The following is a 230686-nucleotide window of genomic DNA, read 5'->3' as shown; positions in this document are numbered from 1 at the left end:
GGCGGCCGGTGACGGGGTCGAAACCGGGCGCCACGCGGCAACTTTCACGGGTGGTTCACCGGGTGCCTTCCAGGGTTCGTTTTCCTACCTGTTGCAGGACGAGGACGGCCAGACCATCGAATCTCATTCGATCTCAGCGGGTCTGGACTATCCGGGTGTTGGTCCCGAGCACGCTTTGTTGAAGGACCTTGGTCGCGCGGAGTATCGACCGATCACCGACACCGAGGCAATGGACGCGTTCTCTCTGCTGTGCCGGACCGAAGGCATCATCCCGGCCATCGAATCGGCGCACGCGGTCGCCGGTGCCCTGAAGCTGGGCCTTGAGCTGGGTCCGGGCGGACTCATTCTGGTGAATCTGTCGGGACGTGGTGACAAGGACGTGGAGACGGCTGCCAGATGGTTCGGCCTGCTCGGGGATGACGCGTCATGAGCCGGCTGGCGAGTCTTTTCGGGTCGTGCCGTACCGAGGGGAGGGCCGCGCTGATCGGCTACCTGCCGACGGGATTCCCCGACGTGCCGACGTCGATCAGCGCGATGACGGCGTTGGTGGAATCGGGTTGCGACATAATCGAAGTCGGTATCCCGTACTCCGATCCCGGTATGGACGGTCCCACCATCGCGGCGGCCGCCGACGCAGCCCTGCGCGGTGGCGTGCGGGTGCGGGACACGCTGGCGGCGGTTGAGGCCATCAGCAAGGCCGGCGGGCACGCGGTTGTGATGACCTACTGGAACCCGGTGCTGCACCGCGGAATTGACACCTTCGCACGCGACCTGGCATCGGCGGGCGGACTCGGTATGATCACACCGGATCTGATCCCCGACGAAGCCGGCGAGTGGCTGCAGGTGTCCGATGCCCACGACCTGGACCGGATCTTCCTGGTGGCGCCGTCGTCGACCCCGGAGCGGTTGGCGATGACGATCGAGGCGTCGCGCGGGTTCGTCTACGCTGCATCGACCATGGGGGTGACGGGCGCACGCGATGCGGTGTCGGTCGCGGCCCCCACACTGGTGACACGCGTGAAAGCCGTCTCGGACATCCCCGTCGGTGTCGGGTTGGGCGTGCGGTCGCGTGAACAGGCAGCGCAGATCGGCGCCTATGCTGACGGCGTGATCGTCGGATCGGCGCTGGTTTCGGCGCTCAAAGAAGGCATTCCGGCGGTCCGGTCGTTGACCAAGGAACTCGCTGATGGCGTGCGGCAGAGGATTACTGCGTGACGACGACAATTCTGGCCGCGATACCCAGCCCCGCACAGGGCGTCTGGCATCTCGGCCCGGTACCGATCAGGGCGTATGCGCTGTTCATCATCGTCGGCATCGTGGCGGCGATCATGATCGGCGACCGGCGTTGGGTGGCCCGGGGCGGCCAGGAAGGCGCCGTCTACGACATCGCGCTGCTGCCCGTGATCTTCGGCCTGATCGGCGGACGGCTGTACCACGTCATCACCGACTGGTGGCGGTACTTCGGCGAAGGCGGTGCGGGGCTCGTCGGTGCGCTGCGGATCTGGGACGGCGGCCTGGGTATCTGGGGCGCGGTCGCGCTCGGCGGCGTTGGCGCGTGGATAGCGTGCCGCCGCCGGGGGATACCTCTGCCTGCATTCGGCGACGCCATCGCGCCGGGCATCATTCTGGCGCAGGCGATCGGGCGAATCGGCAACTATTTCAACCAGGAACTGTACGGCGGCCCCACGACAGTGCCATGGGCGCTGAAGATCTACGAGCGCAGGGACGCCAGCGGTGCTGTCGACAATCTGAACGGTGTCTCGACAGGGGAGGTGCTGCAGTACGTCCACCCCACCTTCTTGTACGAATTGATCTGGAATCTGTTGGTTTTCGCGGCACTGATCTGGATCGACCGGCGATTCAAGATCGGCCATGGTCGCCTGTTCGCGACGTATGTGGCGGGTTACTGCCTCGGACGGTTCTGGATCGAGTTGATGCGCGTCGACGACGCCACCCACATCGACGGCATCCGGGTCAATTCGTTCACGTCGATGCTGGTGTTCATCGGCGCGGTCGTCTACATCATGGTTGCGCCGAAGGGACGTGAGGATCCCGCGACGCTGCGTGGCAAGCCGAAGGATGACGAAGTCGAGGACGACGGGTCCTCCGTCGAGGAGATCGTCAAGGAGCTCTCTGCCGTCGGCGCGACGACCGGCCTGGTCGCGGCGGCGAAGGCTGCCGGCGACGCTGAGGATGAAGACGCGAAGGCCGCGGGTGATGCCGACGAGCCCGAATCCAAGGCAGAACTCTCGGCCGAGGAGATGGGCGCCGACGTCGCAGGTGTGCCGGCGGACAGCCTTGAGGAGGCCGAGGAGTTCGCGGCCGAAGGTGACGACGGCGCAGACGAGCCTGAGCCCGATGAATCGGCGGCCGAAGCCGAGGAGCCCGCAGAACCCGAAGTCGATAAGAAGCCCGAGGCCGCTGTCGAGGCGGAGGAACTCGCCGAGGAGGTCGCCGAGGCTCCGGCCGGGGACATCGCCGAGGCGGTGGAATTCGCGGCAGCCGGTGCGGAAGCTGACTCGGCGGTAGGTGGTGTCGGTGCGGTTGAGGGCGAGGATGCCGTTGAGGCCGAGGAGGCTGCTCCCGAGGTTCATGAAGCCGCGGTGGAGGCCACCGATGAGGCTGAGGCTGTAACCGATGAGGTGGCGGCCGAGGGCGAGCCGGCGGAACCCGCGGCTGAGGAGAAGCCTGAGGCCGGCGTTGAGGCGGTTGAGGGCGAGGATGCCGTTGAGGCCGAGGAGGCTGCTCCCGAGGTTCATGAAGCCGCGTTGGAGGCCACCGATGAGGCTGAGGCTGTAGCCGATGAGGTGGCGGCCGAGGGCGAGCCTGCGGAACCCGAAGCCGAGAAGAAGCCGGCGGCCGCCGTCGCCGAGGCTCCGGGCGAGGACATCACTGAGGCCGAGGATTTCGCGGCAGCCCGTGACGAAGCTGATTCCGCCGTAAGTGGTGTCGGTCCGGTCGAGGGCGAGCGTGCCGTCGAGGCCCAGGAGGCCGCTCCCGAGGTGCATGAAGCCGCAGTGGAGGCCACCGATGAGGCTCAGGCGGTAGCCGTTGAGGTGGCCGCCGAAGACGAGCCCGCAGTGCCCGAGGTTGAGGCCGAGGTTGAGGCGCCCGAGGCTGTGGGAGAGGCGGAGGAGGTCGCCGCTGAGAGCGAGGCCGCGGGCCCGGCTGGCGAGGCGGTAGCCGATGGGGTGGCCGCCGAAGACGAGCCCGCAGAACCCGAGGTTGAGGCCGAGGTCGAGGCGCCCGAGGCCGTGGGAGAGGCGGAGGAAGTCGCCGCTGAGAGCGAGGCCGAGGCGGCTCCCGAATCCCCGGCGACCGTCCAGCTAGCCGTACCGGAACCGTCGGGTGGTCTCGTCCGACGCTGGCTGCGCAATCGTCGTAGGCGCTGATACCCGCTCCACACGGGTTATCCACAGTCACAGTTTTATCCACAGGGCAGCGCTCCAAACTGCATGTTCTGTCGGTTGGCAGAATATGATCGAAAGTATGTTCGAAGGTCCGACGGGTGCGGCAGCTATCGATGCGATGGCGGCTGCTTACCGGGAGGAGTCGGCGGCGACCGCGCGCCGCTTCGCTGCGATCGGGCAGCTCGATGCGCTGCGGACCCGCGAGTTGGCGGAGTCGATCTTCTGGCGGACGGACCCACACGATGAGGTTGCCGCGGAGGTCTCGGCGGCTCTGAAGATCTCGCGAGGCCGCGCGGCGGGGCAGATTCATTACGCTCGGGTGCTGCGCGACAGGCTGCCCGAGGTCGCGAAGGTGTTCGCCGGTGGTGTGATCGACTTCCGGATGGTGTTGACGATCATCAATCGCACCGAGAATGTCGAGGATGACGAGGTGATCGCGCGCCTGGATGCCGCGTTGGCTGCGCATGCGAGCCGGTGGATGCGAATGTCGGGCCCGAAACTGCAGGATCGGGTGGATCTGTGGGTAACCAAGTTCGACCCGGCCGCGGTGCGGGTGCCTTCGAAGATCGGTGACAACCGCTATGTCGAGGTGGGGGAGACCACCATGCGGATGGCGGGGATCTGGGCCAACATCCATGCCCCTGACGCGGCGGCGTTCGACAAGCGGCTCGATGCGTTGGCCGCCAGCGTGTGCGACAACGATCCGCGGACCAAGGAGCAGCGTCGGGCCGATGCCTGCGGGGCGTTGGGCCGGCTCGAGGAGCGGCTGGCGTGTCAGTGCGGGGCCGCAGATTGCCCGGCGGTCGCCGAGCACAAAGCGGTCGCTGATGCGGTGATTCATGTGCTGGCCGAGCAGGCCACGCTCGATGGCACGAGTGATCAGCCGGGATACCTGCCGGGCTTCGGTATCTTGCCGGCCGAGTCGGTGCGGGAGGTGGCTAAGTCGGCCAAGCTGCAGCAGGTGGTGTTGCCCAACGGAGATGCGGAGCCGAGGTACCGGCCGTCGGCGGGGTTGGCCGACTTTATTCGTTGGCGGGATTTGACGTGTCGGTGGCCGGGCTGTGACAAACCGGCCGAGCGCTGCGATATCGACCATACGGTGCCGTATCCGGCGGGCCCGACTCATGCTTCGGGTCTGAAGTTGTATTGCCGCACCGATCATTTGATCAAGACGTTCTTCAGCGGGCCCGGCGGCTGGAAAGATCAGCAGTTGCCCGATGGGACAGTCATTTTCACCTCTCCCAGCGGCCACACCTATGCCACCGAGGCGCACGGTGGGGTGCTGTTTCCGACGCTCGCGCAGCCCACCGGGCAGCTTCCCGTCCCGGTGACGAATGATCCGAGTCCTTATCGCGCGGTGATGATGCCGAAGCGCAGGCGTACCCGCGAGCAGGACCGCCGCGACCGCATCACCGAAGAACGCCGCCAGAGAACCGAACTCATCGCCGAAGAGCAACGACAACGCCAAGCCTGGCTCGCCGCCACCTACGAACCACCACCCTTCTAGCAAGCCAGCGGTTCTGGCATGCTGGGTGCCATGACCGAGCCGCAGTTCAGTGGCAATGAGAGTGGAAACCCGTATCCACCGCCCTCTCAGCAGCCGGGATATCCACCGCCGGGCCAGTACCCACCTCCGCCGGGCCAGTATGGGCCTCCGCCGGGTCAGTATCCCTCGGCATACATGGACCCGGCCGCACCCTTCGGTCGGCATCCCATGACGGGTGAGCCGCTGTCCGACAAGTCGAAGGTCGTGGCAGGGCTGCTGCAGTTACTCGGATTGTTCGGCCTCGTGGGCATCGGGCGCATCTACCTCGGCTACACCGGGCTCGGTGTCGCGCAACTCGTCGTGGGTCTGATCACCTGCGGCATCGGCGCCGTCATCTGGGGCATCATCGACGCAGTGATGATGCTCACCGACAAGGTCCGGGACCCAGAGGGGCGTCCTCTACGCGATGGCACTTAACGCCACCGCCGGCCGCGGACGGCTGTATGGGGCACTTGGCTCGGGTGCCGTTCTCGCGGGCAGCCTCACTTATGTCGGACTCGGTGATCCGCACCGGCGCGGCTTTGTGTTTCCCGTATGCCCTTTCAAGGCGTTGACGGGACTGAATTGCCCGGCTTGCGGCGGTCTTCGGATGACCCACGACCTTCTACACGGCGACCTCGGCGCGGCAGTCGTCGACAACGTTTTCCTGCTCGCCGGTCTGCCGATGCTGCTCGCATGGATCGTCGTGCGCTGGCGTCTACGGAAGCCGATGATGCCTGCGCCCGCGGTCGTCATCGTGGTTGTCGCCGCCGTCACCTGGACTGTCGTTCGAAACATTCCCGGGTTCCCGCTGGTCCCGACACTTCTCGACGGGTAGCTCCGCGGCCCCGCTGATACACTCGACAACCGGGCCGGTGCAGTCCCGGATCAGCTTTTCCCAGGACTGCGAGGTGCCTCTCCATGCTGTTCTCGGCATTTCCCGAATCCCAGGGCCTGTACGACCCCGAAAATGAGTCGGACTCCTGCGGCGTTGCCATGATTACCGATATCCAGGGCCGTCGGTCGCACGGCATCGTCGCCGACGGGCTCATCGCCCTGGAGCACCTCGAACACCGCGGCGCCGCCGGTGCCGAACCGAACAGCGGCGACGGTGCTGGCATCCTCATTCAACTTCCCGTCGAACTTCTTCGCGACGTCGTCGCCTTCGAACTGCCGCCACCAACTGCCGACGGCGCCAACACCTTCGCCGCGGGCATCTGCTTTTTGCCGCAGGATCCCGTCGCGCGCACCGGCGCCTACGAACAGGTCGAAGCCATCGCGGAGGACGAAGGGCTGGAGGTACTCGGCTGGCGTGAGGTGCCGACCGACCCGGACGGTGCCGACATCGGCATGACTGCGCTGGGATGCATGCCATATATGGCGCAACTGTTCGTGACGGCGCCGCACAGCGATGGTGGCGTCGACCTCGACCGCCGTGTCTTCCCGCTACGCAAGCGGGCCGAGAAGACCGGCGTCTACTTCCCGTCGCTGTCCGCCAGGACCATGGTGTACAAGGGCATGCTCACCACAATGCAACTACCCCAATACTTTCCGGACCTGCGTGACGAACGCTGCCGCAGCGCGATCGCGATTGTGCACAGCCGATTCTCCACCAACACCTTTCCGTCCTGGCCGCTGGCGCATCCGTTCCGCTTCGTCGCGCACAACGGTGAGATCAACACCGTCCGCGGTAACCGGAACCGCATGCACGCCCGCGAGGCCATGCTCGCCGGCCCGAAGATTCCTGGCGATCTCAGCCGACTGTCACCGATCTGCACGCCCGAAGCATCCGACTCCGCGTCCTTCGACGAGGTGCTGGAACTCCTGCACCTCGGTGGTCGAAGCCTTCCGCACGCCGTGCTCATGATGATTCCGGAGGCGTGGGAGAACAGCACTACGATGGACTCCGCCGAACGCGCGTTTTGGCAGTTCCACGCTTCGCTGATGGAGCCGTGGGACGGCCCGGCATGTGTCACCTTCACCGACGGCACCCTCGTCGGAGCGGTGCTGGACCGCAACGGATTACGGCCAGGACGCTGGTGGCGCACAATCGACGACCGAATCATCCTGGCCAGCGAGAGTGGTGTGCTCGACGTGCCGTCCGCCGAGATCGTCGCGAAAGGGCGCCTGCAGCCCGGCAAGATGCTCCTGATCGACACCGCCGCCGGCCGCATCATCTCCGACGACGAGATCAAAGAAGGCCTGGCCACCCAGGAACCGTACGGAGAGTGGCTGCACGCCGGCCTTCTCGACCTCAAGACTCTGCCCGACCGCGTTCGCGTCCAACCCAACCACGAGTCCGTGGTGCGACGTCAGATCGCCTTCGGCTACTCCGAGGAAGATCTCCGCATTCTGCTCACCCCGATGGCCGCGTCCGGCGTCGAACCCCTGGGCTCCATGGGCACCGACACCCCCACCGCGGTTCTCTCCCAACGGTCCAAGCTCCTCTACGACTACTTCGTCGAACTCTTCGCTCAGGTGACCAACCCACCGTTGGACGCCATCCGCGAGGAAGTGGTCACCTCGATGGCCCGGGTGATGGGACCCGAACAGAACCTGCTCGAACCGACCGCGGCGTCCTGCCGGCAGATCGTGCTGCGCAGGCCTGTGCTCGACAACGACGAACTGAACAAGATCGTCCACATCAACGACGACGGCGAGCATCCGGGCCTCAAGACCGCTGTGCTCCGCGCCCTCTACGACGTCGAACGCGGCGAGGAAGGCCTCGCCGACGCCCTCGAGGAACTGAGGCACCGAGCCTGCGATGCCATCGCCAAGGGCGCACGGACACTGGTCATCTCCGACCGTGACTCCGACCACACCAAGGCGCCCATCCCGTCACTGCTGGCGGTCTCGGCCGTGCATCACCACCTGGTGCGCTCCAAGGAGCGCACCACCGTCGCGCTGGTGGTGGAAAGCGGCGACGCCCGCGAAGTCCACCACATCGCCATGCTCATCGGCTTCGGCGCCGCCGCCGTCAACCCCTACCTGGCCTTCGAGTCCATCGAAGACCTCATCCGCGAGGGCGAACTCACCGGCATCGACCCGGCCGCCGCCGTTCGCAACTATCTCAAGGCGCTCGGCAAGGGCGTGATGAAGGTGATGAGCAAGATGGGGATCTCGACCGTCGCGTCCTATACCGGCGCGCAGGCGTTCGAGGCGGTCGGCATCGACAGAGACGTCATCGACGAGTATTTCACCGGCACGCCCACCCAGCTCGGCGGTATCGGGCTCGGTGTCATCGCCGAGGAAGTCAAACTCCGGCATCGTCGCGCGTATCCGGAGAATCCGACTGAACGCGTTCACCGCCGCCTCGAGGTCGGCGGTGAATACGCATTCCGCCGCGAAGGCGAGCTTCATCTGTTTACTCCGGAAGTGGTGTTCTTGCTGCAACATTCGACCCGGACCGCTCGCCACGACATCTTCGCGGAATACTCCGCCGAAGTGGATCGCCTCTCGAGAGAGGGGGGAGCCCTACGGGGCCTGTTCGAATTCAAGAAGGACTTGCGACCGCCGGTTCCGCTCGACGAGGTCGAGCCCGTCGACTCCATCGTCACCCGGTTCAACACCGGAGCGATGAGCTATGGGTCGATCTCCGCCGAGGCCCACGAGACCATGGCCATCGCGATGAACAACCTTGGTGCGCGGTCGAATTCGGGGGAGGGCGGCGAGGATGTCGACCGGCTCTATGACCCGCGGCGGCGCAGCGCGGTCAAGCAGGTGGCGTCCGGCCGGTTCGGTGTCACCAGCGACTACCTGGTGAATGCCACGGACATCCAGATCAAGATGGCGCAGGGAGCCAAACCTGGTGAGGGCGGACAGCTTCCGGGCTACAAGGTGTATCCGAACATCGCCAAGACACGCCACTCGACACCCGGCGTCGGCCTCATCTCGCCACCGCCGCACCACGACATCTACTCGATCGAGGACCTGGCGCAGCTGATCCACGACCTCAAGAACGCCAACGAACAGGCCCGGATCCACGTCAAACTGGTCAGCTCGGTGGGTGTCGGCACGGTCGCGGCCGGAGTGTCGAAGGCGCATGCCGATGTCGTGCTGATCTCCGGATACGACGGGGGCACCGGTGCCGCACCGCTCACCTCGCTCAAACACGCGGGCGTGCCGTGGGAGATCGGCCTGGCCGACGCGCAGCAGACCCTCGTGCTCAACGGCCTGCGCGACCGCATCACCGTGCAGTGCGACGGTGGGATGCGCACCGCCCGCGACGTCATCGTCGCCGCGCTGCTCGGCGCCGAGGAATTCGGCTTCGCCACCGCGCCGCTGGTGGTCTCCGGCTGCATCATGATGCGGGTCTGCCATCTCGACACCTGCCCCGTCGGGGTGGCCACCCAGAACCCCGAGCTTCGCGGCCGGTTCAACGGCAAGCCGGAGTTCGTGGAGAACTACTTCCGGTTCATTGCCGAAGACATCCGCCGCTACCTCGCCGAGCTGGGATTCCGCAGCATCGACGAGGCGGTCGGACACGCCGAGATGCTCGACACCGACATGGGCGTCGCGCACTGGAAAAGCCGCGGTCTGGACCTCACGCCGGTCTTCGCCGTGCCCACCGATGCCCACGGCGCCAGACTCACGCAGCGCAGGCGACTCAGGGCTCAGGACCACGGGCTCGACCAGGCCCTCGACCGGACCCTCATACAGCTTGCCGAGGGGGCACTCGAGGACGCCCACCCCGTGCGACTCGAACTGCCTGTGCGCAACGTCAACCGCACCGTCGGAACCCTTCTCGGCTCCGAGGTGACCCGGCGTTACGGCGGCCAGGGCCTGCCCGACGACACCATCCACGTCACCCTGACCGGATCCGCGGGCCAGTCCATCGGGGCGTTCCTCCCGCCCGGCATCACGCTGGAGCTCATCGGTGACGCCAACGACTATGTCGGGAAGGGTCTTTCGGGCGGCCGCATTATCGTCAAGCCCCAGGACGATGTGTTGTTCCTGCCGGAGGACAACGTCATCGCCGGAAACACCCTGCTCTACGGTGCCACATCCGGCGAGGTCTATCTGCGCGGACGGGTCGGAGAACGCTTCTGCGCTCGCAATTCCGGCGCGCTGGCCGTCGTCGAGGGCGTCGGCGACCACGCATGCGAATACATGACCGGAGGGCGGGTCGTGGTGCTCGGCAAGACCGGCCGGAACCTGGCGGCCGGAATGTCCGGTGGTATCGCGTTCGTCCTCGGTCTGGAGCGCAGGCGGGTCAACACGGAGATGGTCGCACTGCAGCGCCTCGAACCGGAGGATCTCGCATGGCTGCGCGACGTCGTCGCCAGGCACGCACAGCACACCCGCAGCACGGTGGCGATCTCGCTGCTGTCGGACTGGCCGAGGCGCAGTGCGCAGTTCACCAAGGTCATGCCGACCGACTACCAGCGCGTCCTGGAGGCCAGCCGGATGGCCAAGGCCGACGGCCGTGATGTCGACACCGCGATCATGGAGGCCAGCCGTGGCTGAACCGCACGGATTCCTCGAGGTTCGCAGGGTCGAGGTGGCCAAACGTCCGGTCGACGAGCGTGTCGGCGACTGGCGCGAGGTCTACGAACTTCAGGATCCGCGCGAGCGTGCCGGCGAGGTCTCCCAGCAGGCACGCCGCTGCATGGACTGCGGAATTCCGTTCTGTCACTCCGGAACTGCAGGCTGTCCGCTGGGCAACCTGATTCCGGAGTGGAACGACCTTGTCAGGCGTGGCCGCTGGGACGCCGCCAGCGATCGCCTGCACGCGACCAACAACTTCCCGGAGTTCACCGGCAGGCTCTGCCCGGCGCCGTGCGAGGCCGCCTGTGTGCTGTCCATCGCCGAAGAACGGACCGGCGGCAGTGTCACCATCAAGCGCATCGAGCAGTCGATCGCCGACCAGGCCTGGATGGACGGCGTCGTCGAACCGCAGCCTGCCGCCATCACCACCGGCAAGCGCATCGCGATCGTCGGCTCAGGCCCGGCGGGACTGGCTGCGGCACAACAACTCACCCGCGCCGGCCATGAGGTGACAGTCTACGAACGCGACGACCGCATCGGCGGGTTGATGCGCTACGGCATCCCCGAGTACAAGCTGGAGAAGACCACCCTCGACCAGCGGCTGGCCCAGATGCGGGCGGAGGGGACGCGTTTCGTCACCGAGACCGAGGTCGGCGTCGACCTTCCGGTGGAGCGATTGCGGCAGCAGTACGACGCCGTGGTGCTTGCCGTCGGTGCGCTACGGGCCCGCGACAACGACGTGGAAGGCCGTCACCTGACGGGTGTGCACCTTGCGATGGACCATCTGGTGCCCGCCAACAAGGAATGTGAAGGCGACGGGCCCAGCCCCATCTCCGCCAAGGACAAACACGTGGTGATCATCGGCGGCGGAGACACCGGCGCCGATTGCCTCGGCACCGCACACCGTCAGGGTGCGACCTCCGTGACGCAGCTCGACTACAACCCCGAACCACCCGAGTACCGTGACGAGTCTCGCGCACCATGGCCGATGTGGCCGGTCGTGCTTCGTACCCGTCTGTCGCCGGCCCACGCCGAGGGCGGTGCCCGCCGCTACGAGGTCGCCGTGCAGCGGTTCCTCGGTGACGACCACGGTCACATCCGGGCGGTGGAGATCGCCGAAGTGAAAGTTGAGCGCGACGCCGACGGCCGCCGACGGATCACACCCGTGGGCGCCTCGCTGGAGATTCCCTGCGAGTTGGCGCTGCTGGCGATCGGCTTCGACGGCGTCGAGCGGATGCCGCTGCTCGACGACCTGGGCCTCACGCTCAATCGACGCGGTGCGGTGGCCTGCGGTTCGGACTGGCAGACCGATGCGCCCGGCGTGTTCGTCTGTGGCGACGCTCACCGTGGCGCCTCCCTGATCGTCTGGGCGATCGCAGAAGGCCGCAGTGCCGCCCATGCCGTCGACGCCTATCTGATGGGTGAATCCGATCTTCCCGCGCCGGTCAGGCCTGGAGCCCTCCCACTGGCCGTCGTCTGAATCGATTCGCGACTATGCTCAGCAGACGTGAATAGACGCGGAAAGATCGTCTGTACCCTGGGTCCGGCCACCGGCACCGATGAGGCTGTGCGCGCACTGGTCGAGGCCGGAATGGACGTCGCTCGACTCAACTTCAGCCATGGCGATTACGCCGACCACCAGGCCAACTACAAGCGGGTTCGGGCCGCCTCGGACCTGACCGGGCATGCCGTCGGCATCCTCGCCGACCTGCAGGGACCCAAGATCCGGCTCGGTCGGTTCGCGGCGGGACCGACCGTCTGGGTCAAGGACCAGATCGTGCGGATCACCGTCGAGGACTGTGAGGGCACCCACGATCGGGTTTCGACCACGTACAAGCGGCTGGCCGAGGACGCCAAGCCGGGAGACCGAGTCCTGGTCGACGACGGCAACATCGGCCTCACGGTCGAGCAGATCGACGGAAACGACGTCGTCTGCCGGGTCACCGAAGGCGGCCCGGTCAGCAACAACAAGGGCATGTCGCTGCCTGGCATGAACGTGTCGGCCCCGCCGCTGTCGGAGAAGGACATCGAGGACCTCGAGTTCGCGCTGAGGCTCGGCGTCGACCTGGTCGCCCTGTCGTTCGTGCGCTCACCGGCCGACATCGAGCTCGTGCACGAGGTGATGGATCGCGTCGGCCGTCGGGTGCCGGTCACCGCCAAGCTCGAGAAGCCCGAGGCCATCGACAACCTCGAGGCGATCGTGCTCGCCTTCGACGCCATCATGGTGGCCCGCGGCGACCTCGGTGTGGAGCTTCCGCTCGAGGAAGTGCCGCTGGTGCAGAAGCGCGCTATCCAAATGGCAAGGGAGAACGCCAAACCGGTCATCGTCGCCACCCAGATGCTGGAGTCGATGATCGAGAACTCGCGGCCGACGCGCGCCGAGGCGTCCGACGTGGCCAACGCGGTTCTCGACGGCGCCGATGCGGTGATGCTCTCCGGCGAGACGTCGGTGGGCAAGTATCCCCTGGAGGCCGTCAAGACGATGGCGCGCATCGTCCATGCGGTCGAGGAGAATTCGGTCGTCGTCCCGCCGCTGACGCACGTGCCGCGCACCAAGCGCGGCGTCATCTCCTACGCGGCCCGCGACATCGGCGAACGCCTGGACGCCAAGGCGCTGGTGGCCTACACGCAGTCGGGAGACACCGTGCGCCGGCTGGCCCGGCTGCACACCCCGTTGCCTGTGCTGGCGTTCACCTCGTTACCGGAGGTTCGCAGCCAACTTGCGCTGACCTGGGGCACCGAAACGTTCATCGTGCCGCACATCCTGACCACGGACGGCATGATCCGGCAGGTCGACGAATCGCTGCTCAGCCTCGGCCGTTACAAGCGGGGAGAACTGGTGGTCATCGTCGCCGGTGCTCCTCCGGGCACAGTAGGCTCCACCAATCTGATCCATGTACACCGGATCGGCGAGGATGACGTCTAGGGAGAACTGAGTGGCAACGGCAGATTTTGACGAGCTGCTGGCGATACTCGACCTCAACCGAATAGACGACGACACCTTCATCGGTTCGCACCCAAGCCGGAACCCGATCCGGACATTCGGTGGTCAGATGATGGCCCAGTCTTTCGTCGCGGGCAGTCGCACGGTTTCGGAGAAGTTGCCGCCGGCCGCGATATCGGTGCATTTCATCGCGGGCGGCGATCCGGACAAGGACCTCGAGTTCCGGGTGGTCCGGTTGCGCGACGAGCGCCGCTTCGCCAACCGTCGCGTCGACGTGATGCAGAACGGTGAGTTGCTGACCACGGCGATGATCTCCTATCTGTCCGGCGGCCGCGGGATCGAGCACTCGATCCAGCCGCCGCCCGACTTCGTCGATCCCGAATCCGTGCCACCCGTCGACGACCTGTTGAAGGGCTACGAGGCAGTGGTCCCGCATTTCGTCAACGCGTTGCGCCCGATCGACTGGCGCTACACCAACGATCCATCGTGGGTGATGCGTGACAAGGGCGAGCGGCTCAGCCACAACCGGGTATGGATGAGAACCGAGGGCGCGATGCCGGACGACCGGGTACTGCACAACGCGGCGCTCGTATACGCATCCGACACCACCGTGCTCGACTCGATCATCACCACCCACGGGCTGTCCTGGGGATACGACCGGATATTCGCCGTGACCATGAACCACTCGGTATGGTTTCACCGCCCAATGCGGTTCGACGAATGGGTGCTGTATTCGACCACCTCGCCGGTTGCTGCGGACTCCCGCGGTCTGGGTACAGGACACTTCTTCGACCGATCGGGCCGGTTGCTGGCAACGGTCGTGCAAGAGGGGATCGTCAAGTACTTCCCGGGGAAACACATAGCTTTCGGCGTAAAATTTGCGTTGTGGACCAAAGCCACGTCAACTTTGCTCCCAGGTTGCGGGCGCGCGAGCGGGTGGTCGCCCACGTCGATTCGCCTGCCGCTCGGTGGATGGGCGCCCTGTCGGTACTCAGCCTGTTCTGTTGGCTGATCGCGGTGCTGGCGCGAGATCACCGGCACGCCGACTGGCAGACCGATGGCCGGCTGGCGTGGCTGCTGACCTTGCTCATCGCGGTGGCGTGCATCGCCCGCGGCATCTTCCTCGGTCGACCCGTCACGGCCGCGCACGCCTGGTTGGCTTTGGTCGCCGTGCTGGCCGGACTCGGTGCGCATCTAATGGTTTACGACCTGCCGGGCAACATGCTGATCATCTCGGCCGGTGCGGTGTTGATGTGCCCGACGACCGCGCGGCCGAATCCGCTTGATCTGCCCCGTGTTTGGGCCCTGGTGAACGCCACGACGGGTGATCCGCTCGCACCGTTCGCAATGCAGGAACGCAAGTGCTACCACTTCACCGCCGACGGCGCGGCGGCCATCGCGTACCGCACCCGGCTGGGTTACGCGGTGGTCAGCGGCGACCCCGTCGGTGACGACACCCGTTTCGCCGAGCTGGTCGCCGACTTCGCGGTGATGTGCCACACCCGCGGCTGGCGCATCGTGGTGCTGGGCTGCAGCCACCGCCGGCTGGATCTGTGGGCCGACGCCACCTTGCTCGGTCAGTCACTGCGGCCGGTGCCGATCGGCCGAGATGTGGTGATCGACGTCGCGAACTTCGAGATGGTCGGTCGCAAATACCGCAACCTGCGCCAGGCGGTACAGCGCACGCGCAACGTCGGTGTCACCACCGAGGTCGTGTCCGAACAGGGGCTGGACGACGGACTACTCGCGGAACTCACCGAGGTGCTGCTGGCCTCGCCCAGCGGCGCGCACACGGAACGCGGCTTCTCGATGTGCCTCGATGGCGCGCTCGAGGGGCGGTATCCCGGCATCCAGCTGATCATCGCCCGGGACAGGGACGGCCGGGTACAGGGATTCCACCGCTACGCCACCGCGGGGCGGGGCACGGAGGTCAGCCTCGATGTGCCGTGGCGCCGGCCCGGGGCCCCGAACGGCATCGACGAGCGGCTGTCGGTCGACATGATCCAGTGGGCCAAAGAGCAGCGCGCGCAGCGATTGTCACTGGCGTTCGCGGCGTTCCCTGAGATTTTCACCGACACGAACCGCGGCAAGCTCTCCGGTCTGGCCTTCACCGCGATCCACCTCGGTGACGCGTTGATCGCGCTGGAGTCGCTCTACCGCTACCTGCGCAAATTCCATGCACTCGGCGACCGTCGCTACGTGGTGGCGTCGCTGACGCAGATTCTGCCGCTGCTCGTCGTGCTGCTGTCGCTCGAATTCGTGCCCAGGCGTCGTCGCCTTACCGCCTGAGGCGTTCAGCGCGTGGGAGTCCGGGTGACGCTGAACTGATCTTCGACGCGTTCACGGAATTGATCGGCGCACTGCTGAATCGCCTGCTGATCGGAGCCCGCCTTGGACACGCAATCGACGTAGTCGTTCCCGCCCACCTCATCGAACATCCCGACCCAGATCACGATGAAGACCAGCGAAACGATGATCGCGAGGAACCCCAGTACGATCCCGCCGATGGCCACGCCGCCGTTGGTGGCCTCACCGCGCTTGACCCTGCCGCGTGCCACGAACCCGATGATCACCGCGGCGATCCCGAGGATGACACCGCCGATGACCGACCAGCAGAACACCAGCCCGATGATCGCGATCACCAGGGCGGCCACGCCCAATCCGTTCTTGGGCACGGTGGGGGGCGGCGCCCATCCCGAATATGGCTGTGGAGGTGGCGGCGGGTAGCCGCCGGAGTATGCGCCATATTGAGGCGCGCCGTACTGGGGCGCGCCGTACTGGGGCGCCCCGTACTGGGGCAGCGGCGGGGGCGGGGGATAGGCCGGCCGCGGCGTCTCGGTGTTGTCCGGTTCGCTCATGCCGGTGAGGTTACTCGCTGAGCCTCAGGTGCAGTCTGGGACAGACGATGTCCTCGGTCAGGTGGTGCGTGGCAACGACGACGGCGCGCTCTGCCGGGAAAAGACCGTCGGGGGTGAGGAGTTCGCTCAGGAGGCGTCGGCCGTCTGCGGCGTCGAGGTGTTCGGTCGGTTCATCCAGCAACACCGTCGGCGCCGTCGAAATCAGCGCGCGAGCCAGGAGCAGTCGTCTGCGCTGCCCCGCCGACATCGCTGCCGCACCACCGACGAGCACCGTGGACAACCCCTCCGGCAGGGTCCGCACCCAGTCACCAAGGCCGACCCGCTGCAGTGTATTTCGCAGTTCGTCGTCGGTGGCATCGCCGCGGGCGACGAGCAGGTTGTCGCGCACCGTCGTCGCGAACACATGCGCGTCCTCGGCGAAGAACGTTACTTCTGAAGACTTTTGGGCCATATCCATCAGCAGCGTGGTCTTGCCGGCACCACTGGGGCCTGTGACCGCCAGCCGAGCGCCGGGTTTCAGGTCGATCCGGGCAGCGGTGGGCCGCGGCCGGATGCCGTCCACTGGAGCGGTGAGATCGGCGAGCCGCTGCGCGGCGATCCGCGACCGGGTGAGTTGCACGGCCGCCCCAGGTAGTGCTGTGACCGCTTCGAAGGCGGAGAGCGGCAACAGCATCAAGATCGCCACGGTCATCGGTGAAACCGCGTTCGCGAGGTGGATCGCGGCTACGACGGCACCGAGCACGCTGACACCGATCGCCACCGTCGGCACCGCACCCGCGAGGGCGCCCGGTGCGGCAGCACGGTCGGCTGCGCGACCGCGATCACGGTGGCGTCGTTGCGCTTCGGCGACGACATCCCCGAGACGTCCGGCCACCCGCAATTCGGGTGCGTGTTCGAGCGCGAGCATCACCGCATCGTCACGGCGGGAGTGATGTTCGACCGCAACAGTTTCCGATGAGACGACGGCCCTGGCCGCCATCCAGGGCGCGCCGACCCCGGCGACGAGCAGGCAGGCTGCGAGCACGGCGGCCGCAGCGGGCGAGATGACGGCGATCACCACTACGCCGACAACGCTCAGCACGGCGGCCACCGCGATAGGTAGCACCGCGCGCACCAGTACGTCGGCCAGGTCGTCCACCCCCGCGCCCGCCCGGGCCACCAACTCGCCACTGCTGCGCCGCATCGCCGAGTCCTCAGGCGCATCGGCCAGCCTTCGGTACAGCCGCTCACGGACGTTCGCCGCCGCCCGCAACGCGGTGTCATGCGATGCAAGCCGTTGGCAGTAGCCGAAGACGCCACGGGAGATCCCGAGCGCCCGCACCGCGACCACCGCCACCGTCAGGTCCAGTACGGGCGGCATCTGCCAGGCCCTGGTGATCAGCCATGCCGAGATGCCGGCCAGGGCGAGGGCGCTGCCCAGCGACAGTACTCCGAGCACGATCGCCAGCAGCAGCCGTGACCAGCGGGGGCGCAGCAACTCAAGCATCGACGAGACTACCCATGTGCAGCACGTGATCGCCGATGGCCAGGACGGGCTCGCGGTGGCCCACCACGAGTACCGTCGCGCCGGCCCGGGCGCGGCGCACGATGGCGTCCAGAACCCGGGATTCCAGCCGCGCATCGAGGTGGGACGTCGGCTCGTCGAGCAACAGCACCGACGCATCGGAACCCAAAGTTCTGGCCAGGCCGAGCCGTTGGCGCTGACCGAGTGACAATCCGACGCCATCGCGGCCGATCACCGTGTCGAGCCCCTCCGGAAGATCCGCGAGGACCTCATCGAAACCCGTGGCGCGGCAAGCGCTGTCGAAATTCGGCACCGGACCGAACAGTTCGAGGTTGTCCCTGACACTGCCGGGCACCAAAACCGGGCGATGGGCCAGCCACGCCACCTGGCGCCACCAATGCTGCGCATCGACATCGGCCACATCCACACCGTCGATACTCACGCCGCCCGGCTGCAGGCCGAGGATGGCGTGCAGCAGGGAGGTTTTGCCGACGCCGTTCGGCCCGGTCAGCACGGTCACCATCCCGGGTACCACGTCGGCGCCGAGGTCGTCGAGGTGGATGGTCGCGCCCGCCGCCGAGCAGCCCTGCGTCATCGTCCGGTTGGCTGTCGCTGACGGGAGCCGGTCCAACAGGCGGAAAACTTGCTCGGCGGCGGACTTTCCGTCCTGGGCAGCGTGGAATTCCACCCCGACCCGCCGCAGCGGCCAGAACACCTCCGGGGCCAGCAGTAACGCCGTCAGCCCGTCCGCGAGCGTCATCTCGCCGTACACCAGCCGGAGTCCGACCCCGACGGCGACGAGCGCTACGCCCAACGTGGCCAGGAGTTCGAGCACCAGCGACGAGAGGAACGCGATGCGCAGCGTCGCCATCGCCGAACGCCGATGGGCAGCGCCCAGTTCCGCTATCCGATCCGCGGCGCCGCCCACTCGACCCAACGCACGAAGCGTCGGGATGCCCGCCACCAGGTCCAGCAGTCGTGACTGCAGGATGCTCATCGCGGTCAGCGCCGCGGCCGAACGGTCGGCGGTGAGCAGGCCGATCAGCACCATGAAGACCGGAATGAGCGGCAACGCGATCAAAACCACCACCGCCGAGGGCATGTCATAGACGGCGATCGCGACGATGGCAGCGGGCGTGAGGATCCCGGCCAGGAATACCGACGGGAGATAGGCGGTGAAGTATGGCTTGAGGCCATCGAGTCCGCCTGTGGTCAAGACGGCGGCCTCGTCGCGTTCGACGGCCAGGTGTCGTGGCGGCAGGGCGGTGACGGCATGCAACACCCGGCCGGTGAGATCGGCGATCGCCGCGGTCGCCCCGCGCTGCGACAGCCGCCCCTGGAGCCATTGGGTGCTACCGCGAACCAACCACAGCGCGGCCAGAATCCACAGCGGACCGGCCCAGTGCGTCACCGTGCGGGTGTCCGGATCGGTGATGACTCCGGCCACCATGTGCGCCAGTACCACTGCTGATGCGATGGTCGAGGCGGTGATGACCACGCCGCAGGTCACCGAGGCGATGAGGAAGCGCCGCATCGCCGGTAAATGCATGGTGGCATCCATCGTGGCCCGCCGCAGGTTCACGTCATCCGCCTCGACAGGCCCACCGGTGCGGGTATGCGCTCAGCCGAAATCCGTTGTCGGAAAACCCAATACGTCCAGCCTTGGTAGACCATCGCCAACGGCGCGAAGGTCAGCGCCGCCCACGTCATGATCTTCAGTGTGTACGGGGTCGACGACGCGTTGTAGATGGTCAGGCTCCACTCAGGGCTCAGCGTCGACGGCACCAGATTCGGGTACAGCGAGCCGAACAGCAGGACCACCACCGCAGCCACCACCGTCATCGTGCACACGAACGCCCAGCCGTCGCCGCGGCGACTCCAGACCGCCATGACCGCCGAAAGCTGCGCGATCACCGCGACGGCCAGCACGATCCACGTCCAGGTGTTGCCGTGTGCCACCTGTGTCCAGAGCCCGAACGCCGCCACAAGCGCGCTGGCAGGCAACGCCAGGCGCCGCGCGAACCGGACCGCGTCGTCGCGCACGGCGTCTTCGGTCTTCAGCACGACGAACACGGCACCGTAGAACAGGAACAAGCCCGCCATCGCCAGCCCGCCGAGCGCTGTGTAGGGGTTGAGCAGATCGCCGGTCGACAGGTGAACCTGGTGATCGGCGTTGACCGGCAACCCGCGCACCAACGCGGCGAACGCCACGCCCCACAGGAAGGCGGGCAGCCAGGATCCCACTGCGATACCGATGTCGGCCCACGACCGCCACGCGGAATCGTCGATCTTGCCACGCCATTCGATGGCGCAGACCCGCAGGATCATGCCGAACAAGATGGCCAGCAGCGGCAGGTACAGCCCGGAAAACACGGTCGCGTACATGCCGGGGAAAGCGGCGAACATCGCTCCACCGGCGGTGATCAACCAGACTTCGTTGCCGTCCCAGACCGGTCCGATCGTGTTGAGCGCAGCGCGGCGGTGCTGCTCGCGGTCGCCCTTGCCGGCACGCCCGAAGAACTCCATCAGCATGCCGACCCCGAAGTCGAACCCCTCCAGGACGAAGAAGCCGACGAACAAAAAGGCCAGCAGCAGGAACCAGAGATGCTGTAGTCCCATGTGAAGCCTCCTCTCAGTACGCGAACGACAGCGGTGCGATGTCGTCAGCACCCGGTGGTGCGGGCGGCGCGGGTTCGGAATCGTGCTCGAGCGGACCCTCGACCACATAGCGTCGGAGCAGGAAGAACCAGGCGACGGCGAGCAGGGCATACACCAACGTGAATGTGACCAGCGAGGTCACCACCATTCCCGCCGAGTTGCCGGACACGCCATCGGCCACGGTCAGCCTGATCATCTGGTCACCTGTCGGGTTGGGCACGACCACCCAGGGTTGGCGGCCCATTTCGGTGAACACCCAACCGGCGCTGTTCGCCAGGAATGGGGTGGGCAGTGTCACGAGTGCCAACCAGGAGAACCAGCGCACCGTCGGGATTCGGCCACCCCGGGTGAGCCACAATGCGGCAAGTGCGAACAGCACGGGGATCGCGAGGAAGCCGATCATCGCCCGGAACGCCCAGTACGTGACGAACAGGTTCGGTCGGTAGTCACCGGGGCCGAACTTGGCCTCATCGCTCTCCTGCAGATCCTTGACGCCCTCCAGGCGCACCCCGGCGAACTTGCCTTCGGCCAGGAACGGCAGCACGTACGGCACCTGAATCAGGTGTGTCACGCTGTCGCAGTTGTTATGAGTGCCGACGGTCAGGATCGAGAAGTCGGGATCGGTCTCGGTGTGGCACAACGATTCCGCCGAGGCCATCTTCATCGGCTGCTGCTGGAACATCAGCTTGCCCTGCATGTCGCCGGTGAAGAACAGTCCCACCGCCGACACCAGCGCCACCAGGGCGCCCAGGATGGTCGCCGGGCGGTACATCGTGCGGGCCTCGGTGCTCGCGCTCGACCGCACCATCCACCACGCGCACACGCCGGCGACGAATGTGCCCGCGGTGAGGAACGCTCCCGCGACGGCGTGCGAAAACGCGGCGGTCGCAGTGTTGTTCGTGAAGAGTGCCACGACGCTGGTCAGCTCGGCGCGGCCGGTGTCCGGGTTGTACCGCGCACCGACGGGATGCTGCATGAACGAGTTGGCGGCAATGATGAAGAACGCGGATACGTTCACCGCGATCGCCACGACCCAGATGCATGCGAGGTGGACGAGCCTCGGTAGTCTGCTCCATCCGAATATCCAGAGCCCGATGAATGTCGACTCGAAGAAGAACGCGGCGAGTCCCTCCATCGCCAGCGGTGCGCCGAAGACGTCGCCGACGAAGCGGGAGTACTCACTCCAGTTCATGCCGAACTGGAACTCCTGCACGATGCCCGTTGCCACGCCGAGCGCGAAATTGATCAGGAACAGCTTGCCGAAGAACCGGGTCAACCGGTACCACGAAGCGCTTCCGGTGATGACCCAGACGGTCTGCATCACCGCGATGAGCGGCGCCAGCCCGATCGTCAGGGGAACGAAGATGAAGTGGTAGACGGTGGTGATTCCGAACTGCCACCGCGACACATCCAGTGCGTCCATTCGAACCTCTTCCGTGGCCGTGCCACCAGCCTACGACAGAGTGTAGTAGTACTGCACTATGGGTTAGCTCACCGATTTCTCGGTCGACGTGGGCAGACCGGCGTTGTCGCGATGCCCGCGAAGGTCGTTACCGGCTTTGCGGATGCCGAATGCCGACACCACCTCGAATACGCCGATCACGATGAGCCAGATGCCGACGACGAAAGTCAAGGTCGCGATCGATTCGAACGGCGAGGCCAGCATCACCACACCCGCCACCAGGCTGATGACGCCGATGAAGATCTCCCAGGCGCGGCCGGGCAGTGTCGGGTCGCTGATTGCTGAAACGGCCGTGGCAACCCCCCGGAAGACGAAGCCCACGCCGATCCAAATGGCGAGCAGCAAGATCGACTGAGCCAGGCTGCGGAAACACAACACGGCCAGAATCAGTGACGCGGCGCCGCTGATGAAGAGTAGGACGCGGCCACCGGCAGACACATGCAGGCTGAATGCGAAGATCACCTGCGCGACGCCGGTGACCAACAAATAGGCGCCGAAGAAGATCGCGGCGACGATAAGGGTCTTGCCGGGCCACGCGAGCGCCAGAACGCCGAGTATGACGGCGAGAATCCCGGATAGCAGCGTGGATTTCCACAGGTGTTGCAACATGCTGGGCGGTGCGGGACTTTCCATGCGCGAAGTGTGGCATAGCGGCTTAACAGAAAATGTCCGTTCGCACACCACAATTGTTTCGATTTGGCGACGACACGGCCAGGAGTCCTATTCCGCGCAAAGGATCTAGTGACGCCAGCGCAAATATTGCCGTCCGGAGGCTCCGGCATGACTGTTGGTGTAACAGTGGGTTTATTCGCTACGATGTGCAGCACAGGTTCCGCCCGAGCACAGTCCGGCGATCCGGTGGAGCAAACAAGGAGTGACCATGACGACCACGTTCCGCCGTACGGCCACCGCAGCGCTCGCCGGGCTCTTCCTGGCGGTAGGTGCAGCCGTAGCCGTGGCGCCCGCACATGCAGACCCCGTTTACGACCAGCAGTTCATCAACCGTCTCGACAAGAAGGGTGTGCCGTACAAAAACCGTACGGAAGCCATTCGCACCGCCAAGCAATTCTGTATCGACACGACGCGCCAGGGGAATCCGGACTGGCTGGCCGGATACAAGCTGGGCGTCAACCAGGGGTGGACCCAGACGGAAACCAACAACTTCATCGGCGCTGCGGTCCCGACATACTGTCCGCAGCTCTGGGAGTGATCGCCGTTTCGTTTCTCCTGCCACCGCGTTCGTTTCTCCTGCCACCGCGGTAGGTCTCTACTACTGTTCCGGTACCGGTGCTGCGCGCCGGGTCCACGAATCAGAAAGTAGAGGCAACCGTGTCAGCTGGATGTCAAGACCGTCGGACGAAATTCTGGCGCATCGCAGCGGTGTTTGCTGCGACGGGCGCACTGGCTCTATCGGGCTGCGCAAGCGGCACCAACTCGAGTAGCGAATCGAGCGCGCCGGCCTCCGGGACATCGGCGGCGTCGGCCGAGAAGGTCGACGACATCGCGAACACCGTGCCCGAGGACATCAAATCGTCCGGGAAACTGATCGTCGGCGTCAACATTCCCTACACGCCCAACGAGTTCAAAGACGAAAGCGGCAAGATCGTCGGCTTTGACGTCGATCTGATGAACGCGGTCGCCGCGACGCTCGGCCTGACGGCGGAATACCGCGAGGCGGACTTCGCGAAGATCATCCCGTCTATTCAGGGTGGCACCTTCAACGTCGGTATGTCGTCGTTCACCGACACCAAGGAACGCGAGCAGACGGTCGACTTCGTCACTTACGGCTCGGCGGGTATTTTATGGGCGCAGCGTCCCGACAATCCGATAGACCCCGCCAACGCTTGCGGGAAGAAAGTAGCCGTGCAGGCCACCACGACGGAGGAGACCGACGAGCTCCCGGCGAAGAGCAAGGCGTGCACGGACGCAGGCAAGCCTGCGATTCAGATCATTCCGTTCGACGGCCAGGACGCGGCCACCAACGCCGTGGTGCTCGGTCAGGCCGACGCGATGTCGGCGGATTCCCCGGTGACCCTTTACGCAATCAAGCAGAGCAACGGGAAGCTGACCCAGGCCGGTGAGATCACCGATGCCGCTCCCTACGGATGGCCGGTGAAGAAGGGCTCACCCCTGGCCCAGTCGCTGAAGCAGGCACTGGAGCATCTGATCGATAGTGGGACCTACAAGGAGATCGCGTCCAACTGGGGTGTCGAGAAAGTGATGATCGACAAGCCGGTGATCAACGGCGCAATCAGCTGACGTCGGAGAACTGAAATGACTGATGTCGACACGCCTCCATCCACTGCTCCAGCTGCTATCGATGCCGTTCCGCTGCGTCATCCGTGGCGGTGGGTGGCGGCCGTCGTCATCATCATCTTGGTCGTGCTGTTCGTCTACGGCGCAGCCACCAACGACGCCTACCGATGGCACGTGTTCGGGGAGTACGTCTTCAACCAGCGGGTGCTGCAGATCGGATTGGTCAACACTCTGCAGCTCACCCTCTACTCGATGGTGCTGGCGATCGCGCTCGGCGTGCTGCTGGCGGTGATGCGGTTGTCACCGAATCCGGTCTTCAAGTCGGTGTCGTGGGTGTACCTGTGGATCTTCCGCGGGACCCCGATATACGTACAGCTGGTGTTCTGGGGACTGATCCCGACGATCTACTCCAAAATCCAGCTCGGCGTGCCGTTCGGGCCCTCGTTCTTCCATCTCAATCTGCAGTCGCTATCAATACCGTTTCTGTTGGCGATCCTCGGACTGGCCCTCAACGAGGCCGCCTACATGGCCGAAATCATCCGCGCGGGAATCAGTTCCGTGCCGGAGGGTCAGCTCGAGGCGTCGACGGCACTGGGCATGTCGTGGGGGATGGCGATGCGCCGCACCGTGCTACCGCAGGCGATGCGGGTGATCATCCCGCCGACCGGCAACGAAGTCATCAGCATGTTGAAGACCACATCGCTGGTCACCGCAGTGCCGTTCACCCTGGACCTGTACGGCATCACCTCGCGCGAGATCGCCGCGCGCACCTTCGAGCCCGTGCCGCTGCTGCTGGTGGCAGCGTTCTGGTATCTGGTCGTCACCAGCATCCTGATGGTGGGCCAGTACTACCTGGAGCGCTATTACTCGCGAGGCGCGTCGCGGAAACTGACAACCAGGCAACTCGAGGCGCTGGCCAAGGCTCAGGGAACCGGAGCGCCCGGAGGAGGAGGGGAGGGCGCATGACACCGATGGTGAAGGCTGAAGAAGTCTGTAAGAGTTTCGGGGCGCTTCACGTGCTCAAGGGCATCACGCTTGAGGTCGGCAGGGGCGAGGTGATGTGCATGGTCGGCCCGTCCGGCTCGGGCAAGTCGACGTTCCTGCGCTGTATCAACCACCTGGAGGTGGTCAATGCGGGCCGCTTGCATGTCGACGGCGACCTGATCGGCTACCGCGAGGCCGGATCCAAGTTGCACGAGATCTCGCCCCGCGTCGCCGCCAAACAACGCCGCGAGATCGGGATGGTGTTTCAGCACTTCAACCTCTTCCCGCATCGCACGGCATTGGGGAATGTGATCGAGGCACCTATCCATGTCAAGGGCGTCAAGAAGGCCGAAGCGGTGGCGCGGGGAAAGGATCTGCTGGAACAGGTCGGGCTGGCGGACAAGGCGCACGCCTATCCGGCGCAGCTCTCCGGTGGTCAGCAGCAGCGGGTCGCGATCGCCCGTGCGCTGGCGATGAGCCCCAAGCTGATGCTGTTCGACGAACCCACGTCGGCGCTTGATCCCGAGCTGGTGGGCGAGGTGCTCGCGGTGATGAAGAAGCTTGCCTCCGAAGGCATGACGATGGTGGTGGTCACCCACGAAATGGGCTTCGCTCGCGAGGTGGCCAATCAACTCGTGTTCATGGACGGCGGTGTCGTCGTGGAGAGCGGCCCTCCCCGCGAGGTGCTGGCCAATCCGCAACACGAACGTACGAAAGCCTTTCTGTCCAAGGTGCTCTAGGTCGCATGCGGCCGGATGCTCCCGATCCGACGACACCGCTGTGGCGGGCGGCGCAGGTATTCCGGCTGCTGAGTTGCATTTACGCGCTCGGCTTTCAGATTGCGATCAACCCCGGCTTGGCGCGGCCAGCGGCCGCGTGGCTGCTGTTTTCGGTGTTGGCCGGATGGAGCGCCACCTGTGGATTCGCCTATCTGCAGGGCTTCGGCCGCCGCTGGGCCTGGGTCCTTGCCGAACTGCTCGTCGTGGTTGCGCTGTTGCTGTCCACCGAATTCGTCGCGTCCAGGCAGTGGGCGCTGGACAACCAGTCGTGGCCGACGACCCTCTGGGCGACCAATGCGACGATCTCCGCGGCAATCCTGAGCGGGCCGATCGCGGGGATGCTCGCCGGGGTGGTGGTGATGATTGCGAGCACCGTCGTGAAGGGCACCTTCAACTACGACCTCGGCCGCAACGCGACGATCGTCATCGAACTCGCAGTGGGGCTGGCGGTCGGCATGGCGGCGCAGACGGCGCGTCGTGCACACGCCGAACTCGAACACGCGGCACGGCTGGCGGCGTCTCTCGACGAGCGCGAACGGCTGTCCCGGCAGGTGCACGATGGCGCGATCCAGGTTCTTGCCCTGATGTCACGCCGCGGGCGCGAGATCGGTGGAGAGGCTGCCGAACTGGCGGAGTTGGCGAGTGAGCAGGAGCGTGCGTTACGGCGGCTGGTGAGTTCTGCGGACGCCGAGCCACGGTCGGACGCCTTGGCCGATGTGGGCGCGCGACTACGGCGGCGAGCCTCCGATCGGGTGTCGGTGAGCCTGCCCGCCGAACCGGTCCTGTTGGACGGCGACATCGCCGATGAGCTGTGTGCGGCGGTGGCCAACGCGCTGGACAACGTCGCCGCGCATGCGGGGCCGAATGCCCGCGCCTACGTCCTGCTCGAGGACCTCGGCGACTCCGTGACGGTGAGTGTCCGTGACGACGGTATCGGTATCGCAGACGGGCGGCTGGAGGAGGCTGTTGCCGAAGGGCGAATGGGTGTGGCGAATTCGATTGTGGGACGGATGGAGTGGCTGGGTGGCAGCGCAAGGCTGAACACCGGGCCGGAATGTGGGACGGAATGGGAGCTGACGGTACCCCGACGGTGATGGTGGTCGATGACCATCCCATCTGGCGAGACGCAGTGGCCCGCGACCTCGCCGAGGACGGATTCACCGTGGTCGCGACGGCGGACGGCGTGGCAGCGGCAAGGCGCCGTGCTGCCGTTGTGCATCCTGACGTGGTCGTGATGGACATGCGACTCGCCGACGGTGATGGCGCCCAGGCGACCGCGGAGGTGCTCGCGGTGTCGCCGTCCACGCGGATCCTGGTGCTCTCGGCGTCCGACGAGCGCGATGATGTGCTCGAAGCGGTAAAGGCCGGAGCCACAGGATATCTCGTCAAAAGCGCATCCAAACAAGAGCTGGGAGAAGCGGTTCGTGCCACCGCGGAAGGCCGTGCGGTGTTCACTCCGGGACTGGCCGGTTTGGTGTTGGGGGAGTACCGGCGGATCGCGCAGAAGCCCGGCGCCGGCCCCGACACACCGAGCCTGACCGAGCGTGAGACAGAGGTGCTGCGCTTCGTGGCCAAGGGTATGACGGCCAAGCAGATCGCCGGGCGGCTGTCGCTGAGCCACCGCACCGTCGAGAACCACGTCCAGGCGACATTCCGCAAGCTCCAGGTGGCCAACCGGGTCGAGTTGGCCCGCTACGCGATCGAGCACGGCCTGGACAGGGAGTAGCGCAGTCGAGTAGTCCTACTCATCCGAGACGGTGAGTCCGCTGCGACGATGACCGCATGACCGAACCGCATCGGGCCGTCATCGCCCGGCTCTCGGCGGACTTCGCCTCGATTTCGCAGCAGCTGGCGCGGGTTTCCGCTGATCTGACCGAACTCGACCGGGTGTTGACGGGTCGGCCCCCGCTAGCCCAGCCAGCGGCCGCGCCCTACTGGCCGCAATATCCCCCACAGTACGACTACCCGCCGCCACCTCCGTCGCCGGTGGTGCCGGCGAACCCGCGACCCGAGCGATCGGAGGGCTGGATCGGCAAGGTGCTGGCCGTCGCGGGCGTCGCCGTCACGCTGATCGGGGTCGCGCTGCTGCTGGTGCTCGCCGCGCAGGCCGGCATCCTGCGGCCGGAGATCCGGGTCGGCGCCGGCGCACTGCTGGCGGCGGGTCTGGTCGCGGCTGCAGCCTGGCTGCATGCGCGCCACGGCGGCCGGGTCGGCGCCATCGCGCTGGCCGCCACGGGCATCGCGGCGGCCTACATCGACGTCATCGCCACCACCACGATCTATCACTGGCTGTCCGCCCCGGTCGGGCTCGCCATCGCCGCGGTGGTCGGCGGCGGCGGCCTGACACTCGCGCGGCATTGGAGCTCCGAGCATCTCGGGCTGCTCGTGCTGGTGCCGCTCGTCGTGCTGGCGCCAATCATCACCGACGGGATCACCCTGCTCCTGATCGGCTTCATGCTGGCGCTGTCGGCGGCCTCGCTTCCGGTGCAACTCGGCAGGGACTGGATCTGGCTGTACGCGGCGCGCACTGCGGCAGGCACGTTGCCGCTCCTGGTCGCGCTGGCTGAGGTGTACTTCGACGGTCACCGCGACCTGTGGCTGGCCGGCGCGTGTGGCATCGCCGGGTTCCTGGCCGTCTTCGGCGCGTTGATACTGCTGTCGCGCACCGGGAATCGCGCCGCGATGGCGTTGCTGACCGCGGCGGGTGTGCTTCCGGTGTTGTGTGTGTCGCCCGCCACCGGCCGGGCTGTCGCCGCGCTGATGGCCGCGGCCCTGGCCGCGGCGATGCTCGCGATCGTGGCGCTCGGCGATCGGCTGCCGGGCATACCCGGCGTCGTGCGGCACATCTGGTCGGGGCTGTCGGCGATCTCGGCGCTGATCGCGGTGACCGTCGCATTCGACGGCCATGTCGCGGGCCCTATCCTGCTGGCCTTGGCGGTGGTGCTCGCCATCGCGGGGCGCCGGGATGACGTGGCCCGGTGGGCAGCGATAGGCTTCACCGTCGTCGGGGGCGGGTTCTATCTGACCTTCGCACCGCCCAGCTCGCTGATGCATGCGAGTGAAACAGCCACGGCGACAGTGATTTCCGTGTTGGCCTCCAGCCTGCTGCTTGTTGTGTGCGCGGTGGCGATCGGGTGGTGCTGGAGTAGGCCCGACGCGATGGTGTGGGCAGGCGCAGCCGTCGTCGTCGGTTATGCGGTCAGCACTTTCACGGTCACCGCAGGCGTGCTCATCGGTGGGGTGGGTGGCGGCTTCTTCGGCGGGCATATGGCCGCGACGATCTGCTGGATCGCCGTGGCTGCCGCATTGTTCGGGTACGCGGCGCGGCTGCCTCGAGCCGACCGGTCATTGCCGATCGGGGCCGGTTTGGCGGTCGTGGCGGCGGCGACGGCCAAGCTGTTTCTCTTCGACCTCGGCACGCTGGACGGCATCTTCCGGGTCGCGGTGTTCATCGTGGTAGGTCTCGTACTGCTGGGCATGGGCGCCGGTTACGCACGGCTGCTCGATAAGCAGGACCGGCAACAAGACCGCCAGGTGTGAGTCTCCTCACGCGCTAGACTGGAACCATTCCAATTTAGGAGAGGTTGAAAAGGGCATGAGCCCAACGACACGTCGCACCGAAGCAGAAGTACAGCCATTTCAAGTGTCACCCGCGATGAGCGCGAACCTCCAGCGGGTGCTGGTGGACCTGATCGAGCTCCACCTTCAGGGCAAGCAGGCGCATTGGAATGTCGTCGGGACCAACTTCCGCGATCTGCACCTGCAGCTGGACGAGCTCGTCGACTTCGCGCGCGAGGCCAGCGACACCGTGGCAGAGCGCATGCGGGCACTGGACTCCGTGCCGGACGGGCGCTCCGACACCGTGGCGGCAGGCACCACCCTGCCTGCGTTTCCGGCGTACGAGCACACCACCACCGAGGTGGTCGAGCTGATCGCCGGCCGCATCTATGCCGCTGTCGACACCATGCGGGCGGTGCACGACGATGTCGACGCCGAGGACCCGAGCACCGCCGACGTTCTCCACCAGCTGATCGATGGCCTCGAGAAGCTGGCCTGGCTGATCAAGTCGGAGAACCGGAAGGTCTAAGGACCGGCCGCGGCGCCCTGCTCGACAGCGCCACGGACGGCGGCATCGTCGCGCCTTGCCATCAGATACCAGGTGTGCATGACCCCCTTGCCCTTGATTTCGATATCACCACGTTCCTCGAGTTCGAAGGCGTGGTCGAGGCGCTCATACACGTTCTGCGGCACCTGGATTCGGCCCTCGACGTCGGTGGTTTCCATCCTCGACGCCACGTTGACCGCGTCGCCCCAGACGTCGTAGAAGAACTTGCGCGCCCCCACCACGCCGGCGACCACCGGTCCGGCCGCCAGCCCGATGCGCAACGGCACCTCGCGGCCGTGGGGATCTCTCAGCCCGGCAACGGCCTCGGCCATGTCCAGAGCCAGACAGGCCAGCGCCTCGATGTGATCATCGCGCGGTTCCGGCACGCCGCTGACCACCATGTAGGAGTCACCGCTGGTCTTGACCTTCTCCAGCCCATGCTTATCGACCAGCGCGTCGAGATCGGTGTACAGCCGGTCGAGGAAGCGCACCAATTCGCTCGGTGTCATATTGCTCGCGCGTTTGGTGTAACCGGCGATGTCGGCGAACAGAATCGACGCGTCGTCGTACTTGTCGGCGATGATGGTGCGCGACGGGTCCTTCAGGCGCTCTGCGATGGTGGCCGGCAAGATATTGGTCAGCAGCCTCTCGGAGCGTTCATACTCGGACTCCATTGCGTCTCTCGCACGGGCGATTTCGCGTAGTGCATACCAGACCGTCGCCACGACCAGCACCCATGCGGAGACCGTGGTGATGACAAACCCTGAAGTACGCGCCCATTGAGGTAACACGCCGGTGTCGTCGGGCACCCAGAACTCGAGCGCGATGGCCGTTCCGGCGCCCAGTGCCGCGAGCGCCGAGGCCAGCATCATGTGGTCGATGCCGAGGATCAGCACCATGAGCGTCGCCGCTACGAGGAAGTAGAACTGCATGCCCGAGCCCGTGCCGACGTGCCAGCCGATGACAGTGATCGACGCGTAGGCGACGACGAAGAACACCAGCGGGGCAACGATCTCGCCGAACCGGTAGAGCACCGGGATGAACAAGAAGATCACAGCGCTGACGAGATTGAGAATTCCCATCCAGAGCACATCGGGCCCGATGAGAAGCTGTTGGACGCCGAAGAACGCGCTGACGACCGCGCCGATCCGTGCGGCGACGGTGAGCACCCCCAGGTGCCGGGCCACTCGTTCGGCCTGGTGGCGCGTGCGGGCCGGAACCCGGGACTCCAGCGCCATCTCGGGCACACAGATGGGGCGCAACTTGACCACCACGGACTAAGCCTAACCCTGTCGAACGCGTCTACCAGGGCTTTCGCCGTTCGACGGCGTCGGGACCGGCAAGGAGGTGGTTGCCTTTGCTCACGGACTCGGCCTCGGCCGGCGCCGTGGAGACAGGGCTTTGCCATGTATTCGCGCCCCTGTCGCATCGGCTCACCACCAGACGACGTGAGTGAATGCGCCACCGCCCAGACGATCGGGACCAGGACGATCCGTACACCCTGCTGCTCGGACGGCGGTTGACAAGTCGCTTGCCGCGCTCATGAAAGATAGCTGTAGTGGCGGGCATGCATAGCAACGCGACGTGAATCGCAGATGGAGCAGGCGGAAAAGTTGCTTGCCTCAAACCGCCGGCGTTGGACTTCGCGTAGTTAGCGAGAATGTGAGCAACGCGGTGTCGTGACTTAAGTGTTATAAGCTGCCAGTTCTCACATTAGGGACACCTTTATCAGGTGAAACCTACTTTCAGTATCCCTTTGCTGAATCCACGCATATGCGTACGACATCTTGGTGCGACGCGTGGACCTGCATTTTAACTGCCCGTGGGAAGGGAAAGATCGGCGACGTGATAACTGCAGAACTTTTCGATTTGCTGAGCGTCTTTTCGCTTCATCGGTTAATTTGGTGTACGGCATGCTTCCGATGTGTCCGGAACGAGATCTCTCCCAGGAGTAGCTATGAGGTGCTTCGTGGCCCGCCATTGGCGGCGTTGTGCGATAACGACCGTGATTGCCGTGGCGCCCATCGCCATCGTGTGCGCCTACGTCACGAATTTGCTCGTACCGACCGCACCGCTTCCACGGGTGGTCAGCGCGGCGAGCCTCAACATCATCGAGACCGCAGGCATCGTCAATTCCGACCAGACCATCGGAATGTCGGACTCGGACATCTATGACCCGAACCTGACGGACGCACAAGTCATCGAGCGCATACAGCAGATGCAGAATCTGGGCGTCGACACCATCCGTGTCCTGGTCCCCTGGGGCGTAATCCGCCCTGTTCCGCCTGGCGACCCCTTGGAGACGTTCTTTCCCCCGGACTGGAAGCGCATCGACCTGATCATCAGCCAGGCGCAGCAGCGCAACATGGCGGTGCTCGGCGTACTGAACTCGACACCGTATTACGGCGGTGAGGACGGCCGGGGCTGCGTCGGCTGCTATGGGGTCGCCCCCGATCCCCAGAAGTTCGCGGCCTTCGCTTCCGAAGCCGTCACACGCCTGAATACTCTTTTCCCGGGCGTGATTTCGGCCTACGAGGTGTGGAATGAGCCGAACCTGTACCAATCTTGGATGCCTGCGCCGGATCCGGTGGCGTACACGGAACTGTTGAAGCAGGCGTACACGGCGATCAAGGCCGCCGATCCCAACGCACTGGTGGTGGCCGGCGTGCTCACCACGGTGATCAACTGGGGTGACGCGACGGTGGATCCGCGGACATTCCTGGCCACCATGTATGCCAACGGCGCCAAGGGCTTCTTCGACGCGCTCTCGATCCACCCGTACAGCTACCAACAGAAGTTCTCCGACGGCGACTGTAATGACTTCTGCCAGAACACGCCACTTCAGCAGCTGATCGATCTGCGACAGATGATGATCGACAACGGCGACCAGCTCGCCAAGATCTGGGCGACCGAGTACGGTCTCGGCACCGCCCTGCTGACCGGCACCGAAGAACAACGCGAGCAGCAGCAATCGGATTGGATCAAGGACTTCCTCGATACCTGGGCCACTGTGGATCAGGACCCGGCATACCAAAACCTGGGCACCGACTGGTTGGGTCCTGCGTTCATCTATACCATCCAGGAGCGACTGAACAACACGGACGAGAACGGTTCGCTCGGCATCTTCAAGTACGGCGACGACTGGATTCCCAAGCTGGCTGCCATCATGCTCAAGAAGCTCATCGAAGACCGTGAGGCCGCCCAGAACCCAACTGACCCAACGAATCCGACCGGCCCGGGTAATCCCGGCGCCGGCCCTGGCACGGGTACTGGCACCCCTCCCGCCGTCGATCCTGTCGCCGCGTTCGCTCAATCGATCGCTCAAGCCCTGACTCACTTCTTGAATCAGATCAACCAGCTCGGCCAGGCCATCGCACAGGCTGTGTCCAGTGCAGTCGCCAACCTGTTCAACGGTCTTGCCAATCTGGGTGGCGCCGCCGTGACTCCGCTCGGATTGTCCGCCGACACGCAGCACGCCCTTGCCGTGGGAAGCAGGATGGCTGCGGCATCGGTGCAGGCCGGATCCACCACGGCTACCGACAAGCTCACCGCCGGTGAGGGAGCCGCCGCATCGGCTGCCGACGAGGGGTTGGCAGCCGACGAGGCCACTACCACCGTGGTCACCGATCCGACAGTGACCGAGAGACCCAACACGACCGAGGAGCCCGCGGCGACCGAGGAGCCCAAGGCGGAGGAGCCCAAGGCGGATGAGCCGAAGAAGGGTGACGAGCCCAACGAGACGACTCCGGGCCGCAAGCACGACGAGTCCAACAACGATTCGCCGAAGAAGCCCGACAACAAGAAGCCCGACGGCAAGAAAGGCGACGCCAAGAAGGGCGACGCCAAGAAGGGCGACGAGCGGCCGGCGCCTGGCAGGCACACGCACTACACCCACCCGAAGCGTGGCAACGGTGCGACCAACGAGGGCGCGCCAGCAGCGGCGGGCACGGCCGAAACCGGGGCCGTCTCCTAATCCGACGACATCCGGGCGGCGTCTCGGGCTCGCAGGGCCAGCCACAACTCGTGGCGATCCTGGGCGGACTCCAGGCGCCGCCCGGTCAGTCGTTCCACCGCGTCGATACGGTTGCGCATCGTATGCCGGTGTACCCGAAGGGCGCTGGCCGCCGATCCCCAATGTCCGTTGTGCTCGAGGAAAGCCGTCAGTCCTCGGATGAGTTCATCGGCACGGTCGGCCGTATCCAAGGGACCCAGTACGGCGTCGGCGAAGGCTTGAAGGGATTGCGCGCCGACGGTGTTGAGTAGCAGTCGGCTGCTGGCGATCTCCTCGGCGTGCATGTGTCTGCCCTGCAGGCGACTGGCAGGCAGTGCCGAGCGCGCCTGCCGCAGGGACACCACCAGGGCGCCGGGCCGTACCGCGATGCCGATCCCTGCGGCCCGGTGGGCGGCCAGTGTGCCCAGCACGGCAGGCAGGTCGGTGTCCAGCGTGGCGGCCAGTTCGACCACTTCGCCGACCACCCTCACCAGCGCATCGGGAAGGGTGATCAACAGATCGGCCGCCAGGTCATCGGCATCGTGTGGCGCAGCGACCGCTGCGGCGCGGAGATCGGCATCGGGCAGTCCCACCGAGGTCAGCCAACGCGCGGCGACGACGTCGTCGACCGTGGCCCGCGCCAGCCGGTCCAGCACCTGTGCCCGGCCGCGGCGCTGAGCGGTGTTCAGGCCGTGCCGACGCTCCAGCTCGAGTGACAACAGCGAAACCAGATCGCCCGAAATCTGATGTCCCGCCGGTTGTTCGGCGGGACCGTCAATCAACAGCCAGGCGCGCAATCGACGGGCGCCGAGTGCGTGCAACTCTCTGCGCCGACCGTCGCTGATGTCCGCGGCTGCCGCATTGAGGCCTTGGTCGCGTACGGATTCGAGCAGGCTCGACAGGCGGGCGACCAACCGGTCCCCGCTCGGATCGGATTGGGCCAACACTCTGCCGAGCAGGTCGATGACGACGCCCGCCCGACCGGTCGCCTCGTGATGCGCGGCCAGGATGCCGAGCAGGCCGCCGGGTGTGACGGCCGCCGCGGTGAGCGCACGCTGGGTCTGCAGCGCCCACTCGAGCTCCTTTCGTTCGGCGCGCGCCCGGTAGGCGAAGACCGCCTTGGTCACCGCGATGAACGGAACCGGGTCCGGGACCGTCAGTAGCGGCATGCCCACCTTCTCGGCGGCCGTGACGAGTCTGGTTGGCGCCCGTTGATGGGGGAGTTCGGCACCCAGCCCCAAGGCGATGGCCCGCACGCCGGCGGCATCGAGGTCGGCCAGGTAGGACCGGCAGCCCGCGGCGCTTTTCGGCAGCAGGAGGCCGATGGTCAACAAGAGCTCGCCGCCCTGCAACCACGGTCCCGGATTGGCCAGCTCGGAGACCGCGGCAGCCTCGATCTCGCGAGAGACGTTTGCCTGGCCGGCGACGAGCTGGAGACCGAGCTCAGGGTCGGCCACTAGCTCGGCGACGGTGAGCATGGACATATCGTCGAACATTCAGCTGTCAACTTCTACAAATTGGCTATATCCGTACCCGGGGCTTTGCGGAAACGTGTCTGTCTATGACGCCGCAAGAACCCATCGGACCAGTCGATGCCACCCGCGTGCCCCGGTATGCAGGCCCCGCCACCTTCGCACGACTGCCCCGTACGGACGAGGTGACCCATACCGACGTCGCGATCGTCGGCATCCCCTTCGACTCCGGCGTCTCCTACCGGCCGGGCGCCAGATTCGGTCCGGGGCACATTCGCGCCTCCTCCAAGTTGCTTCGGCCCTATCACCCGCCTCTGGATGTCGAGCCATTCGCCGTCCAGCAGGTTGCCGACGCGGGCGACATTGCGGTCAACCCTTTCGACATCGAAGAGGCGATCACCACGATCGAGCGTGCCTCCGATCAACTCCGCGACGGCGGTACCAAGCTCATCACCCTCGGCGGGGATCACACCATCGCGTTGCCGCTGCTGCGCTCGGCATATCTCGAACATGGCCCGATAGCCGTGCTGCACTTCGACGCTCACCTCGACACCTGGGACACCTACTTCGGTGCGCCCTTCACTCACGGCACCCCGTTCCGCCGCGCCAGCGAGGAAGGCCTGCTCGACCCCGAGCACTGCCTGCACGTCGGCATCCGCGGACCGCTGTATGCCTCCACCGACCTCTCGGATGACCGGGTGCTCGGCTTCCAGGTGATCGGCAGCGACGAATTCCAGATCGACGGCCTCGCCGCAGTCATCGAGCGGATGCGGGCCCGCATCGGGGATGCACCGGTCTATGTCTCGGTCGACATCGATGTGCTCGACCCGGCGCACGCGCCCGGTACCGGCACGCCGGAAGCCGGTGGCATGACGAGTCGCGAACTGCTGCACTGCCTGCGGACCCTGGTGGGCGCGAACGTCGTCGGTGCCGACATCGTCGAAGTCGCACCGGCATATGACCATGCCGAGATCACCGGCATCGCGGCCGCGCACGTCGCCTACGAACTGATGTCCGTGCTGGCGGTAAAGCGATGACCGATCCGCGCAACGGAGGCTCCGCGGTCGTCGAGACCCTCGCCGCGCATGGCGTCGACAGCATCTTCGGCATTCCCGGCACACATAATCTCGAGATCTACCGGCACCTTCCGAACGCCGGTATCCGCGCCATCACCCCCCGGCACGAGCAGGGGGCCGGTTACGCCGCCGAGGCCTATGCCCGCGTCACCGGCAGGCCAGGAGTGGTGGTGTCCACCAGCGGTCCCGGGCTGACCAACACGATGACCGCCGCTTCCACGGCATACGCGGAGTCGCAGCCGATGCTCGTGCTCTCGTCGGGTCTGCCGACCGGAGCCGAGGGGCGCGACCTCGGTCAGTTGCACGAGGCCAAGAACATCACCGAGGCAATGGGTCAGCTGGTGCGGTGGAGTCGGCGAGTGCGCAGTGCCGACGAGGCCGCCGCGGCAGTGACCGAGGCGTTCGGCAGTTTCACCGGAGCCCGGCCGCGGCCCGTGCACATCGAGATCCCCATCGACGTGCTCGAGCAGAGTTGGGCCGGTGAACCGCGGACGGCGGCGAAAGCCCCCCCGCCCGAAGCTGATCCCACTGCTGTCGGCCGGGTCGCCGAGGTGTTGGCCGCCGCCGCGGCGCCGATGATCATCGCCGGCGGCGGCGCGGTCGACGCACAGCGGGAACTGACCGCTCTCGCCGAGGCGCTCGGCGCTCCGGTCGCCACCACGGTCAACGGCAAGGGTGTGCTGGACGAGGCGCACCCCCTGTGCGTCGGTGCGTCGGTCCGGCTGCGGGCGCTGCAGAAGGCGGCGGCCGACAGTGACGCCCTGCTTGTGGTCGGCAGCGAGCTCGGCGATTCGGACCTGTGGGAGGGCCAGATCCGCGGCCGGACGGTCATCCGTTGCGATATCGACCCCGCTCAGCTCGACAAGAACTGCCCGGGCGACCACGCGCTGGCGGGCGATGCGGCGGCGACGGTTGCCGCGCTGGCGGCGGCGCTGCCTGGCCGCCCGCCCCTGAGCGCAGAACGTGCGGCGGCTTTGCGGGCGGTGTGCCGCGACGAAGCGGCCAAGGACGCGGATGTGTATGCCGATATCAACGCGGCGGTCCGCGCCGCTCTGCCCGCCGAGGCGGTGTTGTGTGGAGACAGTTCACAGGTCACCTACTTCGGCTCGGTGCACTTCTTCGACCTGCCCGCGCCACGGCGGTTCTGCTACTCACCGGGCTACGCCACCCTCGGATACGGCCTACCGGCCGGTCTGGGCGCCGCCGTCGGACGGCCCGGGACACCGGTGGCCGTCCTGGTCGGCGACGGTGCGTTGATGTTTTCCGTACAGGAACTGGTAACCCTTGTGGAGCAACGTCTTCCGGTCCCGGTTGTCGTCGTGGACAACGGCGGATACCGGGAGATCCGTGACCAGGAAGCCGCTCGGGGCATCCCGCCGATCGGCGTCGAACTACGGACCCCCGACCTCGCCGCGATGGCGGTCGCGATGGGTGCGCGTGGGGTGCGCACCACCTCGACCGCCGACCTCACCGATTTCGTCGACGCGGCCCTCGGCGCCGACGGCCCCACCCTCATCCATTTCGACATCCGCTGAAAGGACTGCGAGCCATGGACATAGCGATCGTCGCGATCTACATCGCCGGTATGATTGCCTTCGGCTTCTGGGGAAAGCGCAAAGCCACAACGCAATCAGACTTCTTGGTGGCCGGCCGCCGCCTCGGCCCACTGCTGTATTCGGGCACCATGGCCGCGATCGTGCTCGGTGGCGCCTCGACCATCGGCGGTGTCGGGCTCGGCTACCAGTACGGCATCTCCGGCATGTGGCTGGTGGTTGCCATCGGCGTCGGCATCCTTCTGCTCAGCCTGCTCTTCGCGGGGCGGATTCAGCGGCTACGCGTCTACACGGTGAGCCAGATGCTCGAATTGCGCTATGGCCCTGGTTCTTCGGTGCTGTCCGGCGTGGTGATGTGGGGCTACACGCTGATGTTGTCGGTCACCTCGACGATCGCCTACTCGACCATCTTCGGTGCGCTGTTCGACATCGGCAGGGTACCCGCGATCATTCTCGGCGGCAGCGTCGTGATCATCTATTCGGTGCTGGGCGGCATGTGGTCGATCACGCTGACCGACTTCGTGCAGTTTCTGGTCAAGACTGTCGGCATCTTCTTCATCCTGCTGCCCATCGCGCTGTACAAGACGGGCGGCTTCAGCGGACTGGCCGAGAAGCTGCCTGCCGACGCCACGTCGTTCACGGCCATCGGCGGGAGCACCATCCTCACCTACTTCGTCATCTACACGTTCGGCCTGCTGATCGGTCAGGACATCTGGCAACGGGTGTTCACCGCGCGCAGTCCCGGTGTCGCCCGCTGGGCGGGCGCCGTTGCCGGTGTCTACTGCCTGCTCTACGCCATCGCCGGTGCAGTGATCGGGATGGCGGCCAAGGTTCTGCTGCCTGCGCTCGAATCCAAGGACGACGCCTTCGCTGAGTTCGTGGAGATGCAGTTGCCGCCGGTGCTGGCCGGCCTGGTGCTCGCTGCGGCGTTGGCCGCGGTGATGTCCACGTCGAGCGGTGCGTTGATCGCCACCGCCACCGTGTTCAGCCAGGACATCGTCGCCCGCCTGCTCAAGCGCGACTTGGAGGCGGGTAGCGAGCACGACCACATTCGCAACAACCGGCTGTACGTCGCCGGCTTCGGCATCGTCATGGTGGCGATCGCGTGCGCGCTGCAGGACGTGGTGGCCGCGCTGACCGTCGCCTACGACATCCTGGTCGGCGGGCTGCTGGTGCCGATCCTCGGCGGGCTGGTCTGGCGGCGTGGGACCAACGTCGGTGCGCTTGCCGCGATGGTCGTCGGCACAGTGGCCACCCTGGCCACGATGTTCGCCACCGACATCCTGGCCAATGAGCCGATCTACGCGGGCCTGGCTTCCGGGCTGCTGGTCTACATCGTTGGCAGCCTGCTCAGCCGCCCGACGCCGCCTGACGTGCTTGCCGAATGGGATCGCCGCAGCCGGAGCCGGGACGTCGAAGCGGCGCCCGCACGGGTCTCGTAGAGGTGCCCTCGGTGAGATTCGAACTCACACTGTACGGGTTTTGAATCCGTTTCCTCTGCCAGTTGGGATACGAGGGCTTGTTCATCTGGCGCGGTCTACCACCATAGAGGATGCCCCGAGGTCGCTCGTCGCGGCTGGTACCGCCACAATGTGTTCCATGTCTTCCACGGCACCCGATCCCGTTTCATCCACCGATGCGCCCAAGCCGCACCGTGTACTCATCGCAGAGGATGAGGCGCTCATCCGGATGGACTTGGCCGAAATGCTGCGCGAAGAGGGCTATGAAATCGTCGGGGAGGCAGGCGACGGGCAAGAGGCGGTCGACCTGGCCGAAGACCTCAAGCCCGATCTGGTGATCATGGACGTCAAGATGCCGCGCAGGGACGGCATCGACGCCGCCTCCGAGATCGCGGGCAAGCGCATCGCGCCGATCGTCATTCTCACCGCCTTCAGCCAGCGCGAGCTGGTGGAGCGTGCGCGCGACGCGGGCGCGATGGCCTATCTGGTCAAACCGTTCAACATCACCGACCTCATTCCGGCAATCGAGGTGGCCGTCAGCCGGTTCAGCGAGATCAGCGCGCTGGAGGAAGAGGTTGCCACGCTGTCCGACCGGCTGGAGACGCGCAAGCTGGTGGAGCGGGCCAAGGGTTTGCTGCAGGCCAAGCAGGGGATGTCCGAACCAGACGCGTTCAAATGGATTCAGCGCGCCGCAATGGACCGTCGGACCACGATGAAGCGGGTCGCCGAGGTGGTGCTGGAAACCCTCGACACGCCAAAGGACTCGTCCAATTCCGAGTAGGGATTCGGGCGCAAACGCGTAAAGAGTGTGTTTCGAAATGCTGGAACGGGCGGATCGCGACGCTGATAAACGTTGCGCATCTTCCAAGATGACGCACCGCGGCCACCTGTTGGCTATGGTCGTCCCGAAGCATCGCCGCCCCGGCCCACCAGGGATGGTGCGTCGGTGCCGATGAAAACTCTGACCCGGAGGTGAAGCGTGCGCGGTCGTATGGCACGGAATGCATTTGCTCTCGGTAGCGCCGGACTGATTGTGCTCGGGATTGCCGGATGCAACCAGTCCAAGCCCGAAGAAGAGCAGGCGCAGACCCAGCTGAAGATCGTCGAGCAGGTGCAGATCGACGAGGGCGGCAAGGAGGTCAAGGCTGCTGCGGGTGCTGCTCCCGCCGATCCGGCCGGAGACGGCAAGGCCACCTGCCCGCCGGTGTCGATCGCCATGGCGGGCGCGCTCAACGGGCCCGACGCCGCGCTGGGCATCAACATCAAGAACGGCGTACAGCTGGCGATAGACAAGCACAACGCGGCCAACCCTGGTTGCCAGGTGCAGCTGAAGCCGTTCGACACCGAGGGCGATCCGCAGAAGGCCACCGCCATCGCCCCGCAGATCGTCGACGACCAGTACACGATCGGTTTGGTCGGTCCCGCGTTCTCGGGTGAGACCAAGGCGACCGGGACCGTGTTCGACCAGGCCGGCCTCGTCGCCACCACGGCGTCGGCGACCAACCCGACCCTCAGTGAGAACGGCTGGAAGACGTTCTTCCGCGGCCTGGCCAACGACGCCGTGCAGGGCCCGTCGGTGGCCAACTATATGAAGAACACGCTCGGGTACAAGAAGATCTGCGTGATGGACGACAGCACCGATTACGGACTCGGGCTGGCCTCCGCGGTGCGCGAGACCCTCGGTCCGGTGGCCGATTCGGGATGCAACATCTCGGTGAAGAAGGGCGACAAGGACTTCTCCGCCGCGGTGACCCAAATCAAGGGAGTCAGCCCGGACGCCGTGTTCTACGGCGGCTACTACTCGGAGGCGGCGCCGCTCGTCAGCCAGCTCAAGGATGGTGGTGTCACCGCCACGTTCGTGTCCGCGGACGGCACCAAGGATCCCGAGTTCGTCAAGCAGGCCGGTGAATCGTCCAAAGACGCGATCCTGTCCTGCCCGTGCGGCCCGGCCAGCGGTGCATTCGCCGACGAGTACAAGAAGGCGTTCAACGTCGACCCCGGCACCTACAGCACCGAGGGTTATGATCTTGGCACCATCCTCGTCAAGGGCATCGACTCGGGCGCTATCACCCGGCCGGCGCTGCTGGACTTTGTGAAGAACTACAAGGGCCAAGGGGTGGCTCGTGAGTACCAGTGGACCCCCACCGGTGAACTCACCACCAACCTGATCTGGATCTTCAAGGTCCAGTAGTCACTGCGGCGAAGCGCGTCCGAGACCGGTTGGCTCGGGCGCGTTTTCGCTCCTAGTAACCGGCGAGGAGCCGTCACCGGATGATCGAGATCGTCCCTGAGTGTGCCGACCAGTACGCGTGCCTGGCCGCGAATATCAACTTCAGTCTGGAAGGCCTGCGAAACGGTTTCTGGCAGTTGACGATCGACGGGCTTTCCTGGGGTGCGATCTATGCGCTGGTGGCCGTCGGTTACACGCTGGTGTTCGGCGTGCTGCGGCTGATCAACTTCGCACACTCCGAGATATTCATGCTGGGCATGTTCGGCGCCTACTTCGCGCTGGACATGATCATGGGGTTCACGCCCAGCGGGAACGCCTACAGCAAGGGCATCCTCCTAACGGTGGTCTACCTCGGGATCGCGATGTTGTTCGCGATGCTGGTGTCTGGTTCGGCGGCCGTCGGGTTGGAGTTCATCGCGTACCGCCCGCTGCGAAGACGCAACGCCCGGTCGCTGACGTTCCTGATCACCGCGATCGGGATGTCGTTCGTATTGCAGGAGTTCGTGCATTTCGTGCTGCCCAAGCTGATCAAGGGCTATGGCGGCAGCAACGCGCAGCAACCGATCATCCTCGTTCAGCCCAAAACGCAGTTCACCATCTTCGGTGCGACGGTGTCCAACGTGACGATCGTGATCATCGTCGCGGCGATGATCTTCGCGCTGCTGACGGATTTCGCGATCAACAGGACGAAGTTCGGCCGCGGCATTCGTGCCGTCGCGCAGGACCCGACCACCGCAACGCTGATGGGCGTGTCCCGCGAACGCATCATCATGATGACGTTCCTGATCGGTGGCCTGCTCGCCGGCGCGGCGGCCCTGCTCTACACCCTCAAGGTTCCCCAGGGCATCATCTACTCCGGCGGATTCCTGTTGGGTATCAAGGCATTCTCCGCGGCGGTGCTGGGTGGGATCGGTAACCTGCGCGGCGCGCTGCTCGGTGGTCTGCTGCTCGGCATCATGGAGAACTACGGGCAGGCAGTCTTCGGCACCCAGTGGCGCGACGTGGTCGCCTTCGTACTGCTCGTTCTCGTGCTGCTGTTGCGGCCGACGGGGATACTCGGTGAGAGCCTCGGAAAGGCACGGGCATGAGCGGCAAGCGGCGGGCCGACAGTGGATCCCGGATGGACACCGTACTGGCGCCGGGGGACCGCCTGAGGGAGTGGTGGGGCGGTCTGTCGCGGATCCAGAAGTGGGGCTTCGGCATCCTGCTGTTCGTGGCGCTGGCGCTGCTGCCGCTGTATACCCCGCCGTTCCTCGACACCCCCGGCATCAGCTTCGGCGGCACGATGGCCCAGTTCGCGATGGTCGCGATCATCGCGATCGGACTCAACGTCGTGGTCGGCCAGGCCGGCCTGCTGGACCTGGGATATGTCGGCTTCTACGCCGTCGGTGCCTACACCGTCGCGCTGCTGACAAGTCCGGACAGCCCGTGGAACAAGTTGGGTCCCACGGGCATGTTCAGCGCACCATGGGCCTGGCTGTCGTGCGTACCCCTGGCGATGGCGATGACCGCACTGGCCGGCCTCATCCTCGGCTTTCCGACCCTGCGACTGCGCGGCGACTACCTGGCCATCGTCACCCTGGGATTCGGTGAGATCATCCGACTGCTGGCCGACAACCTGTCCGACATCACCAACGGGCCCCGCGGCCTGAACGAGGTCGCCTACCCGCGCGTGGGGCAGAGCGATCGGCTTCCGGAAGGGGTCTTCTCCAACGGCAACTCATCGGGCGACGCCAACTACGGCACCTGGTGGTTCTGGCTGGGGCTGATCCTCATCGTCGCGATCCTGCTGCTGGTCGGCAACCTCGAGCGCAGCCGGGTCGGGCGGGCCTGGGTGGCGATCCGCGAGGACGAGGACGCCGCGGAAGTAATGGGCGTCAACACCTTCCGGTTCAAACTGTGGGCGTTCGTGATGGGTGCGGCGATCGGCGGTCTGTCCGGTGCGTTGTACGCCGGACAGGTCCAGTACGTCGCACCACCGACGTTCAACATCATCAACTCGATGCTGTTCCTGTGTGCGGTGGTGCTCGGCGGCCAGGGCAACAAGCTGGGGGTGATCTTCGGGGCGTTCGTCATCGTCTATCTGCCCAACCGGTTGCTCGGCGTGCACTTCCTCGGCATCAATCTCGGCGACCTGAAGTACCTCTTCTTCGGCCTCGCGCTCGTGATCATGATGATCTTCCGGCCCGAGGGCCTGTTCCCGGTCCGGCAGCAGCTGCTCGCGTACGGCAAGGCCGCCGGTGATCTGCTGCGGTCCAAACCTGGCGAGAAGGAGCCGGTCGGATGAGTATCGAGGAACTGGCGGGTGTCCACCGCGAGATACACGCCGCCGAGGGCGAAGTCCTCCTGGAGACAAAGGATCTGACGGTCAAGTTCGGCGGCCTCGTCGCGCTGGACTCGGTCACCTTCAACATCCGCCGCGGCGAGATCCTCGGCCTGATCGGGCCCAACGGCGCGGGCAAGACCACGTGCTTCAACGCCATCACGGGTGTCTACCGGCCCAGCTCGGGCTCGGTGATTTTCGACGGGGCGCCGCTGGGCCGGATCAAACGCCACGAGATCACCCGCAAGGGCATCGCACGCACCTTCCAGAACATTCGGCTGTGGGGCGAGATGACGGCGCTGGAGAACGTTGTCGTCGCCACCGATGCCCGGCACCGGACCTCGGTACCCGGAGCACTGGTCCGCACGCCGCGCCACCGTCGGGAGGAGAAGACGGCGATCGAAAGAGCCGCGGCTCTTCTGCATTTCGTCGGTATCGCCCGTCGCGGCGAGGAGAAGGCGAAGAATCTGCCCTACGGCGACCAGCGGCGCCTGGAGATCGCGCGCGCACTAGCCACCGAGCCCAAGCTGCTCTGTCTCGATGAGCCGGCGGCCGGGTTCAATCCGAGCGAGAAGTCCGCCCTGATCGACCTGATCCGCAAGATCCGCGACGACGGCTACACCGTGCTGCTCATCGAGCACGACATGCGACTCGTCATGGGCGTCACCGATCGCATCGTGGTGCTGGAGTTCGGTCGCAAGATCGCCGATGGCCTGCCCATCGAAATCCGCGAGGACCCCAAGGTCATCGCCGCATACCTGGGGGTGCCCGACGATGACGTCGAATGACGACCGGCCGATCCTGCTCGAGGCGCGCGATGTGGTGGTCCACTACGGGCGGATCAAGGCATTGCACGGGGTGTCGGTGGTGGTCCGCGAGGGCGAGCTCGTGACCCTGCTGGGCTCCAACGGCGCGGGTAAAACCACGATGATGCGGGCGATTTCGGGGCTGCGCCCGCTGACCTCGGGCTCGGTCTGGTTCGACGGGCAGGACGTCACCCGGGTCAAGGCGCACAAGCGGGTCACCGGCGGCCTGATCCAGGCGCCGGAAGGCCGTGGCGTCTTCCCCGGCATGACCGTCATCGAGAATCTCGAGATGGGTTGCTACGGACGGAAATTCCCGTCCAAGGCCGAACACAAGAGTCAGCTGGACTGGGTGCTGGAGACATTTCCCCGGTTGGCCGAGCGCAAGAACCAGGTGGGTGGCACGCTGTCCGGGGGTGAGCAGCAGATGCTCGCCATCGGGCGGTCCCTGATGGCCAGGCCCAAGGTGCTCCTGCTTGACGAACCGTCGATGGGGCTGGCGCCGATGGTCATCTCGCAGATCTTCAAGATCATCGCGGAGATCAACGCCGCGGGTACCACCGTGTTGCTGGTGGAGCAGAACGCGCAGCAGGCGCTGAGCCGGTCCGATCGCGCCTACATCCTGGAGACCGGCGAAGTGACCCAATCAGGCGACGCACGTAAGCTGTTGTCCGACGACAGTATTCGCGCCGCGTACCTCGGCGTGGCCTGATCAGTCGAGACTCGCCTCGATGATCCGGTCGGCGAACCCGTTCGGATTCGTGAACATGACCTCGTGGCTTCCCGGCATTTCGAGCAGCCGGTAGACGCCGAGACGGCTGGACAGTCGCGGATGAAGCGCCCATTCGCCGGGTGGGTACACGATGTCCTCGGTGCTTCTGATGTAGCTACGGGGAGTTGTCAGCGTACAGAACTTCGTCATGTCCACCGGCTCGGACATGAGATCCATCGAGGCGGGTGACAACTGCTCGTAGGTGGCGAGCGCAACTTCGGGGCCGCCGTCGTGGATGAAATTGTCCCGCCAGAACTCGAACGGCAGCATCACGCTGTTGTCGGAGGAGCCTGCGGCGAGAGCCCGCAGCGTTGCCTGGCTTTCTGGCGGTGCGACGCTCAGCGCGGAGTCACCGCTGTTGAGAACCAAACCGTTGACGTACACCAGCCGCCGGACGCGGTGCGGAATGGCTTCGGCCACCTTGCTGATGATCGTTCCACCGGAGCTGTGGCCGACGAGCACGATATCGCTCAACTCGCGATCGGCGACGTAGTCGACCACCGACTGCGTTGCCCTCGCGTGGTCGACCCGGCGGGAGGCACCCTTGCCGTGGCCGGCGACGGTCGGATGGAAAGCGGTATGGCGCAGCTGCTCGAGACGTTCGGCGACCTTTGTCCAAGCTGTGCCGTCGTGCCAGGAACCAACCGTGGACCAATACGAACGTGGGCACACCGCGCTCAACGTGAAGCGGCGCCGGAGTATTCGCCTTCGCTCAGCGCGCGACGATCACCGAGGAGCCGTGCCCGAACAATCCCTGGTTGGCGGTGACGCCCACCCTCGCTCCTTCGACCTGGCGCCCGGTGGCTTGGCCCTTCAGCTGCCAGGTCAGCTCACAGACCTGGGCGATGGCCTGGGCCGGGATGGCTTCACCGAAACACGCCAGCCCGCCCGACGGATTGACCGGGATCCTGCCGCCGATCGTGGTTTCGCCGCCGCGCAGCAACTGCTCGGCTTCTCCCTTGGGGCACAGGCCGAGATGTTCGTACCAGTCGAGTTCCAGCGCGGTGGACAGGTCGTAGACCTCGGCCAGGCTGAGGTCCTCGGGCCCGATACCGGCCTCGGCATACGCGGCATCGAGGATCTGGTCCTTGAACACCCGGTCGGGCGCGGGTACGACCGCCGTCGAATCCGTTGCGATGTCGGGCAACTCGGGCAGATGCTGTGGATAGCGCGGGGTAACGGTGCTGATCGCGCGAACCGACGGTATGCCCTCGGCCGAGCCGAGATGCTTCTCGGCGAACGCCTTGCTGGCCACGATCAACGCGGCGGCGCCGTCGGAGGTGGCGCAGATCTCCAGCTGCCGCAACGGGTCCGCGACGACGGGGCTGGCCAGTACATCCTCGACCGTGCTCTCCTTGCGATAACGGGCGTTCGGGTTCTGCAGGCCGTGCCTGGCGTTCTTGACCTTGACCGCCGCGAAGTCCTCGGACGTGGCGCCGTAGAGGTCCATCCGCCTGCGGGCGAGCAGCGCGAAATACACGGGATTCATCGCGCCGATCAGGTGAAAGCGCTGCCAGTCGGGATCGTTGCGGCGCTCGCCGCCAACCGGGGCGAACGCACCCTTGGCGGTGGTGTCGGCACCGATCACCAAGGCGACATCACAGAACCCGGCGAGGATCTGCGCGCGGGCGCTCTGCAACGCCTGCGAACCGCTGGCGCAGGCCGCGTAACTGGAGCTGACGGGGACACCGTTCCAGCCGAGCTTCTGCGCGAACGTCGATCCGGCGATGAAGCCGGGGTAGCCGTTACGGATGGTATCCGCGCCGGCGACCAGTTGGATCTGCCGCCAGTCGAGGCCCGCCTCGGCGAGCGCGGCCCGCGCCGCGACGACGCCGTACTCGGTGAAGTCTCGGCCCCATTTGCCCCACGGGTGCATACCCGCGCCGAGAATGTAGAGCGGATCGCTCATGACGCGGCCCCTTTCTTGCTGCCGTCGGCAATCCGCCACGCGTAGACGATGCGCTCGACGCCGTCGTCGTCGACGAACAGCGGCATCGTGGCCAGCTCCATCTCCATGCCGACCTTCAGGTCCGCGGCCAGCGTGCCCTCCACGACCTTGCCCAGCACGATCAGACCCTCGTCGACCAATTGCACAGCGGCAATCGCGAACGGCTCGAACGGATCCGGTGCCGGGTACGGAGGCGGCGGCGGGTACCGGTTCTCGGTGTAGCTCCACAGCGTGCCGCGCCGGGACAGCGGCACCTGCGCCAGGTCGTCACCGTCACAGGCGGGATTCGGGCAGTTGTTGGCGCGCGGCGGGAACACGAACGTGCCGCACCGATGGCACTTGCCGCCGATCAGGTACGGCGCTCCGGAACCGTCGGTGGCGAACCAACCGTCGACCGCGGTTTGCGTGGATGCTGACACGCGGTCAGCGTACCGACTCCGGCGACGAAACTGAAACGTGTTCCAGTTCAACGCTCGCGCTGAAGTCGGGATCCGTAGCGAACGGACCCGGGTGCACTGGTCCGGGAGTAGCATCCCGGGCGCGCCGGTCGACCCGCTCGGTGGCGGCGGACGACCCGATCTGGGCGCCCATCAACGGGATCCAGGAGTGCGGGTGGAATCCGGCGGACACCAAGTCCGCACTCGACGGCTGGGTGCAGCGGATGGGTCAGTCGATGGCCGTCGGACAGCAGTTCCGCAAGCTCCTGGGCTACTGAGCGTCAGCTCGGACGGACCGCGAGACGTCGAGCAGGATGCGGAGCAGATCGTCCGGGTTGTCCCGCATCAGGTTGTGCGCCCCGTCGAGCTCATGCACGTTCCAGCGCGGATCGTCGCGGACCCGTTCATAGGACGGTCGCAGCGGGGAGTCGCCGGGCCACTGCAACGCGTAGACGAAGTCGCGTCGCCGGAACCTGTCGAGCTCGCCGGTCAGCCGGATCCGTTGCAGGAACGAGGCGAGGGGGTGGGCGCTCGCGCGCGGGTCGAAGAAGGGCATCGGCGGGACGCCGTAGCCGGTGTCATCGACGTCGAGATACCACTGCCGTTCCTCGTCATTGACCAGATGCCAACATGATTCGCCGTCCCGCGGGACGAGCGCGTCGAGGTACACCAACGCGTCGATCTTGTCGGGGATGCGGTCGGCCACGCCGGTGATCACCATGCCGCCGTAACTGTGCCCGACCAGCACGAGGTCCTCCGCACCGGGTTCGGCGGCCAAGGCCGACAGCACATCCGTGATGTGCGTCTCGAGGTTCACGCCAGCATGTGCGAGGTGAGCGCGTTCGGCCACACCGGTCAGCGTGTAGCGCAGCACGCGGTGGCCGTTGTCGTGCAGCGCCGCGGTGAGGTCGTCGAAGCACCAGGCGCCGTGGCAGGCACCGGGAATCAGGACGTAGGTGGTCATGCGTGCGTCCTGTCGGCGTGCGTGTCGCTGCGGTACTTGGCGGTGACGCGGGCCAGTTGGTCGGGCCGGCGGCCGGCTCCGGCGTGCAGCATCTCGCGGTTGGCCTCGACGACCTCGGCGGTCTCCGGCCGCCGGCGCTCTTCATATCGGCGCAGGCCGTTCTCGACACCGTGGGCCAGTTCGTCGGCCAGGACGCGGGCGTCGAGGATCGCCTGTGAACCGCCGTTGGCCCCGACGGGATACATCGGATGCGCGGCGTCGCCCAGCAATGTCGCACGTCCGGACCCGTTCAAACGGCCCCAGCGCGTCAGCGGATCCCGGTCGACCATCGGGTACTCGAACACCTCGTCGGTGTTGCCGATCAATCCGGCGACGTCGAGCCAGCCCAGCCGCCAGTGCTCGACGAGCGGAATGATGTCTGCGGGATCGGCGGCCCTGTTCCATGCCGCGTCGCCGGTCAGAGGTCCGGGCTGGCCGCCAGGCACCTGCAGCACCCAGTTCACCAGCCCGGCGCCGATCGGATAGACCACGAGGTCGACCCCGCCGACTCCCTTGACGATCGCCATGGTGCGCCCGTCGAGGAATGCCTGCCGGCGCGTCGCGCCGCGAAACATCCGGATACCGGACCACAGCAGCGGACTGCCCTCGGGATGCAGCGCCGCACGTACCGCGGAGTTGACGCCGTCCGCGCCGACGAGCGCGTCGGCGCGCAGGTCGCCTCCCGCGGTGTGGCCGACGATCCCGCCGGCGGCGTCGGTGAACCCGGTCAGGCGGGCCGCGGTCTGTACGGCGTCGGCCCCGAGCCGATCGGCGACGGCGTCGAGCAGCAGCATCTGCAGCCGCCCGCGGTGCACCGACAGTTGAGGATGCCCGTAGCCGCCTTCGATGCCGCGCGGCTCCCGGAACAGCTCGCTGCCGTGGTTGTCGTAGTACGAAATGGCCGAGGGTGCAACAGAGATCGAGGCCAACCTGTCGGCGAGCCCCAATTCGTCGAGTTCACGTACCGCGTGGGGTAGCAGGTTGATGCCGACCCCCAACGGCTTCAGGTCGGATGCCTGTTCGACGACCCTGACGTCGAACCCGCGCTGCCCGAGGGTGAGCGCAGCGGTGAGTCCGCCGATGCCTGCCCCGGCGACCAGAATCGATTGCTTGCTCATGACTCCACGGTGCGCGAACAGCAGTTATAAGTCCAATATCGATTTGTGACGGAAACTATAGTGAACGCTTATGGAACTGCGGCAGCTGGAGTATTTCGTGGCGGTCGCCGAGGAGGCCAACTTCACCCGCGCCGCCCGGCGGGCCCATGTCGCACAGCCGGCGGTCAGCACCCAGGTCGCCCGGCTCGAGAAGGAACTCGGTCAGCAACTGCTGGATCGGTCCCGCCGCGAAGTCCGGCTCACCGCCGCCGGTGAAGCGGTCCTGCCGTACGCGCGCGCCGCGCTGACCGCGGTGCATGACGCCAGGCTCGCGGTGGAGGAGCTCGGTGATCTGGTCCGCGGATCGGTCGCCATCGGCACCGTCACGGCACACAACCTGGACATGCCCGCCCTGCTCGCCGCCTTCAGCCGTGCGCATCCGGCCGTCGAGATCACGCTGGGCACCGACGACTCGGACGCACTGATCGACGGCGTTCAGTCGGGCCGGCTGGATCTCGTGATCGCCTCGGTCGGTTCCGGCGAGGTACCGGACGGACTTTCGGTCGAGGTCACCACCGACGAGTCCATCGAGGCGGTGGTGGGCAAGGGCGACCCGTGGCGGAACCGGTCCTCGGTTCCGGTCGCGGCACTGGCCGAACGGCCTCTGATCACGCTGCCCGTCGGCACGGGCATCCGTCGCAGACTGGACGAGGCGTGCGCCGCCGCCGGCGTAGCCGTCCGGATCGCATTCGAGGCCAGCACCCCGATCGAGCTGGCCGAGCTGGCCGAACGGGGTCTCGGCGTGGCGATCGTGCCGCAGTCCGTGTCCCGCACCCGTGCCGGCGTACACGCCATCGCGATCACCCCCGAGCTGCGTGGACGCCTGGTCCTGGCCTGGCGGGCCAGCGGGCCGATGAGCCCCGCGGCCCGCGTTCTGGTCGGCATGGCCCGGGAGCACGTGCGTGTCGGCGCACCTGCATAGAGTAGGGCCGTGACCGCAAGCGCAACGGCCGAGAAGGCGACCGAGAAGCCGACATTGATGCTGCTGGACGGCAATTCGCTGGCGTTCCGGGCCTTCTATGCACTGCCGGCGGAGAACTTCAAGACCCAGGGCGGGCTGACCACGAATGCCGTCTACGGGTTCACCGCCATGCTGATCAACCTCCTGCGCGACGAACAGCCGACGCACATCGCCGCCGCGTTCGACGTCTCACGTCAGACGTTCCGGCTGGAGAAGTACCCGGACTACAAGGCGGGACGGTCAGCGACACCGGACGAGTTCCGCGGTCAGATCGACATCACCAAGGAGGTGCTGGGCGCGCTGGGCATCACCGTGCTCGCCGAGCCCGGGTTCGAGGCCGACGACGTCATCGCCACGCTTGCCACGCAGGCCGAGAACGAGGGCTATCGGGTACTGGTCGTCACCGGCGACCGTGATTCGCTCCAGCTGGTCAGCGAGGACGTCACGGTGCTCTACCCGCGCAAAGGGGTGAGCGAGCTGACCCGGTTCACCCCGGACGCGGTCGTGGAGAAGTACGGCCTGACGCCCGCGCAGTACCCCGACTTCGCGGCCCTGCGCGGCGACCCCAGCGACAACCTGCCCGGCATCCCCGGGGTGGGGGAGAAGACGGCGACCAAGTGGATCGCCGAGTACGGATCGCTGCAGGCACTGGTCGACGGCGTGGACACCGTGAAGGGCAAGGTCGGCGACGCGCTACGGGCCAATCTGTCGAGCGTGGTGTTGAACCGGGAGCTGACCGATCTGGTCAAGGACGTGCCGCTGGCGCAGACACCCGACACCCTGCGGATGCAGCCGTGGGACCGCGACCACATCCACCGGCTCTTCGACGATCTCGAGTTCCGCGTGCTGCGCGACCGGTTGTTCGACACGCTGGCCTCGGCCGATCCTGAGGTCGACCAGGGCTTCGACGTGCAGGGCGGCGCCCTCGAGGCCGGTGAACTGGGCGCCTGGCTCAGCGCGCACAGCGCGGGTGACCGGTTCGGGCTCGCCGTCGTGGGCACCCACCTGGCGTTCGACGCCGACGCCACCGCACTGGCCATCGTCGCTGCCGACGGCGACGGCCGGTACCTCGACACCACGAGCCTTCATCCCGACGACGAGGCCGCGCTGGCGGCCTGGCTGGCCGACCCGGGACAACCGAAGGCGCTGCACGAGGCCAAACTCGCCATACATGACCTCGAGGGTCGCGGCTGGAAGCTCGCCGGCGTCACGTCGGATACCGCGCTGGCCGCTTACCTGGTGCGTCCCGGACAACGCAGCTTCGCGCTCGACGATCTTTCGCTGCGGTATCTGAAGCGCGAATTGCGCGCGGACAACCCTGAGCAGCAACAGCTTTCGCTGCTCGACGACAGCGAGGGTGTCGACGACCAGGCGGTGCAGACGTTGCTCCTGCGCGCGAGCGCGGTGACCGACCTGGCGACTGCACTCGACGAGGAGCTGGCCCGGATCGACTCGTCCGAGCTGCTGGGCAACATGGAGCTGCCGGTTCAGCGCGCGCTGGCCCGGATGGAGACCGCGGGCATCGCCGTCGACCTGGGCCAGCTGTCCGAGTTGCAGAGCGAGTTCGCCGACCAGATCCGCGACGCTGCCGAGGCCGCCTACGCGGTGATCGGCAAGCAGATCAACCTCGGCTCGCCCAAACAGCTGCAGGTCGTGCTGTTCGACGAGCTGGAGATGCCGAAGACCAAGCGCACCAAGACCGGCTACACCACCGACGCCGACGCTCTGCAGTCGCTGTTCGACAAGACCGGGCATCCGTTCCTGCAGCATCTACTGGCCCACCGCGACGCCACCCGGCTCAAGGTCACTGTCGACGGCCTGCTGAACTCGGTGGCCTCCGACGGCCGGATTCACACCACCTTCAACCAGACCATCGCCGCCACCGGCCGGTTGTCGTCGACCGAGCCGAACCTGCAGAACATCCCGATCCGCACCGACGCGGGCCGCCGGATCCGCGACGCGTTCGTCGTCGGCAAGGGCGCCCAGGGCGATTTTGCCGAGCTGATGACGGCGGACTACAGCCAGATCGAGATGCGGATCATGGCGCACCTGTCGAGGGACGACGGCCTGATCGAGGCCTTCAACACCGGCGAGGACCTGCACTCGTTCGTCGCCTCGCGGGCGTTCTCAGTGCCGATCGACGAGGTCACCGCCGAACTGCGGCGACGCGTCAAGGCGATGTCGTACGGACTGGCGTACGGGCTTTCCGCCTACGGCCTGGCCGCCCAGCTGAAGATCTCCACCGAGGAAGCCAAGGTACAGATGGAGCAGTACTTCAGCCGGTTCGGTGGAGTGCGCGATTATCTGCACGAAGTGGTCGACCAGGCCCGCAAGGACGGCTACACGTCGACGGTTTTCGGCAGGCGGCGTTATCTGCCCGAACTCGACAGCAGCAACCGCAACGTCCGGGAGGCCGCCGAGCGGGCCGCGCTGAACGCGCCGATTCAGGGCAGCGCCGCCGACATCATCAAGGTGGCCATGATCAACGTCGACAGGGCGCTGAAGGATGCCGGGTTGACGTCGCGCATGCTGCTGCAGGTGCATGACGAACTGCTGTTCGAAGTCGCCGATGGGGAGCGGGACGCCTTGGAGAAGCTCGTCCGCGACGAGATGGGCGGCGCGTACTCGTTGGACGTCCCGCTGGAGGTTTCGGTCGGCTTTGGTCGCAGCTGGGACTCCGCGGCGCACTAGCGGCGTTTGGCTGGTGCGTGAGCACCAGTTCGCTTTCCTCGAGCATCGCGCACAGGTTGGGCATCGTCCCCGACGCGCACATGACCTCGCAGGCCGACTCCATCTCCGCGGCCATCTGGCGGTTCGAGCCGGGCAGGACCTATGAGTTGGAGGGCAGCGCCATCGAGACGAACATCATCTCGATGCCTGTCACCAGTGAGTATCACCACACCTACTTCGGCGACGGACGTCGGAAGTGGAGTGGTCACCACAGGGCATTCCATCCGAACCTGGTTCGGGCCGGCGAGCAACCACGCGGTGTCTTCGCGTCATCGAAACGATTCTCCGTTCTGCACGTGTACCTTCCGCACGCGATGGTTGAGCAATTGGCGCTTGAAAGTGCAAAACCTGCCGCCGGCCCGTCGGTCGCCCTGATCGATCCGATGTGTGCGCCCGCCCCCGGCATCGAGGCGATCTGCCGACAGATCATGCTCGAGATGGCGAATCCCGATCGCTGCGCTCGCATGATGCTCGATGCGCTGGGCCAGGCTCTTGCGATAAGTCTGCTGCGCAAGCATTCGAACGTATCGGGATCGATGGCCTTCGTCACGGAACGCTCACGGAAGTCGCGAGATTGGCGTCTGACGCGGGCCATCGACTACCTCGAAGCCCACCTCGCGGAGGATGTCGGTCTGCAGGGGATGGCCGCGGAGGTGGGCCTCTCGGTGACTCACCTCACGACCCTGTTCCGCGACGGCACGGGGGAGCCGCCCCATCGCTACTTGATGCGACGCCGGTTCGAGCGTGCTTGTGAGCTTCTCGGGGATCCGTCCATCAGCATCGGCGATATCGCATACCGGTGCGGATTCGCGAACTCTCAGCATCTTGCGGCCGTATTGCGCAGGCGCCTCTCGATGACGCCGACCGCCTACCGCAGGCAACTGTTGTCCTAGCTGCGATCCGGCTGAAACCTGGTGTCAATTTTGCGTTTTCTCATGACCGCACCTCCGCTTGGCGGCGGCCAGGCTGGAAGTATGACGGGTAGCGAAAACGACAGTTGGGAGCTGGTGAGCAGTGTGGGGGCCGCCGCCTCGATGGCGGCAGCGGCGAGGGCGGCAGCGACCAGGCGGCCGAATTCACTCATCGACGATCCGTACGCCGAAGTTCTGGTGCGCGCGGCCGGGGTTGACCTCTTTGCCCGCCTCGCGAGCGGTTCATTGGAGTACGAAGACGTCGGGCCGGGGTGCCTTCCGGAGTTCTTCGCTGTGCGGACGCGGTTTTTCGACGACTTCGTGACCCGGGTGATGGCGGGCACCGCCCGGCAGTTGGTGATCGTCGCATCGGGATTGGATTCCAGGGCCTACCGCCTGGAATGGCCGGAAGGCACCGTCATCTACGAGATCGACCAGCCCGCAGTGATCGAGTTCAAAACAGTCACGCTGGCACGGGTTGGTGCCACACCGGGCGCTGAAGTACGCACCGTCGGAGTCGATCTCCGCCAAGACTGGCCCATGGCGTTACGGGACGCGGGTTTCGACCCGAGCCGACCCACAGCATGGATTGCCGAGGGATTGATGATCGGCTATCTCCCCGGTGACGCGCAGGATCGCCTGCTCGGGCAGATGACGGAGTTGAGCGCGCCCGGAAGTCGGCTCGCCGCCGATCATTTGAGGGCCGATTCCCCGTCAATCGGTTCGCTGATCGGCGAGGTGGCGCATACGTGGAAGCAGAACGGCTTCGACGTCGACTTCGGAACCCCCACCTACCCGCAGGTCCGCAGTAACGCCGAAGTCTACCTGGCAAGCCACGGCTGGTTCGTCAATGCTCATACGATCACCGACCTACTTGCCGCTGCCGAAGTGTCGACCCACAGCCTCGACACGAGCACACGGTTTCATGGAGCGATCGACTACCTCGTTGCGACCAGGCGCTAGCGGCGTGCCTGCGGCGCCCGATACCCGGCCAGACTCTGCAGTGCAGGGGCGGCGCCGCGGGCCGCGTACACCGCGTATGCCTCGTCGGTCTGCAATGCGAACACTCGCTCATCGCCGAAGCCGCGGTCGATCCGGTCGCGCACGAACGCCAACTCGACCACCTGGGCGGCGAAGTTCTTGACCGGCTTTGCGGCTACCTTCCCCCCGAACCCCCGTGCGGCCGCGACCGCCTGCCTGCGGGCGCGGATCGAACCCAGCCAGGACGCCTCGCTCGGGGTGACCAGGCCGGCGGACACCATTCCGGGCAGCTTCTCGGCCACGATCCGCTGTTCCCTCCGCCGGCTCGCGACGGAAAGCCAGATCACCAGACCGAAGATCGGCACCATCCAGAAGATGTACGTGAGAAAGTAGGCCTCGATGCTCAGCAGTGACGAGCCGTTCCACGACCCGTGCATGAACACCGCGGCGAGGTAGCCCAGCAGAATGCAGCCGGCCTTGGCGGCAACACTTCGCCGCTGGAGCGCGAAGTACACGCCGATGCCGGTCATCGTGGTGAACAGGGAGTGCGCGAACGGCGCCATGATCAGCCGCATCGCGGCGGTGACGAGCGAATCGCCGACGGTCTCGCCGCCGCCGATGTAGAGGATGTCCTCCAGCCAGGCGAAACCCGCCCCGGCCAGGCCCGCGTACACCAGGCAGTCCGTCAGCGAGTTGAGCTCGTTGCGGCGGACCCCGGTCATCATGAGCAGTAGAAAGAGGCCCTTGGCGGCCTCTTCGGTCAGGGGCGCGGCGCCCACGACCGAGAATGCACTGACGGTGGACCCGGCTCCGGGGTTGGTCCAGGCCTCCAGGGTGAGTTGCAGCATCGCCGACACGACGACGGCCACCGACGCGCCCCAGAGAAACGCCAGCACCAGCAGCCGCGGCGGCTCCGGCTCCCATCGGTCCAGCCACACGTAGGCCAGCACGACGACCGTCATCGCCAGGCTGGACAGCACGAATCCGACGGCCGTGCCGATCGGGTTGATCGCGGTGAGCAGGATGACGATCAGCCCGGCGACCGTGCCCAGCAGGATGATCACCGCCAGCGGCGCTCCAACCTTGCGGATGCGGCGCTGAAAGGGCGGGCTCAACGGGTGCGGTTGCGGTGGCCGGCCGGGGTATGACACGACAGCAGGTTAACCGCCGTGGGGACTGAGTTTGTCCAGCATGTGCACAGTCGAGTAACCTCGACACGTACCCGTCTGTGCATCATCGCGGGCCACACCAATAACAAGAGTCCCAGTCCCTACGACCAAACCTGTCCGGAGCAACCCACCACATGCCAAGCCCCTCCGTCACCTCGCCGCAAGTAGCCCTTAACGACATCGGCTCGGCCGAGGATTTTCTCGCCGCCATCGACAAAACCATCAAGTACTTCAACGATGGCGACATCGTCGAAGGGACGATCGTCAAGGTTGACCGTGACGAAGTCCTGCTCGACATCGGTTACAAGACCGAAGGCGTCATCCCTTCCCGTGAGCTCTCCATCAAGCACGACGTCGACCCGAACGAGGTCGTTTCCGTCGGCGATGAGGTCGAAGCCCTGGTCCTCACCAAGGAGGACAAGGAAGGCCGCCTGATCCTGTCCAAGAAGCGCGCACAGTACGAGCGCGCCTGGGGCACCATCGAAGAGCTCAAAGAGAAGGACGAGGCCGTCAAGGGCACCGTCATCGAGGTCGTCAAGGGCGGCCTGATCCTCGACATCGGCCTGCGCGGCTTCCTGCCCGCGTCCCTGGTCGAGATGCGTCGTGTCCGTGATCTGCAGCCGTATATCGGCAAGGAGATCGAGGCCAAGATCATCGAGCTCGACAAGAACCGCAACAACGTGGTGCTCTCGCGCCGGGCGTGGCTGGAGCAGACCCAGTCCGAGGTGCGCAGCGAGTTCCTCAACCAGCTGCAGAAGGGCGCCATCCGCAAGGGTGTGGTGTCCTCGATCGTCAACTTCGGCGCGTTCGTGGATCTCGGCGGTGTCGACGGCCTGGTGCACGTGTCCGAGCTGTCCTGGAAGCACATCGATCACCCGTCCGAGGTCGTCCAGGTGGGCGACGAGGTCACGGTCGAGGTCCTCGACGTCGACATGGACCGCGAGCGGGTTTCGTTGTCGCTCAAAGCCACTCAGGAAGATCCGTGGCGCCACTTCGCTCGCACCCACGCGATCGGCCAGATCGTGCCGGGCAAGGTCACCAAGCTGGTGCCGTTCGGTGCGTTCGTCCGTGTCGAAGAGGGCATCGAGGGTCTGGTACACATCTCCGAGCTGTCCGAGCGCCATGTCGAGGTTCCGGACCAGGTGGTTCAGGTCGGCGACGACGCGATGGTCAAGGTCATCGACATCGACCTGGAGCGTCGCCGCATCTCGCTGAGCCTCAAGCAGGCCAACGAGGACTACACCGAGGAATTCGACCCGTCGAAGTACGGCATGGCCGACAGCTACGACGAACAGGGCAACTACATCTTCCCGGAGGGTTTCGACTCCGAGACGAACGAGTGGCTCGAGGGCTTCGAGAAGCAGCGTGACGAGTGGGAGGCCCGCTACGCGGAGGCCGAGCGCCGGCACAAGATGCACACCGCCCAGATGGAGAAGTTCGCCGCCGCCGAAGCGGCAGCTGTTGCCGAGTCGGCGACCTCCTCCAACGGCACCTCGCGGTCGGATGAGACCGCTGCGGGTGGGTCGCTGGCCAGCGATGCTCAGCTTGCCGCGCTGCGGGAGAAGCTCGCCGGTAGCGCTTAGTCTCAGTAACGCCTGCGGATGGTGCGGATCGGTCTGACCGGCGGTATCGGCGCGGGCAAGTCGACGGTGTCCGCCACATTCCACGAGTGTGGCGGCATCATCGTCGATGGCGACGTGATCGCGCGCGAAGTCGTCGAACGCGGCACTGAGGGGTTGGCTCGGCTCGTCGAGACCTTCGGTGAGGACATCCTCCTGCCGGACGGGTCGCTGAACCGTCCGGCACTGGCCGCCAAGGCGTTCGTCGACGACGAGCAGCGCGCCAAGCTGAACGGGATCGTCCATCCATTGGTCGGCAAGCGCCGCATGGAGATCATCGGCTCGGTGTCGGACGACCAGGAAGACGCGGTCGTGGTCGAGGACATCCCGCTGCTCGTCGAGACCGGAATGGCCCCGGCCTTCCCCCTCGTCGTGGTCGTCCACGCCGACGAGCAGACTCGTGTCGAACGCCTGATCAAGCGCGGGATGGACGAAGCCGACGCCTGGGCGCGCATCAAGGCGCAGGCATCGGAGGAGCAGCGCCGCGCAATCGCCGATGTGCTGCTTGACAATTCGGCTTCACCGGCGGAGCTCGTCGAGAAGGCCCGCGATCTCTGGGACAACCGGGTGCTGCCGCTCGCGCACAACCTTCGCGCGCGGCAGGCGGTGCGGCCCGTGCCGAAAGTTGTCTCTTACCAACGGCGCTGGCCCGACGATGCCCGGCGGATCATGGCGCGCATTCAGATGGCGTGCGGTGCGAAAACGGTGCGGATCGACCACATCGGATCGACGGCGGTGCCGGGCCTGGATGCCAAGGACGTCATCGACATCCAGGTGACTGTGTCTTCGCTACAGGTCGCCGACGACATCGCCGATGCACTGGCGGAGGTGGGCTATCCGCGCCACGCGCACATCGAGAACGATTTTGCGAAACCCGACGCGCGCAGCACCGTGCCCGAATTCGACCGCACGGATGATGCGGCGTGGTGGCGCAAGCGAGTTCACGGAGCCGCCGATCCCGGACGGCCGGCCAACATCGATCTTCGGGTGGACGGCTGGCCCAACCAACAGTTCGCGATTCTGTTCCGCGACTGGTTGCGGGCCGACCCCGCAGAGCAGCAGGCCTATGCGGCGGCCAAGCGGGAAGCGCTGCAATCACCGAATTATGGCGATGCCAAGGAGCCGTGGTTCCTCGATGCCTACCGACGCGCGTGGGAGTGGGCGGACGCCACAAACTGGCGGCCCTGACCGCTACGCCGCCGGTGGCGCGCCGCCGGGCGGGGTTTCGCCGGCAACAGGAGCGTCGAGGGGAGCGCCGCACTGCAGTGTGCCGTACAGGGGGTCGTCCTTGACGTGGAACAGTCTCGGCGCGATGAATTGATCGGCCTGCGCGACGATCTGGTCATCGACCAGGATCTCACAGTGCAGGTTCGATCCGTACGGCCATTCGATGGAGACCTCCATGCCCGCCAGCTTCGGGTTGGCCAGCACCGTGTTCACCTCGAATGTGCTGCCCGGCAGCAGCGTCGGCTGATCGCTGTTGACGTTCTGGTCGTCGATCTTGTAGGCCACCACCGCTCCGCGGGACGTGCCGTCTGCACGGGCCCGGTAGGTGATGTTGTGCAGCAACCCGTCGCCCCCGGGCGCCGGTGCGACATCGGTCTGCGGGCCGGGGTCCGGTTCGGCGAGTGCAGAGGCCGGAATGACCTGCGCGCCGGCCACGAACAGCGCAACCGCCGCGATCACCGGCCAACCGCGCTTGATGCAGCTCATGACAGCCGACATTACAACCCTCACCTGGTGAAACGCACATCCGCGGCCGCCTGCAGGTATTTCCATCATCAAGATCATCGAGGTGATGCACTCGATCGTTACCGGTACTGCTGCTCACGACGGCTGGCAGCGTGGGCACCAAAGGGATGTGCGGCCGCCGATCCGGCTACGTCTCAACCGTGTGCCGCATCGTGGGCAGCCGGGGTCCGGATCGTCTCGCACCCGGGTCACCCAGCGCGGGAGCCCCGGCACGCGGGCGTGCCGCACCGCGGTGCGCAACACGCGCTTCATGGCGTTGTGAAGCCGGCGCACATCGCTCTCGTCGAGGTCTCCCAGGCGCCGCGCGGGGTGAAGCCGGGCCCGCCAACAGATCTCGTCGGTGAGCAGGTTGCCAAGCCCGGAGACCACCGATTGATCCATCAGGGTGGGCTTGAGCGAACCGCGGCGGTTGTCCAGCGCGCGGCGCAGTGTCCGCAGATCGATGTCGAGGGCATCCGGGCCCTGCTCGCCCACTACGGCGTCGACCGCCTCGTCGTCGTCCGCCAGCCAGACGCCGCGTAGCTTTCGCAGGTCGGCGTAGTGAAGTTCGCCGCTGTCGAGGGCGAGCACGAGCCGGTCGTGGCGGTTGCTGTCGCCATAGGCCGAGTAGTACGGGTGGCCCGTCATGCCGCTGTGGACCAGAAGCGTGGGCCCATCGGTCGGCAGGATGAGCCACTTTCCGTGCCGCCTCGGTTCGCCGAAGCGGTGGTCGGCCAGCTTGCGAGCCAAGGCCCGCGCTGTCGTGTTGCGCAGCACCCCCGCGTCGAGCACGTCGACCTCACGGATGCGGCGCCCCGGCAGCATCCGAGCCAGCTCACGGCGAAAACCCTCGACGTCGGGCGGCTCAGGCACGGATCTTGGCCAGCCGTTCGGTCGGAGCGGTCAGTGACCGGGCACGCCGGGCCATGTCGGCCCACGGGTCGCCGTGTTCGGCGAGCCGTTTGGGCACATCGCGGATGGTGAACAAGTCGGCGCGCAGGCCGCGGCGGCCCAGCTCGTCCCACGCGAGCGGGGTGGCCACCGGTGCGCCGCGCCGCGCCCGCACGGCATAGGGCGCAACCGCGGTCTGGGCGTACGCGTTCCGCATGACGTCCAGGTACACCCGATCGCCACGCTTTGCCTTGCGCATCTCGACCGTGCGATGGTCCGGGTCGTCAGCGGCCACCACATCGGCAACCTCGCGGGCGAACTGACGTACGGTGTCGAAATCGGTGTCCTCCTTGATCGGGGTCACGACGTGGAGACCGCGCGATCCGGTGGTCTGGACGTACGTCACCAGGCCGAGATCGTCCAGCACCGCGGCCACCGAGCGCGCCGTCGCCTTCACCACCGCGAAGTCGCTGCTGGACGGGTCGAGGTCGAAGATGATGCGGTCCGGTGTGTGCAGTCGGTCGCGCCGGGACAACCATGCATGCACGGTGACGCAGTTCTGGTTGGCGAGCCATCGCAGGGCGTCCCGGCGGTCCGCAGTCGGGTGTACGACGGTGCCGTCGTCCTTGTCGACCTCCGCGCGGCCCATCCAGTCGGGGAGCGAATCCGCAAAATCCTGCTGGACGAACCCCTTCTGGTCGATTCCCCGCGGGTAACGCCACAGCGTCAGCGGGCGGTGCTTCAGGTGCGGCACCATCACCTCGCCGATCTGGGTATAGTACTCCACCAGATCGGCCTTGGTGATGCCGTCGGCCGGGAACATCACCCGGTCGGGATGCGTGATCTCGACGGCGGGCATCAGCGCGTCTCCCTCACCACTTCGTCGGGGCTCTTGTCGGGGCGTAGCCCCAGGTAGCGTGGGTGGCGCAGCTTGCCGTCGCGGGTCCATTCGCTGAACGCCACCTGCGCCACCGTTGTCGGACGAACCCAGTGCGCGCCAGGCACTCTGGTCTGGGTGACCGGCGGAGTGTTCTGTTCGGTGCTGGACAACCGTCTGTGCAGGCTGCGGAGAGTCGCGGTGTCGAAGCCCGTGCCGACCTTGCCCGCGTAAATCATCTGGTCGCCGTCGTGATAGCCGAGGAGGAGTGCGCCGAGCCCGACCCTGCTGCCTTTCGGGGCGGTGTAGCCCACGATGACGAACTCCTGGTCGCGGCTGCACTTGAATTTGAGCCAGTTCCGCGAACGCCGACTCTCGTATGCGGCGTCCGCCAGTTTGGCGATCACCCCCTCGTCGCCGCGTTTGCAGGCCGCCGCGAAGGCGGCCTCGCCGTCTTTGACCCGGTGGGACGTGTACCGCAGCGGATCAATGAACTGAAAGGTTTTGCGCAACAGTCGTTTGCGCGAAAGCAGCGGAACGTCGACGGTGGTTTTGCCGTCGAGGTGCATGATGTCGAACAGGTAATAGAAGACTGGGACGCCCGATTCGCGGGCCTGGTCGGGGTCGGTGATGCCCAGCCGCCCCTGCAGGCGGGCAAAGCTGGTACGCCGGCCCTCGAATGCCACGATCTCGCCGTCGACGACGAAGTTCGAGCTCTTCTGTGCGGCGAGAGCATCGACCACTTCGGGATACGTTTCGTTGAGGGGCTGACGATTGCGTGACAGCAGCCGCACCCGTCGATCGTCGCGGAACGCCAGGCAGCGCACCCCGTCGAGCTTGCGCTCGTAGATCCAGCCGGGGTCGGAGAACCGCTCATCGGTCAGCGTGGCAAGAGTGGGGGAGTGCCAGTCGGGCACCGGATCGGTCACGAGCGTTCGCCGAGCGTGCGCCCGTAGAGCACGCCGTCGAACTCGAGCCGGAAGTCGTGATGGTCGCTGCTCGCCTCGTGATGCTGGACTTCGGCCGGCGCTCCGCGGCGCTGACCCGTTCGTTGCCGTCCCGGCGGCTCCGGGCTGCGCCCGGCCGGAGTCCTCTCGCGATACCTGCCCAGCGTCACGTCGAGGGCATACCCGCGCCGTGGCGGGACTATGCCCCGCGCCAGGTCAGCGTCATGCCGAGCCCGGCAAGCCACCGGTCGAGGTCGTAGTCGTGCCTGGACAGCCCATCGACTGTGGTCACCGACGTCTGGACGGCCCGCACGCCGGTCTCGGCGGTGAGCAGCCCGTGCCGGACGGCGGTAAGCAGCTCGCCGACGTCGAGCAGTTCCACCCCGGCGCCGGTCCGAACGACCAGATCGAGGTAATGGTCCTCGGAATGCCACGCCGCCGGGCCGGGCGTGTACCGGCCGATGTCGAGGTAATAGTCCTGGTCGAGCTCGTAGCCGGGATTGAAGTGAAACACCGTCGCCCGTAGTCCCAGCGACGGCAGCAGCCAGGACTCCAGGTAGTGGAACTGGGCCCGGCCCGGCGTCGGCCGCGCCAGGTAGAGGCCCCACGGCTCGACGGTGTAGACGTCGACGGCCCGCACGATGCCCTTCGGGTCGGTGTTGGTCCGGCCGACCAGGTCGAACGTCTCGTTCTTGGGAGCGTGGATGCGGTCAAGAATAGTGTGCGGGAATCGATGATGTCGGTACCAGGTTCTACCCTGGTGAATATGGCTTTTGCTACCGAACACCCCGTACTCGCGCATTCGGAGTACCGCGCGGTCGATGACATTGTCAGGGCGGGCGGGCGCTTCGAGGTGGTCAGCGAGTATGACCCGGCCGGCGACCAGCCGGCCGCCATCGAAGAACTCGAGCGGCGGATTCAGTCGGGGGAGCGCGACGTCGTGTTGCTGGGGGCGACCGGTACCGGCAAGTCGGCGACCACGGCATGGCTGATCGAGCGGCTGCAACGGCCGACGCTGGTGATGGCGCCGAACAAGACGCTGGCTGCCCAGCTCGCCAATGAGCTGCGAGAAATGTTGCCGCACAACGCCGTTGAGTATTTCGTCTCGTACTACGACTACTACCAGCCCGAGGCGTACATCGCACAGACCGACACCTACATCGAGAAGGACAGTTCGATCAACGACGACGTGGAGCGGCTGAGGCACTCCGCGACATCGAGCCTGCTGTCGCGTCGCGACGTGGTGGTGGTGGCGTCGGTGTCCTGCATCTACGGCCTCGGCACACCGCAGTCCTACCTGGACCGGTCGGTCGAGCTCAACGTCGGCGACGAGGTGCCCCGGGATGGGCTGCTGCGCCTGCTGGTCGATGTGCAGTACACCCGCAACGACATGGCCTTCACCCGTGGCTCGTTCCGGGTGCGCGGCGATACGGTCGAGATCATCCCGTCGTATGAGGAACTCGCCGTGCGGATCGAGTACTTCGGTGACGAGATCGAGGCCCTCTATTACATGCATCCGCTGACCGGCGACGTGGTGCGCAAGGTCGACTCGCTTCGGGTGTTCCCGGCGACGCACTACGTGGCCGGCCCGGAACGGATGGCGCACGCCATTTCGACCATCGAGGCCGAACTCGAGGAGCGGCTGGCCGAATTGGAAGGGCAGGGCAAGCTGCTCGAGGCGCAGCGGCTCCGCATGCGTACCAACTACGACGTCGAGATGATGCGCCAGGTCGGCTTCTGCTCGGGCATCGAGAACTACTCACGGCACATCGACGCCCGGCCCGCCGGGTCGGCGCCCGCGACGCTGCTCGACTACTTCCCCGAGGACTTCCTGCTGGTCATCGACGAGTCGCATGTGACCGTGCCACAGATCGGCGGCATGTACGAGGGCGACATGTCCCGCAAGCGCAACCTGGTCGACTTCGGGTTCCGGCTGCCGTCGGCCGTCGACAACCGGCCGCTGACCTGGGAGGAGTTCGCCGACCGGATCGGGCAGACGGTGTACCTGTCGGCGACGCCCGGCCCGTACGAGCTCAGCCAGTCCAGCGGTGAGTTCGTCGAGCAGGTCATTCGGCCGACCGGCCTGGTCGACCCGCAGGTGGTCGTCAAGCCGACCAAGGGCCAGATCGACGACCTGATCGGAGAGATCCGGAAGCGCACCGAGCGCGACGAGCGGGTGCTGGTCACGACGCTGACCAAGAAGATGGCCGAAGACCTGACGGACTACCTGCTGGAGCTGGGCATCCGGGTGCGCTACCTGCATTCCGAGGTCGACACGCTGCGCCGGGTAGAGCTGCTGCGACAGCTGCGGCTGGGCGAATACGACGTGCTGGTCGGCATCAACTTGCTGCGTGAGGGCCTCGACCTGCCGGAGGTCTCGTTGGTGTCCATCCTCGACGCCGACAAGGAGGGCTTTTTGCGGTCTGCGCGCAGCCTGATTCAGACCATCGGGCGCGCGGCGCGAAATGTGTCCGGCGAGGTGCACATGTATGCCGACAAGATCACCGATTCGATGCGCGAAGCCATCGACGAGACCGATCGCCGTCGGGCCAAGCAGATCGCCTACAACGAGGAACACGGCATCGACCCGACGCCGCTACGCAAGAAGATCGCTGACATTCTCGACCAGGTGTACCGGGAAGCCGACGACACCGAGGCTGTCGAGGTCGGGGGATCCGGGCGGAATGCATCGCGGGGGCGCCGCGCCCAGGGTGAACCGGGCCGCGCCGTCAGCGCGGGCGTGTACGAGGGCCGTGACACCTCCAACATGCCGAGGGCCGAGCTCGCCGACCTGATCAAGGACCTCACCGCACAGATGATGGCGGCCGCGCGGGACCTCCAGTTCGAGCTGGCCGCCCGGATCCGCGACGAGATCGCGGATCTGAAGAAGGAGCTCCGGGGCATGGACGCCGCGGGCCTGAAATAACTCTTTGCGGCGAACACTTGATCTCAAGTGTGGTTGAGCTCTTAGCGTGGTCGCCATGACGCAGATCGGCGCGGTGGTGCGCGGCGGGTGGCGGGACCTCCTCGGCCCCAAGAACCTCGGCGCGTCCACCGTGCTTGCCGGCGGCGTCGCGCTGTATGCGACCAACGAGTTCCTCACGATCAGCCTGCTGCCCAGCGCCGTCGCGGAAATCGGCGGTCAGCCCCTGTACGCGTGGGTCACCACCGTGTACCTGGTCGCCTCGGTGGCTGCGGCCACGACCGTGAGCGCCACCTTGGCGCGGGTGGGACCGCGGTGGGCCTACCTTGCGGGACTGGGTGTGTTCGGACTGGGCAGTCTGCTCTGCGCGGTGGCCCCAACAATGGAGTTCCTGTTGGCAGGCCGCATCGTCCAGGGCGCCGCCGGCGGTCTGCTCGCGGGGCTCGGCTACGCAGTGATCAATTCCGCGCTGCCGCAGTCCTTATGGACCAAGGCCTCCGCGCTCGTGTCGGCGATGTGGGGGGTCGGTACGCTGCTGGGCCCGGCCGCCGGCGGCTTCTTCGCACAATTCGGTTCGTGGCGTTGGGCATTCGGTGTGCTCGTCGCCCTGGCAGCGGGCATCGCGGTGCTGGTTCCGTTCGCGCTTCCAGGCCGCGCCGCGGGCGCCGCGATCGTGCGGGACCGGATCCCGGTGTGGTCGCTACTGTTGCTCGGTTCAGCGGCGTTGGCGGTCAGCGTCGCCGGCATCACGCGAAATGTGTGGTGGACGGCAGCCCTGCTCGCGGCGGGTGCAGGTTTGGTGGCGTTGTTCTTGTTGGTCGATCGCCGGACGGTGGCCGCCGTATTGCCTCCCTCGGTCTTTCGGCCGGGCCCGCTCAAGTGGATCTATCTCACCCTCGGCATGCTGATGGCCGCCACCATGGTCGACCTGTATGTGCCGCTGTTCGGACAGCGACTCGCACATCTGGTGCCCGTCGCCGCAGGCTTCCTGGGGGTGGCGCTCGCCATCGGCTGGACGATCAGCGAGATCGCGAGCGCATCGGTGACCCGACCGCAGGCGATCGTGCGGATCGTGGCCGTCGCGCCGTTGGTGATGGCCGTCGGCCTGGCGATTGCAGCGTTCAGTCAAGTCCAGGATGCGTCGGCCGGTCTGATCGCGATCTGGGCGATCGCCCTCATGGTCACCGGCATCGGCGTCGGGATGGCGTGGCCGCACCTGTCGGCATGGGCGATGGGCTGCGTCGACGACCGCGCCGAGGGCGGTCGGGCGGCGGCGGCGATCAACACGGTGCAGTTGATGTTCGGTGCGTTCGGCGCCGGCCTGGCCGGTGTGGTGGTCAATATGACCGAATCCGGTGACGCGGCGCCGGCGCGCTGGCTGTTCGCGACCTTCGCCGTGCTGGCCGCTTCCGGCGCGGTCGCGTCGTTCAGGTCAGGCGTTGTCGGCTCGGACTCCGGTCGTCAGACATCCTGAGCGCCGTCATCGCGGCGACGGCGCCCGCGGCGGCGGCAAGTGCGATGGACCAGAGCAACGTCGCGTCGAAGTCGTAGCACTGCAACAGGACCAGCACGATGAGCACGGTGAGCGCCGGCATCAGGAGTCGTACCGCCATCGCCGCTTCGCCCGATCCCGGTAAGCGCGAGTTCGCCTCGGCGACAGCGATGTACACCATAAGCAGTAACAGTGGCGCCACAAAGACCAGCTTCGACCCGGCTCCGCCCCAATCCTGGGTCACGACGATGACGAGCAGAGACAACAAGGATGCGGCTCCGATGGTGGCGGCGCCGATATCTTGCCGGTGAGTTATCTGCTGCGTGAGCCGGGCCGCGACGCGTACCGCCGCGAGCGTGATCGCGAGCAACGCGGCGGATCCCAGCGCCAGTGACCCGGACACCAGCCAACAGCTGCCGGCACTGTCGAAGAAGTCGGCGTTCAACAGCACTATCCACGACTCGTCGAACTCACCCGATCGCTCAGTGTGGTGACAGCCTCGATGCCCAGCAAGGCCAGTCCGAGGGTGGTGAGCAGGGCCGCGGTCGCCAGTGGCGGCTGCGACGTCATCGCGGCGTCCACGGATTGCGACACGCTTCCGGCCGCGGCGCGGGCCGCGATCGCCAGCGCGATGTAGAAGTACACCAGCACACCGGCGACCCCGACGACCGCGGCGATGCACACCACGATCCACGTCCGGCAGAAGTAGGTCAGCGCGGCCGCGAGGATCACCGCGGCGACCGAACATGCCGGCCACCACGAACCGGCGTGCACCGCATCCACGTCCCGCGTGAACCACAGCGGTACGGCCAGCCCGACGCCCTCCGCGAAGCCGGCACCCAACAACAGGCATCCGACAAGCTGCAACAGTCCGACGAAAATCCCTGCGCGCATGCCGAGTACCTGTGCCACGAGGTCGGACGTCGTGTCGGCCGACGGCGCGTGACGGTGCAACCTGCCGAACGCCCACACCATCGGGGCCAGCACCGCCGCGGCCGCCAGGGCACCCGGGCCACGGGTGGCTGCGACGCCGGCGGCCGCCAGCGACATACCGGCCGCCAGCCACGTCGGCAGCGCCACGAAGCGGCCGGCGTCCCCGAACATCGGGAGGCCGTCGGTCATTTTCTTCGGCACGACTAGCAGGGTGTCACACCTGCCGACATCCAGTGACCGCTACGAGAAGCGGACGTCGGACAGGTCGATCGAGACCATGAGTTCCTCGGCGATGGGTCTGCCGTCCTCACCACAGCGGTACGCCCGCCGCCTGGTCGGTACGAGGATGCCGTCAGCTTCGATCAGTTGCGAAACGTACTGGATCGCCGAGAATCCGCCGGCGACATCGACCCGGTAGTCGTGTCGCGCCAGGAGCAGATCGGGCCCGAAGTAGAACTCCTGAATCGTGCTGTGGCTGGCGAACTCCCGCGGGAACAGCACCCGTAGGCCCCGCAACCTCACCCCGTTGTCCTCGAACGGCTCGAGCTCTTCGACGGTAATTCCGGGCAGCGCGAGCAGGAATGGGCTCGTCAGGTACGTCCACAACGCATACCCGTTGAAGTAGGCCCGCTGCAAGGGATCCCACGGCGTGGCGAGTTCATGTCCGGCGAACGAATCGCGTGGGTTCAGCCGCTCCGCGACCACGCCGCCGTCGAGCTTCAGGATTGCCACCCGTTGCGGGGTGAAGTCCGTCTTCTGATCGTCCGCGCCGAACGCACGGACCGACGACCACTCGTGACGCAGCGCCGCGGTCATCCGCCGGGGTGTCGGATCCTGTGGTTGGCCCTTCAGTTCGAACAGCAGGCCACCGCTGACGATCGTTGCGTCGACTGCGCTGAACCGCTGCCAGCGGTCGAAGCCGCCGTGCGCGTCGAGCGCGGCAGTCAGCAGATTTGGTGGCATGGAACCTCACAGGACGGGTATCAGGCGCCGCAGAATCGTAGCCGAGGTTGCGGCCGCCTGGTCGACGAACGTGGTGAAGTCGAACAGCGCGCCGCCGCCGGCAAGGTCGGACAGCGCCCGGATGACGAGCCAGGGAATTCCGAATGCTTCACATACCTGCGCGACCGCGCCACCTTCCATCTCGATCGCCTGGCCGCCGAGCTCGTTCCGCAGCCGGTCGCGCGTCGTCCCGCAGTTCAGGTATTGGTCGCCGGACAGCACTGTGCCATAGACGATTTCACCCGGAACGACCATTCCGTCGAGCCTATCCCTCACCCGGGCGAGCAGATCAGGGTCGGCGAGGTAGCCCAGCCGATCCGTGGGATTGATGATCGGGGCGTGTCCGGGTTGATAGACCCGCACGCGCTCGTCTTCCAACACCCCGGCGTCGTGTTGGATCACCCGATCGGCCACCACGATGTCTCCGATCGCGAGCGCCGGATCGAGTCCGCCGGCAACACCCGAGAAAGCGATTGCGCGGCAACCGAATCGGTCGGCCAGCAACGTGGTGACGAGCGCAGCGTTGACCTTTCCCATTCCGGAGCCGGCCAGCACGACATCGTGGCCGTCTACCGTGCCGGTGACGAATTCGGTGTGCGCCGCCCGCTCGGTGTGGGTGTGCGCCAGTACTGCGCGCAGAGCGTCGAGCTCCTGGGGGATGGCACAGATCAGCCCGATGGTCACGGTGCCAGTGTTGCGCATCGGAGGACTAGAGGCCATGAACCGTCTTGATGATCTCAGCCGCGCGTTCACCGATGACCATGCACGGTGCCATGGTGTTTCCCGTCGTGATGCGCGGCATGATCGAGCCGTCGGCAATCCGAAGACCCTCGATGCCGTACACGCTCAGGCTGCCGTCGACGACGGACATCCGGTCGGTGCCCATTTTCGCGGTGCTGCTCTGATGCCAGTAGGTCTCGGTGGCGTCGCGCACATAGTTCTCCAGATCGTTGCCGCGTAGATCGCCGGGCGCGACTGCACGCTTGACCAACGGCCGGAACGCATGCGAGCTGGCGACCTCCCGGCAGAGTTCCACCGCGGCGATGGCCGCCTTCACATCGTCGGGATGAGCCAGCAGGTTCGCGTCGACGGCGACAGGATCCTTTGGATACGGGCCGGTGAGGCGGACACGACCGCGACTCTTAGGCCTGGCCACGCCCGCACACATCGTGAAGGCACGCTCGGGGATGTCGAAATCGGATCTGGTCCGCTCGTTCGCGAACGGTGCCTCGATAAGGCACATGTGAATGTCGGGGGTGTCGAGGGCCGGATCGCTCTTCCAGAAGAACGTCGCCTCGGAACCGTTGTTGCGTAGCGGCATCGGTTCGACCAACTCCCAGAGGCAGGGAACAAGCGCGTGGTCCTGGTAATTGTGTCCGACACCGGGTAGGTGCGCGGTCACATGGATGCCGAACCTGCGCAGTTCCATGGCGTCGCCGATGCCGGACTGCATCAGCACCTTCGGGGTGTGAATGGCGCCGAGCGACACGATCACTTCGGAACCCGCGCGAACCCGGTGGTTGGTGTTGCCGATGCGGAACTCGACCCCACTCACCCGGGTTTCGTCGAAGGTCAGCCGGGTCACCAGGGCACCGGTCAGCACAGTCAGGTTCGGTCGGTCAAGACGGGGCGCCACGTACGCACGGAACGCGGACTGCCGCCGCCCGTTTCGAACGCGGATGTCCTGAATGGCCACCCCGCCATGGCTCTCCATCATGGGACCGTTGTTGCTGTCGTAGCGTGGGATGCCGATGCTCTCGGCACCATCGACGATCGCCAGAGCGAGGGGGTTGGGGTCGGGCGCGGGCTGGACGTAGGCTGGGCCTCCGACGCCGCGGTACCGCGGATCGGGTGTGCCGTGCCAGTCCTCGATCCTTCGGTAGATGTCCAGTACCGCCTCGTAACTCCACGCCTTGTCCTCGGCCTCGGCGGCGAAGAAATCCCAGTCGTTCTGGTGGCCGCGGGCCCAGCACATGACGTTGATGCTGGAGCCGCCGCCGAGCACCTTGCCCATCGACAACGGGATCACCCGTCCGTTGAGGTGCGGGTTGGGCTGCGCGACGAAGCTCCAGTCGCGTTCGCTGCCGAGGTTGGCAGGCCAGCCGGCGGCGTCCATCACCTCCGGGACATCGTCGGTGCCACCTGCCTCCACCAGCAGCACGCTGACGTCGGGGTTCTCAGCGAGGCGCGCAGCCGCCACCGAGCCCGATGAACCGGCGCCGCATACGACGAAGTCGTACCGCGGTGCGATTTGATCGTTGAGCATGGTTCAGACTCGCGGGCGGCGCTTGTCCCTGTCTTTACGGCTGCCGCCAAACTGTGGTTCCTGCCACCGGTAACCCCGCAGGAAACGGTGGCCCAGGCGCGTTACAGCGCGTGCTCGGCCCGCAGGACCTCGGCTGCCCGTTCACCGATGACCACGCACGGCGCCATGGTGTTTCCGGTGGCGATGCGCGGCATGATCGAGGCGTCGGCGATGCGCAGGCGTTCCATCCCATAGACCTTGAGGTCACCGTCGACGACCGCCATCCCGTCGCGGCCCATCTTCGCCGTTCCCGACGAATGCCAGTACGTCTCGGTCGCGTCGCGGACGAAGTGCTCCAATTCGGTACCCGTCAGGTTGCCGGACATGATGTCGCGGTTCACGAACGGCCGCAGCGGCGCCGCGTCGGCCATCTGGCGACAGAATTCGATCGCGGCGACGGCGGCCGTCATGTCGTCGGGGTGGGCCAGCATGTTGGTCTCAATCTCCACCGGATCTCCGGGATTGGGGCCGGTGAGGCGAAGCCGGCCCCGACTCTTCGGTTGCACCAGGCCTACGCACATCGTCCAACCGTGCTCCGGCACGCCGAACCTGGCGACGGCCTCGGCGCTGGCCAGTGGAAACTCCGCGACGCAGACCTGGACATCGGGACTGACGACAGCGGGATTGGTCGTGAAGAAGAACGTCACCTCGCCGCCGCTGTTCTGAGCGGCCAGCGGTTCCGGGCTCTCCCACACGCAATTGATCCGCGGATGGTCCTGGTGATTCGCCCCGACGCCGGGCAGATGCTGGACCATCGGGATGCCCAGCTTCTGCAGGTCGGCGGCGTCGCCGATGCCCGACTGCATCAGCAGCTTCGGAGTGTTGATTGCGCCGAGCGAGACCACGACCTCAGAGCCCGCCGCCACCATGTGCGAAGAACCTCGTTGGAAAAGCTCGACTCCCGTGACGCGGTTGGCGTCGAGGGTCAACTTGGTGACCAGCGCACCGGTGAGCACCGTCAGGTTCGGCTGATTCCGTTTGGGCCACACGTAGGACCGGTAGACCGACTGCCGTTTACCGTGCCGGATGCGCTGGTCCATGATGGACGCGCCACCGGCAGCCTCCATCATTGCGCCGTTGTGGCTGTCGAATGCCGGAAGCCCGACGGCCACAGCCGCATCCACAACGGCGGGAGCGAGCGGGCAGGGGTTTTGCGCGGGTTGCACGGACACCGGGCCGCCCGTTCCGCGATGGTCCGGATTGGGGCTGCCGTGCCAGTCTTCGATCCGCCGGTAGATGTTCAGCACCGACTCATAGCTCCACGACTTGTCACCGGCCTCGGCGGCGAAGTAATCCCAGCCGCTCTTGTGACCACGCGACCAGGCCATGACGTTGATGCTCGATCCTCCGCCGAGCACCTTTCCCATCGACAGGGAAACCGTCCGGCCGTTGAGGTGTGGGTTGGGCATCGCCTCGAAACCCCAGTCGCGTTCGCTGCCGAGATTCATCGGCCACCGAATCGGCTCCATCACCTCGGGCACGTCGTCGTTTCCACCGGCTTCCAGCAACAGCACAGAGACATCGGAGTTCTCGGCGAGCCGTGCGGCGACCACCGATCCCGACGAACCAGATCCACAGACGATGAAGTCGTACTGGGGGGCAACGGGAGAATCAGGCAACGTATTCTCGATTCGCTTGGTGGACTTCGCGTTCCAACAACAATTGCCGTTGGAACTCGGTGAGTCGTTGGCGCTGGCGCCAAAGTGACCTACCGGCTAGCGGTAAGCGGCCCGCACGATTTCGGCCGCCCGCTCGCCGATGACGACACAGGGCGCCATCGTGTTTCCGGCGGTGATCCGCGGCATGATCGAACCGTCGGCGATCCACAGTCCTGCACCTTGAGGTTGCTGTCGATGACCGCCATCTCGTCACGGCCCACGTTGCCGGACATGACCTCGATGGCGGCTTTCATGTCGTCGGGGTCGGGGCCCGTGAGCCGAACTCGCCCCCGGCTCTCGGGCTGCACCACGCTGCCGCACATCGTGAATCCGTACTCCGGCAGGCCGAACCCCGCCGCGGCTTCTTCGCTTGCCAACGGGATTTCCGCAACGCAGGTCTGGAGATCGGGGGTCGCGGTCGACGCTCGACGCCGATCGCGTGACGCGCGCCGGTGAGGCACGTCGTGGCACTGGTCGCCAACGAGCTGAGCGGCCTCCAGGCACTGGTGTCGCACACGGCCCGGGCACCGGCTTTTCGGTCGAGTTCGCCCGCCGGCTGCGCCTGCGCGGGCTACTCGACGCGGGGGAAGTGTTGACGATGCAGGGTGCCGAATTACGCGCGCGGATCGAAGATCTCACCGACGCACTGGCGTATGTGCGGTGGCGGGGCGTGTCTGATGATGACGCCGCCGAGGTGGCCGCGGTCGCGGCATCGATTCGCAAGGCGGTGCGGTCGGCCGGTTTGTTTCCCGGCGGGGCGTTGCCCGCGCTACGGCGAGCACCGCTGACCAACCCTTCAGTCGGAGTCATCGTCGAGCTGGCGGATCGCGGTCACCCCCGCGATCCCGGCCAGCACCGTCGCGGCGGTGAGAATTCCTCTGCCCGAGAGCGTCAGCAGTACGCCCGAGGTCCCGCCGGTGCTGTGCTCGCCCGGAGTGTCGGCGGCGAGATCGGTGAGCTGCCACTGGCGCCGATCGCACGCCTGCAATACGGCGCTCATGACGCCGCGACCCTCCTCGTAGGTGAGGTGCATCGTCACCGATCCGCTGAGTCGGGCTGAGAGCCACCTCGCCAGGGGCATGAAGCCGACGATGATCAGGAAATGCATCGCCGTCACCGTGACGGCGAGCAGAAGCAGGCCCGCACCCGCCGCCATCCCGATGGCCGCGGATTCCCAGACCGCGGCGGCGGTGGTCAATCCGTGCACGGAGCCGCGTCGGAAGATGATGATGCCCGCACCGAGAAAGCCGATTCCCGACACGATTTGGGCCGCCACACGCGACGGGTCGACGACCACCAGACCGTCGACCAGCACGTCGGTGAATCCGTATTTGCTGACGAGCAGAATCAGCGCGGCAGCCGTTCCGACGATGGTCTGGGTGCGCACGCCGGCACTCTTGCCCTGGATCTCGCGCTCCAGGCCGATCAGCGCGGTCAGTCCGAAGGCCACGAACAGTTCGACGATCTGACGGGTGCCCTGTCCCGGACCGCCGAAAAACGGCGGATCGGCCAGCCAGAGATCCATGCGGACAAATTAGCCCGCGGACGTGTGCGATGAGTTTCGCCGCGCCGTGAAGTCCCTATCTGCGAGGCCTGTTCGATCGAGGAGTGATGCCCATGTCCGCGTATCCCGATGTCGCCACCCGTGACCAGTGGCTCGCCGCCCGCAAGAAGTTGCTCGCCCGCGAGCGCGAGGCCACCCACCTGCGGGACGCCGTGAACGCCGAGCGGCGCCGGCTGCCCATGGTGAAGGTGGACAAGGACTATGTATTCGAGGGGCCGTCCGGTGAGCTCCGGCTGGCGGACATGTTCGAGGGGCGTGACCAGCTGTACATCCACCACTTCATGTGGGTCGATGCGACGGATCGGGGCTGCCCGAGTTGCACGGCCGCCGCCGACCTGACCTTCACCGAACAGGACCGCGCACTCCTGCACGCGAAGGGAGTCACGCTCGCCTGTGTGTCGCGCGCGCCGTATGCCGCCATTGCGCGATATCGCGAGGAGCACGGCTGGACGTTCCCGTGGTATTCGTCGCGGGACAACGATTTCAGCTACGACTACCACGTCACACTCGACGCCGGTCGTGCGCCGATCGAGTACAACTACAAGTCACTCGACGAGCTGCACGCCGACGGGTGGACGGACGACGACCTGCGTGGGGACTGGCCGGGCGTGAGCGTGTTCCTGCGTCGCGGCGACGAGGTATTCCACACCTACTCGGCGTTCGCACGCGGCCTGGACCACGCCGCGCCGGGGTATCCGTACCTCGACATGACGCCGTATGGACGGCAGGAGCCGTGGGAGGATTCGCCCGCGGGCTGGCCACAGGAAAGCGTTGCCGCCGGAGTGCCGTCCGGCGGGTGACGATGTCGGTTCCGACGGTCGGGCGGTGCCCACCCTTGGTCAACCCTCGTCGGGCACCACCGATCTGCCGTCCCAACGCTTGATACCGGGGACGACGACGTCGAGTAACTCGAGAGCCCGCGACACGGTGTGGTCGACGACGTCCTCCAGCGAGCGCGGCAGCGTGTAGAACGCCGGAACGGGCGGCATGACGATCGCGCCGGTGTTCGTCGGCCTGGCCATCAGATCGATGTGACCGGCATGCAGGGGTGTCTCGCGCAGCAGCAGAACGACGCGACGCCGTTCCTTCAGGCACACGTCGGCCGCACGCACGACCAGCATGCCGAGCGTGACGAACGACCCCGACGACACCGCCGCACCGATGTCCCGGGGATGGTGGTGGTGATCGGCGAGCGCACGCACCTAGACGCGCGTGTAGTCGGTCTCGTGCGCGATGGTCCGCTGGGCTGATGACGTGAGGATGACGTGGGTCTCGACGTCGTCGACCTTCCCCAGCTACTCCAGCGTGCGGATGCCGTAGATTGCGCCCGGCGCCCCGGTGATCGCGACAATGATGCGTTTCATCTGTCGGCCTCCCGGCCGAATCGTGCTGCCGCGGACGCGATCACCGCGATGGCATGATTCTCGTCATCGCTTGGCTCGCCCGCGGCGCCGTGACCTATCACGGCCTGCATGGCCGATGCTGCGCGTTCCTCGGCGTTTCCCTGTGCGGCCGGGGCGGCGAGGTGGGCAACGAAGTCGGCCAGCTCGTCGAGCTCGATCATCTCGGCATCGAGTTCGATCGCCTTGATCCGATCACGCAGCGCCGACGTCGTCGCGTCCGGTGCCGGCGGGGGGCCGTCCTTGAGCCGCGTCCGAACTTTTCTCAAGGGGACGACCACGTCGTCCTGCCACTGTCTGGTACGGGCACTGGCCGCCTCGAACTCTCGGCTGGTGAACGACATGCCCATTACCGCGCCGACGAAGGCCGCCAGCAGAAGCACGTTGACGTCGACACCGCGCCGATCCTGCAGCAGAACCGACGCTGGCGCGACACCTTCACCGGCGTACACGTCAAGCACGTACCGCTGGAAGGCGTCTCGTGGGCCGGTCATCGAATTCCGTGCGGTAGGGGGCTCTCGCCTCGAATGATGCGGCACGGTAGATCTTGAGTTTGCTGACCACTTGTCACCTCGGAAAGTATGGGGATCACACCGTGCCTCTCTGGATTTTCGCGAGTTCCTCGATGCCTTGCGCGCCAACGGGGAGCTCATTCAGGTCGACCGTGCTGTCGACCTCGAACTCGTGGTCGCCAAGGGGATGCGCAAGACGTGCACGGACAACGGTACTGCGTTCCCGTTGGTCGGCCGGGGTGTACAACTCGCGTGCGAAGTGCCTTGATCGCCTATGGCTGCGACGAATCCAACGTGGTGCGGCACATTCTGGACGGGCTGGGAAACGGATTCGGCCCGTGGTCGTCGACCCGGACGACGGCGGGCCTTACATCACCCCGGGGATTGTCGTGAGCCACGACCCGGATACCGGCGTCCCCGATATCGGTCACTACCGTCTCAAGATCATCGACAAGCACACCATGTCGTTTCTGGCAATGCCCAACCACCGCTGCGGGAAGAATCTGTCGAAAGCGATTGCGCGGGCTCTGTGCTAGACGGTGGGGTCCGCGAGTTCCGGATGTGCTTCGATGAGCTCGAGTTCATGGGAGACGTCCAGGGATCGGGTGACCAGGACGTAGACGAGCCCGGACACCAGCAGGCCCACCGCGAACGCGATATCGACTTCGCCCATCGCTGCGGCGGCCGGTCCGACGAAGAACGGCAGCACCACGAACGGGATCTCGGCGGCGATGCCGGCGAGAAACGCGGTCAGACCGCGCCAGGACCACGCACCATAGATTCCGTTGGGCGTGAACAGGTCTGTAATCGCGTAGTGACCGCGCCGGACGAAGAAGAAGTCCGTCAGGTTGACCGCGGTCCACGGCACCAGCAGAAGAGCATGATCAGCAGGGTCGTGTTCAGCGCTGTGGTGGCGTTGGACAGCAGCAGGCTCATCACGAACCAAGCGACGGCGAGCACCACGATCGTGACGACCCGGAGGCTGCGAGTCGGATTGACGGGCCGAAACGAGTCCAGGGCCGTTACCACGGTGAGCATTCCGCTATAGGCGTTGAGCCCCATCGTCGCCACCAACACCAGGGTCGAGACGATCGCCAGTACGGCGCCCAGGTAGGAGACGGCGGCGTTACCCGTCTCGTTGATGCCTGCGAGAGCGTCGCTGGCACCCAGGTAAGTCGCCATCCAGGCGCCGAGCGGGATCAGCCACGCCGGGGAGCCTGCCGCCCCGACGAACACCGAAGCGATGATCGCCGCCGGCTTCGTGTGGCGCGGTAGGTAACGGCTGTAATCCGACACGTACGGCGCATAGGTGATGTTGTAGGACGCCGCGACGCCGAACTGCGCAAGAAACGCCACCCAGGTGAACCCGCCGGGCGCGGCGGGCCCTCCGGTGACCCCGCCGAACAGCACGCTGCCGGTCAGGATGAGCCACAGCGGCAGCGAAACCCAGAACAGAACGCGGAACGACCTGTGCAGCAGGTCGTATCCGAAGATCGCCAGCGACGCCGCGATGACGGTGATGACCGCGGCCACCACGACGGGGTTCCAGCCGAAGATCGACTGGAGGCCGGACTTGATGATGACGACATCGACCACGTTGAACCCGACGAACGTGAACAGCGTGCCGATCAGCGGCAGCAGCACACCGCGGAAGCCGAACTGGGCCCTGGACTGAATCATCTGGGGCAGGCCGAGCACCGGGCCCTGGGTCGCGTGAAACGCCATGAAGAGCGTCCCGAATGCGACACCGGCGATGCCGGCGACGATGCTCCACCACAGCGACAGCCCCAGGCTGGGGCCGACGAAGCCAAGGGCGAGCGTGAACGGCTGGAAATTGCCGACGAACCAGAACGGCCCCTGGTGGCTCACCTTTCCGTGGCGCTCTGTGTCCGGGACGTAGTCGATGGACCTGGTCTCGATCAGGCCGGATGCTGCTGATTCCACCGACACACCATGCGCCGTCCGGCGATGCCGCACCAGGGCCCACATGTCCAACCCGGCGATTGGCAATAGACAGATTGTCGAGCGCCTCATCGGCGGGGCGTTCCCGTAGCCTTCGACCATGACCCGCATCGCCTGCTGCCAGATTGCTCCGACCATCGGCGACATGGCGGCCAACGCCGAGCTTATCGAGTCGCAGATCCGCGACGCGGTGCGAGCGGGCGCCGACGTCATCGTGCTGCCCGAACTCGCCACGTCGGGTTACATGTTCTCCGATGCGGCCGAAGCGCGAGGGCTCGCGCTCACGACTGCCGACCAGGTATTCACCAATTGGTCTGCAGCCGTGGGTAGTTCAATTGTAGTCTGCGGGTTCTGCGAGCTCGGCCTCGACAACAGGCTCTACAACAGTGCGGTGATGGTCGATGCCGACGGGGTGATGGCGCACTACCGCAAGACCCATCTGTGGGATCACGAGAAGCTGATCTTCACCGCGGGCGACGTGTTGCCGCCCGTGGTCCAGACCGAGTACGGCGACATCGCGGTGATGATCTGTTACGACATCGAATTCGGCGAACTCACGCGGCGGGTGGCGCTCGATGGGGCTGAGCTGATCGCCGCGCCCGTCAACTGGCCGCTGTTCCCGCGACCCGAAGGCGAACGTCCCGGTGAGGTCATCACGGCGATGTCCACGGCTCGCACCAACAAGATCGCCGTTGCGTGCTGCGACCGGACCGGAGAAGAGCGGGGTCAGCGCTGGACCGAGGGCACCGCCGTCGTCGATCCCGATGGGTGGGTGGTGGCCTCCGCGGGTGCAGGCACGAGCATGGCGATCGCCGACGTCGACCTGTCCGCCACCCATGACAAGACGCTCACCGAACACGTCGATTTGTTCGCCGACCGCCGCACCGACCTCTACTGACGCTGCAGCGACATCGAAGATCTCGCGGCAGTGGCGGTTACGGCGAAATGTTCACCACCGCGAGTTGGTTGCGGTTGCCCGCCCGCTGAGGAACCCGTTGCATTCAGCAGATCATGGCTTACCTGCAAGCAGTCCCGCGGCGAACCGCAGATCCGAGACCAGGGCGTCGAAGGCTTCTTCCCGACGTTCGGACGGCCCACGCAGCACGGCCGACGGGTGGGTGGACACCACGACCGCCGGATCGAACTCCGATTGCGCGATCTCCTCGCCGGCGGGCAGGCGGAGTTTTTCGCCGCGATGGGCGGTGAGCCGAAACGAGCTGCCCATCAATGCCTTTGCTGCCGTCGCGCCCAGAAGCACCACCACGTCGGGCTCCACTGCGGCCAATTCTGCGAGAAGCCACGGTCGGCACGCCACCACCTCGGTTCGGCTGGGCGTCTTGTGGATGCGCCGTTTGCCGCGCTCGGGCAGGGTGAACTTGAAGTGCTTGACGGCGTTCGTGACATACACCCGATCACGGTCGATCCCGGCGGCGGCGAGCGCCTTGTCGAGCAACCTGCCCGCGGGTCCGACGAACGGCCTCCCGGCCTTGTCCTCCTGATCACCGGGCTGTTCGCCGACCAGGACCATGTCGGCATCGGGCGCTCCAGCGCCGAACACCACCTGGGTGGCATCGAGATACAGGTTGCAGCCCTTGCAGCTCTGGGCGGCCGTCGCCATCTCGTCGAGATCACGGGTGTCGGGGACGAAGTCCGCTGCGGTATCGGCTGCCATGCCGCCCGGGTACCCCGACCGGTGGGCTTCACCACCTGACGGACGCGTCTGGTTGCGGTGCGGAGGGCTCGGGTGGGCGACGGTGCGATCGCGCCACTGCCGGGCAAAGTTGACGTGGATCACTCCAGCAACGCCGGTGCGACGCGGGCGATGCGGCCATCGCCCGGGTCGCTTCGCTCACTGCACGCGCACCCTGACATCGTCCCCCGCTACCATCGGTGCCGGTAGAACCGGATTTGTTTTCGGGGGGGCACACGTACGGGTGTCGTCAAATGAACTCTTGTTCACCTGCGACGGGTTACTGTCTCGGGTGGCGTTGCACCTGACACTGGGAGGGTATGGATGAGCGGTTATCGCACCGTGGTGGTCGGTACGGACGGATCGGATTCGTCGTTGCGTGCCGTGGACCGCGCCGGTCAGATCGCCTCCGGGACGGGCGCCAAGGTTGTGGTGGCGACCGCGTACTTCCCTCAGGGCGAAGATCAGCGCGCCGCCGACGTCCTCAAGGACGAGGGTTACAAGATGGCCGGCAACGCGCCGATTTACGCGATCCTGCGCGAAGCCAAGGAACGCGCGAAGGCGGCGGGGGCAAACGATATCGAGGAGAAGGCGGTCGTCGGCGCTCCCGTTGACGCGCTCGTCGATCTCGCCGAAGAAGTCAATGCGGATCTGCTCGTCGTCGGCAATGTGGGTCTGAGCACCATTGCCGGGCGCCTGCTCGGATCGGTGCCCGCCAACGTGGCACGCCGGTCCAAGACCGACGTGTTGATCGTCCACACGACGCCGTAATCGACCGGGCGGAAACGGCCCGAAATCGCCGACCCTTCCCGGGATCCCGTGCCACACTTTGGCCAACGGGAAGGGCGCTCATGACAGCCACAGTCCGCAGAACCGGCATCGCTCCGCGCAACAACGGCTCCCCACCTCCCGATGTCGCGCTCACCGACATCAATATCGGAACTCTCGAGTTCTGGGCCTTGGACGACGACGCCCGCGATGGTGCATTCGCGACATTGCGGCGAGAATCGCCGATCACGTTCTTCGAGGCGCCGGAGTTGGCCGGCTTTCCGGCGGGCGCCGGGCACTGGGCGTTGACCACCTTGGATGACGTTCGGCATGCCAGCCGGCATCCGGAGATCTTCAGCTCCAGCCCGACCAGCACTTCGCTCAACGATATGCCCGTGGAAGTCGCCGAGTTCTTTGGTTCGATGATCACCCTTGACGACCCCCGCCACCTCCGCCTGCGGACGATCGTCAACCGCGCTTTCACCCCCAAGGTGGTGGCGCGGATCGAGGACAGTGTGCGGGACCGCGCGCGCCGGCTGGTCACCGAGATGATCGCCAATCACCCTGACGGCACTGCGGAGTTCGTCGAGGAGATCGCGGGGTCGCTACCGCTGCAGATCATCTGCGACATGATGGGCATCCCGGAGGAGGACGAGCACAAGGTCTTTCACTGGACGACGGTGATCATGGGCACCGGGGATGAGGAGGCTTCGGGTGACTTCGACGAGATCGTCAAGGCCTCAACGGAACTCGCTGAGTACGGCGTAAATCTGGCCGAACAGCGCCGGGCCCGGCCCACCGATGACCTGACGACGAACCTGGTGCAGGCCGAACTGGACGGTGAGCGCCTGACGTCGCCGGAGATTGCGTCGTTCTTCATTCTGCTGACGGCCGCGGGCAACGAAACCACGCGAAACGCGATGAGCCACGGCATGGTTGCGCTCAGCCGCTACCCCGAGCAACGCCAGAAGTGGTGGAGCGACTTCGAGGGTTTGGCGGGTACCGCCGTCGAGGAAGTCGTGCGGTGGGCGTCGCCGATAATCTTCATGCGGCGCAACCTGACCCGAGACATCGAGATGCGCGGCATCGAGATGAGGGCCGGCGACAAGATATCGATGTGGTACAACTCCGCAAACCGCGACGAGGAGAAGTTCGACAACCCGTGGCTGTTCGACGTGACCCGCGATCCCAATCCGCACATCGGCTACGGCGCGGGCGGTGCCCATTTCTGTCTCGGCGCGAACCTCGCCCGCCGCGAGATCAGGGTGCTGTACGAGGAGCTGCACACCCAGATACCCGACATCGTCGCAACCGAGGAACCCGCGATCCTGCGGTCGGCGTTCGTACACGGCATCAAGCGACTGCCGGTCGCCTGGACTCCACGCTAGATCACGACGCCGAGGCCTTGGCGATCTCCGCTATCGCGGCATCCAAGGTGGCGTTGAACTCCTCGTCGCTCTGCTGCGCGGTGAGCCCCTCGGTGAGCGCCCGGGAGAAGCTTGCGATGACGCCGCGGTTACGGGACAGCTTCTCGCAGGCCTCGTCGCGGCTGTAACCGCCGGAGAGTGCCACCACCCGCACCACTTTGGGATGGTCGACGAGTTCCCGGTAAAGGTTCTCGGTGTCGGGCAACGTCAGCTTCACCATCACGGCCTGATCGCCGGGCAGGGCGTTGACGCCGTCGAGCAGGGCCGCCTTCAGCTGGTCCTCGGCCTCGGCCTTGCGCGGACTGTGGATGTCGACTTCCGGCTCGATGATCGGCACCAGTCCGGCGGCCAGGATCTGCCTGCCGATCTCGAACTGCTGCGCCACGACCGCGTCCAGGCCTACGCCCGGGAGCTTGATGACCGAGCGCATCTTGGTGCCGAACACGCCGTTGTCGCGGGCCCGTGCCAGCAGGTCGTCGAGCCCGGGGATGGGCTTCATCACCTGCGCACCGTCCGCCTCGTCGGCCAGACCCTTGTCCACCTTGAGGAACGGCACGACGTGCTTCACGTTCCACAGATAGTCCGCGGTGGGGCGGCCCTCGATCGTGCGGTCCATGGTGTCCTCGAAGAGGATTGCGCCCATGATGCGGTCCCCACCGAAGGCCGGGCTGGTGATGATGCGGGAGCGCATCTGGTGCACCAGATCGAACATCGCCGCATCGCCCGAGTAGCAGTCCTCGGGGATGCCGTAGAGCTTCAGCGCCTTGGGGGTGCTGCCGCCGCTCTGGTCCAACGCCGCGATGAAACCGGCGCCGCTCTTGGCCTTGGTGTACTGGTCCTCGTTCATGCCCGTCTCCTTGTCAATCGCACGCCAACCGGGTAAGCCCTACCAGCCGCGTTCGCGCCACTCGGCGAGATTGGGCCGTTCCGTGCCCAGTGTCGTGTCGTCGCCGTGCCCCGGATAGACGACGGTCGAATCGTCGTAGACGTCGAACACCCGGCTGGTCACGTCGCCCAGCAGCTGCTCGAAATCTTCTTTTTTCCCGGTTTTGCCGACACCGCCGGGGAACAGGCAGTCGCCGGTGAACAGGTGGGTGACCTCGTCGGCGCCGCCCAGCGCGAGGGCCACCGACCCGGGCGTGTGGCCGCGCAGGTGGATGACGTCGAACGACAGGTTCCCGACCTGGATGCTGTCGCCGTTGGCGAGAATCCGCTCGGGTTTGATCGACAAGGGTTCGGCGTCGAGTTCATGGGCGGCCGTCGGCACGCCGGTGGCTTCGGCCACCTCGGACAGCGCGATCCAGTGGTCCCGATGCTGATGGCTGGTGACGATGAGGGACAGCTTCGGGGCGAACCGCTCAATCAGATCCAGGATGATGTCGGCGTCGTTGGCGGCGTCGATGAGTAGCGTTTCGCCGGTCTGGGAACACGTCACGAGGTAGGCGTTGTTGTCCATCGGGCCCACCGAAACCTTGACGATCGAGGCGCCCGGCAGGGTGCGCCGGGCCGCGGTTCGGGGTTCTAGGTGTCCCGTATAGGTGTCGCTGACGTCTGTCATGGTGCTCACGTTATCCCCACGCAAGCGGGGGGCCCCAGACTCACGCGCTCAAGCGGCCGCGAGGTTGTCGGTGGGGGCACCTAGCATGGGCATCAACTATGTCTGCGGGAGGACCGTGTCGTTGAAAGAGGATGGGTGTGGCTGACCGCCTGATCGTCAAAGGTGCACGCGAACACAACCTGCAAAGTATTGATCTTGATCTGCCACGCGAGGCCCTGATCGTGTTCACCGGGCTCTCCGGTTCGGGCAAATCGTCGCTGGCGTTCGACACCATCTTCGCCGAGGGGCAGCGCCGGTACGTCGAATCCCTGTCGGCCTATGCCCGGCAGTTCCTGGGTCAGATGGACAAACCCGACGTCGACTTCATCGAGGGCCTGTCGCCCGCGGTGTCCATCGACCAGAAGTCGACGAACCGCAACCCACGGTCCACGGTCGGCACCATCACCGAGGTCTACGACTATCTGCGGCTGTTGTATGCCCGCGCCGGCACCCCGCACTGCCCGGTCTGTGGTGAGCGCATCGCCCGCCAGACGCCACAGCAGATCGTCGACCAGGTGCTCGCCATGGACGAGGGTCTGCGGTTCCAGGTGCTGGCACCCGTCGTGCGCACGCGCAAGGGGGAGTTCGTCGACCTGTTCGACAAGCTCAACTCACAGGGCTACAGCCGCGTGCGGGTCGACGGCGTGGTCTATTCGCTGACCGACCCGCCGAAGCTCAAGAAGCAGGAAAAACACGATATCGAGGTGGTGGTCGACCGGCTCACGGTCAAGACCAGCGCCAAGCAGCGGCTCACGGATTCCGTCGAGACGGCGCTGAATCTGGCCGACGGCATCGTCGTGCTGGAGTTTCCCGATGATCGAGACCGCGAGACCGATTCTCCCCGCGAGCAGCGGTTCTCCGAGAAGCTGGCCTGCCCCAACGGGCACCCGCTCGCGGTCGACGATCTGGAGCCTCGGTCGTTCTCGTTCAACTCGCCCTATGGCGCCTGCCCGGAGTGCACGGGGCTGGGTATCCGCAAGGAAGTCGACCCCGACCTCGTCGTACCCGATCCGGACCTGACACTCGCCGAGGGGGCGATCGCGCCGTGGTCGATGGGGCAGACGGCGGAGTACTTCACCCGGATGCTCGCCGGACTCGGCGATGCGCTCGGCTTCGACGTCGACACCCCCTGGAAGAAGCTGCCCGCCAAGTCGCGCAAGGCGATTTTGGAGGGCTGCGACGAGCAGGTCCATGTGCGGTACAAGAACCGGTACGGCCGCACCCGTTCGTACTACGCCGATTTCGAAGGCGTGATGGCGTTTCTTCAGCGCCGGATGGAGCAGACCGACTCCGAACAGATGAAGGAGCGCTACGAGGGCTTCATGCGCGATGTGCCGTGCCCGGAATGCGAGGGCACCCGATTGAAGCCCGAGATCCTCGCGGTGACGCTGGCGGCGGGGGAGTTCGGCGCGCGGTCCATCGCCGAGGTGGCCGAGCTGTCGATCGCCGACGCCTCGGAGTTTCTCAACTCGTTGACGCTGGGAACGCGGGAGCAGGCCATCGCGGGGCAGGTGCTCAAGGAGATTCAGTCGCGGTTGGGGTTCCTGCTCGATGTGGGGCTCGACTATCTGTCGCTGTCCCGCGCGGCGGCCACCCTGTCCGGCGGTGAGGCGCAACGCATCCGATTGGCGACCCAGATCGGGTCCGGGCTTGTCGGGGTGCTCTACGTGCTCGACGAGCCGTCCATCGGGCTGCACCAGCGCGACAATCGGCGGTTGATCGAGACCTTGATCCGGCTGAGGGATCTGGGCAACACGCTGATCGTGGTCGAGCACGACCTCGACACCATCGCGCATGCCGACTGGGTCGTCGACATCGGCCCGGCGGCCGGCGAACACGGCGGCCGTATCGTGCACAGCGGGACGTATGACGAACTGCTCACCAACCCGAATTCGCTTACCGGTGCCTATCTCTCGGGAAAAGAGGAGATCGAGGTTCCGGCCATCCGCCGGCCCACCGACGGCAAGAGGCAGCTCACGGTGGTCGGCGCCCGTGAGCACAACCTGCACGAGATCGACGTCTCGTTCCCGCTGGGCGTGCTGACCGCGGTCACCGGGGTGTCCGGGTCGGGTAAGTCGACGCTCGTCAACGACATCCTGGCGTCGGTGCTGGCCAACAAACTCAACGGCGCCCGGCAGGTGCCCGGCCGCCATACCCGGGTCACCGGGCTGGACAAGCTGGACAAGCTGGTGCGGGTCGACCAGTCGCCGATCGGCAGGACGCCGCGGTCGAACCCGGCGACGTACACGGGCGTGTTCGACAAGATCCGCACGCTTTTCGCGGCCACCACCGAGGCGAAGGTGCGCGGCTACCAGCCTGGCCGATTCTCGTTCAACGTCAAGGGCGGTCGTTGCGAGGCGTGTTCCGGCGACGGGACCATCAAGATCGAGATGAACTTTCTGCCCGACGTGTACGTGCCGTGCGAGGTATGCCACGGTGCCCGGTACAACCGCGAGACCCTCGAGGTGCACTACAAGGGCAAGACCGTCGCCGAGGTGCTCGACATGTCGATCGAGGAGGCGGCGGAGTTCTTCAAGCCCATCACCTCGATCCACCGGTACTTGGCAACGCTCGTCGACGTGGGCCTCGGCTACGTTCGGCTGGGGCAGCCGGCGCCGACGCTGTCCGGCGGCGAGGCCCAGCGCGTCAAGCTCGCATCGGAACTCCAGAAGCGATCGACGGGCCGCACGGTGTACATCCTGGACGAGCCGACGACCGGCCTGCATTTCGAGGACATCCGCAAGCTGCTCGGCGTCATCAACGGCCTTGTCGACAAAGGCAATACGGTGATCGTCATCGAGCACAACCTCGATGTGATCAAGACGTCGGACTGGATCATCGATATGGGTCCCGAAGGCGGCGCCCGCGGCGGCACGGTCGTCGCGACGGGCACGCCGGAGGATGTCGCCGCCAACCAGGACAGCTACACCGGCCACTTCCTCGCCGAGACACTCCATCTACCGCGGCCAACGATCAAGGAAAAGCGCAGGAACGGACGCAAGGTCAGCGCCTAGGTAGGGCTGGCAGGTACTCCGAAATTCCCGTTGTCGGGGCCCCCGGTTGGCCGTTAGCGGTGGCGACATCGGGTCACTGCGGGCGAATCCTTGATATCACGCAACGAGGGATCGACGTCAAGGAGTCGTCATGGCGGTCATCATCACGGCATCAACGGCCATCTCGGCCGTCCTGACAGCATTTGTCGTCGAGTGGGCCCAGCGTCGTTGCGAGGCATGGGCACGAGTTCGCGACGCGCAGCTTTGAGCCCGGCCGCTAGCGCTTCGACAGCGGTGACGGAAACCGCGGACTGACCCGGACCCCGCGCAGCCATTCGGTGAGCTCGTCGCCGCGGCGATTCAGCACCCGGTTGCCGTCGCGGCCGATGTCCTCCAGCAGCCTGATCTCCACTTTGCCATCGGCGTCCTGACCCCAGCCACCCACGATCCGCCCGTTCCACCAGGCCGTGGTGCCGCCGTTTCCGTTGGTGTCGAACATCTGGCCACGGTGCTCGCCGAGATACCAGTCGCGGTCGAACCAACCCATCGTGGTGACGTCGAGGCCGGGCAGCAGGGCCCCCCACGGTTCGACCGGGGACTCGGGTTCCAGATCATCGGGCAGTGCGAATCCGGGTACTCCGTCGAGGTCGACTTCCACCGCCTCGATGTCGCGCAGCGCGTGCCGTGCCCACGTCAGGGTGTTGCCAAACCACCATTTGATATCCGTGACGGTCGCGGGGCCGAACGCACGCAGCCAGGTACGCGCCAGTTCTGCGCGCGCAACCTCGGCAGGTTCGGCCTCGACCGTCGCGCGCAGCCAGTCGGCCATCGGCGTCCAGCGTGGCCGGGAAACCGTCCATGCGCCGTCGTTCGGGCCTCGCACGATATCACCACGAACCGACAGTGCGGTCAAAACCCTTGGGGCCAAAGGGGTATCGCCCCCCCAGCGTTTTCCGGGCGCGGGATCGAAGGTGCCCGCCAGTTCCGGTAGTGCGGCCCGCAGATCCCTGGCGCTGGTGGCGCCGTGCTGCGCCAGATGCGCGACCACCGCCGCACATGCCCGCTCCAGCCATTGGGAACCGTCAGCGGCCACTCCGGCCTTCTGCACGTCGGCGATCAGACGCCGCCGCTCGTTGTCCGCGACCCGGTCACTGGCACCCGACTGGATCACCCGCAGATCGTCGGCGCGCACCACCCACAGCGTGCGGCGCATCGCGAGGTGCTTCACCAGTGCCCGGCGTTCGTACAGGTCGGCGTCCAGGTCGGCGATGGAGAATCCCGGCAGTCGCGCCCACAACGACAAATAGGGTGTCGCCGGGTCGGTGGCGTGCAGGCCCACGAGAGCGGCCGTGATGTCGCCGATCGAGGCCACGGCGCTCCCGCTCAGGAAATGCCGCCGCGCGAGGCGGGTTCGACGCTCCTCCACCGTGAATGACCGCACAGGTTCCGCACCGTACCCGCGCTGTCCGACACGGCGGGCAGAAGTTTGGGATCGGTAGCGGTTCGGGCCGTCTTGACTTCTCCACGACGGCGCCACTGAGGCGACGCGTGAACGAAGGGAAGATCGATGAATCGAGTTGTCGCTGGTGTGATCGGGCTGGCCGCCGGCGTTGCGGTGCTGGTGGGCTGTTCCGACGACAAGGGCGGCCCCGCTCCGAGCATGGCGGCCAGTGCCGGCGCGGGTGGCAGCACCCAGGTCAAGGTCGACGGCAACGACCTCGCGGGCCTCGACGTCAACACGGTGACCTGCGTCAAGCAGGGCGGCAAGATCAACGTCGCCAGCGGCGCGGTCGGCGGCCAGCAGGGCCTGGGCATCGTGATGACCGACGGGGTCACGCCGACCGTGGAGTCGCTGGGCATGGTGGTCGACGGCAACGCGCTGGCGGTCACCAACAGCATGGGTGCGAAGGTCGGCTCGGCCACGGTGAAGGTCGACGGCAGCACCTACACCATCACCGGTGAGGCCAGCGGCGCCGATATGAAGAACCCGATGGCCGGGATGATCAACAAGCCGTTCACCGTCAAGGTGACCTGCAACTGAGCCACCGACAGTCAGAAGCGGCGGGCGCGCCATGCGCGCCCGCCGCTTCTTATGATTCAGCGGTGACGATCCTCGCCGATCTCGACCTTGCGCGCCGACTGATATTCGCCGCGGACGAGGTCGCGGCGAAGGAGGTGCTGTTGGCCTTGGGCCAGCAGATCGAAGAGCGAGATCGTGATGACCTGATGCTGGAGGTTTACGCGCTACTCGGCGAGATCTATCTGGTCCGGACCGCATACAACGGCGTGGAGGAGGCGCTGCGCCGCATCGAGGAGTGTCTGGCCGTCTACTCGTCGATCCCGGCGGGCACTCACCCGGACGCCGGGGCACAGCCCTCCTTGTCCGATGCCGAGGTCGAGCACATGGTCTGCCGGTATTCGCGGCGGGCCCACTTCCTGCGAACCGGCCTGGCCGCCGCGTACGGAGACCACGAGGCCGCCGATATCGCACTTCTCGGCCTCATCGACGACGGTTCCTCCGCGGCCCGTCCCGACCTGGCGGGCGAGCACGCCTTCCTGATCACCTACGCGCGAATCCTGTGCGCGAGCGGGTTGTGCGACGACGACCTGCATGTGCGGTCGGTGGCGCTGTGGGACAAGGTGATCGATGCCATCGAGCGCAACAGCGGCGCGACCGGCAGCAGCGAGTTCGACGATCATCTGCTGGTTCAGGGTGCCACCGCGTACGGCAGGTTCTGTGTCGAGACGGGGCGCCTGTCCGAGGCGGAACCGTGGTTGCGGCGCGCGGGTGCACGCGCCGAGGCCCGCGGTTGGGCCTTGGCATTGGCCAGGACGCAGCTCGAACGGTCCACGGCGGCCTGGGCGGCGGGCGACCGCGCGCAGGCCCAGAGCCTGGTGCACGAGGCCTATCCGGCGATCGCCGAGGGCTGCCGCGCCCACGACGTGTCGCGGTGCTGGCTGTATTTCGGCCTGATCGCCATCTCGGTAGGGGCGCTCGACGATGCCGACGAGCGGCTCGGCCACGCCGAACGGCACTGGCGCGAAGTGGAGAAGCCGCTCCACATCCATCGCATCCTCCTGCAACGCAGTTGGGTCGACATCCTGCGCAACCAGTTCGAGTCGGCGGCCGAGAAAGTGGCGCAGGCGCGTGAACTCCTCGACTCGTGGCCGCGGCACAGCTGGCTGCAGTACGCCAGGCTCGACGACCATCTGGGCTCCCTCCTGCGTGCCGAGGCGCTGGCCGATCCGGCGAACGCCGGCGACAAGCTGGAGAAGGCAGCCGAGCAGAAGGTGCCCGCCGCTCTCGCCGTCGACTCGGTGCGGCACTCGATCGCCGACGCCGATGCCCGAATGCGCTGGGCCACCTACGTATCGGCCCGCATTCTGGCCGGCGCGTTCGCCGTCGCCTATGAGTGGGGCAATACCGAACTGCTCAGCGAACTGGTCGAGTATCACAGTGCGAGAGGCGTGTTCAGCAGGGAGACGACGGACGCCGAGGCGGATGGGTGGCAGGGCGCGGCCACGGCCGCCGTGCCCATCGAAGCCGACGAGGAATACGCGCTCGTCGCCGCCGGGCCGGGAGCGCCGACCGGCGGCCGCGGTCTGACCCGGCTCGGTCCGCTGCCTCCACTGCAGATGGACCCGGGCACGGATCCGATCCTGACCCGCTACCGCGCGCTGGCGCACGAGCGCTACGGCCGCGACGTGACGTCCGCCGAGGCCACCTGGTCGACGTGGCCGTGACCGCACCCGAGCAGGCCATCCTCGTGCTGCGCTTCGCCGACGTCGGCATCGCCACCTATGCGAGCCTGCGGGTGGTCGGCCGGCCCGATCGAACGGTCACGTGGGTGGTCGAGGAGACGGTGGTCGTCGCCGCGCGGGAGGCGTTGGCGGGCGCGGTGCCGGACCCGAGCGGATCCGAAACCCGCCGCGACGCGGTCGGGCGGGCCGTCGCACGAGGCGCGTTCGCGGCCCCGGAGACCGAGCTGACGCTCGCCCGAACGCTGGGCGCGCAGCTGCTGCCCGCCGCCGCATGGCAGCTGCTGACCGACTGCGGGCCATCACCCCGCGCCGCGCTGTTCGTATCGCCCAGCGCGCGCCTCGCGCGGGTGCCGTGGGGACTGTTGGCGACGCCGAGCGACGACAGCCAGCGCCTGATCGAGGTCGTGGAAGTGTTGATGGCGGTGCCACCGAACATCGTGAACGCGCCGCGCTCGGCGACCACCTGGGACAGCAGGCGTGCGGCGCCGCCCCTGATGCTCCTCGACCCGCGGGTGCCCGGGCAACGGGCCGATTCCGCACTGGGCTCGGTTCTCGGCAGACCGTCCGAACAGACGCCGTTGGCGCGCCACTTCGCCGAAGTGATGGAACGGCGCACGGTCCTGCCCCACGTGGCCACACCCGTCGAGCTGTTCCGGCGCACCGACGCGGACCGCTCATGGCTCGCGGAGATGCTCGACCGGTGTCCCAGTCGCCTGCTCTACGTCGGCCATGCCACGGCGGCCGACGGTGACGTCGGCCGCGCCGACCGGGCCGCGCTGCACCTCGTGGACGAGCGCCCGGTATCGGCGGCCGATGTGATGTCGTCGCGGCTGCCCGTACCGCCCCGGGTTGCGCTGCTGGCGTGCGCCTCGGGCGGCGACTACCAATTCGACGAGGCAACGGGCCTGGTGGCGGCGATGATTCTGGGTGGAGCGCAGGTGGTGACCGCCACGCTGTGGTCGCTGCCCACCGCCGCCGGGTACCGGCAGTTCGCCGGCGATCCCGGCGGGCCGGACACCGATCCGATGGCGGAAACGATCATCGCAGTGGACCGCGCCCACGATGAGGTCGACGCCGGGGCTGCGGTCAACCGGTGGCAGCGTCAACAGATGCGGCGATGGCGCGACGGCGACACCACCGCCAGCCCGCTGTACTGGGCGGCGTTGGCCACGTTCGCCGTCGACGGTGCGCGTTGAGCGGTCAGCTCGGTGGTACGCTCACACCGCGATCGCGGATTCGTCGCCACGGCGGTAGTACGTGTCGATGACACTGCCGGGCGAGACCATTGTGATTGACGACGCCGGGATCAGCGCCGTCTCGTGCGCCGGAAACTGGCCACCCTCGGGCCTGCACACCATCACATCGATTTCGACCTCGCGATAGTCTTCGCAGGCCTCACCGGTGGGCCGCATACCCGTCACGACCCCCCCGCGATTTGGTGCCATGACGAATCAGGTCCAGCTGTTGGCCGGTCAGCAGCCCTTTGTGAACCAGCATCTGGTCGAACGCGCCGCGAACGGCGACCATGTCGTCGGGCAACGAAAGTTGTTCGCGCGTATCGGGATCGAATGCCACCAGAAGAACGACTCCCGGACGCAGGGTCGCGAGCAGTGGATCGTCGGCGCCGCGCAGACGCCCGGTGAACCGCTTTCCCGACACCCGATCGACGTCGATCGTCACCACGTCGGCGATCGTGCGGACGGTACCGACGCCGACCTCTGCCGCGGCGCCCGAAACGGCAGGCGGGTTCGTCGACGATCCGCGGCGCGGGGTGCACAGGCCCACTGCGGTGCCGACGAGAACAACGGAGAGGAATACGAACAACATTGCATCGGACATGCCATAAGGCTCTGTTGCGCCAACGGCTACCGAACCCAACTTTTATCCTGTGTTGATGACCATCGGCCCGCCCGAGACCGCGGTTGCCCTTTCGCAGCCGCGCCGCGCGGTGATCGACCGTGCCTGGCGGGCGATCGGACCCGGGGTCGAGGTGCTCAGCGGCGACGACGGCGGGCCGCTGCGACGCACCGTCAAGCGGATCATCGACCCGCTCGTGCTGCGGCTGCGCTCGAACACCCAATACTCCGCCCCGTTCGTGGCCGCTGACGTCGCCGAGGCGATGTGTGACCTCATCGTCGGGCACGGCCCCGTCCTGCGCGCCGCCGCCGCCTGGTTCGAGGTGCTCAAGCGGGAGCGGCGCCGGCTGCGGATCACCACGGGCAACGCACAAGAGTTGTACTTTCCCGTCTGCTTCGAGTTGGCGGTGACCAAGGGCGCACCGCCCAAGGCGGATCTGGATGGCGCCGAATCGGTTCTGCGCGAGATCCACGGGCACCGGGACCGCACTGCCATCGAGGTGCTGAACCAGTACGTGTCGGATCGACAGGTCATTTCGATGCTCTCGGATCAGGTCGGCCGCAGTTGGCAAGACGTGCACGCCGGCGGGGAGATCACCGGGCCGTTCCTGGCCGGCCTGACCACGGTGCTCGGGTCCGCCGACGGCCACTCCGCCGAGATGGCGCGCCGGCGGGTCTGGCATGCGCTGATCGCCGACGCTACCCCGTACAACCTGGGGGCCCATGCCCACGCCGACCATGCAGATCTGCCATGGTCGATCGTCGGCCTCGGCCTGAGTTCTGTCGAGCCACAACAGCCTCCGACGATATCCGGCGCCGCCGACAGTGAGCGCCCGCTGAATCGCAGCGTTGTCGACCGGGTGCGCGCGACGCTGCGGCGGGCCATGGACAAAGGCGAGTTGCCCGATATCCCATTACTGTGCGCCGAGGAGGTCGACCGCGCGTGCGCTCCGTGGGGTCTGCTGGCCGAGGACAAACAGGCCACGCTGATGGCCGGCATCGAGATCGCGGTCGGCCTGGCGCCGCTGTCGGATTCCGCCGTGCCCCGCTATGACCTGGCCGCCCAGATCCAGGCCCGGCTGCGCAAAGAGGCCTACGTGCTGCACGCGCGCCGTTACCTGGCCGACGACGGCCCGATCCATCCCCGCCAGCGGCAGGTGATCGACGACCTCGCCACGTTCGCGCGCCCCTATCTGAGCCGGCTGTGGGCGCGACTGCACGGGCGGGATGTGTGGCAGGAACCGTGCGACGACGTCGATGAGGTGCGGGCGCTGCTCGACGGGGTGGCCCGGTCGGTCAGTCTGGATCACCGCCAACGGATCAAGGCGATGCTGGAACTGCAGGTGGCCTCATGAAGCTGATCGCCGATTCGGGCCTGTGGGGCACGGGCCCGCTGGTCGCGCCGGCGCCACTGGCGGCGGCGCTGGAGGTCAGCGGCGCGGTGCTGTCGTGGACGGTCGACGAACCGGCCGACCCTGCGCGCCTGACGTTCACCGACCCGAGCCGCGCCGACTGGCTGTGGCGCGTTGTCGGCGAAATCGGGCACAGCGCCGTTGCCGCGGCGCTGGACGGCCGCGTCGCCGAGCGGTCCGCGACCGTCGAGCTGGCGGGTGTCGACCTGTTGCCCGCGGCCCTCGACCGGCTGCGGCGTCTCGCCGTCGGGCACTGGCTGCGGCGGTGGTGGCCCGCCAGCCTTCGAGACGGGATCGTCACCCTGGACGCTGCGTTGCTCGACGCCGAGATCGCGCTGCTGACCGCCGCTGCCGAAGACTTCTTCACCGACGACACGCTGGATTCGGATGTCGCCGGCCTGCTCCGGCCGCACGCCGCCGCGCTGGACGCCCTTGTCCGTGGCGGCGATCCGCGGGTGGTCGCGCTCGTGACGGCAGCGGCCGAGCTGGCCGACGATGTCGGTGTCGCGATCGGCGCCGCGACTGACGAGTCGGCGCAGACCGGTCGCCGTGACGACTTTGCGCTCGCCGCGGGACCGGGTGGCGACCGTCCCGGCGTGGGCGGCGTCGCCACCGGTGTCGATACGGTCGGCTGGAGCGGTGTCCCACCCGGGATGTTCGACGCCGCCGAGGACACCGTCGACTGGCGCATCGACGCGAACGACGACATTGTGAAAGCCATTGTGGCGGTTGCGTTGTCGGAGTCGGATGGGGTGACTGGCTGCGCTGTGCGGCTACAGTCCGGGGACGTCGGTGGAGCGGGCGTCCTCGACGCCGACGGGCGGTCGGCTTTCCCGCTGGTGGACTCCCTTGGGCAACCGCTCACGGAATCGGCTGCCTGGAATCACGATTGGCGGACCACGACTGTGGTCGTCGGGGCCGGCTCGGTGGAATCGCCGGCGGTCCGGCAACGGGTCCGGGATTTCGCCCGTGCGCGTCTGAGCCGGCCGGACGCCGACGCATACCTCGCGGAGATCCTGGCCGCCGAATCGGACTACTGACAGCCGGATTCGTCTTTCGTGTCGTCCTCGTGCATCGACTCGCGGATCTGTGCCAGCCGCTCCGCGGCGGCGCGCTGGCGCGCGTCGTACTGTTCCTCGACGCTACGGCCCTCCGGTGTCTCGGCGGCGAGCTCCGAGGCGCCCGTCGCGGTGCCGTAACGCGTCTCGATCTTCTCGCGAACCGATTCGAACGTCGGCACCCCGCCCGGTGTGTAACCGGTGTCGACCGGTTCCGCCGGAACGGGTGCGGGCGCGGGGGACTCGACGACCTCCGCCTCGACCGGGGCGGTTTCCGGTTCGGGTGTGGCTTCCTCCGGCATGCCGCTCACCGTACCCGCGTCGGGCTACCTCGCGGCCGCCTGTTCGATGGGCGCGGAAGTCGGCGGCTCGGGCATCGGAACGGGGCGGATTCCCGGCGTGCCGAGCTGACCGGCCAGCCAGGGCAGTGCCACCGCGAACGCTTGCGCGGCGAACGGCCAGTCGTGCTTGCCCGGCTGGGTGACGATCGCGCACTTGATGCCGTTGGCGTCACCCAGCGCGCACAGGGAGTCCGCCGCGGCCATCTGGCCTCCGGGATTGGCCGATTTGTGCCCCGGGGTAGGGGACGAGCCGTTGATGTCGAACCAGCCGGTGATGCCCACGTATCGGCCGTGACGGGAGATGACCGTCGTCGGGTCGAAAGCCGCATATGCGGCGGCATTGCCCCCGAACAGGCGGGCGATCGTCTGTGCCTTGTTTCCAGAATTGGGCGCGAGATCGCCCGCGATGTCCTCGAACGTGCTGAACATGTCCGGGTGCATCACCGTCAGGTCGACCGCGCAGGTGCCGCCCATCGACCACCCGACGACACCCCACCGGGTGCGGTCGGTGCTCACGCCGAAGTTGGCTTCCATGAACGGCACGACGTCCTTGGTGAGGTGGTCCGCGGCCTGGCCGCGGACCCCGTTGACACATTCGGTGTCGTTGTTGAACGCGCCACCGGAGTCGACGAACACCACCACCGGTGCATTGCCGCGGTGCGCCGAGGCGAAATCGTCCAAGGTCTTGACGGCGTTGCCGGCCCGCAGCCAGTCCGCCGGGGTGTTGAACTCACCGCCGATCATCATCATGGTGGGCAGCCGCGGCGGTGGATCGGTGGCGTACCACGCGGGCGGAAGATAGACGAGCTCGCCGCGATGCTTGAAACCGGATGCCCGGTCGGCGATGTCGACGGGCACGATCGTGCCTTTCGCCGGAATCATGTGCTGTTTCTGCATCGCCGTCACGGTGACCTGGTCGGTCTGGTCCGGCAGCGGGCCCGCGGTCAGCTGACTCCACGCGGTCTGCACGGTGGGGAAGTAGCCCACCCACACATTCAGCGCCAACCCGGCACTCAGCAGGCACAACGGCAGCGCGAGCGCCGAGACACCGCGCCGTCTCCACCGTGCGCCGCGCCACCCGGCGATCAGCACCGCGACAGCCACCCCGCTCAGCCCGATCCAGATCCACAACGACCGCGGCGCGGGGTTGGTGTCATCGCTCATCCCTTGTGACGCGATGTACCAGTACGCGGCCACGGCCAGCGCGACGCCGACGAGCGCCGCCCAGGGCAGCCAGACCAGGCGCCAGCGCCTGCTCCGCCACCCGATCGCGGCGACCAGCGCGATGCCCGCGACGATCTGCACGGTCAGCGGGATCCAACCGTGCATCAACGAGAGGTGGTGGCGCAACGGCAGGGGTAACGTCACGGCAACAATCGTGGACGGCAATCCTTATGGCCGGCTGTGAATGACCTGTCAACGCGGTTTGGCCAGGGGGAACGGCAGCGTCTCGCGGATGCTGCGCCCGGTGATCAGCATGACCACGCGGTCCACGCCCATGCCGAGCCCACCCGTCGGCGGCATCGCGTATTCCATGGCCTGCAGGAAGTCTTCGTCGAGCTCCATCGCCTCCGGATCACCGCCCGCCGCGAGCAGTGACTGCTCCTGCAGCCGGCGACGCTGCTCGACAGGGTCGGTCAGCTCGCTGTAGGCGGTGCCCAGCTCGACACCCCAGGCCACCAGATCCCAGCGCTCGGCAACTCCGGGAATGCTCCTGTGCGGCCGGGTCAGCGGCGACACCGACGTCGGGAAGTCCTTGTAGAAGGTGGGGTCTTCGGTGCGGTCCTCGACGAGTCGTTCGTACAGTTCCAGGACGACGGCGCCGGGGTCCCAGTGCGTCAGGTAGGGGATGTCGGCGGCGTCGCACAGCCTGCGCAGCGTGGCCAGGTCGGTGTCAGGCCCGATCTGTTCGCCCAGCGCCTCCGATACCGCGCCATGCACGGTCTTGACGGCCCATTTGCCGGATATGTCGACGGGTTCCAGGGCGCCGTCCGTGCCGTTCTCGCGCGGCCTCAGGAAGACATGCTCGCCGTTCGCGGCCTGCGCGGCGTTCTGGATCAGCTCCCGGCAGCCGTCGATCCAGACGTTGTAGTCGGCGTGCGCCTGGTAGGCCTCCAGCAGGGTGAATTCCGGGTTGTGGCTGAAATCCACCCCTTCGTTGCGGAAAGCGCGGCCCAGCTCGAAGACCCGCTCGACACCACCCACGCACAACCGCTTCAGATACAGCTCCGGCGCGATGCGCAGGTACAGGTCCAGGTCGTAGGCGTTGATGTGGGTGAGGAACGGGCGGGCGTTGGCGCCGCCGTGGATCTGTTGCAGGATCGGCGTCTCGACCTCCAAAAAGCCTTTGCCGACCAGGGTTTCGCGAATCGCGTGCAGAACTCCGCTGCGGGCCCGAATCAGGTCTCGCGCCTCGGTGTTGATGGCGAGGTCGACGTAGCGGGCACGCACCCGGGACTCCTGGTCCGTCAGACCCTTCCACTTGTCGGGCAACGGGCGTAGGCACTTGCCGGTGAGTCGCCAGCTGACCACGATCAGCGACAGGATGCCCTTCCTGCTTCGGCCCATGGTGCCGGTCACCTCGATCAGGTCACCCAGATCGATCGCCTTGGTGAAATCGCCGGTCGTTCCGTCGTCGAGCGTCGAATTGTCCAGCAGCAGTTGGACTTCGCCGGACCAGTCCCGCAGCTGCGCGAACAGCACGCCGCCGTAGTCGCGCATCCGCAACACGCGACCCGCCGCCGTCACCGCCGCACCGTCGCCGGCATCGATTGCCTGCGCGACGGTGTGGCTCGGTGGCTGTCCAACCGGATAGGCGTCGACGCCACTGGCCTGCAGCGCCTTGAGCTTGGCCATCCGCACCCGCACCTGCTCGGGCAGCCGAGGCAACGGCTCCTCCGTCTCGACACCCTCGACGTGCAGGTCGCTGAGGTCGGGTGCGCTGCCGTCGTGGTGCAGCAGGCCGGTGGCGATCAGATTCTGCGGGGCGGAGGTGTGGTGTCCGGTGTGCGGCTGCTCGTTTCGGCGCGAGAAGGGCAGCACCAGAAAGCCTTCGGCGATGACGGACGCGACGCCGACCCGGGGTACCAGGCGGGCGTCCTCGTAGCACGCGTAGCGCGGCACCCAATGAGGCTGGTACTTCATGTTCGAGCGGTACAGCGTCTCGAGTTGCCACCAGCGGGAGAAGAACACCAGCAGGCCGCGCCACAGCCGTGCGACCGGACCGGCCCCCAGCTGGGCGCCCTGTTCGAACGCGGACCGGAACATCGCGAAGTTCAGCGAGATCCGGCTCACCCCGATGGCCTCGGACTGCATGCACAGCTCGCTGACCATCAATTCGATTGTGCCGTTGGGGGATTGCGGGGAACGCCGCATCAGGTCCAGGGATGCGCCGTTGGTGCCCCACGGCACCAGCGACAACATCGCCACCACGGCGCCGTTTTGCACCGCTTCCACCAACAGGCAGTCGCCGTCGGCCGGATCGCCGAGCCGGCCCAGCGCCATCGAGAAACCACGCTCGCTCTCGGTGTCCCGCCAGGCCTCGGCCCGCGTGATCACCTGAGCCATCTCGTCGCTGACGATGTCGCGGTGGCGGCGGATGCGCACCGTGGCGGACGCCCGTCGCGCGCGGGTGACGGCCTGACGCACCGCGCGCATATCGGGGCCGGACAGCCGGAAGTTGTCGGGATAGAGAATCGCTTCGTCACCGAGCTGCAGGGCGTTGAGGCCGGATTCCCGGAATGCCTGGGCGCCCGTCGAGCTGGCCCCCATCACGCCCGGTGCCCAGCCATAGGTCTGGCACAGGGTCAGCCAGGCCTCAATGGCCTGCGGCCAGGCCTTCGGGTCACCGACCGGGTCGCCACTGGCCAGGCAGACGCCCACCTCGACGCGGTAGGTGATGGCCGCCCGGCCGTTGGGTGCGAACACCACCGCCTTGTCGCGCCGGGTGGCGAAGTACCCGAGCGAGTCGTTCTTGCCCCACAGCGCCAGCAGACCGCGGATCGCGGACTCGTCCTCGCCGGTCAACGCGTTCTCCGCGCGCTGCGATCGGAACAACACGATCGCCGCGACCATCAGCGCCAGTGCGCCGAACAAGCCCAGCAGCGCATTGACGAAGACGTGCGGATGGCCGGTGAACGAATCGGCGTCGGCGCCGGCGAATGCGCTCACCCGGTTCAGCGAGTACAGGAATCGGTCCCCACGATCCAGCGAGCCTGGGAAGAGTTCCAGCAGGCCCCAGCCGACGAGCGTGCTGACCGCCATGCTGAGGACCAGGGCCGCGGCGGCCTTGAACAGGGCGCCGCGCCGTACCTTCGCCCAGAACTCCTTGCGGGCCAGCACCAGGAACAGGATCGCCGCGACGTGGAAGCCGAGGCCGATCACCTCGCCGATGTCGATCATGATCGATTCGCCGCCGGTGACCAGGTCGACGATGTTCCAGCCCACAGCCGCGACCATGTAGAGCACCAGGATCCACCACGCGATGCGCTTGCGGGCGGCCAGTGCCGCCGCCAGCAGGGCAAGCACGAACGCCCACGCGAAGCTGGTGTCGGGGAAGTTGAAGATGTAGTCGTTGACGAATTCGCGAGGCTCCCTGATGAGCCACCGGAGCCCCGGCGAGACGCTCGCTATCAACGACAAAGTGGCGATGACGCCGACGGTCCAGCCGGCCGCCGCAGGCACCCACGAGTACCCGGATGCCTTCCGGGTCAAGGTGACGGTCATAGGCCGCGAGGATATGCGCTCCGGCCGGGAAATTGTTGTGGATGCGGGGGCGAGGAGCGCGAGAGAACTGCAGCTACCAGACGGGCCCGGTGTACTTCTCACCCGGTCCGTGGCCCGGTTCGTCCGGTGCGGCACTGGCTTCGCGGAACGCCAGCTGCAGTGTCTTGAGCCCGTCGCGAACCGGTCCGGCGTGAGGTCCGAGGTACTCCGCCGACGCGGTCACCAGCCCGGCGAGCGCAGTGATCAGCCGCCGCGCCTCGTCGAGATCGCGGTGGGGGCCGTCGTCGGGATCCGGCCCCGAGAGTCCGAGCTTTTCCGCCGCCGCACTCATCAACATCACAGCCGAGCGGCTGATCACCTCGACGGCGGGAATGTCGGCCAGCTCCCGGACTGACGGCTGAGCCCTTGATTCAGGCGTTGTCGGATCGTCGGTCATGCCTGCTAGACTGGCATGCGCGACCGTCCCGGCATACGCCAGGGACAGCAAGTGGAGTCCCACTCCCACCGCTCACCATACCGGTGTAGCGGTCCGGTCACAGGCATCCGATGTCTGTCCTGGTCGGCTTGGGCCTTGCTTATGCAGGGCTTTTCTGTTCATCCGGACAGAGCGCTGACGGGGTGGGGCTCCTAGAGGACAACATAGGAGGCCCCATCAGCACTGAGACCCGCGTCAACGAGCGCATTCGAGTCCCTGAAGTCCGCCTTATCGGACCAGGTGGCGAGCAGGTAGGCATTGTGCGCATCGAAGACGCCCTCCGCGTCGCCGCGGATGCCGATCTCGATCTTGTCGAAGTAGCTCCAGACGCCAAACCGCCGGTTTGCAAGATCATGGACTACGGCAAGTTCAAATACGAGACGGCCCAAAAGGCGCGCGAGTCTCGCAAGAATCAGCAGCAGACCGTCGTCAAGGAACAGAAGTTGCGACCCAAGATCGACCCCCACGACTACGAGACCAAGAAGGGTCACGTCGTCCGCTTCCTCGAGGCGGGGTCCAAGGTCAAGGTGACCATCATGTTCCGCGGACGCGAGCAGTCGCGGCCCGAGCTGGGCTACCGGCTGTTGCAGCGGCTGGGTGCCGACGTGGCCGACTACGGCTTCATCGAGACGTCCGCCAAGCAGGACGGCCGCAACATGACGATGGTGCTGGCGCCCCACCGCGGCGCGAAGACTCGCGCCAAGGCGGCGCACGACGCCGATGCACCCCCGGCCCGACGTGCGGAACCCGCAGCGGCGCCCGCAGCGGCCCCACCCGAGAGCCCAGAAGTAACGCAGAACTGAAAGACAGGACAGAGGACACATGCCCAAGGCGAAGACCCACAGCGGCGCCTCCAAACGGTTCCGGCTGACCGGAACCGGCAAGGTGGTGCGCCAGAAGGCCAACCGTCGGCACCTGCTCGAGCACAAGCCGTCCAAGCGCACCCGGCGCCTGGACGGTCGCACCGAGGTGGCGGCCAACGACACCAAGCGCATCAAGAAGCTGCTGAACGGCTGATTCTCGGCGCATCAGCCGGCACTACCCAAACGAGATAGGAAGACATCCATGGCACGCGTGAAGCGCGCAGTCAACGCTCAGAAGAAGCGGCGCACAGTACTCGAGGCGTCGAAGGGCTACCGCGGGCAGCGGTCGCGCCTGTACCGCAAGGCCAAAGAGCAGCAGCTGCACTCGCTGACCTATGCCTACCGTGACCGGCGCGCCCGCAAGGGCGAGTTCCGCAAGCTGTGGATCTCCAGGATCAACGCCGCGGCCCGCGCCAACGACATCACCTACAACCGGCTGATCCAGGGCCTCAAGGCGGCTGGTGTCGAGGTCGATCGCAAGAACCTCGCCGAGATCGCCGTCAGCGACCCGGCCGCCTTCACCGCCCTGGTGGACGTCGCCAAGGGTGCGCTGCCCAGTGATGTAAATGCGCCGTCAACGTCGACCAATTCCGGCGAGGCTGCCTGACGCTCACCGAGCGATCTGCCCGGGTGGCGGCAGCGGTCAAGCTGCATCGCCCCGTCGGGCGTCGCCGCGCCGCCCGCTTTCTGGTCGAGGGACCCAACCTCGTCGAGGCAGCGATGCGGCACGGCCTGGTTTCTGAGGTGTTCGTCACCGAGTCGGCGATGGCTCGATTCGGTTCCCTGCTGACCGGTGTCCCGGTTCATTCGGTGACTGAACGCGCGGCAAAGGCGTTGTCCGACACGGTGACTCCGGTTGGTCTGGTTGCGGTGTGCTCGGTTCCCGAGACGACCCTGGCCGATGTGCTGGCCCGCGCGCCGCGATTGATTGCTGTCGCGGTGGGGATCTCTGAGCCCGGCAATGCGGGAACGCTGATCCGCGTCGCGGACGCGATGGCGGCCGACGCGGTGGTACTGGCGGGGCAGAGCGTAGATCCCTACAACGGCAAATGTCTTCGCGCGTCGGCGGGCAGCATCTTCGCAATTTCCGTGGTGATCGAGGCCGACGCGATCGCCGCGCTGACGGCAGTATCAGATGCGGGCCTGCAGGTGCTCGCGACCACCGTGGACGGCGAAGTCGGCCTCGACACCGCCGATCTGGCGCGGCCGACAGCGTGGGTGTTCGGTCCGGAGGCGCACGGCCTGCCCGTCGACGTCGCCGACATCGCGACGCACCGGGTGCACATCCCGATGCCGGGCAGCGCCGAGAGTCTCAATGTGGCGTCGGCCGCGGCGATCTGTTTGTACCAGAGTGCGCGGGCTGCTCGAATGTAACGTCACGGCGCGAAATCACCCGAAATCCCGCCATGGTGTTACGTTCGCGAGCTGTCCCGGCCGGCTGGGCTAGCCGCCGTTGAGGAGGCCACGCGCGACGTGGGTGATCTGCACCTCGTTGCTGCCGGCGTAGATCATCAGCGATTTCGCGTCGCGGGCCAACTGCTCCACCCGGTATTCGGTCATGTAGCCGTTGCCGCCGAACAGCTGTACCGCGTCCATCGCGACGTCGGTGGCCGCCTGCGAGCAGTACCACTTGATGGCCGACGCCTCGGGCAGCGAGATCTGAATGCCGGTCTGCGCCGCCTCGATGACGCGAAAGAGAATGTTGCGCACATTCATCCGGGCCACTTCCATATTCGCCAGCTTCAGCTGGATCAACTGGAACTGACCGATCTCCTGGCCCCAGAGGGTGCGGCCCTTTGCGTAATCCACGCACAGCCGCAGGCACTCTTCGATGACGCCCAACGCCATGGCGGCCACCCCGATGCGCTCGGTCGAGAAGTTCGACCGAGCGCTGTCGCGGCCATCGCCGGCGGCGCTGTCTGCGTCTCCTTCGGTCTCACCGAGCAACCGGTCGCGGCCCAGCCGGACGTTGTCGAAGAACAGCTCGCCGGTGCGCGAGCTGTGAATGCCCATCTTACGGAAAGGCTTTGACTGGACGAAGCCCTCCATGCCGCGGTCCAGCACGAAGGTCAGGACCTTGCGGTCGCGTGGATTCGAAGCGGAACCGCTCGCGCCATCTTCATTGAGCTTGGCGTAGACGACCACCACATCCGCGTCGGGTCCGTTGGTGATGAACGTCTTCTGACCGTTGAGGATGTAGTCCCCACCGTCGCGCACCACGTAGGACTTCATGCCGCCGAACGCGTCTGAGCCCGAATCGGGTTCGGTGATCGCCCAGGCACCTACCTTCTCGTAGGTGACGAGGCCCGGCAACCATCGTTCTTGCTGGGCGAGCGTGCCCCGGCCCATGATGGTGGGCACCGTCAAGCCCAGGCTCACACCCATCCCGGTCACGACGCCCATGCACACCCGGCAGAGCTCGCTGACCACAACGAAGCCCATGCCTCCCGCCCCGTCGCCGAACATGCCGCCGGATGAGGGCGTTCCAGAGTTCCCGGACGCGCCCTCATCGCGGAGCCGAGCCAGCCGCTTGTCGAGCGACTCCTTCGCCATCTCGGCGATGCCGAACGTCGCGAACAGCTTGCGGATGATGGGGTAGGGCTCCATCTCGCCGTATTCGAGCGCGTCGACGTGCGGTCGGATCTCCTTGTCGACGAACTCTCGCACGGCATCGCGCACGGCGAGGTCGACGTCAGACCAATCAAGCATTCGTTCAGGCTGCCTTACCCGAATTTTCCCGGCGGCCCCGGGCCGGTCGACGGAGCCCCGCCAAAGAGAACGTGGTGTGCACCAGGGAACCCGCCCGGTCGAGCAGTGCCTTGCGCTGCGGCACGTAGTGCATCGGCAGGCCAAGGCGATCGCGGGGAGGCGCCATGAACGCGGGCGCCTCGACCAGCGGAGCGTCGTCAGACAGCCGGCCTTCGGTGCGGCGATAGGCGGCCAGAGCACGTGGATGCAGCCGGATCTCGTCGGGCACGACGACGAACGCCAACTCGACGAGCTTGCCGAAGATGCGCAGCAGCACCCGCGCCATCGACCAGCAGCATCCCAGTGACCAGCCGGTTTAGCCGGCCTGTTCGCCTCTATTAGGCTGGCGCCCGTGGCTGAGCCGGACCCAGTCGGGTCGCTCGACGAACGATCCGGTGGACAACCATCCGGGCCGGTGGCGTGGCTGAAGACCACCAATCACAGCCCGGGTGTCATCGCCTTCCTGCGGCGTGCCAGGCGCGCACTGCCCGGGGACCCGGAATTCGGCGACCCGCTGTCGGTGGCCGGTGTCGGCGGCCCTAGGGCGGCGGCGCGCGCCGCGGATCGACTGCTGCACCGCGAGGCCGCCTCCCGCGAAGTCAGCCTCGGGGCGCTGCAGGTCTGGCAGGCACTGACCGAACGGGTGTCGGGTAAACCGGCGAACCGTGAGGTCACGCTGGTCTTCACCGACCTGGTCGGTTTCTCACCGTGGTCGTTGCAGGCCGGCGACGAGGCGACCCTCAAGCTGCTTCGCCGGGTATCCCAGGTTGTCGAACCGCCGCTGCTCGATGCCGGCGGACACATCGTCAAACGAATGGGCGACGGGCTCATGGCGGTGTTCTCCGACCCCGGGACGGCGGTGCGCGCGGTCATCGTTGCCCGCGCCGGGCTCAAGGCCCTCGACGTCGACGGCTATACACCACGGATGCGGGTGGGTGTCCACACCGGCCGCCCGCAGCGAATCGGCTCGGACTGGCTGGGGATCGACGTCAACATCGCCGCCCGCGTGATGGAACGCGCGACCAGAGGGGAACTCGTCATCTCGCAGGCGACGCTGGAACAGATCTCCGACGAGGACTTCGGCTCGCTCGGTGTCTTTGCCAAACGGCTCCGCCGACAGGTCTTCACGTCCAAGCAGGACGGTGTGCCCGCGGACTTCGTCATGTACCGACTGAAAACTCGCAGGCAGTTGCCAGGTGGCGACGAAGACGGCGACGACTCGCCAGAGGGATAGTGGTTGCCGATGGTGTCCAAGCTGTCCGATCTGTCAAAGCGGTGCGCTTTTCTCGGCCGCCTCGCACAGGTTCGGATGACCCTGGCGTACGCGTTCGTCGTGACCTGTGTCTCGACGGCGTTGCTGTGCCTCGGCCCGGTGGTACAGGGCCGGGTCATCAGCCATGCCAGCACCAACCTGCACAACCTGAGCCACGGATGCGTCGGAACGCTGCTCGGTAGCGCTTTCGTGGTCGACGCCGGCCCGATCTACGTCTGGCTCCCCGGCCTGGTCTGTCTGCTCGCGATGGCCGAACTGACATGGGGTAGCAGTCGGCTCGTGCTCGCTTTCACCGTGGGACACATCGGTGCGACGCTCCTTGTCGCGGCCGGTCTCGGGTCGGCCGTCCTGTTCGGTTGGCTGTCGTGGCCGTCGGTTGCCCGGGCGACGGACGTCGGGATGAGCTACGGGGCCGCTGCGGTGCTCGGAGCGCTCACCATGGCGATGTCACGACGCTGGCGGCCCGGCTGGATTGGCTGGTGGCTGGCCGTCGGGGTGGCCGTGGTCGCGGTCGGGCGCGACTTCACGGATGTCGGCCATGCGGTCGCGCTGGTGCTCGGCATGGTGATGTCGATGCGGTTCGGCCGCCCGGCGGACTGGACACCGCTTCGGCTCGCCCTGCTGAGCGTCGCCGCATCGTTCGGTTACCTCGTCCTCGCGAGTGCGTCGATGGTGCTCGCCACGGCCTCCGGGGTGGCCGGCGCCGCTCTGTTTGCGGCGGTCGCGCGCTGGCGAGCGTCGTCAGCCGACGGTGATGGGGCCGCTGAGGAGCCTCGGGTCGATGTTGGCCAGTGCGTGTGAAATGGCTCCTCCATGCTCATCGGGGTCCCGATGCGCATCGGTGACAAGCTCGCCCGCTCATGCAGTGCCCCGATGAGACAGTTCGGAATGGGGCCATCGGTATCGGGTCGACGGGTGGAGTCCGGTGTGCCGTTCCCGTGTCGGAAGGTGGCATAGAAGCACATCACCGCAAGGCCGGGGTAGCCGTCGGCCCCGGCGAGGTGTCCGGCATTCATGAAAGCCGCAGCCGTGGTACTGCCTGACCTCAGGGCGGATGAACTCCATCAGGAACCGGACGTGTCCGAGGATCGGGTACAGCCGCAGGATCGTGTGTCGCGTCTGCGCCAGACCCCGCGTGCCCAGTGTCGCGACGGCCCGCGTGAGGGTATCGCGCCAGGGGGAAATGCGTGCGAAGTGCGCGCAGGCCATCACCTATGATCGCCGGGTGGCTGATCAGCCCATCGACTTATCGGAGGAAGCGCTGACCAAAGCGGTCAGCGCGGCCCGGCATGCCTTCGACCTGGCAGCCGACCTGGACCAGCTCGCCCGCGCCAAGACCGACCATCTGGGCGACCGCGCTCCCATCGCCCTTGCGCGTCAGGCGCTGGGCTCGATGCCCAAGGCCGACCGTGCCGACGCGGGCAAGCGGGTCAACGTCGCGCGTAGCGAGGCCCAACGGGCGTACGACGAGAGACTCGCCGCGCTGCGGGCCGAGCGCGATGCCGCGGTCCTGGTGGCCGAGAGCATCGACGTGACGTTGCCCTCGACCCGCCAGCCGATCGGCGCCCGGCATCCGATCACGATCCTCGCCGAGCACATCGCCGACACGTTCGTCGCGCTGGGCTGGGAACTCGCCGAGGGGCCCGAGGTCGAAACCGAGCAGTTCAACTTCGACGCGCTGAACTTTCCACCGGATCACCCGGCCCGTAGTGAGCAGGACACGTTCTACGTCGCCCCGGACGGGTCGCGCCAGGTGCTGCGGACCCACACCTCGCCCGTCCAGGTCCGCACGTTGCTGCAACGCGAGCTGCCGGTGTATGTCATCTCCATCGGGCGTACGTTCCGGACCGATGAACTCGACTCCACCCACACCCCGGTCTTCCATCAGATCGAAGGACTTGCAGTGGACAAGGGCCTGACGATGGCCAACCTGCGCGGCACACTCGACGCGTTCGCCCGCTCCGAATTCGGCCCGGAGGGTCGCACGCGGTTCCGCCCGCACTTCTTCCCGTTCACCGAACCGTCGGCGGAGGTCGACGTCTGGTTTCCGAACAAGAAGGGCGGCCCCGGCTGGGTGGAGTGGGGTGGCTGCGGCATGGTCAACCCGAACGTTCTGCGGGCATGCGGCATCGATCCCGAGGTGTACTCCGGCTTCGCTTTCGGCATGGGACTGGAGCGGACGCTGCAGTTCCGCAACGGCATTCCCGACATGCGGGACATGGTGGAGGGCGATGTCCGGTTCTCGCTTCCATTCGGGGTAGGGGCCTGATGCGGCTGCCGTACAGCTGGCTGCGCGACGTCGTGCAGGCCGGCGCACCGGGCTGGGACGTGTCGCCCTCCGAGCTGGAGGAGGCGCTGATCCGCGTCGGTCATGAGGTCGAACAGATCATTCCGGTGGGTCCCGTCGCGGGCCCGCTGACCATCGGCCGTGTGGTGGAGATCGAGGAGCTCACCGAGTTCAAGAAGCCCATCCGCGCGGTGAAGGTCGACGTCGGCGAAGAACAACCTCGCGACATTGTCTGTGGCGCAACCAACTTCGTCGTCAGCGATCTGGTGGCGGTGGCGTTGCCGGGAACCGTCCTGCCCGGCGATTTCACGATCACCGCCCGCAAAACCTATGGCCGCACCTCCGACGGCATGATCTGTTCGACGGCCGAGCTCAACCTGGGGACCGACCACTCCGGCATCCTGGTGCTGCCCCCGGGCACCGCCGAACCCGGCAGCCCCGCCGCCGATGTGCTCGGGCTGGACGACGTCGTGTTCCACCTGGCGATCACCCCCGACCGCGGCTACTGCCTGTCGGTGCGCGGCATGGCGCGCGAGATCGCCTGCGCCTTCGACCTCGACTACGTCGATCCTGCCGGCATCCCGGCGCTGCCCGCCAACGGCGAGGCGCTGCCGGTGACGATCGAGCCGGGCACCGGCGTGCTGCGGTTCGCGCTGCGGCCGGTCACGGGCATCGATCCCACCGCGGTGTCGCCGTGGTGGATGCAGCGCCGGCTGCTGCTGTCCGGCATCCGGGCCATCTCGCCGGCCGTCGACGTCACGAACTACGTGATGCTCGAGCTCGGACACCCGATGCACGCACACGACCGCAGCCTGATCAAAGGCGGCTTCCAGGTTCGCTTCGCCGAGCCGGGGGAGATGGTCGTCACCCTCGACGACATCGAACGCAAGCTGGACCCGCGCGACGTGCTGATCGTCGACGACGTCGCGACCGCGGCGATCGGTGGTGTGATGGGCGCAGGCACCACCGAGGTCCGCGACACCACCACTGACCTCATGTTGGAGGCGGCGGTGTGGGACCCCGCCGCGGTGTCGCGCACTCAGCGCCGGCTCCGCTTGAACAGCGAGGCGGGCCGTCGTTACGAGCGCACGGTCGACCCCGCCGTGTCCATCGCCGCCCTCGACCGGGCCGCCACTCTGCTCGCCGACATCGCAGACGGCACAGCCCAACCCACACTCACCGACTGGCGCGGTGAGCCGCCGCGCGACGATTGGTCACAGCGGCCCGTCACCATGCCCGCCGATCTGCCCGACCGCACTGCCGGCGTCGAGTATCCCGAGGGCACCACCCGCAAGCGCCTCACCCAGATCGGCGCAGACGTGATCACCGCCGGCGACACCGTGACGGCGATTCCGCCCAGCTGGCGCCCGGACCTGCGTGAGCCCGCGGATCTCGTCGAAGAGGTGCTGCGGCTGGAGGGTCTGGAAATCATCCCGTCGGTGCTGCCCCTCGCGCCGCCCGGGCGCGGTCTCTCCCCGGCGCAGAAGCGCCGGCGCGCCATCGGGAAGTCGTTGGCGCTCAACGGCTACGTCGAGGTATTGCCCACGCCCTTCCTGCCGGCCGGCGTATTCGACCAGTGGAGTCTGCCCGCCGACGACCCGCGCCGCAACACCACGCGGGTGCTCAACCCGCTGGAAGCCGACCGTCCCGAGCTGGCCACCACATTGCTGCCCGGGCTGCTGGAGGCGTTGGGCCGCAACGTGTCCCGCGGTGCCGTCGACGTGGCGCTGTTCGCGATCGCCGAAGTCGTGGAACCCACCCCCGAAACCCGCGCGGTCGATCGCATTCCGAACGACCGCAGGCCGACCGACGACGAGATCGCAATCCTCGACGCGTCGCTGCCGCGCCAGCCCCAGCACGTGAGTGCGGTGTTGACGGGTCTGCGCGAGCCCGCCGGACCGTGGGGGCCGGGCCGGCCGGTAGAGGCCCGTGATGCGTTCGAGGCGGTGCGGGTCATCGGCCGCGCTGCCGGCGTCGAGCTGACGCTGCGATCGGCCGCACACCTGCCGTGGCATCCGGGCCGCTGCGCCGAGGTACTCGTCGGTGAGTCCGTCGTCGGTCACGCCGGTCAACTGCATCCGGCTGTGGTGGAGCGTTCCGGGTTGCCCAAGGGAACCTGCGCAATCGAACTCGACCTGGACGCGGTCCCGATTACCGAGGTGCTGCCCGCCCCGGCGGTGTCGCCGTTTCCCGCCGTCTTTCAGGACGTCAGCCTTGTCGTGCGTGAGGATGTCGCCGCACAGAGCGTCGTCGAGGCCGTCCGCGACGGTGCAGGCGCCCTGCTGGAGGACGTCCGCCTGTTCGACGTCTACACCGGCCCGCAGATCGGCGAGGGCCGCAAGTCGCTGACCTTCGCATTGCGCTTCCGCGCCCGGGATCGCACGCTCACCGAGGACGAGGCCAGTGCGGCCCGCGACGCGGCGGTGAAGCGGGCCGCCGACGTCGTCGGCGCCCAGCAGCGGCGCTGAGCGTCAGCTCAAAAATTGCGCTGAGCGGTCAACTCACAAAGTACCGCTGAGCGGTCAGCCGACGCTGCGGGTCATGCCGCCGTCGACGCGTACGACGGAACCGGTGATGTAGGAAGCTCTGTCGCTGCACAGAAACGCCGCCACGTCTGCGTACTCCTCGGGCCGGCCGTAGCGCCCCAACGCGATGGACGCCGCACTGTCGCGCATCACGTCGTCGGCGGTGCGGCCTTCACTCGACGCCCTGCGCTGGTCGAGAAACCGCGTGCGGTCAGTCTCGATCCGCCCGGGCACGATGACATTGGCAGTCACGCCGTCACGCCCAACCTCGTCGGCGATGGTCTTCGACCACGAATGCAGGCTGGCGCGCAGCGTGTTCGACAGCCCGAGGTTCGGTATCGGGCTGATCGCGCCGGACGATGTCGACGTCAGAATGCGGCCCCAACCACGTTCCCGCATACCTGGCAGCACACGATCGGTGACGACGATCACCGAGAGGACCATCTGTTCGAAGCTCGTCCGCCAGATAGCCGCATCCTGGCCCGCCGCAGTGGTCGGCGGCGGCCCACCGGTGTTGTTGACGAGAATGTCGACGGCGCCCAGCACGCGTTCGACCTCGGCCACGCTGGGCTCGACCCGGTCGAGATCACCGAGATCCCACTCCAGCGGCACCACGCCGGCGCCCGTCTCCTGGATGCGGGCGGCGGTGGCCGCCAGTGCGTCGCCGGACCGGCCGGCGATGGCGACGTTCGCGCCCTCGCTGGCGAGGCGTATCGCTATGGCGCTTCCGAGGCCTCGGCTCGCACCGAGTACCAGCGCGGTCCGTCCGGAGATGCCGAGATCCATTGGTGCTCCTCAGTTCGATGACAGGCTGTCGATCTCGTTCACCACGTGCTCGGCGATGGCCAGCGAGGACGTGGCGGCTGGTGACGGCGCATTGCGGAGAATCACGACGCGGTCGCGGATGCTGATCCGGAAGTCGTCGACCAGGCCGCCGTCCGACTCGAGTGCCTGCGCACGCACCCCCGCAGTGGCCGGCACCACGTCGTCGGCGGTCAGCTCGGGTACGTAGGCGCGGGCGGCGGCGATGAAGCGCCGCTTGCTCAGCGAGCCGTACATCTCTCGGATTCCGGTTCGCCAGTGCTGGCGGGCGAAGCGCCAGAAGGCGGGACTGCGCGCGATCTCGGCCAGGTCGGCAGGGGCGATGGTCCGCCAGTTGTAGCCTTCCCGCGCCAGGGCGAGCACCGCATTCGGCCCGATCAACACCTCACCGTCGACCCGCGGTGTCAGATGCACCCCGAGGAACGGGTAGCGCGGGTCCGGCACGGGATAAACCAGGCCGTTGACGAGGCCCCGCCGCTCGGGCTTGAGCGCGTAGTACTCGCCCCGGAACGGCATGATCACCGGGTCCGGGCCGTCGCCCGCCATTTCGGCCAGCCGGTCGCTCTGCAATCCTCCGCAGGCGATGACCTGGTCGAACGCTTCATTTTCGGTGCCGGCCGGGGTGCGGGAATCGATCACCACTTCTGAGCCGGCGAGCCGGATACCGACGACTTCGTGTCCGAGCCGGATCTTGGCACCGGCGGCGACGGCGTCGGCACCCAGCGCCGTGGTCACGTCGGTGTAGTTGACGATCGAGGTGGCGGGGGAGTGCAGGGCGGCGACGCCCTGGACATGAGGCTCGATCTCCTTGAGCTCCTCCGGACCGATGATCTTCACGCCGGGCACCCCGTTCGCGAGCGCCCGTGTCTGGATGTCGTCCAGCCGTCCGCGCTCCACCTCGTCGAGCGCGACGAGAACCTTCCCGCAAGGGATTCGGCGAATCCCGCGTTCCTCGCAGAACGCCTCGAGCAGGCCGACACCCCTACGACAGAGCAGGGCCTTGATGGAGCCGGGTTGGTAGTAGAGGCCGGCGTGGACGACGCCGCTGTTGCGGCCGGTCTGATGCGAGGCCAGCCGGTCCTCTTTTTCGATCACCGTCACATCGGCGTCGGGTTGTCGCTGCAGCACCTCCCTGGCGACGGCGACGCCGAGGATGCCGCCGCCGATGATGGCGACGCGGCGGCTCATCGACCACCCGTGGTGAGGGGAAGTCGGTCGGTAAGCATCGGCTTGGTCTCCTTCTACAGTGCATCGGTCCGCGGCACCCGGTCGGTGTTGCCGACACCGATCACGATATCGACGTCTCAGGGGCGAAGGCCCGCACGTTGATTGGTCCCGCATTGTGGAATATGTTGTGCGCTATGCAGAATGCGGTGGGGCAAATCTGCGGTGAGGGGGCGGGCAAATGACGAAGGCCGATGCGGATTCGGTTCCAGCCGCTACCCAGCTGCGGCGACGCAACGGCGTCCAGTCGATCGATCGCGCGGTGGCTATCTTGCGGTGCTTCGACGGCCGCAGGCCCGAGCTGGGCATCAGCGAATTGGCCCGCAGCACGGGATTGTCGACCAGCACCGTGCACCGACTGCTCGGCGCAATGCAGCAGAACCACCTGGTCCGCCAGACCGCTGCCAAGCGGTATGGGCTCGGCCCGTTCGTCTTGCAGCTTGCGAATTCCGGCGCGATGCCGCGCACGTTTCGTGAAGCCGCCCTGCCGTTCATGACAGACCTTCGAAACGAGTTCGATGAAACGGTGGGGCTGCACGAGCTGGTCGGCGGAGCTCACCGGATCGTCACCGCGCAGGTCGAGAGCCGTCAGGAGTTGCGCCGGACCTACACCGATATCGGAGTGCCGATCAAACTTGTTCACGGCGCACCGGGCAAGGCGATCATGAGCGTGATGGCCGCCGCTGACTGCGAGGCATGCCTCGCCGGACCCATCGAACCGATAACGGCGTCCACTCCCGTTGACCCGGAGGCGATTCGGCGCGAGCTCGAAATCGCCCGGGCCTGCGGCTATTCCAGGTCGCGTGGACAACGCACCGTCGGGATCTGCGCCGTCGCGACTCCCATCTTCGATCACACCCAGCAGGTGGTCGGCGCGATGGGGGTGTCGGTTCCGGACGTGCGGATGCCCGAGGAACGGTTGGATCAGATCGGCACCCGGGTGCGGGAGGTCGGCTGGCAACTGTCGATGGCGCTCGGAGCTTCGGCGGAAGGTGTGCGGGCGCAGGTGCCGGACTTGCGGGTGGGGTAGCCGGGCAAACCCGCGCGTTTAATGCATTTGCAACACTGTGCATAACCATGCAGAATTGCGCGCATGGTTTCTGTGGCCGTCGCCGGTGCCAGTGGTTATGCGGGCGGGGAGATCCTGCGTCTCCTGCTCGGCCATCCCGCCTACGCCGACGGGCGGCTGACCGTCGGCGCGCTGACGGCGGCGGCCAGCGCCGGGAGCACGGTTGCCGAACATCACCCGCACCTGCTTCCGCTCTCCGGTCGGGTGCTGGAAAATACGGAAATCGACGTGTTGGCCGACCATGACGTCGTCTTCCTGGCGCTGCCGCATGGCCACTCGGCGGCGTTGGCCGAGCAACTGGACGCCGACACCGTGATCGTGGATTGCGGTGCCGACTTCAGGCTGACCTCGTCCGTCGCGTGGGAGCGCTTCTACGGCTCGGCCCACGCCGGCAGCTGGCCGTACGGTCTCCCCGAACTTCCCGGCGCCCGCGACCGGCTGCGCGGAGCAACGCGGATCGCCGTCCCCGGTTGTTACCCGACTGCGGCGCTGCTCGCCTTGTGGCCGGCGGTGGCGGACGATCTCATCGAGCCCGCAGTCACGGTCGTTGCCGTGAGCGGCACCTCGGGTGCGGGCCGGGCCGCCAAAACCGATCTGCTCGGTTCCGAGGTGATCGGTTCCGCGCGCGCCTACAGCATCGCGGGCAAGCATCGCCACACCCCCGAGATCGCGCAGGGGCTCAACGCCGTCACCGACAAACACGTCACGGTATCCTTCACGCCGGTGCTGATTCCCACCTCCCGCGGAATACTGGCCACATGCAGCGCGCGCACCACGGCGCCGCTGTCGCAGATCCGCGTGGCATACGAAAAGGCTTACGACGCCGAACCTTTCGTGCATCTGCTGCCCGAAGGGCAGCTGCCAAGGACCGGAGCGGTGATCGGCAGCAACGCGGCACAGCTGGCCGTCGCCGTGGACCAGGATGCCGACACGTTCATTGCGGTCGCGGCCATCGACAACCTCGTCAAAGGCACCGCAGGCGCCGCGGTGCAGTCGATGAACCTGTCGCTGGGTTGGGGCGAAACCGAAGGCCTTTCGATCGTGGGAGTCGCGCCATGACCGGGGTTGACACCGTGCGGCTGGTGCGCACGCAGGGCGTCACCGCACCCGCGGGCTTTCGTGCCACCGGGGTCGCCGCAGGAATCAAGGCGTCGGGCGCGCTCGACCTCGCCCTGGTCTTCAACGAGGGGCCCGACTACGGCGCCGCGGGCGTGTTCACCCGCAACAAGGTCAAGGCGGCTCCGGTGCTGTGGTCACAACGGGTGCTGACGACGGGGCGGCTGCGCGCGGTGATCCTCAACTCCGGCGGCGCCAACGCGTGTACCGGCCCGGCGGGCTTCCAGGACGCCCATGCCACCGCCGAGGCCGTCGCCGCTGCATTGTCCGACTGGGGAACCGAGACCGGAGCCGTCGAGGTCGCGGTCTGCTCCACGGGTCTGATCGGCGACCGGCTGCCGATGGACAGGGTGCTGTCCGGTGTGCGCGAAGTGGTACACGAGATGGCCGGCGGCCTGACCGGTGGTGAGGAAGCCGCCAGGGCCATCATGACCACCGACACCGTGCCCAAACAGGTTGCGCTGCACCATCCCGGCAAGTGGACGGTCGGCGGCATGGCCAAGGGCGCAGGCATGCTGGCGCCGTCGTTGGCAACCATGCTCAGCGTCATCACCACCGATGCCGTCGCCGACGCCGCCGCGCTCGACCGGGCGCTGCGCACGGCGACCGCGCTGACCTTCGACCGCCTCGACGTCGACGGCAGCTGCTCCACCAACGACACCGTGCTCCTGCTCGCCTCCGGCGCCAGTGCGATCGCACCGAGCCAGAGCGAACTCGACGACGCGGTGTGGCGGGTGTGCGACGACCTGTGCGCCCAGATGCAGGCCGACGCCGAAGGCGTCACCAAGCGGATCACCGTCACGGTCACGGGTGCGATCACGGAGCCCGAGGCTCTCATCGCCGCCCGCACCGTGGCACGTGACAGCCTGGTCAAGACCGCGTTGTTCGGATCCGATCCCAATTGGGGGCGGGTACTTGCTGCGGTCGGGATGGCGCCGATCACCCTGGATGCCGACCGGATCACTGTGTCCTTCAACGGTGCTCCGATATGTGTCAACAGTGTGGGAGCGCCGGGTGCCCGTGAGGTCGATCTGTCCGGCACCGACATCGACGTCACCATCGACCTCGGCATCGGCGGCGAGCATGCGTCGATCCGGACCACGGACCTCTCACACGGCTACGTCGAAGAGAACTCGGCATACAGCTCATGACCCTCGCCACACCGGTGAAGGCGCAGGTGCTGGCCGCTGCGCTGCCCTGGCTCAAACAGCTGCACGGCAAGATCGTGGTGGTCAAGTACGGCGGCAACGCGATGACGGACGACACCCTGCGGGAAGCCTTCGCCGCCGACATGGTGTTCCTGCGCAACTGCGGCATCCATCCTGTCGTGGTGCACGGCGGAGGGCCGCAGATCAGCGCCATGCTCAAACGGCTCGGCATCGCAGGCGATTTCAAGGGCGGCTTCCGCGTCACCACGCCGGAGGTGCTTGACGTCGCACGGATGGTGCTGTTCGGCCAGGTGGGCCGCGAGCTGGTGAACCTGATCAATGCGCACGGCCCCTATGCGGTCGGCATCACGGGCGAGGACGCGCACCTGTTCACTGCCGTGCGGCGCAGTGTGACCGTCGACGGCGTGGCCACGGACATCGGGCTGGTCGGCGACGTCGAGCGGGTCAGCACCGAGGCGGTGCTCGACCTGATCGCCGCCGGCCGCATCCCGGTGGTGTCGACGATCGCACCCGATGTCGACGGAGTGGTGCACAACATCAACGCGGACACCGCCGCCGCGGCGCTGGCCGAGGCGCTGAACGCCGAAAAGCTCCTGATGCTGACCGACGTGGAGGGCCTCTTCACCAGCTGGCCGGACCGCGACTCGCTGGTCAGCGAGATCGACACCGCTGCACTGACTCAGCTGGTGCCGACGTTGGAATCAGGCATGGTGCCCAAGATCGAGGCATGCCTGCGAGCGGTCGGCGGGGGCGTACCGAGCGCGCACGTGATCGACGGGCGGGTCGAGCACTGCGTTCTGGTGGAATTGTTCACCGACGAGGGGACGGGCACGAAAGTGGTGAGCGCACAATGACTTTGCAGGAACGCTGGGATGCCGTGATGATGAACAACTACGGCACCCCTCCGCTGGCCCTGGCGAGCGGTGACGGCGCAGTGGTCACCGATGTCGACGGCAAGACCTATGTCGACCTGGTCGGCGGCATCGCGGTGAACGTTCTCGGCCATCGCCATCCGGCCATCATCGAAGCGGTCACCCGCCAGCTGAACACGCTGGGCCACACGTCGAACCTCTACATGACCGAACCGGGCATCGCGCTGGCCGAGGGTCTGGTGGGGCTGCTGTCCGCCGATGTCCCGGCGCGGGTGTTCTTCTGCAACTCCGGTACCGAGGCCAACGAGGTGGCGTTCAAGATCACCCGGCTGACCGGACGGACGAAGCTCGTTGCCGCCCAGAACGCTTTTCACGGGCGCACAATGGGATCGCTCGCGCTGACCGGTCAACCGTCGAAACAGGAGCCGTTCGCACCGCTTCCCGGCGACGTCGTGCACATTCCGTACGGCGACCTCGGTGCGCTCGAATCGACCGTCGACGACCAAACCGCGGCGGTATTCCTCGAGCCGATCATGGGGGAGGGCGGCGTCGTCGTCCCGCCTCCCGGCTACCTCGTGGCTGCCCGCGAGATCACTGCCGCCCACGGCGCGCTGCTCATCCTCGACGAGGTGCAGACCGGGGTAGGCCGCACCGGAGCGTTTTTCGCCCACCAGCACGACGGCATCACACCCGATGTCGTCACGCTGGCCAAGGGGCTCGGCGGCGGACTGCCGATCGGTGCCTGCATGGCGATCGGGAGCGCCGCCGATCTGCTCACCCCGGGACTGCACGGCAGCACGTTCGGTGGCAATCCGGTGTGTACCGCCGCCGCGCTGGCGGTGCTGCGTGTGCTGGCCGACGAAAACCTGATCGGGCGTGCCGACGTGCTCGGCAAGACGCTGAGCCACGGGATCGAGTCTCTTGGCCATCCGGTCATCAGCCACGTGCGCGGCCGGGGGCTGCTGCGCGGTGTCGTGCTCACCTCGGAGGCCGCCAAACCCATCGAGACCGCCGCCCGCGACGCCGGCTTCCTGGTGAATGCCGCTGCGCCCGATGTGGTTCGACTGGCGCCGCCATTGGTCATCACCGAGGAGCAGATCGACGAGTTCCTCGGCGCGCTTCCCGGGGTGCTCGACAAGGCGATGTCATGATCCGCCACTTCCTGCGCGACGACGACTTGTCGCCCGATGAGCAGGCCGAGGTGCTGGCCCTGGCGGCCGAGTTGAAGAGAGAGCCGTTCAGCCGTCGTCCGCTGGAGGGCCCACACGGCGTCGCCGTCATCTTCGACAAGAACTCGACACGCACCCGGTTCTCCTTCGAGGTCGGCATCGCGCAACTCGGCGGGCACGCCGTCGTCGTCGACGGCCGAACCACACAACTCGGCCGCGAAGAGACACTCGAGGACACCGGCCGGGTGTTGTCGCGCTACGTCGAGGCCATCGTCTGGCGGACGTTCGCTCAAGAACGGCTGACCGCCATGGCGTCCGGGTCCAATGTGCCGATCGTCAACGCTTTGTCCGACGAGTTCCATCCCTGCCAGGTGCTTGCCGACCTTCAGACGCTGGCCGAGCGCAAGGGCGCGCTCGCCGGCCTGCGGATGTGCTTTTTCGGTGACGGCGCGAACAACATGGCTCATTCGCTGATGCTCGGAGGTGTCACCGCGGGCATGCACGTGACGGTTGCCGCACCGACCGGCTTCGAACCCCATCCGGAATTCGTTGCCGCCGCGGAGAAGCGGGCCGCCGAGACCGGTGCGACGGTCACGCTGACCGCCGATCCGGTGGCGGCCGCCGCCGGTGCCGACGTGCTGGTGACCGATACCTGGACGTCGATGGGTCAGGAGAACGACGGCCTGGATCGGGTGCGGCCGTTCCGTCCCTTCCAGGTCAACATCGATCTGTTGAGCCACGCTGATTCGGAAGCGGTGGTACTGCACTGCCTTCCGGCGCACCGCGGTCACGAGATCACCGATGAGGTGATCGACGGACCACACAGCGCGGTGTGGGACGAGGCCGAGAACCGGCTGCATGCCCAGAAGGCACTGCTGGTATGGCTGCTGGAGCAGAGCGGGTTGACCCCGAGATGACCGCAGGCAGGGCACCGGAGATCAGCACCACCAGGGCGGGCCGGCAGGCCCGGATCGTCGCGCTCCTGTCGTCGAAAGCGGTACGCAGCCAAGGCGAACTCGCCATGATGCTGGCCGACGAGGGAATCGACGTCACCCAGGCCACGCTGTCACGTGATCTCGAGGAGTTGGGTGCCGTCAAGCTGCGCGGTGCGGACGGGGGCGTGGGAGTCTATGTCGTTCCCGAGGACGGCAGCCCGGTGCGCGGGGTTTCCGGCGGCACCGAACGGATGACGCGCCTGCTCGGTGACCTGCTGGTGTCGACCGACGCCAGTGGCAACCTCGCGGTGCTGCGCACTCCACCCGGGGCCGCGCATTATCTGGCGAGCGCGATCGATCGTGCGTCGCTGCCCTACGTCGTCGGCACCGTCGCCGGTGACGACACCATCCTGGTGGTGGCCCGTGAGCCGATGACCGGCGCCGAGCTGGCCACCACGATCGAGAACCTGCAATGAGAGCACTACCAAAGGAGATTGGTTGATGTCCGAACGCGTCATCCTGGCGTATTCCGGCGGTCTGGACACCTCGGTGGCGATCAGCTGGATCGGCAAGGAGACTGGCCGTGAGGTTGTCGCGGTCGCCATCGACCTCGGTCAGGGCGGCGAGGACATGGAGGTGGTACGAAAGCGCGCGCTCGACTGTGGCGCGGCCGAGGCGGTTGTCGTTGATGCCAGGGACGAATTCGCCGAAGGGTACTGCCTTCCCGCCATCCAGTCCAATGCGCTCTACATGGACCGCTATCCGCTGGTGTCCGCGTTGAGTCGCCCGCTGATCGTCAAGCACCTCGTCGACGCCGCGCGTGAGCACGGCGGCGGTATCGTCGCGCACGGATGCACGGGTAAGGGCAACGACCAAGTCCGCTTCGAGGTCGGATTCGCCTCGCTGGCACCGGATCTGGACGTACTGGCACCTGTTCGGGACTATGCCTGGACACGGGAGAAGGCGATCGCGTTCGCCGAGGAGAACGCGATCCCGATCAACGTGACCAAGCGCTCGCCGTTCTCCGTCGACCAGAATGTGTGGGGTCGCGCGGTCGAGACCGGGTTCCTGGAGCACCTGTGGAATGCGCCCACCAAGGACGTGTACGACTACACCGAGGACCCGACCGTCAACTGGAGCAGCCCGGACGAGGTGATCGTCGGGTTCGAGCGGGGTATGCCGGTGTCCATCGACGGCCGGCCGGTGACGGTGCTGCAGGCCATCGAGGAACTCAATCGCCGTGCCGGTGAGCAAGGCGTCGGCCGCCTGGACGTGGTCGAGGACCGGCTGGTCGGCATCAAGAGCCGCGAGATTTACGAGGCGCCGGGCGCCATGGTGCTCGTCACCGCACACACCGAGCTCGAACATGTCACGCTGGAACGGGAACTCGGGCGCTTCAAGCGGATGACCGATCAGCGCTGGGGCGAGTTGGTGTACGACGGGCTCTGGTTCTCGCCGCTCAAGACGGCGCTGGAGTCATTCGTCGCCAAGACGCAGGAGCACGTGACGGGCGAGATCAGGATGGTGTTGCACGGTGGGCATATCGCCGTCAACGGCCGGCGCAGCCCAGAGTCGTTGTACGACTTCAATCTCGCCACCTACGACGAGGGCGATACGTTTGATCAGTCCGCCGCGAAGGGGTTCGTGCACGTCCACGGGCTGTCGTCCAAGATCGCTGCCCGCAGGGACCTGGCCGGTCAGTGAGCACCCGCTTCCCTTCCAGCGCGAGCGTGCGTGTCTGCGGGCGACACGCCGAGAAAAAGACGGACTTCGCGCACGCTCGCGGGGAGGAATGAGTTGAGCACCAACGAGGGATCGTTGTGGGGCGGCCGGTTCGCCGACGGGCCGTCCGATGCCCTTGCCGCCCTGAGCAAATCGACGCATTTCGACTGGGTGCTGGCGCCCTACGATGTCACAGCGTCAAAGGCACACGCGCGCGTGCTGTTTCGGGCCGGCTTGCTCACCGAAGCGCAGCGCGACGACCTGCTCGCCGGGCTGGACAGCCTGGCCGGAGACGTCGCGGACGGCAGCTTTGCACCCCTGGTGACCGACGAGGACGTCCACGGGGCGCTCGAGCGTGGGCTGATCGACCGGGTCGGCGACGAGCTCGGTGGCCGGTTGCGGGCAGGCCGGTCACGAAACGACCAGGTAGCCACGCTGTTCCGGATGTGGCTGCGCGACGCGGTGCGCCGCGTCGCCGACGGGGTCCTGGAAGTGGTCTCGGCGCTGGCCACCCAGGCCGCCGCGCATCCCACGGCGATCATTCCCGGCAAGACCCATTTGCAGTCCGCACAACCGATCCTGCTGGCACATCACCTGCTGGCACATGCGCATCCACTGCTGCGTGACGTCGATCGGCTGGGCGACTTCGACAAGCGGGCCGCGGTGTCACCGTACGGATCCGGCGCACTCGCCGGGTCGTCGCTGGGGCTGGATCCCGACGCGATCGCCGAGGAACTCGGCTTCGATGCGGCTGCCGACAACTCCGTGGACGCGACGGCGACACGCGACTTCGCTGCCGAAGCGGCCTTCGTGCTGACCATGATCGCGGTGGATCTGTCGCGACTGGCCGAGGACATCATCCTCTGGAGCACAACCGAATTCGGCTATGTGACATTGCACGACTCGTGGTCTACGGGCAGCTCGATTATGCCGCAGAAGAAGAACCCCGACATCGCCGAGCTGGCGCGCGGCAAGTCGGGCCGGCTGATCGGCAATCTCACCGGCTTGTTGGCGACGCTGAAGGCGCAACCGCTGGCGTACAACCGCGACCTGCAGGAGGACAAGGAGCCGGTCTTCGACTCGGTCGCCCAGCTCGAACTGCTGCTCCCGGCGATGGCGGGCCTGGTCGGCACGCTGCGCTTCGACGTCGACCGAATGGCCGAACTCGCCCCCCTCGGCTACACATTGGCGACCGACGTCGCGGAGTGGCTGGTGCGCAGGGGCGTGCCGTTCCGGGTGGCCCACGAGGCAGCGGGCGCCGCCGTACGCGCCGCGGAAGCCCGTGGCGTCGGCCTGGAGGAGCTCGAGGACGCCGAACTGACGGACATCCATCCGGAGTTGACGGCGGAGGTCCGTGACGTGCTCACGATCGACGGGTCGGTGAACTCGCGCGACTCCCGCGGCGGCACTGCTCCCATTCAGGTCGCCAAACAACTGGGCGTGGTGCGCGATACCGCCGAACGCCTGAGGCTGCGGCTGCGTCGTCAGGGCTGAGTCGCCCGCACGGCAGCGACCGCCGAGCCGTTCGCGGGGCGGGGCCGGTGCGGGTAATGGATAGCTGGCGTCCCCGTGGCGGTTAGCATCCAACACCATGGACGGTCAGCCACCCGCCGATGACGGGCTGACCGCCCGGGTGAGGCGATGGCTCGCGAATTTGCGGTTCCGTCAGACGTGGCAATTGACGATTGCGTTGATCCTGGCGGCCAGTTCGATGGCGGCGCGCCGCGCGAGCACTCCCAACAGATACAGCGCCGCCAGTTGTGGGAAATAGCGCGACCACAGGGCAAACGGCCGCAGCGGATAGCGCATCGACGACATCGTAAGCAGTGAACTAGTCGTCAGCGAGCGAAAGCCACTCTTCCTCGAGAGATTCCTTGCGCGCCAGCAGCTCGTTGAGCTCGACGTTGAGCTCGCCGATCCGCACGTGATCGGCCGCGGCGTCCGCCATCGAAACATGGAGCGCGGAGATCCGGTCGTCGAGCTTCGACAGCTGGCTCTCGATACGCGCGAGTTCCTTGCCGGTCCGCCGTTCCCGGGCCGACGCCGTCTCGCCGCGGGCCGGTTCGGGGCGCGCTGGCGCCGCATCCGACACGCCGGCGCGCTGCGCCAGATACTGCTCGATGCCGCCCGGTAGCAGGTCGCAGCGCCCGCCGCCGGTGAGTGCATAGGTGACGTCGCTGACCCGCTCCAGGAAATACCGGTCGTGTGTGACCACGATCAGCGTGCCCGGCCAGCCGTCCAGATAGTCCTCGATCACGGTCAGTGTCTCGATGTCCAGGTCGTTGGTCGGCTCGTCGAGCAGCAGCACATTCGGCTCATCGAGCAGCATCCGCAAGAACTGCAGCCGCCGGCGCTCGCCGCCGGACAGATCGGCCAGCCGGGCGGTCAGCTTGTCGCCGATGAACCCGAAATCCTTCAACAACGTGTCGGCGGTGATTTCCCGGCCACCGGCCAGCTCGGTGACCCGGCGGCGATTCTCGACCGCGTCGATCACCCGATCGCCGCTACCGAGCTCGGAAAGCGCCTGGCTGAGGTAGCCGATCTTCAGCGTGGCGCCCCGCTTGACGGTGCCCGACGTCGGTTCCAGCTCGCCGATCAGCAGCCGGAGCACCGACGTCTTACCGGTCCCGTTCACGCCGACCAGGCCGATGCGCGCACCCGGCCCGATCGACCAGTCGATACCGTCCAGGATGACGCGCGGCCGCTTGCCCAGCTCGAGTTGCACCCGATGCAGATCGAATACGTCTTTACCCAGGCGTGTCGTCGCAAAGCGTTGCAGGACAAGAGAATCACGCGGTGGTGGCTCATCGGCGATCAACTCGTTGGCCGCCTGGATGCGAAACTTCGGTTTCGATGTCCGCGCCGGGGGGCCACGCCGCAGCCACGCCAATTCCTTGCGCATCAGATTGCGGCGACGGGCCTCCGTCCCCGCCGCCGTCCGCATCCGCTCCGCGCGGGCCAGGACGTATGCCGCGTATCCACCGTCGTAGGCATCGACGCTGCCGTCGTGCACCTCCCACGTTCGCGTGCACACCGCGTCCAGGAACCAGCGGTCATGGCTGACCACGACGAGCGCCTTCGCCCGCCGGGCCGCGAGGTGTCCGGCCAGCCAGCCGATCACCTCCACGTCGAGGTGGTTCGTCGGCTCGTCGAGCACCAGGACGTCGTGGCCGGCCAGCAGCACCTCGGCCAGCGCGACGCGGCGCCGCTCACCGCCGGACAGCCGGGACACATCTGAGTCGATGTCGATGTCGGTGAGCAGATGTTCGACCACCGTGCGGGTGTCGGGTTCGGCCGCCCAGATGTGGTCGGGCCTGCCCCCGACGATGACTTCGCGGACGGTGGCACCTGCCGCAAAATCGTCGGCCTGCCGTAGATAGCCCACCGACAGTCCCGACGTGTGGGTGGCCCGACCCGAATCGGGCTCGCGGGCACCGGTCAGCACCTCCAGCAATGTGGTCTTACCGTCGCCGTTGCGTCCGACGACGCCGATCGCGTCGTCCTCCTCGACGCCCAGGCTGACAGCGTCGAGCAGCGTGCGGGTGCCGTACGAGACGGTCACGCGCTCCAGGTTGATCAGGTTGGCCATCAGCCGCCGATGATAGGTCGGCGGCGTGCCATGATTGTCGGCGGTAGTCGGGGGACTGGCATCGCGTTAGGGGAGTGGGTCGTGGTGGACCTGTCGGCTATAACCAGGCCCGTGGGGCGGCTGGTGGCCACCGCGCAGAACGGGCTGGAAGTGCTGCGCTACGGCGGCCTGGAAACCGGCGCCGTGCCGTCGCCGTTCCAGATCGTCCAGAGCGTGCCGATGTACCGGTTGCGCCGTTACTTCCCGCCCGACATCCGGCCCGGTGCGAGGCCCGCGGGCCCGCCCGTTCTGATGGTGCATCCGATGATGATGTCGGCCGACATGTGGGATGTCACCCGCGACGGTGGCGCGGTCGGCATCCTGCACAAGGCGGGCATCGACCCGTGGGTCATCGACTTCGGCTCGCCCGACAAGGTCGAGGGCGGCATGCAGCGCAACCTGGCCGACCACGTGGTGGCACTGAGCGAGGCCATCGAAACCGTCAAGGAGGTCACCGGCCGCGACGTGCACCTGGCCGGCTATTCGCAGGGCGGCATGTTCGCGTATCAGACGGCGGCCTATCGCCGGTCCAAGGACGTGGCGAGCATCGTCGCGTTCGGCGCACCGGTCGACACCCTCGCTGCGCTGCCGATGAACCTGCCCGCCGGACTCGCTGCCGGCGCCGCGAATTTCATGGCCGATCATGTCTTTTCCCGCATCGACATTCCGAGTTGGCTGGCGCGCACCGGGTTTCAGATGCTCGACCCGATCAAGACCGCGCAGTCACGTCTGGACTTCCTGCGCCAGCTGCACGACCGCGAGGCACTGCTGCCCCGTGAACAGCAGCGCCGGTTCCTGGCCTCCGAGGGTTGGATCGCCTGGTCCGGCCCCGCGATCTCCGAGCTTCTCAAGCAGTTCATCGCCCACAACCGGATGATGACCGGTGGCTTCTCGATTCACGGGGACCTGGTGACGCTCTCCGACATCGACTGCCCGGTGCTCGCCGTGGTCGGCGAGGTCGACGACATCGGGCAGCCGGCCTCAGTGCGGGGCATCAAACGCGCCGCGCCGCAGGCAGATGTCTACGAGTTCCTCATCCGGGTCGGCCATTTCGGCCTGGTCGTCGGGTCGAAGGCGGCCAGCCAGACCTGGCCGACGGTGGCGCAGTGGGTCAAGTGGATCGACGGCGGTGGCGATATGCCCGCCGACGTCATGCCGATGGCTCTTCATCCCGCGGAACCCAGCGAGAGCGGCGTCTCGATCAGCTCGCGGGTCGCCCACGGCACCGCGGCGGCGACCGAGATGGTCTTCAGCGTGGCCCGGGCGGCGGCCGACGCCTTCGTGGCGGCCAACAAGTCCGCGAGGACGCTGGCCGTCGAGACGGCCCGCACTCTGCCCAGGCTGGCCCGCCTCGGCCAGATCAACGAGCACACCCGGATCTCCCTCGGCCGGATCATGTCCGAACAGGCCCGCGACTTCCCGAGTGGCGAGGCGCTGCTCTTCGACGGCCGTGTGCACACCTTCGAGGCGGTGGATCGCCGCATCAACAACGTGGTTCGCGGCCTCATCGATGTGGGCGTGCGCCAGGGGGCGCACGTCGGCGTGCTGATGGAGACCAGGCCGAGTGCACTCGTCGCGATCGCGGCGCTGTCGCGCCTCGGCGCGGTGGCCGTCCTGATGCCACCCGACGCCGACCTGCTTACCGCCGCCCGACTCGGGGCGGTGTCGGACATCATCGCCGACCCGAGCAACCTGGAGGCGGCGCGCCAGCTCGCGATGCGGGTGCTGGTGCTCGGCGGCGGCGAATCTCGGGACCTGCATGTGCCCGAGGAGGCGGCGGTCATCGACATGGAGAAGATCGACCCCGATGTGGTCGACCTGCCCGGTTGGTATCGACCCAATCCGGGACTGGCCCGCGATCTCGCGTTCGTGGCGTTCAACTCCATCGGCGGCGAACTGGTCGCCCGCCAGATCAGCAACTACAGATGGGCGCTGTCGGCCTTCGGCACCGCATCGGCAGCCAATCTGGGCCGAGGCGACACCGTCTACTGCCTCACTCCGCTCCACCACCAGTCCGGATTGTTGGTCAGCCTCGGCGGTGCCGTGGTGGGCGGTGCCCGCATCGCCCTGTCGCGCGGGCTGCGCCCCGACCGGTTCCTGCAGGAAATCCGCCAGTACGGCGTCACGGTGGTGTCCTACACCTGGGCGATGTTGCGCGAGGTGATCGACGACCCCTCGTTCTCGCTGAGTGGAAACCACCCGGTCCGGCTGTTCATCGGTTCCGGTATGCCCACCGGCCTGTGGAAGCGGGTCGTCGAGGTCTTCGAGCCGGCCCACATCGTCGAATTCTTCGCCACCACCGACGGTCAGGCGGTGCTGGCCAACGTGTCGGGAGCCAAGATGGGCAGCGAGGGCAGGCCCTTGCCGGGTGGCGGTGAAATCGCTCTCGCCGCATACGACGCCGAGGGTGACCTCATCTTGGAGGACGACCGTGGGTTCGTGCGCAGGGCCGACACCAACGAGGTAGGGGTGTTGCTCTCCCACCCGCGCGGACCGGTCGACCCGACGGCGTCGGTCAAACGGGGTGTGTTCGCGCCTGCGGACACCTGGGTGTCCACCGAGTACCTGTTCCGCCGCGATGAGGACGGCGACTACTGGCTGGTGGACAATCGCGGCGCCGTGATCCACACGGCTCGCGGCACGGTCTACAGCATGCCGATCAACGACGCCGTTGGTCGGCTCGGCGCGGTGGACCTGGCCGTCACCTACGGGGTCGAGGTCGGTGGCGAGCAGCTGGCGGTCACCGCGCTCGCGCTGCGGCCCGGCGGCACGATTCCGTCGGCCGACCTGTCCGAGGCGCTGGCCGATCTGCCCGTCGGACAACCGCCCGACATCGTGCACATCGTGCCCGAGATGGCGCTCAGCGCGTCCTACCGCCCGATCATCAGCCCGATGCGGGCTGCCGGTATCCCGAAGCCATCGCGTAACGCCTGGTATCTGGATCCCGATACGAATCGATACAAGCGACTCACGGCCGCGGTGCGAACCGAGATCGTCGGCGCCCAGCAGTGACCGTGCCCCCGGGCACCCGCACTGTTAGGCTCCCGCTGGCGGCAGTTTGGGAGGACTGATGACATCGCAGACCGGTAAGAATCAACGCCATTGGCGGCGCACCGTCGCAGCTGGGCTTGCCTGCAGCGCGCTTGGCGTCGGTATCGCGGCGGCTGTCGGCATGCCACTGGCGTCGGCCGAACCCGCGACGCCGACCACCGAAGCCGACGCCCCGGAGATGACGGCCGACCAGGCGCTGGCGATCATCGCCAATGACTACGACACGGGCGCGGGCGGAGGCCAGCTCTCCAATTTGGTTCACCAGGTACTGCAGATGCGATCGCTGGGGTTCAAACCCTCGAATGCCAATAAGGAGGCCATCACGAAGGCCTTCGACTACCGGCCCAACCAGGCCCCGCTCATCGACGCGTTGAAGAGCACGCTGGCCTATCAGCGCAAGCTCCAGGCCCAGATGCAGAATGCCAACAACACTCCCTCTCAGGGCGGCTACAACCTGGGCGGCGGCCAGTATCCGCCCGGGTATCCAACCCTGCCGCCCGGCGTGCCGCCCGATCCGGGCGACGGTGGGGGCGTGTTCCTCGGCCCGGGTGGCCCCGCCATCAACCTTCCCGTCGGCTAGCAGTCCGCGTGATCGACGAGAAGCTGCTGAACATTCTGGTGTGCCCGCAGGACAGGGGACCGTTGCTGCTCGTCGGTGACGAGTTTTTCTACAACCCTCGGCTCCGGCGCGCCTACCGCATCGAAGACGGCATCCCGGTGCTCCTGATCGACGAGGCCGTCACCGTCGGTGATGACGCCGAACATCAACGCATGCTGGACCGGGCGCAGGCCGGTGGCGCGGTTTCCTGACGGATTCCTCTGGGGGGTGGCCACCGCCGCACACCAGGTCGAGGGCAACAACGTCGGTTCCGACGTCTGGCTGATGGAGCACCTGCCCGGCACGGTGTACCGCGAACCCAGCGGCGACGCCACGGACTTCTACCACCGCTATCCCGACGACATCGCGGTGATTGCGGCGCTGGGCCTCAACGCGTTTCGGTTCGGCATCGAGTGGGCGCGGATCGAGCCCGAGGACGGCAAGATCTCCAATGCCGCACTCGACCATTACTCCCGGGTCGTGGACACCTGCCTGCGGCACGGTATCGAGCCGGTGTTGACGCTGCATCATTTCACCAGCCCCCAGTGGCTGATCCGGCACAACGGTGGGTGGCGCGGCCTCGACACCGCCCAACGATTCGCGGATTACGCGGCGACGGTGTTGAGCCGGCTGGGCGACAGGGTGAGGTGGGTGTGCACGATCAACGAGGCGAATGTCCCCGCTCTGATCACCAGCAGTGGTCTGTTGCCCGGATCCTGGAAAACCAAGCTCGACGAGACGATGCGCTCGCCGCCAGGGCTTTCGGGGTCGACAAGGACGACTTCTGTCCGTTCTTGCCGGCGGCCAGCGACGAGAAGGCGGTCGCCGTCGTCGGACAGGCGCACCGACTGGCCGTCGATGCCGTTCACGCCGTCACACCGGGCGCGCGGGTGGGCGTGACACTGGCCCTCCAGCAGATCATGGCCGAACCCGGAGGTGAGCAATTGGCCGAACGTGCCGACGAGTTCGTCAACCGCCGCTACCTGCGGGACATGGGTGCCGTCGGTGACTTCGTCGGTGTGCAGACCTACACCCGAATCGCCTTCGGTCCGGACGGTGTCAAGCCCCCGGTCGGCCAGGTGTCGGACAACGGGCTGGAACTCGCGCCGGGCGCGCTGGCCGCGACGTGCCGGCAGGCGCACCGGATCACCGGGTTGCCGGTGCTGGTCACCGAGCACGGCGTTGACTTCGACGACACCGACGACGAACTGCGCGCAGCACTGATCGAGGACACGTTGCGTCAGCTAGCCCCGGCGATCGCCGACGGCGTCGACGTACGCGGCTACCTGCACTGGTCGCTGGTCGACAACTTCGAGTGGTTCAACGGTTACGACGGCCACTTCGGACTGCTCGGCAACGACCGTGCCACACAACGGCGCTGGATCCGACCGAGCGCGGTTCGCTACGGAGAGATCGCCCGCGCCAACGGATTACCGGCCTAGAGCAGGCCCGGCAGGTCGCCGGTCAGGTAGTGCTGCAGGTTGGGGGCAATCGCGTCGACGATCTGCTCGACAGGCAGCGACTTGAACGGATCCAGCTCCAGGATGTAGCGGGCCATCACCACGCCCACCAACTGCGAAGCGACGAACTGCACCCGGATGCGACCGCTTCCGGGCGGATTGTCGACGCGCGAACCGACTTCGGCGGTGATGACTTCCTGCAGGAAGGAACGAATAAGGTTGACGTCGTTCCCGGCCAGCAGTGAGCGCAACTCCGCGATGAATCCTTTGCCCATCTCGGAGTCCCACAGCGGCAGCAGGATCGACGGCAAGACGCGGCCGATGTCCTCGACGGGAATCTCCCGCAGTGGCGCGATGACGGACATCGGGTCGACGGGGATGTGGATGGCCGCGGCGAACAATTGCGTCTTGGTGCCGAAATAATGGTGCACCAATGCGGGGTCCACGTCGGCATCGGCCGCGATCGCACGAATGGACGTGTTGTCAATACCATTGCGGGAAAACAGATCACGTGCAGTGTTCAAGATACGTTCGCGGGTGTCCGACGTTCCGGGTGGCCGGCCGGGACGTTTGCGTTCGGCGTTGGTCGCGTCGGCCGTCACTGGGTCACGGGGTCCTTCGTCGTAGCGTCGCGGCAGCCAGGCACAGCGCCAGTACCGCGAAGCCGATGACCACCGCGATATCGCGCACCGCGATGAACGTCGGTTCCGAGTATGCGCCGACTTGCTGCAGCGCCTCCAGAGCGTAGCTCGCGGGCAGGACGTTGCTGATCCACTGCAGCCAGTCCGGCAGCACCTCGCGCGGCACGATGATCCCGCACAGCAGCAGTTGCGGCGCGATCACCACCGGCATGAACTGTACCGCTTGAAACTCCGTGCGGGCGAACGCACTACAAAGCAGACCCAACCCCACGCCGAGCACGGCGTTGATGATGGCGATGCTGAACACCAGGATCGGGCTGCCCTTGGTGTCCAGGCCCAGGAACCAGAACGAGATGACACACGCGAGTGTGGCCTGCGCGGCAGCCGCGATCGAGAATGCGGTGCCGTAGGCGGCCAGCAGGTCGAGCCGGCGCAGCGGCGTGGTGAGAATGCGCTCCAACGTCCCCGAAACGCGTTCCCGCTGCATGGTGATCGAGGTGATCAGGAACATCACGATCAGCGGGAAGACTCCCAACATGATCAGGCACGCGTTGTTGAACGGTGCCGGCGTGCCCGGTCGGTGAGGAGCGTCCTGGAACATGAAGTACATCAGCATGATGATGAGGCTCGGTACGACGAGGATCATCGCGACACTGCGGTGATCGCCGGCGAGCTGCCGCAGGATGCGACCCGTGGTGGCGATGTACGCCTGCGGACTCAGCCGGCCGCGGCGCTCGCGGTGCTGTGCCGGATGACGGACAGAAACGCTTCCTCCAGCGACTGACATCCTGTGTCCTCTCGTAGCTTTGTGGGGGTGGTGTGCGCGAGCAGTCGGCCGTCGCGCATGAGCAGCAGATCCCCGCAGTGGTCGGCCTCGTCCATGACGTGGCTGGAGACGAGCAGAGTGGTGCCGTGGCCGGCGAGCTGATGGAACTGCTTCCACAGATCGACCCGCAGCAGGGGGTCTAGGCCGACGGTTGGTTCGTCGAGCACCAACAGGTCCGGCTGGGCGACCAGCGCGCAGGCCAGCGAGACACGCGTCCGTTGACCACCGGAGAGGTTGGCGCACAACGCCGACCGATGATCGTCCAGCCCGACCGCTGAGATGGCTTCGTCGGCGGCGCGGGTGTCAGTGCCGTACAGCGCAGCGAAATAGCGCACGTTGTCGACGATGCGAAGGTCGCTGTAGACCGTGGGGTCCTGCGTGACATAGCCGACACGGTGGCGCAGGTCAGCGGACCCGGCCGGGCGTCCGAGCACCGTCACCGTGCCACCCGCGACGATCTGCGTGCCGACGATGCTGCGGAACAGCGTCGTCTTACCGCACCCGGACGGCCCGAGCACGCCGGTGATCGTGCCGCGAGCGATCTGCACCGTGATGTCGTCCACCGCCACGCGCTTGCCGCGGACCACCCGCAGATTCCTCACGTCGATCGCCGGCTCGGCACCGGACCGCAATAATTCATCACTTGATGAACTCATCATGTGATGAATAGTGCGCCCCGTTGTCTGGCCTGTCAAGCGCGAACGGCACAATCGCTTGCGTGAGTGTCGAGTGGCTGGCCGTGGATCCGCTGACCGCGGCCCGGCGACTGCTCGGGGCTGCCCTCACCGGGCGCGGCGTGAGCGCGATGATCGTCGAGGTGGAGGCCTACGGCGGACCCGCCGACGGCCCCTGGCCCGACGCGGCGTCGCACTCGTTCCGCGGTCCGGGGCTGCGCAACCGGGTGATGTTCGGTCCGGCCGGGCGGATGTACACGTACCGCAGCCACGGCATACACGTGTGCGCGAACGTGGTGTGCGCAACCGATGGCGTCGCGGGGGCGGTGCTGCTCAGAGCGGCCGCCGTCGAGGCGGGGATCGATACGGCACAAGCCCGCCGCGGCGATGCAGCGCGCCCGGCGGCGCTGGCCCGGGGACCCGGGAATCTGTGCTCAGCGCTCGGAATCACCATGGACGACAACGAAATCAACCTCTTCGACCAAAACAGTCCGGTCCGGCTCACGCTCGGCGAGAGCCAGGCCGGCGCGGAAGGCCCGCGGGTGGGCGTCAGCAAGGCCGCCGACCGGCCCTGGCGGCTCTGGCTCGCAGGCCGCCCGGAGGTGTCGTTGTATCGCCGCAGTCCGCGGGCACCCGCTCCGGGTGAAAGCGATTAGTGCGGGAAGATCGATGCCGTGACTGCAGATGCTGTGGCGGCAAAGGACGTGTCCATCCTCGAAGACCTGGACGGGCGCGGGCTGATCGCCCAGTCCACCGACCGTGACGCGCTGGCGGACGGGTTGTCCGCCGGACCCATCACGGTGTATTCGGGGTTCGACCCGACCGCGCCGAGCCTGCACGCCGGGCACCTCATCCCACTTCTGACACTGCGACGGTTTCAGCTGGCGGGCCACCGGCCGATCGTGCTCGCCGGCGGCGCGACCGGGATGATCGGCGATCCGCGCGACACCGGTGAGCGCACGATGCAGACCGAAGACACCATCGCCGAGTGGGCCGTCCGGATCCGCGGTCAACTGGAGCGGTTCGTCCAGTTCGACGACTCGCCGACGGGCGCCGTGGTGGAAAACAACGTGTCGTGGACGAACGAGCTCTCGGCGATAGAGTTCCTTCGCGACGTGGGCAAGCACTTCTCGGTCAATGTGATGCTGGACCGCGACACCGTCCGCCGCCGATTGGAGGGTGACGGGATCTCCTACACCGAGTTCAGTTACATGCTGTTGCAGGCCAACGACTATGTGGAACTGCACCGGCGCTATGGCTGCACACTGCAGATCGGTGGATCCGACCAGTGGGGCAACATCGTCGCGGGCGTGCGGCTGGTCCGGCAGAAGTCCGGTGCAACGGTCCACGCGCTGACGACACCGCTGGTCACAGACTCCGAAGGCAAGAAATTCGGCAAGTCGACGGGCGGCGGCAGCCTGTGGCTGGACCCGGAGATGACCAGCCCATACGCCTGGTACCAGTACTTCATCAACACGGCAGACGCGGACGTGATCCGGTATCTGCGGTGGTTCACCTTCCTGTCGCCGGAGGAGCTGGCCGAACTGGAGTCGGTGACGGCCGAGCGGGCACATGAGCGCGCGGCCCAGCGAAGACTGGCGCGCGAGCTGACGACACTGGTGCACGGCGAAGGGGCCACGACGGCGGTTGAGCTGGCCAGCCAGGCACTGTTCGGCCGGGGCGAGCTGGCCGACCTGGATGAGCCGACACTTGCGGCGGCACTGCGCGAGGCATCGGTGGCCCAACTGGCGCCCGGAACCCCGGACACCATCGTCGACCTGCTGGTTTCTACGGGTCTGTCAGCCAGCAAGGGGGCTGCCAGGCGGACGATCGCAGAGGGCGGGGTCTCGGTCAACAACAGCCGGGTCGACAGCGATGCATGGGCACCGCAGCCGTCGGAGTTCCTCCATGGGCGCTGGCTGGTGCTGCGCCGGGGCAAACGAAATATCGCCGGCGTCGAGCGCCTTGGCTGAACCGTCGGAGTCGCCTGGCTTCGGCCGTGGCGGTTTGCGCAGCGTTGGAACAAAGTCGCTCACTCAGGCGTTGGACACACTGTCGGAGTCGACGCACCTCCGGTGCGCAACGATAGGTGTCGAGCCCCAAAAACCCGCCCTATCAGGCCATTTGACTCAGAGTTTTCCCTCACGTAACTTATTGCTTCGTCGTCGCGACGCGGTCAAGCCGCAGAGCGCGACGGCGTCCCAGAGGGAAACACCACTTCGGTGGGTTCCTGACCGTCCGCACTACGAGAACGCGGCTTTTGGCCGCGGGTTCGTTGCGCGGGTGGGCGGGTGTGTTGTTTGAGAACTCAATAGTGTGTTTGGTGGTTTTTGTTTGTTGTTTTTTGCCGTGCCTCTTTTTCCCGTTTAGGGGTGTGGTTTTTTTGTGATGCCAGTTTTGGTGTCGTTTTGTTAGGTCGGACTTGTTCTGATTCGAATTCGCCTGGCCTGTTGGGTTGGGTTGTTTTTGTTTGGAGAGTTTGATTCTGGCTCAGGACGAACGCTGGCGGCGTGCTTAACACATGCAAGTCGAACGGAAAGGCCCTTCGGGGTGCTCGAGTGGCGAACGGGTGAGTAACACGTGGGTGATCTGCCCTGCACTTTGGGATAAGCCTGGGAAACTGGGTCTAATACCGAATACACCCTGCTGGTCGCATGGCCTGGTGGGGGAAAGCTTTTGCGGTGTGGGATGGGCCCGCGGCCTATCAGCTTGTTGGTGGGGTTATGGCCCACCAAGGCGACGACGGGTAGCCGGCCTGAGAGGGTGACCGGCCACACTGGGACTGAGATACGGCCCAGACTCCTACGGGAGGCAGCAGTGGGGAATATTGCACAATGGGCGCAAGCCTGATGCAGCGACGCCGCGTGAGGGATGACGGCCTTCGGGTTGTAAACCTCTTTCAGTAGGGACGAAGCGCAAGTGACGGTACCTATAGAAGAAGGACCGGCCAACTACGTGCCAGCAGCCGCGGTAATACGTAGGGTCCGAGCGTTGTCCGGAATTACTGGGCGTAAAGAGCTCGTAGGTGGTTTGTCGCGTTGTTCGTGAAAACTCACAGCTCAACTGTGGGCGTGCGGGCGATACGGGCAGACTGGAGTACTGCAGGGGAGACTGGAATTCCTGGTGTAGCGGTGGAATGCGCAGATATCAGGAGGAACACCGGTGGCGAAGGCGGGTCTCTGGGCAGTAACTGACGCTGAGGAGCGAAAGCGTGGGGAGCGAACAGGATTAGATACCCTGGTAGTCCACGCCGTAAACGGTGGGTACTAGGTGTGGGTTTCCTTCCTTGGGATCCGTGCCGTAGCTAACGCATTAAGTACCCCGCCTGGGGAGTACGGCCGCAAGGCTAAAACTCAAAGAAATTGACGGGGGCCCGCACAAGCGGCGGAGCATGTGGATTAATTCGATGCAACGCGAAGAACCTTACCTGGGTTTGACATGCACAGGACGCTGGTAGAGATATCAGTTCCCTTGTGGCCTGTGTGCAGGTGGTGCATGGCTGTCGTCAGCTCGTGTCGTGAGATGTTGGGTTAAGTCCCGCAACGAGCGCAACCCTTATCTTATGTTGCCAGCACGTTATGGTGGGGACTCGTGAGAGACTGCCGGGGTCAACTCGGAGGAAGGTGGGGATGACGTCAAGTCATCATGCCCCTTATGTCCAGGGCTTCACACATGCTACAATGGCCGGTACAAAGGGCTGCGATGCCGTGAGGTGGAGCGAATCCTTTCAAAGCCGGTCTCAGTTCGGATCGGGGTCTGCAACTCGACCCCGTGAAGTCGGAGTCGCTAGTAATCGCAGATCAGCAACGCTGCGGTGAATACGTTCCCGGGCCTTGTACACACCGCCCGTCACGTCATGAAAGTCGGTAACACCCGAAGCCGGTGGCCTAACCCCTTGTGGGAGGGAGCCGTCGAAGGTGGGATCGGCGATTGGGACGAAGTCGTAACAAGGTAGCCGTACCGGAAGGTGCGGCTGGATCACCTCCTTTCTAAGGAGCACCACGAGATCTGGTCCCGCCCACAGTGTGTGGGGGTTCGGTGTGCCAGGCGGTTCGTTGGATGGCCTTTCGCCTGTAGTGGGTGGGGGTCTGGTGCGCGACAAGCATTGGGTGCCGGCAGGGGAAACTGCGGGTGCGAAATCATCGGACACACTATTGGGCTTTGAGGCAACAGGCCCGCTATCTCTTTGTCCCGTTGTGGGAAACCGGGGATAGGTCTGGTTGTCGCCCTGCTTTGGTGGTGGGGTGTGGTGTTTGATTTGTGGATAGTGGTTGCGAGCATCTAGCAGCGAATGGGCATGCGCATGGTTTTCCGTGGGTGTGTTGTTCGGTGTTGATGTGCAATTTCAGAGTTTTTTAAACTTTTGGTTTTGTGTTGTAAGTGTTTAAGGGCGCATGGTGGATGCCTTGGCACTGGGAGCCGATGAAGGACGTGGGAGGCTGCGATATGCCTCGGGGAGCTGTCAACCGAGCGTGGATCCGAGGATGTCCGAATGGGGAAACCCGGCACGAGTGATGTCGTGTCACCCACCGGTGAATATATAGCCGGTGGGGGGGAACGCGGGGAAGTGAAACATCTCAGTACCCGTAGGAAGAGAAAACAAGTGTGATTCCGTGAGTAGTGGCGAGCGAAAGCGGAGGATGGCTAAACCGTAGGCATGTGATACCCGGCGGGGGTTGTGTGTGCGGTGTTGTGGGGCGTTTCTTCTCTCCTCCGCCGAGGGGGGCAGGAGTGATAAACCGTTGTGTTAGTCGAAGTGGCCTGGGATGGTCTGCTGTAGAGGGTGAGAGCCCCGTAGGCGAAAACGCAATGGCTTCTGTGAAGCTGTCCCCGAGTAGCAGCGGGCCCGTGAAATCTGCTGTGAATCTGCCGGGACCACCCGGTAAGCCTGAATACTTCCCAGTGACCGATAGCGGATTAGTACCGTGAGGGAATGGTGAAAAGTACCCCGGGAGGGGAGTGAAAGAGTACCTGAAACCGTGTGCCTACAAGCCGTCAGAGCCTTCGATTTTGTCGTGGGGTGATGGCGTGCCTTTTGAAGAATGAGCCTGCGAGTCAGGGACATGTCGCGAGGTTAACCCGGGTGGGGTAGCCGCAGCGAAAGCGAGTCTGAATAGGGCGTATCCGAACAATAGTGTTTGGTGTAGTGGTGTGTTCTGGACCCGAAGCGGAGTGATCTACCCATGGCCAGGGTGAAGCAGCAGTAAGATGTTGTGGAGGCCCGAACCCACTTAGGTTGAAGACTGAGGGGATGAGTTGTGGGTAGGGGTGAAAGGCCAATCAAACTCCGTGATAGCTGGTTCTCCCCGAAATGCATTTAGGTGCAGCGTCGCAGTGTTCTTGCCGGAGGTAGAGCTACTGGATGGCCGATGGGCCCTACTAGGTTACTGACGTCAGCCAAACTCCGAATGCCGGCAAGGTGTAATGCGGCAGTGAGACGGCGGGGGATAAGCTCCGTGCGTCGAGAGGGAAACAGCCCAGATCGCCGGCTAAGGCCCCTAAGCGTGTGCTAAGTGGAAAAGGATGTGCAGTCGCGAAGACAACCAGGAGGTTGGCTTAGAAGCAGCCACCCTTGAAAGAGTGCGTAATAGCTCACTGGTCAAGTGATTGTGCGCCGATAATGTAGCGGGGCTCAAGCACACCGCCGAAGCCGCGGCAGCACACGTGTGTGCTGGGTAGGGGAGCGTCCTGCATCCGGTGAAGCCACCTGGTAATGGTGTGGTGGAGGGTGTGGGAGTGAGAATGCAGGCATGAGTAGCGATAAGGCAAGTGAGAACCTTGCCCGCCGAAAGACCAAGGGTTCCTGGGCCAGGCCAGTCCGCCCAGGGTGAGTCGGGACCTAAGGCGAGGCCGACAGGCGTAGTCGATGGACAACGGGTTGATATTCCCGTACCCGTGTGTGCGCGTCCCTGATGAATCTGTTCTGCTAACCGCCCAAAACTTGGGCCACCGGAGACCTTCGGGTCGATGGGGTTCAAGGGCTGCGCGGGACCCGGATGGGTAGTAGTCAAGCGATGGGGTGACGCAGGAAGGTAGCCGTACCAGTCAGTGGTAATACTGGGGTAAACCTGTAGGACGAGATCTAGGTAAATCCGGGTCTCAGGTGTCTGAGAGGTGATGCATAGCCGAGTGAGGTGAATTCGGTGATCCTATGCTGCCGAGAAAAGCCTCTAGCGAGCACACACACGGCCCGTACCCCAAACCAACACAGGTGGTCAGGTAGAGAATACCGAGGCGTACGAGTGAACTATGGTTAAGGAACTCGGCAAAATGCCCCCGTAACTTCGGGAGAAGGGGGACCCCGTACCGTCAGCACCTTTGCGGTGGGCAGCGGTGGGGGGTGGCACAAACCAGTGAGAAGCGACTGTTTACTAAAAACACAGGTCCGTGCGAAGTCGCAAGACGATGTATACGGACTGACGCCTGCCCGGTGCTGGAAGGTTAAGAGGACCTGTTAACCCTTTCGGGGGTGAAGCGGAGAATTTAAGCCCCAGTAAACGGCGGTGGTAACTATAACCATCCTAAGGTAGCGAAATTCCTTGTCGGGTAAGTTCCGACCTGCACGAATGGCGTAACGACTTCTCAGCTGTCTCAACCATAGACTCGGCGAAATTGCACTACGAGTAAAGATGCTCGTTACGCGCGGCAGGACGAAAAGACCCCGGGACCTTCACTACAACTTGGTATTGGTGCTCGATACGGTTTGTGTAGGATAGGTGGGAGACTGTGAAGCGGCCACGCCAGTGGTTGTGGAGTCATTGTTGAAATACCACTCTGATCGTATTGGGCCTCTAACCTCGAACCGTTTATCCGGTTCAGGGACAGTGCCTGGCGGGTAGTTTAACTGGGGCGGTTGCCTCCTAAAATGTAACGGAGGCGCCCAAAGGTTCCCTCAACCTGGACGGCAATCAGGTGTTGAGTGTAAGTGCACAAGGGAGCTTGACTGCGAGACGTACATGTCGAGCAGGGACGAAAGTCGGGACTAGTGATCCGGCACCCCCGAGTGGAAGGGGTGTCGCTCAACGGATAAAAGGTACCCCGGGGATAACAGGCTGATCTTCCCCAAGAGTCCATATCGACGGGATGGTTTGGCACCTCGATGTCGGCTCGTCGCATCCTGGGGCTGGAGCAGGTCCCAAGGGTTGGGCTGTTCGCCCATTAAAGCGGCACGCGAGCTGGGTTTAGAACGTCGTGAGACAGTTCGGTCTCTATCCGCCGCGCGCGTCAGAAGCTTGAGGAAACCTGTCCCTAGTACGAGAGGACCGGGACGGACGAACCTCTGGTCCACCAGTTGTCCCACCAGGGGCACCGCTGGATAGCCACGTTCGGACAGGATAACCGCTGAAAGCATCTAAGCGGGAAACCCCCTCCAAGACCAGGCTTCTCACCCATTCAGTGGGATAAGGCCCCCCGCAGACCACGGGATCAATAGACCAGACCTATAACCGCAGCAATGCGTCAGGGAACTGGCACTAACCGGCCGAAAACTTACACACAAACTCGCAACCACACACATCCACGAATGCCAAACAAGCATTCACACCCCACCACCAATAACACCTCCCCCACCCACCAAAAGGGGGGCACTCCCACAGAGTGCACAAAGTTACGGCGGTTAATAGCGGCAGGGAAACGCCCGGACCCATCCCGAACCCGGAAGCTAAGCCTGCCAGCGCCGATGATACTACCCAACCCGGGTGGAAAAGTAGGACACCGCCGAACACAAATTAAGGATCACCCCCCACGAATACGTGGGGGGTGATTCTATTTGCGACCAATTGTTTCGAATACTCAATTGTCGTGTCATCGGGTAGAAAGGCATACGTGGCGCAGGACAGGCAGGGCGACAGTGGCGAGGAGCGCCGACCCAGGCGCGGATCCAACGCGGGCGCGCCACGCCGGGGGCCCCGCGACCAGCGCTCGGCACCGCGGTCCTCGGGCCCGAACCGGGCACGCCGTGCCCAACCCACACCCGACCGCGACGGTGACGCCGCTGTCAGGGACGCTCCGACGATCCCGGCCGAGATCGAAGCCAAACAGCTGTCGCCCGAAATCCGGGGTGAGCTCACGACTTTGGACCGCGCAACCGCCGATACCGTGGCCCGGCACCTCGTCGCCGCCGGCGAATTGCTCGACGACGACCCCGAGGCCGCGCTGGCGCACGCCCGCGCGGCACGGGCACGCTCGGGGCGGATCGCTGCGGTCCGCGAGGCGGTCGGGATCGCGGCATACCACTGCGGCGATTGGGCCCAGGCCCTCGCCGAGCTGCGGGCGGCCCGGCGCATGGGCAGCAGATCAGCCCTGCTGCCCATGATCGCCGACTGCGAGCGTGGCGTCGGGCGCCCCGAACGCGCCATCGAGCTCGCCCGCAGCCCTGAGGCCGATCAACTCAGCGGTGATGATGCCGACGAACTCAGGATCGTCGTCGCCGGCGCCCGATCCGATCTGGGACAGCACGAACAGGCTCTGGCGGTCCTGTCGACACCGAAGCTGGACCCGAGTCGTACGGGGCAGACCGCGGCGCGGCTGTTCTACGCCTACGCCGAGACCCTTCTGGTGCTCGGGCGCAATCAGGATGCGCTGCAATGGTTCATCAAGGCCGCGGCCGCCGACGTCGACGGCGTCACCGACGCCGAAGAGCGGATAACGGAGTTGGCCTGAGTGAGTAACCTTGCGCAAGAACACGATTGCTTACTGCTCGACCTCGACGGCACCGTTTTCCGCGGGCATGAGGCCACTGCCGGGGCCGTCGAGACGCTGGCCGACATCCGGTCTCGCGCATTGTTCGTGACGAACAATGCGTCCCGTGCTCCAGCAGAAGTAGCAGAGCACCTGTGCGCCATGGGGTTCACGGCCAAACCCGACGACATCGTCACGAGCGCCCAAAGTGCGGCGCGGCTGTTGCAACAGCAACTGGAACCCGGCGATGCGGTCCTCATCGTGGGCACCGAATCGCTGGCCGCCGAGGTCAGCGGCGTCGGCCTCACACCCGTGCGGCAATGGTCCGAAGGCCCGGTCGCAGTCGTGCAGGGCCATTCACCGCAGACCGGCTGGACGGATCTGGCGGAGGCGGCATTGGCCATCCGTGGCGGCGCACTCTGGGTCGCGGCCAACATCGACAAGACGTTGCCCACCGAGCGTGGTCTGCTGCCGGGAAACGGCTCGATGGTCGAGGCCCTGCGTACGGCGACCGAGCGTGACCCGCAGGTCGCGGGCAAGCCCGCGCCGGCGCTTCTGACGGATGCTCTGGCGCGCGGCGACTTCCGAACGCCGCTCGTCATCGGGGATCGTCTCGACACCGACATCGCCGGTGCGAACACCGTCGGCCTGCCCAGCCTGCTGGTCCTGAGCGGTGTCAGCACCGCCGCAGACGCCGTGCACGCCGCCGCCGGATCACGGCCCGACTACATCGGCGCCGACCTGCGCTCGTTGTACGACGCCGCGGAAGATCTCCGTGTCGGGCCGCATCCGGCGTGGCACGTCGAGGTGGGGTCGTCGGGGGTGACGGTGACGTCAACGGGCCAGGATGCGGGAAACGCGCTGTCGGTGGTCCGCGCGGCCGCCAGCGCGGTGTGGAATGCGGACCTCGACGGTGGGCCGGCCACGCTGACGGCGGGCGACGACACCGCGCGACAGGCCATGGACGTCTGGTCCCTGCTCGCACCGCCGAATCGGCTAGCGTGAACACCGACATGAGTACCGACCCCGACCAGATACGCGGCCAGATCGCAGAGCTGTTGGCCGATGTGCCCGACCCCGCTCAGGAGGGTTTCGACTTCGCGAACCTTGCCGACTCCGACATCGACACAATTGCGGCGCGGCTCGAGGAGGCGCACGAACTGCTGGTGCACGCGCTGGAATCGGTCGAGAAGGGCTGACCGCCGGTGACGCGGCGTGCTCGTGTCGACGCCGAGCTCGTACGGCGCGGACTTGCCCGGTCACGTCAGCAGGCCGCCGAGCTCATCGGCGCGGGTCGGGTCAGCATTGACGGGATGCCCGCGGCGAAACCCGCAACCGCGATAGCGGCGAACGCCACCCTGACCGTGGAGGGCGCCGATGAACGCAGCTGGGTTTCACGTGGTGCGCACAAGCTGATCGGTGCGCTGGATGCCTTCCGGCTCGGTGTCGAGGACCGACGATGCCTGGACGCCGGCGCCTCGACAGGCGGTTTCACCGAAGTCCTGCTCGACCGCGGCGCCCGTCAAGTCGTGGCGGTCGATGTGGGCTATGGGCAGCTGGCCTGGCCGCTGCGTACCGACCCGCGGGTCACGGTGTTGGAGCGCACCAACGTCCGGTCACTGACCGCCGACGCCGTCGGCGGTCCGGTCGATCTTGTGGTGGCCGACCTGTCGTTCATCTCCCTGGCGACGGTTCTGCCCGCGCTGACTGCCTGCTCGTCGGCCGACGCGGATATTGTTCCCATGGTGAAGCCGCAGTTCGAGGTCGGTAAGGATCGAGTGGGACCGGGCGGAGTCGTCTCAGACCCGGAGTTGCGTGTTGACGCCGTGCTGTCGGTCGCCCGCCGGGCTGCCGAGTTGCGGTGGTATCCCGTCGGTGTTGCCGCCAGCCCACTCCCAGGGCCGTCTGGCAATGTCGAATACTTCCTGCGCCTGCGTGCCCGCACCGATGACCCGTTACAGGGTGAGCGGCTCGAGCACGCCGTGCGCCAGACCATCGCGGAGGGGCCGCAATGACGTGCGAACGCACCATACTTCTGGTGGTGCACACCGGCCGTGAGGAGGCGACCGAAGTCGCCCGCAGAGTCGAGAAGGTGCTGGGCGACAACGGTATTGCACTACGAGCGCTCACCGCAGAAGCCGTCGACCGGGGGCCGGTGCACCTGGCGCCCGACGATATGCGCGCGCTCGGCGTGGAGATCGAGGTGGTGGACGCCGACGAGCGGGCCGCCGAGGGCTGTGAGCTGGTCCTCGTCCTCGGTGGAGACGGCACGTTCCTGCGGGCCGCCGAGCTGGCGCGCAATGTCGAAATCCCGGTGCTGGGCGTCAATCTCGGCCGTATCGGTTTCCTCGCGGAGGCCGAGGCGGATTCGATCGACTCGGTGCTCGACCACGTCATCCAGCGCGAATACCGCGTCGAGGATCGGATGACGCTCGACGTGGTGATCCGCGCCGAAGGCCGGGTAGTGGAGCGCGGCTGGGCCCTCAACGAGGCCAGCCTGGAGAAGGGCCCGCGGCTGGGAGTGCTCGGCGTGGTCGTCGAGGTCGACGGACGGCCGGTGTCTGCCTTCGGCTGCGACGGCGTACTGGTTTCCAGCCCCACCGGATCGACCGCGTACGCCTTCTCCGCCGGTGGACCCGTGCTCTGGCCGGATCTGGAGGCGATCATTGTGGTGCCCAACAATGCGCACGCGCTGTTCGCCCGGCCGATGGTCACCAGTCCGGATGCCGCGATCGCGATCGAGATCGAGGCCGACGGTCATGATGCCCTGGTGTTCTGCGACGGCCGCCGCGAAATGCTCCTGCCCGCCGGTGGCCGGCTGGAGGTGACCCGCTGCGGTACGCCGTTGAAATGGGTGCGGCTGGACAGCGCACCGTTCACCGATCGACTGGTACGCAAGTTCCGGTTGCCGGTCACCGGGTGGCGCGGGCAGTAGTGCTAGCCGAGATCCGCATCGAATCGCTGGGGGCGATCAGCACCGCGACCGCAGAGTTCGACCGCGGTCTGACCGTGCTCACCGGTGAGACGGGCACCGGCAAGACCATGGTCGTCACCGGCCTGCATCTGCTCGGCGGCGCCCGGGCAGACGCGACCCGGGTGCGCTCGGGCGCCGGCCGCGCGGTGGTCGAAGGCCGCTTCAGCACAGGCGAACTCGGCGGTGGGGTCATTGCGCACGTCGATGAGATCCTCGATTCCTCGGGTGCGGAGCGCGACGACGACGGCAGCGTCATCGCGGCCCGGTCGGTGAGCCGGGACGGCCCTTCCCGCGCCTATCTGGGCGGACGCAGCGTTCCGGCGAAGTCGTTGAGCAGCTTCACCACCGAACTGCTCACGTTGCACGGTCAGAACGACCAGCTTCGGCTCATGCGTCCGGACGAGCAGCGTGGTGCCCTGGATCGCTTCGCCGACGTCGAACTCAAACTCAAGCGGTACCGCACCGTGCGCGACCAATGGCTCACCGCACGTCGTGACCTGATCGATCGCAGGCACAGGGCCCGCGAACTCGCGTTGGAGGCCGACCGGCTCAAGTTCGGGTTGAAGGAAATCGACACCGTTGCACCGGACCCGGGGGAGGACGAGGCGCTGGTTGATGACATTCGCCGGCTCTCCGAACTCGACGCACTGCGGGAAGCGGCCCAGAGCGCACGGGTCGCGCTGTCCGGTGCCGACGATGTGGCTCCGGAGTCCTCCTCAGCGGCAAGCGATATCGGACACGCCAAGTCCGCACTGGAGGCGACCGACGATACCGCGCTGCGGGCGCTGGCCGAGCAGCTCGGCGCTGCGATGGCGGTGATCGCCGACGTCGCCGCCGAACTCGGCCATTTTCTTGCCGAATTGCCCAGTGATGCAAGCACATTGGAGACGAAACTGGCGCGGCAGGGCGAGCTGCGCAGCCTCACGCGCAAGTACGCGGCGGATATCGACGGTGTGCTCGCGTGGGCGCGTGAGTCGCGCGAACGCCTCGACCAGCTCGACGTCTCGGAGGAAGCCCTGGCCGGACTGGAGCGCCAGGTCCTCGAACTGGAAGCCCAGGTCGTCGCCGCCGCCGCCGAGTTGACGAAAACCCGGACCAAGTCCGCCAAAGGGCTGGCGAAAGCCGTCACGGCCGAGCTGTCGGGCCTGGCGATGGCCGATGCCGAGTTCACCGTCTCGGTGGCACCGTTGCCTGCCAAGGCAGATGACTCTGCGCCGGTGATGCTGCCGTCCGGCACTACTGTCCACGCTGGACACGACGGCGTGGATGCCGTCGAGTTCGGTTTCGCCGCGCACCGCGGCACCGACGTGCTTCCCCTGAACAAGAGCGCGTCGGGAGGCGAGTTGTCGCGGGTGATGCTCGCGCTCGAGGTGGTCCTCGCCGCGTCGGCCGAGGGCACCACGATGGTCTTCGATGAGGTGGATGCGGGTGTCGGCGGCCGTGCGGCGGTGCAGATCGGCCGGCGCCTGGCCCGGCTGGCCCGCACCCACCAGGTCATCGTCGTCACCCACCTGCCGCAGGTCGCGGCGTACGCCGATGCGCACCTTGTCGTGGACAGCGGCGGCCGGAACAAGTCCAGCGGAGTGCGCCGCCTCGACAATGACGATCGCGTCGCGGAACTCGCCCGCATGCTGGCCGGTCTCGGCGAATCCGACAGCGGCCGGGCGCACGCCCGCGAACTGCTCGATGCGGCCCAGAAGGATCGCGACGAGGCGTCGTGACCCCTGATGAGCCCTTGCTCAAGGGTGTGACAGGTGTGACTGTAGATAACTTCTGAGGCTGGTGTTACGGCGCGCCTCCAACGGCTATCCGCCGGTCCTGGACAGAATCGGGCCATGAAGATGTCAGCGCTGCTATCCCGCAATGCCAGCACACGGCCGGGCATCACCGGCACCGCCCGGGTGGACCGCGACATCGATCGGCTGCTGCAACGTGTGGGGGCCGGCGACATCGTCGTGCTGGATGCGCTGGACCTTGACCGGATCACCGCGGATGCGCTCGTCGAAGCCGGCGTCGCCGCGGTGATCAACGCGTCGCCATCGATCTCCGGTCGCTATCCCAACCTCGGGCCCGAGGTACTCGTCGCCAACGGCGTCACGCTGATCGACGAGACCGGACCCGAGGTGTTCAAGAAGGTCAAGGACGGCGCCAGGGTGCGACTGCACGAAGGCGGCGTCTATTCGGGGGATCGCCGGCTGATCCTCGGCACCGAACGCACCGATCACGAGATCCACGAGCTGATGCACGAGGCCAAGAGCGGTCTGGTCGCCCACCTCGAGGCGTTCGCCGGCAACACCATCGAGTTCATCCGCAGCGAGAGCCCGCTGCTGATCGACGGCATCGGCATCCCCGACATCGACGTCGACCTCAGCCGCCGCCATGTGGTGGTCGTCGCCGAGGAACCCAAGGCCGCAACTGACCTGAAGGCACTCAAGCCCTTCATCAAGGAGTATCAGCCGGTTCTTGTCGGCGTCGGGACCGGCGCCGACGTGCTGCGCAAGGCGGGATACCGCCCGCAGCTCATCGTCGGTGACCCGGACAAGATCACCGCGGAGGCGCTGCGGTGCGGCGCCCAGGTGGTGCTGCCGGCAGACGCCGATGGGCACGCCGCCGGGCTCGAGAGGATTCAGGACCTTGGCGTCGGGGCGATGACGTTCCCGGCCGCCGGTTCGGCGGCGGATCTTGCGCTACTGCTGTGTGACCACCACGGCGCGTCGCTGATCGTCACCGCCGGTCATACCGCCAGCATCGAGGAGTTCTTCGACCGCTCCCGGCAGCACAGCAACCCGTCGACGTTCCTGACGCGTCTCAAGGTCGGCGAGAAGCTGGTGGACGCCAGAGCGGTTGCGACGCTGTACCGCAGCCGGGTGTCCGGTGGGGCGATCGCGCTTCTCGTGCTGGCCATGCTGATCGCGGTCATCGCCGCGCTGTGGGTGTCGCGCGCCGACGCGGCCGTCATCGACTGGATCGTCGACTATTGGAACCAGTTCTCTCTCTGGGTTCAGGGATTGGTGACGTAGGGGGTCCCTCCTGTGATTTCGCTACGTACCCATGCGATTTCGCTCGCCTCGGTGTTCCTTGCCCTGGCCATCGGTGTGGCCCTCGGGTCGGGCCTGCTGTCGAACACGCTGCTGTCCGGTCTGCGTGACGACAAGAAGGAACTGCAGAACCAGATCAACACGCTCACCGACGACAAGAATGCGCTGAACGAGAAGCTGAACGCCGCAGGACAATTCGACTCTCAGATGTCGCAGCGCATCCTGCATGACGCGCTGGCGGGCAAGTCGGTGGTGGTGTTCCGGACCCCGGACGCTGATGACGACGATGCCGAGGCGCTGTCCCGACTGGTCGGACAGGCCGGTGGAACGGTCACCGGGACCGTGGGGTTGACCCAGGAGTTCGTGGACGCCAACTCGGCGGAAAAGCTGCTCTCGGTGGTGAACTCCCCGATCGTGCCGGCAGGGGCGCAATTGAGCACGACGGCGGTGGATCAGGGCTCGCAGGCAGGCGATCTGCTGGGGATCGCCCTGCTGATCAATCGGGATCCGAAGGTTCAAGCGGTCGACGATGCGCAACGCGATGCCGTGTTGGCGGCCCTGCGCGACACCGGCTTCGTGACATACGGCAGTCAGCACGTCGGGGCGGCCAACTCGGCGCTGATCGTCACGGGCGGCGCACTCGGCGACGACGCGGGAAATCAGGGCAGCTCTGTCGCCCGCTTCGCATCGGGCCTGAGCCCGCACGGTTCCGGCACAGTGATCGCCGGCCGGGACGGCTCGGCATCCGGGACGGCGGCTGTTGCCGTGACCAGATCGGACGCCGCGATGAACACCGCGGTCGCCACCGTGGACGACGCGGACATCGAGTCCGGGCGGATCACGGCCGTACTTGCGCTGAGCGACCTGATCAAAGGCGGGCGGCCGGGTCAGTACGGCGTCGGCCAGGGCGCAACATCGGTGACGATCCCGCAATAATTCCCCGCGCGAGTGGGCCCACCAGTGGCGTGTCAGCGACGGGTTGTCGGCGTCGGTGTTAGGGTGGGGTTCCGTGGGTCGGCAGGCCCCGAGCTAGGACTCAGCCTAGAAAAGTAAGCCCTGCCCGTCGTCACGGAGGTTGCTCTTGCCAGCGTTACGCAAGCACCCGCAAACCGCCACCAAGCACATTTTCGTCACCGGTGGCGTGGTCTCTTCGCTCGGCAAAGGTCTCACGGCGTCAAGCCTGGGCCAATTGCTGACCGCGCGGGGCCTGCAGGTGACGATGCAGAAGCTGGACCCCTACCTCAACGTCGACCCCGGCACGATGAACCCGTTCCAGCATGGCGAGGTGTTCGTCACCGAAGATGGTGCCGAGACGGATCTGGACGTCGGGCACTACGAGAGGTTCCTCGACCGCAATCTGTCCGGGTCGGCGAATGTCACGACGGGACAGGTTTATTCGACGGTCATCGCCAAGGAGCGCCGTGGCGAATATCTCGGCGACACCGTCCAGGTCATCCCGCACATCACCGATGAGATCAAGAGCCGGATCCTGGCCATGGCCGAGCCGGACGCCGACGGCAACCGTCCCGACGTGGTGATCACCGAGATCGGCGGCACTGTCGGTGACATCGAGTCGCTGCCGTTCCTCGAGGCGGCCCGCCAGGTTCGCCACGAGGTCAGCCGGGAGAACTGCTTCTTCCTGCACTGCTCGCTGGTGCCGTTCATGGCGCCGTCGGGGGAGCTGAAGACCAAACCGACCCAGCACTCGGTGGCAGCATTACGCAGCATCGGTATCACTCCGGACGCGCTGATCCTGCGCTGCGACCGCGATGTGCCCGAACCGCTGAAGAACAAGATCGCGCTGATGTGCGACGTCGACATCGACGGGGTGATTTCCACGCCGGATGCGCCGTCGATCTACGACATCCCGAAGGTGTTGCACCGTGAGGAACTCGACGCCTACGTGGTGCGCCGCCTGAGCCTGCCGTTCCGCGATGTGGACTGGACACAGTGGAACGACCTTCTCCAACGCGTCCACGAACCCCATGAGACCGTTCGGATCGCTCTGGTGGGTAAGTACATCGATCTCTCCGATGCGTATCTGTCCGTGGCCGAGGCGCTGCGGGCGGGAGGATTCAAACACCGCGCAAAGGTCGAGATGCGGTGGGTGGCCTCCGATGACTGCGAGACCGAGAGCGGGGCCGCCGCCGCACTGGGCGACGTGCAGGGCGTCCTGATCCCCGGCGGCTTCGGCATTCGCGGCATCGAGGGCAAGATCGGCGCCATCTCATATGCCCGCAAGCGCGGGCTGCCCGTCCTCGGGCTGTGCCTCGGCCTGCAGTGCATCGTGATCGAGGCGGCGCGGTCTGTCGGTCTCACCGAGGCCAACTCCGCGGAATTCGACCCCTCGACACCTGACCCCGTCATCTCGACGATGGCCGATCAGCGTGAGGCCGTCGCCGGTGAGGCCGATCTGGGCGGCACCATGCGCCTCGGCGCGTACCCGGCCCGGCTGGACGCGGGTTCGATTGTGGCGCAGGCGTATCAGGCGACCGAGGTGTCCGAGCGGCACCGCCACCGCTACGAGGTCAACAATTCCTACCGCGAGCGGATTGCGAAGAGCGGATTGCGGTTCTCCGGCACGTCTCCCGACGGCCATCTGGTCGAGTTCGTGGAGTACTCCGCCGAGACGCACCCGTTCATCGTCGGCACACAGGCCCACCCGGAACTGAAGAGCCGGCCGACCCGGCCGCATCCGCTGTTCGTCGCATTCATCGGCGCGGCGCTTGGCTATAAGGCAGCGGAGCGCCTGCCTGGTATGGACATACCCGAACATGCGAACGGAGCCGAGCACCCCGACCGTGAACGAGGGGCTGTCGGGCAACTGCTGCAAGAGCCCGCAACCCGTGGCTGAACACAATTTCAAGACGGTCAACTCCGAAACTCTCTACATCGGAAACATTTTCGCGTTACGCGCCGACGACGTGCGCATGCCTGGCGGCAACACTGCGCGCCGCGAGGTCGTCGAGCATTACGGCGCGGTGGCCATCGTGGCGATGGACGACAACAAGAACATCGCGCTGGTCTATCAGTACCGTCACCCCGTCGGCCGGCGGCTGTGGGAGCTACCAGCCGGGCTGCTCGACCTCGGCGGCGAGGCACCCCACCTCACCGCCGCCCGCGAACTCGAGGAGGAGGCCGGTCTCGCCGCAACGGAGTGGCGCACCCTCGTCGACCTCGTCTCCGCTCCGGGCTTCAGCGACGAGAGCGTTCGGGTTTACCTGGCGACCGGCCTGAGCGAAGTCGACAGACCCGAGGCGCACGACGAGGAAGCCGACCTCACGTTGCGGTGGGTCAGATTGGACGAGGCGGTCCAGATGGTGCTTCGGGGCGAGATCGTCAACGCCATTGCCGTCAGCGGGATTCTGGCCGCCCAAACTGTGGATGATCCCACCGCGCTGCGGCCCGTCGGCGCTCCGTGGCTCGACCGGCCGAGCGACTTCGCGCAGCGGAAGGGCCATTGATGACGGCAATCACGTCGGCGCTCGAAGATCAGCTCCAGGGTTATCTCGACCACCTGAGCATCGAGCGTGGAGTGGCCGCCAACACGCTGAGCTCGTATCGCCGGGACCTGCGCCGCTACGGCGAGCACCTGACACAGCGCGGCGTCGACGAACTGTCGAAGGTGTCCGAAACCGACGTAAGCGACTTCCTGGTGTCGCTGCGCCGCGGCGACCCCGACAGCGGCACGACCCCGCTGTCGGCGGTGTCCGCCGCCCGCGCGCTCATCGCCGTGCGCGGCCTGCACCGCTTCGCCACGGCCGAGGGACTCACCGAGCTGGACGTGGCGCGGGCGGTGAAACCGCCGACACCGAGCCGCCGGCTGCCCAAGAGCCTGACCATCGACGAGGTGCTGGCGCTGCTCGATGGGGCGGGCGGGGACAGTGAGGCCGACGGCCCGTTGACGCTGCGCAACCGGGCGCTGTTGGAACTGCTGTATTCCACGGGTGCGCGAATCTCCGAAGCGGTCGGACTCGACATCGACGACATCGACACGCATGCGCGGTCGGTGTTGTTGCGCGGCAAGGGCGGCAAGCAGCGACTGGTCCCCATCGGCCGGCCCGCAGTCACCGCCCTTGATGCCTATCTGGTGCGCGGACGCCCGGACCTGGCCCGGCGGGGCAGGGGGACCCCGGGGATCTTCCTCAACGCGCGCGGCGGTCGGCTCTCGCGCCAGAGCGCCTGGCAGGTGCTGCAGGACGCGGCCGAGCGGGCGGGAATCAAGGCGGCGGTCTCACCGCACGTGCTGCGACATTCCTTTGCCACCCATCTACTCGACGGCGGCGCCGACGTGCGGGTTGTGCAGGAACTGCTCGGCCATGCGTCGGTGACGACCACGCAGATCTACACGATGGTCACCGTTCACGCGCTGCGCGAGGTCTGGGCCGGGGCGCATCCGCGGGCACGCTGACCGGCAAATGAACAATCCGGCGCATCGAGTCGTTGGAGTGGGATATGAGCAAACGACACGTGGTGATCGTCGGGGCTGGTCCGGCCGGTGTGTCCGCAGCGCTGAGCATCAAGGACCGCGGGGTCCGGCCGCTCCTGATCGACAGAGCGCCGGACGTGGCGGCATCCTGGCGCGGCCGCTACGACCGGCTCAGGCTGAACACCAGTGGACGGCTTTCCCACCTACCGGGCCGGCGATACCCGAAAGGCACGCCGGTCTTCCCGACTCGGGATCAGGTCGTCGAGCATCTCGATCGGCATGCGCACGAGGACGGCATCGATCTGCGCCTACACACCAGCGTCGAACGGATCGATCCGCATTCGCGGGGTTGGCGGCTGACCACCTCGACCGGCGATATCGATGCCCGCAATGTGATCGTCGCGACCGGTTACCTGCACACTCCCTTCGTTCCTGACTTGCTGGACGGCTTCACCGGCGAAAAGCTGCACTCCTCGGAGTACCGCAACGCGAAACCGTACGAGGGCCTGCGTGTGCTCGTCGTCGGGACGGGCGCGTCGGGCATGGAAATCGCCCACGACCTGACCACCGGTGATGCCGCCAAAGTGTGGTTGTCGGTGCGAACGCCGCCGAACATCTTGCGGCGGACGGGGCCCGGCGGGCAGCCGGGGGACATCTTCGCGGTCGCGCTTTACCATTTGCCGCCCCGCCTGGCCGATCGGATAGCCAACGCTGCGCGACGCAAGATCTACGGAGATCTCAGCGAGTTCGGACTGCCGATACCGACGGAGGGGCCGTTCACGCGCGCGCATCGCTTGCACGTGGCGCCGACGATTGTCGATCCCGAGGTCATCGACGCTGTCAGAGACGGCTCCATCGAGGTGGTGGCCGCGGTCACCGGGTTCGCCGGCGACCAGGCGATCCTCGCCGACGGCACCAGGCTCACCGTCGACACGGTGGTGGCCGCGACGGGGTACCGGGCCGGCCTCGAGCCGTTGGTCGGACACCTCGGGGTGCTCAGACCCGACGGCTCTCCGATTGCGAAGGCACCGGCACCGGCCGCCGACGGGTTGTACTTTCACGGTTTGTTCACGCGTCCCGGGCAGATCGGCTACGTGGCCAGGCAGTCGCGTGGGCTCGCCCGCCAGGTCGCAGCGGGTTAGCCGAGGTAGTCGGACTCGAGCACCAGGTCCGGCAAGAGGGACTGGTATTCGACACGTGTCCGGTGCTCGACGGTGCGCCACAACGTGCCCTGGTGGTCGCGCATGTACGCCCGATACTTGGGCGACCCCGGAACCAGGACGTTGTCGGCGACGACGATGGATCCCGGGTGGAGCCAGCCCTTCTCCAGGACGCTCTGCAGATCGGACAAATAGGCGTTCTTGTCGTGGTCGATGAACAGCAGGTCGAGCTTGCCGTCGGCAAAGCCGTGCTGATCGGTCAGCGCCGAGAGCGTCTTGCCGCCGTCGCCGATAGTGCCCACCACACACCTGATGCGGTCCTCGACGCCGGCATGCGTCCAGATGCGCTGTGCCACTGCGGCATTGGCGGCCGAAAACTCAACGGAGACCACGCTGGCGGTCGGCGCGGCGCGTGCGATTCGCATCGCGCTGTACCCGCAGTAGGTGCCCAGCTCCAGTACCAAGCCAGGATTCGCGCGGCGCACGGCGGCGTCGAGCAGCTCACCCTTCTCGTCGCCGACGTTGACCAGCATCGACTTTTCGCGGGCGAATCTGTCGACGGTCGCCAACACGTCGTCGAGGTCGCCCCGGCGCGCACTGGCCTCCACGTAGGCCGCACACGCCGCTTCACGGCCGTCGCCGACCTGGCCGGTCTTGAGGAACCGGGGCAGGCCCAGGGCCAAGCGCAGGACCGACCATCGCAGGAACGGCAACCGCTGCGTCACGCTCATGGCTGTCAGCGTAGGCGGACGGCCCAGGTCGATTGGGCTGCACGTTGCCCGCGGGTCTGCCTGACCAGGCTGGCCCGCCCCGTTAAACTTGCCCGGATGTTCGCCTTGTCTGTGGGTTATCCGGCCAGCGACGGTCGGGCATGACCGACGACGGGGCAGACGTCGCCGAGGTCGGCTTGACCGGGCGCCCACCGCGGGCCATTCCCGAGCCCACGCCGAGAACAGTGCACGGTCCGGCCAAGGTCGTCGCGATGTGCAACCAGAAGGGCGGTGTGGGCAAGACCACGTCGACCATCAACCTGGGAGCCAGCCTGGCCGAGTACGGCCGCCGGGTGCTGCTTGTCGACCTCGATCCGCAGGGAGCGCTGTCCGCGGGACTCGGCGTTCCCCATTACGAGCTCGACCGCACGGTGCACAACCTGCTGGTCGAGCCGCGGGTGTCGATCGACGAGGTGCTCATCCACACCCGCGTCCCCGGACTGGACCTGGTGCCGAGCAATATCGACCTGTCGGCCGCCGAGATCCAGCTCGTCAACGAGGTGGGCCGCGAGCAGTCCCTGGCGCGCTCGCTGTATCCGGTGCTGGATCGCTACGACTACGTGCTGATCGACTGCCAGCCGTCGCTGGGCCTGCTCACGGTGAACGGACTGGCGTGCAGTGACGGCGTGATCATCCCGACCGAATGCGAGTACTTCTCGCTGCGGGGGCTGGCGCTGCTGACCGATACCGTCGAGAAGGTGCACGACCGGCTGAACTCGAAGCTGTCCATCAGCGGCATCCTCGTCACCCGATACGACCCCCGCACGGTCAATTCGCGCGAGGTGATGGCCCGGGTCCTCGAGCGGTTCGGCGATTTGGTCTTCGACACCGTCATCACCCGCACGGTGCGTTTCCCCGAAACCAGCGTCGCCGGTGAACCGATCACCACGTGGGCGCCGAAATCCGGTGGCGCAGAGGCATATCGGTCGTTGGCACGCGAGGTCATCGACCGGTTCGGCGCGTGACCGATCCGATCACCGAGGTCGGAGCCGCCGATGGGGCCACATCAAGCTCCGACCAGTCGCAGCAGACGGGTTTCCAGGTCAAGCTGCACAACTTCGAGGGTCCGTTCGATCTGCTGTTGCAGCTGATCTTCGCGCACCGCCTCGACGTCACCGAGGTGGCGCTGCATCAGGTCACCGACGACTTCATCGCCTACACCAAGGCGATCGGCCGCCAGCTGGAACTCGACGAGACGACGGCGTTCCTCGTGGTCGCGGCGACGCTGCTGGACCTCAAGGCCGCCCGGTTGCTGCCGGCCGGTGAGGTTCACGACGAGGAGGACCTGGCCCTGCTCGAGGTGCGCGACCTGCTGTTCGCGCGGCTACTGCAGTACCGGGCGTTCAAGCACGTCGCGGTGATGTTCGCGGAGTTGGAGGCCGCGGCGCTGCGCAGCTATCCACGTTCGGTCGCGCTGGAACAGCGCTATGAGGACCTTCTGCCCGAGGTCATGCTCGGCGTCGACGCCGAGAGCTTCGCGCAGATCGCCGCGACCGCATTTACACCGCGACCGGTACCGACGGTGGGCACCGATCACCTGCACCAGGTGGTCGTATCGGTGCCCGAGCAGGTCGGCAATCTGATGGTGCTGCTGGAGAATCGCGGGATCGGGCGATGGGCGTCGTTTGCCGAATTGGTGGCCGACTGCGGAGCTCCGATCGAGATCGTGGGCCGGTTCCTGGCACTGCTCGAGCTGTACCGGGCCAGGGCGGTAGCATTCGACCAATCAGAACCGCTTGGTGTGCTCCAGATTTCGTGGACCGGCGAACGGCCGACCAGCGAACACCTGGCAACCGACGAGGCGGTGGAAGAAGACGCTGATGACTGACGACACGTCGACCGACAATCCGATCGATCTTCGGACCGATCTTGACCTGGGCATCGAGGTGGCGACTGCGCCGGAGCTGGAGGATTCCGAGCTCGGCGGGGTACTCGAGGCGCTGCTGCTGGTGGTGGACACCCCGGTCACCGTGGATCAGCTGGCCGCCGCGACCGGCCAGCCGGCCTACCGGGTGACGGCCAAGCTGCAGCTGATGGCGGGGGAATTGGCCGCCCGGGACAGCGGCATCGACCTCCGCGAAGCGGGCGGTGGCTGGCGGATGTACACCCGGGCGCGGTTCGCGCCATACGTGGAGCGGCTGCTGCTCGACGGCGCCCGCTCGAAGCTGACCCGTGCCGCACTGGAGACGCTGGCGGTGGTCGCCTACCGGCAGCCGGTGACCCGGGCACGGGTGAGCGCGGTGCGGGGGGTCAACGTCGACGCGGTGATGCGGACGCTGCTGGCGCGCGGACTGATCACCGAGGCGGGCACCGATGCCGACTCCGGCGCGGTGACGTTCGCGACGACCGAGTTGTTCCTCGAGCGGCTCGGCCTGACATCGCTGACGGATCTGCCGGACATCGCCCCGCTGCTGCCCGACGTCGACGTCATTGACGACCTGAGCGAAACCCTGGCTGATGAACCGCGTTTCATGAAGCTCAGCGGTGCGCGGGCGGCCGAGGCGCCGATGTCATTCGACGTGGATCAGTGAGATGACCGAGTCGGAGGGCGTGCGTCTGCAGAAAGTGTTGTCGCAGGCCGGAATTGCATCGCGCAGAGTCGCGGAGAAGATGATCATCGACGGTCGCGTCTCGGTCGATGATCGCATCATCACCGAACTGGGGACTCGCGTCGACCCCGATGTGTCGGTGATCCGCGTCGACGGTGCCCGCGTCACTGTCGACGACACGCTGGTGCACCTGGCGATCAACAAGCCGCGCGGGATGCACTCGACGATGTCGGACGATCGCGGACGGCCCTGTGTCGGCGATCTGGTGGAGCACCGGGTCCGCGGCAACAAGAAGTTGTTTCACGTCGGCCGCCTCGACGCGGACACCGAAGGGCTGATGCTGCTCACCAACGACGGCGAATTGGCGCACCGGTTGATGCATCCGTCGTTCGAGGTGCCCAAGACGTACCTCGCGACGGTCGTCGGCAAGGTCCCGAAGGGTCTGGGCCGCAAGCTGCGCGACGGGATCGAATTGGACGACGGCCCGGTGCACGTGGATGATTTCGCGGTGGTCGACACGCTTCCCGGCAAGTCTTTGGTGCGGGTCACCCTGCACGAGGGCCGCAAGCGAATCGTCCGGCGCATGCTCGCGGCGGTCGGGTTCCCGGTGCAGGAGCTGGTGCGGACCGACATCGGAGGGGTCACCCTGGGCGATCAACGCCCCGGCAGTATTCGGGTGCTGAGCCAAAAGGAGCTCGGTGAGTTGTACAAGGCGGTAGGCCTGTGAGTTCTTCTCTGACGATCGCCGTCGACGGCCCGGCTGGAACCGGAAAGTCCTCCGTATCAAGGGGTTTGGCTCGCACGCTCGATGCACGATATCTCGACACCGGGGCGATGTACCGGATCGTGACGCTGGCGGTGCTGCGTTCGGGAATCGAGCTCTCCGATCCCCGTGCGATCGCCGAGGCAGCGGCCGGTGTGCAGCTGGCAGTCGGGTATGACCCCGACGAGGATCGCTCCTACCTTGCCGGGGAGGATGTCTCGACCGAGATCCGTGGCGACGAGGTCACCAAGGCGGTATCGGCGGTGTCCGCGGTTCCCGCGGTGCGAACGCGACTGGTGAAGCTGCAGCGTGAGTTGGCATCGGGACCCGGCAACATCGTCGTCGAGGGCCGTGACATCGGCACCGTGGTGCTGCCCGACGCGGACGTGAAGATTTTCCTGACCGCCTCCGCCGAGGAGCGGGCGCGGCGACGAAACGACCAGAATGTCGCCGGCGGGCTGCGCGACGACTACGAGGCCGTGCTGGCGGATGTGAAGCGACGTGACCATCTGGACTCGACGCGAGCGGTGTCGCCGTTGCGGGCGGCCGACGACGCGCTGGTGGTCGACACCAGCGACATGACCGAGTCCGAGGTGATCGGGCATCTGCTCGAACTCGTCACGCAGCGTGCTGGAGCATCGCGATGAGTGACGGCACGTGGGCCGACGAAAGCGACTGGGAACTCGGTGCGGAGGATGTCGCCGAGGCGATCGAGCAGGCCGCCGCGCCGCCGCCGGTGGTGGCCGTGGTCGGCCGGCCCAACGTCGGTAAGTCGACGCTGGTGAACCGAATTCTCGGGCGCCGCGAGGCGGTGGTGCAGGACGTGCCGGGCGTAACCCGCGATCGGGTGTCGTATGACGCGCTGTGGTCGGGACAGCGGTTCGTCGTCCAGGACACCGGCGGCTGGGAGCCGGACGCGAAGGGCCTGCAACAGCTGGTGGCCGAACAGGCGTCGGTGGCGATGCGCACCGCGGACGCGATCATCTTCGTCGTCGACTCCGTGGTGGGCGCGACGACTGCCGACGAGGCGGCGGCGCGGTTGTTGCAGCGGTCCGGGAAGCCGGTGTTCCTCGCCGCGAACAAGGTTGACAGCGAGCGCGGCGAGGCCGATGCCGCCGGGTTGTGGTCATTGGGGCTGGGGGAGCCACACCCGGTCAGCGCCATCCACGGCCGCGGAGTGGCCGATCTGCTGGACCACGTGATCGAGGCGCTGCCGTCGGTGTCGGAAGTGGCAGGCGGCGGCGGTGGCCCGAGACGCGTTGCACTGGTGGGCAAGCCGAACGTCGGCAAAAGCTCGCTGCTGAACCGGCTGTCCGGCGATGAGCGCTCGGTGGTGCACGACGTGGCAGGTACGACCGTCGACCCCGTCGACTCGCTGATCGAATTGGACGGCAAGATCTGGCGCTTCGTCGACACCGCGGGTCTTCGACGCAAGGTCGGACAGGCCAGTGGACACGAGTTCTACGCGTCGGTGCGCACCCGCGGTGCGATCGATGCCGCCGAGGTGGTGATCGTGCTGATCGATGCCTCGCAGCCGTTGACCGAACAGGACCAGCGCGTGCTGACGATGGTGATCGAGGCGGGCCGGGCGTTGGTGCTGGCGTTCAACAAGTGGGACCTGGTCGACGAAGACCGCCGCTATCAGCTCGACCGTGAGATCGATCGCGAGTTGGCGCAGGTGCAGTGGGCCCAGCGGGTGAACATCTCCGCGAAGACGGGCCGGGCGGTGCAGAAGCTGGTGCCGGTGCTGGAGGGAGCGCTGCACTCGTGGGATGCCCGGATATCGACCGGCCGGCTGAACACCTTCTTCAAAGAGGTGGTGGCGTCGACGCCGCCGCCGGTGCGCGGCGGTAAACAACCGCGGATTCTGTTCGCCACTCAGGCGACAGCGCGTCCGCCGACGTTTGTGTTGTTCACCACAGGCTTTCTCGAGGCCGGCTACCGGCGGTTCCTCGAACGCCGTTTACGTGAGACTTTCGGATTCGAGGGCAGCCCGATCCGGATAAACGTGCGGGTGCGGGAAAAGCGGGGCGGGAAACCTCGCTAGGGTTGCTCAAGTGCCCGTCTTCGACATGATGCTGATCGCCTTGGCCGGTGTCGGGGCGGGCGCGATCAACGCGGTCGTGGGCTCGGGCACCCTGATCACCTTCCCGACTCTGGTCGCCCTGGGCTATCCGCCGGTGACGTCGACGATGTCCAATGCGGTCGGTCTGGTCGCCGGCGGCGTCTCGGGGACCTGGGGATACCGCCGCGAGCTCAGCGGTCAGTGGGATCGGCTGAAGTGGCAGATCCCCGCCTCGCTCATCGGTGCAATCGTCGGTGCGTGGCTGCTCCTGCATCTGCCGGAACAGGTGTTTCACGACGTCGTGCCGGTGCTGCTCATCCTGGCGCTGGTCCTCGTCCTTGTCGGGCCGCGAGTGCAGGCGTACGCGCTGCGGCGGGCCGGCAGTAGTGCCGTCGACACGGCCGAGCACGTCAGTGGGCGCCGGATGACGGCGGTGGTGTTGGCGACCTTCGCGGTCGGCATCTACGGCGGCTACTTCACGGCCGCGCAGGGCATCCTGCTGGTCGCCGCGATGGGCGCGCTGCTGCCGGAGGACATGCAGCGGATGAATGCGGCCAAGAACCTGCTGTCGTTGGTGGTGAACATCGTCGCGGCGGTGGCGTACACGGTGGTCGCGTTCGACCGGATCAGCTGGCTGGCGGCCGGCCTGATCGCGGCCGGGTCGTTGGCGGGCGGATTCCTCGGCGCACACTACGGACGGCGGCTGTCGCCGAACGCCCTGCGCGCGGTGATCGTGGTCGTCGGACTCATCGGGCTGTATCGGCTGTTGACCGTCTGATTTCAGAACCGCCTTCGCGCGGTTTCCTGCTCCAGCACGGCGTCGAGGTCGGCCAGGCGCTCCATCGAAGACACCGCGCGCCGGGTGCGGTTGTTCTGCGCGAGCAGGTCCTGATTGCGTCGCACGAAGGTCCAGTAGCCCGCGGTGAACGGGCAGGCGTCCTCACCGATGCGCTTCTTCGGGTCGTAGGCGCAATCGCCGCAGTAGTCGCTCATCTTGTTGATGTATGCGCCGCCGGAGGCATAGGGCTTGGTGGCCAGCTTGCCGCCGTCCGCATGCTGGCTCATCCCGACGACGTTGGTCGGCATCACCCATCGGAAGCCGTCGACGTAGGCAGTCGCGAACCACTCCGTGAGCTCACGCGGGTGATAGCCCCGCTGCAGGGCGTGGTTGCCGAGAACCATCAGTCGTTGGATGTGGTGAGTCCATCCGCGGTCGCGGACGCCGGTCAGCGCGTCGTGGAGGCACGCGGCGGTGACGGCGTCGGCATCGAGTTCGCGCCACCACTTCGGGAGGGCCGTGCGCGCGTGCAGGGTGTTGTTGTGGAGGTAGCCCGGTCCGAAGTGCCAGTACAGATGCCACATGTATTCGCGCCAGCCCAGGATCTGGCGGATGAAACCTTCGACGGCGCTCAGCGGCGCCGCCTTCCGCTGGTAGGCCTGCTCGGCGGCGTGGACGGCATCGAGCGGATGCAGCACGCCGAGGTTCAGCGGCACGGACAGCAGCGAATGCGACATCGCCCAGTCCTGGCCCATCATGGCGTCCTCGTAGCGACCGAACGCCGGTAGCCGGTGCTCCACGAAACGGGCCAGGGCCCGCTGCGCTTCGGCGGGGGTGACGGCGAACAGCCTCGGGCCGTCGTTGCCGACGGTGTCGATGCTCATGCGGTCGAGGTCGTGCCGGACCCTGTCGTCGATGTCGTCTTCGCGTGGCTGGTACGGCTTCGGAACAGCAAGCGTCGCTTGCTTTTTCGGCGGAGGTTCGCGGTTGTCGGTGTCGTAGTTCCAGCGGCCGCCGACGGGTTCGCCGCCGTCCATCAGCACGTCGAATCGCCTGCGCTGGTCGCGGTAGAAGTCCTCCATGCGGAAGCGGGTCCGGTCGCCGGCCCAGTCGGCAAAGTCCGCGCGGGGAAGGGCGAAGGTGGGGGTGGGCAGGATGTCTGCCACCAAGCCTTGGTCCTTGAGGCGGTGAACGAATTGTTCGGCAGCGTGTGATGTGGGTTCGTAGACCAGCACCGGGCGTCGGTAGCGCTTCAGCGCGTCGGTATAGGTGTCGGTTTGGAAGACCGTCGCACGGTCGCCGAGGTCGCGTTGAGCGTGGCGCAGCGCCGAAAGCACGAGGTGCAGCTTCTGGCGATGATAGGTGCGACGGCGCAGTGCCGATGTCGCCTCCACGAGCAGCACGTCGCGGTGGGCATGCTCGCCGCCGTAGGTAGCCGGTCCGAGTTGGTCGGCGAACAGCCACAGCGGGGTGTCATCGCGAGCAGTCATGGCGCAGGTGTACCCACTGGTGGCGGTTGGGTTCGCACGTGTGGGCTGCGGTAGGCTTTCGACCTGCTGCCGGCGATCCCGGCAGCGCCGCGGGCTGTGGCGCAGTTTGGTAGCGCACTTGACTGGGGGTCAAGTGGTCGCAGGTTCAAATCCTGTCAGCCCGACTCTAGAAACCCGCTCTGACCAGCGTCGGAGCGGGTTCTGCATTGTTAGACTTCCTTGCTGATGTGTGGCAGTGGGCCGCCAGTGTCCCAAGCGGCCGTGAGTGGGCTGATGCCTGGTGTGATGTTCAAGCTGGTTGGTCAGTCGGTCCGTTCGGCCTACAAACCGACCAAGACGTGGCCCACCAGATCCTCGACAAGGCCGCCGATGCCGGCGTGAACTTCCTCGACACCGCAGACGCCTACCCCATGGGAAGCGACCTGAGCCTCGTTGGACGTACCGAGCAGGTCGTCGGTGACTGGTTGCGGGGTAAAAGGGACCGCTTCATCATCGCCACCAAGGCCGGTGTCGCGATGGGTCCGTCGTCCGGGGACCAAGGCGGCTCCCGCAAGCACCTTCTCGATGCCATCGACGGCTCGCTGACGCGCCTCGGTACCGATTACGTCGACCTCTACCAACTTCACGTCGACGATCGCCCCAATGGAAGCACCGGATGGCACACCTGACTGCGCTCGCTGAATTTCCCGCTGACGCTCATCGAAAATCCCCACCCGTGTGGCTCCGCCGTGAAGGGCGGCCCTCCTTCGATGCGCGGCGACACCCGGAGACGGGCCACCGCCGGCAGCCGCTCCTCGATCGCTGTGGTCGCCGAAACGGTGCCACCACGACCGCTGCCCGCGGTTCCCTATCCGGTGATCGTCTCCGAGGCCCGCACCGCCTCGAGACAGGCGTTGGTGTCCTACGCGGCAACCGGTATTCGGTGCCACCGAAGCTTGCCGCCGCCGATGTGACCGTCAGCCATCCAGTGGGCGGGCAGTTCTGCGATATCGCCACCACCACCGGCATCGTGGTCGCCCGCCTCGCATGGCTGCCAACGGGTTAGGGGTGATGGTCCGCGACAGCGGCCACGTCATCGCCTTGGACACCACAGCGATGGCCACCGCCGCCACCGGGCGAGCGCACCGCCGCAAGGAACGCATCCCACCCCGGGCCGGCCGCCAAAAACGCTGCCGCAGACCTTTATCGGTTCCGCGACGCCACCACCGGCACCGCCGAATCTACAAACGCTATCATCGGTCTCGTTCCTGATACGGGTGTCTTCGGCGAACCCGTCACATCCTTCGGATAGTTGCCACGGCGGCGCGCAATGACGAAAGTTCCGCCGTGAGCAAGGCAACCCTCATCGGTTCTCGCTTCTTGTGAGTCCTCGACAAGCCAGGGATCGTCTTATATCGAAGGCGCAATCCGATCGACTCGACTTGTCCAAAGATTAAGTGCCATAGGTCGTCTTGCTCCAGACCCACGTGCTCAACCGTTAAGCCGAAACGATTCGATCGGTGCGTCTTGATAGCAAGTCCTTCTCCACCACCCTCGGGGGCGATGCTCAAGTGCGGAATTGAGATGCGCTCTGTCTGCCAATTTGGCAACCATTACCACCTTCATCACCGAGGTCACCGACGGTCTTCCGTGCACTCCGGGTTCGCGCACGTACACTCGGCTGAGGGCGACGCGAGCGCAACATGCGAGATGTTCGACGCGGGGGCACGACTGACCGGCATGTACCTCCAGCATCGGGTGGCCCGTCGTTCACGCGCGCGCCCGCGCCCCCATCGAACTCGACGAGCGTCAGAGCAAATGACAGAGGGGCACGTCTTCGAAATATGCACAACCGAACTGACGCCGCTCCCGAGTGCGACCCACGATATCCAAGTCGCAGCGCAACGTCGGTGACGGTCTCCGAACCGGGGGACTGTCAGAACAACGGTGGATCTGATCCTGGCATTGTGCGGTTCAACCCGTGTCCTTTGGGACACATCTATGAGGCCGATGGGCGATCGGCTTGGTCGTCTCCTGCGATGCCGGGATCGCCGTGGTGGGCCCTGCGCGAAACACGCTGGCTTACAGGGTTATTCGCCCTCAAGGCGTTTGGCCTGATAGGCCTTGCAACTGATTCGTTCGGCCCAATGCTGTCGGGCCGCGCGATGTGGCTGGAGGAGACGGCACGCCTCGAACCAGGCCGTCGCGAAGCGCGGCTTGTCGTCCGCGCGCGAAACCGCTGACGACAATGCAACCTCTTCCCGAGGCGCCGTGAGGTATCGACAGCACTCGCCGCCGTACATGCGCGACCGTCGAGCGTTCTGCTCACCGAGCAGACCATGGACACCGCCCTCGGAGGGGCTGTGAGTACGGTTGCAGAGTTGGCTCCTGCGGAGGAATCAAGTGGAGGGAAGAAGGCGTGGCTGGCGTCGAATCCGATGTTCTGCGCAGTTTACGGAGCAACTAGCAGAATGAATCGACCTGCCGGCAGTTGTCCGTCAGCAGAACGGCGGACATCCTGTCGGGGATCATGTTGCTCGTGATCATCCTTTCACTGTGTCGCGTGAAGCCGATTGCTGCAGGGGTCTTGGCGGGTGCGGGATTTGGTGATGGGATGCGGCGGTCTGAGATCTGCGGTGGACGGCCCCAGGTTGGTCGTGGGCCTGCTGTGCGGGGTTGGACTCGAAATACTTTTCGCTGCAGCGCTTCCCGCCGATTTGGTACTCGGCTGGGTCCTCGTCGGCGGCCGTGATGTTGGGCGGGAAGTGGCGGCGGGGCGATGAGAAACCGGATCCACCGCGGACCCCTGGACGCGCGGCAGCGTTGGTCGTCGGGGGACTGCCCGCGGTTGCCTTCCCGGCGCCGTCGTGGTGGTGGCTGGCCTGGTTCGGTTTGACACCGCTCCTGCTGGTGGTGCGCGCCGCACCGACCGCGCGTGAGGGCGGCGTGCGGGCGTGGTGGGGTCTTGCCGGGTACGTGCTGGTCACGCAGTACTGGCTTGTGCCCAGTGCCGGCCCCCTGCTGGCGGTGCTGGCCGCCGGACTCGGCGCGCTGTGGGTGCCGTGGGGGTGGGCGGCGCACCGTCTGCTGTCTGACTCGATCACGCTGCGCGGGACGCTTGCTGCCGTGGCCGTACTGCCCAGCGCGTGGGTGCTGGCCGAGGCGGTGCGGTCGTGGCACCGTCTCGGCGGGCCCTGGGCTTTGCTCGGCGCGTCGCAGTGGAATCAGCCCGCCACGCTGGTGTCGGCCTCCCTCGGCGGGGTGTGGCTGACGAGCTTCCTGCTCGTTGCGACCAATACCGCGGTCGCAGGGGTGATCTTGCACCGGGATGTCGCCCGTCGGGCCATCACGTCGGCGGTGGCGCTGGTGTGCGCAGGACTGGGGCCGGCCTGGTTCGTGCTGAGTCCGGCACCTCCGGTCGGTCCGATGGTACGGGTGGCGTTGGTGCAGCCGGGCGACATCTCCGACTCCGCAGCCCGTCGGTCGGCCAGCGCGCGGCTCACCGCCACTCTGGCGGGCCAGCATCCGGACTTGGTCGTGTGGGGGGAGAGCAGCATCGGTGTCGACCTCAGCAGCACTCCGGCGCTCATGGCAGAGCTCACCAACCTGTCCCGACGGGTCGGCGCCGACCTCCTCGTCAACGTCGACGCACGCTCGCCGAGAGGAGGAATGTACAAGTCGTCCAACCTCATTGGACCCGACGGGTCACTGGGCTCGTACCAGAAAACCCGGCTGGTGCCATTCGGCGAGTACGTGCCCTTACGCCCGCTCCTCGGCTGGATCACCGGCTCCACCAAGGCCGCAGCCGAGGACCTGCGACGCGGGAGCGGACAGGTGGTGCTGCATACGGACTCGATCGCCATCGGCCCGTTGATCAGCTTTGAAACGACCTTCTCCGACCTGCCGCGCCGTGAGGTGCAACTCGGCGCCCAGCTGCTGGTGTACCAGAGTTCCACCTCGACGTTCCAGGGCAGTTGGGCTCAGCCGCAGTTGGCCACCCAGGTCGCGGTACGCGCCGTCGAGGTTGGCCGCGCCGCGGTGCACACCGGGCTGTCCGGCGTCAGCTCGGCCTTCGACGCGGAAGGCCGGGAGCTCGCCTGGTGCCCGTCCACCTATCGGGGTGTGATCGAGGTGGAGGTTCCGCTCGGGTCGCGCACCACTGTGTACCAACGGCTGGGCGACTGGCTACTGGTGCTGGCGTTGTCGATCCTCGCGGCCGCGACCGTAACGGCAACACTGCGGTCCCGGTAGTAACCGGATCCTGCTCGTCGCGCCGGGCCGGAGGGCGGCTACTGGTGTTGCTATTCGGAATTGGAATACTTTGTGTCCCCGTTGGTGGAGATGCCGCGGGTGGCGACTGGCGTGGCGACTTCATGGAATACCTTGAACAACAACAGATATGCGAGCGCACCTACGGCGAGTGAACCGATTTTACTGATGTCGATGCCGCCGAGTGGAAGGCGGCCCTGGGGCCCACCGCCTTGACCGCAGTGTGGCCCGGTGAATGTGCTCAACCAAGCGACCAACCGGCCGCTTCCCGGGTGGAGCGGGTCAGTCAGGATCAGTTCCTGGGACCGGTGCCATTTGGTGGGGAGGCTGCGTTGGGCTTAGGGCCGCTGTGCAGCGCAGTGTCGGTGAAGACTCGGTAGCCGAATTCGGGGAGGTACCCGTGGATCTCGCGCGTGTCCAGCGCAGACATGAAGGCGAGGATGTCGGCCGTCACGACCTGCCCGGGAACCAGGATGGGGAATCCGGGTGGGTAGGGCGTGACGAACATGGCCGAGACGACCTCCCGGCGCTGGCTTACCCGTGCGGCGAGCTCGTCGTGCGGGAGGTATTCGCACGCCCCGGCCACGTAGGCGAGGAAGTAGGCGGCGCGGAGGTCCCCGTCCGGACCGCGAGGATCGGGCCGGAACCGGTCGGCGAAGTGGCTGAAGTTCGGCAGCGGCGGCGGGTTGCCGGTGAGGGCGGTCACACGCCGGTCTCTCTCGCGTCGTCCGAGTGGGCCCAGCCGCGCGAGTTCGTCGTCGAGCTCCTCGGCCAGTTTGACGAGCACCTCGATCAGGTAGGCCACCGAGCTGCGAGTAGTGCCGATGTTGGTCATGAAGAGCACGCTGTTGCGCGAGGTCTTGTTGACCTGGATGCCGTACTTGTCCATCAGGAAGCTGTGCTTGAACGTGTCGCCGTCGATCCCAGTCAGGCCGATCAGAAGTGTCAGGCGGCTGGGGTCACGGACGAACTCGTCGCGCTGCCAGGCCTGCTCCATCCGGGAGAATCCGCCGCGGAGGGGGAAGTCGATGCCGGACTGGCGGTAGCGGGCGGGGATCATTTCCGGCGTGGTGAGGAACCGGAAGTACTTGCTGATCTGCGGGTGCGCCTCGACCGCGTCCAGAAGGTTCATCGCCAGCTCCGCCTGCCGCTGCACCAGCTGGTAGCCCTCCAGCTCGGCCTGGGCGCGGCCGACGTCCAGCGAGGCCAAGATCTGGTAGTTGGGTGAGGTGGACGTGTGCGTCATGTAGGCCTCGTCGAAGGCCTCCTCGTTCAGGTGCTGGAAGCTCTCATCGAAGACGTGGATCATCGACCCCTGCCGCAGCGCGGTCAGCGTCTTATGGGTGGACTGGGTGGCGTACACCCGGATCCGGACCTTGTCGGGGTCCGGCAGCGGGCCAGCCTCGTCCTGCCCACCTGCCGCCTGCGCTGCGGCGTATTCCTCAGCGTATTGAGCACTGCGGTAACGCTGCTGCAGCCGGCGCGCGGCGGCCATCGCCGTCCGCCGCCGATAGATCGGGTGGAAGCCGGCGAAGGCGAACCACGCCTCGTCCCACAGGAAGACCAGATCCGGTTTGATCGCCAGGCACTCATGCATGACCCGCTCGACGTCGTAGACGATGCCGTCGAAGGTGCAGTTGGTCAGGGACAGCATCTTGACCTGGTCGAGTCGTCCTTGCTGGCGGTATTCCCGCAGGCATTGCGTGATAGTCGCCAGGGGGACAGCCCCGTACATCGAGAACTGGTCCAGCGGGTAGGAGTCCAGGTAGGTCACCCGCGCGCCGCCGAGCACGAGGGCGTAGTGGTGGGACTTGTGACAGTTCCTGTCGACCAGGACCACGTCACCGGGGGTGATCATCGACTGCACGACGATCTTGTTGGCCGTCGATGTCCCGTTCGTGACGAAGAAGGTCTGCTCGGCACCGAAGGCGCGGGCGGCCAGTTGCTGTGCCTTCTTGATGGGGCCCGACGGGTCGAGCAGGGAGTCCAGACCGCCGGAGGTGGCCGACGTCTCGGCCAGGAAAATATTCAGTCCGTAGAAGTCGCTCATCTGGTGGATCCAGGGCGAGTTGACCACCGACTTGGCCCGGGAGATCGGCAGTGCGTGGAACACCCCGGTCGGCTGGCGGCTGTAGCCGCGTAGGGCAGTGAAGAACGGCATCTCGTAGCGCTCTCCCACACCCTGCAGGATCGTCAGGTGCAGTTCTAGGAGGTCCCGACGTTGGAAGATCCGCCGGAACCGGCGGGTCAGCGTGCCGGCGAGCTGCTCGATGGAGACCTGCGCGACCAGGTAAAGGTCGACCTCGGGACGCCGCTCGGCGATCTGCTCGCCGAGCTGCAGCATCCGCTCATCGGTGGAAAGCGGGTGCACTGCGGCCAGATCGACGTTCTCGATGAACCGGCCCATATCGGCCAGATTGTGCGGCGAGGTGACGGCGAAGCCCGGCCGGATAATGCACGCTTGGACCTCGGAGTTGAGCAGCACGGCGACCAGGGCGTCCTCGAAGGTGGGGACGATGACCAGCTCGTAGGTGAAGGGATCCTCGGGGCGGCGCAGCCTGCGCATCTCCTCGCGCAGGGCATCCGCCTCCGGCGTGGGGATGTCATCGACCACCAGGACCTGGAACACAGGCTGTCCGGTCGGGTCGTCCCGGCCGGACAGCTGACGGCTGACCGCGTCGGTCAGTCGCATCGCCGACTCGTAGTCGCCCGTGTCGCGCAGCGCGCCGATCTGCTGCAATTGGCCACGACCGGGATAGGCCCAGTAGGTCTCCAGTGGGTCCAGCAGCAACACCAGCTCGGTGATTCTGGCTTGCAACCCCGGACGCAGATCGGTGGGTGTCAGGGCGTCGGCCAGCCGTTTCGTGACGTCGGCCAAGGAGGTCCACGCATCGGCACGCAGCCGCCAAACGCTGGTGTAGGCGTGCAGCCTCGGAACAGTCGACGGGTCGGGGGCATCAAGGCCGGGCATGCGTCTCTGATCAGTCCATGTAGGGGTAGCGGTAATCGGTTGCCGGCACGAAGGTCTCCTTAATCGTGCGGGGGGAAACCCAGCGCTGCAGGTTCAGGATGGACCCCGCCTTGTCGTTGGTTCCGCTGCCGCGGGCACCGCCGAACGGCTGTTGCCCCACCACCGCCCCGGTCGGCTTGTCGTTGATGTAGAAATTGCCGGCTGCGAACCGCAGCACGTCCATCGCCTCGGCGATGGCGGCCCGGTCCTGGGCGATGATGGAGCCGGTGAGCCCGTATGGGCCGACGGCGGCAGACTCACACAACACCGTGTCGTAGTCGGAGTCCTCGTAGACGAAGACCCCCAGGATGGGCCCGAAGTACTCGGTGGTGAACACCTCATGGTCTGGGTCGTCGGCCAGGACCACGGTGGGACGCACGAAGAACCCGACGCTGTCGTCGGCCACCCCGCCGGCCGCGATCTCGACCCCGTCCTCGCCACGCACCCGGTCGAAGACCGCGCTCAGCTTGGCGAACGATCGGTCATCGATGACGGCACCTAAAAAGTTGTGGAAGTCGGTGACATCACCCATCGGCAGCGAGTCAACCTCGCCGACGAGGTCCTCACGCATCCTGGCCCACAACGAGCGCGGCACGTAGGCGCGGGAGGCCGCCGAGCATTTCTGGCCCTGGTACTCAAAGGCCCCGCGCACCAGGGCGACCCGCAGGACGTCGATGTCGGCGGAGGGATGAGCCACGACGAAGTCCTTCCCGCCGGTCTCCCCGACCAATCGCGGGTACGCCCGATAGGCACGCAGGTTCTCCGCGACCGAGCCCCACAGATGGCCGAACGTCGCCGTTGAGCCGGTGAAGTGGATACCCGCCAGCGCCGGATCGGGCAGCGCGACCTCGCTGACCGCCTGCCCGCGCCCGGTGACCATGTTGACCACGCCCGTCGGCAGTCCCGCAGCCTCCAGCAAGTGCATCGTGTAGTGAGCCGACAGCTGCTGGGTCGGCGCCGGCTTCCAGACCACCGTGTTGCCCATCAGCGCGGGCGCCGTCGACAGGTTCCCGGCGATCGCGGTGAAGTTGAACGGAGTGATGGCCAGCACGAAGCCCTCCAGCGGGCGGTGATCCAGCCGGTTCCACACCCCCGGCCCGCTGACCGGTTGCTGCTGCAGGATCTCTCGGGCGTAGCCGACGTTGAACCGCCAGAAGTCGGCCATCTCGCAGGCCGCGTCGATCTCGGCCTGATAGCAGGTCTTGCTCTGACCCAGCATGGTCGCCGCGTTGAGCGTGGCCCGCCAGGGGCCGGTGAGCAGATCGGCGGCCTTGAGGAAGATCGCCGCCCGGTCGTCGAACGACATCGCCTGCCACCCCGGCGCGGCCGCCTTGGCGGCATCGACGGCCTGACGCACGTCGTCGGCGGTGGCATCTCCCAGCGTCCCCAGCTGCGCCTTACGGTTGTGCGGCTGGACGACGTCGATACGCTCGCCCCCGCCCAGGCGGTGCTCGCCGCCGATCGCCATCGTCAGCTCCACCCGCTCGGCCGCCATCGCCTCGAGCCGCAGCGTGAGCTTTTCCCGTTCGGGGCTGCCCGGTGCGTAGTCGTGGACGGCTTCGTTCACCGGCAGCGGGACGTTGCTGATGGTGTCCATGTCAACTCCTAGTGGTTGTCAGCGGGCTGCTTGGCGCTGGTCTCAGCCACCGATCAGGGAACGCAGGAAGAACCGCATGTTCGCGGGTCGTTCGGCCATCCGCCGCATCAGGTACGGGTACCAGGCCGAACCGAACGGGATGTAGACGCGGACCCGGTACCCCTCGTCGGCAAGCCTCTTCTGCAGGTCCCTTCGGATGCCGTACAGCAACTGGATCTCGAAGTCGCGTTTGTCGACGCCCGCCCGTGCCGCCGCCGCTTCCGCGTGCTCGATACAGGCGCCGTCGTGTGTGCCGAAGGCGGGCAGGCTGCCGTGCGCGAACAGCCAGTCGGTCAGGTAGTGGAACTGGGCGGTGATCTCCTTCTTCGACACAAGCGCCCGCTCGATCGGCTCGGCGTAGGCCCCTTTGACCAGGCGAATCCGGGGTTTCGAAGGGGCCAACGAATCCAGATCGGACGGGGTGCGACGCAGGCACGCCTGAATGGCCAGGCGGGTCTGCGGATAGCGGCCGATGGCCTTCTCGAACACGTCCAGCGTCCTGCCGACCAGGTCGCTCTGCTCCATGTCGACCTCGACACCGACCCCGAGCTCCGTCGCCCGCTCCAAAATCATGGCCAGGTTCGCGGCACAGGCCACACCGTCGACGGTCAGCCCCAGCTGGGACAGCTTCAGCGAGACGGTGGAGTCGATCCCACGTTCGGCGATGATCTCCACAGCCTCCAGATACTGCCCCGCCGCCTCGCTCGCGCCGGCGAGATCCTCGACCCCCTCGCCGAGAAGATCGAGGATGGCGCCGATCCCCCGAGTGTTGAGGTCGACCGCCGCGGACACCGCGTCCGACAGCTGTGTTCCCGCGACGAATCGGTGCACCGTCTTGCCCAGGACCCTGTTGTTGGCGACCGCGTGCTCGAGTCGGGAACTCCCTGCAGCCGCCAGCAGCAGACGATTGACCATATTGAACCTCCGATCGTTGGGAGCGCAGAACGTCCCGCTGGGCGAAAAGTGGCCTGTTCAGTCGGCCCGCCGGCGGGCTGGCCCTGCCTATACCGGTATGTGGTGTCGCGGAACGATCATCACGGGGACAGGTGCGTGGCGCAGGATCTTCGAGGCGGCCGAGCCGAGGAATACGTGAGCGGTCTGTCCTGCTGCCCCCGATCCCAGCAACAGCATGTCCCCGGATTCCCAGGGAACATCTTCCACGGCCTCGCGCCAATCGTGGCCAGTCCCGACCACGACGTCTACGTCTGGAATCGAGATGCGGTCGCGAACGGCGTTGAGCTGCTTGGCGATATCGTCGAATGTCCTGCGCGACCACTGTTGGATGACAAGGTCCTCCGCCGAGGATTCGATCGAGCCGCCGAACATCCTCACCGGCCGCACCGTGAACGACACGATCCGTAATTGGACTGGCCACTGGGTGGCCAGCTCGGCGGCCGCAGGGATGAGGCCGTTGATGTCGGCTTCGCCGCCGTACGCGGCGGTCAGCCGGCGTATCGGATCGGGCCCCAGCGGGTAGCCGCGCGGAGCGATCGCGACGGGCACTGCCGCGGTGTGCACCAGCCGTTCGGTCACACTGCCCAGCGCCACCCGGCCCAGCAGCCCGGAAGACGACGAACCGACGATGACAATACGGGCGTCGTGAGCGGCAGCGAGTTCGAGCAAACCTGTCGGAATAGAGGTGGATTGGTGAACAACCGTGGGGATGTCGAGATCCCCCGGCAGTTGGCTGACCACTCTGTCGAGTGAGCGTGAAGCCTGCGACGTGACATAGCGCAGGTACTCCTCCTCAACGGGGTCGCCTTTCGCCGGCCACGGCCGTTCCACGATCGCCGCGGCCACCACCTTGTCGCCGGTCCACCGCGATATCTGCGCCGCCAGGTTCAGCGGCGCGACACCCTGTCGGCTCGAGCTGAACCCAGCGACGATGGTCATCGAGCGGATGCCTCAGCCGGTACCCGGGACACGACGTGCGTCACCGGGATTCTGTGCTCGGCCCGGGCGCGGTCCACGACGTCGAAGCGGTGCCACACGGACTCTTCGGGCGGCAGCGTCGAGATCACGATCTGATCGGGATGGAATGAATCGACGGCGGCGGAAAGGGCGCGCAGCGGCCGATAGTCACCCAACGTGCCGTCGGCGTCGAGATTTTCGGAGCGCAGGGTGGATAGGGTGTCCTCCAGCCGCTGTTGGGCGATCTCCCTGGTCGCTTCCGCGACGTCGAGCGGACCATGAGTGGCGGCGGTTCCCGTTTCGATCGGGCTGGCCGGCACGACCACGAAGTAGGTGGCCGATCGATCCGCACCGATGCGGCGCAGCTCGTCGCGAAGTTCGTCGGACCCAACGGTCTGATTGGCCAGCACGAGCACCCGGTGAGGTCGTGTCGTCGGCGCGACCCCCTCCACGACGGGCCGGCGACTAATGAACCACTTGTTCGCGAGGAACAGCACGATGACGACGGCCCACGACAGCAGGCTCAGCACCAACTGCGACCGCACATCCGCCTGGATGCCCATCTGCACCAGGATCGCGACGATCGCGACCGCGGTGATGATCGACAACACCGGGAACAGCCACATCTTGACCCGAAGCTTCGAGTCGTCGGTGCGGTAACGCAACACGATCTGTGAGATCGCGATCAGCAGGTAGACGAACAGGATGATCGCTCCGCTGGAGTTCAGCAGGAACGCGAAAATGGTGTCCGGCGAGACGGCCGCGGCAATGACACACAGAAAGCCGACCAACGACGATGCCAGAATCGCGGTGGCCGGCACCCCACGGCGGGTCACCGCGACCAGCTGCGCCGGTGCCTCCCGGCGCGCGGCGAGCACGAACAGCATGCGGGAGGCGGTGTACATGCCCGAATTCAGACAGCTCAGCACCGCCGTCAACACCACGGCGTTCATGATGTGGTCGGCGTAGGGAATCCCCATTTTCGTGAACGCGGAGACAAATGGGGACGCGCCCGCTTGCTCGTCGTTCCAAGGCAGGATCACTGCCAGCAGGAACACCGAGCCGACGAAAAACACCGCGATCCGAAGAATCACCGAGTTGGCGGCCTTCGCCACAGCCCGCTCCGGATCCGCCGATTCTGCAGCCGCGATCGTCGCGATCTCGGCGCCCACCATCGAGAAGATCACCGTGACTACGCCGACGGTAATCGCAAGGGCGCCCAGTGGGAAGAACCCGCCATGGGTCCACAGGTTGGAGAAATCCAGCGACTTGTCCGGCCACAAGCCCAGCACGAACAGCGAACCCAGCCCGATGAACACCACGATCGCGGCCACCTTGATACCGGCGAACCAGAACTCGAACTCGCCGAACGACGACACCGAGAACAGGTTGGTCCCGGTCATCAAGATCAGCAGGACCAACGCAGACAACCACAGCGGGATGTCGACCCAGTACTGGATGATCTTCGCGCCCGCGATCGCCTCGAAGCCGACCACGATCACCCAGAAGTACCAGTACAACCAGCCGACCGAGAAGCCGGCCCAGTTGCCCAGCGCGTTGCGGGCATAGTCGGCGAACGATCCGGTCGTTGGGTTGGCCACGGCCATCTCGGCCAGCATGCGCATGACCATGATGATCAGGACGCCGGCCAGAGCGTAGGTGATGAACGACCCCGGCCCGGTATCGGCGATGACGACGCCAGAGCCGACGAACAGGCCCGCGCCGATCACACCGCCGATGGCGATCATCGTAAGCTGCCGCTGATTTAGCGCCTTCTTCAAGTTCGGTGTCGCGCTCATGGCATTCCTCCGATACTCGCTGCAGCCTTATCATCGCCTTTTCGAATGGGTTTGTTGTCGGATTCACCGGTGCCGCGCATCGCGTTGCAGACTCTGCTTGGGCGGGCGGCGTTCATCTGCCAATTCCATTCCTCGACCCAAGGGTCCGGGAGCGCCTCGATGGTGATCGTCGGACAGCAGAACTTCCAGTGTGGCGTCGCCGAAGGGAATGAAGCTGTCTTCGCTGGCGATGCCGGCAAGCGGGCCGGTGAATCCTTGGTCGACCAGGGCGGTGACGACTAAGACGCCCTGGCTTTCCCGGAGGTGATGTGCCTCCAGGATATCCAGGGCGATTCAAACCACGACAGGAGTTGGATCGCCGACTCCCTATGGAAGCCAAGTACGCCGCGAAAGCCGCGGAGCTTGCCGTTACGGACCGGACTATCAAACGGTGGGTCCGCGCCTACCGTCAACTGGGTGTGGCCGGCTGGCCGACGAAACGGCAGATCAGGCGTCGAGAACCGACGGCCGCTGGATCGAAACCGCGCTCGAGGTGATGATCGAACACACCGATCAATCGCGGCCGTCACAGACGATGGTGATCGACCGGACGAACGCGAGAGTGGTTGCGCGCTTCGGTGTGGTGTAGTGAAGTGTCCGAGTCGGGCTACCGCACATCGGATCCTCGCGAAGCGAGAGAATCAACACCTGATGATGTGGTGCCATTCTGCGTGGCATTTTGTCATTCCAGAGGTCAATGCGGGGGGTCCATAGCGGTTATGCGCAGTAGTTCGCGGGCTCGAATTGCCAGTAGGAGGTGTGCGCGTGTGTCGGCATTGTGCAGATCTTGGCCTGTCAGTTGAGCGATCTTCGCCACGCGATTGCGCATGGTGTGACGGTGAACTCCGAGTTCTGTTGCAGCACCTTCCATGTGCCCGTTATGTCGCAAGAAGCCTTCCAAGGTCGTGAGCAGGCTGTCGGCGGTGTTGGTTTGGGTTCGATCGTGTTCGACGAGCGGTGCGATGGCCTGGGTCATCAGTGTGAGTTCCTCGGCGGTGCGTGGCCCCAGGATGACGTCGAAGACGTTCATGTCGGCGAAGCCGTGGAGCGCGCCGCCGGGGGTGCCGCTGAGGGCCGCCGTGTGAGCTTGATTAACGGCAGTGGTGATGTGGTCGATGGCCGCGGTCTTGCTGATGCCGGTTCGCAGACGCCTTTGAAGTTGAGCGCTGATGGCGGCGGCTAGGTCCGCGGCCGACTCGGAGTCCTCGGCACGTAACACGATGATGAGTTCATCGACGCGAGAGCCGACGAGGTAAGGATCGCGGCGTGACTCCAGGACGCGGTTGGCGTGACTTTCGGCGGCCAATGTGGGTCCAGTGCCGAGGAGTACGAGCACTGCGATTGAGGTGTTGGGGTCGATGCGGAAGTAGCGGAGGACCGCATCGTCGATGATCGGTGGATTGGCGAGAAGGCCGTTGGTGACGGCGGTACGAAGGCGGTGTTCAGCATCGAGAACTCTCGCAGGTTTGCCCAACTCGATGGAGATCAGTGACACCGCATGGGAAATGAGGAGGCGTTCGGTGGGGGACGGCGCGTCTTCCGTCTTGACGGCGAGGTATCCGCGCAGGGGTTGGGCGGCTTTGAGTGCTTGGACAGTGCAGTAGCCCGAGCCGTCGGCGACGACGCGGCTGGCGTGCCGGGGCCGTTTGTTGCCGGTGCCGCTGGTCGCGAGTTTGGCGCTGAGTTCGCGGATGTGGGCGGATTCGGATCCGTTGGCGGCGAGTGTGTTTCCGTCGACGTCGATGACGACGACGGTCGCCGATAGGAGTTTGCTGAGAGTGGCGACGACGGCGGGGATGCCGTTGCGGAGTGTCTCGCGGGCGAGAATCTCCTGTTGGTCGACGACGCGTTGCACGGAGCGTAGTTGGTCGGCGGTGATCTCGTCGATGATGGCGCGGGTGATGGCGATGAACGGTGTTTCGGCGGGGACGCTGAGGACGGGCAGTCCCAGTGCGTCTCCGGCGGTGATGATGCCCGGCGGCACGGCGGTGTGGGTGGTGCCGGTGTCGAAGGCGAGAGCGGCGATGCCGGCGGCGGAGAGCCGCGCGAGGTAGTCGAACTGTTGGTCGTCGGTATTGCCGACGTTCATGCCCGTGGTCATGACCAGTTCCCCGCCCGAGAGGTACGGGGTGGGGTCTTGGAGTTCGATGGCGTGGGCCCAGGCGATGGGGCGGTCTCCGTTGTCGCGGCCGGCGACCAGCGTCAGACCAAGGGTTTGATCCTGAGCGAGCCTGCGCACCGTCATGCTCATGGGTTGCCGGCTCGCCGTGAGCGGATTTCGACGGCGGACCATCGGGAACGAGAGGCCATGGATAGCAGGCTATGGCCAGATCGGGTCGCGCGGGCTATCGAGGTTGGTTGGGCTCGACGACGAGTCGGCGGTCGGCTTCGACGCGGGCCAGGAAGGCGCTGAACAGCGCCTTGCGGTCCGCGGCGGATCCGTCTGTGTCTTCGGGGTGCCACTGGGCGCCGAGCAGCCAGACGCCCGGGTCGCGGTGTTCGACGGCTTCGATCACTCCGTCGAGACCTCGGGCGGCGACCCGCAGAGTGGGTGCGACGTCGCCGACTGCTTGGTGGTGGCCGTTTCGCACGTGACCTCGGTGCGGCTAAGAATGCCGGCCAGGCGGGTACCGGGTTCGACGATGACTGGATCAGGGACGAAGGTTGGGTTGTCGCCGTGGCCCTTGTGCGGGGTGTCGGGGCCCAGGTCGGGGATGAGGGTGCCGCCGTGAGCAACGTTGATGACCTTGGCTCCTCGGCATATCCCGAATACGGGTAGATGGCGGTCCAGTCCCCAGCGAACCGCCTCGATGGTGCGCTCGTCGCAGCGCCGGTCCACTCCGGACAAGTTGGGAACGTCGTCGGGGTGTCCGTAGAGCGCGGGGTCCATGTCGCCGCCGCCGAGCAGCAGTATGCCGTCGATGGCGGCGTCGAGCGGTAGTGGCGTGTCGGTCGTGGGTTCGATGATGCGGAAGCGCGCACCGAGTTCGGTCAGGGTGGTCAAGACCGATCGGGTGAAGCGGACGATGAGCGCTCGGGTTTCCTCGCCGATGCCGGGGTAGTCCAGCGGTGCGATGACGCCGATCAATGGCGCCTCCGTGTGATGGATGGGGTTGGTGGGCATGACCTCGGCCACCGTGATCGGTGTCAGTGCGCTCATCGGAGAGTGCCCTGTCCGAGTCGTGGTGGTCCGCAACGGTACTGCGGCGGCGTGGCTGACATGGAGACGGGATTGGCGACCTGCGGGGTCCTGCTGCCGGGGACTGCGACGGTGGCGGTGAGACCCAGTTTCTCGGCGAAGGTGAACGCCTTGGCCATGTCGTTGATGGGTCCGGCGGGTACACCGACTGAGGTCAGGATGTCATACCAGTGGTCGGCTCCGTGTTTGGCGAATTCGGCATCCAGCAGTGCGCTGAGTTCTTCGCGGTGGCGGACTCGGAGCGCGTTGGTAGTGAAGCGGGCGTCGTCGGTGAGTGCGTCGAGTCCTAGGGCGGCAACGAGCAACCGGAATTGCTTGTCGTTGCCCACGGCCAGCGCGATGGGCCGGTCGGCGGTCGTGAAGGTCTGATAGGGCGCGATGCTGGGGTGGCGGTTGCCCATGGCCGCAGGCACGACACCAGCACCGAGGAATCCTGATGCTTGGTTGACCATGGCGGACAGCAGCACCGACAGCAAGCTGGTGTCGACACGTTGCCCTTGTCCGGTCCGGTCGCGGTGGGCGACGGCGACCAGGATGCCGGTGAGGGCGTGCAGTCCGGCGAGTACGTCGATGACGGCGACGCCGACCTTGGTGGGGTGTCCGGGTTCGGGGCCGGTGATGCTCATCAGACCGCCGACGGCTTGGACGAGCAGATCGTAACCGGGTAGGTCAGCCCCGCCGTCGCGACCGAAACCGGTAATGGCGCAATAGATCAGGTCGGGTTTGAGCTCGCGTAGGGTGTCATAGCCCAGACCGAGCTTCTCCATGGTGCCGGGGCGGAAATTCTCCACCACGATGTCGGCGCGAGCGACCAGCTCGCGGGCGCGGGCGACGTCATCGGCGTTAGCGAGGTCGAGCACCAGTGACCGCTTGTTGCGGTTGACCGAGTTGAAGTAGGTGGCCACCCCGTCGGCATCGTAGGGCGGTCCCCATTCGCGGGTGTCGTCGCCGACACCGGGGCGTTCGACTTTGATGACGTCGGCGCCGTAGTCGCCGAGCAGCATGGTGGCGTAGGGCCCGGCGAGTACGCGGCTGAAGTCAACGACGGTGAGCCCGTCGAGGGCGGCTGCGGTCATGCGCGGGGCGCTCCGCCGCGCAGGTACACCGTGGTGGTGTGGGTGAAGAACTCCCGTGCCGCGGTGCCTTGTTCCTTGGGTCCCAGTCCGCTCTTCTTGGCGCCGCCGAATGGCACGTGAGGGTCGGCGCCGGCCGATTCGGAGTTGACGTGCAGCACGCCGACGTCGATGTGCTCCACGGCGTGCAGTGCACGGGTGAGGTCTTGGGTGAACACGGCCGCCGAGAGACCGAACTCGCTGTCGTTGGCGAGGGCGAACGCTTCGTCGGCGTCGTTGGCGCGGCGCACGGCCAGGACGGGGCCGAACAATTCGTCGGTCCAGACGTCGGCGGGTTGGTCGCCGAGTTCGGCCACGGTGGGGGCGATGAAGTAGCCGCGGGCGCGGGCGTCGTCGGTATAGGTCTGTCCGCCGGCCAGGATCGTGGCCCCCTGGGTGCGGGCGGTGTCGATGCCGGTGGCGATCGTCTTGTGCGCCGAGTCGCTGACGACCGGTCCCATGTGGGTGGCCTCGTCGACCGGGTTGCCCACGACGAGTGCGCGGGTGCGCTCAGCCAGCGCGTCGAGGAAACGGTCGGCGATGCCGTCGGAGACCATCAATCGCGATGTGGCGGTGCACTTCTGGCCGGCGGAGCGAAACGCGCCGAGCATCACCTGGTCCAGGGCGAGGTCGAGGTCGGCGTCATCGAGGACGACGGCGGCGTTCTTGCCGCCCATCTCGGCTTGCACTGGTACGCCGCGCGCGGCCGCGGTACTGGCGATGCGCCGCCCAATGCCGGTGGACCCGGTGAAGCTGATGGCGTCGATGTCGGGGTGGTTGACGATGCCGTCGCCGATGTCTGAGCCGCCGATGAGCAGGTTGAGCACCCCGGCAGGCAGTCCCGCGGTGTGCAGTGCCCGCGCCAGGTGGGTCGCCAACAGGGGCACCGTGCTGGCGGGCTTCCACACCACGGGATTGCCGTAGATCAGCGCCGGGGCGATCTTCCAGGCCGGGATGGCGATCGGGAAGTTGAACGGGGTGATGACTCCGACGACGCCGACCGGCTTGCGGGTGACCAGGATTTGTTCTCCGGCGCGGGGGGAGGCGTAGATCTCGCCGGCTTGCCGGTCACCTTCGTTGCCGTAGTACCGCAGGATCTGCGCGGCGCGGCGCACCTCGCCGACACCTTCGGCCAGGGTCTTGCCCTCCTCAACCGACAGGTCTCGGCCCCAGTCCGCGGCGTGGCGGTCGATGACCTCCGCGGCGGCGAGCAGGACCGCGCCACGGGCGGCGATCGGTGTGGCTGCCCAGGCGCGTGCGGCCTCGGCGGCAGCGGCCACCGCCGCGTCGACGTCGGCGCTGCCCGCTGCGGCGCCTTCGGCGACGACGGCATCCGGTTGCGACGGGTCGACGCTGCGGACGTCCTCACCGGTGCCGGCCACCCACTGTCCGGCGATGAGGTGCTGCAGTGGTGCGGGGGTGGAGGTGGTCATCGATGCTCCGATCGGGTTGCGCTGGTGGCGGTTAGCGGAACGCGGACTGTCCGGTGAGTGCCTTGCCGATCGCCAGCATGTGCATCTCGGAGGTACCTTCGTAGGTCAGTACCGATTCGAGGTTGTTGGCGTGGCGCAGCGGCGAGTACTCCAAGGTAATGCCGCTGCCGCCGAGCAGGGTGCGGCATTCCCGCGCGATGGCCAACGACTCGCGAACGTTGTTGAGCTTGCCGAGAGACACCTGTTCGGGGCGCACACCCTCGGCGTCCTTGATGCGGCCCAGGTGCAGCGCGAGTAGCACGCCTTTGCCCAGTTCGAGGGTCATGTTGGCCAGCTTCTCCTGGGTCAACTGGAAGCTGGAAAGCGGTCGGTCGAACACGTCGCGGCTCTGGGTGTAGGCGATCGCGGTTTCCAGGCTGTCGCGGGCGGCGCCGAGCGCCCCGAAGACGATGCCGAAGCGAGCTTCGTTTAGGCATGACAGTGGGCCCGACAGGCCGCGGGCTTCGGGCAGCTGCGCCGATGCGTGCAGGCGCACGTTGTCCAGGACGAGTTCGGAGGTGACGGAGGCGCGCAGGGACAGCTTCTTGTGGATTTCGTTGGCGCTGAAACCGGGGGTGTCGGTGGGGACGAGGAATCCGCGGATGCCGTCCTCGGTTTGGGCCCAGACGGTGGCCACGTCGGCGAGGTTGCCGTTGGTGATCCACATCTTGGTGCCGTTGAGGATCCAGTCGTCGCCGTCGCGGCGGGCGCGGGTGCGCATGCCGGCGGGGTTGGATCCGTAGTCGGCCTCAGTGAGCCCGAAGCAGCCGATGGCCTCGCCGGTGGCGAGCTTGGGCAGCCATTCCTGCTTTTGTTCCTCGGAGCCGAAGCGGTAGATGGAGAACATTGACAGCGAAGCTTGGACGGAGACGAAGCTACGGAACCCGCTGTCACCGGCCTCGAGTTCCAGGCACGCCAGCCCGTAGCTGACGGCGTTGGTGCCGGCGCAGCCATACCCGTCCAGGTGCATGCCGAGCACACCGAGATCGCCGAACTCTTTCGCCAGTTCGCGAGGCAGGGTGGCGGATTCGAACCAGCCTTCGACGTTGGGCTTGAGGCGGGTTTCCACGAACTGGCGGACGGTGGCGGCGATGTCGCGTTCGTCCTCGTCGAGCTGGCGGTTGATGTCGAACAGGTCCAGCGGCGCGTAGGTCTTGGCGGCGGGCGGGGCGGCGGTCAGCGTCATGGGCACTTCTCCTTGGTGGTGATCGAGTGCGGTGTCAGAGGGTGGCGAAGGCGTCGCGGACGACGCCGAGTGCTTCGAGCAGCAGATCGTCGGTGATGGACAGTGGCGGCAGGAAACGCAGCACGTTGCCGAATGTTCCGGCGGTCAGGGTCAGTACGCCGTTGGTGAGGCAGTGGCGGGTGACTGCGGCCACGGCGTCGCGGTTGGGGGTGCGGGTGCCGGGGACGACGAGTTCGCCGGCGATCATGGCGCCGCGGCCCCGGATGTCACCGAGAACCTCGGTGGTAGAGGCGATGTCGCGCAGTTCGCGCACCATAATGTCGCCGATTGCCTGGGCGCGGTCGAGCAGATGGTGGGTTTCGATCTCGTCGAAGACGCCCAGGGCCGCCGCGCAGGCCACCGGGTTGCCGCTGTAGGTGCCGCCGATCCCGCCGGGCTGGGCGGCGTCCATGATGTCGGCGCGTCCGGTGACCGCGGCGAGTGGCATCCCGCCGGCCAGACCTTTGGCGGTGACGATCATGTCGGGTACCAAGCCGTCGTGCTCGCTGGCGAACCAGGTTCCGGTGCGGCCGATGCCGGCCTGCACCTCGTCGGCGACCAGCAGAATGCCGCGGTCGCGGCAGAAGTCGGCCACCGAGCGCAGGAATCCGTCGGCGGGAACGATGAAGCCGCCTTCGCCCTGAATGGGTTCGACGACGACGCAGGCTACCGCGTCGGCGCCGATCTGGGCGTCGATGAGCTGGGCGAACTGGGTGAAGGCTTCGGCTGCGCAGTTGTCGGGTCCCGAGGGCCACCGGTAGGGGTAGGCCATCGGCGCCCGGTACACCTCGGGGGCGAAGGGGCCGAAACCGTGCTTGTAGGGCTGATTCTTGGCGGTCATGGTCATCGTCAGCAACGATCGGCCGTGGAAGGCGTGGTCGAAGACGACCACCGCCGGTCGATTGGTGGCTGCGCGGGCGTACTTGACGGCGTTCTCGACGGCTTCGCTGCCGGTGTTGAACAGCGCGGTGCGTTTGTCGTGGGTGCCAGGGGTGAGCCAGTTGAGGATCTCGGCGACTTCGATGTAGGGCTCGTACGGGGTGGCCAGGAAGCAGGTGTGGGTGTAGCGGGCGAGTTGGGCGGCGGCGCGGGCCACGACCGCGGGTGCGGCGTTGCCGACGGTAGTGACCGCGATGCCGCTGCCCAGGTCGATGAACGAGTTGCCGTCGACGTCGACGAGGACCCCGCCGCCGGCGGCGGCGGTGTAGACCGGGGCGCTGCTGGAGAGGCCTGCCGGTAGGGCGTTGGCCCGGCGGACGGCCAGCTCCCGTGAGCGGGGGCCGGGGACCTCGGTGATTAGGCGGCGTTCCTGGCGCAGGTTCGGGCCGCCGAGCACCGTGTCGAGCATCGTCATCTCGCCCGTTCCTTCCGTTGATGTAGGCGCCAGCGTAAGAAGCGCCGCGCGTCGACCGTTATCGCCGAGATGGACATTCTTCACCATCGGGTTGTCCATGTCGGCGATGTCTGCGCGGGGCGTGCGTCCTCGACAGTGGGGGCGTCGAATGGAGGGACACATCCGCGGATCGTTGTCCAGACGCTCAGCGGTCGCGGCGTCAGAGCCATGAACCGCTGCGCGAACGAATGCTCTTCATTGAGGACGCCGCACCGGGCGCGGTCCGTGCGGTGGTGGCGTGGACGGACCCGGCTCCACTGCTGACCGAGGCCTGCGCGTTGTTCGAGCGCTTCGGCCTGCGGGTGGCCGCCCACCGCGCCGTCGAGGGAGGCTGGCGCCTAGCCTCGATGTTTCGTGAGGTGACTGGTCGTGGTGGATTGGGTCGGTTTTCTTCGGTGGGGTGATTTGGGCGTGGGGGTTCTCCAGGGTCCTCGGTCGAAGGAGTGATGCTGTGGATTCAGTTGAGGGCTGCGATGTTTCGTTGACCGCTGATCAGCAGCTCTGACCAGGGCCATCGCCATTCAGGCGCAGGATGCGGCGGCGTCCGGTGGTGATGATTCGTGCGGCCACGCTGAGCAGGCGCAGGCGTAGTCGTTTGGGTTCCCAGCTGCGGGCAGGGTGGTCGGGCCAGGCCAGCAGTTGTGTCCAGGTCATCAGTTCCTAGGCCAGGGCGGCCAGCTCGAGCCAGATCTCGTTCGTGCCGAACGCCTGCGGCGGCAGGTTGGTCAGGCCGGTGTCTTTGAGAGTGCGGATGCGGTCCTCGGCGCGAGCACGCATCCGGTGGCGGACCTCAAGGTCAGCAAGACGGCCACCGGTGGTGTTGGTGGCGAACAGGGTGATGCGCCAGCCATGGGCATCGGTGATGTGCAGCTGGGCACCGGGATGGGGCCGTTCCCGGCGGGCGATCACCCGCATCCCGGGCGGCCAGCCGACAAAGGTCGCCGGTAGCCAGCGGGTCAGCTCGGCAACCTGGGCGCCCTGGCGGGCACGCCCGTCGGCATCCAGTGCTCGGCGCCAGGCCTGACGCGGTAGCGCGGCCAAGGCGTCGAGCACCGGTTGGCGACCGTAGACACCGACCGAGTAGGACAAGCCCAGGTGGTGGATGTGCCAGAGGAACTCCTTGACCCCCGAACCAGCGTCCCCGCGCACCAGCACCCGCGGACGCACCGCTTCGGGCAACTGGGCCAACGCGGCATCGAGTACCGCGATCTGATCGGCGACGTCGCTGGCATTGGGCCGCCCGGGACGCAGCATCGCGGCCAGCGGCTCCCCGGTGCCGCCAACGCCGTGATCGACGAACGCCAGCATCGGATGAAACCCGAATCCCCGCTTGAAGTTCGGCGTCGCACCTTCCTTCTCCGAGTGCGCCCCGATCAAGGTGGCGTCCAGATCGACGACCACCTCACCAGCAGAAGCGATCGGGCACGCCGCTGCCACACCGCCTCGCGGGCGGCCGCCCGCGCCCGCCGGATCGCGGCGATCGCCGCGCCCGAGTCATCACCGAGCGCATCGACGAGCCGACTGATCGTCGGATCAGAGGCCACGACACCGAACAATTCCGGCTGAGCCCGCACCAACGCCGCATCCGCCAGACAGTCACCACCAAGGGCGATCGCGACGGCCACAGATCCAGCACCGTCTTACCCGGATCCTGGATCGAACGCACGGCCCGCCAGGGCTCCAACGCCGTGGACAACTCCCGAGCAAGGCTGCTGACCTGCGCAGTCTGCAACAGCAGTGACCCACCAGTCGACGAAATCAGCGACTCGCGACCCGACTCCACCCGAAACTGACCACACCGGCTACCCTTCACCTACGGAGTGCCTTCCCGCTTGCAGCGAATTGACCCTAGACAAGCCAATTTTCTCAAGCAGGACAGGCACTTCCGTGCATTACGCGCCAGTCAACCCGCCACCTTCACGAAACATCGAGGCTAGGTGCCGAGGCCGGGCTCGTAGCCAACACAACGTGTGCCGGTCTTAGCGCATCTGGCCTTGCAGCAGTGAATTCACGGACGACTCCCAACGCTGGAGTTGGGTTGGGGTCGTGAGCGGCTCGGGCATCTGTCGCTCGACGTGGCGGCGAAGAATGGCGGCTCCGAGCGCCAAGAGCAACGGGTTGAGGGCCGCCCACGTCACGTCGACGGCGTCGGGCTGCAGCTGTTTATGCTCGGCTCGATGCCCCACCGTTGCCGTCCTATCGCGAATAAGGCATCAAATGTGCGTGTTCCGATTGGCGTCTCGTCGACCATCGCGCGGGCCATGTATTCCACCACCTCTGGGTATTCGGTGATCAACCGCCGCACACGCCGCCCGGTGTCTTCGCAGACTCCTCGTCAGCCCCATCTCGCGAAAAATCCAGAGCGAGCTGGCTTTTCGCCACCTCAAGGACGTATCGGTGCACTGCCTCGACCAAGCGCTCCATTGTGCCGAATCGGTGCTGTACGAGCCCGAGCGATATCCCCGCATCACTGGCGATTAGACGCAACGTGGTGACCGCGACGCCTTGCGCGGCGAACCTGCGCAGCGCAGCATCGCGGATCACCGCGCTGCTGCCTGAACGATCCGCTGGGTGTACGCGGCGCAGGTCACACTCTTTCGCCATCGAATACAGGCTACGGCTGTACGCCGGGGAGACCCGCCGCGCCTGCACCCGTCAGGGACGTGACTTGAACCCATGTGGTTGCCGGTGATGTATTGGACTGCAGCACAGCCTATTCACTCTAGGCGGACGTAATATATATACGTGGCATGAGATGTGTTGCAGGGCAGCGTTAACTGACCTAAGAGTGCTGTTCGCGAGGCTTGAGGAGTTCGTACAACGGGTTCAGCTCGGAGGCAGCTCGGGTCTCGTTCCCGGCGCCATCAACGTAGCGTTGCGAGGTGACCATGGACTCGTGGCCTAGGAGCTTCATCAGCGTATAGACGCTCACGTTGGCGTTGGCGAGTTCTGTGTTCCTCGCCGAGGCCACGTACGCCGACACCCGCACGGTGCAGATCGACGATCGTCGTGCGCTCGGTGAGCGACAAATAGCGAGGATGCGGCGCCTTGGGCGCTGTGAGTCTCGCCGGCGGATAGTGCACCGCCGACCGGAGGTGTTGAGGATTGTGCGCCCGTTGCGCCAGCATGTCCCCGTCCTGCGGTTGATTCCCAGGATCCGGCACGCCTCCGAGTTACTCACCCCTGCGCTATCACCCGAGCGAAACATTCCTGCTTCTCCACCAACATCACGCCACGTCGCGTCTTCCGCCCAACTCCCACCGCCACCTCCGATTAACCTGGTGTTGCGACGTTCACGGGAATCTGACTGACGACGCTGGGGCCAAATCACTTGACGAAACGCAGGAGCATCTAATCCGCTGCGCGACCGGGGCGGATAGTCCGTTTGGTAACAGCGCCGATCTGCGGCCCGTCAACCGGTTACTCCAGATCGCCACTGACGATCCGTAGCAACCCAACATCCAGCGCAAGATGTCGGTGCCAGGCAGCTGCGGCGCTGTTTTACCGGGTGTCTGTCCTTTCGGTGGGCGGCGACGACAAGCGGTCGATGCCGCGTCCGCAACTGAGAATAGGGCCGCAGCCCGCAGGATGACCAAGAGATCACGCCCCACAGCAGGCGGTAAAACGGACTATTTAGTCCGTGTAATGTTGATCTTGCTCTGCCGCGGCCCTTAGAGGCCCACGCTCTGTTTTCCCGGCCGTGGTGACCGCGCCCGTCGATCGAACCAGGAGTACCAACAGATGTCGCGAATGACTGCACCGGCTGAGGCCGACATCCCCGCCGCCTCGCGCCCGGCCCTCGACGCCGCCGCTCACCAACTCGGATTCGTGCCGAATATGTATCACGCGCTAGCAGCCACCCCCAAAGCTCTTAACGCGTGGCTGGATTTGAGGAAGGCGATGAGCACCTCACTGGATGCTGCGACCCGCCAGGGTATCGCACACGCTGTCGATGAAATCAATGGCTGCGACTACTGCGATGCCATGCACACGTGGGTATCTGAGCAGATGACGCGCCTCGGCGATGACGAGATCGCCCGCAACCGCGGCGGATCGTCGAGTGATACACGGCGTGCGGCAGCGTTGGTGTTTGCGCGCGAGGTCGCCCTTACCCGCGGGAAGGTGAGTGACTGCGCGCTGGACGCGGTGCGCGTGGCAGGCTTCACCGACGGCCAGATCCTCGACATCGTGGCCGTGGTCGTGCTGTTTACGATGAGCAACTACTTCAACAATGTGATGAAAACCGATATCGACGTCTTCCCTAACAAGGGTGTTTCCTCCGTCGAGGAGCAGAGCGCGTGAATTCTGCTCGAGGAGGATCGTAATGACCAAGATGACGCAAGGACCCTGGACACGCATCCGGCCCCTTCAGATCGACGACGTGGACGCCAAGACCGCCGCAGCGATCAAAACGGGAGAACTGACCCGCGAAGGCTTCCCCAACAATCTAGTCAAAGTGATGGCGAAATGAAGCTGCGCTATCGCGACGCGGTCGATCTCGCGACTCACCTGCTCATTGCGAGCGGGCTCGAGCCCGACAACGCCGCGTTGGTGGGTCGGGCGCTTGGCTTGGCCGAAGTATGGGACCTCAGTTCGCATGGCCTGCTTCGTCTTCCGGTCTACCTGGACCGACTGACGGCCGGTGGCTACGCACCGGCCGCCGAGCTGGCCACGGTCACCGACCTCGGCGCACTGATGGTGTTCGACGGCGGGAACGGACTCGGCCATTGGCAGCTAAGTCGTGCGGTCGAACTCGCTATTCCACGCGCACAGCAGTTCGGCATCGCAGCCGTGGCAATCGGGAATTCTGGGCATTGCGGTGCTTTGGGTGTCTACGCGGCGGATGCGGCCGAGGCCGGCATGGTCTCGTTGGTCTTTTCCTGCGGCCCCGCGGTCCTGCCTCCCTGGGGCGGCGACCAAAAACTGCTGTCAACCTCACCGATCGCCGCCGGTTTCCCTCTTGAACCGCGGCCCGCGGTCATCGACCTCGCGCTCACCACGGTAACCCGCGGGAAAATCGCGGCCTACGCCCAACGGGGCGAACGCCTTCCGGATGGGTGGGCCTTGGACGCGGACGGGCAACCCACGACTGACGCACAGGCGGCACTGACCGGAATGCTCTTCCCACTTGGGGGTGCAAAAGGATTCGCGCTCGCCTTCCTCGTCGAAGCTCTGACCGCGGGACTCGCCGGCCCGCGACTGTCCAAGGATCTGCCCGACTTCTTCGACGACACCAGTTACTCACAGCCGCAAGGTATTTCGCATCTGTTGATCCTCATCGATCCCACGCGATCCGATGTCGGTGCCAACCCGCAGGCCGCGCGGGCACGCTTCGAGCAGCTGGCCTCCGAGACCACCAACGCCGGTGGTCGCCCCCCGGGATCTCGCCGCCTCGCTCCCAGTGAAGTTGACGACGACTCCCCAGTCGACATCAATGACCGGCTGCTGGCGCACCTTCAAGCCCGCCTCCGGCAAGAAGCAGGTTGAGGTAGTGGAGCTCGTAATCCTCGTGACGATGACGTTCCTGGGCGCCGGAGTGGTCAAAGGCGTCACGGGTATGGGCCTGCCCACCGTCGCCATGGGTGTGCTCGGAATCGCCATGCCGCCGGCGGGTGCGGCGGCGATGCTCGTGATTCCTTCGCTGGTTACCAACGTCGGACAACTACTTGCTGGGCCGGCGATTGTGTCGACGCTGCGCCGCCTGTGGCCGATGATGATCGGGATCATCCTGGGAACGGTCGGCGGCTCGACCTTATTGGTGCACGCCGACCCGATGTGGTCCGGCATTTCACTGGGAACCGTTTTGATCATCTATGCCGGCTATGCGCTGCTGACGCCGACGCTGTCGATTCCCCGTTCTGTCGAGGTCTGGTTATCGCCGCTCGTGGGGGTCGTGACAGGATTGATCACGGGCGCCTCCGGGGTCTTTGTAGTACCTGCTGTGCCATATCTGCAAGCGCTTAGGTTCGACACCGATGAGCTGATTCAGGCGCTGGGACTTTCATTCACAGTGTCCACCATCGCACTGGCCGTCGGGCTCATGACGCAAGGCTTCCTGCGGTTCGATAGCCTCGGCCCGTCGACTCTCGCGGTTGTGCCAGCAATGGTTGGGATGTGGGTCGGTGGCCGAATCCGGTCACGGAGCAGCCCCGCGCAATTCCGGCGCTTTTTCTTGGTGTTGCTGATACTGCTCGGCCTGCAGCTGGTATGCCGCCCTTTCATCTAGTCGAATAGCGGGCGACCCCACAGCAACAGCCTGAACACCGATGGAGCGTGCGGCAAGGGAAATGTTTTCGCGAGGTCGTCGGCAAGCAGAGTATGTTCGTGCCGTTCAAATCCCGTGTCGATGTTGACGACGCCGCCGTGCAGGCCGTAACAGAAGAATAGAGCGCACGCGGTGCACAATCCACTCGCCCATTACCGCGAAGCGATCTCGGTCGACGAAATCCTCTCTGCCCGATCGATCTCGAAGCTCTCACAATGCCGATGTGCGCGCCTCTGACCGACGGCGCGGCCGCAGCGATCGTCTGCAATAACGTGGGCTTGCGCCGCCCTGCCGATGCGCCGCGCATCTGGATGCGCGCTACCGGGCCGACATCGTTGGTTCACAACCACCGCCCGGTATTGTTTGTCGGCCGTGATGGATCACGTGATCGACCCGGCGATGGGTCAGGATGGCCTGCATGGTCGCTCACGCGAGCGATGCCAAATGTGCGCTGAGTTGTGCTGCAGGAATCGATAATTGAGAATGGTCGCGGCAGCAAAGCAGCAGATTGCGGTGAGCCCATGCGTTTGTCAGGTCGACGGTGCGCAGGTCTTGATGCGACCACTGGGCGGCGGCCAAGGCTGGGACGACCGCTATTCCGACACCGGCTGCGACCGCGGCACAGATCGCCTCGGTGGTGGGTAGGTGCGCCCGGTAACGAGGGCGAAGCCCGAGGGGCTGGGTCTGCCCACTCAAGTGTTCCTGCAGCGGATTTCCCTGGGTGAATCCCAGGAACGGGTAATCCAGACACGCGCTGAACGTCACCCGGTTGCGGTCGGCGAGAGGGTGGTTGGCGGGCACGATTACCACCAGGGGGTCGGGGCGCAGCGTCGTGCACTCCAGCCGAGCCGAGTCCGCCGTGTCGGCGATGATTCCGAGCTCGGCGCGCCCGTCGGTGACGGCCGCGACGATCTCGTGGCTCGGGTGCTCCTGCAGCTCGACGTCGACGTCGGAGTGGGTGGCCAAAAAGTCGGCCAGCGCGGTCGGCACCAGTGTCTGGGTGGCCGATGTGTTCGCCAGAACCACCAATGTTGATTGCAGCCCGTCGGAGTAGCGAGCCAGTTCGGTGCGCATGCGGGCCAGCTGACCGACGATCGCTCGGGCGTGTGCGACCAGCAACCACCCGGTCGGGGACGGCACCACACCCCGCCGGTGACGCTCCAGCAATTTGGCCCCGAGAGCCTTCTCCATGGCTGTGATCCTGGCGCTGGCCGATGCCAACGACAGATGCGCGCGCTCGGCGCCTTGGGTGATGCTGCCCTCGTCGACTACCTGTAGGAACAGCTCCAAATCGATGAGGTCGTAGGCCATAGCGTCACGGTACTCACACCGGTACAAGAACATCAGCCTTCGATTCACCCGAAGGCTGACTCGCGAAATGACGCATTGTGCGCACGGCTGCGGGCGGCCACGCTTGGTTTAGGGCCGGATACCGGCCGGCAGGCACACGACGGCTACCCGGAAGGCACAGAATGACAACGCACGCTGATCTCACCGAGGTCTCCAATCAGAGGATTGTCGCGGACTGGGCGCTGGGCGAGTGGGCGGATCGACTGCTCGAACAAGCCGGCCTCGGGGTCACCATCGTCGACCGGCGCGGCACGGTGATGTACTACAACAAATGGGCGGCCGAGCACCTGGACCGCCAACCTGCCTACCTCGGCCACTCCGTGCACGAACGGCATCGCCGCAAGATCACCAACCCGCGGTTCGACGCCATGCTCAAACTGTTCGTCGACGGCCGCATCGAGCCGGTGCGCTACGTGGCCAGGCCGTACGGGAAAACCACTATCCTGGTGACGGTTTCGCCGATCCGGATGGACGGAGAGCTCGTCGGCCTCTCACAGCTCGTGCTGCTCAAAGATGAAGTGCAGGACCTATGTGCACGTTTCGATGCTACGGGCCGCGAGTCGTTCGAACGCGAGATGCTGCCCGACGGCTACCCGGGCGCATGATGGTCGTGGAGTCTGCACAATGAGATCCGCGCGCCGCCATCAAACCAACATCGCCATATCATCATGGACGGTCACCTGCAGTGAGCGCCACGACGCTCTGCCGCGGCCCTTAGAGGCCCACGCTCTGTTTTCCCGGCCGTGGTGACCGCGCCCGTCGATCGAACCTGGAGTACCAACAGATGTCGCGAATGACTGCACCGGCTGAGGCCGACATCCCCGCCGCCTCGCGTCCGGCCCTCGACGCCGCCGCTCACCAACTCGGATTCGTGCCGAATATGTATCACGCGCTAGCAGCCACCCCCAAAGCTCTTAACGCGTGGCTGGATTTGAGGAAGGCGATGAGCACCTCACTGGATGCTGCGACCCGCCAGGGTATCGCACACGCTGTCGATGAAATCAATGGCTGCGACTACTGCGATGCCATGCACACGTGGGTATCTGAGCAGATGACGCGCCTCGACGATGACGAGATCGCCCGCAACCGCGGCGGATCGTCGAGTGATACACGGCGTGCGGCAGCGTTGGTGTTTGCGCGCGAGGTCGCCCTTACCCGCGGGAAGGTGAGTGACTGCGCGCTGGACGCGGTGCGCGTGGCAGGCTTCACCGACGGCCAGATCCTCGACATCGTGGCCGTGGTCGTGCTGTTTACGATGAGCAACTACTTCAACAATGTGATGAAAACCGATATCGACGTCTTCCCTAACAAGGGTGTTTCCTCCGTCGAGGAGCAGAGCGCGTGAATTCTGCTCGGCGAGGATCGTAATGACCAAGATGACGCAAGGACCCTGGACACGCATCCGGCCCCTTCAGATCGACGACGTGGACGCCAAGACCGCCGCAGCGATCAAAACGGGAGAACTGACCCGGGGCGGCTTCCCCAACAATCTAGTCAAAGTGATGGCTTACTGCCCCCGGTTCGTGCAGCTGGAGGTCGAGTACGCCAACTCCTTTATGGTTGATCCAGTGACTGTCGTCGGTGACCTTCAGACCGCCGGCTTCAACGACCGGTTCCTCAAGGAACTAGTCATCTCGCGGACATCGCTGTTGAACCGTTCGCACTACTCGGTGACACACCACTCTTTGGTCGCAACCGCACTGTTCATTGACGCGGGGCGCGGCGAGGAGGGACACCGAAAACTCTTGTATCTCGACGAGCACGAGAACCACCCGGACGTCTACACGGAGCGCGAACGGGTCGTCCTCGACTACACCGCGAAGGTCAGCCGAGACGCCCACACCGTCACCGACCAAGACTTCGCCGATCTGCGCAAGGTGCTTGAGGCACACAATCGCACCGACGCGCGGCTCAACGAACTCGACGATGCAGCGATGGCCCGCCACGTCGATAGTCAGATCGTCGAACTGACCTGGCTGATTGGGCATTTCTGTCTCCTGAACCGGTGGTTCACGGCCCTGCAGGTTCCCGATGAGGGACCCCTCGACGAGGCCGACTTCGTGACGCTGTATGAGCAGGTGGTACCGGCTGACATCAGGGAACGCAATGCGCGAATTCTTGGCGGTGGTTTCCAATGAAATGGGAGATCCAATATGGTTGGTATGTCGGCGGTTCTGGGTATCGCGGCCGTCGCGTTCGGGATAGTCCTCATTCCCGGACCCAACATGTTCTACCTGGCGTCGCGCTCGATCACCCAGGGTCGCGGCGCGGGACTGATCTCGTTGGCGGGGGTCGCGGTGGGCTTCGGGGTGTATCTGGTGGCGGCCGTGGCCGGACTCGCGGCGGTCTTCGCGGTGGTCCCGGTGATGTACACGATGCTGAAAGTGGCGGGTGGCGTGTACCTCCTCTATCTGGCCTGGCAGGCGTTCCGCCCGGGCGGAACCTCCCCATTCTCCCCAAGGGATCTGAAACCGGCGTCGCGGCGCCGGCTGTTCACCATGGGGCTGGTCACCAACCTCCTCAATCCCAAGATCGCAGTGCTGTACGTGTCCCTGCTGCCGCAGTTCGTGGAGCCGGCTCACGGCTCGGTGGCGCTCCAAAGCCTCCTACTGGGCGGGGTACAGATCGCCATCGCGCTGGCAGTCAACGGGGTCATCGTGTGCAGCGCGTCGAGGTTGTCGGTGTTTCTGACGGCCAAGCCCCGCTGGATGGCGCTGCTGCGCCGGGTCATGGGCACGGTGCTGGCGGGCTTCGCGGTGAAACTGTTCTTGGACCCCTCGTCGGCGGCGGCCGCCGGGTGAGCCGACGGGTCGACCACCAACGACATCCACCGTCGGCGCGCGGCGGCAGCGTGCCGTTGCCGCCGCGCGCGGTGATCACGACGGGTGGGGTGAAATGGGTCGAATGTCGAATGTCGAGCGTCCTTTCACGATTCATCGGGTGTACTGCCGGAGCTGAGGCCTCCGGCGTCGACTCGACTCGCTGTTCGGCGAGCGGCTCCACGCCGAAGGCGGTAATCCACGGCGCTGACCCACCACCAACGACATCCGTCGGCACGTCGACGACACGAATCCCAATTCAGGCAGATGAATCAAGAACGAACCAAGATAACCGTCGAGTCGAACTTCGCCACCGTCCGGTTGCGCACCAAGGTCACCCGAGGTCCCGGATACCGCGCTGCTGGATTGCTATGGCCTACAAGCTGATCGAGTCGGGCACAGGCCGTCGATGCGTCCGGACACCTGGTCGCGCAGGCCACCGCGCCGCCGGTGTCCTCGCTCCACAACATGAGCACCACCCTGATGGAGCCCACGTACAAATCGTGTAAATGAGACGGCTTCTCCGACAGACCGTTTCGCTTAACACACACATTGCACGTGGCAAGCCTGTAGAGAAAGCCAGAAGCCCGACTACGTTACAGATCCAGTCGCCAGTTTCCGGAGCGCAACCCAAAACTACATCCATCAATCAATTGGATGTGGTTATCCTCACCGCCAACGTTTCCTCTCAGGCTGAATCGCTTACACCGAAATTTCGTCTCCGAAGTGAGGGGACTGGCATCACTCGCCGGCCCGCGGGCCGTTCGGCGACGCTCGCTCACACGCGGTTCAGGCAACAGTCGCATCGAACTCGAAGACGAGGAACCAGGGAGAAACGCCGTGGTCAATCGACCGCGTTCCGCATCGGAACGTAAATGCACCTTTGGCACGAGCGTGCTCAAGACTCTTGGGCGACAACGGTGGCTGGACCGACCCAGTTACCGGCTAGAGCATGGCCTGACATTCCTATTCGCGGCATGTGGCCGCCATCGCGATGGTGTCGCCAACGCGCTGCATGGCACGTGGCTTGGCCATCCGCTGCACCCGGCGTTGGCGGCCGTGCCCACCGGCGCAGTGGCCACAGCGATGGCGCTGGATGCGGTAAGCGTGCTGTCCGGCCACACCGCGGCGATGCGCGACGCGTCAAGGCTGGCGCTCAGCGTGGGAATCCTTGGCGGCATCGGGGCGGCCGCCACCGGCATGACCGATTGGCAACACACCCACGAAGAGTCGCGACGGATCGGAATCATCCACGGTCTGTTGAACGTCGTCGCCACCGGGCTGTACGCGGTGTCATGGTGGGACCGCCGCCGAGGCCGCCACTTTCGCGGGACTGTGAGCAGCGCGCTGGGCTACGGGCTCACCATGAGCAGCGACTACTTGGGCGCTGCGCTCGTGTACGGCTTCGGCATCGGGGTGGACCGAGCGGGGCCACGATTGGACGTCGGCTGGACCCGCGTGCTGTCGGTGACGGCATTGAACGGCCAACCACAGCGGGTCGAGATCGACGGGATCGGCGTGGTCCTGCATCGCGACGGCGATCACATCCTTGCGGTCGGCGAGCACTGCCCGCACCTGGGCGCGCCGATGTCAGACGGCTGGGTGGACCGCGGACGCGTGGTTTGCCCCTGGCACGGTGCCAGATTCGACTGCGGCTCCGGCGATGTGCTGCGAGGCCCGGCCACCGCATCGCTGCCGAGCTACGCCACTCGTGTCCGGGACGGAATGGTTGAGGTGTGTGCTCGATGAATGCCTTCGATGTGCTGTTCGACCACCACAACACGCTGCGCGGACTGTGCCGCAAGATCACCGCGATGCCGCCGACCTCGGCCGAGCGCCGCGATACCCTCGATGAGCTTCTCGTCGAGCTCGACATCCACATGCGCATCGAGGACGATCTGTTCTACCCGGCCGTGCAGGCGGCGGCGAGCAAGCTGGTTGCCATCTCACACGCCGAGCATCGGCAGGTGATCGACCAGTTGACCGTGGTCTTGCGAACGCCTCCGCAGGCACCCGATTATGACGACGAGTGGCGTGCTTTTGTCACGGTCCTGGACGCGCACGCCGGCGAGGAGGAGCGTGATCTGTGTCCGCCGCCGGTCGAAATATCCGACGACGAATTGAACATGTTGGGAAACAGAATGTCTGCGCGCCTCGCCGATCTGCATGCGTCGACGTTCGAGAAGCTCCGCGTCCGCGGTCGAGCGGCGCTGCTGCGGGCAATATAGCGAAAAACTCGGGCACCGGCCTCTTCCGGCAAGCGTTAGGCTGGCTCGCGGGGGAGGTATGGCACGGCAAGCGACAACGAGACTGTATGTCAGCGGATATCGTTTTCTGTTGCGCCGGATGAAGCACACGCTGGTACGTGGCGGCGGCGATCGACAATGCCCAACGGCCCGCTGCTGGAGATGCGTGCGCTCGGCTCCCTGGGTGATGCCGCCCGGTCGACTGCCTGCAGGAACAGCTACAAAGCGGTGAGGTCGTAGGCCATAGCGTCACGGTACTCAAACGGCCCACAAGCGCATCAGCTTTCGATTTAACCGAAGGCTGAGTCGCGAAATGACGCATTGTGCGCACGGCTGCGGGCGGCCACGCTTGGTTTAGGGCCGGATACCGGCCGACAGGCACACGACGGCTACCCGGAAGGTACTGAATGACAACGCATGCCGATCTCACCGAGGTTTACGATCAAAGGATCCTCGCGGACTGGGCGCTGGGCGAGTGCGCGGATCGGCTGCTCGAACCGAGCCGGCCTCGGGGTCATCGTCTCTGGCCCATTACATTCAGGCCGCCGCACTATTATCCCAACGAGGTTCACACCGAGTACGCGGCGGGCGCACTGCCATGAACTCGGCGAGTTCGGACGTCTGCTCAGCCGCGTCGATGGCGAGTTCGCAATGTCGTCGCCCAGTCGTAACCCGCGCCGATCGGTTATGGGCCGTTGGCTGCGAATGGAAACTCGCCGAATTGCCGCTGCTGACAGGGGTATTCGCCATACCGCCCCCAAGAGGGCGCCGTGGTTACGTGCTCACGCGATGTAGTCGGCCGCCCATGACAGTCCCGGTGCAGCACTTCGGCCACATTATCGAACCTTCAACGTGTTCATTAAATGCGTTCGGAGGCGGTGACGAGACTGAACGTGTCCGGTTAAGCGACAGGCAGAGACGGCAAGTCGATGTCAGACCACATCGGTACACGGCGAAAACACCTATGGGAGGACGTCGTCATGTCGACGATCGAATCCGTCACCCCATCCCAGGCTCCATTCCTGTTGCGACCGTGTGCCAGATGCCCTCACAGAGTGAAACGTGTCGAGAGTGAACAGGTGATTACGGTGGCCGGCGCCGCGTGTGCGTTGGCTGTCGCGGTACTGGGTTCCTCGGGTGTGGCCACGGCGGCACCCTTGGGGTTCGCGAACTTCGGCAACGCCCAAGACACCGTCAACGCGCTAACAGCTGCAGGCTATAACGTGCAAATCAATGGAGCCACGGTCTTTCCGCTGTCGAGCTGCAAAGTCATTCAAGTTGAGGGATTGAACAATTCCAACATTGATTCTGATGGAAAGCGGATCGATCCAACCAAGTTCGACACCGTATACGTCGACGTATCCTGCCGGGGAGGGTAATTCGAGTCACCGGAACGCCAGTGCGGTCCCGCAGGGTGGACACTGGGCAGCGGTTCGCGGCGCGTTTAGTCCGAGGCTTGGCCACGCGCTCGGGGCGCCGCTACAGGCTGTCGATGCAGTCACGCCGTTCGCGTGGTCTTATGGTCTCATCGAGGTGCCGCATGGACGCGGCTTCAAATCTGGATGGGAGACGAGGCCTCACGCCGGTGGATCGCCAAGCATAGGTCCCGAGTCGTATCTGATTTGAAAGGAAAGTCCTTGAATAAGAACGCGAGCAACATTGTGCAGTCCGCGGACCACATCATCACGGCTGTCGGCACCGCGATCGTGCGCTACGGCCTGGTGGTTGTCATCGCCTGGATCGGGTTGATGAAATTCACCGGCTCGGAGGCCATGCGGATAGCGCAGTTCATCTCCCACAGCCCCTTCATGAGCTGGCTGAACGGCATCCTGTCAATTCGCGCGCAGTCCGACGCCATCGGGGCGATCGAGATCCTCGCGGCCGTGCTCATCGTCTTGAACGTGGTGTCGCCGCGCCTCGGTGCGGTTGGCGGCGCACTGGGCACGCTGTTGTTCGTGGTTACGCTGAGCTTCCTGTTCACCACACCGGGTATCGGCGATACTGCGGCGGGAGGATTTCCGGCGCTGTCGCGGGTCGGGGAGTTCCTGATAAAAGACATCGTGTTGCTCGGCGCCTCGATCCTCGCACTGGGCCAGTCGCTGAGCGCCATACGTTCGCCGTCGGGCGCTGATCAGGCGTCGGCGCACTCCACGTAGCAATCCCGACATGGCGCCTCGAGTCGGCTCTGTTCGCCCGTGCCTGCCGTTGTGAATACGAGGCGAAGTGACGTGACGACGACGATCGACCCTCCGGAGCTCCTGATGGCGCCGTCGCGGGGGACGTATACCGATTCGGCCTTTAGCACCATCGAGGGTGCCGGCCAGCGATGGTGTCGCGACGGTACTTCGGGGAATGGCGGCCAAATGAGGTCACCCATCTCCAGTATCGAAGACCGAGGTGCCCGGCCGGAAGTGGAATCCTGTCCCCAGAACTGTGCGGAGGAATGTGGTTTTGTGCGGCCCCTTACACTGCTTCGCAGCCGGAGCCGCGGCGAGGTGAACCGGCCGCTGAGCGGCAGACGCAGATGCCCGATCGGGATCGCTCGTGGTACCGCAACGCGCGAGCCCACCAGCGTTGCGCCTACAGGACTGCGACGCGCGTCCCTAACGGCTCAGCGGTGCGCTCCGCGGTGGTGGAAGATCAGGATGTTGCCGAACGGGCCGAGGAACGGGTTCTGTGAATCATAGTGGGTCGGCGGCGGCGAGCTGACGATCTGTGCGTTACCGGGTGACTGGCACACCGTAGCGTTACCGGTATCGGTGCACTGGCTCGTCGGTATCTGGACGGCCCCGGCGACCGGAACTATCCCGAGTGCTGACGCCGCGGCGACCATGGCGAGCGGCGCAATCAAGCGCAGTCTCATCTGTGCCTCCTCGTTGGGCGGCGTGCACCCTCAGAGGGTGAAGCGTCGCGAATAAATGACCGTACGTTTGGTTCAACGCGAACATGGCCGTCTGGCTTTCAATTTGCCCGGTGACATCTGTCACCAGCGGTAGAGCGCATATCGCGGATCGTTCATCGCACGGCACCAGCTGGCCGCGAGCAGATTTGGGCGATCAGCGTGATCTCATCACATGCGTCTATACGTCGCTGACGTATCGCTGCAGGCGTTGCTGGCCTCGCGCGACCCAAAATCCTCCTGGCCCAAAGGGATTGCGCTACAACGACACCCAATGAAGAAGTCAGCCACACGACTTCTGCAGCAGGTGAGACGGAGATGTCGGCGGGTGGTCGTTGACGCTCCAGCACTCATGCGGTCGCGACCGTCCCCATTCTGGCTCGCCCCGTCGGTCATACGGATGTGTTTGGGACACACTGCGACAGAATCGCTCTAAGTGACACCGGGTCGGGGACGGCACCACACCCCGCCGGTGACGCTCCAGCAATTTTGCCCCGAGAGCCTTCTCCATCGCTGTGATCCTGGCGCTGGCCGATGCCAACGACAGATGCGCGCGCTCGGCGCCTTGGGTGATGCTGCCCTGGTCGACCACATGCAAAACAGCTCCAAATCGTGAGGCCGTAGGCCATAGCGTCACGGTACTCACACCGCCACAAGCGCATCAGCCTTCAGTTTAAACGAAGGCTGACTCGCGAAATGACGCATTGTGCGCACGACTGCGGGCGGCCACGCTTGGTTTAGGCCGGATACCGGCCGACAGGCACACGACGGCTACCCGGAAGGTACTGAATGACAACGCACGCTGATCAACACCAACCCCTACGGCAACGGCACCGCCATCTTCACCAATGACGGTGATGCGGCGCGGCGCTTCCAAAACGAAGTCGAGGTCGGCATTGTCGGCATCCCCGCGTCCATCCCCGTGCCCATGGCCTACTACAGCTTCGGCGGCCGGAAATCCTCCCTGTTCGGCGACACCCCACGCCCGACGGCACCGAAGGCGTGCACTTCTTCACCCGAGCCAAAGCCATCACCGCCCGCTGGCCCGACCCCAGCCACGGCGTAATCGAACTCGGCTTCCCACAAAACAACTAGCGAAACTCGGCGCACCGGCACCGTTGGTGCCCGGTCAGAAAGAAACCACCAGTGCCCCTCGTCCACATCCACGTCACCGAGTCTCGACGAACACCAGCACAACTCACGCTCCTGGCTGATTCAATCCAACACGTCATGCGCGAGTACTTCGATGCTCCCGACCGCGACCGCTATCAGATCATTACCGAGCATAAACGCGGCCAGATCATCGCGGAAGACACCGGCCTTGGATTCGAGCGCACCGATGACATCGTCATCGTGCAGATCCTTCAGCAGGGCCGCACACTGCACCACAAACGGGCCGCATACAAGGCTCTGGCCGAGCGGCTGCAGGGAGAAACAGGTCTGAAGCCGTCCGATTTAATCGTATCGGTTGTCGAAAACAGCCGTGAAGACTGGTCATTCGGCAACGGCATCGCTCAATTCGTGGAAGGTCAGCTGACCTAGTCGTCGATGTCGTCTTGTTCGAATGCAGGTAACCGAGGGCGACGTTTAGTTTGGTGCGTAATGGGCGCGCTGCCACGTTGGGCACCAATCCCCCCGATCCAAGCCAACGGCCAAGCGGGAAGACGATGACACGGTTCAGCGGGCCGGCCGGTGTCTTACTTTGAGACGCTCTTTCACCTCATGTTGAGACGTTCACTTTCTGCCCGCGGCGGTGTGATAGGTCGCAGAGGCCAGCGCAACGTCACAGAGGAATTGAGAAAACGATGATGAGCATAGTGTTGGGAATGTTGATGATGATGCCGGTGGTGTTCGGCGTCGGTGGGTACGCGTTGGTGTCCCGACGACCATGAGTACGCCAAACGGGTACCGCCAGCGCGGGTCTGCGGTAATCCCGCAGAATGCATCCGATGCAATTGGGCTACCGCGGTCACCGCGAATGGACCCGGGCGGATCTGCAGGCAACAGCGGGGATGCCGAGAAGCCGGCGCCCATCCAGGGTGTGTCAACGCCGAGGGTTGCCGCCCGGAGGCTGGATTCAAGTGATTCGCGGAGTGCGGATGTGATGGGCTCAGCTGGAGGTAGCGTCAACGGTGTCGCAGACGGCGCTGAGCGAGCAGTTGTGCTGGCCACCAAACTGCACGTCCCGGCGATCGGGGGCCAGCTCGTTCACCGGGGTGCCCTGCTCGACGCACTATCAGCGGGACGACGGCGCAAGCTGACGCTACTGAGTGCGCCCGCGGGCTGGGGCAAGACGACACTACTGGCGCAGTGGGCTTCGGGTGCGAGCGAGGACCAGCGGTTTGGCTGGCTGTCACTTGATCATTCCGACAATGACCCGGTGTGGTTTTGGATGTACGTGATCGCCGCGCTGCAGAAGCTCAGTCCCGAAGTGGGGACTCGCGCGGTCGAACTCCTGACGATGGGCGCCGACCCGGTGCAGGTCGTTCTGCCTACCCTGCTCAATGATCTGGACACAATCGAGAGTCCGATGGTGCTCATTCTCGACGACTACCACCGGGTGGCAAATCGAGCGGTTCATGAGCAGATGGCATTCGTTATCGGCCGGATGCCGGCGAATCTTCGGTTGGTGTTGGCCACCCGCTCGGATCCGATGTTGCCGTTGGCTCGGCTGCGGGCCGCCGGCGATCTCGCCGAGATGCGAAGCGACGATTTACGTTTCGAGGTTATTGAGGCGGGCCATCTGCTGAACGATGTGCTCGGACTGGACTTGACTGAGGCAGATGTTCAACTGTTGCACCGACGCACCGAAGGGTGGGCCGCCGGCCTCTACCTTGCCGCGCTCTCGCTTGCCGGACGCCGTGATGCCGCCGCATTCATCAGGACCTTCGCCGGCGACAATCGTCATATCGTCGACTATTTGATGGCCGAGGTGCTCGACAGTCAGTCAGCGCAGATGCGCAGTTTCCTACTGCGCACATCGGTCTTGGGACGCCTCAGCGGTGCACTGTGCGACGCGATGCTGCAAACGTCTGGCTCGGCCTCGGTCCTGGAGACCATCGAGCACGAGAACCTGTTTGTGGTGCCACTGGACATGTCGCGTCGCTGGTATCGGTATCACCATCTGTTCGGCGAGTTGCTGCGGGCCGAGCTGCATCGCAGCGAGCCCGATCTCGTCGCGGTTCTGCATCGACGAGCTGCGGCGTGGTTCGAGACCGAGGGCCTTGTTGATGAGGCGGTGCGCCACCTGGTCGCTGCCGGCGACATCGCGGCAAGTGCTGATCTGATCGCCGCGGACTGGGTCAACGAATTCAACGGTGGCGGCCTGTCGACCGTCTCGGGCTGGCTCGATCTGCTTCCCGACGAGTCTGTTCGACAGGATCCGCGACTGAGCGCGGCGCGGGCCTGGATCGCGTTGAATGTTGGCCAGTTCGATGACGCGCTCATGTGGATCGAGGCCGTCGAAGCCGGGCCTGCGGCCGACACCCTCGATCATGGCAGCCTCGACGCTCAACTTGTCGCCCTGCGTGAGGTCCACGCGTTCAAGACCGGGGACCTCGACGCGGCGCTCGAGGCGGCTCGCCGCGCAATGACCCTCGACTTCAACGACGCACTGCAGGCCCAGTCGGCCGCTTACTGTGTTCATGGGTCTGCGCTGTACTTCTCGGGTGACGTCGACCAGGCCCAGGGCGCCTTCCGGTCGGCGGTATGGCTGGCCGAGGATGCCGGCTGCCACCTCGCCCGCCGTTATGCGTTGGGTTATCTGGCGATGATCTCGGCCTACCAGGGTCAGCTGGGCCAGGCTGAGGATCTGATCCGTTGCGCGACCGGGGGTGGCAGGGATTTGGCTGACGGGGAGCACTTCGTGGACGTGATGGTCGCTCTTGCCGCGGCCAGAGTTCTCGACATGCGCGGTGATGCGGCCGCAGCAGCCGCCGCCGCCGACATGGCGGTTGTGTTGGCCCGCAAGGGTGCTGGAGTCCTGGAGGTGGCCAACGCGCTGGTGGCGCGTGCCGAGATCCTCGGACACCTCGGTGAACACGCCACGGCGGCCGCGAGCCGCAACGAGGCGGTCATGCTGTTGCGGCGCTGCACCGATGCCGGCATCGTCGGCAGGATGCTCACCGCGTCACAGCGCGGCGCGGGCGTCGACGTGACTGCGCGCACCCAGGCGCGCGCCCTTGGTGAGGAACTCACGGCCAAGGAGCTCGAGGTCCTTGGGTTGCTGGTCACCCGGTTATCGCGCCGTGAGATCGGCCAACGGCTCTACGTCTCGCTGAACACGGTCAAAACCCACCAGCGCGCCCTGTACCGCAAACTCGGCGTCGAGGACCGCAACGCGGCGGTCAAGCAGGCACGCGAACTCGGCCTGCTGTAATCCGGCTGCCCGGACCTCCGCGGCGCCTTGGGGGCAATAACTGGCGCCATGCATGATGGTTTCGGTCCTGGGCAATTCCTTGCAGCACAGCGGTGACTTCGGTGGCTGTGAATGTCTGCGCCTTCCGAGCCTTGCCGGATACCCGGGCTACGAGCAGAGCAACGTTTCTGACGAGTACACCTTCGGCGACGAGCCGGCTAAGTACTTGGCGGATCGCCGTGAGCATGTAGTTGCAGGAGCGCGGCGGGCTAGGCATGACGGACTCGTACTTACCCACCCGGCTGGAATGCGTCGAACCTCTTCCCCGCATTACATGGGCAAAGTCCGCAAAGTGTTGCTGCGGGGCTGGCTTCGGGTGAAGCCAGCCTCACTGACCACATGAGAGACCATTTCTCGCATGGGCGGGGCCGCGATGCCATCTCACTGCGAATACGCAAAGCTTTATGACCGTCGACAAGCTCCCCGTGTCGGGTCCAATCGTTTTCCGAGCAGTTACACACGTTGACCAGTCGGCCAACGCGGCATTGAAGGCAGGCTGATCTCGATTCGTCGGCTGGACGCAGCCAGAGATGACTCCTTGGTCGGCGGACTGCCCGACCCCTTTCCGGTCGGTGTGCTACACGGAGATGCCCATCGAGGCGTTGTCGCCATCGGCGTGCTGCCTGGCGCAGTCCGATCAGTACCCTCACCAGGCGTTTGGGGTGGGTTCCCGCTCGTGGGGCGTGCAATTCCATCCGGAGGTCAGCGTTGCCAACATGCGCATGAGGCCGGCTACAGGGGAATTCACGGCGCTATGCCTTGCTGAATGTGGTCGGTGGCGTGCTCGGCGGGCTAGTCTCGTCTACCAAGCCTGGCCGAGCGCTGCATCGAACTTTGTCTGGGCCCTTGTCGGAATGCAGATCCTCACGCCATCGCGGTCGACTACATCGATCTCGACGCTGTTGCCCCGAGTCGCACGACCAAAGCGTCGGACAGCACGGTGTCCATGACGACCGCGGTGCGGCTGGCGGTGACGCCCGTGCTCGTGCAGCGGCCTGTGCCGTTCCATTCGTCGACGATCGTCTTCAGCAACGGCGCATGGACATGCGGTGGATCAGCCAGTGCGATCCCTTCATGGGAGTCACCGCGGACCAAATGGACGTCGATGGGCGCTGAAACAGACACGGACACGGTACCTTTCGTGCCGATGACCGTCGTGCTGTCGGTGTTGACGCCCGAGTCGAAGCACCAGGTGCCCGAGCCGACGATGCCGTCACCTGCCGTGTAGCTGATCGCGACGGTGTCTTCCACCCCTCCGCCGTGCGACACCGCGCGGCCCCGCACATCGTGCAGGGGACCGAAAAGGTGATCCAGCCAGTCCAGCGTGTGACAGGCCGCATCGAAGAACCACCCGCCGCCTGACAGCCCCGGAACATTCTGCCAGGACTGCAGTCTCGGTGGTTGGCAGCGGACCGAGTTCACGGCACGCACCTCACCGATGGCGCCGTCGGCGAGCAGCTGGCGCACGTGCTCGAACCGCGGGAGAGCGCGGCGGTAGTACGCAACCCATAACGGAACCCCGGCCGTGTCGCAGGCGTCGACCATCGACCGGCACTCGTCGGCGTTGATCGCCATTGGCTTCTCAACGAAGACAGCCTTCCCGGCCACCGCCGCGCGATGTGTGTAGTGGGCGTGGGTGTTGGGATGGGTGGCGATGTACACCGCATCGATGTCGTCGGCGCCCAGGATCTCGTCGGCGTCAGTGTGCCAGCGCGGCACACCATGGCGGTGTGCATAATCCTGCGCCAGATCCGCGGTACGCCGCATCACCGCCACCAGCTCCGAGCCCGGCACCTGCTGGAAAGCGGGCCCGCTCTTGACCTCTGTGACATCGCCCACGCCGATGATTCCCCAGCGCATCACGGTCATGGCGCGTCTCCTTCAGTGGGTCGACGACGATTAATGGCCTGAGCCGTAGCCTTTTCGGTCCTTGAGCCCGTCGAGCGTGAAGTCCTTGCCATCGATGTAGGCCATGTCTCCTGCTTCGGCGGTGCGGACCTGCTCGACGGCGCCGGGTAGGTCGGCGAGAATCTCCCACGGAATCAGGACAATTCCGTTCGAATCGCCGTGCACCAGATCGCCTGTCACCACGCGCTGCCCGTCGAGTTCGATCGGGTCACCTACCGTGGCGATCTCGAAATTCGCATGCGACACCACCGGATACCGCATGAAGTAGTGGAAGCCCAGCGCCCGCACTTCGGCGAGGTCGCGTAGCGCCCCGTCGGTGACCATGCCGACCGCGCCGAGTCGGAGCGCCAGCCTGCTCATGATCTCGCCTGCGTAGGCCACCCGCTGCGGCGCGCCGCTTTGGTCGGCGATCATCAACACCACGGGACCGGCCATCGCGTCGAGTTCTTCCCACAACCGCCAGTAGCCCTCGCGGAAGGCGGCGCGATCGCCCGGGTTGCGCATGGTCACAGTCAGCGCGCGACCGACCATCGGACCGAGTTCGGGGAAGGTGCACTGCACGTGGCCACCGATGAAGCCGTCGGCGAGAGGCCGCACCTTGAACCGTTCGATGGCATTGGCGATGGTCGGGCTGTCGACTGACTTGAGGAATTCGAGCTGCTGGTCGGTCATTTCGTGCGCGGCGGTCATACGCTCCTGCTCTCATCGGATCTGCGGAGGTTGCTGGTGGCCGACTGACCGGCCAGGCGACCAGACGTCATCGCCCAGCCGATGTGATGGCCGTGCCCCTTGAGCAGCATTCCGCCCTGGCCAACGCCGCCGACCGCGCGCAGTCCGGCGATCGGCGAGCCGTCGGGGCGCAGCACCCGCAGGTCGGTGTCGACGGCGACGGCGCCCTCGGTGACCGTGAGCATGCTGAACACCGGTCCCATCGCGATGAGCGGCGAACGAAGGGTCGACGCGGCCACCGCCTTGGTCAGACTGTCGGGGTCGACACCGATCGCGGCGGCCAGTGCGGCCTCATCGGGCGCACGGGTGATCAAGTCCGGCCGCCCACGCGCGTAGTCCGAGAAATACGCGAACGCGATACCGGGGGCGGTCGAGATGTAGTTGGGTTCATGTTCGAAGCGGGCGGCGACGGACTCGTCGAGCACGATGAAGCCGCGCCGGTCGGGCTGTCGCGACAACCCGTCGGCGGGTGCTTGCTCGTTTCCGAATCGAGTGCCGGAGCTGTCGACCAGTATCGCGCCCTGGGCGAACACCGCGTCGCTCGGCGACATGTGCGACACCAGAAGCGATTTGACCACCGGGCGCAGCGCCGCCGGCGGAAGGTTGCGCACCACAACCCCTTCCAGCCAGCACAACCACCGCCATAGCGGAAGCCGCTCGATGAAGCCGGCTTTGGGCGGGGGAGGGAAGCGCAGCTGTGGCCCGAACAGCTGGTCCATCTGCAACAGCTCGGCCCCGACTCCGGCGGCGAGCTGATGGCCGAGTCCCAGTGCGCCGTTGTTAATCGGGATCGCCTCGTGCGCAGCCTCGGGCAGATACTCCTTGCGCATGGTCTCGTTCGCACTGAAGTCGCCGCTGGCGAGGATGACGCCGCGGCGCGCCGAGAGCCGGCGTCGCCCGCCCGATCCGGTGATCTCCAGGCCGCTGACCCGATCGTCGTCGAGCACGAGACGCACCGCTTCGGTACGCAGCATCACCTCGACACCGGCCCGTCGCGCTGCGGAGGCCAACCTGGCGATGTACGACCGCGAGTTCGGGATGACGTTGTGCATCCTCGGCACCCGGTGCGGCGGCTCGGGATATGGGCCGGAGAACACCACACCGCGTTCGACCAGCCAGTCATAGGTGCGTGCGGACTCGACCGCGTACAGCCGTCGAAGCGCAGGAGCGTCGCCGTCGAGCAGCGTCGGGTCGAACGCCCACATGTCCTCGACGAGCTCCTCGGGAGTGTCGCGGATGCCCTTGCGCCGCTGCAGGGGCGTGTCGGCCGCGGTCAGCGAGCCCACCGAGTACGCCGTCGTGCCGCCGAGTTCATCGCTTCGTTCGACTACAGCCACCGATGCTCCACGCTCGGCGGCCGCTACTGCGGCAGCCAGGCCGGCGCCGCCGCCACCCACCACCACAACGTCGTAGGTGTCGGAATAAGCCACAAGACCTCCCGTCACTGATCGTATCGATTCCAAACGTTACGACCGTCGCGGCGCCCTCGTCTAGACGCAATTTCGGCGGCATAGCCATGTGTCACGCGACGGTCGGAGCGCTGCTCAGCCCCTCCGGTACCGCTTCAACCGCGGCTTCACCGTGAGATACCGCTTGCATTAAGGCGATTAACGCTGCTTGAATGGGTGCATAACCGGATCGTCAGAGAGGCGAAGATGCCCGCCGCCGACCTACGTGGCCTCACCCCTGCCATTGTCACCCCCTTCGATAACCAGGGGGAAGTTGATTTCGACAGCTTGATCTCCTACGTGTCATGGATGAAATCGATTCCAGGCGTCGTGGCCATAGTGCTGAACTCGCACGCAGGCGAGGGCAGCACGATGACCGCCGATGAACGCGCGGAGATCGTCAAGACCGTGAAGGCCGAGTTCGCTGACCTGCACGTCGTCGCGGGCGTCATCGGTGACGGCACCCGGCTCGCGGCGTACGAAGCCGAGCGCGCGGCCGCAGGGGGTGCGGACTCGCTGCTGATCTTCCCGCCGCCGTCGGCCACCCGGTTCGGCTTCCAACCGGGTTCGGTGCAGGACCGCTATAAGGCGGTTTGGTCGGCGGCGCAGCTGCCGATGGTGGCGTTCCAGTTCCCGAACGTCACCAAGGCCACCTTCAACCTGCCGCTCCTGCTGGAACTGTGCGCACTCGACGGTGTCTTCGCGCTCAAGGACGGCGCCAGGGACATGATCCGCTGGGACACCGAGGTGCCCGTGCTGCGCGAGAACTTCCCCGAGCTGCAGATCCTCACCTGCCAGGACGAGTTCCTGATGCACACCATGTGGGAGTCCGACGGCGCGCTGGTCGGTTACGGCGCGCTCATCCCCGAGCTGCTGGTTGAGCTGCTGACCAAGGCCAAGGCGCACGACTACGACGCCGCCAAGAAGGTGCACGATCGGATGCTGCCCATCACCAAGGCCGTCTACCATCGCACCTCGCACATCGAGTCGACGCCTGCGATGAAACTCGGCCTCGTCGAGCGTGGCATCCTGCAGTCGGCCTATGTGCGCTCACCGCTGATGGCGCTCGAAGACGGTGCGCGCGAGAACATCCGAGCTGCGATGGTCGCCGGGGGCGTCGATCTGGGGGTGCCGGCTTAGCGATGAAGGTCACCGACGTTCGGCACATCACCGTGCCGATCACCAGTGACATGGCCAACGCGTTCATCAGCTTCTCGAAGATAGACGTCAGCGTGCTGGCCATCGACACCGACGAGGTGCGGGACGGAAAGCCGGTGGTGGGTTACGGCTTCAACTCGAACGGCCGCTACGCCCAGCCGGGCATCCTGTCCCACCGCGTCATTGCGCGGATACTGGCCGCCGAACCCGGCGCGCTGATCGATCCGGCCACCGGATACCCTGACCCCGAGCGGATCTGGGCTGAAGCCAATGCCAGCGCGCCCTCGCCATGCTGAACAAGCACGGTTGGTCGGCAAAGCGCTGCATTCCGCACGGTGGCCACCAGTTCAACCTCGCCATCGCTGCAGGCTGCGGCCTGGGCGGATCCGAGTCATATCCGGGAATCTTCGAACCGTTCGGCGGGTTCGCCGACGGCGATGACGTCCAGGACGGCTACATGACCTTGCCCGACGTTCCGGGAATCGGCCTTGAACAGAAGTCGTCTCTACGGCCCGTGCTTGCACAGCTGGAGAGCTGAGACGATCGGGGAGGACGAATCAGCTCGGGAATCGGTTCGGGCACGCCGCAGGCAAGGGCGGCGTGGCGCCTCGGACTGGGTGAACGGCATCTTCGGTACCGCGTTGGCCATCAACATGATTCTGGTACCCATATCGCTTGTCGTCCCAGCACTGGCCCCGGCCGCGGGCGCGGCGACCGTTGCGGCGACCGCGCTTGGCATCTTCCAGATCCACCACATGCAGCGGCTGCTGGCCGTGGTCCTCATTGGAGCGGGCGTCGTGGCGCTCGGCGTTGCGCTTGCGCTTGGCGCACGGCCTTCCCTCACGCAGTTGTTGACACTGAACCAGACGCTGCTGGGAATGCTGACCGCCGTCACGTTCGTGCGGCTGATCACTGGCGACCATGGCATACATCGCCCGAGGCTCACCGGCGTCCCCGCGGTCTGGCGCACCGCGATCGTCACCCAGCTCCTCGGATCGGTGATCAACATCAGTGCCGTCACCCTGGTTGGCGATCAGCTGCGGCACAAAGGCAAACTCCACATCTCGGATGCCCTGTTGCTCTCGCGCTCGTTCTCGCCGGGCGCGTTCTGGTCGCCCTTCTGGGGTGCCAGCGCGGCGGCGCTGACCTATGCCATCGGCGCCGACACGGGCGTGTTGCTGATTTGCGGCAGCCTGCTGGCGTTCGTCGCCTTCACGATCAGCATCACGATGGCGGTACCTGCCTTCGGCAAGCGGTTGGCCACCTACCACGGCTACCCGCTTTCGGCGCGGGTGCTCGTTCTCCCGATCACCATGGGAATCATCGTGATCGGCATCCACCAAGCAGTTCCGACCATAAAACTCGCGGTGGTCGTGCTGTTGGTGTCGTTGGTGGTACCGGTGGTTGTGCTGGCAACCACGCGAAGGCGCCATCTGCCCCGCATCATGGGGGGACACATCGTTCGGGGATTGCGCCCGATGCATTCCGAGGCCGTGCTGTTCACTGCAGCCGGTGTGTTGTCGGTCGGACTGGCCGCGCTCGTCGACGTCATCGGATTCACTGTCCCCGCGGGTTATTACAACGTATGGTTCGCGTGGTTGTCGGTGGTCGCAATGACCGCCGTTGCACTCGTCGGCGTGCATCCAGTGATTTCCATCGCGGCTCTCGCCGCGGTACTTGGCCCGATCATCAGCGAACCGACGCTGTTCGCCATGGCCGGCACGATCGCGTGGGGCACCGCCGCCGCAGTCGGCCCGATAAGCGGGCTGAATGTTTTCCTCGCCGGCCGCTTCGGGGTGGACGCATTCAAAGTTGCCAAGCGAAACCTTCCCTACCTGTTCATCGTCGTCGTGTTGGCTTTGCCCACACTGCTGCTCTGTGCGAAGCTGACGTGACCGCCGGGATGCCAACCACCCCCGATAGGGGAAGGAGCTGAAATGGCGACGATTCGCGATGTCGCCGCACGGGCAGGTGTAGCGCCGTCATCGGTGACGCGGGTCCTCAGTGGCCACCCCAACGTGAGCCCGGATCTGCGCGACCGAGTGCTTGCCGCGGTCCAGGAAGTGGGTTACAAGCCCGATCTCGTCGCTGCCGGTCTGCGACGCGGCTATACACAGACGGTCGGGATCATCGTCAACGACGTGCTGAATCCCGTAGTGGCTCAGATGATCGACGTGGTTGAAAGCGAATTGCGGCGCGCGGGTTACGGCGTCATCCTGGCCAACTCACATGGCCAGGCGGACAACGACATCGAGAATGTACGGCTGCTGCAACAGCGCCGCGTGGATGCACTATTAGCGGCTTTTTCCGACGACACCAACGCCGAACTGGTCGCGACGTTGTCCGGCTTGCCGATCCCGGTGGTCCTGCTCGACCGTGAAATGGACTCCCACGACTTCAGCGGCGTGGTCAGTGACCACAGCATGGGTGCCCGTCTTCTCGCCGAGCACCTGATCGAGCGTGGACATCGCCAGATCGGGGTGATCAGCGGGGCCCTCTCGGTGTATCCGAGCAGGTCACGGGTGCAGGCTCTGAGCGCCGTGCTTGCCAAGCACGGCGTGTTGCGGCCCGAGTTCACCTTGGCGGGCCGGGGTTCCGAAGAGTTCGGCTCCCAATCGGTGGCACAGCTGATGGATGACCCAAGGCCGCCGACCGCGATCGTTATCGGCAACGGAAACACCGCGGCCATCGCAGGGGTCATCGGCGAGCTGCGTAGGCGCGGGGTGAGGGTCGGCGAGGATATCGCGCTCGCGGCGGGTGACGACGGACCGCTGCTTGCTCTGCATACCCCGGGGATAACCGTAATCGCCCGTGACGTTGCCGACTTAGCCCGCCGTGCGGCGAACCTGGTGCTGCACCGGCTGGACAACAAACGGCCAGGGGTGCACACGGTGGTGTTGCCGACCCACTTGATCGTGCGGCCCTCCACGGACTGGACGTTGAGCACCGCGGTGCGGGCCTCATAACCGATTGCCTCGAGCTTTGTGATTTGGAGCTTGCACGGATTCGTACTGTGACCGTAGTCTCTTCCTAACTGCATTGAAAACGGTTCCCAAGGAGTTGGTCAGCCTGAAGTTCTGCAGGGCCGCACACGCCGGTGATCGAAATGCTCTGATAGGTCAGGAAAGACCTCCCGGATCGGGGACCGTTATCCTCCGCTCCGACCTCCTTTCTCCGGCCAGTCTTGGAATCGATTCCTAATGCAGACGCTGCCAAGAAAAGCCGTGGCCAGCCAGGCCGAATGGGTCGAGTTGGACTTCCTGGACGATGTCCGCGTCGGCGATGTCGCGTCTCCGCGTCGCGTCACCAGCGACGGAGCCGGCCGACTGCAGGCGGCGATGCGGTCGGCGCTCGGCGATATCGCGGCTCCGCTGGGCATCGCCGACATCTGCCCGGACCCGCTGGTATTCGCACTGCACGCCGGTCTGCCACGGCTGACGAATTTCGCCCAGTCCATCGATGGCGGCAGCGCGTGGTGCGACCAGGCTGCGATCGGTGACGGGACGTTGTACGCAGTATCCGAGATCGCGCAGGTAGCCGAGCGCACCACCAGCGACGGTAGGCGCCTGGTACGGGTGAATTACCGGACCCGGTTCACCAATACGAGCGGCGTGCTCGTCGGCACTGCGACGGGGACGAGCATTCACGTCGGGAGCGTCGAATGACCGCGGCCGTACCCCAAGCGCCGCGGCGCTTCGAGGAACACACCGTCGAGCCCTCGACGGAGCACTTGTTGCGTTGGGCCGCGGCCGCTGACGACTTCTCGCCAATCCACTTCGACGCCGAGGTCGCCAAGGCGCGCGGGTTCGAGCACCCCGTGGTGCACGGCCCATGGAAGGCGGCGGTGTTGCGCCGCCTCCTCGCCAAGTGGCTCGGCCCCAACGCCACCGTGCACGCCGTCTCCACCCGCTATCTGCGGCCCGACCCGGTCGGCAGGCCGCTACGTTTCGGCGGCTCTCTGGTGAGCTCCACCCCGATGCCCGACGGGGCCTACGAGCTGCGATGCGCGATCTGGGTCCGCGACGAGGACGACCGGACCAGTGTCGACGGCGACTGCATCGCAACGTTCGCGCCGGAACCGGGGGACGGGCTGCCGCTCGACCGGCTGCGCGCGGCCGTGAAGCTGGGCGAGGACGCGGCCAGCTTCATCTATCGCGTCGAGTCTCACGACGTCGAGGCCTTCGCAAAGGCCATCGGTGCTACACCCAGCAGCGACGCGCCTGCCACCTATTTCGCCGCGCTCGATCCGGTCGAGCGCCGCGACCTCGACCTCGACGGCTTTCTGCATCAGCTGCCTTTCCCGATGACCGGGGGCGGCAATGCGTTCAACGAAGTCGTCTATGAGCGCCCCATCCGCGTCGGCGACGTCATCACCGTTACCACGCGCTACACCGAGGTCTACGAGAAGAAGGGCTCGCGGGGGACGCTGCTGTTCCGTGTCCGGGTCAACGAGATGCGCGACGCCAGCCAGGCTCTCGTCGCGACCAGCCGCTGCGGGCACGTGCTGAGCTACCGAGTCGACGAGTCGGGAGGTCAGAAATGATCCCCGAACACGTCACGGCTGCGGGCGTCGGTTACCAGCTGCCCGCCAAGGTGCACGTCACCACCCCCACGCAGCTCGTGCGTTATGCCGGTGCGGCTCAGGACTTCTCAGGTATCCACTTCGACGTCGACTATGCACGGCGGCGCGGCTTCGACGGCGTCATCGTGCATGGCCTACTGAAGGCGGCGTTCCTCGCAGAACTCGGTCAGGGCTGGGCAGGCGCGGGCGCGTGGTATCGCTCGTTCGGCGCTCGGTACACCGGCACCGACCTGGTCGGCGCTCCGATTGTGTGCCGCGGACGCGTCGCCAGCCTGGACCTGGCCGTCGGGCAGATTGGCCTCGAGTTGTGGACCGAGAACGTCGACGGCCGTACCACCACCACCGCAACCGGAATCATCGAGATCGGAGAATCCGCGTGAGTCAACCCGCACCAGTCCCGACGGCAAGATTCTCCGGGGAGCCGGTGTTGATCACCGGCGGCGCGGGCGGAATGGGCGCTGCGATGGCACACCGCTTCGCGACATCGGGCGCCCGGGTGGCGATCGTGGACCTCAAACCCGATGCCGTCGCTGACACCTCCGACCGGCTGCGCGCCGAGGGTCTGGACGTGATCGGCGTATCCGCCGACACCACCGACCAGGAGTCGATGGCCGCAGCCGTCGCCGAGACCGTACACAAGTTCGGTTCCCTGTACGGTTTGGTCACCGCGGCTGGAATCCGCCAGACCGCAGCCGGTTTCACCGAAATTGACCTGGACCTGTGGCGGACGATCATGGAGGTCAACGTGACCGGCACCCTGGTGGCGATCCGCGCCGCCACGCCGGAGCTCATCGCCGGCAAAGGTGCGATCGTCACCGTCGCCTCGGTGACGGCAGGGGCCGCGCGGATGAACCAGTCCGCATACGCGACAAGCAAAGCCGCCGTGCTGCACCTGTCCAAGCAGATCGCGCTCGAACTCGCCGTCAAAGGGGTACGGGTGAACTGCCTGTGTCCCGGGGTAACCAACACGCCGATGATCGAACAGGCGGTGCGCGACGACGGGCCGACGGTTCTGGAGGACAAGCTCAAGGGCTCGCTCGCGCAGTTCCGGCCGGGCATTCCGCTCGGCAGGCTCGCCGAGCCCGAGGAGCAAGCCGCCGCCGCGGAATTCCTTCTGTCCAAAGATGCTTCGTTCATCACCGGCGTCGGCGTGTTCGTCGACGGCGGCGTGTCCATTCTGGGGTGATGCCATGACCGTGCTGCGCGGGCTCGCCGGGTTCGCCCGGAGCCACACATTGGTCACCGCGAGCTTTGTGGTGCTCGGAATCGTGATCGTCAGCGCGGTGTTCGTCCACCAGCTGGCGCCGTTCGACCCCTACGCCCAGGACCTGTCGCTGCGGAACCTGCCGCCGATGACACACTCCGACGGCGGTGTCCACCTACTGGGCACCGATGCGCTCGGCCGCGATGAACTGTCGCGCCTGATGCTCGGTGGACAGATCTCACTGACGGTCGGTGTTGCCAGCGTGCTGGTGTCGGGACTGATCGGCACGGTCGTCGGGCTGATCGCCGGGTACTACCGCGGCTGGTTCGACGACGTCGTGATGCGCATCGTCGACCTCCAGATGAGCGTTCCGTCGCTCCTGATAGCCCTGTTGGTGCTCTACCTCGCGGGACCGAGCTTCATCAACATCGTGGTCGTGCTCGCCGTCACCCGATGGATGGTGTACGCCAGGGTGTCGCGCGGCCTGATGCTGTCGTTGCGCGAGGTGCTCTTCGTCGAAGCCTCCCGGGCGCTCGGCGCCTCCAATCTGCGCATCATTGTTCGACACCTGCTACCGAATCTGTCGGCCCCCATCCTCGTTCTGGCCACGCTCGAGCTCGCCGTGATGATGCTGACCGAGGCGTCACTGAGTTTCCTCGGCCTGGGCATCCAGCCACCCGAATCGTCATGGGGGCTGATGCTCGCCGAGGGGCGCGAATATCTGACTTCGGCGCCATGGCTCGTCGCGGTCCCGGGACTGGCGATCCTGTTCACCACGCTGAGCGTGAACATCATCGCCACGTGGCTGCGCGGCCGCTCCACCCAAGCCACCTACGCGCGCACCGCCTCCGCCAAGGAAGGAACCCAAAGTGCTTCAGTCTGACGCCGTCAGCCGCCGCGAGGCCGCGATCGCCGCGGCGCCCACCAACGTCGGGGAGCACCCGGACCTCGCGCAGGTCGAGGTTCGGCACCCCTTCACCGGTGCGGTGGTGGGACGGGTGGCCGCATGTGGCGCACACGAAGTGGCCGCCGCGTGCCGTACCGCGGCGAGCGCGCAGGAACGTGGTCTGGCGCAATGGCAGCGCGCCCGCGTCCTCGACACCCTTGCGGTTTTGCTGGAGCGTGATCAGGAACAGCTCGCAGGGCTGATAACCCTGGAGAGTGGCAAGGCGATTCGCGATGCCCGCGGCGAGGTGGGGCGTGCCGCGGAGACGGTTCGCTTCTCGGCGGCGGTGGCCCGAACGCTCACGGGCGAGCAGGTCGCCACCGAGGCGACGCCCACCGGGGTCTCCAAGCTCGCGATTGCGGTGCGCTTGCCGATCGGTGTGGTGGCCGCGATCTCACCGTTCAACTTCCCGCTCAACACCGTCATGCACAAGGTGGCGCCCGCCATCGCCGCCGGCTGCGCCATCGTGCTCAAGCCGGCGCACCAGACTCCGCTGACGGCACTGGCGTTGCGCGAATTGCTCGTGGAGGCAGGCCTTCCCGAAGACTGGCTCACGATCATGACCGACGACCGCACGTCGGCAGGACCGGCGCTGGTCGAGCATCCGATCCCCAAGCTCATCACCTTCACCGGCAGCAGCCAGGTGGGGTGGGGCATCGCGGCGACGGCATATCGCAAGAAGGTAGCCCTGGAACTCGGCTCCAACTCGCCGGTGATCGTCGCGGGCGACGCCGATGTGAACGACGCCGCCGCGAGGATCTCCAAGGCCGCGTACTCGACGTCGGGCCAGAGCTGCATCTCGGTGCAACGCGTGATCGCGCACCGGTCGGTGCATGACGAGCTGCTCACGGCACTGCGCAAATACGCCGACGCCCTCGTGGTGGGCGATCCCTTCGACGACACCACCGACATCGGTCCGTTGATAGCACCGGTCGCGACCGAACGGGTGAAGAGCTGGATCGACGAGGCGTCTGGAGCCGGCGCGTCCGTGGTGGCCGGCGGAGAGCTCGTCGGCGAGTGCCTGCGGCCCACCGTCATCGACCAGGCACCACTCGGTACCAAGCTGCGCGAGTCGGAGGTGTTCGGACCGGTCCTGACCGTCCTCGAATACGACCAGCGCCAAGAGGCTTTCGCGCTGGCCAACGAAACGGTCTACGGCCTGCAGGCCGGCGTTTTCACCCGCGATCTCGACTTGGCGCTCAGCGCGATGAGGCAATTGGACTTCGGCGGTGTGCTCGTCAATGACGTGCCGACCACCCGGCTGGATCAGCAGCCGTACGGCGGCGTTGGCGAGTCGGGCAACACCCGCGAAGGACCGTCCTTCACCGCCCACGAGATGACCGAGGTGCGGTTCGTGTCCTTCCAGCCCGGGCCGGGAGGTGTGCGATGAGCGGCCCATTGGCCGGCATCGTGGTGGTGGACTTCACCGAACGGGTCCAGGGCCCCTACGCCACCCAGATGCTGGGTGACTTCGGCGCGGACGTGATCAAGATCGAGCGACCCGTCGCGGTGACCCCCGACGGTAGGCCCGATGAGCGGTATGCGAGCGATGGCAGTGAACCGCCCGATTCGCTCTACCGCGCAACATTTTTGGCGAATAACCGCAACAAGCGCTCGATCGCGGTCGATCTCAAATCGGCCGATGGACTGCGTACCATGCAGGCGCTGGTCCGTACCGCCGACGTCGTCTACGAGAACTTCCGGCCCGGTGTGATGGACCGCCTCGGCCTGGGCTATCGCCATTGCCGGGAACTGAATCCCGGCATCGTCTACGTGTCGGCGTCGGGTTACGGGCCGGACGGGCCACGGGTGAACAAGCCAGGGCAGGACGTGCTCGTCCAGGCGATGAGCGGGATCGGCATCATCAACGAATCCGCCGATGGCAGGCCGACACCCATCGGTATGTCGATCTCCGACGTGCTCGGCGGACTCAACGGCGCCGCGGCGGTTCTCGCGGCACTGGTGCACCGCGAACGCACCGGTGAGGGACAACAGATCTGGGTTGACTTGCTGGGCAGCGCATTGGCCGCGCTCGGCGAACACCTGGTCCACATGCTCAACAACGGCGCCGACGAGCCCGCCCGGGTCACGCCGATGCACGGTCACGGGTACATCCCGCCGCCGTATGGCTTCTACGCCACCAAGGACGGATACCTGGCGCTGTCGAGCGGCAGGCAGATCCGCGAAATCTGCGAGATCGTCGGTTTGCCGGACCTCTCCGCGGACGCCCGGTTCGACACCTATTCGAAACGCGCGGCGAATCAGGCTGAGCTGGAAGCGATCCTGGAGGAGGCGCTGAAGGCGCGCACCACCGACGAGTGGCTGGCCGTGATGGAACCCGCGGATATCTTCGCGGCCCGGGTCAACACGCTGCGGGAGGCGGTGGACGATCCGCAGGTGGTCGCGACCGGGCGGGTGCTGACCGTCGACAGTCCCGACGGGCCGCTGCGGTTGGTCGCTCCGCCCGCGCGTTTCGACGGCACGCCGCTCAAGGAGCACACGGCGCCGCCACAGCACGGCGAGCACACCGAGAAGATCCGGCGCGAACTCGGCCTGGAACCCGTTGCGGGCACGGGAGGAGAAGGGTAGTGACCACAGCCATCGCCGACGGCGCGCGGCCGCACACCTCTGACACCGCGGCCGCGTTGCTGAAGGTCGAGGATCTGACAATCTCGTTCCGCAGCCCGAGCGGTCTTGTCCACGCCGTCAACGGTCTTGACCTCACCGTCGCCCCGCGCGAACGGGTCGCGATCGTCGGGGAATCGGGCTCAGGCAAGTCCGTGACGGCCCAGGCGCTGCTCGGCCTGCTGCCCACCGCCACCATCACCGGTCGCATCGAGTTCGACGGCCGTAACGTGCTGACGATGCCCGCGGTCGAGCTGCGGGCCCTGCGCGGCGCCGAGATGTCGTACGTATTCCAGGATCCGCTGTCGTCGCTGGACCCGGTCCGCACGATAGGCGACCAGGTGTGTCAGCCGCTGCGCATCCGCGGCGTCAGCCGCAAGGAGGCAAAGGCGCGAGCGCTCGATATGCTCGCCGCGGTCGGCATCCCCAACCCAAACCGTCGTTACGGCGACTACCCCCATCAGTTCTCCGGTGGTATGCGGCAGCGCGTGATGATCGCGATGGCACTGATCGCGGAGCCGCGGCTGGTGATCGCCGACGAGCCGACCACCGCACTGGATGTTCGAGTGCAGGCCAAGATCGTCGACCTGCTGTACTCGCTGACCGAAGAGCGCGGCGTCGCGGTCGTTTTCATCACCCACGACCTCGGTATTGTCGCCGGGTTCGCCGACCGGGTGATGGTCATGTACGCGGGCCGGGTGATGGAGAGCTGCGCCACCGACGAGCTCTACTACCGCTCGATCAACCCGTACACGCTGGGCCTGCTGCAATCGCTACCGCGAATCACCGGGGACATTCCGGACAAACTTGCCACTATCGGCGGGCGGCCGCCGTCACCGTCGGACCTTCCGTCCGGGTGCGCATTTCACCCGCGCTGCCGCTACGCGGCAGATATCTGCCGCGCCGAAGCCCCGGCGCTGCTGACCCCGCCGAACGGCTCCCACCCCAGCGCCTGCCATCGCTCCAGTTGGCTTGCCGAACAACCGGGGGTATTGCGATGACCAACACGGTGATCGAGGTCGAGAACCTCGTCAAGGAGTTCGGGTCGGGCCGACACGCCACCCGTGTGCTCGACGAGGTGGGTTTCGCCGTCAATCGAGGCGAAACCGTCGGCATGGTCGGTGAATCGGGTTCCGGTAAGTCCACGACGGCACGATGCATCCTGCGGCTGATCGAGCCGACCTCGGGAGTCGTCCGGTTCGAGGGCGAAGATGTGCTGTCGTTCGGCAGGCGCAAGATCAGGGAGTACCGCGCGCGGGCACAGATGGTTTTCCAGGATCCTTACTCGTCGCTCGACCCCCGGATGTGCGTGGAGGACATCATCGCCGAGGGCATCCACATCCACCGGCCGAAGGAGAAGCGCGCCAAGGTGCGCGACGAGATCGTCGAGCTGCTCGAACTCGTCGGGCTGCGCCCGGATCATCTGCCCCGGCGCCCGGCCGCTTTCTCCGGCGGGGAGCGGCAACGCATCGGCATCGCGCGTGCGCTCGCGGTCCGGCCCAGCCTGCTCATCTGTGACGAGCCGGTGGCTTCGCTTGACGTGTCGATTCAGGCGCAGATCCTCAACCTGTTCTCCGACCTCAAGGAAAGACTCGGGTTGACGATGATCTACATCGCCCATGACCTGGCGACGGTCCGCCATCTGTGCGACCGCATCGTGGTCATGCAGGGCGGCAAGATCAAGGAAATCGGCTTGCGTGAACAGATCTACAGTGATCCGCACGACCCCTACACGATCGCGCTTATGCAGGCCGTGCCCGAACCCGACCCTGTCGTGGCGCGCGAGCGATTGGCGCAACGCCGGCTGGCCGCGGCCTCAGCCGCCGCGGACGCGGGAGCAACGTCATGACCGGAAGCAACCAACTGCCGACGGTCGAGATCAGCCAGGACCGGGTCGCCGTCATCACGCTGCACCGACCCGATGTGCTGAATGCGCTCGACTCGGACAGCCACGTCGCCATCGGTGACGCGATCGTCGCACTGGAACGCGACGACAACGTGGGCGCCATCGTCATCGCCGGTGAGGGCCGTGCGTTCTGTTCCGGCTCCGACCTCGCCGAAATCGGACAGCTCACCGGTCAAGCCGAACAAGACTATGTGGCGCTGGATTTCGCGACGAAGAACCGCGTAGCCGCATGTACGAAGCCGGTGATCGCGGCGATCCAGGGCTATTGCGTGGGCGGTGGGCTGGAACTGGCGTTGGCCTGCGACTTCCGCGTGGCAGGCGCTGACGCCGTGTTCATCATGCCCGAGGTTTCGCTTGGCAGCCTGCCCGGATCCGGTGGCCTGCAACGTCTTCCACGCCTCGTCGGGGTCGGCGTGGCGACCGACTGGATCTTCACCGGCCGCCGGGTGAGCGCCGAGGAGGCCGAGCGGCGGGGGCTGGTGACCCGGCTGGCGCCGGCCGGCGACCACTTCGTGGCCGCCAGGGAACTCGCCGCGGAGCTTGCCATCAAGAGCCCGCTCGCATTGCGGCTCGCCAAGGTGGCGCTGACGCCGGAGCCGCTGGCCGACCGCGGGATGGTCGCCGCATTCCAGATGCTGGCCGGCGACGCCGGTCACCGGCAGCCGTCGTATGCGGCGGCTACCCAAAGATTCGCCAAGGACGGCGATGGTTCGCGACACTCAGAGAGGAGAACCACGTGAACTCACGAACGGCAATGGGGCCGGTGGGCCGATGGCGCCGTGCGCGAGCCGGTTTCGCAGGCGTCTTCATGGCGATCGCCCTCGTGCTGGCGGCCTGTTCGGGTGGCGGAGGCGGCGGCGGGGGTGGCAGCACCGGTACAGAGGTGACGATCGCGCTGCCCGAAGAACCGCGCACGCTGGCGAGCTGGAATGCCTACTCCAACGACGGGCATCCGATCCTGCGCAATATAGAAGAAGCGCTGATCAACCGTGACCCCAAGACCAACGACCTGGTCCCCGAACTGGCTCTGTCCTGGAAGCAGATCGACCCGACGAACTGGCAGTTCACCCTGCGCCAGAACGTGAAGTTCACGGACGGCTCGGAGTTCGATGCGAACTCGGCTGCGACGTCGTTGAATTACGTGCTGGACCAGAAGAACGCGTTCCCGATGCGGACCTTCCTCGGCCCGGAGATCCAGGCCAGCGCGGTCGACAAGTACACGCTGAACGTCAAGACCGCGTCACCTGACCCGATCCTCCCGACGCGGCTGTACTTCGTCACGATTCCGTCTGCCAAGCAGGTCACCGACGATCTCGGCAGTTACGAGACCAGCCCGGTCGGCACCGGCCCTTACAAGCTCGATAAATGGGACCGTGGCCAGAACATCGTCCTGGTGCCCAACGACGAGTGGTGGGGGAAGGACGCAGCCGACTCCAGCGGTAAGCAGACGATCACCAAGGCCACCTACGTGTTCCGGCCGGAGACCGAGGTGCGTGCTGCGATGGTGCAGCGCGGCGAGGCCGACCTGGCGCCCAAGCTGACCAAGGAGCAGTGCGACGCGGCGCCAAAGTGCGAATCGACACCGACGGTGGAAACGGTGATCCTGCGGATGGACACCAAGAACGCGGTTATGGCAGATCTGCGTGTGCGCCAGGCCATCTCGATGGCGTTCAATAAAGAGCAGATCATGAACGACATCCTGGGCGGCGGTAAGGTCGTCGGACAGATCGTCGGCCCGTCCGCCGTGGGATACGCCGACCTGCCTCCGTACCCCTATGACCCCGAGCGTGCCAAGGCTCTTATCGCCGAGGCGAAGGCAGACGGTGTCGATGTCACGGAACCGATCACGGTATCGGCACGCGAGGGCTACATTCTGCGCGCCAGCGAAATCGTGCAGTTGATCGCCGAGAGCCTGAAATCCATCGGGATGACGGGCGTCACCAGCGAGACGCAGGAAACGGCGGCCTTCGAACAGCAGTGGACCATGGGCTACAACAACATTCCGCCGGAGCGGACACTGCTTGGCCTGCAGCAGCACGGTCAGGAGCTGATGGACTACTCCGGCAGCATCGTGTCGTACTACACCTGCGGGGGCAACACCTCGGCGTACTGCAATCAAGAGCTGGAGAAGATGTTCGCCGAGGCCGTCACCACTTCCGGCGACGCCAGGAAGCAGGCGCTGGCCAACATCGCCAAGTTCGTGTACGACCAGGTGCCCGTGGTGCCCATCGGGCAGCCCAATTTCAACTTCGGGCTGGCTGAACGGCTCAATTGGAAGCCCCGTATCGACGGGTTCATCCTGCTCAAGGAAATGACCCTCAACAACTGACCGACCGGGTGCCGGGCAAGCGAAAGCGGTGCCCGGCAACTCGATCAAAGAAAGTGAAGACATGAGCTACGAGAACCCGCTGACCGCCGCGATGCGCCGGGGCGAGCAGGTGTTTGGTGCGTGGTGCACCCTGCCCGACCCGTTCGCCGCGGAGATCTTCGGTAGGCAGGGATACCACTACATCTGTGTCGACCAGCAACACGGCATGATCGACGACTCGACCGCGTTTCCCATGATTCAGGCAATCAGCGCGTCGGGCGCGGCTCCGATCGTGCGGGTGCGGTGGAACGAGCCCGCCGCAATCATGTCGGCGTTGGACGGTGGCGCGCTCGGCGTGGTGGTCCCGATGATCGAGACGCGCGACGACGCGATCGCCGCGGTCCAGGCTTGCCGCTTTCCACCCGCCGGCCAGCGGTCGTACGGCCCGATTCGGGCGCGCGACGTGATGGGCAGCACCGATCCGGAGGTGCTGGGCGACGTGGCGTGCATCATCATGATCGAAACCGCCTCGGCACTCGCCAATCTCGACTCGATCGTGTCGACACCAGGAGTGGACGGCGTCTATATCGGTCCCAGCGACCTGGCCCTCGCGCTCGGCGAGAAGCCCGGATCGACGGCGCCGGTGGTCCGCGAGACGATCCAGTCGATCGCCGATGCGTGCCGCCGTCACGGCGTAGCCGTCGGCATGCATACCCCTGCGGGTGCGGTGGCGAAAGGTTACCTCGAGCGTGGATTCGATTTCGTCACCGTGTTTTCGGACGCGGGGCTGATCGCCGCAGCGGCGCGTGACCAGTTGGCCGCGGCCCGACCCGAGCAGCAGCCGGTGGCGGTTCAGTCGGGGAGTTACTGAGGAGATCCGGCGATGTTGGCGAGATACATGCTCAAGCGGATCGTGCACGCGGTGCTCGTGCTGCTCGCGGTCCTGATCGTGGTTTGGATTCTGGTCAATCAGATCGGTGACCCGGCCCGGTTGATCCTGCCGCCGTCGGCGAGCCATCAGCTGTATCTCGACACCCGGGCGTCACTCGGACTCGATGATCCACTGTGGGAGCAGTTCTGGCGGTCGTTCTCCGGTTGGTTGCACGCCGATTTCGGAACCTCCATCTGGCAGAAGGTGCCCGCGCTGCCGCTGGTACTGGAGAGGGTGCCCGCGACGCTGTTACTGACGGTGACCACGTTCATCATCGCCCTGCCGATCTCATTGGGGCTCGGTGTGTTGTCGGCACTCCGGCCTGACGGCCTGCTGGACCGAATCCTCACCGCGGTGTCGCTTGCCGGCGTTTCGATCGCCGATTTCTGGCTGGGGCTGATGCTGATCCTGGTGTTCGGTGTACAGCTGCACTTGTTGCCCACCTCCGGTTACGGCGGCTTCGAATATGTCCTATTGCCCGCGCTCACGTTGGCATTTCGGCCCGTAGGCCGACTCGCTCAGGTGGCGCGGTCGGCGCTGGTCGAGGAGATGCAGAAGCCCTACATCGTGACGCTGCGGGCACAGGGCATGTCCGAGGGCCGCATCGTGCGCAGGCACGCGATGAAGAATAGCCTGATCCCGATCATCACCGTCGGCGGAGACGAACTGGCCAGCTTCCTAAACGGCGCGGTCGTCATCGAGACCATCTTCGCCTGGCCGGGAATCGGCAGCCTGTTCATCCAGGCTATCGAACGACGCGACCTTCCGCTGGTGCTGGCGTGCGTCTTCGTCATCGCGACGATGGTCATCCTGGTGAACCTGATCATCGATCTCGCGTACGCGTGGATCGATCCGCGGGCGTCGCTGCTGGTCGATTCGCGGCGGCGCGGGCGTGGCCGTGGGCCGGTGACGCCGTCGACCATGTCTGGACCGCTGACCAGCGACGGCCAAAGCATCGTCGGCGAAGATCTCGGCCGCGAGGCCCTGACCGCAACGCGAACGTAGACCCGTCCCCGGCGCAACTGAAAGGACACGAATGAGCGAGGCGACCCAGGCCGGTCCGCTGGCAGGTATCCGCGTGCTGGATTTCACCGAGCGGATGCAAGGGCCTTACGGCACCCAGATTCTCGCCGACTTCGGTGCGGAGGTCATCAAGGTTGAGCGGCGGGTGTCGCTGACCGTTGACGGGCGGCCCGATGAGCGGTACGGGCCCAATGGGCGATACGGTCAGGATCCCGCCGACACCTCGTTCTACGCCGCGGGCTTCCTCGCGGCCAACCGCAACAAGAAGAGCGTGACCGTCGATTTGAAGAACGAGGAGGGTAGGGCCGTCGTGGCCCGGCTAGTCGAGATCTGCGACGTCGTCTACGAAAATTTCCGTCCCGGCGTGATGACCCGCCTCGGAATCGGCTACGACGACTGCGCGAAGATCAACCCGTCGGTGATCTATGCCTCGGCGTATGGCTACGGCTCCGACGGGCCGTACGAACGCCGGCCAGGCCAGGACGTACTGGCCCAGGCGATCGGTGGCTTCGGGGCGATGAACATCGGCGCCGACGGTCGTCCGATGCCGGTCGGCATGTCGGTCACCGACCTGCTCGGCGGGATGAATGGCGCCATCGCGGTGCTCGCGGCACTGCGGCATCGCGAACGCACCGGCGAAGGCCAACGCGTGGAGGTGAACCTGTTGGCGAGCGCGATTGCCGCGCAATCCGAACAGGCCGTGCACTTCCTCAACACCGATGTGGGTGAGCCTGACCGTGGCACGGTCATGCACGCGCATCCGTATATCCCTGCGCCGTACGGGTTTTACGCGACCAAGGACGGCTACCTCGCGCTGTCGAGCGGGCGTCAGATCCCGGAGTTGTCGCGCATACTCGGGGTGCCCGACCTGTCGGCCGATCCGCGGTTCGCCACGCCGCCCGCACGCAATGAACATCGCCAGGAATTCGAGCAACTGCTCGAAGACGCGTTGCAGCACAAGACGACCGCGGAATGGATGGAGCTGATGGAGCCGGAGGGGCTGTTCGCGGCACCGGTCAAATCCTTCGCCGAAGCGTTCACCGACGAGCAGGTCGAGCAGCAAGGCATGATCGTGACGATCGATTCACCCGTCGGTGAACTGAAACTACCTGCGCCGCCTTACCGGTTGTCGCGCACCCCGGCATCCGTTCGCAACGCGCCACCGCGACACGGTGAGCACACCGACCAGGTCTTGGAGTCGGCCGGCTTCAGCCGGGACGAGATCGAGCGGCTGCGCAAGAAAGAGGCCATCTGACATGGCAAGCCCGACGGGACCGCTCAACGGAATACGGATCCTCGACTTCACCGAGCGGATGCAAGGCCCCTATGCCACCCAGATGCTCGCCGACATGGGCGCCGACGTAGTGAAGGTCGAGCGGCGCGTGTCGCTGACCGCGGACGGGCGCAGCGACGACCGGTACGGTTCCAACGGCCGGTACGGACAGGACCGCGAGGATTCGACGATCTATGCCGCGGGCTTCCTCGCCAACAACCGGAACAAGCGCAGTATCACCGCTGATCTGAAATCCGCGGTGGGACTGGCCATGATCGAACAGCTGATCCCCAAGTTCGACGTGCTCTACGAGAACTTCCGGCCCGGCGTGATGGATCGACTGGGTCTGAGTTATCAGCGCTGCAAAGAGCTCAACCCGCGCATCATCTATGTGTCGGCCACCGGATACGGCCCGGACGGTCCACACGCCGCCAAGCCCGGTCAGGACGTTTTGATCGAAGCCCGCACCGGGTGGGGTCAGCTCAACAGCGTGGACGGCAGGCCGGTTCCCGTCGCATCCGCGGTGGCCGACACGTTCGGGGCGATGAACGGTGCATTCGGAACCGCCTGCGCGATCGTGCACGCGGTTCGCACCGGTGAAGGCCAGCAGGTGCGCACCAGCTTGTACGAATCCGCCATTGCGGGCATGGCGGAGTGGGGATTTCACTTCCTCAACGCCCCCGCGGGTGAACCCGAGCGGCCGCGAGCGGGGCATGCGAGCCCGTACACTCCGCCGCCCTACGGGTTCTACGCCACCAAGGATGGTTACATCGCGCTGTCGAGCGGGCGCCAGATCGGCATGCTGTCGCGGATCCTCGGCATCGACGACCTCAGCCAGGACGACCGGTTCGCCTCGTACTGGGCGCGTTACGACAACCGCGCTGAGTTCGCGGAAATCGTGGAGGAAGCGCTGGCCGCCAAGACGACGGCCGAGTGGATCGAGCTAATGGAAACCGAAGACATGTTCGTGGCACCGGTCAACACTATGGGTGAGGCGTTTTCGGACCCTGCGGTCGCACACACCGAAATGGTGGTGGAACTCGATACGCCGGCGGGGCCGATGAAGTTCTTCGGCGTGCCCTACAAGCTCGACGCCACCCCGGCCAGCGTGCGCACCCCTCCGCCGTTACATGGCCAACACACCGATGAAGTGTTGCGGGACGCCGGGTTCAGCGACGACGAGATCGCTGAACTTCGTCGGGCCGAGGCGATTTAGTCTCAGGAGGCGTGAAGTGAGAGCATATCGAGTACCACCGTGCCACGTCCCGTGCTTGTCGTGACACCATCTTTGTTCTCGGCCCAGACGTCGACGTGCATGCGCGTAGGTGCGGACGCGGCACCGATGGTTTCGACGTCGCGGATGATCCCGTGCGCGATGAAGCTGACGCCGACAGGGTCCGGTGCGCGGTACTCCGCACGGAGTTCGCTCACCCATCCGCGCAGCCCGACCCGATTGGTGAGGACCTGCGACATCCCAAGAACCGAACCGAGGCGGCCAACCACCGCCACCATAGAGAAAAGAAACGTGTGGTGGTGGCGTGTTCCCGCTGAATGAGTCCAATTGAATCGCCCTGGAAATGCTGGAGGCTCCTGACCTTGGAAACGAGGATGCTGGTATGCCCACGGAATCGTCATCGGGAAGAAGCCAACCAGCCGTCGGTACAGCTCTGAGGAGAAGGTTGCGGCAGTGCGGATGGTGCGAGCGTTGCGCGCCGAACTCGGCACCGATCAGGGGGCGGTGTCGCGGGTAGCTCGTCAGCTCGGCTACGGGGTGGAGTCGGTGCGCTCCTGGGTCCGACAGGCCGATATCGACGACGGGTATTCACCCGGCGTGTCCCACCGCGGAATCCCAGCGCATCAAATATCTGGAGCAGGAGAACCGAGAACCCAAGCGCACCAATGAAATTCTGAAGCGAACGGCGAGTTTCTTCGGGGCGGAGCTGTGCGCCACGACAAGAAATAGTCGACTTCATCGACGCCCACCGGAACGAATTCGGGGTCGAGCCCATCTGCACCGTCCTGCAGTCAGTACTGCGGCCCGGCACCCGGACCTGGTCAAGCGAAAGTTCACCGCGACCGCGCCGAACCAGCTCTGGGTCACGGACCTGACGTTCGTGCCGACCTGGGCTGGGGTGGCGTATGTGTGCTTCATCGTCGATGCGTACTCGCGGATGATCGTGGGGTGGCGGGTTGCCTCCCATATGCGCACCACGATGGTTTTCGATGCGATCGAGATGGCCCGCTGGTCCGCGAGCCAGGTTGCCGGGCTTGACATGTCACTCTGATGCCGGGTCGCAGTTCACCTCGATCCGCTACGGTGAGCGGCTCGCCGAGATCGGTGCCCTCGATCGGCACCATCGGGGACAGTTTCGATAACGCTCTGGCCAAGACGGTCAACGGCTACTTAAAGGCTGAGCTGATCTACGGGCCGGCCCGCAGTGGACCCTGGAAGACCGTCGAGGACGTCGAACTGGCCACCCTGGTTGGGTGTACTGGCACAACACCAGCCGCCTGCGCAGCTACCTCGGTGACCTACCGCCGGCAGAGTTGGAAGCCGCGTTCTACGATGCCCAACGGAGCGACCAACCCCTGGTTAAATCCGATAACACGAGCCTCCGGCAAACCGAGGGCGATTCACGGCCAACGCTTGGGACTTGATGGTGGAATGTTGAAGACCAAGGCCTTCACATTTCGGTTTCGGTGCGCCCGTCGCCGGGTAACCCCACCTGGGCCGTCGCACGCCCACAGCGCCCGCAGATACAGCCGCAATACCCGTCCCGCGGTCGAGGATTTCAACGGCCAGCCTGCTCGCCAGAGCGTTTAGTACCCGCGATAGTCGAAGGAGAATGCTCCATGCGATTCACAGATCCCGGTGCGGCCAACGATTTCGGCGATCATGGTGCGCCCAACACGGAGCCGGCGCGGGAAAACCCCCAGTCTTTCGGCAGCGCGTTGAAGTTGTTTCGGACAGACCTCCCCGTCAAATAGGGTCCGCCGTGCTCGCCGACGATCTCAGATGGCCGGATGCGGTCTCGCTGCGAGTTCTGATCGCCGCCCGTGAAGTAACGCCGGCCGAACTCACGGAAGGCGCTATCACCCGCATCGACGCCGCGAACCCGGCGCTGAACGCCGTCGCCGTGCCGCTACCGGATGTCGCGCGGGGCATCGCCGCCGATTCCACTCTGCCGCGTGGGCCGTTTCACGGTGTGCCGTTCCTACTTAAGGACGCCGGCGCCTGTCTGGCGGGTCTGCCGCTGTATATGGGCAACGGGCTGATGCGATCGCTGGACTGGCGGGCGCCATCCGACACCGTCCTGGGTGGTCGCTTCCGCGCCGCCGGTGTTGTCACCGTCGGCAAGACGACCCTGCCCGAGTTCGGCTGCCAGCCGACCACCCAGCCGGTCGCCTTCGGACCGTGCCGAAATCCGTGGGATACCAACCGCTCCACGGCGGGATCCAGCGGGGGTGCCGCCGCCGCCGTCGCCGCCGGACTGGTGCCGGTCGCGCACGCCAGCGACATCGGCGGCTCCATCCGGTTGCCCGCCGCGTGGTGCGGCGTGGTGGGCTTGAAGCCGTCCCGCGGCCGCACGTCGATCCTGCCGATCACCGACCCCAACCTGGTCGAACACGTGATTACCCGCAGCGTGCGGGACACGGCCGCTTTCCTCGACGCCATCGGCGGCGCCGATCCCAGCGACGTCTACCACCTGCCGCTACCCGATGTGCCGTACGAGACGACGATGTCGCAGCCCCCCGATGCCCTGCGCATTGGCTACGTCGAGTCGGTAGAGGCGCTCGGGGTGACAGTCGCTCAGGAATGTGGTGCCGCGGTCACCGAGGCGGCTCGGCTGCTGGAATCGCTCGGCCACCACGTCGAACCGGGCGGACCGGCGCGGCTCTTCGACGAGGAGTTCGGCACGCACCACTTGCGGTCCGCCGGTTGGGAATTCCAGCACATGCTGGACGGGCTCGCCGCCGCGATCGGACGACCTCTGACACCAGGTGACGTCGAACCGTATTCATGGGCGCTCGCCGGCGTCGGTGCCGGCCTCACCGACGCGGCCTACTCCGCCAGCCAGACCTGGCAACGCGCGTACACCGCTGAGGTGTCGTCATGGTGGTCCGACGACTTCGACCTGCTCCTGACACCCGCCGCCGGCGAGCCACCCGTCGTTCTCGACGAACTACTGCCGCCGCCGGCCGACCCCCTTTCGATCCTGCCGCGGTTCGAGCGCATCTGGTGCTTCGCGGCGCCGTTCAGCGTTACCGGACAGCCGGCGATCAGCCTGCCGATCGGGCAGACCGCGGGTGGGCTGCCCGTCGGCGTGCAGCTCGTCGCGGCGCTCGGGCGCGAGGATCTGCTGCTGCGGGTGGCAGCACAGCTCGAGACGGCCGCGCCATGGCGCGATCGCCACCCGCCGCTATCCTGAGGCGGTTTCTCGCAGAGACCTACCGGGGAGCACCGGGTCACCCAGGCGCCACACGCTGTACCCGCCGGAACCTGGCCGCCATCCGCTCAAAGCTGGGTGACCTCGTCCTGTAGCAGGTCATCCCTCGTAGATGAAGATGGCGTCGAGGCGATAAAACCTGGGCGCGGAGGCGGCTTCGCTGCGGCTACCGCCTGCAATCAGGAGAGTCGTCAATGAGTCCCGACCATGAGAGTACCGTCGCCGCGGTGAAATTCATCGAGCTAGCCGGTCCCCGAAGGGCACCCCGCGTGCACCGATCAGTTGGCCGGCGCCGTGCCAGGTTCCGGGCTGGAATTCATTGCCTCCAGTTCCTTTAGGTCTCGTAGAGGACCCGTTGAACCGCTCGACCATCGCGGTGGCCCGCTGGTTCGGTCGCTTTCCGACACGTGGTCGGCTATCGAGACGATCCGGGCGTCGAAGGCGCACTTGTCTATAGGCAATCCCTCACCGTTGCCGCTGCCCTTCGTCCTGACCTAGGAGTAACAGTCGACTTGGATGTAGTCAACATCAGCGCCTCGTTGTACTTGCGTCTTGAATTGGTCAGAAGTTGCCCGACATCCCTGAGTGCCAAGGACACAGGTAGTTCGCGCCGTCTTTTCGCCCGAGTCGTGGACTGCGAAGACGTAGGGATGGCGCAGTCCGGCGGACAGGTCCGCTTCGCAGATGAACCGTTCTCGAAAAAAGAAGTGGCGCTGGCGTCGAGATGCACGGATATCTCAGGCAAGTCGTCGATCGCCGCGTGGCCCCAGTGTCCCAACAGTGTCCCAAGACGGGTTATAGCCAGCCAGGTCTCGCGGCACAGCTGAGACGCTCAAAACATTCTGACCATTGCGAATGCGACGCTATGGAACACCTGTTGACGCTTTTGAGCTTCCTGGGGGTCAAGTGGTCGCAGGTTCAAATCCTGTCAGCCCGACACGCGAAAACCGGCTCTGACCAGCGTCGGAGTGGGTTTTGTCGTTTCTCGGTCAGGTCGCCGAATCGCCGCGAGCTTGCCAAGAATTTGCCGGGCGTTGGTCAGCGGACGTTCGACCGAATCGCCCTGGACGTCATCTGAAGACCACCGTAACGACACCATGATCGCCCTGGCCGGCCACGCCGGCGGAATGAACCGGCTGCTGTCGGCCGACCTGGGACTGCGGTACGGTTTCCACCCAACTGGAATTCAACTGCTACAGCCCGGATGGACTGGGCCAGATCGCCTCCGTAAGACTGTTGTTGGCCCAGGAGGGCCGGGTATGGCTGAGATCGCCTTGCGCTGTGGTCGTTAACTGGGAATGTCCGCCCGGCTCTCCGGGGCGCCTTGGCTGCTAATTGAGATCTGCGCTCGGTCGCTGCTTACGATGTGTCGGCGGGGTGTCCACGGGCTGTTGTCGTCACTTAGACCAGCGGACGGAGAAGCGTGGACGCGCAACGAGACAAAGCCTGGGTCGGCATCGATGCGGCAAAGCCCATCATTGGGCGTGCGTGGTGGACGCCGAAGGCAAGACCTTGTTGTCGGTCAAAATCGCCAATGATGAAGCTGAGATCGTGGCAATGCTGGGCAAGACAAGCATGCTCGCGGTGCAGCTGATCTAGGGTGTCGACACTATTGGCGCACCGTCGGTGTTGCTGCTGGCGCTGCTGGCTCGAGCCGGTCAATCGGTGCGCTACGCGTCGGGGCGGAAGATCGCGGCTATGAGCGCTGCCTACGTCGGGGGAGGGCAACACCGACGCTAAAGACGCCTGCGTCATTGCCGAGACTGCCCGAGTGCGGCTGGACTTGCCGGTCATCGATGCCGGCGCCGACCTCGTTCGCGACTTGGCGTTGCTGACCGGGCATCGTGAATCTGATTGCTGATCGGGTGCGCATGATAAGCCGGCTGCGGGATCTGCTAAAGGGGTGTTTTCCAGTCTGGAACGGGCTTTCGAGTATTCCGCACATAAAGGAGCGTTGGTCTCGACGCGAGCGAAACACTCATCGACGTCGCTGGAAACGGCCGTTATGTCCGCAACGTCATGTTCGAAGCGGTCGAAAAGATGAAGGCGCGCGTAGCCTCAGGCAGCACCGATGCCGATAGTGATCGATGCCGGCAATCGCACAGCAGCGACGAAGGTCACGGATAAAGGTTGGAAAGCTCTGCTACAGAGACCGTTTGGGCCGTCAATTCAGGTGCCGCCAATGACCATCCCTTCATCGTCTTCGACGATGAATCGTTACCCCAAGAGGTGTGCCAATCGGGGAGGATGGCTAGCCGCCTGCGCGCGGCAACCATCAGCGCGTTACGGGTCGACTCGGACCAGCAGCCGCACCCGCGATCGCTGCTCGGGATGAGATAACGATGGTCTTTCAGTCGTCAGATGTTCGAAGAACCCGAACTGCTTTCTGGCACAATTGTGAGGTGGTTCAGTCCGAGGAATCCGATAAGGCCGGTGGCGCTCTTTCGTTCAGTCGAGTCGGCGCATCGAGCTTTCGTGAAAATGTCACGAAGGAATTGCGTGCCGCGGTTATTTCCGGACGAATGAGCCCTGGAAGAATCTACTCGGCGCCTATGCTGGCGCAGGAGTTCGGTGTTTCCCCCACACCGGTGCGCGAAGCGATGGTCGATCTTGTCAGCGAAGGGCTAGTGGAAACTGTTCGGAATAAGGGCTATCGCGTTACTGAGGTGAGTGATAAGGACCTCGACGATGTCACTGATCTGCGCCTGCTGATCGAACCCGCCGCCAGCCGGCGCGCCGTCGAATCCGCGACCGCCAAGGACGTGGCTCAGCTGCGCGAACTAGCCGAGCGCATCGTCGACGGCAGCCGGCGCGGCGACCTGATCCAGTACGTCAACGCCGATAGCGACTTTCATCTCACGCTGCTGGCGCTTTCTGGCAATGCGCGCATTGTGAGGACGGTGGCCGAGCTGCGTGCCCAC

General features: G+C 66.0%; 202 protein-coding genes, 2 tRNA genes, 3 rRNA genes and 12 pseudogenes (2 of these 219 running past the window's edge). 143 read left to right on the top strand and 76 right to left on the bottom strand.

The annotated features are described in order from the left end of the window. The 11 genes and pseudogenes from trpB to ACVWWN_RS25570 all read left to right on the top strand — a co-directional run. On the top strand, nt 1-430 hold the end of the coding sequence (trpB, locus tag ACVWWN_RS25620; protein ID WP_457146349.1) for a tryptophan synthase subunit beta. The gene continues 833 nt to the left of window position 1, outside the view; only the last 430 of its 1263 coding nucleotides appear in the window; its start codon lies off the left edge, out of view; its stop codon occupies nt 428-430. Next, complete coding sequence (gene trpA / locus ACVWWN_RS25615) at nt 427-1215, top strand: tryptophan synthase subunit alpha (protein ID WP_457146348.1); 789 nt, start codon at nt 427-429, stop codon at nt 1213-1215. The genes trpB and trpA overlap by 4 nt, the downstream gene beginning before the upstream one ends. Further along, nucleotides 1212-3392 (top strand): prolipoprotein diacylglyceryl transferase, encoded by a 2181-nt coding sequence (gene lgt / locus ACVWWN_RS25610; protein ID WP_457146347.1) that lies wholly within the window; start codon nt 1212-1214, stop codon nt 3390-3392. The genes trpA and lgt overlap by 4 nt, the downstream gene beginning before the upstream one ends. Before the next feature lie 97 nt (nt 3393-3489). Then, nucleotides 3490-4917, top strand: a complete 1428-nt coding sequence (locus ACVWWN_RS25605) for an HNH endonuclease signature motif containing protein (protein ID WP_457146346.1) — start codon at nt 3490-3492, stop codon at nt 4915-4917. A 30-nt stretch (nt 4918-4947) separates the two neighbouring features. Then, a complete protein-coding gene (locus tag ACVWWN_RS25600; protein ID WP_457146345.1) occupies nt 4948-5373 on the top strand; it encodes an NINE protein in 426 nt (141 codons plus the stop codon). Continuing rightward, nucleotides 5363-5773, top strand: a complete 411-nt coding sequence (locus ACVWWN_RS25595; protein ID WP_457146344.1) for a DUF2752 domain-containing protein — start codon at nt 5363-5365, stop codon at nt 5771-5773. Before ACVWWN_RS25600 ends, ACVWWN_RS25595 begins: the two co-directional genes overlap by 11 nt. A gap of 83 nt (nt 5774-5856) precedes the next feature. Beyond that, nucleotides 5857-10401, top strand: coding sequence for a glutamate synthase large subunit (gene gltB / locus ACVWWN_RS25590; protein WP_457146343.1), 4545 nt, complete (start codon nt 5857-5859; stop codon nt 10399-10401). After that, complete coding sequence (locus ACVWWN_RS25585) at nt 10394-11902, top strand: glutamate synthase subunit beta (protein WP_457146342.1); 1509 nt, start codon at nt 10394-10396, stop codon at nt 11900-11902. The genes gltB and ACVWWN_RS25585 overlap by 8 nt, the downstream gene beginning before the upstream one ends. Before the next feature lie 27 nt (nt 11903-11929). Beyond that, complete coding sequence (pyk, locus tag ACVWWN_RS25580; RefSeq protein ID WP_457146341.1) at nt 11930-13348, top strand: pyruvate kinase; 1419 nt, start codon at nt 11930-11932, stop codon at nt 13346-13348. Nucleotides 13349-13358: 10 nt separating this feature from the next. Beyond that, nucleotides 13359-14222, top strand: a pseudogene (locus ACVWWN_RS25575) (acyl-CoA thioesterase domain-containing protein); the annotation flags it as partial. Between the two features lie 29 nt (nt 14223-14251). Beyond that, entirely contained in the window at nt 14252-15655 is a 1404-nt protein-coding gene (locus ACVWWN_RS25570) for a bifunctional lysylphosphatidylglycerol flippase/synthetase MprF (protein ID WP_457146340.1), read from the top strand. A gap of 5 nt (nt 15656-15660) precedes the next feature. Here ACVWWN_RS25570 and ACVWWN_RS25565 read toward each other — a convergent pair whose 3' ends face one another. The 6 genes from ACVWWN_RS25565 to ACVWWN_RS25540 all read right to left on the bottom strand — a co-directional run bounded on the left by ACVWWN_RS25565 (nt 15661) and on the right by ACVWWN_RS25540 (nt 22481). Next, the gene (locus tag ACVWWN_RS25565) at nt 15661-16224 is read right to left on the bottom strand and encodes a DUF4190 domain-containing protein (protein ID WP_457146339.1); all 564 of its coding nucleotides are present in this window, start codon (nt 16222-16224) and stop codon (nt 15661-15663) included. A 10-nt stretch (nt 16225-16234) separates the two neighbouring features. Further along, a complete protein-coding gene (locus ACVWWN_RS25560; protein WP_457146338.1) occupies nt 16235-17710 on the bottom strand; it encodes an ATP-binding cassette domain-containing protein in 1476 nt (491 codons plus the stop codon). Further along, nucleotides 17703-19262: a thiol reductant ABC exporter subunit CydD gene (gene cydD, locus ACVWWN_RS25555; protein ID WP_457149278.1), complete on the bottom strand. Its 1560-nt coding sequence runs from the start codon at nt 19260-19262 to the stop codon at nt 17703-17705. Before cydD ends, ACVWWN_RS25560 begins: the two co-directional genes overlap by 8 nt. Nucleotides 19263-19306: 44 nt before the next feature. Then, on the bottom strand, nt 19307-20347 hold the full coding sequence (gene cydB / locus ACVWWN_RS25550; protein WP_457146337.1) for a cytochrome d ubiquinol oxidase subunit II: 1041 nt from the start codon (nt 20345-20347) through the stop codon (nt 19307-19309). A gap of 13 nt (nt 20348-20360) precedes the next feature. Beyond that, nucleotides 20361-21809, bottom strand: coding sequence for a cytochrome ubiquinol oxidase subunit I (locus ACVWWN_RS25545; protein WP_457146336.1), 1449 nt, complete (start codon nt 21807-21809; stop codon nt 20361-20363). Nucleotides 21810-21872: 63 nt separating this feature from the next. Next, entirely contained in the window at nt 21873-22481 is a 609-nt protein-coding gene (locus ACVWWN_RS25540; RefSeq protein WP_457146335.1) for an HdeD family acid-resistance protein, read from the bottom strand. 247 nt (nt 22482-22728) lie between these two features. Here ACVWWN_RS25540 and ACVWWN_RS25535 point away from each other — a divergent pair, with 247 nt between their 5' ends. From ACVWWN_RS25535 to ACVWWN_RS25500, 8 genes are all read left to right on the top strand, one after another. Further along, nucleotides 22729-23058, top strand: a complete 330-nt coding sequence (locus ACVWWN_RS25535; protein WP_457146334.1) for a DUF732 domain-containing protein — start codon at nt 22729-22731, stop codon at nt 23056-23058. A 119-nt stretch (nt 23059-23177) separates the two neighbouring features. Further along, entirely contained in the window at nt 23178-24107 is a 930-nt protein-coding gene (locus ACVWWN_RS25530) for an ABC transporter substrate-binding protein (RefSeq protein ID WP_457146333.1), read from the top strand. 15 nt (nt 24108-24122) lie between these two features. Beyond that, nucleotides 24123-25070 (top strand): amino acid ABC transporter permease, encoded by a 948-nt coding sequence (locus ACVWWN_RS25525; protein ID WP_457146332.1) that lies wholly within the window; start codon nt 24123-24125, stop codon nt 25068-25070. Between the two features lie 5 nt (nt 25071-25075). Continuing rightward, nucleotides 25076-25828 carry an amino acid ABC transporter ATP-binding protein gene (locus tag ACVWWN_RS25520; protein WP_457149277.1) on the top strand — a complete coding sequence of 251 codons (753 nt, stop codon included), beginning with the start codon at nt 25076-25078 and terminating at the stop codon, nt 25826-25828. A 5-nt stretch (nt 25829-25833) separates the two neighbouring features. Further along, the gene (gene macS / locus ACVWWN_RS25515; protein WP_457146331.1) at nt 25834-26961 is read left to right on the top strand and encodes a MacS family sensor histidine kinase; all 1128 of its coding nucleotides are present in this window, start codon (nt 25834-25836) and stop codon (nt 26959-26961) included. Next, nucleotides 26934-27593 (top strand): response regulator, encoded by a 660-nt coding sequence (locus ACVWWN_RS25510; RefSeq protein ID WP_457146330.1) that lies wholly within the window; start codon nt 26934-26936, stop codon nt 27591-27593. Before macS ends, ACVWWN_RS25510 begins: the two co-directional genes overlap by 28 nt. Nucleotides 27594-27649: 56 nt before the next feature. Then, nucleotides 27650-29407: a DUF2339 domain-containing protein gene (locus tag ACVWWN_RS25505; protein WP_457146329.1), complete on the top strand. Its 1758-nt coding sequence runs from the start codon at nt 27650-27652 to the stop codon at nt 29405-29407. A 55-nt stretch (nt 29408-29462) separates the two neighbouring features. Further along, nucleotides 29463-29954, top strand: coding sequence for a Dps family protein (locus ACVWWN_RS25500; protein WP_457146328.1), 492 nt, complete (start codon nt 29463-29465; stop codon nt 29952-29954). On the opposite strand, the gene ACVWWN_RS25495 is transcribed toward ACVWWN_RS25500, so the two are convergent. After that, nucleotides 29951-31210 (bottom strand): adenylate/guanylate cyclase domain-containing protein, encoded by a 1260-nt coding sequence (locus ACVWWN_RS25495; protein ID WP_457149276.1) that lies wholly within the window; start codon nt 31208-31210, stop codon nt 29951-29953. The two genes, ACVWWN_RS25500 and ACVWWN_RS25495, sit on opposite strands and share 4 nt — an antisense overlap. Before the next feature lie 776 nt (nt 31211-31986). Between ACVWWN_RS25495 and ACVWWN_RS25490 the strand changes: the two genes are divergently transcribed. Next, a complete protein-coding gene (locus ACVWWN_RS25490; protein WP_457146327.1) occupies nt 31987-33945 on the top strand; it encodes a cellulase family glycosylhydrolase in 1959 nt (652 codons plus the stop codon). Here ACVWWN_RS25490 and ACVWWN_RS25485 read toward each other — a convergent pair. Continuing rightward, entirely contained in the window at nt 33942-35441 is a 1500-nt protein-coding gene (locus ACVWWN_RS25485; RefSeq protein ID WP_457146326.1) for a PucR family transcriptional regulator ligand-binding domain-containing protein, read from the bottom strand. The two genes, ACVWWN_RS25490 and ACVWWN_RS25485, sit on opposite strands and share 4 nt — an antisense overlap. A gap of 83 nt (nt 35442-35524) precedes the next feature. Between ACVWWN_RS25485 and speB the strand changes: the two genes are divergently transcribed. From speB to ACVWWN_RS25470, 3 genes are read left to right on the top strand one after another with little or no spacing between them, the layout of a single operon-like run. Continuing rightward, on the top strand, nt 35525-36472 hold the full coding sequence (speB, locus tag ACVWWN_RS25480; RefSeq protein ID WP_457146325.1) for an agmatinase: 948 nt from the start codon (nt 35525-35527) through the stop codon (nt 36470-36472). Then, nucleotides 36469-38046, top strand: coding sequence for a thiamine pyrophosphate-binding protein (locus ACVWWN_RS25475; RefSeq protein ID WP_457146324.1), 1578 nt, complete (start codon nt 36469-36471; stop codon nt 38044-38046). Before speB ends, ACVWWN_RS25475 begins: the two co-directional genes overlap by 4 nt. A gap of 14 nt (nt 38047-38060) precedes the next feature. After that, nucleotides 38061-39506 carry a sodium:solute symporter gene (locus ACVWWN_RS25470; RefSeq protein ID WP_457146323.1) on the top strand — a complete coding sequence of 482 codons (1446 nt, stop codon included), beginning with the start codon at nt 38061-38063 and terminating at the stop codon, nt 39504-39506. Between the two features lie 3 nt (nt 39507-39509). Here ACVWWN_RS25470 and ACVWWN_RS25465 read toward each other — a convergent pair. Beyond that, nucleotides 39510-39583 (bottom strand) — tRNA-Leu (locus tag ACVWWN_RS25465). A gap of 80 nt (nt 39584-39663) precedes the next feature. On the opposite strand from ACVWWN_RS25465, the gene ACVWWN_RS25460 reads away from it, so the two are divergent. From ACVWWN_RS25460 to ACVWWN_RS25435, 6 genes are all read left to right on the top strand, one after another. Further along, on the top strand, nt 39664-40305 hold the full coding sequence (locus ACVWWN_RS25460; RefSeq protein WP_457146322.1) for an ANTAR domain-containing response regulator: 642 nt from the start codon (nt 39664-39666) through the stop codon (nt 40303-40305). A gap of 198 nt (nt 40306-40503) precedes the next feature. Beyond that, nucleotides 40504-41715 carry a branched-chain amino acid ABC transporter substrate-binding protein gene (locus ACVWWN_RS25455; protein WP_457146321.1) on the top strand — a complete coding sequence of 404 codons (1212 nt, stop codon included), beginning with the start codon at nt 40504-40506 and terminating at the stop codon, nt 41713-41715. A gap of 80 nt (nt 41716-41795) precedes the next feature. Next, the gene (locus tag ACVWWN_RS25450) at nt 41796-42842 is read left to right on the top strand and encodes a branched-chain amino acid ABC transporter permease (protein WP_457146320.1); all 1047 of its coding nucleotides are present in this window, start codon (nt 41796-41798) and stop codon (nt 42840-42842) included. A 32-nt stretch (nt 42843-42874) separates the two neighbouring features. Then, entirely contained in the window at nt 42875-44041 is a 1167-nt protein-coding gene (locus tag ACVWWN_RS25445) for a branched-chain amino acid ABC transporter permease (RefSeq protein ID WP_457149275.1), read from the top strand. Beyond that, entirely contained in the window at nt 44038-44865 is an 828-nt protein-coding gene (locus ACVWWN_RS25440) for an ABC transporter ATP-binding protein (RefSeq protein ID WP_457146319.1), read from the top strand. The genes ACVWWN_RS25445 and ACVWWN_RS25440 overlap by 4 nt, the downstream gene beginning before the upstream one ends. After that, nucleotides 44852-45592 (top strand): ABC transporter ATP-binding protein, encoded by a 741-nt coding sequence (locus ACVWWN_RS25435; RefSeq protein ID WP_457146318.1) that lies wholly within the window; start codon nt 44852-44854, stop codon nt 45590-45592. Before ACVWWN_RS25440 ends, ACVWWN_RS25435 begins: the two co-directional genes overlap by 14 nt. Here ACVWWN_RS25435 and ACVWWN_RS25430 read toward each other — a convergent pair whose 3' ends face one another. Genes ACVWWN_RS25430 through ACVWWN_RS25420 form a run of 3 tightly spaced genes read right to left on the bottom strand, consistent with a single transcriptional unit; the run spans nt 45593 to nt 48019 of the window. Beyond that, entirely contained in the window at nt 45593-46324 is a 732-nt protein-coding gene (locus ACVWWN_RS25430) for an alpha/beta fold hydrolase (RefSeq protein ID WP_457146317.1), read from the bottom strand. A 40-nt stretch (nt 46325-46364) separates the two neighbouring features. Further along, nucleotides 46365-47561, bottom strand: coding sequence for a lipid-transfer protein (locus ACVWWN_RS25425; RefSeq protein WP_457146316.1), 1197 nt, complete (start codon nt 47559-47561; stop codon nt 46365-46367). Further along, a complete protein-coding gene (locus ACVWWN_RS25420) occupies nt 47558-48019 on the bottom strand; it encodes a Zn-ribbon domain-containing OB-fold protein (protein ID WP_457146315.1) in 462 nt (153 codons plus the stop codon). Before ACVWWN_RS25420 ends, ACVWWN_RS25425 begins: the two co-directional genes overlap by 4 nt. 140 nt (nt 48020-48159) lie before the next feature. On the opposite strand from ACVWWN_RS25420, the gene ACVWWN_RS25415 reads away from it, so the two are divergent. Further along, complete coding sequence (locus ACVWWN_RS25415; RefSeq protein WP_457146314.1) at nt 48160-48315, top strand: hypothetical protein; 156 nt, start codon at nt 48160-48162, stop codon at nt 48313-48315. On the opposite strand, the gene ACVWWN_RS25410 is transcribed toward ACVWWN_RS25415, so the two are convergent. Further along, a complete protein-coding gene (locus ACVWWN_RS25410) occupies nt 48309-49001 on the bottom strand; it encodes an alpha/beta fold hydrolase (protein ID WP_457146313.1) in 693 nt (230 codons plus the stop codon). The two genes, ACVWWN_RS25415 and ACVWWN_RS25410, sit on opposite strands and share 7 nt — an antisense overlap. Beyond that, nucleotides 48998-50158, bottom strand: coding sequence for an FAD-dependent monooxygenase (locus tag ACVWWN_RS25405; protein ID WP_457146312.1), 1161 nt, complete (start codon nt 50156-50158; stop codon nt 48998-49000). Before ACVWWN_RS25405 ends, ACVWWN_RS25410 begins: the two co-directional genes overlap by 4 nt. 70 nt (nt 50159-50228) lie before the next feature. Here ACVWWN_RS25405 and ACVWWN_RS25400 point away from each other — a divergent pair, with 70 nt between their 5' ends. The 4 genes from ACVWWN_RS25400 (at nt 50229) to ACVWWN_RS25385 (ending at nt 55762) form a co-directional block, all read left to right on the top strand. Further along, entirely contained in the window at nt 50229-51119 is an 891-nt protein-coding gene (locus ACVWWN_RS25400; protein ID WP_457146311.1) for a LysR substrate-binding domain-containing protein, read from the top strand. Between the two features lie 57 nt (nt 51120-51176). Then, nucleotides 51177-53849, top strand: a complete 2673-nt coding sequence (gene polA, locus ACVWWN_RS25395) for a DNA polymerase I (RefSeq protein WP_457149274.1) — start codon at nt 51177-51179, stop codon at nt 53847-53849. Between the two features lie 17 nt (nt 53850-53866). Continuing rightward, the gene (locus ACVWWN_RS25390; protein WP_457146310.1) at nt 53867-54781 is read left to right on the top strand and encodes a helix-turn-helix domain-containing protein; all 915 of its coding nucleotides are present in this window, start codon (nt 53867-53869) and stop codon (nt 54779-54781) included. An 81-nt stretch (nt 54782-54862) separates the two neighbouring features. Next, nucleotides 54863-55762, top strand: a complete 900-nt coding sequence (locus ACVWWN_RS25385; RefSeq protein WP_457146309.1) for an SAM-dependent methyltransferase — start codon at nt 54863-54865, stop codon at nt 55760-55762. On the opposite strand, the gene ACVWWN_RS25380 is transcribed toward ACVWWN_RS25385, so the two are convergent. After that, a complete protein-coding gene (locus ACVWWN_RS25380; RefSeq protein ID WP_457146308.1) occupies nt 55759-56931 on the bottom strand; it encodes a PrsW family intramembrane metalloprotease in 1173 nt (390 codons plus the stop codon). The genes ACVWWN_RS25385 and ACVWWN_RS25380 overlap by 4 nt on opposite strands. Before the next feature lie 152 nt (nt 56932-57083). On the opposite strand from ACVWWN_RS25380, the gene rpsA reads away from it, so the two are divergent. Then, on the top strand, nt 57084-58532 hold the full coding sequence (gene rpsA / locus ACVWWN_RS25375) for a 30S ribosomal protein S1 (protein WP_457146307.1): 1449 nt from the start codon (nt 57084-57086) through the stop codon (nt 58530-58532). A gap of 18 nt (nt 58533-58550) precedes the next feature. Continuing rightward, nucleotides 58551-59756: a dephospho-CoA kinase gene (gene coaE, locus ACVWWN_RS25370; protein WP_457146306.1), complete on the top strand. Its 1206-nt coding sequence runs from the start codon at nt 58551-58553 to the stop codon at nt 59754-59756. Nucleotides 59757-59759: 3 nt separating this feature from the next. Here the strand turns inward: coaE and ACVWWN_RS25365 are convergent, their stop codons facing one another. The 6 genes from ACVWWN_RS25365 to ACVWWN_RS25340 form a co-directional block, all read right to left on the bottom strand. Then, nucleotides 59760-60281: a hypothetical protein gene (locus tag ACVWWN_RS25365; protein WP_457146305.1), complete on the bottom strand. Its 522-nt coding sequence runs from the start codon at nt 60279-60281 to the stop codon at nt 59760-59762. 114 nt (nt 60282-60395) lie between these two features. Further along, nucleotides 60396-61172 (bottom strand): Fpg/Nei family DNA glycosylase, encoded by a 777-nt coding sequence (locus tag ACVWWN_RS25360; RefSeq protein ID WP_457146304.1) that lies wholly within the window; start codon nt 61170-61172, stop codon nt 60396-60398. Then, a complete protein-coding gene (ligD, locus tag ACVWWN_RS25355; RefSeq protein WP_457146303.1) occupies nt 61165-62049 on the bottom strand; it encodes a non-homologous end-joining DNA ligase in 885 nt (294 codons plus the stop codon). Before ligD (ACVWWN_RS25355) ends, ACVWWN_RS25360 begins: the two co-directional genes overlap by 8 nt. Next, nucleotides 62049-62996: a non-homologous end-joining DNA ligase gene (ligD, locus tag ACVWWN_RS25350; RefSeq protein ID WP_457146302.1), complete on the bottom strand. Its 948-nt coding sequence runs from the start codon at nt 62994-62996 to the stop codon at nt 62049-62051. Before ligD (ACVWWN_RS25350) ends, ligD (ACVWWN_RS25355) begins: the two co-directional genes overlap by 1 nt. Further along, nucleotides 62993-63184, bottom strand: a complete 192-nt coding sequence (locus ACVWWN_RS25345; RefSeq protein ID WP_457146301.1) for a hypothetical protein — start codon at nt 63182-63184, stop codon at nt 62993-62995. The genes ligD (ACVWWN_RS25350) and ACVWWN_RS25345 overlap by 4 nt, the downstream gene beginning before the upstream one ends. 29 nt (nt 63185-63213) lie before the next feature. Continuing rightward, nucleotides 63214-63690 carry a DUF402 domain-containing protein gene (locus ACVWWN_RS25340; RefSeq protein ID WP_457149273.1) on the bottom strand — a complete coding sequence of 159 codons (477 nt, stop codon included), beginning with the start codon at nt 63688-63690 and terminating at the stop codon, nt 63214-63216. Nucleotides 63691-63780: 90 nt separating this feature from the next. Between ACVWWN_RS25340 and uvrB the strand changes: the two genes are divergently transcribed. Further along, the gene (gene uvrB / locus ACVWWN_RS25335; protein WP_457146300.1) at nt 63781-65940 is read left to right on the top strand and encodes an excinuclease ABC subunit UvrB; all 2160 of its coding nucleotides are present in this window, start codon (nt 63781-63783) and stop codon (nt 65938-65940) included. 55 nt (nt 65941-65995) lie between these two features. Further along, a complete protein-coding gene (locus ACVWWN_RS25330; protein ID WP_457146299.1) occupies nt 65996-67411 on the top strand; it encodes an MFS transporter in 1416 nt (471 codons plus the stop codon). On the opposite strand, the gene ACVWWN_RS25325 is transcribed toward ACVWWN_RS25330, so the two are convergent. The 7 genes and pseudogenes from ACVWWN_RS25325 to ACVWWN_RS25295 form a co-directional block, all read right to left on the bottom strand. Further along, nucleotides 67365-67880 (bottom strand): hypothetical protein, encoded by a 516-nt coding sequence (locus ACVWWN_RS25325; protein WP_457146298.1) that lies wholly within the window; start codon nt 67878-67880, stop codon nt 67365-67367. The two genes, ACVWWN_RS25330 and ACVWWN_RS25325, sit on opposite strands and share 47 nt — an antisense overlap. Beyond that, nucleotides 67880-68563, bottom strand: coding sequence for a hypothetical protein (locus ACVWWN_RS25320; protein WP_457146297.1), 684 nt, complete (start codon nt 68561-68563; stop codon nt 67880-67882). The genes ACVWWN_RS25325 and ACVWWN_RS25320 overlap by 1 nt, the downstream gene beginning before the upstream one ends. A 39-nt stretch (nt 68564-68602) precedes the next feature. Continuing rightward, a complete protein-coding gene (locus ACVWWN_RS25315) occupies nt 68603-69325 on the bottom strand; it encodes a hypothetical protein (RefSeq protein ID WP_457146296.1) in 723 nt (240 codons plus the stop codon). Nucleotides 69326-69331: 6 nt separating this feature from the next. Beyond that, nucleotides 69332-70066 (bottom strand): 5'-methylthioadenosine/adenosylhomocysteine nucleosidase, encoded by a 735-nt coding sequence (locus ACVWWN_RS25310; RefSeq protein WP_457146295.1) that lies wholly within the window; start codon nt 70064-70066, stop codon nt 69332-69334. Between the two features lie 7 nt (nt 70067-70073). Then, complete coding sequence (locus tag ACVWWN_RS25305; protein WP_457146294.1) at nt 70074-71630, bottom strand: GMC family oxidoreductase; 1557 nt, start codon at nt 71628-71630, stop codon at nt 70074-70076. A gap of 101 nt (nt 71631-71731) precedes the next feature. Then, complete coding sequence (locus tag ACVWWN_RS25300; protein WP_457146293.1) at nt 71732-73288, bottom strand: GMC family oxidoreductase; 1557 nt, start codon at nt 73286-73288, stop codon at nt 71732-71734. 96 nt (nt 73289-73384) lie between these two features. Beyond that, nucleotides 73385-73740: pseudogene (locus ACVWWN_RS25295) on the bottom strand (GMC oxidoreductase); the annotation flags it as partial. Nucleotides 73741-73766: 26 nt separating this feature from the next. Between ACVWWN_RS25295 and ACVWWN_RS25290 the strand changes: the two are divergent. Then, nucleotides 73767-74066, top strand: a pseudogene (locus ACVWWN_RS25290) (helix-turn-helix domain-containing protein); the annotation flags it as partial. 57 nt (nt 74067-74123) lie between these two features. Here the strand turns inward: ACVWWN_RS25290 and ACVWWN_RS25285 are convergent. Next, nucleotides 74124-74852 carry an MgtC/SapB family protein gene (locus ACVWWN_RS25285; RefSeq protein WP_457146292.1) on the bottom strand — a complete coding sequence of 243 codons (729 nt, stop codon included), beginning with the start codon at nt 74850-74852 and terminating at the stop codon, nt 74124-74126. Nucleotides 74853-74944: 92 nt separating this feature from the next. Between ACVWWN_RS25285 and ACVWWN_RS25280 the strand changes: the two genes are divergently transcribed. Next, nucleotides 74945-75691 (top strand): DUF899 domain-containing protein, encoded by a 747-nt coding sequence (locus ACVWWN_RS25280; protein ID WP_457146291.1) that lies wholly within the window; start codon nt 74945-74947, stop codon nt 75689-75691. A gap of 39 nt (nt 75692-75730) precedes the next feature. Here ACVWWN_RS25280 and ACVWWN_RS25275 read toward each other — a convergent pair whose 3' ends face one another. Next, nucleotides 75731-76093: a flavoprotein gene (locus ACVWWN_RS25275; protein ID WP_457146290.1), complete on the bottom strand. Its 363-nt coding sequence runs from the start codon at nt 76091-76093 to the stop codon at nt 75731-75733. 158 nt (nt 76094-76251) lie between these two features. Further along, nucleotides 76252-76785 (bottom strand): TIGR02444 family protein, encoded by a 534-nt coding sequence (locus ACVWWN_RS25270; protein WP_457146289.1) that lies wholly within the window; start codon nt 76783-76785, stop codon nt 76252-76254. Between the two features lie 356 nt (nt 76786-77141). On the opposite strand from ACVWWN_RS25270, the gene ACVWWN_RS25265 reads away from it, so the two are divergent. Beyond that, the gene (locus tag ACVWWN_RS25265; protein WP_457146288.1) at nt 77142-77339 is read left to right on the top strand and encodes a UbiD family decarboxylase domain-containing protein; all 198 of its coding nucleotides are present in this window, start codon (nt 77142-77144) and stop codon (nt 77337-77339) included. Here the strand turns inward: ACVWWN_RS25265 and ACVWWN_RS25260 are convergent. After that, nucleotides 77336-78792, bottom strand: a pseudogene (locus ACVWWN_RS25260) (purine-cytosine permease family protein). The gene ACVWWN_RS25265 and the pseudogene ACVWWN_RS25260 sit on opposite strands and share 4 nt — an antisense overlap. 73 nt (nt 78793-78865) lie before the next feature. Between ACVWWN_RS25260 and ACVWWN_RS25255 the strand changes: the two are divergent. Then, nucleotides 78866-79663, top strand: coding sequence for a nitrilase-related carbon-nitrogen hydrolase (locus ACVWWN_RS25255; RefSeq protein WP_457146287.1), 798 nt, complete (start codon nt 78866-78868; stop codon nt 79661-79663). Between the two features lie 111 nt (nt 79664-79774). On the opposite strand, the gene ACVWWN_RS25250 is transcribed toward ACVWWN_RS25255, so the two are convergent. Continuing rightward, nucleotides 79775-80437, bottom strand: coding sequence for a UdgX family uracil-DNA binding protein (locus ACVWWN_RS25250; RefSeq protein ID WP_457146286.1), 663 nt, complete (start codon nt 80435-80437; stop codon nt 79775-79777). 342 nt (nt 80438-80779) lie between these two features. Between ACVWWN_RS25250 and ACVWWN_RS25245 the strand changes: the two genes are divergently transcribed. Then, entirely contained in the window at nt 80780-81226 is a 447-nt protein-coding gene (locus ACVWWN_RS25245; RefSeq protein ID WP_457146285.1) for a universal stress protein, read from the top strand. 80 nt (nt 81227-81306) lie between these two features. After that, nucleotides 81307-82611: a cytochrome P450 gene (locus ACVWWN_RS25240; RefSeq protein ID WP_457146284.1), complete on the top strand. Its 1305-nt coding sequence runs from the start codon at nt 81307-81309 to the stop codon at nt 82609-82611. Between the two features lies 1 nt (nt 82612). Here the strand turns inward: ACVWWN_RS25240 and ACVWWN_RS25235 are convergent, their stop codons facing one another. Both ACVWWN_RS25235 and ACVWWN_RS25230 read right to left on the bottom strand, forming a co-directional pair. Further along, a complete protein-coding gene (locus ACVWWN_RS25235; RefSeq protein ID WP_457146283.1) occupies nt 82613-83497 on the bottom strand; it encodes a fructose bisphosphate aldolase in 885 nt (294 codons plus the stop codon). A 39-nt stretch (nt 83498-83536) separates the two neighbouring features. Beyond that, nucleotides 83537-84208 (bottom strand): MBL fold metallo-hydrolase, encoded by a 672-nt coding sequence (locus ACVWWN_RS25230; RefSeq protein ID WP_457146282.1) that lies wholly within the window; start codon nt 84206-84208, stop codon nt 83537-83539. A 137-nt stretch (nt 84209-84345) separates the two neighbouring features. Here ACVWWN_RS25230 and uvrA point away from each other — a divergent pair, with 137 nt between their 5' ends. After that, complete coding sequence (gene uvrA, locus ACVWWN_RS25225) at nt 84346-87261, top strand: excinuclease ABC subunit UvrA (RefSeq protein ID WP_457146281.1); 2916 nt, start codon at nt 84346-84348, stop codon at nt 87259-87261. Between the two features lie 256 nt (nt 87262-87517). Here the strand turns inward: uvrA and ACVWWN_RS25220 are convergent, their stop codons facing one another. Next, nucleotides 87518-88681, bottom strand: a complete 1164-nt coding sequence (locus ACVWWN_RS25220) for a winged helix DNA-binding domain-containing protein (protein ID WP_457146280.1) — start codon at nt 88679-88681, stop codon at nt 87518-87520. 126 nt (nt 88682-88807) lie between these two features. Between ACVWWN_RS25220 and ACVWWN_RS25215 the strand changes: the two genes are divergently transcribed. The 3 genes from ACVWWN_RS25215 to ACVWWN_RS25205 all read left to right on the top strand — a co-directional run bounded on the left by ACVWWN_RS25215 (nt 88808) and on the right by ACVWWN_RS25205 (nt 92198). Further along, nucleotides 88808-89281, top strand: coding sequence for a lipoprotein LpqH (locus ACVWWN_RS25215; RefSeq protein WP_457146279.1), 474 nt, complete (start codon nt 88808-88810; stop codon nt 89279-89281). Nucleotides 89282-89343: 62 nt separating this feature from the next. Then, a complete protein-coding gene (locus ACVWWN_RS25210) occupies nt 89344-90984 on the top strand; it encodes a hypothetical protein (RefSeq protein ID WP_457146278.1) in 1641 nt (546 codons plus the stop codon). Then, complete coding sequence (locus ACVWWN_RS25205) at nt 90966-92198, top strand: CHAT domain-containing protein (RefSeq protein ID WP_457149272.1); 1233 nt, start codon at nt 90966-90968, stop codon at nt 92196-92198. The genes ACVWWN_RS25210 and ACVWWN_RS25205 overlap by 19 nt, the downstream gene beginning before the upstream one ends. 21 nt (nt 92199-92219) lie before the next feature. On the opposite strand, the gene ACVWWN_RS25200 is transcribed toward ACVWWN_RS25205, so the two are convergent. Both ACVWWN_RS25200 and ACVWWN_RS25195 read right to left on the bottom strand, forming a co-directional pair. Continuing rightward, nucleotides 92220-92414: a hypothetical protein gene (locus ACVWWN_RS25200; RefSeq protein WP_457146277.1), complete on the bottom strand. Its 195-nt coding sequence runs from the start codon at nt 92412-92414 to the stop codon at nt 92220-92222. Continuing rightward, nucleotides 92398-92841, bottom strand: coding sequence for a hypothetical protein (locus tag ACVWWN_RS25195; RefSeq protein ID WP_457146276.1), 444 nt, complete (start codon nt 92839-92841; stop codon nt 92398-92400). Before ACVWWN_RS25195 ends, ACVWWN_RS25200 begins: the two co-directional genes overlap by 17 nt. 55 nt (nt 92842-92896) lie before the next feature. On the opposite strand from ACVWWN_RS25195, the gene ACVWWN_RS25190 reads away from it, so the two are divergent. Together ACVWWN_RS25190 and ACVWWN_RS25185 are read left to right on the top strand one after the other, a co-directional pair. Beyond that, entirely contained in the window at nt 92897-94213 is a 1317-nt protein-coding gene (locus tag ACVWWN_RS25190; RefSeq protein ID WP_457146275.1) for a hypothetical protein, read from the top strand. After that, nucleotides 94210-95310 carry a hypothetical protein gene (locus ACVWWN_RS25185; RefSeq protein WP_457146274.1) on the top strand — a complete coding sequence of 367 codons (1101 nt, stop codon included), beginning with the start codon at nt 94210-94212 and terminating at the stop codon, nt 95308-95310. Before ACVWWN_RS25190 ends, ACVWWN_RS25185 begins: the two co-directional genes overlap by 4 nt. Here ACVWWN_RS25185 and ACVWWN_RS25180 read toward each other — a convergent pair. The 4 genes from ACVWWN_RS25180 to ACVWWN_RS25165 all read right to left on the bottom strand — a co-directional run bounded on the left by ACVWWN_RS25180 (nt 95304) and on the right by ACVWWN_RS25165 (nt 100830). Continuing rightward, nucleotides 95304-95630: a hypothetical protein gene (locus ACVWWN_RS25180; RefSeq protein ID WP_457146273.1), complete on the bottom strand. Its 327-nt coding sequence runs from the start codon at nt 95628-95630 to the stop codon at nt 95304-95306. The genes ACVWWN_RS25185 and ACVWWN_RS25180 overlap by 7 nt on opposite strands. 24 nt (nt 95631-95654) lie before the next feature. Further along, on the bottom strand, nt 95655-96998 hold the full coding sequence (locus ACVWWN_RS25175) for an alpha/beta hydrolase (RefSeq protein WP_457149271.1): 1344 nt from the start codon (nt 96996-96998) through the stop codon (nt 95655-95657). 87 nt (nt 96999-97085) lie between these two features. Further along, nucleotides 97086-100394 carry a bifunctional lysylphosphatidylglycerol synthetase/lysine--tRNA ligase LysX gene (lysX, locus tag ACVWWN_RS25170; protein ID WP_457146272.1) on the bottom strand — a complete coding sequence of 1103 codons (3309 nt, stop codon included), beginning with the start codon at nt 100392-100394 and terminating at the stop codon, nt 97086-97088. Between the two features lie 73 nt (nt 100395-100467). Continuing rightward, entirely contained in the window at nt 100468-100830 is a 363-nt protein-coding gene (locus tag ACVWWN_RS25165) for a DUF1844 domain-containing protein (protein WP_457146271.1), read from the bottom strand. 215 nt (nt 100831-101045) lie between these two features. Between ACVWWN_RS25165 and infC the strand changes: the two genes are divergently transcribed. The 4 genes from infC to ACVWWN_RS25145 are packed head-to-tail and all read left to right on the top strand — an operon-like array spanning nt 101046 to nt 103106. Further along, entirely contained in the window at nt 101046-101672 is a 627-nt protein-coding gene (gene infC / locus ACVWWN_RS25160) for a translation initiation factor IF-3 (protein ID WP_457149270.1), read from the top strand. A gap of 19 nt (nt 101673-101691) precedes the next feature. After that, nucleotides 101692-101886, top strand: coding sequence for a 50S ribosomal protein L35 (rpmI, locus tag ACVWWN_RS25155; RefSeq protein WP_457146270.1), 195 nt, complete (start codon nt 101692-101694; stop codon nt 101884-101886). Between the two features lie 48 nt (nt 101887-101934). Continuing rightward, on the top strand, nt 101935-102339 hold the full coding sequence (gene rplT, locus ACVWWN_RS25150; RefSeq protein ID WP_457146269.1) for a 50S ribosomal protein L20: 405 nt from the start codon (nt 101935-101937) through the stop codon (nt 102337-102339). Nucleotides 102340-102362: 23 nt separating this feature from the next. Then, on the top strand, nt 102363-103106 hold the full coding sequence (locus ACVWWN_RS25145) for a TrmH family RNA methyltransferase (protein WP_457146268.1): 744 nt from the start codon (nt 102363-102365) through the stop codon (nt 103104-103106). Between the two features lie 69 nt (nt 103107-103175). On the opposite strand, the gene ACVWWN_RS25140 is transcribed toward ACVWWN_RS25145, so the two are convergent. Then, the gene (locus ACVWWN_RS25140) at nt 103176-104441 is read right to left on the bottom strand and encodes an acyl-CoA dehydrogenase family protein (RefSeq protein WP_457146267.1); all 1266 of its coding nucleotides are present in this window, start codon (nt 104439-104441) and stop codon (nt 103176-103178) included. A gap of 4 nt (nt 104442-104445) precedes the next feature. Then, nucleotides 104446-104757 (bottom strand): annotated as a pseudogene (locus tag ACVWWN_RS25135) (oxygenase MpaB family protein); the annotation flags it as partial. A 75-nt stretch (nt 104758-104832) separates the two neighbouring features. On the opposite strand from ACVWWN_RS25135, the gene ACVWWN_RS25130 reads away from it, so the two are divergent. The 4 genes from ACVWWN_RS25130 (at nt 104833) to pheT (ending at nt 110508) form a co-directional block, all read left to right on the top strand. Next, a complete protein-coding gene (locus tag ACVWWN_RS25130) occupies nt 104833-105714 on the top strand; it encodes an adenylate/guanylate cyclase domain-containing protein (protein ID WP_457146266.1) in 882 nt (293 codons plus the stop codon). Nucleotides 105715-105723: 9 nt separating this feature from the next. Next, nucleotides 105724-106554, top strand: a complete 831-nt coding sequence (locus ACVWWN_RS25125) for a rhomboid-like protein (RefSeq protein ID WP_457146265.1) — start codon at nt 105724-105726, stop codon at nt 106552-106554. Between the two features lie 424 nt (nt 106555-106978). Next, nucleotides 106979-108022 (top strand): phenylalanine--tRNA ligase subunit alpha, encoded by a 1044-nt coding sequence (gene pheS, locus ACVWWN_RS25120; protein WP_457146264.1) that lies wholly within the window; start codon nt 106979-106981, stop codon nt 108020-108022. Further along, entirely contained in the window at nt 108022-110508 is a 2487-nt protein-coding gene (gene pheT / locus ACVWWN_RS25115; RefSeq protein ID WP_457146263.1) for a phenylalanine--tRNA ligase subunit beta, read from the top strand. Before pheS ends, pheT begins: the two co-directional genes overlap by 1 nt. A 54-nt stretch (nt 110509-110562) precedes the next feature. On the opposite strand, the gene ACVWWN_RS25110 is transcribed toward pheT, so the two are convergent. Together ACVWWN_RS25110 and lhgO are read right to left on the bottom strand one after the other, a co-directional pair. Then, entirely contained in the window at nt 110563-111351 is a 789-nt protein-coding gene (locus tag ACVWWN_RS25110) for an SDR family oxidoreductase (protein ID WP_457146262.1), read from the bottom strand. Between the two features lie 9 nt (nt 111352-111360). Then, entirely contained in the window at nt 111361-112575 is a 1215-nt protein-coding gene (gene lhgO, locus ACVWWN_RS25105) for an L-2-hydroxyglutarate oxidase (protein ID WP_457146261.1), read from the bottom strand. A gap of 217 nt (nt 112576-112792) precedes the next feature. Here lhgO and ACVWWN_RS25100 point away from each other — a divergent pair, with 217 nt between their 5' ends. The 9 genes from ACVWWN_RS25100 to argH all read left to right on the top strand — a co-directional run bounded on the left by ACVWWN_RS25100 (nt 112793) and on the right by argH (nt 122157). After that, complete coding sequence (locus tag ACVWWN_RS25100) at nt 112793-113641, top strand: IclR family transcriptional regulator (RefSeq protein ID WP_457146260.1); 849 nt, start codon at nt 112793-112795, stop codon at nt 113639-113641. Between the two features lie 63 nt (nt 113642-113704). After that, nucleotides 113705-114739, top strand: coding sequence for an N-acetyl-gamma-glutamyl-phosphate reductase (argC, locus tag ACVWWN_RS25095; protein ID WP_457146259.1), 1035 nt, complete (start codon nt 113705-113707; stop codon nt 114737-114739). Then, nucleotides 114736-115947 carry a bifunctional glutamate N-acetyltransferase/amino-acid acetyltransferase ArgJ gene (gene argJ, locus ACVWWN_RS25090; protein ID WP_457146258.1) on the top strand — a complete coding sequence of 404 codons (1212 nt, stop codon included), beginning with the start codon at nt 114736-114738 and terminating at the stop codon, nt 115945-115947. Before argC ends, argJ begins: the two co-directional genes overlap by 4 nt. Then, the gene (gene argB / locus ACVWWN_RS25085) at nt 115944-116819 is read left to right on the top strand and encodes an acetylglutamate kinase (RefSeq protein ID WP_457146257.1); all 876 of its coding nucleotides are present in this window, start codon (nt 115944-115946) and stop codon (nt 116817-116819) included. Before argJ ends, argB begins: the two co-directional genes overlap by 4 nt. After that, complete coding sequence (locus ACVWWN_RS25080; protein ID WP_457146256.1) at nt 116816-117988, top strand: acetylornithine transaminase; 1173 nt, start codon at nt 116816-116818, stop codon at nt 117986-117988. Before argB ends, ACVWWN_RS25080 begins: the two co-directional genes overlap by 4 nt. Next, nucleotides 117985-118923, top strand: a complete 939-nt coding sequence (gene argF, locus ACVWWN_RS25075; RefSeq protein ID WP_457146255.1) for an ornithine carbamoyltransferase — start codon at nt 117985-117987, stop codon at nt 118921-118923. The genes ACVWWN_RS25080 and argF overlap by 4 nt, the downstream gene beginning before the upstream one ends. Beyond that, nucleotides 118920-119417: an arginine repressor gene (locus ACVWWN_RS25070; protein ID WP_457149269.1), complete on the top strand. Its 498-nt coding sequence runs from the start codon at nt 118920-118922 to the stop codon at nt 119415-119417. The genes argF and ACVWWN_RS25070 overlap by 4 nt, the downstream gene beginning before the upstream one ends. A gap of 25 nt (nt 119418-119442) precedes the next feature. Next, entirely contained in the window at nt 119443-120645 is a 1203-nt protein-coding gene (locus ACVWWN_RS25065) for an argininosuccinate synthase (protein WP_457146254.1), read from the top strand. Nucleotides 120646-120738: 93 nt separating this feature from the next. Next, on the top strand, nt 120739-122157 hold the full coding sequence (gene argH, locus ACVWWN_RS25060) for an argininosuccinate lyase (protein WP_457146253.1): 1419 nt from the start codon (nt 120739-120741) through the stop codon (nt 122155-122157). A gap of 171 nt (nt 122158-122328) precedes the next feature. Here the strand turns inward: argH and ACVWWN_RS25055 are convergent, their stop codons facing one another. Both ACVWWN_RS25055 and ACVWWN_RS25050 read right to left on the bottom strand, forming a co-directional pair. Then, a complete protein-coding gene (locus tag ACVWWN_RS25055) occupies nt 122329-122472 on the bottom strand; it encodes a hypothetical protein (protein WP_457149490.1) in 144 nt (47 codons plus the stop codon). A gap of 22 nt (nt 122473-122494) precedes the next feature. Beyond that, nucleotides 122495-124252 carry an ABC-F family ATP-binding cassette domain-containing protein gene (locus tag ACVWWN_RS25050; protein ID WP_457146252.1) on the bottom strand — a complete coding sequence of 586 codons (1758 nt, stop codon included), beginning with the start codon at nt 124250-124252 and terminating at the stop codon, nt 122495-122497. A gap of 30 nt (nt 124253-124282) precedes the next feature. On the opposite strand from ACVWWN_RS25050, the gene ACVWWN_RS25045 reads away from it, so the two are divergent. From ACVWWN_RS25045 to ACVWWN_RS25025, 5 genes are read left to right on the top strand one after another with little or no spacing between them, the layout of a single operon-like run. Then, nucleotides 124283-127303: an acyl-CoA synthetase gene (locus tag ACVWWN_RS25045; protein WP_457146251.1), complete on the top strand. Its 3021-nt coding sequence runs from the start codon at nt 124283-124285 to the stop codon at nt 127301-127303. Between the two features lie 58 nt (nt 127304-127361). Next, the gene (locus tag ACVWWN_RS25040) at nt 127362-127922 is read left to right on the top strand and encodes a hypothetical protein (RefSeq protein ID WP_457146250.1); all 561 of its coding nucleotides are present in this window, start codon (nt 127362-127364) and stop codon (nt 127920-127922) included. Nucleotides 127923-127930: 8 nt separating this feature from the next. Beyond that, nucleotides 127931-128152, top strand: coding sequence for a Trm112 family protein (locus tag ACVWWN_RS25035; protein ID WP_457146249.1), 222 nt, complete (start codon nt 127931-127933; stop codon nt 128150-128152). A 16-nt stretch (nt 128153-128168) separates the two neighbouring features. After that, the gene (locus tag ACVWWN_RS25030; RefSeq protein WP_457146248.1) at nt 128169-128840 is read left to right on the top strand and encodes a family 1 glycosylhydrolase; all 672 of its coding nucleotides are present in this window, start codon (nt 128169-128171) and stop codon (nt 128838-128840) included. Next, nucleotides 128837-129382 (top strand): family 1 glycosylhydrolase, encoded by a 546-nt coding sequence (locus ACVWWN_RS25025; RefSeq protein ID WP_457146247.1) that lies wholly within the window; start codon nt 128837-128839, stop codon nt 129380-129382. The genes ACVWWN_RS25030 and ACVWWN_RS25025 overlap by 4 nt, the downstream gene beginning before the upstream one ends. On the opposite strand, the gene ACVWWN_RS25020 is transcribed toward ACVWWN_RS25025, so the two are convergent. The 3 genes from ACVWWN_RS25020 to ACVWWN_RS25010 are packed head-to-tail and all read right to left on the bottom strand — an operon-like array spanning nt 129379 to nt 131526. After that, a complete protein-coding gene (locus ACVWWN_RS25020; RefSeq protein WP_457146246.1) occupies nt 129379-130002 on the bottom strand; it encodes a TetR/AcrR family transcriptional regulator in 624 nt (207 codons plus the stop codon). The two genes, ACVWWN_RS25025 and ACVWWN_RS25020, sit on opposite strands and share 4 nt — an antisense overlap. Nucleotides 130003-130006: 4 nt before the next feature. Further along, nucleotides 130007-130828 carry an ABC transporter permease gene (locus ACVWWN_RS25015; protein WP_457146245.1) on the bottom strand — a complete coding sequence of 274 codons (822 nt, stop codon included), beginning with the start codon at nt 130826-130828 and terminating at the stop codon, nt 130007-130009. Continuing rightward, nucleotides 130759-131526: an ABC transporter ATP-binding protein gene (locus tag ACVWWN_RS25010; RefSeq protein ID WP_457146244.1), complete on the bottom strand. Its 768-nt coding sequence runs from the start codon at nt 131524-131526 to the stop codon at nt 130759-130761. The genes ACVWWN_RS25015 and ACVWWN_RS25010 overlap by 70 nt, the downstream gene beginning before the upstream one ends. A gap of 59 nt (nt 131527-131585) precedes the next feature. On the opposite strand from ACVWWN_RS25010, the gene ACVWWN_RS25005 reads away from it, so the two are divergent. From ACVWWN_RS25005 to ACVWWN_RS24925, 17 genes are all read left to right on the top strand, one after another. After that, a complete protein-coding gene (locus ACVWWN_RS25005) occupies nt 131586-132197 on the top strand; it encodes a DNA-3-methyladenine glycosylase (RefSeq protein ID WP_457146243.1) in 612 nt (203 codons plus the stop codon). Nucleotides 132198-132245: 48 nt separating this feature from the next. Then, nucleotides 132246-133514, top strand: coding sequence for a tyrosine--tRNA ligase (tyrS, locus tag ACVWWN_RS25000; protein ID WP_457149268.1), 1269 nt, complete (start codon nt 132246-132248; stop codon nt 133512-133514). 494 nt (nt 133515-134008) lie between these two features. After that, a 16S ribosomal RNA gene (locus tag ACVWWN_RS24995) occupies nt 134009-135530 on the top strand. 385 nt (nt 135531-135915) lie between these two features. Continuing rightward, nucleotides 135916-139037, top strand: a 23S ribosomal RNA gene (locus tag ACVWWN_RS24990). Between the two features lie 111 nt (nt 139038-139148). Beyond that, a 5S ribosomal RNA gene (gene rrf, locus ACVWWN_RS24985) occupies nt 139149-139263 on the top strand. The 16S, 23S and 5S rRNA genes sit together here, the layout of an rRNA operon. A 102-nt stretch (nt 139264-139365) precedes the next feature. Then, nucleotides 139366-140202, top strand: coding sequence for a tetratricopeptide repeat protein (locus tag ACVWWN_RS24980; protein ID WP_457146242.1), 837 nt, complete (start codon nt 139366-139368; stop codon nt 140200-140202). Then, nucleotides 140203-141225 (top strand): HAD-IIA family hydrolase, encoded by a 1023-nt coding sequence (locus ACVWWN_RS24975; RefSeq protein ID WP_457146241.1) that lies wholly within the window; start codon nt 140203-140205, stop codon nt 141223-141225. It abuts the gene before it with no gap. Nucleotides 141226-141233: 8 nt separating this feature from the next. Continuing rightward, nucleotides 141234-141419 (top strand): hypothetical protein, encoded by a 186-nt coding sequence (locus ACVWWN_RS24970; protein ID WP_457146240.1) that lies wholly within the window; start codon nt 141234-141236, stop codon nt 141417-141419. 6 nt (nt 141420-141425) lie between these two features. Further along, the gene (locus tag ACVWWN_RS24965) at nt 141426-142235 is read left to right on the top strand and encodes a TlyA family RNA methyltransferase (RefSeq protein WP_457146239.1); all 810 of its coding nucleotides are present in this window, start codon (nt 141426-141428) and stop codon (nt 142233-142235) included. Further along, nucleotides 142232-143155, top strand: a complete 924-nt coding sequence (locus ACVWWN_RS24960) for an NAD kinase (protein ID WP_457146238.1) — start codon at nt 142232-142234, stop codon at nt 143153-143155. The genes ACVWWN_RS24965 and ACVWWN_RS24960 overlap by 4 nt, the downstream gene beginning before the upstream one ends. Further along, a complete protein-coding gene (recN, locus tag ACVWWN_RS24955) occupies nt 143155-144915 on the top strand; it encodes a DNA repair protein RecN (protein WP_457149267.1) in 1761 nt (586 codons plus the stop codon). Before ACVWWN_RS24960 ends, recN begins: the two co-directional genes overlap by 1 nt. A gap of 114 nt (nt 144916-145029) precedes the next feature. Then, complete coding sequence (gene steA / locus ACVWWN_RS24950) at nt 145030-146214, top strand: putative cytokinetic ring protein SteA (protein ID WP_457146237.1); 1185 nt, start codon at nt 145030-145032, stop codon at nt 146212-146214. Between the two features lie 12 nt (nt 146215-146226). Beyond that, on the top strand, nt 146227-147168 hold the full coding sequence (locus ACVWWN_RS24945) for a copper transporter (protein WP_457146236.1): 942 nt from the start codon (nt 146227-146229) through the stop codon (nt 147166-147168). A 145-nt stretch (nt 147169-147313) separates the two neighbouring features. Next, the gene (locus tag ACVWWN_RS24940) at nt 147314-149086 is read left to right on the top strand and encodes a CTP synthase (RefSeq protein WP_457146235.1); all 1773 of its coding nucleotides are present in this window, start codon (nt 147314-147316) and stop codon (nt 149084-149086) included. After that, on the top strand, nt 149079-149696 hold the full coding sequence (locus tag ACVWWN_RS24935; RefSeq protein WP_457146234.1) for an NUDIX domain-containing protein: 618 nt from the start codon (nt 149079-149081) through the stop codon (nt 149694-149696). The genes ACVWWN_RS24940 and ACVWWN_RS24935 overlap by 8 nt, the downstream gene beginning before the upstream one ends. Then, nucleotides 149696-150643, top strand: a complete 948-nt coding sequence (gene xerD / locus ACVWWN_RS24930; RefSeq protein ID WP_457146233.1) for a site-specific tyrosine recombinase XerD — start codon at nt 149696-149698, stop codon at nt 150641-150643. The genes ACVWWN_RS24935 and xerD overlap by 1 nt, the downstream gene beginning before the upstream one ends. 44 nt (nt 150644-150687) lie before the next feature. After that, a complete protein-coding gene (locus ACVWWN_RS24925; RefSeq protein ID WP_457146232.1) occupies nt 150688-151803 on the top strand; it encodes a flavin-containing monooxygenase in 1116 nt (371 codons plus the stop codon). Here ACVWWN_RS24925 and ACVWWN_RS24920 read toward each other — a convergent pair. Further along, entirely contained in the window at nt 151800-152552 is a 753-nt protein-coding gene (locus ACVWWN_RS24920; protein ID WP_457146231.1) for an O-methyltransferase, read from the bottom strand. The two genes, ACVWWN_RS24925 and ACVWWN_RS24920, sit on opposite strands and share 4 nt — an antisense overlap. Nucleotides 152553-152692: 140 nt before the next feature. Between ACVWWN_RS24920 and ACVWWN_RS24915 the strand changes: the two genes are divergently transcribed. The 7 genes from ACVWWN_RS24915 to ACVWWN_RS24885 are packed head-to-tail and all read left to right on the top strand — an operon-like array spanning nt 152693 to nt 158746. After that, the gene (locus ACVWWN_RS24915) at nt 152693-153556 is read left to right on the top strand and encodes a ParA family protein (RefSeq protein WP_457146230.1); all 864 of its coding nucleotides are present in this window, start codon (nt 152693-152695) and stop codon (nt 153554-153556) included. An 8-nt stretch (nt 153557-153564) separates the two neighbouring features. After that, nucleotides 153565-154419, top strand: coding sequence for a segregation/condensation protein A (locus ACVWWN_RS24910; protein ID WP_457149266.1), 855 nt, complete (start codon nt 153565-153567; stop codon nt 154417-154419). Next, nucleotides 154412-155122, top strand: a complete 711-nt coding sequence (gene scpB / locus ACVWWN_RS24905) for an SMC-Scp complex subunit ScpB (RefSeq protein WP_457146229.1) — start codon at nt 154412-154414, stop codon at nt 155120-155122. The genes ACVWWN_RS24910 and scpB overlap by 8 nt, the downstream gene beginning before the upstream one ends. 1 nt (nt 155123) lies before the next feature. Further along, nucleotides 155124-155867, top strand: coding sequence for a pseudouridine synthase (locus ACVWWN_RS24900; RefSeq protein WP_457146228.1), 744 nt, complete (start codon nt 155124-155126; stop codon nt 155865-155867). Continuing rightward, complete coding sequence (cmk, locus tag ACVWWN_RS24895) at nt 155864-156550, top strand: (d)CMP kinase (protein ID WP_457146227.1); 687 nt, start codon at nt 155864-155866, stop codon at nt 156548-156550. Before ACVWWN_RS24900 ends, cmk begins: the two co-directional genes overlap by 4 nt. After that, the gene (der, locus tag ACVWWN_RS24890) at nt 156547-157950 is read left to right on the top strand and encodes a ribosome biogenesis GTPase Der (RefSeq protein WP_457146226.1); all 1404 of its coding nucleotides are present in this window, start codon (nt 156547-156549) and stop codon (nt 157948-157950) included. Before cmk ends, der begins: the two co-directional genes overlap by 4 nt. A 25-nt stretch (nt 157951-157975) precedes the next feature. Continuing rightward, complete coding sequence (locus tag ACVWWN_RS24885; RefSeq protein WP_457149265.1) at nt 157976-158746, top strand: sulfite exporter TauE/SafE family protein; 771 nt, start codon at nt 157976-157978, stop codon at nt 158744-158746. 2 nt (nt 158747-158748) lie between these two features. Here ACVWWN_RS24885 and ACVWWN_RS24880 read toward each other — a convergent pair whose 3' ends face one another. After that, complete coding sequence (locus ACVWWN_RS24880) at nt 158749-160236, bottom strand: cryptochrome/photolyase family protein (RefSeq protein ID WP_457146225.1); 1488 nt, start codon at nt 160234-160236, stop codon at nt 158749-158751. Between the two features lie 90 nt (nt 160237-160326). Between ACVWWN_RS24880 and ACVWWN_RS24875 the strand changes: the two genes are divergently transcribed. The 4 genes and pseudogenes from ACVWWN_RS24875 (at nt 160327) to lnt (ending at nt 164466) form a co-directional block, all read left to right on the top strand. Then, nucleotides 160327-160400: transfer RNA gene (locus tag ACVWWN_RS24875), tRNA-Pro, on the top strand. A 63-nt stretch (nt 160401-160463) separates the two neighbouring features. Continuing rightward, entirely contained in the window at nt 160464-160904 is a 441-nt protein-coding gene (locus ACVWWN_RS24870; RefSeq protein ID WP_457149264.1) for an aldo/keto reductase, read from the top strand. Between the two features lie 81 nt (nt 160905-160985). Next, nucleotides 160986-161527, top strand: a pseudogene (locus tag ACVWWN_RS24865) (Mu transposase domain-containing protein); the annotation flags it as partial. 1439 nt (nt 161528-162966) lie between these two features. Beyond that, nucleotides 162967-164466, top strand: a complete 1500-nt coding sequence (gene lnt / locus ACVWWN_RS24860; protein ID WP_457149263.1) for an apolipoprotein N-acyltransferase — start codon at nt 162967-162969, stop codon at nt 164464-164466. Nucleotides 164467-164776: 310 nt separating this feature from the next. Here the strand turns inward: lnt and ACVWWN_RS24855 are convergent, their stop codons facing one another. The 5 genes from ACVWWN_RS24855 to ACVWWN_RS24835 form a co-directional block, all read right to left on the bottom strand. Beyond that, entirely contained in the window at nt 164777-167455 is a 2679-nt protein-coding gene (locus tag ACVWWN_RS24855; RefSeq protein WP_457146224.1) for an aminotransferase class I/II-fold pyridoxal phosphate-dependent enzyme, read from the bottom strand. Between the two features lie 10 nt (nt 167456-167465). Further along, nucleotides 167466-169091: an L-glutamate gamma-semialdehyde dehydrogenase gene (pruA, locus tag ACVWWN_RS24850; protein ID WP_457146223.1), complete on the bottom strand. Its 1626-nt coding sequence runs from the start codon at nt 169089-169091 to the stop codon at nt 167466-167468. A 42-nt stretch (nt 169092-169133) separates the two neighbouring features. Further along, the gene (locus ACVWWN_RS24845; protein WP_457146222.1) at nt 169134-170045 is read right to left on the bottom strand and encodes a proline dehydrogenase family protein; all 912 of its coding nucleotides are present in this window, start codon (nt 170043-170045) and stop codon (nt 169134-169136) included. 87 nt (nt 170046-170132) lie between these two features. Next, nucleotides 170133-171023 carry a universal stress protein gene (locus ACVWWN_RS24840; RefSeq protein WP_457146221.1) on the bottom strand — a complete coding sequence of 297 codons (891 nt, stop codon included), beginning with the start codon at nt 171021-171023 and terminating at the stop codon, nt 170133-170135. Next, nucleotides 171020-172840: an amino acid permease gene (locus ACVWWN_RS24835; RefSeq protein ID WP_457146220.1), complete on the bottom strand. Its 1821-nt coding sequence runs from the start codon at nt 172838-172840 to the stop codon at nt 171020-171022. The genes ACVWWN_RS24840 and ACVWWN_RS24835 overlap by 4 nt, the downstream gene beginning before the upstream one ends. Before the next feature lie 69 nt (nt 172841-172909). Between ACVWWN_RS24835 and ACVWWN_RS24830 the strand changes: the two genes are divergently transcribed. Further along, the gene (locus tag ACVWWN_RS24830; protein ID WP_457146219.1) at nt 172910-173122 is read left to right on the top strand and encodes a hypothetical protein; all 213 of its coding nucleotides are present in this window, start codon (nt 172910-172912) and stop codon (nt 173120-173122) included. A gap of 451 nt (nt 173123-173573) precedes the next feature. On the opposite strand, the gene ACVWWN_RS24825 is transcribed toward ACVWWN_RS24830, so the two are convergent. From ACVWWN_RS24825 to gabT, 6 genes and pseudogenes are all read right to left on the bottom strand, one after another. Continuing rightward, complete coding sequence (locus tag ACVWWN_RS24825) at nt 173574-175130, bottom strand: PucR family transcriptional regulator (RefSeq protein ID WP_457146218.1); 1557 nt, start codon at nt 175128-175130, stop codon at nt 173574-173576. A 94-nt stretch (nt 175131-175224) separates the two neighbouring features. Continuing rightward, nucleotides 175225-176003, bottom strand: a pseudogene (locus tag ACVWWN_RS24820) (gamma-glutamyl-gamma-aminobutyrate hydrolase family protein). A gap of 32 nt (nt 176004-176035) precedes the next feature. After that, nucleotides 176036-177154, bottom strand: a complete 1119-nt coding sequence (locus ACVWWN_RS24815; protein WP_457146217.1) for a CaiB/BaiF CoA transferase family protein — start codon at nt 177152-177154, stop codon at nt 176036-176038. Beyond that, on the bottom strand, nt 177151-178623 hold the full coding sequence (locus ACVWWN_RS24810) for an aldehyde dehydrogenase family protein (protein ID WP_457146216.1): 1473 nt from the start codon (nt 178621-178623) through the stop codon (nt 177151-177153). Before ACVWWN_RS24810 ends, ACVWWN_RS24815 begins: the two co-directional genes overlap by 4 nt. 31 nt (nt 178624-178654) lie before the next feature. Then, nucleotides 178655-179848 carry an acyl-CoA dehydrogenase family protein gene (locus ACVWWN_RS24805; RefSeq protein WP_457146215.1) on the bottom strand — a complete coding sequence of 398 codons (1194 nt, stop codon included), beginning with the start codon at nt 179846-179848 and terminating at the stop codon, nt 178655-178657. A gap of 34 nt (nt 179849-179882) precedes the next feature. After that, nucleotides 179883-181235, bottom strand: coding sequence for a 4-aminobutyrate--2-oxoglutarate transaminase (gene gabT / locus ACVWWN_RS24800; protein WP_457149262.1), 1353 nt, complete (start codon nt 181233-181235; stop codon nt 179883-179885). 233 nt (nt 181236-181468) lie between these two features. Between gabT and ACVWWN_RS24795 the strand changes: the two genes are divergently transcribed. Next, entirely contained in the window at nt 181469-181684 is a 216-nt protein-coding gene (locus ACVWWN_RS24795; protein ID WP_457146214.1) for a hypothetical protein, read from the top strand. 53 nt (nt 181685-181737) lie between these two features. Here ACVWWN_RS24795 and ACVWWN_RS24790 read toward each other — a convergent pair. The 5 genes and pseudogenes from ACVWWN_RS24790 to ACVWWN_RS24770 all read right to left on the bottom strand — a co-directional run. Further along, nucleotides 181738-183093, bottom strand: a pseudogene (locus ACVWWN_RS24790) (IS1380 family transposase). Between the two features lie 166 nt (nt 183094-183259). After that, nucleotides 183260-183466 carry a hypothetical protein gene (locus tag ACVWWN_RS24785; RefSeq protein WP_457146213.1) on the bottom strand — a complete coding sequence of 69 codons (207 nt, stop codon included), beginning with the start codon at nt 183464-183466 and terminating at the stop codon, nt 183260-183262. Nucleotides 183467-183572: 106 nt separating this feature from the next. Next, nucleotides 183573-183884, bottom strand: coding sequence for a TetR/AcrR family transcriptional regulator (locus tag ACVWWN_RS24780; RefSeq protein WP_457146212.1), 312 nt, complete (start codon nt 183882-183884; stop codon nt 183573-183575). Nucleotides 183885-184062: 178 nt separating this feature from the next. After that, nucleotides 184063-184233 (bottom strand): annotated as a pseudogene (locus ACVWWN_RS24775) (tyrosine-type recombinase/integrase); the annotation flags it as partial. A gap of 1 nt (nt 184234) precedes the next feature. Further along, nucleotides 184235-184508 (bottom strand): annotated as a pseudogene (locus ACVWWN_RS24770) (IS30 family transposase); the annotation flags it as partial. A gap of 522 nt (nt 184509-185030) precedes the next feature. Here ACVWWN_RS24770 and ACVWWN_RS24765 point away from each other — a divergent pair. From ACVWWN_RS24765 to ACVWWN_RS24750, 4 genes are read left to right on the top strand one after another with little or no spacing between them, the layout of a single operon-like run. Beyond that, nucleotides 185031-185582 carry a carboxymuconolactone decarboxylase family protein gene (locus ACVWWN_RS24765; RefSeq protein ID WP_457146211.1) on the top strand — a complete coding sequence of 184 codons (552 nt, stop codon included), beginning with the start codon at nt 185031-185033 and terminating at the stop codon, nt 185580-185582. 22 nt (nt 185583-185604) lie between these two features. After that, nucleotides 185605-185751 carry a hypothetical protein gene (locus tag ACVWWN_RS24760; protein WP_457146210.1) on the top strand — a complete coding sequence of 49 codons (147 nt, stop codon included), beginning with the start codon at nt 185605-185607 and terminating at the stop codon, nt 185749-185751. Then, the gene (locus ACVWWN_RS24755) at nt 185748-186767 is read left to right on the top strand and encodes an Ldh family oxidoreductase (protein WP_457146209.1); all 1020 of its coding nucleotides are present in this window, start codon (nt 185748-185750) and stop codon (nt 186765-186767) included. The genes ACVWWN_RS24760 and ACVWWN_RS24755 overlap by 4 nt, the downstream gene beginning before the upstream one ends. Further along, entirely contained in the window at nt 186715-187506 is a 792-nt protein-coding gene (locus ACVWWN_RS24750; RefSeq protein ID WP_457146208.1) for a sulfite exporter TauE/SafE family protein, read from the top strand. The genes ACVWWN_RS24755 and ACVWWN_RS24750 overlap by 53 nt, the downstream gene beginning before the upstream one ends. A gap of 465 nt (nt 187507-187971) precedes the next feature. Here the strand turns inward: ACVWWN_RS24750 and ACVWWN_RS24745 are convergent, their stop codons facing one another. After that, nucleotides 187972-188856, bottom strand: a complete 885-nt coding sequence (locus tag ACVWWN_RS24745) for a LysR substrate-binding domain-containing protein (RefSeq protein ID WP_457146207.1) — start codon at nt 188854-188856, stop codon at nt 187972-187974. A gap of 161 nt (nt 188857-189017) precedes the next feature. Between ACVWWN_RS24745 and ACVWWN_RS24740 the strand changes: the two genes are divergently transcribed. From ACVWWN_RS24740 to ACVWWN_RS24705, 8 genes are all read left to right on the top strand, one after another. Further along, nucleotides 189018-189500 (top strand): PAS domain-containing protein, encoded by a 483-nt coding sequence (locus ACVWWN_RS24740; RefSeq protein ID WP_457146206.1) that lies wholly within the window; start codon nt 189018-189020, stop codon nt 189498-189500. Between the two features lie 179 nt (nt 189501-189679). Next, complete coding sequence (locus ACVWWN_RS24735; protein ID WP_457146205.1) at nt 189680-190240, top strand: carboxymuconolactone decarboxylase family protein; 561 nt, start codon at nt 189680-189682, stop codon at nt 190238-190240. A 22-nt stretch (nt 190241-190262) separates the two neighbouring features. Next, on the top strand, nt 190263-191033 hold the full coding sequence (locus ACVWWN_RS24730) for a carboxymuconolactone decarboxylase family protein (protein WP_457146204.1): 771 nt from the start codon (nt 190263-190265) through the stop codon (nt 191031-191033). 15 nt (nt 191034-191048) lie between these two features. Further along, the gene (locus tag ACVWWN_RS24725) at nt 191049-191696 is read left to right on the top strand and encodes a LysE family translocator (RefSeq protein WP_457146203.1); all 648 of its coding nucleotides are present in this window, start codon (nt 191049-191051) and stop codon (nt 191694-191696) included. Nucleotides 191697-192608: 912 nt separating this feature from the next. Next, nucleotides 192609-193463 carry a Rieske 2Fe-2S domain-containing protein gene (locus ACVWWN_RS24720; RefSeq protein WP_457146202.1) on the top strand — a complete coding sequence of 285 codons (855 nt, stop codon included), beginning with the start codon at nt 192609-192611 and terminating at the stop codon, nt 193461-193463. Continuing rightward, nucleotides 193460-193942: a hemerythrin domain-containing protein gene (locus tag ACVWWN_RS24715; RefSeq protein WP_457146201.1), complete on the top strand. Its 483-nt coding sequence runs from the start codon at nt 193460-193462 to the stop codon at nt 193940-193942. The genes ACVWWN_RS24720 and ACVWWN_RS24715 overlap by 4 nt, the downstream gene beginning before the upstream one ends. A gap of 1073 nt (nt 193943-195015) precedes the next feature. Further along, nucleotides 195016-195339, top strand: a complete 324-nt coding sequence (locus ACVWWN_RS24710) for a hypothetical protein (RefSeq protein ID WP_457146200.1) — start codon at nt 195016-195018, stop codon at nt 195337-195339. Nucleotides 195340-195597: 258 nt separating this feature from the next. Then, complete coding sequence (locus ACVWWN_RS24705) at nt 195598-196116, top strand: YkgB family protein (RefSeq protein ID WP_457146199.1); 519 nt, start codon at nt 195598-195600, stop codon at nt 196114-196116. A gap of 455 nt (nt 196117-196571) precedes the next feature. On the opposite strand, the gene ACVWWN_RS24700 is transcribed toward ACVWWN_RS24705, so the two are convergent. Both ACVWWN_RS24700 and ACVWWN_RS24695 read right to left on the bottom strand, forming a co-directional pair. Further along, a complete protein-coding gene (locus ACVWWN_RS24700; protein ID WP_457146198.1) occupies nt 196572-196823 on the bottom strand; it encodes a hypothetical protein in 252 nt (83 codons plus the stop codon). A gap of 319 nt (nt 196824-197142) precedes the next feature. Beyond that, nucleotides 197143-197451, bottom strand: coding sequence for a helix-turn-helix domain-containing protein (locus tag ACVWWN_RS24695; protein ID WP_457149261.1), 309 nt, complete (start codon nt 197449-197451; stop codon nt 197143-197145). A gap of 210 nt (nt 197452-197661) precedes the next feature. Between ACVWWN_RS24695 and ACVWWN_RS24690 the strand changes: the two are divergent. From ACVWWN_RS24690 to ACVWWN_RS24680, 3 genes and pseudogenes are all read left to right on the top strand, one after another. Further along, nucleotides 197662-197954, top strand: a pseudogene (locus ACVWWN_RS24690) (aldehyde dehydrogenase family protein); the annotation flags it as partial. Between the two features lie 51 nt (nt 197955-198005). Next, complete coding sequence (locus ACVWWN_RS24685; RefSeq protein ID WP_457146197.1) at nt 198006-198401, top strand: tautomerase family protein; 396 nt, start codon at nt 198006-198008, stop codon at nt 198399-198401. A 562-nt stretch (nt 198402-198963) separates the two neighbouring features. Further along, nucleotides 198964-201237 carry a LuxR C-terminal-related transcriptional regulator gene (locus ACVWWN_RS24680; RefSeq protein ID WP_457146196.1) on the top strand — a complete coding sequence of 758 codons (2274 nt, stop codon included), beginning with the start codon at nt 198964-198966 and terminating at the stop codon, nt 201235-201237. Nucleotides 201238-202158: 921 nt separating this feature from the next. On the opposite strand, the gene ACVWWN_RS24675 is transcribed toward ACVWWN_RS24680, so the two are convergent. The 3 genes from ACVWWN_RS24675 to ACVWWN_RS24665 are packed head-to-tail and all read right to left on the bottom strand — an operon-like array spanning nt 202159 to nt 205343. Beyond that, entirely contained in the window at nt 202159-203145 is a 987-nt protein-coding gene (locus tag ACVWWN_RS24675) for a Gfo/Idh/MocA family protein (protein WP_457146195.1), read from the bottom strand. A 30-nt stretch (nt 203146-203175) separates the two neighbouring features. Next, entirely contained in the window at nt 203176-203874 is a 699-nt protein-coding gene (locus ACVWWN_RS24670; RefSeq protein WP_457146194.1) for an RraA family protein, read from the bottom strand. After that, nucleotides 203871-205343: an FAD-dependent oxidoreductase gene (locus ACVWWN_RS24665; RefSeq protein WP_457146193.1), complete on the bottom strand. Its 1473-nt coding sequence runs from the start codon at nt 205341-205343 to the stop codon at nt 203871-203873. Before ACVWWN_RS24665 ends, ACVWWN_RS24670 begins: the two co-directional genes overlap by 4 nt. A gap of 225 nt (nt 205344-205568) precedes the next feature. Between ACVWWN_RS24665 and ACVWWN_RS24660 the strand changes: the two genes are divergently transcribed. From ACVWWN_RS24660 to ACVWWN_RS24565, 20 genes are all read left to right on the top strand, one after another. Further along, the gene (locus ACVWWN_RS24660) at nt 205569-206501 is read left to right on the top strand and encodes a dihydrodipicolinate synthase family protein (protein WP_457146192.1); all 933 of its coding nucleotides are present in this window, start codon (nt 205569-205571) and stop codon (nt 206499-206501) included. 2 nt (nt 206502-206503) lie between these two features. After that, nucleotides 206504-206815 carry a hypothetical protein gene (locus ACVWWN_RS24655; protein WP_457146191.1) on the top strand — a complete coding sequence of 104 codons (312 nt, stop codon included), beginning with the start codon at nt 206504-206506 and terminating at the stop codon, nt 206813-206815. After that, entirely contained in the window at nt 206809-207057 is a 249-nt protein-coding gene (locus ACVWWN_RS24650) for a hypothetical protein (protein ID WP_457146190.1), read from the top strand. The genes ACVWWN_RS24655 and ACVWWN_RS24650 overlap by 7 nt, the downstream gene beginning before the upstream one ends. A 79-nt stretch (nt 207058-207136) precedes the next feature. After that, entirely contained in the window at nt 207137-208414 is a 1278-nt protein-coding gene (locus ACVWWN_RS24645) for a hypothetical protein (protein ID WP_457146189.1), read from the top strand. A gap of 42 nt (nt 208415-208456) precedes the next feature. Further along, the gene (locus ACVWWN_RS24640; RefSeq protein WP_457146188.1) at nt 208457-209485 is read left to right on the top strand and encodes a LacI family DNA-binding transcriptional regulator; all 1029 of its coding nucleotides are present in this window, start codon (nt 208457-208459) and stop codon (nt 209483-209485) included. 234 nt (nt 209486-209719) lie between these two features. After that, nucleotides 209720-210184, top strand: coding sequence for a hypothetical protein (locus ACVWWN_RS24635; protein WP_457146187.1), 465 nt, complete (start codon nt 209720-209722; stop codon nt 210182-210184). Next, on the top strand, nt 210181-211062 hold the full coding sequence (locus ACVWWN_RS24630) for an FAS1-like dehydratase domain-containing protein (RefSeq protein ID WP_457146186.1): 882 nt from the start codon (nt 210181-210183) through the stop codon (nt 211060-211062). The genes ACVWWN_RS24635 and ACVWWN_RS24630 overlap by 4 nt, the downstream gene beginning before the upstream one ends. Continuing rightward, a complete protein-coding gene (locus tag ACVWWN_RS24625; protein ID WP_457146185.1) occupies nt 211059-211481 on the top strand; it encodes a MaoC/PaaZ C-terminal domain-containing protein in 423 nt (140 codons plus the stop codon). The genes ACVWWN_RS24630 and ACVWWN_RS24625 overlap by 4 nt, the downstream gene beginning before the upstream one ends. Further along, on the top strand, nt 211478-212287 hold the full coding sequence (locus ACVWWN_RS24620; RefSeq protein ID WP_457146184.1) for an SDR family NAD(P)-dependent oxidoreductase: 810 nt from the start codon (nt 211478-211480) through the stop codon (nt 212285-212287). The genes ACVWWN_RS24625 and ACVWWN_RS24620 overlap by 4 nt, the downstream gene beginning before the upstream one ends. A 4-nt stretch (nt 212288-212291) precedes the next feature. Further along, a complete protein-coding gene (locus ACVWWN_RS24615) occupies nt 212292-213188 on the top strand; it encodes an ABC transporter permease (RefSeq protein WP_457146183.1) in 897 nt (298 codons plus the stop codon). Beyond that, nucleotides 213175-214641: an aldehyde dehydrogenase family protein gene (locus ACVWWN_RS24610; RefSeq protein ID WP_457146182.1), complete on the top strand. Its 1467-nt coding sequence runs from the start codon at nt 213175-213177 to the stop codon at nt 214639-214641. The genes ACVWWN_RS24615 and ACVWWN_RS24610 overlap by 14 nt, the downstream gene beginning before the upstream one ends. Then, nucleotides 214638-215840: a CaiB/BaiF CoA transferase family protein gene (locus tag ACVWWN_RS24605; RefSeq protein WP_457146181.1), complete on the top strand. Its 1203-nt coding sequence runs from the start codon at nt 214638-214640 to the stop codon at nt 215838-215840. The genes ACVWWN_RS24610 and ACVWWN_RS24605 overlap by 4 nt, the downstream gene beginning before the upstream one ends. Then, on the top strand, nt 215840-216877 hold the full coding sequence (locus ACVWWN_RS24600; RefSeq protein WP_457146180.1) for an ABC transporter ATP-binding protein: 1038 nt from the start codon (nt 215840-215842) through the stop codon (nt 216875-216877). Before ACVWWN_RS24605 ends, ACVWWN_RS24600 begins: the two co-directional genes overlap by 1 nt. Beyond that, nucleotides 216874-217725 (top strand): ATP-binding cassette domain-containing protein, encoded by an 852-nt coding sequence (locus ACVWWN_RS24595; RefSeq protein ID WP_457146179.1) that lies wholly within the window; start codon nt 216874-216876, stop codon nt 217723-217725. The genes ACVWWN_RS24600 and ACVWWN_RS24595 overlap by 4 nt, the downstream gene beginning before the upstream one ends. After that, entirely contained in the window at nt 217722-218522 is an 801-nt protein-coding gene (locus ACVWWN_RS24590) for an enoyl-CoA hydratase/isomerase family protein (protein WP_457146178.1), read from the top strand. Before ACVWWN_RS24595 ends, ACVWWN_RS24590 begins: the two co-directional genes overlap by 4 nt. After that, complete coding sequence (locus ACVWWN_RS24585; RefSeq protein WP_457146177.1) at nt 218519-220111, top strand: ABC transporter substrate-binding protein; 1593 nt, start codon at nt 218519-218521, stop codon at nt 220109-220111. Before ACVWWN_RS24590 ends, ACVWWN_RS24585 begins: the two co-directional genes overlap by 4 nt. A 61-nt stretch (nt 220112-220172) precedes the next feature. Then, nucleotides 220173-220961 carry an HpcH/HpaI aldolase family protein gene (locus tag ACVWWN_RS24580; RefSeq protein ID WP_457146176.1) on the top strand — a complete coding sequence of 263 codons (789 nt, stop codon included), beginning with the start codon at nt 220173-220175 and terminating at the stop codon, nt 220959-220961. A 12-nt stretch (nt 220962-220973) separates the two neighbouring features. Continuing rightward, the gene (locus ACVWWN_RS24575; protein ID WP_457146175.1) at nt 220974-222026 is read left to right on the top strand and encodes an ABC transporter permease; all 1053 of its coding nucleotides are present in this window, start codon (nt 220974-220976) and stop codon (nt 222024-222026) included. A 31-nt stretch (nt 222027-222057) separates the two neighbouring features. After that, a complete protein-coding gene (locus ACVWWN_RS24570; RefSeq protein ID WP_457146174.1) occupies nt 222058-223299 on the top strand; it encodes a CaiB/BaiF CoA transferase family protein in 1242 nt (413 codons plus the stop codon). 1 nt (nt 223300) lies between these two features. Continuing rightward, entirely contained in the window at nt 223301-224533 is a 1233-nt protein-coding gene (locus tag ACVWWN_RS24565) for a CaiB/BaiF CoA transferase family protein (protein WP_457146173.1), read from the top strand. A 2-nt stretch (nt 224534-224535) separates the two neighbouring features. On the opposite strand, the gene ACVWWN_RS24560 is transcribed toward ACVWWN_RS24565, so the two are convergent. After that, nucleotides 224536-224790, bottom strand: coding sequence for a hypothetical protein (locus tag ACVWWN_RS24560; RefSeq protein ID WP_457146172.1), 255 nt, complete (start codon nt 224788-224790; stop codon nt 224536-224538). A gap of 143 nt (nt 224791-224933) precedes the next feature. On the opposite strand from ACVWWN_RS24560, the pseudogene ACVWWN_RS24555 reads away from it, so the two are divergent. The 6 genes and pseudogenes from ACVWWN_RS24555 to ACVWWN_RS24530 form a co-directional block, all read left to right on the top strand. Further along, nucleotides 224934-225975: pseudogene (locus tag ACVWWN_RS24555) on the top strand (IS3 family transposase). Between the two features lie 338 nt (nt 225976-226313). Then, nucleotides 226314-227747 (top strand): amidase, encoded by a 1434-nt coding sequence (locus tag ACVWWN_RS24550; RefSeq protein ID WP_457146171.1) that lies wholly within the window; start codon nt 226314-226316, stop codon nt 227745-227747. A 1506-nt stretch (nt 227748-229253) separates the two neighbouring features. Further along, on the top strand, nt 229254-229364 hold the full coding sequence (locus tag ACVWWN_RS24545; RefSeq protein ID WP_457146170.1) for a hypothetical protein: 111 nt from the start codon (nt 229254-229256) through the stop codon (nt 229362-229364). Between the two features lie 106 nt (nt 229365-229470). Continuing rightward, on the top strand, nt 229471-229626 hold the full coding sequence (locus ACVWWN_RS24540) for an IS110 family transposase (RefSeq protein WP_457149260.1): 156 nt from the start codon (nt 229471-229473) through the stop codon (nt 229624-229626). A 119-nt stretch (nt 229627-229745) separates the two neighbouring features. Continuing rightward, the gene (locus ACVWWN_RS24535) at nt 229746-229892 is read left to right on the top strand and encodes a hypothetical protein (protein WP_457149259.1); all 147 of its coding nucleotides are present in this window, start codon (nt 229746-229748) and stop codon (nt 229890-229892) included. Nucleotides 229893-230167: 275 nt separating this feature from the next. Continuing rightward, nucleotides 230168-230686, top strand: the 5' portion of a protein-coding gene (locus tag ACVWWN_RS24530; RefSeq protein ID WP_457146169.1) for a GntR family transcriptional regulator. It continues 174 nt past the right edge of the window; only the first 519 of its 693 coding nucleotides appear in the window; it begins with the start codon at nt 230168-230170; the stop codon falls past the right edge of the window.

It is taken from the genome of Mycobacterium sp. URHB0021 (genome assembly GCF_054057895.1).
The sequence above is the reverse complement of the archived record's forward strand: the minus strand, read 5'-3'. Positions and strand labels throughout refer to the sequence as shown.

Coding starts and splice junctions, on each gene's coding strand:
- trpA (WP_457146348.1), top strand. CDS start 427: ATGAGCCGGCTGGCGAGTCTTTTCGGGTCGTGCCGTACCGAGGGGAGG.
- ACVWWN_RS25605 (WP_457146346.1), top strand. CDS start 3,490: ATGTTCGAAGGTCCGACGGGTGCGGCAGCTATCGATGCGATGGCGGCT.
- ACVWWN_RS25600 (WP_457146345.1), top strand. CDS start 4,948: ATGACCGAGCCGCAGTTCAGTGGCAATGAGAGTGGAAACCCGTATCCA.
- ACVWWN_RS25595 (WP_457146344.1), top strand. CDS start 5,363: ATGGCACTTAACGCCACCGCCGGCCGCGGACGGCTGTATGGGGCACTT.
- gltB (WP_457146343.1), top strand. CDS start 5,857: ATGCTGTTCTCGGCATTTCCCGAATCCCAGGGCCTGTACGACCCCGAA.
- ACVWWN_RS25565 (WP_457146339.1), bottom strand. CDS start 16,224: ATGAGCGAACCGGACAACACCGAGACGCCGCGGCCGGCCTATCCCCCG.
- ACVWWN_RS25560 (WP_457146338.1), bottom strand. CDS start 17,710: ATGCTTGAGTTGCTGCGCCCCCGCTGGTCACGGCTGCTGCTGGCGATC.
- cydD (WP_457149278.1), bottom strand. CDS start 19,262: ATGCGGCGCTTCCTCATCGCCTCGGTGACCTGCGGCGTGGTCATCACC.
- cydB (WP_457146337.1), bottom strand. CDS start 20,347: ATGGGACTACAGCATCTCTGGTTCCTGCTGCTGGCCTTTTTGTTCGTC.
- ACVWWN_RS25545 (WP_457146336.1), bottom strand. CDS start 21,809: ATGGACGCACTGGATGTGTCGCGGTGGCAGTTCGGAATCACCACCGTC.
- ACVWWN_RS25540 (WP_457146335.1), bottom strand. CDS start 22,481: ATGGAAAGTCCCGCACCGCCCAGCATGTTGCAACACCTGTGGAAATCC.
- ACVWWN_RS25535 (WP_457146334.1), top strand. CDS start 22,729: ATGACGACCACGTTCCGCCGTACGGCCACCGCAGCGCTCGCCGGGCTC.
- ACVWWN_RS25525 (WP_457146332.1), top strand. CDS start 24,123: ATGACTGATGTCGACACGCCTCCATCCACTGCTCCAGCTGCTATCGAT.
- ACVWWN_RS25520 (WP_457149277.1), top strand. CDS start 25,076: ATGGTGAAGGCTGAAGAAGTCTGTAAGAGTTTCGGGGCGCTTCACGTG.
- macS (WP_457146331.1), top strand. CDS start 25,834: ATGCGGCCGGATGCTCCCGATCCGACGACACCGCTGTGGCGGGCGGCG.
- ACVWWN_RS25510 (WP_457146330.1), top strand. CDS start 26,934: ATGGGAGCTGACGGTACCCCGACGGTGATGGTGGTCGATGACCATCCC.
- ACVWWN_RS25505 (WP_457146329.1), top strand. CDS start 27,650: ATGACCGAACCGCATCGGGCCGTCATCGCCCGGCTCTCGGCGGACTTC.
- ACVWWN_RS25500 (WP_457146328.1), top strand. CDS start 29,463: ATGAGCCCAACGACACGTCGCACCGAAGCAGAAGTACAGCCATTTCAA.
- ACVWWN_RS25495 (WP_457149276.1), bottom strand. CDS start 31,210: ATGGCGCTGGAGTCCCGGGTTCCGGCCCGCACGCGCCACCAGGCCGAA.
- ACVWWN_RS25485 (WP_457146326.1), bottom strand. CDS start 35,441: ATGCTCACCGTCGCCGAGCTAGTGGCCGACCCTGAGCTCGGTCTCCAG.
- speB (WP_457146325.1), top strand. CDS start 35,525: ATGACGCCGCAAGAACCCATCGGACCAGTCGATGCCACCCGCGTGCCC.
- ACVWWN_RS25475 (WP_457146324.1), top strand. CDS start 36,469: ATGACCGATCCGCGCAACGGAGGCTCCGCGGTCGTCGAGACCCTCGCC.
- ACVWWN_RS25470 (WP_457146323.1), top strand. CDS start 38,061: ATGGACATAGCGATCGTCGCGATCTACATCGCCGGTATGATTGCCTTC.
- ACVWWN_RS25460 (WP_457146322.1), top strand. CDS start 39,664: ATGTCTTCCACGGCACCCGATCCCGTTTCATCCACCGATGCGCCCAAG.
- ACVWWN_RS25450 (WP_457146320.1), top strand. CDS start 41,796: ATGATCGAGATCGTCCCTGAGTGTGCCGACCAGTACGCGTGCCTGGCC.
- ACVWWN_RS25445 (WP_457149275.1), top strand. CDS start 42,875: ATGGACACCGTACTGGCGCCGGGGGACCGCCTGAGGGAGTGGTGGGGC.
- ACVWWN_RS25440 (WP_457146319.1), top strand. CDS start 44,038: ATGAGTATCGAGGAACTGGCGGGTGTCCACCGCGAGATACACGCCGCC.
- ACVWWN_RS25435 (WP_457146318.1), top strand. CDS start 44,852: ATGACGTCGAATGACGACCGGCCGATCCTGCTCGAGGCGCGCGATGTG.
- ACVWWN_RS25425 (WP_457146316.1), bottom strand. CDS start 47,561: ATGAGCGATCCGCTCTACATTCTCGGCGCGGGTATGCACCCGTGGGGC.
- ACVWWN_RS25410 (WP_457146313.1), bottom strand. CDS start 49,001: ATGACCACCTACGTCCTGATTCCCGGTGCCTGCCACGGCGCCTGGTGC.
- ACVWWN_RS25405 (WP_457146312.1), bottom strand. CDS start 50,158: ATGAGCAAGCAATCGATTCTGGTCGCCGGGGCAGGCATCGGCGGACTC.
- ACVWWN_RS25400 (WP_457146311.1), top strand. CDS start 50,229: ATGGAACTGCGGCAGCTGGAGTATTTCGTGGCGGTCGCCGAGGAGGCC.
- polA (WP_457149274.1), top strand. CDS start 51,177: ATGCTGCTGGACGGCAATTCGCTGGCGTTCCGGGCCTTCTATGCACTG.
- ACVWWN_RS25385 (WP_457146309.1), top strand. CDS start 54,863: ATGACGGGTAGCGAAAACGACAGTTGGGAGCTGGTGAGCAGTGTGGGG.
- rpsA (WP_457146307.1), top strand. CDS start 57,084: ATGCCAAGCCCCTCCGTCACCTCGCCGCAAGTAGCCCTTAACGACATC.
- coaE (WP_457146306.1), top strand. CDS start 58,551: ATGGTGCGGATCGGTCTGACCGGCGGTATCGGCGCGGGCAAGTCGACG.
- ACVWWN_RS25365 (WP_457146305.1), bottom strand. CDS start 60,281: ATGAGCTGCATCAAGCGCGGTTGGCCGGTGATCGCGGCGGTTGCGCTG.
- ligD (WP_457146303.1), bottom strand. CDS start 62,049: ATGCCCGCCGTCGAGATCACGCATCCCGACCGGGTGATGTTCCCGGCC.
- uvrB (WP_457146300.1), top strand. CDS start 63,781: ATGGCTTTTGCTACCGAACACCCCGTACTCGCGCATTCGGAGTACCGC.
- ACVWWN_RS25330 (WP_457146299.1), top strand. CDS start 65,996: ATGACGCAGATCGGCGCGGTGGTGCGCGGCGGGTGGCGGGACCTCCTC.
- ACVWWN_RS25315 (WP_457146296.1), bottom strand. CDS start 69,325: ATGCCACCAAATCTGCTGACTGCCGCGCTCGACGCGCACGGCGGCTTC.
- ACVWWN_RS25310 (WP_457146295.1), bottom strand. CDS start 70,066: ATGCGCAACACTGGCACCGTGACCATCGGGCTGATCTGTGCCATCCCC.
- ACVWWN_RS25305 (WP_457146294.1), bottom strand. CDS start 71,630: ATGCTCAACGATCAAATCGCACCGCGGTACGACTTCGTCGTATGCGGC.
- ACVWWN_RS25285 (WP_457146292.1), bottom strand. CDS start 74,852: ATGGATCTCTGGCTGGCCGATCCGCCGTTTTTCGGCGGTCCGGGACAG.
- ACVWWN_RS25280 (WP_457146291.1), top strand. CDS start 74,945: ATGTCCGCGTATCCCGATGTCGCCACCCGTGACCAGTGGCTCGCCGCC.
- ACVWWN_RS25270 (WP_457146289.1), bottom strand. CDS start 76,785: ATGACCGGCCCACGAGACGCCTTCCAGCGGTACGTGCTTGACGTGTAC.
- ACVWWN_RS25255 (WP_457146287.1), top strand. CDS start 78,866: ATGACCCGCATCGCCTGCTGCCAGATTGCTCCGACCATCGGCGACATG.
- ACVWWN_RS25250 (WP_457146286.1), bottom strand. CDS start 80,437: ATGGCAGCCGATACCGCAGCGGACTTCGTCCCCGACACCCGTGATCTC.
- ACVWWN_RS25245 (WP_457146285.1), top strand. CDS start 80,780: ATGAGCGGTTATCGCACCGTGGTGGTCGGTACGGACGGATCGGATTCG.
- ACVWWN_RS25240 (WP_457146284.1), top strand. CDS start 81,307: ATGACAGCCACAGTCCGCAGAACCGGCATCGCTCCGCGCAACAACGGC.
- ACVWWN_RS25235 (WP_457146283.1), bottom strand. CDS start 83,497: ATGAACGAGGACCAGTACACCAAGGCCAAGAGCGGCGCCGGTTTCATC.
- ACVWWN_RS25230 (WP_457146282.1), bottom strand. CDS start 84,208: ATGACAGACGTCAGCGACACCTATACGGGACACCTAGAACCCCGAACC.
- ACVWWN_RS25215 (WP_457146279.1), top strand. CDS start 88,808: ATGAATCGAGTTGTCGCTGGTGTGATCGGGCTGGCCGCCGGCGTTGCG.
- ACVWWN_RS25200 (WP_457146277.1), bottom strand. CDS start 92,414: ATGCGGCCCACCGGTGAGGCCTGCGAAGACTATCGCGAGGTCGAAATC.
- ACVWWN_RS25195 (WP_457146276.1), bottom strand. CDS start 92,841: ATGTCCGATGCAATGTTGTTCGTATTCCTCTCCGTTGTTCTCGTCGGC.
- ACVWWN_RS25190 (WP_457146275.1), top strand. CDS start 92,897: ATGACCATCGGCCCGCCCGAGACCGCGGTTGCCCTTTCGCAGCCGCGC.
- ACVWWN_RS25185 (WP_457146274.1), top strand. CDS start 94,210: ATGAAGCTGATCGCCGATTCGGGCCTGTGGGGCACGGGCCCGCTGGTC.
- ACVWWN_RS25180 (WP_457146273.1), bottom strand. CDS start 95,630: ATGCCGGAGGAAGCCACACCCGAACCGGAAACCGCCCCGGTCGAGGCG.
- ACVWWN_RS25175 (WP_457149271.1), bottom strand. CDS start 96,998: ATGCACGGTTGGATCCCGCTGACCGTGCAGATCGTCGCGGGCATCGCG.
- lysX (WP_457146272.1), bottom strand. CDS start 100,394: ATGACCGTCACCTTGACCCGGAAGGCATCCGGGTACTCGTGGGTGCCT.
- ACVWWN_RS25165 (WP_457146271.1), bottom strand. CDS start 100,830: ATGACCGACGATCCGACAACGCCTGAATCAAGGGCTCAGCCGTCAGTC.
- rpmI (WP_457146270.1), top strand. CDS start 101,692: ATGCCCAAGGCGAAGACCCACAGCGGCGCCTCCAAACGGTTCCGGCTG.
- rplT (WP_457146269.1), top strand. CDS start 101,935: ATGGCACGCGTGAAGCGCGCAGTCAACGCTCAGAAGAAGCGGCGCACA.
- ACVWWN_RS25140 (WP_457146267.1), bottom strand. CDS start 104,441: ATGCTTGATTGGTCTGACGTCGACCTCGCCGTGCGCGATGCCGTGCGA.
- ACVWWN_RS25125 (WP_457146265.1), top strand. CDS start 105,724: ATGGTGTCCAAGCTGTCCGATCTGTCAAAGCGGTGCGCTTTTCTCGGC.
- pheT (WP_457146263.1), top strand. CDS start 108,022: ATGCGGCTGCCGTACAGCTGGCTGCGCGACGTCGTGCAGGCCGGCGCA.
- ACVWWN_RS25110 (WP_457146262.1), bottom strand. CDS start 111,351: ATGGATCTCGGCATCTCCGGACGGACCGCGCTGGTACTCGGTGCGAGC.
- lhgO (WP_457146261.1), bottom strand. CDS start 112,575: ATGAGCCGCCGCGTCGCCATCATCGGCGGCGGCATCCTCGGCGTCGCC.
- ACVWWN_RS25100 (WP_457146260.1), top strand. CDS start 112,793: ATGACGAAGGCCGATGCGGATTCGGTTCCAGCCGCTACCCAGCTGCGG.
- argC (WP_457146259.1), top strand. CDS start 113,705: ATGGTTTCTGTGGCCGTCGCCGGTGCCAGTGGTTATGCGGGCGGGGAG.
- argJ (WP_457146258.1), top strand. CDS start 114,736: ATGACCGGGGTTGACACCGTGCGGCTGGTGCGCACGCAGGGCGTCACC.
- argB (WP_457146257.1), top strand. CDS start 115,944: ATGACCCTCGCCACACCGGTGAAGGCGCAGGTGCTGGCCGCTGCGCTG.
- ACVWWN_RS25080 (WP_457146256.1), top strand. CDS start 116,816: ATGACTTTGCAGGAACGCTGGGATGCCGTGATGATGAACAACTACGGC.
- argF (WP_457146255.1), top strand. CDS start 117,985: ATGATCCGCCACTTCCTGCGCGACGACGACTTGTCGCCCGATGAGCAG.
- ACVWWN_RS25070 (WP_457149269.1), top strand. CDS start 118,920: ATGACCGCAGGCAGGGCACCGGAGATCAGCACCACCAGGGCGGGCCGG.
- ACVWWN_RS25065 (WP_457146254.1), top strand. CDS start 119,443: ATGTCCGAACGCGTCATCCTGGCGTATTCCGGCGGTCTGGACACCTCG.
- ACVWWN_RS25055 (WP_457149490.1), bottom strand. CDS start 122,472: ATGCGCTATCCGCTGCGGCCGTTTGCCCTGTGGTCGCGCTATTTCCCA.
- ACVWWN_RS25050 (WP_457146252.1), bottom strand. CDS start 124,252: ATGGCCAACCTGATCAACCTGGAGCGCGTGACCGTCTCGTACGGCACC.
- ACVWWN_RS25045 (WP_457146251.1), top strand. CDS start 124,283: ATGATTGTCGGCGGTAGTCGGGGGACTGGCATCGCGTTAGGGGAGTGG.
- ACVWWN_RS25040 (WP_457146250.1), top strand. CDS start 127,362: ATGACATCGCAGACCGGTAAGAATCAACGCCATTGGCGGCGCACCGTC.
- ACVWWN_RS25015 (WP_457146245.1), bottom strand. CDS start 130,828: ATGTCAGTCGCTGGAGGAAGCGTTTCTGTCCGTCATCCGGCACAGCAC.
- ACVWWN_RS25010 (WP_457146244.1), bottom strand. CDS start 131,526: ATGATGAGTTCATCAAGTGATGAATTATTGCGGTCCGGTGCCGAGCCG.
- ACVWWN_RS24970 (WP_457146240.1), top strand. CDS start 141,234: ATGAGTACCGACCCCGACCAGATACGCGGCCAGATCGCAGAGCTGTTG.
- ACVWWN_RS24960 (WP_457146238.1), top strand. CDS start 142,232: ATGACGTGCGAACGCACCATACTTCTGGTGGTGCACACCGGCCGTGAG.
- steA (WP_457146237.1), top strand. CDS start 145,030: ATGAAGATGTCAGCGCTGCTATCCCGCAATGCCAGCACACGGCCGGGC.
- xerD (WP_457146233.1), top strand. CDS start 149,696: ATGACGGCAATCACGTCGGCGCTCGAAGATCAGCTCCAGGGTTATCTC.
- ACVWWN_RS24925 (WP_457146232.1), top strand. CDS start 150,688: ATGAGCAAACGACACGTGGTGATCGTCGGGGCTGGTCCGGCCGGTGTG.
- ACVWWN_RS24920 (WP_457146231.1), bottom strand. CDS start 152,552: ATGAGCGTGACGCAGCGGTTGCCGTTCCTGCGATGGTCGGTCCTGCGC.
- ACVWWN_RS24915 (WP_457146230.1), top strand. CDS start 152,693: ATGACCGACGACGGGGCAGACGTCGCCGAGGTCGGCTTGACCGGGCGC.
- scpB (WP_457146229.1), top strand. CDS start 154,412: ATGACTGACGACACGTCGACCGACAATCCGATCGATCTTCGGACCGAT.
- ACVWWN_RS24900 (WP_457146228.1), top strand. CDS start 155,124: ATGACCGAGTCGGAGGGCGTGCGTCTGCAGAAAGTGTTGTCGCAGGCC.
- der (WP_457146226.1), top strand. CDS start 156,547: ATGAGTGACGGCACGTGGGCCGACGAAAGCGACTGGGAACTCGGTGCG.
- ACVWWN_RS24885 (WP_457149265.1), top strand. CDS start 157,976: ATGATGCTGATCGCCTTGGCCGGTGTCGGGGCGGGCGCGATCAACGCG.
- ACVWWN_RS24880 (WP_457146225.1), bottom strand. CDS start 160,236: ATGACTGCTCGCGATGACACCCCGCTGTGGCTGTTCGCCGACCAACTC.
- lnt (WP_457149263.1), top strand. CDS start 162,967: ATGTTGGGCGGGAAGTGGCGGCGGGGCGATGAGAAACCGGATCCACCG.
- ACVWWN_RS24855 (WP_457146224.1), bottom strand. CDS start 167,455: ATGCCCGGCCTTGATGCCCCCGACCCGTCGACTGTTCCGAGGCTGCAC.
- pruA (WP_457146223.1), bottom strand. CDS start 169,091: ATGGACACCATCAGCAACGTCCCGCTGCCGGTGAACGAAGCCGTCCAC.
- ACVWWN_RS24845 (WP_457146222.1), bottom strand. CDS start 170,045: ATGGTCAATCGTCTGCTGCTGGCGGCTGCAGGGAGTTCCCGACTCGAG.
- ACVWWN_RS24840 (WP_457146221.1), bottom strand. CDS start 171,023: ATGACCATCGTCGCTGGGTTCAGCTCGAGCCGACAGGGTGTCGCGCCG.
- ACVWWN_RS24835 (WP_457146220.1), bottom strand. CDS start 172,840: ATGAGCGCGACACCGAACTTGAAGAAGGCGCTAAATCAGCGGCAGCTT.
- ACVWWN_RS24825 (WP_457146218.1), bottom strand. CDS start 175,130: ATGAGCATGACGGTGCGCAGGCTCGCTCAGGATCAAACCCTTGGTCTG.
- ACVWWN_RS24815 (WP_457146217.1), bottom strand. CDS start 177,154: ATGACCGCAGCCGCCCTCGACGGGCTCACCGTCGTTGACTTCAGCCGC.
- ACVWWN_RS24810 (WP_457146216.1), bottom strand. CDS start 178,623: ATGACCACCTCCACCCCCGCACCACTGCAGCACCTCATCGCCGGACAG.
- ACVWWN_RS24805 (WP_457146215.1), bottom strand. CDS start 179,848: ATGACGCTGACCGCCGCCCCGCCCGCCGCCAAGACCTACGCGCCGCTG.
- gabT (WP_457149262.1), bottom strand. CDS start 181,235: ATGCTCGACACGGTGCTCGGCGGCCCGAACCTGCGCCAGGAACGCCGC.
- ACVWWN_RS24795 (WP_457146214.1), top strand. CDS start 181,469: ATGCTCTTCATTGAGGACGCCGCACCGGGCGCGGTCCGTGCGGTGGTG.
- ACVWWN_RS24780 (WP_457146212.1), bottom strand. CDS start 183,884: ATGGCGAAAGAGTGTGACCTGCGCCGCGTACACCCAGCGGATCGTTCA.
- ACVWWN_RS24765 (WP_457146211.1), top strand. CDS start 185,031: ATGACTGCACCGGCTGAGGCCGACATCCCCGCCGCCTCGCGCCCGGCC.
- ACVWWN_RS24760 (WP_457146210.1), top strand. CDS start 185,605: ATGACCAAGATGACGCAAGGACCCTGGACACGCATCCGGCCCCTTCAG.
- ACVWWN_RS24755 (WP_457146209.1), top strand. CDS start 185,748: ATGAAGCTGCGCTATCGCGACGCGGTCGATCTCGCGACTCACCTGCTC.
- ACVWWN_RS24750 (WP_457146208.1), top strand. CDS start 186,715: ATGACCGGCTGCTGGCGCACCTTCAAGCCCGCCTCCGGCAAGAAGCAG.
- ACVWWN_RS24745 (WP_457146207.1), bottom strand. CDS start 188,856: ATGGCCTACGACCTCATCGATTTGGAGCTGTTCCTACAGGTAGTCGAC.
- ACVWWN_RS24740 (WP_457146206.1), top strand. CDS start 189,018: ATGACAACGCACGCTGATCTCACCGAGGTCTCCAATCAGAGGATTGTC.
- ACVWWN_RS24735 (WP_457146205.1), top strand. CDS start 189,680: ATGTCGCGAATGACTGCACCGGCTGAGGCCGACATCCCCGCCGCCTCG.
- ACVWWN_RS24730 (WP_457146204.1), top strand. CDS start 190,263: ATGACCAAGATGACGCAAGGACCCTGGACACGCATCCGGCCCCTTCAG.
- ACVWWN_RS24725 (WP_457146203.1), top strand. CDS start 191,049: ATGGTTGGTATGTCGGCGGTTCTGGGTATCGCGGCCGTCGCGTTCGGG.
- ACVWWN_RS24715 (WP_457146201.1), top strand. CDS start 193,460: ATGAATGCCTTCGATGTGCTGTTCGACCACCACAACACGCTGCGCGGA.
- ACVWWN_RS24700 (WP_457146198.1), bottom strand. CDS start 196,823: ATGAGACTGCGCTTGATTGCGCCGCTCGCCATGGTCGCCGCGGCGTCA.
- ACVWWN_RS24680 (WP_457146196.1), top strand. CDS start 198,964: ATGGGCTCAGCTGGAGGTAGCGTCAACGGTGTCGCAGACGGCGCTGAG.
- ACVWWN_RS24675 (WP_457146195.1), bottom strand. CDS start 203,145: ATGACCGTGATGCGCTGGGGAATCATCGGCGTGGGCGATGTCACAGAG.
- ACVWWN_RS24670 (WP_457146194.1), bottom strand. CDS start 203,874: ATGACCGCCGCGCACGAAATGACCGACCAGCAGCTCGAATTCCTCAAG.
- ACVWWN_RS24660 (WP_457146192.1), top strand. CDS start 205,569: ATGCCCGCCGCCGACCTACGTGGCCTCACCCCTGCCATTGTCACCCCC.
- ACVWWN_RS24655 (WP_457146191.1), top strand. CDS start 206,504: ATGAAGGTCACCGACGTTCGGCACATCACCGTGCCGATCACCAGTGAC.
- ACVWWN_RS24650 (WP_457146190.1), top strand. CDS start 206,809: ATGCTGAACAAGCACGGTTGGTCGGCAAAGCGCTGCATTCCGCACGGT.
- ACVWWN_RS24640 (WP_457146188.1), top strand. CDS start 208,457: ATGGCGACGATTCGCGATGTCGCCGCACGGGCAGGTGTAGCGCCGTCA.
- ACVWWN_RS24635 (WP_457146187.1), top strand. CDS start 209,720: ATGCAGACGCTGCCAAGAAAAGCCGTGGCCAGCCAGGCCGAATGGGTC.
- ACVWWN_RS24630 (WP_457146186.1), top strand. CDS start 210,181: ATGACCGCGGCCGTACCCCAAGCGCCGCGGCGCTTCGAGGAACACACC.
- ACVWWN_RS24625 (WP_457146185.1), top strand. CDS start 211,059: ATGATCCCCGAACACGTCACGGCTGCGGGCGTCGGTTACCAGCTGCCC.
- ACVWWN_RS24615 (WP_457146183.1), top strand. CDS start 212,292: ATGACCGTGCTGCGCGGGCTCGCCGGGTTCGCCCGGAGCCACACATTG.
- ACVWWN_RS24605 (WP_457146181.1), top strand. CDS start 214,638: ATGAGCGGCCCATTGGCCGGCATCGTGGTGGTGGACTTCACCGAACGG.
- ACVWWN_RS24595 (WP_457146179.1), top strand. CDS start 216,874: ATGACCAACACGGTGATCGAGGTCGAGAACCTCGTCAAGGAGTTCGGG.
- ACVWWN_RS24590 (WP_457146178.1), top strand. CDS start 217,722: ATGACCGGAAGCAACCAACTGCCGACGGTCGAGATCAGCCAGGACCGG.
- ACVWWN_RS24580 (WP_457146176.1), top strand. CDS start 220,173: ATGAGCTACGAGAACCCGCTGACCGCCGCGATGCGCCGGGGCGAGCAG.
- ACVWWN_RS24575 (WP_457146175.1), top strand. CDS start 220,974: ATGTTGGCGAGATACATGCTCAAGCGGATCGTGCACGCGGTGCTCGTG.
- ACVWWN_RS24570 (WP_457146174.1), top strand. CDS start 222,058: ATGAGCGAGGCGACCCAGGCCGGTCCGCTGGCAGGTATCCGCGTGCTG.
- ACVWWN_RS24565 (WP_457146173.1), top strand. CDS start 223,301: ATGGCAAGCCCGACGGGACCGCTCAACGGAATACGGATCCTCGACTTC.
- ACVWWN_RS24560 (WP_457146172.1), bottom strand. CDS start 224,790: ATGTCGCAGGTCCTCACCAATCGGGTCGGGCTGCGCGGATGGGTGAGC.